This is a genomic window from Polyangium sorediatum, assembly GCF_029946465.1.
In the GTDB taxonomy this organism is placed as follows: Bacteria; Myxococcota_A; Polyangia; order Polyangiales; family Polyangiaceae; genus Polyangium; species Polyangium fumosum.
This window is the reverse complement of record NZ_JARZHI010000012.1, coordinates 1-223,453: the sequence shown is the minus strand read 5'-3', so window position 1 is coordinate 223,453 and position 223,453 is coordinate 1. Positions and strand designations below refer to the sequence as shown.

The 223,453-nt window shown below is 69.0% G+C and carries 174 protein-coding genes and 2 tRNA genes; 99 read left to right on the top strand and 77 right to left on the bottom strand.

Annotated features, from left to right (window positions below):
* Positions 1-138 precede the first annotated feature (138 nt).
* The 3 genes from QHF89_RS16965 to QHF89_RS16955 form a co-directional block, all read right to left on the bottom strand.
* On the bottom strand, positions 139-4,845 hold the full coding sequence (locus QHF89_RS16965; protein WP_136973000.1) for an nSTAND1 domain-containing NTPase: 4,707 nt from the start codon (positions 4,843-4,845) through the stop codon (positions 139-141).
* A 237-nt stretch (positions 4,846-5,082) separates the two neighbouring features.
* Positions 5,083-5,946 (bottom strand): hypothetical protein, encoded by an 864-nt coding sequence (locus QHF89_RS16960; protein WP_136972999.1) that lies wholly within the window; start codon positions 5,944-5,946, stop codon positions 5,083-5,085.
* Between the two features lie 592 nt (positions 5,947-6,538).
* Positions 6,539-7,615 (bottom strand): hypothetical protein, encoded by a 1,077-nt coding sequence (locus QHF89_RS16955; RefSeq protein ID WP_136972998.1) that lies wholly within the window; start codon positions 7,613-7,615, stop codon positions 6,539-6,541.
* 944 nt (positions 7,616-8,559) lie between these two features.
* Between QHF89_RS16955 and QHF89_RS16950 the strand changes: the two genes are divergently transcribed.
* From QHF89_RS16950 to QHF89_RS16940, 3 genes are all read left to right on the top strand, one after another.
* Entirely contained in the window at positions 8,560-9,795 is a 1,236-nt protein-coding gene (locus QHF89_RS16950; RefSeq protein WP_284720587.1) for a tetratricopeptide repeat protein, read from the top strand.
* A gap of 166 nt (positions 9,796-9,961) precedes the next feature.
* Positions 9,962-15,874 (top strand): AAA family ATPase, encoded by a 5,913-nt coding sequence (locus tag QHF89_RS16945; protein ID WP_136972996.1) that lies wholly within the window; start codon positions 9,962-9,964, stop codon positions 15,872-15,874.
* Between the two features lie 51 nt (positions 15,875-15,925).
* Positions 15,926-17,713: a response regulator gene (locus QHF89_RS16940; protein ID WP_136972995.1), complete on the top strand. Its 1,788-nt coding sequence runs from the start codon at positions 15,926-15,928 to the stop codon at positions 17,711-17,713.
* A 97-nt stretch (positions 17,714-17,810) separates the two neighbouring features.
* Here the strand turns inward: QHF89_RS16940 and QHF89_RS16935 are convergent, their stop codons facing one another.
* Positions 17,811-19,916 carry a hypothetical protein gene (locus QHF89_RS16935; protein ID WP_136972994.1) on the bottom strand — a complete coding sequence of 702 codons (2,106 nt, stop codon included), beginning with the start codon at positions 19,914-19,916 and terminating at the stop codon, positions 17,811-17,813.
* Positions 19,917-20,552: 636 nt separating this feature from the next.
* Positions 20,553-21,227 carry a discoidin domain-containing protein gene (locus tag QHF89_RS16930; RefSeq protein WP_284720586.1) on the bottom strand — a complete coding sequence of 225 codons (675 nt, stop codon included), beginning with the start codon at positions 21,225-21,227 and terminating at the stop codon, positions 20,553-20,555.
* A 289-nt stretch (positions 21,228-21,516) separates the two neighbouring features.
* On the opposite strand from QHF89_RS16930, the gene QHF89_RS16925 reads away from it, so the two are divergent.
* The 8 genes from QHF89_RS16925 to QHF89_RS16890 all read left to right on the top strand — a co-directional run bounded on the left by QHF89_RS16925 (position 21,517) and on the right by QHF89_RS16890 (position 28,163).
* The gene (locus tag QHF89_RS16925) at positions 21,517-22,362 is read left to right on the top strand and encodes a PstS family phosphate ABC transporter substrate-binding protein (protein ID WP_136972992.1); all 846 of its coding nucleotides are present in this window, start codon (positions 21,517-21,519) and stop codon (positions 22,360-22,362) included.
* Positions 22,359-23,321 carry a phosphate ABC transporter permease subunit PstC gene (gene pstC / locus QHF89_RS16920; RefSeq protein WP_136972991.1) on the top strand — a complete coding sequence of 321 codons (963 nt, stop codon included), beginning with the start codon at positions 22,359-22,361 and terminating at the stop codon, positions 23,319-23,321. Before QHF89_RS16925 ends, pstC begins: the two co-directional genes overlap by 4 nt.
* Complete coding sequence (gene pstA / locus QHF89_RS16915; protein WP_136972990.1) at positions 23,318-24,214, top strand: phosphate ABC transporter permease PstA; 897 nt, start codon at positions 23,318-23,320, stop codon at positions 24,212-24,214. Before pstC ends, pstA begins: the two co-directional genes overlap by 4 nt.
* Positions 24,215-24,222: 8 nt before the next feature.
* Positions 24,223-24,966, top strand: coding sequence for a phosphate ABC transporter ATP-binding protein PstB (gene pstB, locus QHF89_RS16910; RefSeq protein WP_342763962.1), 744 nt, complete (start codon positions 24,223-24,225; stop codon positions 24,964-24,966).
* Positions 24,967-25,061: 95 nt separating this feature from the next.
* Positions 25,062-26,069: an alpha/beta hydrolase gene (locus tag QHF89_RS16905; protein WP_136972988.1), complete on the top strand. Its 1,008-nt coding sequence runs from the start codon at positions 25,062-25,064 to the stop codon at positions 26,067-26,069.
* Positions 26,070-26,165: 96 nt separating this feature from the next.
* Positions 26,166-26,498 carry a GlsB/YeaQ/YmgE family stress response membrane protein gene (locus QHF89_RS16900; protein ID WP_211365650.1) on the top strand — a complete coding sequence of 111 codons (333 nt, stop codon included), beginning with the start codon at positions 26,166-26,168 and terminating at the stop codon, positions 26,496-26,498.
* Positions 26,499-26,563: 65 nt separating this feature from the next.
* Positions 26,564-26,992, top strand: a complete 429-nt coding sequence (locus tag QHF89_RS16895) for an STAS/SEC14 domain-containing protein (RefSeq protein WP_136972987.1) — start codon at positions 26,564-26,566, stop codon at positions 26,990-26,992.
* A 61-nt stretch (positions 26,993-27,053) separates the two neighbouring features.
* Entirely contained in the window at positions 27,054-28,163 is a 1,110-nt protein-coding gene (locus tag QHF89_RS16890; RefSeq protein WP_136972986.1) for a serine/threonine-protein kinase, read from the top strand.
* Between the two features lie 24 nt (positions 28,164-28,187).
* On the opposite strand, the gene QHF89_RS16885 is transcribed toward QHF89_RS16890, so the two are convergent.
* Positions 28,188-29,477: a hypothetical protein gene (locus QHF89_RS16885; protein WP_136972985.1), complete on the bottom strand. Its 1,290-nt coding sequence runs from the start codon at positions 29,475-29,477 to the stop codon at positions 28,188-28,190.
* A 353-nt stretch (positions 29,478-29,830) separates the two neighbouring features.
* Between QHF89_RS16885 and QHF89_RS16880 the strand changes: the two genes are divergently transcribed.
* Complete coding sequence (locus QHF89_RS16880) at positions 29,831-30,241, top strand: hypothetical protein (RefSeq protein ID WP_136972984.1); 411 nt, start codon at positions 29,831-29,833, stop codon at positions 30,239-30,241.
* Positions 30,242-30,334: 93 nt separating this feature from the next.
* Here QHF89_RS16880 and QHF89_RS16875 read toward each other — a convergent pair whose 3' ends face one another.
* The 4 genes from QHF89_RS16875 to QHF89_RS16860 all read right to left on the bottom strand — a co-directional run bounded on the left by QHF89_RS16875 (position 30,335) and on the right by QHF89_RS16860 (position 35,383).
* Positions 30,335-30,781 (bottom strand): hypothetical protein, encoded by a 447-nt coding sequence (locus QHF89_RS16875; protein ID WP_136936568.1) that lies wholly within the window; start codon positions 30,779-30,781, stop codon positions 30,335-30,337.
* Between the two features lie 373 nt (positions 30,782-31,154).
* Complete coding sequence (locus QHF89_RS16870; RefSeq protein ID WP_136973303.1) at positions 31,155-32,939, bottom strand: GAF domain-containing hybrid sensor histidine kinase/response regulator; 1,785 nt, start codon at positions 32,937-32,939, stop codon at positions 31,155-31,157.
* A gap of 43 nt (positions 32,940-32,982) precedes the next feature.
* Complete coding sequence (locus tag QHF89_RS16865) at positions 32,983-34,326, bottom strand: MFS transporter (protein ID WP_136973304.1); 1,344 nt, start codon at positions 34,324-34,326, stop codon at positions 32,983-32,985.
* Positions 34,327-34,375: 49 nt separating this feature from the next.
* On the bottom strand, positions 34,376-35,383 hold the full coding sequence (locus tag QHF89_RS16860) for a glycoside hydrolase family 6 protein (RefSeq protein ID WP_136973305.1): 1,008 nt from the start codon (positions 35,381-35,383) through the stop codon (positions 34,376-34,378).
* 263 nt (positions 35,384-35,646) lie between these two features.
* On the opposite strand from QHF89_RS16860, the gene QHF89_RS16855 reads away from it, so the two are divergent.
* The 7 genes from QHF89_RS16855 (at position 35,647) to QHF89_RS16825 (ending at position 46,344) form a co-directional block, all read left to right on the top strand.
* Positions 35,647-37,560, top strand: coding sequence for a hypothetical protein (locus QHF89_RS16855; protein WP_284720585.1), 1,914 nt, complete (start codon positions 35,647-35,649; stop codon positions 37,558-37,560).
* Between the two features lie 173 nt (positions 37,561-37,733).
* Positions 37,734-39,314, top strand: coding sequence for a hypothetical protein (locus QHF89_RS16850; protein WP_136973307.1), 1,581 nt, complete (start codon positions 37,734-37,736; stop codon positions 39,312-39,314).
* Positions 39,315-39,363: 49 nt separating this feature from the next.
* On the top strand, positions 39,364-41,055 hold the full coding sequence (locus QHF89_RS16845; RefSeq protein WP_136973308.1) for a hypothetical protein: 1,692 nt from the start codon (positions 39,364-39,366) through the stop codon (positions 41,053-41,055).
* Between the two features lie 8 nt (positions 41,056-41,063).
* On the top strand, positions 41,064-41,822 hold the full coding sequence (locus tag QHF89_RS16840; protein WP_136973309.1) for a CIA30 family protein: 759 nt from the start codon (positions 41,064-41,066) through the stop codon (positions 41,820-41,822).
* A gap of 26 nt (positions 41,823-41,848) precedes the next feature.
* Positions 41,849-44,209, top strand: a complete 2,361-nt coding sequence (locus tag QHF89_RS16835; protein WP_136973310.1) for a glycoside hydrolase family 9 protein — start codon at positions 41,849-41,851, stop codon at positions 44,207-44,209.
* A 132-nt stretch (positions 44,210-44,341) separates the two neighbouring features.
* The gene (locus tag QHF89_RS16830) at positions 44,342-45,136 is read left to right on the top strand and encodes a CIA30 family protein (protein WP_284720584.1); all 795 of its coding nucleotides are present in this window, start codon (positions 44,342-44,344) and stop codon (positions 45,134-45,136) included.
* A gap of 8 nt (positions 45,137-45,144) precedes the next feature.
* Complete coding sequence (locus tag QHF89_RS16825) at positions 45,145-46,344, top strand: glycoside hydrolase family 5 protein (protein ID WP_136972027.1); 1,200 nt, start codon at positions 45,145-45,147, stop codon at positions 46,342-46,344.
* A gap of 42 nt (positions 46,345-46,386) precedes the next feature.
* Here the strand turns inward: QHF89_RS16825 and QHF89_RS16820 are convergent, their stop codons facing one another.
* Positions 46,387-47,196: a methyltransferase domain-containing protein gene (locus QHF89_RS16820; protein ID WP_136972026.1), complete on the bottom strand. Its 810-nt coding sequence runs from the start codon at positions 47,194-47,196 to the stop codon at positions 46,387-46,389.
* Positions 47,197-47,386: 190 nt separating this feature from the next.
* Here QHF89_RS16820 and QHF89_RS16815 point away from each other — a divergent pair, with 190 nt between their 5' ends.
* Complete coding sequence (locus tag QHF89_RS16815; protein WP_136972025.1) at positions 47,387-48,184, top strand: hypothetical protein; 798 nt, start codon at positions 47,387-47,389, stop codon at positions 48,182-48,184.
* Here QHF89_RS16815 and QHF89_RS16810 read toward each other — a convergent pair whose 3' ends face one another.
* Genes QHF89_RS16810 through QHF89_RS16785 form a run of 6 tightly spaced genes read right to left on the bottom strand, consistent with a single transcriptional unit; the run spans position 48,185 to position 55,137 of the window.
* Positions 48,185-49,558, bottom strand: coding sequence for a GH1 family beta-glucosidase (locus QHF89_RS16810; protein WP_136972024.1), 1,374 nt, complete (start codon positions 49,556-49,558; stop codon positions 48,185-48,187).
* Between the two features lie 15 nt (positions 49,559-49,573).
* A complete protein-coding gene (locus QHF89_RS16805) occupies positions 49,574-50,581 on the bottom strand; it encodes an ABC transporter ATP-binding protein (protein WP_136972023.1) in 1,008 nt (335 codons plus the stop codon).
* Complete coding sequence (locus QHF89_RS16800) at positions 50,578-51,543, bottom strand: ABC transporter ATP-binding protein (protein ID WP_136972022.1); 966 nt, start codon at positions 51,541-51,543, stop codon at positions 50,578-50,580. Before QHF89_RS16800 ends, QHF89_RS16805 begins: the two co-directional genes overlap by 4 nt.
* Positions 51,536-52,435, bottom strand: a complete 900-nt coding sequence (locus tag QHF89_RS16795; RefSeq protein ID WP_136972021.1) for an ABC transporter permease — start codon at positions 52,433-52,435, stop codon at positions 51,536-51,538. The genes QHF89_RS16800 and QHF89_RS16795 overlap by 8 nt, the downstream gene beginning before the upstream one ends.
* A 17-nt stretch (positions 52,436-52,452) precedes the next feature.
* Positions 52,453-53,430 carry an ABC transporter permease gene (locus QHF89_RS16790; RefSeq protein ID WP_136972020.1) on the bottom strand — a complete coding sequence of 326 codons (978 nt, stop codon included), beginning with the start codon at positions 53,428-53,430 and terminating at the stop codon, positions 52,453-52,455.
* Between the two features lie 27 nt (positions 53,431-53,457).
* A complete protein-coding gene (locus QHF89_RS16785; RefSeq protein WP_284720583.1) occupies positions 53,458-55,137 on the bottom strand; it encodes an ABC transporter substrate-binding protein in 1,680 nt (559 codons plus the stop codon).
* 184 nt (positions 55,138-55,321) lie between these two features.
* On the opposite strand from QHF89_RS16785, the gene QHF89_RS16780 reads away from it, so the two are divergent.
* From QHF89_RS16780 to QHF89_RS16770, 3 genes are all read left to right on the top strand, one after another.
* A complete protein-coding gene (locus tag QHF89_RS16780) occupies positions 55,322-56,110 on the top strand; it encodes a cellulose binding domain-containing protein (protein WP_136972018.1) in 789 nt (262 codons plus the stop codon).
* Positions 56,107-57,189 (top strand): glycoside hydrolase family 5 protein, encoded by a 1,083-nt coding sequence (locus QHF89_RS16775; RefSeq protein WP_136972017.1) that lies wholly within the window; start codon positions 56,107-56,109, stop codon positions 57,187-57,189. Before QHF89_RS16780 ends, QHF89_RS16775 begins: the two co-directional genes overlap by 4 nt.
* Positions 57,190-57,314: 125 nt before the next feature.
* On the top strand, positions 57,315-58,271 hold the full coding sequence (locus QHF89_RS16770; RefSeq protein WP_136972016.1) for a carbonic anhydrase: 957 nt from the start codon (positions 57,315-57,317) through the stop codon (positions 58,269-58,271).
* Positions 58,272-58,357: 86 nt separating this feature from the next.
* Here QHF89_RS16770 and QHF89_RS16765 read toward each other — a convergent pair whose 3' ends face one another.
* Complete coding sequence (locus QHF89_RS16765) at positions 58,358-59,182, bottom strand: calcium-binding protein (protein WP_284720582.1); 825 nt, start codon at positions 59,180-59,182, stop codon at positions 58,358-58,360.
* A 185-nt stretch (positions 59,183-59,367) separates the two neighbouring features.
* Between QHF89_RS16765 and QHF89_RS16760 the strand changes: the two genes are divergently transcribed.
* The 6 genes from QHF89_RS16760 (at position 59,368) to QHF89_RS16735 (ending at position 65,395) form a co-directional block, all read left to right on the top strand.
* On the top strand, positions 59,368-59,670 hold the full coding sequence (locus QHF89_RS16760) for a hypothetical protein (protein ID WP_136972013.1): 303 nt from the start codon (positions 59,368-59,370) through the stop codon (positions 59,668-59,670).
* A gap of 123 nt (positions 59,671-59,793) precedes the next feature.
* Complete coding sequence (locus tag QHF89_RS16755) at positions 59,794-61,782, top strand: potassium transporter Kup (protein ID WP_425440845.1); 1,989 nt, start codon at positions 59,794-59,796, stop codon at positions 61,780-61,782.
* Between the two features lie 169 nt (positions 61,783-61,951).
* On the top strand, positions 61,952-62,569 hold the full coding sequence (locus QHF89_RS16750; RefSeq protein ID WP_136972011.1) for a D-sedoheptulose-7-phosphate isomerase: 618 nt from the start codon (positions 61,952-61,954) through the stop codon (positions 62,567-62,569).
* Entirely contained in the window at positions 62,566-63,204 is a 639-nt protein-coding gene (locus QHF89_RS16745) for an HAD-IIIA family hydrolase (protein WP_136972010.1), read from the top strand. The genes QHF89_RS16750 and QHF89_RS16745 overlap by 4 nt, the downstream gene beginning before the upstream one ends.
* A gap of 51 nt (positions 63,205-63,255) precedes the next feature.
* A complete protein-coding gene (locus QHF89_RS16740; protein WP_136972009.1) occupies positions 63,256-63,906 on the top strand; it encodes a transaldolase family protein in 651 nt (216 codons plus the stop codon).
* 7 nt (positions 63,907-63,913) lie between these two features.
* Positions 63,914-65,395: a methyltransferase domain-containing protein gene (locus QHF89_RS16735; protein ID WP_284720580.1), complete on the top strand. Its 1,482-nt coding sequence runs from the start codon at positions 63,914-63,916 to the stop codon at positions 65,393-65,395.
* 18 nt (positions 65,396-65,413) lie between these two features.
* Here the strand turns inward: QHF89_RS16735 and QHF89_RS16730 are convergent, their stop codons facing one another.
* The 5 genes from QHF89_RS16730 to QHF89_RS16710 all read right to left on the bottom strand — a co-directional run bounded on the left by QHF89_RS16730 (position 65,414) and on the right by QHF89_RS16710 (position 71,505).
* Complete coding sequence (locus QHF89_RS16730; RefSeq protein ID WP_136972007.1) at positions 65,414-66,613, bottom strand: serine/threonine-protein kinase; 1,200 nt, start codon at positions 66,611-66,613, stop codon at positions 65,414-65,416.
* A gap of 128 nt (positions 66,614-66,741) precedes the next feature.
* Positions 66,742-67,833, bottom strand: a complete 1,092-nt coding sequence (locus tag QHF89_RS16725; RefSeq protein ID WP_136972006.1) for a glycoside hydrolase family protein — start codon at positions 67,831-67,833, stop codon at positions 66,742-66,744.
* Between the two features lie 10 nt (positions 67,834-67,843).
* Entirely contained in the window at positions 67,844-69,223 is a 1,380-nt protein-coding gene (locus tag QHF89_RS16720; protein ID WP_136972005.1) for an OmpP1/FadL family transporter, read from the bottom strand.
* Positions 69,223-70,524, bottom strand: coding sequence for an OmpP1/FadL family transporter (locus tag QHF89_RS16715; RefSeq protein WP_136972004.1), 1,302 nt, complete (start codon positions 70,522-70,524; stop codon positions 69,223-69,225). Before QHF89_RS16715 ends, QHF89_RS16720 begins: the two co-directional genes overlap by 1 nt.
* An 87-nt stretch (positions 70,525-70,611) precedes the next feature.
* Complete coding sequence (locus QHF89_RS16710) at positions 70,612-71,505, bottom strand: hypothetical protein (protein WP_136972003.1); 894 nt, start codon at positions 71,503-71,505, stop codon at positions 70,612-70,614.
* Positions 71,506-71,592: 87 nt separating this feature from the next.
* Between QHF89_RS16710 and QHF89_RS16705 the strand changes: the two genes are divergently transcribed.
* The 3 genes from QHF89_RS16705 to tatC are packed head-to-tail and all read left to right on the top strand — an operon-like array spanning position 71,593 to position 74,202.
* Positions 71,593-72,729 carry a radical SAM protein gene (locus QHF89_RS16705; RefSeq protein WP_136972002.1) on the top strand — a complete coding sequence of 379 codons (1,137 nt, stop codon included), beginning with the start codon at positions 71,593-71,595 and terminating at the stop codon, positions 72,727-72,729.
* A 58-nt stretch (positions 72,730-72,787) separates the two neighbouring features.
* Positions 72,788-73,339: a Sec-independent protein translocase protein TatB gene (gene tatB / locus QHF89_RS16700; protein WP_136972001.1), complete on the top strand. Its 552-nt coding sequence runs from the start codon at positions 72,788-72,790 to the stop codon at positions 73,337-73,339.
* Positions 73,336-74,202 (top strand): twin-arginine translocase subunit TatC, encoded by an 867-nt coding sequence (gene tatC, locus QHF89_RS16695; protein ID WP_136934190.1) that lies wholly within the window; start codon positions 73,336-73,338, stop codon positions 74,200-74,202. The genes tatB and tatC overlap by 4 nt, the downstream gene beginning before the upstream one ends.
* A gap of 13 nt (positions 74,203-74,215) precedes the next feature.
* Here tatC and QHF89_RS16690 read toward each other — a convergent pair whose 3' ends face one another.
* Genes QHF89_RS16690 through QHF89_RS16680 form a run of 3 tightly spaced genes read right to left on the bottom strand, consistent with a single transcriptional unit; the run spans position 74,216 to position 76,837 of the window.
* Positions 74,216-74,653, bottom strand: coding sequence for a 23S rRNA (pseudouridine(1915)-N(3))-methyltransferase RlmH (locus QHF89_RS16690; RefSeq protein ID WP_136934189.1), 438 nt, complete (start codon positions 74,651-74,653; stop codon positions 74,216-74,218).
* A gap of 11 nt (positions 74,654-74,664) precedes the next feature.
* The gene (rsfS, locus tag QHF89_RS16685) at positions 74,665-75,531 is read right to left on the bottom strand and encodes a ribosome silencing factor (protein ID WP_284720579.1); all 867 of its coding nucleotides are present in this window, start codon (positions 75,529-75,531) and stop codon (positions 74,665-74,667) included.
* 34 nt (positions 75,532-75,565) lie between these two features.
* Complete coding sequence (locus tag QHF89_RS16680) at positions 75,566-76,837, bottom strand: glutamate-5-semialdehyde dehydrogenase (protein ID WP_284720578.1); 1,272 nt, start codon at positions 76,835-76,837, stop codon at positions 75,566-75,568.
* A gap of 58 nt (positions 76,838-76,895) precedes the next feature.
* Between QHF89_RS16680 and QHF89_RS16675 the strand changes: the two genes are divergently transcribed.
* Both QHF89_RS16675 and QHF89_RS16670 read left to right on the top strand, forming a co-directional pair.
* Positions 76,896-77,243: a hypothetical protein gene (locus QHF89_RS16675; protein WP_136934188.1), complete on the top strand. Its 348-nt coding sequence runs from the start codon at positions 76,896-76,898 to the stop codon at positions 77,241-77,243.
* The gene (locus QHF89_RS16670; protein ID WP_136934187.1) at positions 77,240-77,437 is read left to right on the top strand and encodes a hypothetical protein; all 198 of its coding nucleotides are present in this window, start codon (positions 77,240-77,242) and stop codon (positions 77,435-77,437) included. Before QHF89_RS16675 ends, QHF89_RS16670 begins: the two co-directional genes overlap by 4 nt.
* Here QHF89_RS16670 and QHF89_RS16665 read toward each other — a convergent pair.
* Together QHF89_RS16665 and QHF89_RS16660 are read right to left on the bottom strand one after the other, a co-directional pair.
* Positions 77,434-78,231 (bottom strand): class II glutamine amidotransferase, encoded by a 798-nt coding sequence (locus QHF89_RS16665; RefSeq protein WP_136972000.1) that lies wholly within the window; start codon positions 78,229-78,231, stop codon positions 77,434-77,436. The genes QHF89_RS16670 and QHF89_RS16665 overlap by 4 nt on opposite strands.
* A gap of 188 nt (positions 78,232-78,419) precedes the next feature.
* Positions 78,420-79,187: an SDR family NAD(P)-dependent oxidoreductase gene (locus tag QHF89_RS16660; RefSeq protein WP_136934184.1), complete on the bottom strand. Its 768-nt coding sequence runs from the start codon at positions 79,185-79,187 to the stop codon at positions 78,420-78,422.
* Between the two features lie 826 nt (positions 79,188-80,013).
* On the opposite strand from QHF89_RS16660, the gene QHF89_RS16655 reads away from it, so the two are divergent.
* From QHF89_RS16655 to QHF89_RS16635, 5 genes are all read left to right on the top strand, one after another.
* On the top strand, positions 80,014-80,487 hold the full coding sequence (locus tag QHF89_RS16655; protein ID WP_136971999.1) for a hypothetical protein: 474 nt from the start codon (positions 80,014-80,016) through the stop codon (positions 80,485-80,487).
* A 59-nt stretch (positions 80,488-80,546) separates the two neighbouring features.
* A complete protein-coding gene (guaA, locus tag QHF89_RS16650; protein WP_136971998.1) occupies positions 80,547-82,103 on the top strand; it encodes a glutamine-hydrolyzing GMP synthase in 1,557 nt (518 codons plus the stop codon).
* Positions 82,103-82,417, top strand: coding sequence for a PEGA domain-containing protein (locus QHF89_RS16645; protein ID WP_136971997.1), 315 nt, complete (start codon positions 82,103-82,105; stop codon positions 82,415-82,417). Before guaA ends, QHF89_RS16645 begins: the two co-directional genes overlap by 1 nt.
* A 75-nt stretch (positions 82,418-82,492) precedes the next feature.
* Positions 82,493-82,663 carry a hypothetical protein gene (locus tag QHF89_RS16640; protein ID WP_170229702.1) on the top strand — a complete coding sequence of 57 codons (171 nt, stop codon included), beginning with the start codon at positions 82,493-82,495 and terminating at the stop codon, positions 82,661-82,663.
* A gap of 229 nt (positions 82,664-82,892) precedes the next feature.
* Positions 82,893-84,917, top strand: coding sequence for a PAS domain-containing hybrid sensor histidine kinase/response regulator (locus tag QHF89_RS16635; RefSeq protein ID WP_136971996.1), 2,025 nt, complete (start codon positions 82,893-82,895; stop codon positions 84,915-84,917).
* 234 nt (positions 84,918-85,151) lie between these two features.
* Here the strand turns inward: QHF89_RS16635 and QHF89_RS16630 are convergent, their stop codons facing one another.
* Complete coding sequence (locus QHF89_RS16630) at positions 85,152-86,282, bottom strand: hypothetical protein (RefSeq protein ID WP_136971995.1); 1,131 nt, start codon at positions 86,280-86,282, stop codon at positions 85,152-85,154.
* Between the two features lie 142 nt (positions 86,283-86,424).
* Here QHF89_RS16630 and QHF89_RS16625 point away from each other — a divergent pair, with 142 nt between their 5' ends.
* From QHF89_RS16625 to QHF89_RS16610, 4 genes are all read left to right on the top strand, one after another.
* A complete protein-coding gene (locus QHF89_RS16625; RefSeq protein WP_136971994.1) occupies positions 86,425-87,081 on the top strand; it encodes a hypothetical protein in 657 nt (218 codons plus the stop codon).
* Positions 87,082-87,390: 309 nt separating this feature from the next.
* Positions 87,391-89,022 carry a serine/threonine-protein kinase gene (locus QHF89_RS16620; protein ID WP_136971993.1) on the top strand — a complete coding sequence of 544 codons (1,632 nt, stop codon included), beginning with the start codon at positions 87,391-87,393 and terminating at the stop codon, positions 89,020-89,022.
* Positions 88,989-90,023: a hypothetical protein gene (locus tag QHF89_RS16615; RefSeq protein ID WP_284720577.1), complete on the top strand. Its 1,035-nt coding sequence runs from the start codon at positions 88,989-88,991 to the stop codon at positions 90,021-90,023. The genes QHF89_RS16620 and QHF89_RS16615 overlap by 34 nt, the downstream gene beginning before the upstream one ends.
* A 13-nt stretch (positions 90,024-90,036) precedes the next feature.
* Complete coding sequence (locus QHF89_RS16610; protein ID WP_136971992.1) at positions 90,037-91,245, top strand: alanyl-tRNA editing protein; 1,209 nt, start codon at positions 90,037-90,039, stop codon at positions 91,243-91,245.
* 12 nt (positions 91,246-91,257) lie between these two features.
* Here QHF89_RS16610 and QHF89_RS16605 read toward each other — a convergent pair whose 3' ends face one another.
* Entirely contained in the window at positions 91,258-92,373 is a 1,116-nt protein-coding gene (locus QHF89_RS16605; protein WP_136971991.1) for a hypothetical protein, read from the bottom strand.
* Positions 92,374-92,554: 181 nt separating this feature from the next.
* On the opposite strand from QHF89_RS16605, the gene QHF89_RS16600 reads away from it, so the two are divergent.
* From QHF89_RS16600 to QHF89_RS16570, 7 genes are all read left to right on the top strand, one after another.
* Complete coding sequence (locus QHF89_RS16600; protein WP_136971990.1) at positions 92,555-93,721, top strand: hypothetical protein; 1,167 nt, start codon at positions 92,555-92,557, stop codon at positions 93,719-93,721.
* A gap of 188 nt (positions 93,722-93,909) precedes the next feature.
* Positions 93,910-96,528 (top strand): DNA gyrase subunit A, encoded by a 2,619-nt coding sequence (gene gyrA, locus QHF89_RS16595; RefSeq protein WP_136971989.1) that lies wholly within the window; start codon positions 93,910-93,912, stop codon positions 96,526-96,528.
* A gap of 165 nt (positions 96,529-96,693) precedes the next feature.
* Positions 96,694-98,064: a TIGR03013 family XrtA/PEP-CTERM system glycosyltransferase gene (locus QHF89_RS16590; protein WP_136971988.1), complete on the top strand. Its 1,371-nt coding sequence runs from the start codon at positions 96,694-96,696 to the stop codon at positions 98,062-98,064.
* A gap of 458 nt (positions 98,065-98,522) precedes the next feature.
* On the top strand, positions 98,523-99,770 hold the full coding sequence (locus QHF89_RS16585; protein ID WP_284720576.1) for a protein kinase domain-containing protein: 1,248 nt from the start codon (positions 98,523-98,525) through the stop codon (positions 99,768-99,770).
* Positions 99,771-99,794: 24 nt separating this feature from the next.
* Positions 99,795-101,201: a serine/threonine protein kinase gene (locus tag QHF89_RS16580; protein ID WP_136971986.1), complete on the top strand. Its 1,407-nt coding sequence runs from the start codon at positions 99,795-99,797 to the stop codon at positions 101,199-101,201.
* Positions 101,198-102,370, top strand: a complete 1,173-nt coding sequence (locus QHF89_RS16575; RefSeq protein ID WP_136971985.1) for a hypothetical protein — start codon at positions 101,198-101,200, stop codon at positions 102,368-102,370. The genes QHF89_RS16580 and QHF89_RS16575 overlap by 4 nt, the downstream gene beginning before the upstream one ends.
* Entirely contained in the window at positions 102,367-104,001 is a 1,635-nt protein-coding gene (locus QHF89_RS16570; protein ID WP_284720575.1) for a Clp protease/crotonase-like domain-containing protein, read from the top strand. The genes QHF89_RS16575 and QHF89_RS16570 overlap by 4 nt, the downstream gene beginning before the upstream one ends.
* A 386-nt stretch (positions 104,002-104,387) precedes the next feature.
* Here QHF89_RS16570 and QHF89_RS16565 read toward each other — a convergent pair whose 3' ends face one another.
* Positions 104,388-105,785: a hypothetical protein gene (locus QHF89_RS16565; RefSeq protein WP_136971982.1), complete on the bottom strand. Its 1,398-nt coding sequence runs from the start codon at positions 105,783-105,785 to the stop codon at positions 104,388-104,390.
* Positions 105,786-105,813: 28 nt separating this feature from the next.
* Entirely contained in the window at positions 105,814-106,890 is a 1,077-nt protein-coding gene (locus tag QHF89_RS16560; RefSeq protein WP_136971981.1) for a glycosyltransferase family 2 protein, read from the bottom strand.
* Between the two features lie 188 nt (positions 106,891-107,078).
* Between QHF89_RS16560 and QHF89_RS16555 the strand changes: the two genes are divergently transcribed.
* The 5 genes from QHF89_RS16555 to mutM are packed head-to-tail and all read left to right on the top strand — an operon-like array spanning position 107,079 to position 112,816.
* Positions 107,079-108,329 carry a glycosyltransferase family 4 protein gene (locus QHF89_RS16555; protein WP_136971980.1) on the top strand — a complete coding sequence of 417 codons (1,251 nt, stop codon included), beginning with the start codon at positions 107,079-107,081 and terminating at the stop codon, positions 108,327-108,329.
* Complete coding sequence (locus QHF89_RS16550; RefSeq protein WP_284720573.1) at positions 108,326-110,215, top strand: DUF4091 domain-containing protein; 1,890 nt, start codon at positions 108,326-108,328, stop codon at positions 110,213-110,215. Before QHF89_RS16555 ends, QHF89_RS16550 begins: the two co-directional genes overlap by 4 nt.
* A 39-nt stretch (positions 110,216-110,254) precedes the next feature.
* A complete protein-coding gene (locus QHF89_RS16545) occupies positions 110,255-111,073 on the top strand; it encodes an MlaE family ABC transporter permease (RefSeq protein ID WP_136971978.1) in 819 nt (272 codons plus the stop codon).
* Positions 111,074-111,079: 6 nt separating this feature from the next.
* Entirely contained in the window at positions 111,080-111,931 is an 852-nt protein-coding gene (locus QHF89_RS16540) for an MlaE family ABC transporter permease (protein WP_284720572.1), read from the top strand.
* A 21-nt stretch (positions 111,932-111,952) separates the two neighbouring features.
* Positions 111,953-112,816, top strand: a complete 864-nt coding sequence (gene mutM, locus QHF89_RS16535) for a DNA-formamidopyrimidine glycosylase (RefSeq protein WP_136971977.1) — start codon at positions 111,953-111,955, stop codon at positions 112,814-112,816.
* Between the two features lie 44 nt (positions 112,817-112,860).
* Here the strand turns inward: mutM and QHF89_RS16530 are convergent, their stop codons facing one another.
* A complete protein-coding gene (locus QHF89_RS16530; RefSeq protein ID WP_136934163.1) occupies positions 112,861-113,601 on the bottom strand; it encodes an ABC transporter ATP-binding protein in 741 nt (246 codons plus the stop codon).
* 71 nt (positions 113,602-113,672) lie between these two features.
* Here QHF89_RS16530 and QHF89_RS16525 point away from each other — a divergent pair, with 71 nt between their 5' ends.
* On the top strand, positions 113,673-114,698 hold the full coding sequence (locus QHF89_RS16525) for an MlaD family protein (RefSeq protein ID WP_136971976.1): 1,026 nt from the start codon (positions 113,673-113,675) through the stop codon (positions 114,696-114,698).
* A 26-nt stretch (positions 114,699-114,724) separates the two neighbouring features.
* Here the strand turns inward: QHF89_RS16525 and QHF89_RS16520 are convergent, their stop codons facing one another.
* A complete protein-coding gene (locus tag QHF89_RS16520; protein WP_136971975.1) occupies positions 114,725-114,940 on the bottom strand; it encodes an acyl-CoA carboxylase biotin carboxyl carrier protein subunit in 216 nt (71 codons plus the stop codon).
* Between the two features lie 371 nt (positions 114,941-115,311).
* Here QHF89_RS16520 and QHF89_RS16515 point away from each other — a divergent pair, with 371 nt between their 5' ends.
* The 4 genes from QHF89_RS16515 to QHF89_RS16500 all read left to right on the top strand — a co-directional run bounded on the left by QHF89_RS16515 (position 115,312) and on the right by QHF89_RS16500 (position 118,844).
* Positions 115,312-116,064: a coiled-coil domain-containing protein gene (locus QHF89_RS16515; protein WP_136934160.1), complete on the top strand. Its 753-nt coding sequence runs from the start codon at positions 115,312-115,314 to the stop codon at positions 116,062-116,064.
* Between the two features lie 154 nt (positions 116,065-116,218).
* Complete coding sequence (pyrF, locus tag QHF89_RS16510) at positions 116,219-116,941, top strand: orotidine-5'-phosphate decarboxylase (RefSeq protein ID WP_425440844.1); 723 nt, start codon at positions 116,219-116,221, stop codon at positions 116,939-116,941.
* Positions 116,938-117,663, top strand: coding sequence for a 23S rRNA (guanosine(2251)-2'-O)-methyltransferase RlmB (gene rlmB, locus QHF89_RS16505; RefSeq protein ID WP_136934159.1), 726 nt, complete (start codon positions 116,938-116,940; stop codon positions 117,661-117,663). Before pyrF ends, rlmB begins: the two co-directional genes overlap by 4 nt.
* Before the next feature lie 41 nt (positions 117,664-117,704).
* Positions 117,705-118,844, top strand: a complete 1,140-nt coding sequence (locus QHF89_RS16500; RefSeq protein ID WP_136971973.1) for a hypothetical protein — start codon at positions 117,705-117,707, stop codon at positions 118,842-118,844.
* A 332-nt stretch (positions 118,845-119,176) separates the two neighbouring features.
* Here the strand turns inward: QHF89_RS16500 and QHF89_RS16495 are convergent, their stop codons facing one another.
* Positions 119,177-120,346 carry a cysteine desulfurase family protein gene (locus QHF89_RS16495; protein WP_136971972.1) on the bottom strand — a complete coding sequence of 390 codons (1,170 nt, stop codon included), beginning with the start codon at positions 120,344-120,346 and terminating at the stop codon, positions 119,177-119,179.
* On the bottom strand, positions 120,343-121,584 hold the full coding sequence (locus QHF89_RS16490; RefSeq protein WP_136971971.1) for a hybrid sensor histidine kinase/response regulator: 1,242 nt from the start codon (positions 121,582-121,584) through the stop codon (positions 120,343-120,345). Before QHF89_RS16490 ends, QHF89_RS16495 begins: the two co-directional genes overlap by 4 nt.
* 90 nt (positions 121,585-121,674) lie before the next feature.
* Between QHF89_RS16490 and QHF89_RS16485 the strand changes: the two genes are divergently transcribed.
* On the top strand, positions 121,675-122,193 hold the full coding sequence (locus QHF89_RS16485; RefSeq protein WP_136971970.1) for a peptidylprolyl isomerase: 519 nt from the start codon (positions 121,675-121,677) through the stop codon (positions 122,191-122,193).
* 2 nt (positions 122,194-122,195) lie between these two features.
* Positions 122,196-123,893, top strand: a complete 1,698-nt coding sequence (gene lnt / locus QHF89_RS16480; RefSeq protein WP_136971969.1) for an apolipoprotein N-acyltransferase — start codon at positions 122,196-122,198, stop codon at positions 123,891-123,893.
* Positions 123,894-124,219: 326 nt separating this feature from the next.
* Here lnt and QHF89_RS16475 read toward each other — a convergent pair whose 3' ends face one another.
* Both QHF89_RS16475 and proS read right to left on the bottom strand, forming a co-directional pair.
* Entirely contained in the window at positions 124,220-124,873 is a 654-nt protein-coding gene (locus QHF89_RS16475) for a hypothetical protein (RefSeq protein WP_136969609.1), read from the bottom strand.
* Between the two features lie 45 nt (positions 124,874-124,918).
* A complete protein-coding gene (gene proS, locus QHF89_RS16470; protein ID WP_136969608.1) occupies positions 124,919-126,481 on the bottom strand; it encodes a proline--tRNA ligase in 1,563 nt (520 codons plus the stop codon).
* A gap of 117 nt (positions 126,482-126,598) precedes the next feature.
* Here proS and QHF89_RS16465 point away from each other — a divergent pair, with 117 nt between their 5' ends.
* The 5 genes from QHF89_RS16465 to QHF89_RS16445 all read left to right on the top strand — a co-directional run bounded on the left by QHF89_RS16465 (position 126,599) and on the right by QHF89_RS16445 (position 133,090).
* Positions 126,599-127,474: a cyanophycinase gene (locus tag QHF89_RS16465; RefSeq protein ID WP_136929929.1), complete on the top strand. Its 876-nt coding sequence runs from the start codon at positions 126,599-126,601 to the stop codon at positions 127,472-127,474.
* Complete coding sequence (gene cphA / locus QHF89_RS16460; RefSeq protein WP_136969607.1) at positions 127,471-130,140, top strand: cyanophycin synthetase; 2,670 nt, start codon at positions 127,471-127,473, stop codon at positions 130,138-130,140. The genes QHF89_RS16465 and cphA overlap by 4 nt, the downstream gene beginning before the upstream one ends.
* 2 nt (positions 130,141-130,142) lie before the next feature.
* Complete coding sequence (locus tag QHF89_RS16455; protein ID WP_136969606.1) at positions 130,143-131,036, top strand: isoaspartyl peptidase/L-asparaginase; 894 nt, start codon at positions 130,143-130,145, stop codon at positions 131,034-131,036.
* 1,171 nt (positions 131,037-132,207) lie between these two features.
* Positions 132,208-132,627, top strand: coding sequence for an STAS/SEC14 domain-containing protein (locus tag QHF89_RS16450; protein ID WP_136969605.1), 420 nt, complete (start codon positions 132,208-132,210; stop codon positions 132,625-132,627).
* Positions 132,628-132,688: 61 nt separating this feature from the next.
* On the top strand, positions 132,689-133,090 hold the full coding sequence (locus QHF89_RS16445) for a TfoX/Sxy family protein (protein ID WP_136969604.1): 402 nt from the start codon (positions 132,689-132,691) through the stop codon (positions 133,088-133,090).
* A 3-nt stretch (positions 133,091-133,093) separates the two neighbouring features.
* Here QHF89_RS16445 and QHF89_RS16440 read toward each other — a convergent pair whose 3' ends face one another.
* Together QHF89_RS16440 and QHF89_RS16435 are read right to left on the bottom strand one after the other, a co-directional pair.
* Entirely contained in the window at positions 133,094-134,248 is a 1,155-nt protein-coding gene (locus tag QHF89_RS16440; RefSeq protein WP_136969603.1) for a ferritin-like domain-containing protein, read from the bottom strand.
* Positions 134,249-134,385: 137 nt separating this feature from the next.
* Entirely contained in the window at positions 134,386-135,693 is a 1,308-nt protein-coding gene (locus QHF89_RS16435; RefSeq protein ID WP_136969602.1) for a hypothetical protein, read from the bottom strand.
* Positions 135,694-135,856: 163 nt separating this feature from the next.
* Between QHF89_RS16435 and QHF89_RS16430 the strand changes: the two genes are divergently transcribed.
* Both QHF89_RS16430 and QHF89_RS16425 read left to right on the top strand, forming a co-directional pair.
* Complete coding sequence (locus QHF89_RS16430) at positions 135,857-137,332, top strand: vWA domain-containing protein (RefSeq protein WP_136969601.1); 1,476 nt, start codon at positions 135,857-135,859, stop codon at positions 137,330-137,332.
* A complete protein-coding gene (locus tag QHF89_RS16425) occupies positions 137,329-137,592 on the top strand; it encodes a hypothetical protein (protein ID WP_136969600.1) in 264 nt (87 codons plus the stop codon). Before QHF89_RS16430 ends, QHF89_RS16425 begins: the two co-directional genes overlap by 4 nt.
* Position 137,593: 1 nt before the next feature.
* Here the strand turns inward: QHF89_RS16425 and QHF89_RS16420 are convergent, their stop codons facing one another.
* On the bottom strand, positions 137,594-138,904 hold the full coding sequence (locus tag QHF89_RS16420; protein WP_136969599.1) for an MFS transporter: 1,311 nt from the start codon (positions 138,902-138,904) through the stop codon (positions 137,594-137,596).
* A gap of 92 nt (positions 138,905-138,996) precedes the next feature.
* On the opposite strand from QHF89_RS16420, the gene QHF89_RS16415 reads away from it, so the two are divergent.
* A complete protein-coding gene (locus QHF89_RS16415; RefSeq protein ID WP_136969598.1) occupies positions 138,997-140,505 on the top strand; it encodes a phytoene desaturase family protein in 1,509 nt (502 codons plus the stop codon).
* 336 nt (positions 140,506-140,841) lie between these two features.
* Here QHF89_RS16415 and QHF89_RS16410 read toward each other — a convergent pair whose 3' ends face one another.
* The 4 genes from QHF89_RS16410 to QHF89_RS16395 form a co-directional block, all read right to left on the bottom strand.
* Positions 140,842-141,894, bottom strand: a complete 1,053-nt coding sequence (locus tag QHF89_RS16410) for a hypothetical protein (protein WP_136969597.1) — start codon at positions 141,892-141,894, stop codon at positions 140,842-140,844.
* Positions 141,863-143,164 carry a PP2C family protein-serine/threonine phosphatase gene (locus QHF89_RS16405; RefSeq protein ID WP_284720571.1) on the bottom strand — a complete coding sequence of 434 codons (1,302 nt, stop codon included), beginning with the start codon at positions 143,162-143,164 and terminating at the stop codon, positions 141,863-141,865. The genes QHF89_RS16410 and QHF89_RS16405 overlap by 32 nt, the downstream gene beginning before the upstream one ends.
* 114 nt (positions 143,165-143,278) lie before the next feature.
* Positions 143,279-147,352 carry a serine/threonine-protein kinase gene (locus QHF89_RS16400; protein WP_284720570.1) on the bottom strand — a complete coding sequence of 1,358 codons (4,074 nt, stop codon included), beginning with the start codon at positions 147,350-147,352 and terminating at the stop codon, positions 143,279-143,281.
* 89 nt (positions 147,353-147,441) lie between these two features.
* The gene (locus tag QHF89_RS16395; RefSeq protein WP_136969595.1) at positions 147,442-148,284 is read right to left on the bottom strand and encodes a hypothetical protein; all 843 of its coding nucleotides are present in this window, start codon (positions 148,282-148,284) and stop codon (positions 147,442-147,444) included.
* A 352-nt stretch (positions 148,285-148,636) separates the two neighbouring features.
* Between QHF89_RS16395 and QHF89_RS16390 the strand changes: the two genes are divergently transcribed.
* Positions 148,637-150,034 (top strand): serine/threonine-protein kinase, encoded by a 1,398-nt coding sequence (locus tag QHF89_RS16390; RefSeq protein ID WP_232379590.1) that lies wholly within the window; start codon positions 148,637-148,639, stop codon positions 150,032-150,034.
* 675 nt (positions 150,035-150,709) lie between these two features.
* On the top strand, positions 150,710-155,626 hold the full coding sequence (locus QHF89_RS16385) for a metallophosphoesterase (RefSeq protein WP_136969594.1): 4,917 nt from the start codon (positions 150,710-150,712) through the stop codon (positions 155,624-155,626).
* On the opposite strand, the gene QHF89_RS16380 is transcribed toward QHF89_RS16385, so the two are convergent.
* Positions 155,627-157,234 (bottom strand): DUF1565 domain-containing protein, encoded by a 1,608-nt coding sequence (locus tag QHF89_RS16380; RefSeq protein ID WP_136969593.1) that lies wholly within the window; start codon positions 157,232-157,234, stop codon positions 155,627-155,629.
* 133 nt (positions 157,235-157,367) lie between these two features.
* Between QHF89_RS16380 and QHF89_RS16375 the strand changes: the two genes are divergently transcribed.
* The gene (locus tag QHF89_RS16375) at positions 157,368-158,633 is read left to right on the top strand and encodes a cytochrome P450 (RefSeq protein WP_136969592.1); all 1,266 of its coding nucleotides are present in this window, start codon (positions 157,368-157,370) and stop codon (positions 158,631-158,633) included.
* A 9-nt stretch (positions 158,634-158,642) separates the two neighbouring features.
* Here QHF89_RS16375 and QHF89_RS16370 read toward each other — a convergent pair whose 3' ends face one another.
* Positions 158,643-159,545, bottom strand: a complete 903-nt coding sequence (locus tag QHF89_RS16370) for a penicillin-binding transpeptidase domain-containing protein (protein ID WP_284720569.1) — start codon at positions 159,543-159,545, stop codon at positions 158,643-158,645.
* 105 nt (positions 159,546-159,650) lie between these two features.
* Between QHF89_RS16370 and QHF89_RS16365 the strand changes: the two genes are divergently transcribed.
* Genes QHF89_RS16365 through QHF89_RS16345 form a run of 5 tightly spaced genes read left to right on the top strand, consistent with a single transcriptional unit; the run spans position 159,651 to position 162,739 of the window.
* Entirely contained in the window at positions 159,651-160,682 is a 1,032-nt protein-coding gene (locus tag QHF89_RS16365) for an FAD-dependent oxidoreductase (protein WP_136969590.1), read from the top strand.
* On the top strand, positions 160,660-160,857 hold the full coding sequence (thiS, locus tag QHF89_RS16360; RefSeq protein ID WP_136929949.1) for a sulfur carrier protein ThiS: 198 nt from the start codon (positions 160,660-160,662) through the stop codon (positions 160,855-160,857). The genes QHF89_RS16365 and thiS overlap by 23 nt, the downstream gene beginning before the upstream one ends.
* Positions 160,858-160,859: 2 nt before the next feature.
* Positions 160,860-161,645: a thiazole synthase gene (locus tag QHF89_RS16355; protein WP_136969589.1), complete on the top strand. Its 786-nt coding sequence runs from the start codon at positions 160,860-160,862 to the stop codon at positions 161,643-161,645.
* 15 nt (positions 161,646-161,660) lie between these two features.
* On the top strand, positions 161,661-162,299 hold the full coding sequence (locus QHF89_RS16350) for a thiamine phosphate synthase (protein ID WP_136969588.1): 639 nt from the start codon (positions 161,661-161,663) through the stop codon (positions 162,297-162,299).
* Positions 162,296-162,739, top strand: a complete 444-nt coding sequence (locus tag QHF89_RS16345) for an AtaL-like protein (protein ID WP_284720568.1) — start codon at positions 162,296-162,298, stop codon at positions 162,737-162,739. Before QHF89_RS16350 ends, QHF89_RS16345 begins: the two co-directional genes overlap by 4 nt.
* A 3-nt stretch (positions 162,740-162,742) precedes the next feature.
* Here the strand turns inward: QHF89_RS16345 and QHF89_RS16340 are convergent, their stop codons facing one another.
* A complete protein-coding gene (locus QHF89_RS16340; protein WP_136969586.1) occupies positions 162,743-163,672 on the bottom strand; it encodes an MBL fold metallo-hydrolase in 930 nt (309 codons plus the stop codon).
* 534 nt (positions 163,673-164,206) lie between these two features.
* Between QHF89_RS16340 and QHF89_RS16335 the strand changes: the two genes are divergently transcribed.
* Complete coding sequence (locus QHF89_RS16335) at positions 164,207-164,998, top strand: VOC family protein (RefSeq protein WP_284720567.1); 792 nt, start codon at positions 164,207-164,209, stop codon at positions 164,996-164,998.
* Between the two features lie 112 nt (positions 164,999-165,110).
* Here the strand turns inward: QHF89_RS16335 and QHF89_RS16330 are convergent, their stop codons facing one another.
* Together QHF89_RS16330 and QHF89_RS16325 are read right to left on the bottom strand one after the other, a co-directional pair.
* Entirely contained in the window at positions 165,111-165,497 is a 387-nt protein-coding gene (locus tag QHF89_RS16330; RefSeq protein ID WP_136969585.1) for a hypothetical protein, read from the bottom strand.
* A 245-nt stretch (positions 165,498-165,742) separates the two neighbouring features.
* Complete coding sequence (locus QHF89_RS16325; RefSeq protein ID WP_284720566.1) at positions 165,743-167,197, bottom strand: serine/threonine-protein kinase; 1,455 nt, start codon at positions 167,195-167,197, stop codon at positions 165,743-165,745.
* Between the two features lie 182 nt (positions 167,198-167,379).
* Between QHF89_RS16325 and QHF89_RS16320 the strand changes: the two genes are divergently transcribed.
* Together QHF89_RS16320 and QHF89_RS16315 are read left to right on the top strand one after the other, a co-directional pair.
* Positions 167,380-168,204, top strand: a complete 825-nt coding sequence (locus tag QHF89_RS16320) for a hypothetical protein (protein ID WP_136969583.1) — start codon at positions 167,380-167,382, stop codon at positions 168,202-168,204.
* 92 nt (positions 168,205-168,296) lie between these two features.
* Positions 168,297-169,088, top strand: coding sequence for a methyltransferase domain-containing protein (locus QHF89_RS16315; RefSeq protein WP_136969582.1), 792 nt, complete (start codon positions 168,297-168,299; stop codon positions 169,086-169,088).
* A 314-nt stretch (positions 169,089-169,402) separates the two neighbouring features.
* Here QHF89_RS16315 and QHF89_RS16310 read toward each other — a convergent pair whose 3' ends face one another.
* The gene (locus QHF89_RS16310) at positions 169,403-171,583 is read right to left on the bottom strand and encodes a molybdopterin-dependent oxidoreductase (RefSeq protein ID WP_136969581.1); all 2,181 of its coding nucleotides are present in this window, start codon (positions 171,581-171,583) and stop codon (positions 169,403-169,405) included.
* A 66-nt stretch (positions 171,584-171,649) separates the two neighbouring features.
* Complete coding sequence (locus tag QHF89_RS16305) at positions 171,650-172,438, bottom strand: hypothetical protein (RefSeq protein ID WP_136969580.1); 789 nt, start codon at positions 172,436-172,438, stop codon at positions 171,650-171,652.
* Between the two features lie 138 nt (positions 172,439-172,576).
* Here QHF89_RS16305 and QHF89_RS16300 point away from each other — a divergent pair, with 138 nt between their 5' ends.
* Complete coding sequence (locus QHF89_RS16300; protein WP_136969579.1) at positions 172,577-173,458, top strand: DNA-methyltransferase; 882 nt, start codon at positions 172,577-172,579, stop codon at positions 173,456-173,458.
* On the opposite strand, the gene QHF89_RS16295 is transcribed toward QHF89_RS16300, so the two are convergent.
* The 5 genes from QHF89_RS16295 to QHF89_RS16275 form a co-directional block, all read right to left on the bottom strand.
* Positions 173,440-174,909 (bottom strand): hypothetical protein, encoded by a 1,470-nt coding sequence (locus QHF89_RS16295; RefSeq protein ID WP_136969578.1) that lies wholly within the window; start codon positions 174,907-174,909, stop codon positions 173,440-173,442. The genes QHF89_RS16300 and QHF89_RS16295 overlap by 19 nt on opposite strands.
* Positions 174,906-175,487, bottom strand: a complete 582-nt coding sequence (locus QHF89_RS16290; RefSeq protein ID WP_136969577.1) for a hypothetical protein — start codon at positions 175,485-175,487, stop codon at positions 174,906-174,908. Before QHF89_RS16290 ends, QHF89_RS16295 begins: the two co-directional genes overlap by 4 nt.
* A gap of 297 nt (positions 175,488-175,784) precedes the next feature.
* On the bottom strand, positions 175,785-177,785 hold the full coding sequence (gene tkt / locus QHF89_RS16285) for a transketolase (protein ID WP_136969576.1): 2,001 nt from the start codon (positions 177,783-177,785) through the stop codon (positions 175,785-175,787).
* Positions 177,786-178,211: 426 nt separating this feature from the next.
* Positions 178,212-179,159 (bottom strand): hypothetical protein, encoded by a 948-nt coding sequence (locus QHF89_RS16280; protein ID WP_284720565.1) that lies wholly within the window; start codon positions 179,157-179,159, stop codon positions 178,212-178,214.
* Positions 179,160-179,281: 122 nt separating this feature from the next.
* Positions 179,282-181,024, bottom strand: coding sequence for a hypothetical protein (locus QHF89_RS16275; protein WP_136969574.1), 1,743 nt, complete (start codon positions 181,022-181,024; stop codon positions 179,282-179,284).
* A 42-nt stretch (positions 181,025-181,066) separates the two neighbouring features.
* On the opposite strand from QHF89_RS16275, the gene murJ reads away from it, so the two are divergent.
* From murJ to QHF89_RS16255, 4 genes are all read left to right on the top strand, one after another.
* On the top strand, positions 181,067-182,668 hold the full coding sequence (gene murJ, locus QHF89_RS16270; RefSeq protein ID WP_136969573.1) for a murein biosynthesis integral membrane protein MurJ: 1,602 nt from the start codon (positions 181,067-181,069) through the stop codon (positions 182,666-182,668).
* A 56-nt stretch (positions 182,669-182,724) separates the two neighbouring features.
* Positions 182,725-183,291, top strand: coding sequence for a protein-tyrosine phosphatase family protein (locus tag QHF89_RS16265; protein ID WP_284720564.1), 567 nt, complete (start codon positions 182,725-182,727; stop codon positions 183,289-183,291).
* Between the two features lie 126 nt (positions 183,292-183,417).
* Positions 183,418-183,840 (top strand): DUF2231 domain-containing protein, encoded by a 423-nt coding sequence (locus QHF89_RS16260; RefSeq protein WP_136969571.1) that lies wholly within the window; start codon positions 183,418-183,420, stop codon positions 183,838-183,840.
* Positions 183,841-184,253: 413 nt separating this feature from the next.
* On the top strand, positions 184,254-185,810 hold the full coding sequence (locus tag QHF89_RS16255) for a L,D-transpeptidase (RefSeq protein WP_284720563.1): 1,557 nt from the start codon (positions 184,254-184,256) through the stop codon (positions 185,808-185,810).
* Positions 185,811-185,841: 31 nt separating this feature from the next.
* Here the strand turns inward: QHF89_RS16255 and QHF89_RS16250 are convergent, their stop codons facing one another.
* The 11 genes from QHF89_RS16250 to QHF89_RS16200 form a co-directional block, all read right to left on the bottom strand.
* Positions 185,842-186,582, bottom strand: coding sequence for a hypothetical protein (locus tag QHF89_RS16250; RefSeq protein WP_284720562.1), 741 nt, complete (start codon positions 186,580-186,582; stop codon positions 185,842-185,844).
* 118 nt (positions 186,583-186,700) lie between these two features.
* Positions 186,701-186,777: transfer RNA gene (locus tag QHF89_RS16245), tRNA-Met, on the bottom strand.
* A 195-nt stretch (positions 186,778-186,972) separates the two neighbouring features.
* Positions 186,973-188,298 carry an energy transducer TonB gene (locus tag QHF89_RS16240; protein ID WP_136969569.1) on the bottom strand — a complete coding sequence of 442 codons (1,326 nt, stop codon included), beginning with the start codon at positions 188,296-188,298 and terminating at the stop codon, positions 186,973-186,975.
* A gap of 39 nt (positions 188,299-188,337) precedes the next feature.
* Positions 188,338-189,111 (bottom strand): TatD family hydrolase, encoded by a 774-nt coding sequence (locus QHF89_RS16235; RefSeq protein WP_136969568.1) that lies wholly within the window; start codon positions 189,109-189,111, stop codon positions 188,338-188,340.
* A gap of 25 nt (positions 189,112-189,136) precedes the next feature.
* Positions 189,137-191,386, bottom strand: a complete 2,250-nt coding sequence (locus QHF89_RS16230) for a PrkA family serine protein kinase (RefSeq protein WP_284720561.1) — start codon at positions 191,384-191,386, stop codon at positions 189,137-189,139.
* Between the two features lie 126 nt (positions 191,387-191,512).
* Positions 191,513-192,028 carry a hypothetical protein gene (locus QHF89_RS16225; RefSeq protein WP_136969567.1) on the bottom strand — a complete coding sequence of 172 codons (516 nt, stop codon included), beginning with the start codon at positions 192,026-192,028 and terminating at the stop codon, positions 191,513-191,515.
* A gap of 116 nt (positions 192,029-192,144) precedes the next feature.
* A complete protein-coding gene (locus QHF89_RS16220) occupies positions 192,145-193,383 on the bottom strand; it encodes a serine/threonine protein kinase (RefSeq protein WP_136969566.1) in 1,239 nt (412 codons plus the stop codon).
* Positions 193,384-193,401: 18 nt separating this feature from the next.
* On the bottom strand, positions 193,402-194,169 hold the full coding sequence (locus QHF89_RS16215; protein ID WP_136969565.1) for a zinc ribbon domain-containing protein: 768 nt from the start codon (positions 194,167-194,169) through the stop codon (positions 193,402-193,404).
* A 29-nt stretch (positions 194,170-194,198) separates the two neighbouring features.
* Positions 194,199-194,272: transfer RNA gene (locus tag QHF89_RS16210), tRNA-Ile, on the bottom strand.
* Between the two features lie 166 nt (positions 194,273-194,438).
* Entirely contained in the window at positions 194,439-195,449 is a 1,011-nt protein-coding gene (locus QHF89_RS16205; RefSeq protein WP_136969564.1) for a formylglycine-generating enzyme family protein, read from the bottom strand.
* Positions 195,446-196,420, bottom strand: coding sequence for a formylglycine-generating enzyme family protein (locus QHF89_RS16200; protein WP_136969563.1), 975 nt, complete (start codon positions 196,418-196,420; stop codon positions 195,446-195,448). Before QHF89_RS16200 ends, QHF89_RS16205 begins: the two co-directional genes overlap by 4 nt.
* Before the next feature lie 248 nt (positions 196,421-196,668).
* Between QHF89_RS16200 and uvrA the strand changes: the two genes are divergently transcribed.
* Entirely contained in the window at positions 196,669-199,557 is a 2,889-nt protein-coding gene (gene uvrA / locus QHF89_RS16195; RefSeq protein WP_136969562.1) for an excinuclease ABC subunit UvrA, read from the top strand.
* 130 nt (positions 199,558-199,687) lie between these two features.
* On the opposite strand, the gene QHF89_RS16190 is transcribed toward uvrA, so the two are convergent.
* Entirely contained in the window at positions 199,688-200,050 is a 363-nt protein-coding gene (locus QHF89_RS16190) for a TraR/DksA family transcriptional regulator (RefSeq protein WP_136929978.1), read from the bottom strand.
* A 227-nt stretch (positions 200,051-200,277) separates the two neighbouring features.
* Here QHF89_RS16190 and QHF89_RS16185 point away from each other — a divergent pair, with 227 nt between their 5' ends.
* Both QHF89_RS16185 and QHF89_RS16180 read left to right on the top strand, forming a co-directional pair.
* Positions 200,278-201,231: an NUDIX hydrolase gene (locus QHF89_RS16185; RefSeq protein WP_136969561.1), complete on the top strand. Its 954-nt coding sequence runs from the start codon at positions 200,278-200,280 to the stop codon at positions 201,229-201,231.
* Between the two features lie 58 nt (positions 201,232-201,289).
* Complete coding sequence (locus QHF89_RS16180) at positions 201,290-201,901, top strand: response regulator (protein ID WP_136929980.1); 612 nt, start codon at positions 201,290-201,292, stop codon at positions 201,899-201,901.
* Positions 201,902-201,911: 10 nt separating this feature from the next.
* On the opposite strand, the gene QHF89_RS16175 is transcribed toward QHF89_RS16180, so the two are convergent.
* Entirely contained in the window at positions 201,912-203,852 is a 1,941-nt protein-coding gene (locus QHF89_RS16175; RefSeq protein WP_284720560.1) for an N-acetylmuramoyl-L-alanine amidase, read from the bottom strand.
* Here QHF89_RS16175 and QHF89_RS16170 point away from each other — a divergent pair.
* From QHF89_RS16170 to QHF89_RS16160, 3 genes are all read left to right on the top strand, one after another.
* Positions 203,839-204,354 (top strand): YbjN domain-containing protein, encoded by a 516-nt coding sequence (locus QHF89_RS16170; RefSeq protein WP_232379595.1) that lies wholly within the window; start codon positions 203,839-203,841, stop codon positions 204,352-204,354. The two genes, QHF89_RS16175 and QHF89_RS16170, sit on opposite strands and share 14 nt — an antisense overlap.
* 78 nt (positions 204,355-204,432) lie before the next feature.
* Entirely contained in the window at positions 204,433-205,620 is a 1,188-nt protein-coding gene (locus tag QHF89_RS16165) for a hypothetical protein (RefSeq protein ID WP_136969560.1), read from the top strand.
* 95 nt (positions 205,621-205,715) lie between these two features.
* Positions 205,716-207,041 (top strand): PEGA domain-containing protein, encoded by a 1,326-nt coding sequence (locus QHF89_RS16160; RefSeq protein WP_284720559.1) that lies wholly within the window; start codon positions 205,716-205,718, stop codon positions 207,039-207,041.
* On the opposite strand, the gene QHF89_RS16155 is transcribed toward QHF89_RS16160, so the two are convergent.
* Positions 207,011-208,315 (bottom strand): FHA and sigma-54 interaction domain-containing protein, encoded by a 1,305-nt coding sequence (locus QHF89_RS16155; RefSeq protein WP_284720558.1) that lies wholly within the window; start codon positions 208,313-208,315, stop codon positions 207,011-207,013. The two genes, QHF89_RS16160 and QHF89_RS16155, sit on opposite strands and share 31 nt — an antisense overlap.
* A gap of 55 nt (positions 208,316-208,370) precedes the next feature.
* A complete protein-coding gene (locus QHF89_RS16150; protein ID WP_136969557.1) occupies positions 208,371-209,123 on the bottom strand; it encodes a hypothetical protein in 753 nt (250 codons plus the stop codon).
* 186 nt (positions 209,124-209,309) lie between these two features.
* Between QHF89_RS16150 and QHF89_RS16145 the strand changes: the two genes are divergently transcribed.
* Positions 209,310-210,464, top strand: coding sequence for a Stp1/IreP family PP2C-type Ser/Thr phosphatase (locus tag QHF89_RS16145; protein WP_284720557.1), 1,155 nt, complete (start codon positions 209,310-209,312; stop codon positions 210,462-210,464).
* Entirely contained in the window at positions 210,464-211,606 is a 1,143-nt protein-coding gene (locus tag QHF89_RS16140) for a S8 family serine peptidase (RefSeq protein WP_136929985.1), read from the top strand. The genes QHF89_RS16145 and QHF89_RS16140 overlap by 1 nt, the downstream gene beginning before the upstream one ends.
* 6 nt (positions 211,607-211,612) lie before the next feature.
* Here QHF89_RS16140 and QHF89_RS16135 read toward each other — a convergent pair whose 3' ends face one another.
* Positions 211,613-212,854: a M48 family metalloprotease gene (locus QHF89_RS16135; protein WP_284720588.1), complete on the bottom strand. Its 1,242-nt coding sequence runs from the start codon at positions 212,852-212,854 to the stop codon at positions 211,613-211,615.
* A gap of 299 nt (positions 212,855-213,153) precedes the next feature.
* Between QHF89_RS16135 and QHF89_RS16130 the strand changes: the two genes are divergently transcribed.
* Positions 213,154-213,957, top strand: a complete 804-nt coding sequence (locus QHF89_RS16130; protein ID WP_284720556.1) for a hypothetical protein — start codon at positions 213,154-213,156, stop codon at positions 213,955-213,957.
* Positions 213,958-214,037: 80 nt separating this feature from the next.
* Here QHF89_RS16130 and QHF89_RS16125 read toward each other — a convergent pair whose 3' ends face one another.
* Positions 214,038-214,973, bottom strand: coding sequence for a M15 family metallopeptidase (locus QHF89_RS16125; RefSeq protein ID WP_284720555.1), 936 nt, complete (start codon positions 214,971-214,973; stop codon positions 214,038-214,040).
* Between the two features lie 252 nt (positions 214,974-215,225).
* Between QHF89_RS16125 and QHF89_RS16120 the strand changes: the two genes are divergently transcribed.
* Complete coding sequence (locus QHF89_RS16120; RefSeq protein ID WP_136969553.1) at positions 215,226-215,897, top strand: phosphoribosylanthranilate isomerase; 672 nt, start codon at positions 215,226-215,228, stop codon at positions 215,895-215,897.
* Between the two features lie 18 nt (positions 215,898-215,915).
* Here the strand turns inward: QHF89_RS16120 and QHF89_RS16115 are convergent, their stop codons facing one another.
* A complete protein-coding gene (locus tag QHF89_RS16115) occupies positions 215,916-217,394 on the bottom strand; it encodes a hypothetical protein (protein WP_136969552.1) in 1,479 nt (492 codons plus the stop codon).
* A gap of 166 nt (positions 217,395-217,560) precedes the next feature.
* Complete coding sequence (locus QHF89_RS16110) at positions 217,561-218,259, bottom strand: glutathione S-transferase N-terminal domain-containing protein (protein WP_136929989.1); 699 nt, start codon at positions 218,257-218,259, stop codon at positions 217,561-217,563.
* Positions 218,260-218,333: 74 nt separating this feature from the next.
* Here QHF89_RS16110 and QHF89_RS16105 point away from each other — a divergent pair, with 74 nt between their 5' ends.
* Positions 218,334-220,577, top strand: coding sequence for a prolyl oligopeptidase family serine peptidase (locus tag QHF89_RS16105; protein WP_284720554.1), 2,244 nt, complete (start codon positions 218,334-218,336; stop codon positions 220,575-220,577).
* Positions 220,578-220,931: 354 nt separating this feature from the next.
* Here QHF89_RS16105 and QHF89_RS16100 read toward each other — a convergent pair whose 3' ends face one another.
* Positions 220,932-221,804, bottom strand: coding sequence for a hypothetical protein (locus QHF89_RS16100; protein WP_136969551.1), 873 nt, complete (start codon positions 221,802-221,804; stop codon positions 220,932-220,934).
* A gap of 68 nt (positions 221,805-221,872) precedes the next feature.
* Between QHF89_RS16100 and QHF89_RS16095 the strand changes: the two genes are divergently transcribed.
* Both QHF89_RS16095 and QHF89_RS16090 read left to right on the top strand, forming a co-directional pair.
* Positions 221,873-222,607 carry a hypothetical protein gene (locus QHF89_RS16095; RefSeq protein WP_136969550.1) on the top strand — a complete coding sequence of 245 codons (735 nt, stop codon included), beginning with the start codon at positions 221,873-221,875 and terminating at the stop codon, positions 222,605-222,607.
* 88 nt (positions 222,608-222,695) lie between these two features.
* Positions 222,696-223,286 carry a hypothetical protein gene (locus QHF89_RS16090; RefSeq protein ID WP_136969549.1) on the top strand — a complete coding sequence of 197 codons (591 nt, stop codon included), beginning with the start codon at positions 222,696-222,698 and terminating at the stop codon, positions 223,284-223,286.
* The last annotated feature ends 167 nt before the right edge of the window (positions 223,287-223,453 follow it).

Genomic DNA, 223,453 nt, shown 5'->3' with positions numbered 1-223,453 from the left:
TGACCACCGAGCTCGCCTCGGGGGGTGAATCGACCGGGCTTTGCCCGGGCGAGAGGGGGACGCGAGGCGTCCCCCTCGGGACGGAAGAAGACGAGAACATCGAGCGGTTCTTGAACCGCTCGATGTTCTCGTCGCGCGTTATTGCTTGTCCGGAAGGCCTCTGGCGCGCGCCGCTGCGACGCGCGCCACGCAGCTCTCCCGATGGGCGCGCGCCATGGCCTCGGAGATGCGCAGGATCTCCATCCTGCGCTCCACGGGCATGCAATCCTCGGTCGCCGTCCATAGCTCCGGATCCTCGACGCTGCGGATCGGATCGAGATCGCTCCATACCCACACGGCCCTGTCGTCGGAGGCGCAGGCGATGTGCTTGCCGTCAGGGCTATAGGTTGCCCATTTGACGGCGAGCTCCGGGCCGCGCAGGACGAGGGGCTCGCCCGTGCCGTCGGCGTTCCACACGCGCACGGTCCTGTCGTCGGAGGCGCTGACGATATGGGTGCCGTCGGGGCTGTAGGCGGCCGCATTGACGACGCCGAGATGACCGCGCAGGACGAGGGGCTCGCCCGTGCCATCGGCATTCCAGACACGCACGGTCTTGTCCCAGGAAGCGCTGACGATGTGCTTGCCATCGGGGCTCCACAGCGCCGTGCTCACCCGATCCTGGTGGCCGCGCAGGACGAGGGGCTCGCCCGTGCCGTCGGCGCTCCACAAACGCACCGTCGTGTCCATGGACGCGCTGGCCATACGACGCCCGTCGGGGCTGTACGAGACCCCCATGACGGGCTGCGCGTGGCCGCGCAAGATCAGGGGCTGGCCCCCTCCGTTGGCGTCGTGCACCTGCACGGTCCTGTCGTAGGACGCCGTGACGATGCGCTGCCCATCCGGGCTGAAGGCCGCCGACGTGACCGGCGCCTCGTGACCGGCGAGAACGAGGGGGGGCGCGGCGCCATCCACGGGAAAGATCCGTGCGGCATTGTCGTAGGATGCGGTGACGACGTGCCGGCCGTCGGGGCTATACGCCGCCGAGAAGACGATGTCCTTGTGGCCGCGCAGGACGACGGGCTCGCCCCCGCCGTCGGCTCTGCGCACCTGGGCGGTGAAATCGTGGGACGCCGTGACGATGTTCCGGCCGTCGGGGCTATAGGCCACGCTGGCAATGCCATGCAGGTGGCCCCGCAGGATCAGGGGCGAACGAATGCTCTGCAGAGCCCATACGCGCGCGGTTCTGTCCAGGGAGGCGGTGACGAGGCGCTCGCCGTCAGGGCTATACCTCGCGGCGGCGACGAGATCCTGGTGGCCGCGGAGCACGAGGGGCTGGCCCGCGCCGCTCACGTCCCACACCCGCGCGGTCTTGTCCCAGGACGCCGTGGCGACGTGCCGGCCGTCCGGGCTCCAGGCGGCCGAGAAGACGACATCCTCGTGACCGCGCAGGACCACGGGCTTGCCTTTGCCGTCGGCGCTCCACACCTGCGCAGTCTTGTCCTGGGAGGCGGTGACGATACGCTGGCCGTCGGGGCTGAACGAAGCCGAATAGACGACGTCGTCGTGCTGCAGGGGGATGGGCTGGCCCGTGCCGTCGGCGTTCCAGACCCGCGCGGTGAAGTCTCCCGAGGCGGTGACGATGCGCTGACCGTCGGGCCTCCACGCCGCCGACCAGACCCAGCCCGGGCCTGCGCGCAGGACGACCGGCTCGCCCGCGCCGTCGGCGCTCCAGATGCGCGCCGTCCCGTCCCAGGACGCGGTGACGACGCGCTGGCCGTCAGGGCTGAAGGCCGCCGAGAAGACGACATCGTCGTGGCCGCGCAGGACGATGGGCTGGCCCGTGCCGTCGGCGTTCCAGATGCGCGCGGTCCTGTCCCAGGACGCGGTGACGATGCGCTGCCCATCCGGGCTGAAAGCAGCCCCGGCAACCCTGTCCTCGTGCCCGCGCAGGACGACAGGCGCGCCCGCGCCGTCGGCGCTCCAGACCCTCGCCGTGGTGTCCACACAGGCGGTGACGATGCGCTGGCCATCCGGGCTGAAGGCCGCGCGCGTGATGCCCGCCGGTTCGTGGAGCACCACGTGGGCGACGCCGCTCTCCAGCGCGAAACGCGCGAGCTCGGACCATCCGCGCGGCACCTCGGGCGGCTCGAGCTCGCGTACCAGCGCGAGCACGGTCGTCGGGTCGCCCTGCAGCTCCCGCGCCGTGGCCATGCGGGTGGCGTTGCGGGCCTGGACGGCCTCGGCCTGCACGAGCGCGGCCTGGTGATCGGCGCGCGCGGCCTCCATCCGCGCGTGGGCCGCCTCCTGCGCCGCGCGGATGGCCAGGGAGGAGACCACGAGCGCCACGGCGACGAGCGTGGCGAGGACACCCAGGGTCGCCTGTCTTCGTCTTCGCTGCGCGCGCTCGAGGAGCGCCACCACGGCCAACAGATAGCGCTCCTCGCGCCCGCCCAGGCCGAGGGGCGCGCCTTCGCCTCGCTCGGCGCGGCGATGGGAGAGCCACGTCCGGGCTTCGCGGGCCGCGCGGTCGCGCCACAACAAGCCATCGGCCTGCTCCCGGGCCTCCCACTGCTGCGCCGCCGCGCGCAGCTCGGCGAGGAACTGCGCGTCCTGCGCGCTCTCGTCGATCCACTGCCCGAGCTTCGGCCACCTCTCGATCAGGGCCTCGTGGCACAGCTCCACGGTCGTCCCAGCGTGCTCGCCGCCGGCCTCCACGAGCAGCAGGCGCGCGCTGGCCAGGTGCTGGATCACGTGCTCGAGGGTCATGCGTTCGGCCGCGTCCCCCTCGGCGAGCTTGGCGAGCTCGGACAGGCTCACCACCGCGCGCGTGCGCTCGGGCGTGACCAGGCGCAGGAACACCGCACGGGTGAGGCGCTGCTCGCGCGGGGAGAGCGTGGCGAGGACCGCGTCGGCGTGGGCCGACAGCGCCCCGGCGATACCGCCGAGCCCTTCGTAGCTCTCCCGCGTCAGGAGCTGGCGCTGGCGATCCCTTGCATCCCATAACTTCCCGGCCATGAACTGCAGGAGCGGCAGGGGGCTGCGTGTACGCTCCAGCGAGGCGAGCATGGCCGCGATCATGTCCTCGTCCTCGAAGCGATGGCCTGCGGCCTCGACCGGCCGGACCAGGGCCTCGCGCAGGCCGTTACGCCCGATCGGCGGCAAGAACAGAAGGGCGCGGCTCACCTCGGTGGAGTAGCGGCGATCCTCGGCCGTGCGATCCAGGAAATCGGAGCGGATGGCCAGCACCACGCGGAGCGGAGAGGACGCGTCGTCGGCGACGCCTTCGATGCAAGCGACGAACGCGGCGCGCTCCTCCGGGGGCGCGCCGAGCGTGTACAGCTCCTCGAACTGGTCCACGAAGAGCAGGATCCAGTGCCGTGTCCCCGAGGCCCGGCAGCGCGCGCGCAGCCGCGCGCCAAGCAGGCCGGGCTCGACGTGCAGGGCGGCCACCAGCTCGTTCGGGCTCTCGTCGGACATCTGGGCGAGGAGGTGGGCGAGCGCCTCCAGCGGTCTCGGTCCGGGACGCACGACAAAAGCCTCCCGGCTGTCGCCGAGTCGCTTCACCGCGGGTATCACGCCCGCACGCACGAACGACGATTTCCCGGCGCCCGAGGGGCCGGCCACCACCACCATCTGCTGGTTGCGCAGCCGCCGGCGCACCACGGCGATGTCGCGGTCGCGGCCGAAGAAGCGCCCCGCGTCCGCCTCCTGAAAGGCCGCGAGCCCGGTGAAAGGGCTCTCGTCCCCGATGAGCGCGAGCGCCTTGCCGTCGCCGGCGATTCCCTCGAGCTCGGCCAGGAGTTGCTCGGCCGAGCCGATGCGCTCCTCCCTGCGCTTCTTCAGGCAGCGCTCGATGAGGTCCCCGAGCGCGCGTGCCGCCGGGCGATCGTCATCGACACGGGGCATCGGGGCCTCGAGGTCCATGACGCGCCGGAGCCACCCCAGCGCGAAGGGGGCGAGCGGGTGGGCACCGGTGACGAGCTCGTACAGCATGATGCCCACCGCCCAGAGGTCGCTGCGGGGATCGATGTCCTCGGCCCGGAGCTGCTCGGGCGACATGTACGGCAACGTGCCGGCGAGTGCTCCATCGCCGTGCGGCGCGCGCCCCCCTGCGAAAAGATCGCCCGCGAGCATGGAGATCTCCTCGGCCCCGTGCTGCTTGGCGATGCCGAAGTCGAGCACCTTGATGGGCCCCGCGTCGGCCAGAACGATGTTTTCGGGCTTGAGATCACGGTGCACGATGCCGAGCCGGTGCGCGCAGACCAAGGCGCGAACCACCGGGATCAGGAGCTCGGCCGCGACGAGCGGCGACGTCCGCGCGCGCGCCACCTCGAGAGGGCTCCCGGGTGCGCTCTGGGGCTTCTGCTGCAGCTCGAGGTGGTCGCGCAGTGTGCGACCCTCGACGTACTCGAGCACCATGTACGGGTAGCCGAAGGCCTCATCGACCTCGTGGATGACCACGATGTTCTCGTGCCTGCAGCGGGCCGTAGCCTGCGCCTCGGCGAGGAGGCGCTGGGCGCGGTGCCCGCCGTAAGCGAGAAGGAGCTTGATGGCCACCAGGCGCCCGAGCTTGGTGTCGCGGGCCAGGAACACGGTCCCCATGCCGCCCTGGCCGAGCTTTCGTAGGAGCTCATAATGTTTGATCGTGGAGCCGACCTGGGGCGGCGCGCGATCCAGAGGCGAGGAGGAGGACCGGAGACCCGAAGACGGAGCTCGCGGCTCGACCGTGGTCGTGCCGCTCGTGCTCGGTCGCCCTTCGGCCGTCGTGGTCGCCCGCGCATCGACGTCGGCGGTCAGGGTGAGCCCATCCCCACGCGCGGCGCTCTCGAGTTGCTCGGGCGCCGGGTGGCGCTCATCGTCTTGCATCGTCGTTTTGCATCGTCGGGCGGAGCCCCCCAAACGGCGCCATTGTCCACGCGCTGCCGGAATCCTTCAACGCGCTCGTCGGAGGAACGGAACGATGCCCGAGCTTCCGGCGCGACAACCCCCCACGTAGAGCACCCAGCGCTCCATTTTGGAGCACCTCGCGGGTCCCCGCCGCGGCAGTATCCCCAGCTCCAGCGATGACACCATCGCCCGTGGGTCTCCGCGCGGAGGGGCTCGTTATGGCCGCTCGAACACGGCGACCGCGCTCGGGTAGTCGACAGTCACCCGGAAGTCGTGAAGCGCGGACCCGCCCAGCGCGCCGTCCACCCGTTTATCCATCCATTGCGACATCCACGCGTGGAAGTTCTTGTCCTGCCGCCGGACGAACCAGACCGGCCCAACCTCGTACCCCGCGACCGTGATTCGCGGCACCTCGATCATCGGCTCCCCGCGGGCGCAAAGGTCGGCGCCCTCGAGCACACGCCACGCCGGGTGATCCTGGCGCCACCGGTCGAAGGTGGACCGCACGATGAAGCTCGTGGCGCGCACCAGAGGCCCACCGTCCGCGAGCGCGGCTGCCGCCTCATCCGTGAGGTTCACGGTCGCGCCCGTGTCGAAAAGGAGATCCACGGTCTGGCCGTCGATCTGCGCCTGGATGCGCGGGAAGTTGGTCGCCCGCGCGCCCGCTTCGTTCATGGGAAAGCCAAACGAGACCCGGTGCGACGCATCGTGCGCCGGCAGATCACCCGGGGCGCGGAGGAGGAGCCGGCGGCCCGGGTAATCAAAGGTCCACGTGCGGCCCTGAAACCAGGCCTGGCCGAGCATGCCGTCGCGGATCTCGCGTGGACAAGCATCCTTGTCCTGCGAGGCCACGCCGAGGTGCCCTTCGAGTACGGTCACCGGGGGAATCGAAGCCTCTGGCTTGAAGGGCGGGAGCCGTACGCCCTCGGCCTGTCCCTCGTCGCTCGCGACCTGCTCGGTCGGGAGGCCGAGCCGCTCGACGGCGCTGCGGGTGAGGAAGAGTCCGCCGCCGGTATCGGTGAAAAGAAGCAGCCGGGCGCCGCTCGGGGTGATGGGCTCCACGAAGAATCGGTCGGCCACGAAGCGCGTGGGAAGCGGGAACGGTCTGCCGGGCAAAGGAAGCGAAGGGGGAGACGGAGGGGCGCTGGGCGGGGGAGGCGCGGGGGCGGCCGGGGCGCAGGCGGTCGCGCAGGAGAGGAGCAGCCACGAAGCAAGGCGGAGATGCACACGGGAGAGACTAGCGTTCTTCTGCCGTGGGGCGAAGGGGGTGGGAACGGGAGCGGGATAGGTGCCGGTCCTTCTGACCCGGGGTCGCCAACCCCATGGATCTTGGCTGGATTTCCACCGGTCGGGGATCCCCCTGTCGCGCCCGTGGTGCCCTTTCCGCACCCCTTTCCCCCGTCGCCGCTTCGAGCTCGGGGATCGACGGGTCGAGCGGCCGACACTCCCCGAGGCCCAGCTCAGCGAGAGGGAGATCCATGCTGGCTGCCTGGCGTAAACCGATAGAGTGCTATTCGACCGCGCGGGCCCTCCGCACGGCGACGGGATGGCCACTCGATCGCGCGGATCCGCTCGACGCCCAGGCCGTCACCAGCGTGGGCGCTCTCGACGAAATCGGACCATGTGAAACCGCGGCGGGCGGCGGTTTCATCGCGCATCTCGCCAGAAGACGTCAGGGGGAGGAGATGGAGACGCTATTGTAATAGTTCCAATAATGCACGCACAGCACTCCCTTGAAGCTGAGCGTCAGGTTCTCGTCGCGCCGGTAGTACCCGTTGTTGGGGTCCAGAATGGTGCCCGCGAGCGGCTGGGTATACCAACGCGTGGCGGTGGTATTGACCGTGACGTCCACCGTGCCGCTCGTGGCGTACCACCGGATGACATACGTATGATTCGGCGGAACTTCGTAATCAATGCTGGTGGTGAGCACTTTTTCCACCTCTATGCTGTCTGTGCTGCTCTCGGAGTGCTCGTAGTTGTAGGAAGCCCCAACGGTCAGATTCCCCGCGTTGTCATTGCTGCCCAGCCTGCTCCAGGTATAGCTGCCTTCAACGGCGCCGCCGGTGCTGTGTATATCGGTGACCGTGATCTCCGCGGTCTCTGTGACGCTCACCGTCACGCCGGTACCCGGTTTCATCGGTCTGGGCCCGTCGTTCGTGCCCTCCAGGTTGTAGACCACAGCTTCCGACTGGTTCGTCGGAACATAATTTTCGATGACCACTTGCTTGATTTCTTCCTCCACTGGCCTGAGGCGGAAGATCTTGAACGAACTGGCGCTGTCGTTGAACCCCACGTCCGCCAGGTTCGCCTCCTGCCCCGCGCCACGCGCGATGTTCGCGTAGCTCTTTCCGCTCCCGTCGCTGTTCGCGTAGAGTTCCATGCTGAAAGTGTCGAGCATGTCCTGCCACTTGATCGAGCTGAGCTTGTCTTCGATATGCCAGCCGTCCATGTTGTGGGGCGTATCCGTGTCGAGCTCCCACTCCGACATGAAAAGTGTCGTGCAGTTGCCTTTGAAGTCTCCCTCCTCGTAGAGGCACACATACCCCATGTCGAGGTCGACGTTCCGCTGCAGGAACGCGGAGGCACAGTCGTTCAGGTTGCACGATTTCAGATTGATCGCATGCTCCTCCCCGTCGCCGGTGCCGATGAGGTCACAGACCCTGCCAGCCCCCTTGAGGTTGGGCCAATCCAGCGTCGTGTGGTTGTCGAACAGCGTGACGACGCGGCCCTTGGGGAGGTTGTAGCGCACGTATGTGGCTTCATCCTTCGACCCTTTGAGGGCGTGGACATCACTTCATGTGTATTGGGTCAAGTCGATCGTTTCGAGTACGATGTTCGTGTTGTCGTCTTTGTAAAGGATGATGGTGTTGTTCGGTACCGGGGTTGCCACGGATTGCGCTCCTTTAGGTTGTTTGCAGTCAGAGACGCCTGACAAGGACGCGGCATCGTGTGGGATCCAGGACAAAGAAACCAGGATTTCCGCCTTCGCTGGAGCGTCGCACGCTTCCCACGTGGTGATCGACCGTGTCCTTTCATACCACGGATACCTGCATTCCGTTGTAAAGCTAACCATCCTCCGTCTTAGGCGTAATGCTCTTGACCGTGGGGAAGATACGTGCATCCACATACACCACATGAATTGAGTAGGAAGGCGCGGGTGACGCCGAGTCAGGGGTGCCGGAACCCGTAGCGGGAGCAGGAGGCGCGCGCGAGGGGCGTCGAGGCGCGCGCGAGCGAGGCGGAGGCGCGCGCGCACGACGTGGAGATCGTTCGGGAATGTCAGGAAGGCGCGCGCACGCGACGTGGAGACGTGTGGGCACGAGAGGAAGGCGCGCCCGCGCGCCTTGGAGACGCCTGCACGCGACTTGGAGACGCGCCCGCACGCCTTGGAGACGCCTGCACGCGCCTTGGAGACGCGCCCGCACGCCTTGGAGACGCCTGCACGCGCCTTGGAGACGCCTGCGCGTGACCTTCGGGCCACGCCATGTCGATGTGGAAGCCCACAAAACCGGCGCGGATGCGGTGCACGCATCCGTCCCTCGTCCATCAAGCGTCTTCCCGAACTCCTCGGCCGAGGGAGCGGAAGCGGGAGATGCAAGCGAAGGATCGCTTGCGGCTCCATGGGTGCGAACTTGTAACGCACCTTCCGCACGTGATAGACGTACCTCCGCCAACCCGCCGACGATGGGTGGCATGGAGAGGATCCCTATGCGCGATGAGAGCGTCACGGAACTCGAACAGACACGGCTCACCCTTCGCGCCGCCGGCGATCGCCTTGGCGAGGCCGTCACCCTCAACAAGCTCGGATTCGCCCATAAAGAGATAGGAAACACGAGACAGTCGATCGGTTGTTTCGAACAAGCGCTCGAGATCGTCCGTGAGCTGAAGGAGCGCAACGGGGAAGCGGCGATCCTCGAAAGCCTTGCCGATGCCCATGGCGAGGCGGGGGATCACGCGCGGGCGCTCTCGTTCTTCGAGGAGTCCTCGCGGCTCTTTCGCGTGATCCAGGATCACGAGGGCGCGTTCCGTGTGCTCATCAAATCCGCCTCCCTCGAAGCTTCGGTGGGGAACCAGGCGATGGCGATTTCGCTCTTCGAAAAAGCCTTGCCGCTCGTTCGTGCCGCGGGCCATGATGCCTATGAGGTCTTCATCCTGAGCAACATCGCCGAACTCCTTCGCGCCGCGGGGGACAAGGCGGTCGCTGCTTCGATTTCCGAAGAGGCCCTGCGGGTCGCTCGCCGCGCGGGCGATCGAATGGCGGAATTATCTGTCCTCAACAACCTCGGCATCATCTATCGCGAAGTGGGCGATCTCCCACGCGCGCTTTCGCTCTTCGAGCAGGCGCTGCACCTCCGTCGTGCCCTCGGCGACCGCGCGGGCGAGGCCTCGACGCTCCACAGCACCGCCTTGGCCTACCTGCTGATGAGCGAGCCGGCCCGCGCGCTCGCTTGCTTCGAACAAGCCCTCGCCCTTCACCGCGCCCTGGGCAATCGCGCGGACGAGGCCATCACCCTCATCGACAGGAGCGCCGCTCATCTGGGCTTGGACAATCCGGCGGCAGCCATCGCCGACCTCGAGCAGGCTCTTCCGACCCTTCGCGCCGCGGGGAACACGCCCGCGGAGGTCGGCGCGCTCAAGATGATGGTCACGATCTGCGTAGCCTCCCAGGATCGGAATCGTGCCCTCCCGTGCTTCGAACGATTGTTACAGATCTTTCGTGACGCAGGCGACAGCACCGCAGAGCGCGCGACGCTCGCAGAGATGGCGAACGTGCAGCATACCTTGGGAGATCGAGTGGGCACGACGGTGTCTCATGAACCCACCATGCCGATTCGTCCCTCCCCCGGGGATACCGCCGTTCGATCGGAGCCTCCCTGCCCTTGCGGGAGCGGCGCTCCCTTCCTTCGGTGCCACGGCCTGGACGCATAGGTCACGCCCCGGATCGACCGCCGCGCCTCCTGCAAGACGGGCCGCTTCCGCCCCCGCGGCAGCGAGCGCGCACGCCGGTCCATGGCTCTTCGACGCCGACCCTCACGCGATCGAGCTCATGGACGACAACGCATGACACGCGCCGCGGCGTGGTCGAGAATCACGCATGCCGTACGTCATCGGCGAGATCCTCTACACCGGGACGGACATGCGCATCGCGCGCGCCACCGAGGCCAGGAGCGGCGCGCAGGTGGTCCTCAAGCTCCCCTATGGCGATCTCCCGAGCCAGCGCGCCCTCGAAGAGCTTCGGCACGAATACGCTGTCTTGCGCGCCCTCGAAGTCCCTGGCGTCATCCAGGCGCTCGGCCTCGAAGAGCACGACCGAAAGCCGGTCCTCGTCCTCTCGTCCTGGGGCGACACCTCGCTCGCCCGCGTGCTCGACCAGGGCCCCCTGCCCGTCGGCGTCGCCCTGCGCCTCGCCGCCACGCTCGCGCGCAGCCTGGGCGAGGTCCACCGGCGCGGCATCCTGCACCGCGACATCAAGCCGCACAACATCCTCGTCGACGCCGAGCGCACGCAGACCTGCTTGATCGATTTCGAGCTTTCGACCTGGTGGACGCCCACGCTCGCCGAGCAGACGTCCGTGGAGGCGATCTCAGGGACCCTCGCGTACATGGCGCCCGAGCAAACGGGCCGGATGAACCGCGCGCCGGACGCGCGGGCGGACCTCTACGCGCTCGGCGCCACGCTCTACCAGATGCTGACCGGCGCCCTGCCCTTCGACGCCACCGACCCGCTTTCGCTGATCCACGCGCACATCGCCCGTGCGCCCGTGCCTCCCCACGAGCGCGCGCCCGAGCGAGGCATCCCCGAGGCCGTGAGTGCGATCGTGCTCAAGCTGATGGCCAAGAGCCCCGAGGACCGCTACCAGACCGCCAGCGGCGCCGCCTGGGATCTGGAGCGGGCGGCGCGGGCCTGGGTCGAGACGGGGACGGTGGCGCCGTTTCCGCTGGCGAAACGCGATTGGGACGATCGGGTCCGCGCGCCCTCGCGCCTCTTCGGGCGGGAGCACGAGACTGCCGCGCTTGCGGCGATGTTCGATGAGGCGTGCTCCGGCGCGACCGTGCTCTCGCTCGTGGCGGGGCCCTCGGGCGTGGGCAAGTCGGCGCTGGTGAAGACGCTCCAGGGCGAGGTGCGCGCGCGCCGGGGCATTTTCGCCGCCGGCAAGTTCGACCAGCTTCAGCGCAGCACGCCGTATGCTGCGGTGGCGCAGGCCTTGCGCTCGGTCGTGCGGCGGCGGCTCTCGGATCCGGCCGAGGTGCTGGAGCGCTGGAAGCTCGCCTTTCAGGAAGCCGCGGGCCCGAATGGGCAGATCCTCGTCGAGCTCATGCCCGAGCTCTTGCACATCCTCGGCGAGCCGAAGCCGCTCGTCGAGCTCGGGCCGATGGAGGAAAAGCTCCGCTTCCAAGCGACGGTGCTGCGCTTCGTGCGGACGCTGGCCACCATCGAGCACCCGCTGGTGCTCTTCATCGACGACCTGCAATGGGCGGACGCCGCGTCGCTCTCGCTCCTGGGCGAGCTCTTGAAGGAGCCCGCGGGCCAGCACCTGCTCGTGGTGGGAGCCTACCGGGACGAAGCGGTGGGCCCCGAGCACCCGCTCCATGCCCTGCTCTTGGCGCCCGCGGCCCCGGGCGCCGCCACAGCGCGGATCGTGCTCTCGCCGCTCGGCGAGGAGGCGGTCGCGGCGATGGTGGCGGACATGCTCGATCGACCCCTGCCCGAGGTCGAGGCGCTCGCGCGGCTGATCAAGGAGAAAACCGACGGTAGCCCGTTCTTCGTCGGGCAATTTCTGCAGCTCTTGCACGAGCGGAAGCTGCTCGTGCGCGACGCGGAGACGGGGCGGTGGCAATGGCAACGGGACGCGATCGAGCGGGCGGGCATCACGGACAACGTCGTCTCGCTGCTGACCCGCCGGCTGCAGCGGCTCTCGCCGGAGCTGCAACGCGCGCTCCAGACGGCGGCGTGTGTCGGCGACCGGTTCGACGCAGAGCTGCTCGCGCACCTGCTCGGCCAAGAAGCGGTGACGGTCAGCGCCCTCTTGGCAGAGGCATCACGCGAGGGGCTCGTGGTGCACGAGGCCGATCGGGCGCACGAGGCCTACGCGTTCGTGCACGACCGGGTGCAGCAGGCCGCTTATGAAGCGCTCACGGCCGAGGAGCGGCTCTCGCTGCACCTCTGGATCGGCCGAACGCTGCGGGCGAGGTACGGCGTCACCTGCGCCGACGGGGAGCTCTTCGAGACGCTCTACCACCGCAACCGGGCCGCAGAGCGGCTGACCGAAGCCCAGGAAAAACGCGACCTCGCCGAGCAGAACCTGCGCGCCGGGCAACGCGCCAAGGCCAGCGCGGCCGACGCGCAGGCGGCGGCGTTCCTCGGGACGGCCGCGTCGCTGCTCGGCGAGGCGGGGTGGACCGAGGCCCCGGAGACGACCTTCGAGGTGCACCTGGTCATGGCCGAGGCGCTCTGGCTCGCGGCGCAGGTGGACGAAGCGGAGCGGCTCTTTCTGCGCTGCCTCGAGCGAGCGCAGGACCCCTTCGAGCGCGCGCGCGTGGCCAGCATCTCGATCGTGTTTTTTCATGTCACCGGCCGCTTCGCGCAGGGCATCGAGCTCGGCCTCTCGGCGCTCGCGTGGCTCGGGCGCCCGCTGCCGAGGGCAACGGAGGAGCAACAGGCGCTCTTCGACGCGCTCATCACCGAGATCGAGCCTGCCCTGCAGCGCATGACCGTCGAGGACTGGAAAGCGCTGCCGATGAGCACCGACCGCGCCCACGGGCTGCGGTGCAGGATCCTGGAGGTGCTCGGGCCCTGCGCCGCCTTCTGGATGCCCTCGCTGAGCCGGTGCTGCTGGCCGATGCTCGTACGGGAGACGCTGCGGTACGGGCTGACGAAGAACTCGTTCGCGGGGTGCGTCGTCACGGCCTTGCTCCTGGCCTACCTCCTCGGGAATCTGCCGCTCGGGCGCCGGCTGAACGAGCCCATGCTGGCGCTCATCGACCACCACGACTTCGCGCGCGCCACCGCGCGCTTCAACGCCACGGTGGCCTCCCAGTACTGGACGCCGCCCTCGGAGATGAGGGAGCTTTTCGCGCGCGCGACGCGCGCCGCTGCCGAGGAGCGTGACCTCGTCTCCGAGGCCTTCAGCGAGATCCATGGGGGGATGTTCCAGCTCATCGCTGGAGATGGCCTCGATCGCATCACACACGACCTCGATCGCATGGCCTATCGCGATCCGATGGCCATGGACTTCCGGAACATCCTCGCCCGCTCGGTCGCCGCGCTCTCGCAGGCAAAGGCCGCGCACGCCGTCGAGCAGACGCTCCAGGACATCACGCAGCTCGCGCGGGACACGCCATCGACGGTGTTCAGGGCCACGACGATGGCCATGGCGGGCTTGACCGGGCTCCATCTCGGCGCCGATGCGTGGGCGGTCGAAGCGGTCCTCGCCGTCGAGCCGGACTGGCAAGTGTCGTGGGGCACGCCCATGCTCATCGCCCTCACGCTCACGCTCTGCATCGTCGGCGCGGAGGCCCTGCCCGCCGCCACCACCGAACAGCGCGCGTTGCTGGAGGACCGGCTCGCCTTCCACGGCGCGCGCCTCCGCCTCTGGGCCGAGAGTTGCCCCGAGACCTTCGAGGCCGCCCGCCTGCTCATGGACGCGGGTCACGCCCGCGCCCGGGACGCGCACGACGAGGCCGGACGGCTCTACGACCAGGCCATCGAGCAGGCCCGCCACCACGACCTGATCAACGCCGAGGCGCTCGGCCTGCGCCTCGCCGGCGAGCACCGCCTCGCCCGCGGGCACCACGCCCTGGCGCGCGCCTATCTCACGGCCGCGCACGACGCCTACCTGCGCTGGGGCGCGCGCGCGGCCGCCGCGTGGCTCGCCCAGCGTTACCCGGACAGCATCGCGACGTCGGGCCGCCCGGCGCTTTTCGACGGCGAGCCGCCGGACACCCCATCCCTGCCGAAGAGCACGACCATCACCGCCCGCACGCTCCACGCATCCCTGGACATCGCCTCCGTGCTGCGCGCCACGCAGGCGCTCTCCGGCGACCGCAACCTCGCATCCCTCGTCGGCCGTATGCTCCGCCTGCTCGCCGAGTACTCCGGCGCCGAGCGCGCGGTGCTCGCCCTCGTGCAAGGCGGCGAGCTCGTCCTCGCCGCCGAGCTTTCGGTCAACCCCGAGCACCTGGATCTCTCGCTGAACGAGCCCGTCGCCGGCTCGACGCGGCTGCCGGCGACGCTGGTGCAGTACATCGCGCGCGGCAAGGAGCCGGTCGTGTGTGGGCAAGCGGCCTCCGACAGCCGCTTCGACGAGGACCCCTACCTGCGCGCCCACCGGCCCGGCTCCGTGCTGGCCGTGCCGCTCGTGCACCAGGGGCGCCTCTCCGGGGTGATGTACCTGGAGCACCCGCACGTGCAGGACGCCTTCCCCGAAGCGCGCGTCGAGCTGGTCACGCTCCTCGGCGCGCTGGCCGCGACGGCGGTGGAGAACGCCAGGTTCTCCACCGAGCTGTCCGCCTACAGCGAGCGGCTCGCGCGCGAGGTCGCAGAGCGCACCGCCGAGCTCGTGGCCGCCAAGGAGGCGGCCGACAATGCGAACCGCGCGAAGAGCGACTTCCTCTCCAGCATGAGCCACGAGCTGCGCACGCCGCTGAACAGCATCCTCGGGTATGCCCAGGTCCTCGGCAAGCTCTCCGACCTGCCCCCGAAGGCCGCCGAATCGGCGCGCATCATTCACACCGCCGGCACGCACCTCTTGAGCCTCATCAATGACGTGCTCGATCTGGCCAAAATCGAGGCCGGCAAGCTTACCTTCCACCTGACCGCCGTCGACCTCGACACGCTCCTCCGGACCGTCGCCAACCTCTGCTCGGTGCGCGCCGAGCAAAAGGGCCTCTCCTTCGTGTACGAATATGTCGGCCCCAAGCAACTGGGGGTACGCGCCGACGAGAAACGCCTCATGCAGGTGCTGCTCAACCTGCTGGGCAATGCCCTCAAGTTCACGACACACGGCGGGGTGACCTTGCGCGTCGAGGTGCTGGAGCCGCCCGAGGGCCCTCGGCGCGTCGTTCGCTTCCAGGTCGAGGACACGGGCCCCGGCATCACCCCCGAGGACCTGACGCGTATCTTCGAGGCCTTCGAGCAGGTCGGTGATCCGAAACGGCATACCGAAGGCACGGGGCTCGGGCTCGCCATTACCCGGGAGCTCGTCGAGCGCATGGGAGGCCGCATCGAGGTCCAGAGCCAGGTCGGCCAAGGCACCGTGTTCACGGTGACGCTCCGTTTGGTCGAGGCGACCTCCGTCCAAGGGAGCGCAGGGCTCTCGTGGGAGACCATCCTCGGGTACGAGGGCAAACGCCGCTCGATCCTCGTGGTCGACGACAACGCCGACAACCGCGCGCTCTTGCGCGACCTGCTCCAGCCGATTGGCTTCGAATGGCTGGAGGCCGAGAGCGGCGAGCGCGCGCTCGCGCTGACCCGCGAGCGGACGCCGGACGTCATCGTCATGGATCTGTCCATGCCGAACATGGATGGATACGAGGCGACCCGGCGCTTGCGGCAGAGGCCCGAGCTTGCCCGGACCGCGATCCTCGCATCGTCCGCCAGTACGTCGGAGGCGGAGCGGCGCACGAGCCTCCGCGCGGGATGCGACGACTTTTTGCCCAAACCCGTGCAGGCCGGCGCGCTCTTGGAGCTGCTCCGCGCGACGCTTCAGCTCGCATGGGTGCGCCGCGCGGAGCCGGGCGTGGCCGCGCCTCCATCCCCCAGAAACGATGCGGAGATCCACGCGCTCACGGCGCCGCCGGCCGAGGAGCTCGGGCGGCTTCTCGATCTGGCAGAGCGAGGGCTCGTCAGCCGGGTCCTCGGCGAGCTCGACCGGCTCGAAACGAGCGACGCCCGGCTCGGCCCGTGGATCGGCGAAATCCGCGTGGTGGCGAAAAACTTCCAGACCAAGCGGCTCCGCTCCCTGCTCCGTGCTCAGCTCGATACGACGCCACAGCGCGTGCGTGCATGATAGGATCCTCCGAACACGGATTCGCCACCGACGTGAGGGCGGGGAGAACCGATGAGCCGAACAGCGCCTGATGCGGTGTCGTACACCATCCTGATCGTCGATGATCTGCCCGCCAGCCTGGCCATGGCGATCGCGCATCTGGAAGAGCGCGGCTATCTGGTGGCGATCGCGCAGGACGGGGAAGACGCGCTCGATCTGGCCGAGCGCCTTTCGCCGGATCTGATCCTCCTCGATGTCTTGATGCCGGGCATGGATGGCCTCGCGACGTGCCGGCGCCTGAAAGCGTCCGAAAAAACCAGAGGGATCCCGGTGATTTTCATGACCGCCCTCGGCGAGACGTCCCATAAGGTCGCCGGGTTCGAAGCGGGCGGCGTCGATTACGTCGTCAAGCCGCTCGAGATCACCGAGGTCATCGCGCGCATCGAGACCCACGTGGCCTTGCATGCGATGCGCGCGCAGCTCGAAGCGCAAAACGCAGAGCTCCGGCGGGAGGTCGCCACGCGCGAGGACCTCACGGCCGAGCTACGACGCGCCCACGACAAGCTGGAGAAACGGGTCCAGGAGCGAACGGTCGAGCTCGCCGCGGCCAATGACGTCCTGAAACAAGAAATCGCCGATCGCAAGCGCGTCGAGGAAGAGCGGGAGACGCTCCTTCTGAGCGAGCAGGCGGCGCGCGCCAAGGCCGAGGCCGCCGACCGCTTGAAGGACGAGTTCCTCTCCACGCTCAGCCACGAGCTACGGACCCCCTTGACCGCCATCCTCGGCTGGGCGCAGATGCTCCTCCGCGCGGACCCCTTGGACGCGGCCAAGGTGCAGCGCGGCCTCGAGGTCATCGAGCGCAATGGCATGGCCGAGCTGCGGCTCGTCGAGGCGCTCCTCGACGTCTCCGCCATCCTCCGCGGCAAGGTGGACCTGAAGCTCGGGCCGGTCCAGATCGCCCAGCTCATCCAGGCGGTCGTCGACTCCGCCATCCCGAGCGCGGAGGCGAAATGCATCTGCCTCTCGCAGTCGCTCGGCGCGGCGACCCACACGGTGTGGGGCGATCATGGCAGGTTGGAGCAGGTCGTCCGGAACCTCTTGAGCAACGCCATCAAATTCACGCCGCCCGGCGGGTGCGTGGCGGTGTCGCTTCGCGAGGTGGGGGCGATGGCGCGGCTCCGCATCAGCGATACGGGCGAGGGCATCTGCGCCAACGTCCTTCCTTATGTCTTTGATCCATTTCGCCAGGCCGACAGCTCGTCCACGCGTCGGCACGGCGGACTCGGCCTGGGCTTGGCGATCGTGCGGGACCTCGTGAGAATGCACGGCGGCACGGTGCATGGGGAGAGCGCCGGGGAGGGACATGGCGCGGAGTTCACCGTGGATTTGCCTCTGATGCTGGGGGGCGAGGAGACCGCTGGTTTGCCAAAGGCCGGCGCGGAGGAGCGCGGCAGAGGGCCCTTCCCTTCCCTCCTGGCGGGGCTCCGCGTGCTCGTGGTGGACGATGAATCCGACATGCGGGAGCTGATGAAGTGCATCCTGGGGGAGGCCGGGGCGGAGGTCCGCGTGGCGACGGTCGCGCGGGAAGGTTTTGAAATCTTCGAGCGGTGGCGCCCGGACGTGCTCGTGAGTGATATCGGGCTGCCGGGTGAGGATGGGTATGCGCTGATTCGAAAGATTCGGGAGCTGCCCGTCGATCAGGGAGGGCGAACGCCCGCGGCCGCGCTGACGGCCTATGCCGATCAACACACGCGCGAGCGGACGTTGTCGGCGGGATACCAGGTGCACATCGCGAAGCCCGTCCATCCCACGTCGTTCAAGGAAATGGTCGCCAGGCTGGGGCAACCTCGACGGGTGTGAGGCGTGACGATCGCCGATGGTCAGGTGAAACGGGGCCCCCGGGCGGGCCGGGGGCCCCTACGCGACCGGACGGTGCGGAGAGAGGCGGGCGGGGCGATCAGGGCTCGTCGATATCGAAGCTCGCCGGCACAAGCGAGAAGCCCGCGCTGGTGCTAGCGCCGCCGATGTAGTTGTAGCCGTTGATGACCCGCGGGCTGATCGACATCGACGCGGTGATCGTGGCGATATTGCATTTCCCCATCAAGTCACGCAGCTTGGGGAACGCCTGGTTGAACAGCGGGGTGTTCGGGTCGAACACTCCGCTCCTCTCAGCGAGCACCTTCGCTCCGACGATCACCCGGAGGTTGTAGTTCGCATTCGTAAGCCCGTCGTAGCCGGCCTCGAAGCCGAGCGTCACCGGATCCTCCTTGCTCACGTACTGGGAAGCGCCGCACGCCGAGTTCAAGGTCTGACCGTTGACCAGGAAGTTCAGGAACTTCACGCGGGAAGGCGCGTTCTCGATGAAGATATCCCGCGAGAAGACCGCCACGGCATTGCCGGTCGCGTCAAGGAACTTGATCTCCAGCGTGTGCACGCCGTTCGGGAAGCCCGTCGTATTGAGGAGCGCGCCGAGGTGCGGGTTGTACCAGAGGTCGTCCGGATCGCGAACCGGATAGCAACCCACGCTGGAGCCCACCGTCTCCGCCTTGACGGGGCTCGCCACGAATCTGCCCGACCCGTCCCATTTGAGGTCGCTGAAGCTCGCGGTGATCTGCCGCGCCTCCCCGTCCTTGAGGAACCGGATCTGGTAGGAATGGTAGCCTTCCGCGTGGGCCTTCGCGTGGTTCAGCATCAAATGCAGGGTCCCCCCGAAGGGGACGTCCTTCACCTTGTAGAAGTACCCCTGCAATTCCGGCGGCGTGACGGTATCCGCGAGGCCCGTCTTGACTCCGCTGTCGAGGATCGCCTGGAACGGCACGTGCCCGATGCCGAGCGGCACGTTGAGACCGAGCGGCAGCCCGGTATCGAGCTCGCCGACGCCGGCGTCACTCGTCATGGCGAAGCGCAGCTCCTTGATGACCTCGATGCTGCGGGGCTCCGGCTTTGCGCCATTGATGGTGACCCCCTCGAGCAGGTCCCGCGCGTCGCTCGGATCGGAGAGGGGGATGAGGAGCAGCTTGTGGTCCGCCGGGGCGCCGCCGACCAGGGTGGCGAGCAGCGCCGTCTGCGCTTCATCGGCCCAATGCAGCGTGAGGGGGTCTGGGGACAGGGGGCCCGCGAACGGCTTCGGAGCCCCGCCTGGCGTCGCATCGACGTGGACCTTGTTCTCCGCGAGCCTCAGGGTACCGCTATAAATGCTGCCGTCCACGCCTGACAGGTACACGCGATCCCCCGCCTTCGTGACGGCGACGCCCCGGACCTCGAGGCCGCTTCCCGCGAGCAAATCGACGGCGCTGAAGGGATTGTCGAGGTTCGCGTCGATGGCCCAAAGGGTGGAGCCATCCGCCAGGAGGATCGTGCCGCCGTCCGGCGTGAACACCATCTGTTTCGGACTCCCGAAACCGTCTGCATGAACGACCCCACCGGCATACACGTAGCCGTTGCCGTCCTCGTCCGCTCCGCACACGTAGGCGACGAGGTCGCCCGCGGCGACCTCCTTCACGATCACGTCCGTCGGCGAGCCGAGGTCGGTCTCCACGAGCTCCGGCTCGTTGCTCGTGCGATACGTGACCCATTCCATCCTGGTTTCATTGCTCGTCGCGTCCTTGTAGATGCGGACCTTGGCGAAGTTCCCCTCGCTGGTCTTGACGGCGTAATGGTGTCCCGCCCCGGACTGACCGTCCTCGGGGAACGACGTGCCCGTGATCGCCATCGCTTCGAGCATGGCGACCGAGATTGCGCTGAAGCCGTTCGGGGGCAGGGACGCGATCTGGGCGACGCGAACCCTGGCGCCGAGGCTCACGAAGCTACCGGACGCATTCCACCGCACGTCGACCGTGTCGACCGCACCGTCGAGTCTGTAGGAGGAAGTGGAGGATTTGGTGATTTTCACGTTGCCGCTGTAGATGATTTCGTACGGCGCCATGCGGATCCGGCGCAGCCGGCCGTCGTCGCTCACGAAGTAGAGGCGCGGCACCTCCGTATTCCCCTCGCGGGGCGTCGGTGCATAGTAGAACGTGCCCCGAGCGTCGGAGAGCGCCTTCAAGAGAGTATAGGTCGCCATAAAAGCTCCTTTCGAACAGCAGAGCCGGGCGCGCCCGCGGAGCCTCAAGAGAGGATCCGCGGGCGCCGCCCTGAGCACGCCACCTGCTGGAAACGCCGGCAGGCAATTACGTGCTCAATTGATTATGTCGCCCGCTCACTCGATTGCAACGTGGACAAAGACGCAACAATGTCCTATCGCGTCGAATGCGACCGCTCTGCGACGGATGGCATAGGTACGAGATGAGAATGGGAGCTTGTTCGAGGTGACCCGCTGATAAGGCAGGGGGAGGCCGGCAAGGCGCCTCCCAATGGACCGCTGCGTGCTCCAAAATGGAGCGGCGACGCCCCCGCGTCAGGTCCAGGCGGCCGGATCGGCCCTGGGGAGGACCCAACGTCAGGTCCAGGCGGCCGGGATCGGTCCTGGGGAGACCCCAACGTCAGGTCCAGGCGGCCAGGATCGGTCCTGGGGAGACCCCAACGTCAGGTCCGGGCGGCCGGGCTCGGTCCTGGGCAGGCCCCATCGCCAGATCCCGCCCGTCGCCACCGGTCCTGGGGACACCCCATCGCCAGGTCCCCGCGGTCGGGATGGTCTTTGGGCAGGCCCCATCACGAAGCGTGAACGGCCCGCAGGGGGTTTGGGGAGGCCCCAAGCATTCTAGGGACAACTCTTGCCGAAAAACCAAACCTCACCCAGCCCGAGGTTCGTCGAGACGGAGGCGGTATGGCCGTCCTCGATGTTGAACTGCACGGCGCGTCCCTTCTGGGGTGGTTCGACGTCGAAGATCGCCGAGCCGGAGGGGCAGGTCGTTCGGATCCCCAGCGTCGTCGGAGAGCCGTTGAGCGGAACGAAGGTGCTCTCATCCTCGGAGATGGTCATCGTCAAATGGCGTACGCCCCGCTCGCCGCCGAGCTGCGCGCTGTTCCAGACCACCACCTGATGGATCTCGTACACCTTGCCGAGGTCGAAGTTCAAGGTTCCCGCGAGGGTCTGCGGTTTCGATTTCCACATGCTCGTGTCCTCGCAATCGTGCAACCCCATGGGGTCGAGGCTGGTCAGGCCACTGCCGTCCGACAGCGCTTCGAACGAGCCACCACAACAACTGCCCATGCCGAGCGAGCTCGCGATCACATTCGAAACCCGAACCAACTCCCCCTCGCACATTCCATCGCCGCCGCCTCCGCCGCCTCCGCCCGCGCCTCCGCCTCCGCCTCCGCCCGCGCCCCCGCCGCCCGTGCTCCCGCTGCCTGCGTCGGGGTCATCGAACTGCCGCGCCTCCGAGGTGCACGCGGTTAAAATCAGGAGCGGTACGATCAACACAAAGGTTCTCATATCGCACCATCCTACGACAGGTCGGCATCGCCCGGGGTGAATTGGAACCTCGCCCCGGACATCCCGACGCGCATGGTGGACCCCCCCGGACAGAGGAGCCATGGCCCTCCGCCGGCCGGCAGCCGATCGGGCGCGTGGAGCGAGCACCGGAAAGAGCGCCTGAGCCCGGCCGTCGCGGCGCGACGCGCGCCTGCCCGCGCGCATCGAAGGAAGCGAGCCATGAGGCGTACAACGAAGCGTCACGAGGGGTTCATGGGTTCGTTCGGTCCAGCGTGAAACACGTCTCGTCGTGAATGGGTGGCACCTCCTACCGGCCGCGCTCCTCGTCCTCGCGTGCAGCGGACGTTATGGCGGCGCGCCCGGCGCAGGCGCGAGGATCACGATCCGGGGCTCGGACACCCTCGTCGTGCTGATGCAGCGCTGGGCCGAGGCCTATACGACGAGCCAGCCGGACGTGGTCGTGGAGGTCTCCGGCGGGGGCACGGGCACGGGCATCGCGGCGCTCATGAACGGAACCACCGACCTCGCCATGGCGAGCCGCCCCATCGCGCCCGAAGAGCGCGCCCGCATCGAGGGGAGCGGCGCGAAGCTCGTCGAGATCCCCGTGGCCCTCGACGCGGTCGCCATCTACGTCCACGAATCGAATCCCCTGTCCGCCCTCACGCTCGATGCGCTCCGAGGCGTATTCGCAGGCAAGATCCGGCGCTGGAGCGAGCTCGGCGGCGCCGATCGCCCCATCGTCCTTTATTCGCGCGAGTCGAGCTCGGGCACGTATGCCTTCTTCAAGGAGCATGTCCTCCAAAAGTGCGACTTCGCGCCGGAGACCCAAAGCCTGCCCGGCACCGCGGCCGTCGTGCAAGCCGTCGCCCGGGACCCTGCGGCGATCGGGTATGGCGGCATCGCCCGCGCCCGGGGCGTGAAGGTGCTCCCGCTCCGGCTCGCGGACGGGAGCGTCGTCGCGCCCGACCACGAGGCGGCGACCACCGGCCGTTATCCCCTGACGCGCCCGCTCTTCGTTTATCTCCGCGCGCCGGCGAACCCCGAGGCCGAGGGCTTCGCGCGCTTCCTCGTCGGCCCCGAGGCGCAGGCGCTCGCCGAGGAGGCGGGCTTTTTCGCGTGGCGGAGCCCCCCATGAGCACGAGCCGAAAGCCTCGCCGGCGCTTCCGCCGTTCGCTCGGGGAGCGAATCGCCGAGCGCGCGCTCGCCCTCGTGGCCGCCTCGGCGATTGGCGCCATCACCCTGATCCTCGTCTTCGTGGTCCGCGAGGCCTTGCCCTTGTTCTGGGACGGCCACGAGGGCCTCGCGCTCGCGGCCCCGCACCGCTACCCCAATTACGACCATCCGGTCTACGTGTGGCAGCCCGTGGGGTATCCGCCGAAGTACGGCGTGGTGCCGCTGTTCGTGGGCACGCTGAAAATCACGGGGCTCGCGATGGCGATCTCCACGCCCCTATCGCTCCTCGCAGCGATCTACGTCGCCGAGCTCATGCGGCCTCGGCGCCGCGCATGGATCAAGCCGATCATCGAGCTCGTCGCGGGGGTGCCCTCGGTCGTCCTCGGCTTCATCGCGCTGACCTACATCGCAGGCGTGACGCAGGACGTCCTCCGGTGCACCTACCGCCTCAACGCGCTCGTCGCCGCGATCGCGCTCTCGCTCGCGGTGCTGCCCGTGATCTTCACCGTCGCGGAGGACGCCCTCCACGGCGTGCCCCTCGCGCTCCGCGAGGCCTCGCTCGCCCTCGGCGCCCGCCGCTACCAGACCGTGACCCGCGTGGTCCTGCCCGCCGCGCTGCCGGGCATCCTGGCCGCGTTGGTGCTCGGGTTTGGCCGGGCCATCGGCGAGACGATGATCGTACTCATGGCCTCGGGCAATGCCGCCGTGCTCGACCCCTCGCCCACGTCGAGCGCGCGCACCCTGACCGCGACCATCGCGGCGGAGCTCGGCGAGTCCCCCCGCGGCAGCGAGCACTGGCGCGTGCTCTTCCTCCTCGGGATGATCCTGCTCCTCATCACGTGGGCGCTCGACGCCGTGGGCCGAATCGTGGTGCGGCGCCTCGCGCGCCGGCTCGACCCTTCCACGGACGAGGGCGCATGAACATCGGCGACCGCAGCCTCCGCCTCCTTTCGGGCCTCGCGCTCTTCGTGGTGCTCGCCGTCATCCTCGCGATCTTCGGGCTCGTCGTGGTCGAGGGCGCAGGGGCGCTCTCGTGGCGGATGCTGGTCGAGGCTCCGTCCAGTGACCTTGCCACGGGCGGCGTCATGCCGGCCATCTACGGCACCGCGGCGTGCACGCTGCTGATGACCGTGGCCGGCGTGCCCGTCGGGGTGGCGACGGCCGTCTACCTCGCCGAATACGCGCCGCGGCGATCCCGGTTCGCGGCGGCCGTGCGCGCGGCCGTGCGCATCCTCGCCGGCGTGCCCTCCATCGTCTTCGGGCTCTTTGGCCTCGGTTTTTTCGTGCTCTTCGTGGGAAAGAGCATCGACGGCCTCTTCTATCGGGACGCGGCGTCCCCCGTCTTCGGCCGGCCCGCGCTCCTCTGGTCGTCGCTCACCCTCGCGGTGCTCACGTTGCCGGTCGTCATCGTCACCACGGAGGAGGCCATCCGCCGCGTCCCCCGCGAGCTACGCGAGGCCTCTTATGCGCTCGGCGCGACCCAACTCACGACGATCGGGCGCGTCGTCTTGCCCTACGCGCGCGCTGGCATTCTCACGGGGGTCGTGCTCGCGGTGAGCCGCGGCGCGGGGGAGGTCGCGCCTATCCTTTTCACGGGCGTGGCCAATTACCTCCCGCGGATCCCGACCGACGTGCGGGACGGGTTCATGCACCTCGGGTATCACGTCTACGTCCTCGCCACGCAGGCCCCGGACGTCGACCGGGCACGAGCGATGGTCTTCGGCACGGTGCTCGTGCTCCTCGTGCTCACCTTCGTGCTCGACGCTGCGGCGCTCCTCCTGCGGGCGAGGGCGCATCGGGGGACACGCTCATGACGGCGAAGATCGAGACGCGGGATCTCTCCACCTATTACCGCGAAAAGGTGGCGCTGAAGGGGGTCACCCTCTCGATCCCCGAGCGCCGGGTGACCGCGCTGATTGGCCCGTCCGGCTGCGGCAAGAGTACGTTTCTACGCACGCTGAACCGGATGCACGAGCTCAGCGAGGGCGTGCGGGTGACGGGCCAGGTCTACCTCGACGGCGAGGACATCTTCGCCCCGCACGTGGACCCGGTGGAGGTGCGCCGGAAGGTGGGGATGGTCTTTCAGCGTTCGAATCCCTTCCCGAAGTCCATTTTCGAGAACGTGGCGTACGGCTTGCGCGTGGCGGGCGAGCGGGATCGCGCCGTCCTCGAGCGCTGCGTGCGCGAATCGCTCGAAGCCGCCGCGCTCTGGGACGAGGTGAAGGACCGATTGCACGAATCCGCGCTCGAGCTCTCGGGTGGTCAACAGCAGCGCCTCTGCGTGGCGCGCGCCGTGGCCGTTCGCCCCGAGGTGCTCCTCATGGACGAGCCCGCCTCGGCCCTCGATCCCATTGCCACGGCGCGGATCGAGGAGCTCATCGTGACGCTGAAGGAGAAATACACGATCGTGCTCGTCACGCACTCCATGCAGGAGGCAAGGCGGATCAGCGATCAGGCGGCGTTCCTGTACCTCGGCGAAATGATCGAGGTGGCTCCCACGTCGGAGCTCTTCGAGGCGCCTCGGGAGCCACGCACGCAGGAATACCTGCGGGGCCACTTCGGCTGAAGGCGGACCGAGGGGCCCCCCCTGCCTCGCGGGCGTGCACGAGATCGAGCCAAGAACCTGTTTACACGCCCTCGCCGCTCGCCGATACTCGGCCGATGGGGACTGCCAAAATCCAGGTCTTTTACCCGATCACGCGGGGGCGCGTCGTGCTCAGGACGGAATTCGATTGGAATCGGTCCGTCGAGCCGACGTATGTCAGCGACGATCAAACGATCACGGAGTTCGTGATCGAATCCGACCAGAAGTACTTCTACTTCAAGCCCGGCCTCGAAATCGACGGCGGGCTCACCTGGTCGCAGGGCGACAACTACCTCGCCACCACGGCCGACACCTCGGTCCGCCGGTGTTATCCGCACTTCTTCTGCTCGGCGCAAGGCACGTTCTCCCCGATCGTCCGCGTGCCGGAGGGCGACGCCGAGGCGAACCACCTCATCCGGGTCTACATCCCCCCGGGGTACGACGAGAACACGGTGAAGCGGTATCCCGTGCTCTACATGCACGACGGGACGAACCTCTTCTTCGGCGACGAGGCCTTCGGCGGCAACGAGTGGCGCGTCGACGAGAACGTCGAGCTGCTCCATTCGATGAACCTCATCGACAAGGTCATCGTCGTCGGCGTCTACGCCAAGGACCGGATGTACGAGTACACGAAGCCGGGCTACGAGCGGTACGGCGACTTCATGGTGAACCAGCTCAAGCCCTTCATCGACGCCCGCCTCCGCACCCTGCCCGATCCGCAAAACACGGCCGTCATGGGCTCCTCGCTCGGCGGCGTGGTCTCGTTTTTCCTGGGCTGGCATTACCCGCACATCTTCGGCAAAGCCGCCTGCCTCTCGAGCACGTTCGGCTACCAGGACGATCTCATGGAGCGCGTGGCGTCCGAGCCCAAGCGAAACGTGCGCTTCTACATCGACAGCGGCTGGCCCCGCGACAACTACGAGCGCACCACGGCCATGCGGGATCAGCTCCTCGCGAAGGGCTTCGAGTTCGGCAAGGACCTGCTCTACTTCGCCTTCCCCGGCGCCCTCCACAACGAGGACTCGTGGGCCGCGCGCAGCCACGTCCCCTTCCAATACTTCTTCGGCAAAGCCGCGCGGATCTGACACCGCCGTGCACAGGCCTCGCCCACTCGGCCCCGACGGACGACGGCCCACCTCTTGCTCCGATGCGCCGCCATGCCTATTGGAGCCCTCATTGTCATGTTGCTGATCGTCGCGGCGCTCGTTCTCGGCATCTGGGCGACGTTCAGCGTACTCGGCGTGCTCGTCACCTTGGCCATTGCCGCGGTCGTCGGCTGGATCGCCGACCAAATCGTGCCCGGCCGCCTGCCGTATGGCTGGGCGGGCGCGATGGTGGCAGGCTTGCTCGGGAGCTGGGTCGGCTCCCTGCTCTTCGGCAACCTGGGCCCCACGATCGCGCGGATCCCCATCATCCCGGGGATCCTGGGCGCGGTGCTCGTGGCGCTCGTGGTGCAGATGCTCATGAAGCGCGGCTTCGGCCCCCGCCCGCGTGGCCCGGAAGCGCGCACCTGACCCGCACCAAACCCACGCGCGACGGGCGCGACTTTTCTCCGGTCCTTGCCTATGGTTGCGCCCGCATGACGGTCGAGCGCGCCGGGCACCCGCCGGTCGAGATGGGCCTCCACGCGGTGGTGCGTGAGGGGCCCCTCGTCCATCTCGTGATACGTGGCAACACCTCGCTCGCGGAGATGCAGGCGATGGTCCGCGTCTACGAGGCGGCCCTCGACGAGTCCGGCTACCTCCTGATCCTGCTCGACATGACGGACGCGGGGGGCCTCAACACACCCGCCCGCAAGCACGTCACCGACTTCATCAAGGCGCACACCGGGGTGATCGCCGCGGCCGTGTACGGCGCGTCGTTTTCCCTCCGCATCACGCTGGACCTCATGAGCCGCAGCGTCCGGGCCCTGTCGCGCCGGACCATCGAGGTCACCTTCCACGCGAGCGAGGTCGAGTGCCGCCGCTACCTCGCCGCGCAGGTCCCCCGCCTCCGCGCGCCGAAATGAACGAAGGCGGGGCACGGGAGCCGGTTGCTCCCGCCCCGGACGTGCGCCTATCCTGCCGGGGTTGATCGGCCGTAAGCTCCAGGAAAGGTTCGAGATCGTCCGCGCCATCGGCCACGGTGGCATGGGGACCGTCTACGAGGCGCGCGCGCTCTCCGGGCAGGAGCGGGTCGCGATCAAATGGATGCACGCGCGTCCCTTCGCCGCGGGGGATCCCGATCTGCTCCGCTTCGTGCAGGAAGCGCGCATCGTGGGCGCGCTCGAATCGCCGCACGTGCCGCGCCTGTTCGAGCTCGCGCAGGACCCGGACGTGCAGGTGCCTTACCAGGTGATGGAGCTGCTCGCGGGCGAGGACCTCGGCGCGCTGCTCGATCGGGTGGGCGCGCTGCCGCCGGACGTGGCGCTGCGCATCGCCGCGCAGGCGTGCAAGGGGCTCGCCGTGGCCCACGCCGCGGGGGTCGTGCATCGCGACGTCAAGCCGCAGAACCTCTTCCTCGCCGCGCGCAAGGACGAAGGGGACCTCGTGGTCAAGGTGCTGGATTTCGGCGTCGCCAAGATCCGCCGCGCCCCCGCAGGCGCGCCGAAGGGCCTCACCGCGCCGTCCACGTCGATGACGGACAGCGGCCAGGTCGTGGGGACGCCGCTCTACATGGCGCCCGAGCAGCTCGAAGGCGCCAAGCACGTCGACACGCGGAGCGACGTGTATTCGATGGGCGTGACGCTGTACGCCTTGCTGGCGGGAAAGCCGCCGCACGCGGACGCGAAGTCGCTGCTCGAGCTCCTGAACCGGCTGGTCAGCGGGCCCCCGCCCCCCCTCGCGGACGTGGCGCCCTGGGTGCCGCCCGCGATCCGGGCCCTCGTCGAGCGGGCGATGGCCGCGAGCAAGGAGGCCCGGTACCCGGACGCCGGCGCGCTGCTCGCCGCGCTGGAGCCGCTCCTGCCCGAGGGCACGGCCCTGACGAAGGAGATGCTCGTCCCGGTGGACGAGGTCACGAAGGGAGAGGCGCTCGCGCGGAAGGAGCAGGCGCCGGAAGCGAACCGCGGAGGCGCCGCCGCGGAGCCACGCACGCCCGAGGTGCGGCGGAGGTCCCCGGGGCGCGGGATCGTCCTCGCCGTCCTGATCGCGGCCGTCCTCGCTGGGATCGTGGGGATCTTGGCGCTGCTTCGGAGGTGATGGCTCTCCTGCTGCGTCGAGCGTTCAGAGCAGCTTGTTCTTCTCCATCATCTGCTGGAGCTTGCTGGGGCCCGATTTCGCGGCCTTCGTGGAGCGTACGACCGGGACCATGCGAATCCGCATGGTGATGGGGTGCGCTCCGACATGCGAGTCCCGGCTCGCCTGGGCGTGAAAGGATTGGCCGCCGGCCCCGTACATGGCGAAGTACCATTTGTCGTTCTTGTGGCTCAGGAACTCGGTGGACAGGTTCTCGAGCGTCACGTAATCCGTGCCGTCGCGCAAGATCACGCCCGCCCAGTGGAAGTTCCAGAGGTCCACCTCCCCGCCCCTGTCGGCCGCGATCTTCTCCCCTTCGTCGTTCACCTGGGTCAGCGCCTCGCCGACGTAGGGGCTGGCGTATTGATTGACCGCAAACGTCTCCGCGAACAGGCGCGAGAGATACCAATGATCGTAGATCGCCCGGTAAATAGCCGCGTACTTCGACATCACCTCCTTGTCGAGCGTGCGCCCGTGAAGCTGGTCGATGCTTTCCTTCAGGCCGAGGTAGCGAGCGCGCTTCCTCTCATTCGATTCGTTCTTCGCGAGGTCCTCGAGGATCGCGGCGAACTCGGGTACCGCGTAGAGGAGCGTCGCATACATCGCGCGGTTGGCGCCCGCGTCGGAGTTCCCCTTGTACGCGGTCTTGTTGACCGGCGGGAGCAGCCGCATGCTGTTGTCCGGCGCCTTGATCACCACCTGCTCACTGTCGTCGAGGCCGAGGGGATGGTCATCGGATCCCATGACGGTCTGGCTGTTCAGGTGGCAATCGGCGTGGCTCACGTGCTTCGACGTGTCCTGTGCATTCAATATCGCCAGATCGCGATGGTAGGTCGATGCCTTGGTCAACTGGTGCCGACCGGGCCGCATGCGCACCGTCACCTGGAGGAGATCCGGGTCGTCCCCGTACACGGCGCCGGTCGGCACGAGCTGCACGTACGAGCCCCTGCCGCCATTGACGGCGTCGAGCGCCATGTTCGCGGACTCGATGAGCTCTGCCCTGGCGTAGAGGGTCTTCTTGTCCCACAGGACGATGCCCCCGCGATCGGAGGTGCGATCATTGAAGCCGTCCATCACGTAGGGCGACCCCGTGTAGCGCTGCACGGTCCGCCCGTCGGAGGCCCGCGGAAACGATCGAACCGAGGCCCGGCCGGGGGAATGCGGCTGCGGCGGGCCCGCCGGAGGCCGCGGCCCCCCCGCCGGGCCGGCCGCCGAGGGCTTCGGCTGCGCGACGGTCGCAGGGTGCGGCGCCCGCGCCGGCTGCGCCACCGTGGCCATGGGCGGCCACGTCGCCCATGGAGAGCGCTTCGGTTGCGCAACGGTCGCCGGGTGCGGCGCCCGCGCCGGCTGCGCCACCGTGGCAGCGTGCGGTGGTCTCCTCGGATCCGACGGGCGTGTCGACACGCAAAGCTCCTTGCTGCCCGAACGTCTCACGCACCGAGAGAGTGGGGCAAACAAACCGAGAATGTCCCGGTGGATGAGCCCGAGGCCGCTCGCCCCAAGGCTCGGCGCGTTCGCTCGGATAGGAGCGTGTCGTGGGTCCGGGACGAAGGGCGACCGTGCAGCGCGGTTTCTGTTCCGTTGGCATTCGTGTTGCTGACCTTCGTGCCTGCGAGAAAGGAGATCGCCTCATGATCCGACGCTACCTGGTTCACGCCGCGGTGTGCGCTGCCTCTGTCCTGTTCTTTGGCTGCGCGGGTGAGGAAGCAGGCTCGGCTGCGCGCGACACGGGTCATTTGACCGTGAACTGGACCATCAGCAACCAGCGAGCTGCGAACTACTGCGTGGCGTACGAAGCGACCGGCGCGCTGATCGACATTCGCAACGACAAGGAGGAGTTCGTCGCGCAGATCCGCGTGCCTTGCAGCCAGTTCGAATCGAGCATCGAGCTGCCCGTGGACAAGTATCACGCGACGATCGTGCTCGTGAAGGAGAACGGCGACCCCGTCGGCAACAAGATCGATCTCGGCACATTCAAGATCGGCGCCGGCGACGATCTCGACCGCGCGGCGACCTTCGCAATGCCGCCGCCCCGAAGCTGAAGCAACACGAAACGCATACGGCCGTGGGGACATCGGGGCATCGTTCGCCCCGCGTGCCCCCATTTCCGTGCTCGCGCGTGGTTCGCCCTGCGTTCAGGGATCGAGCGGGCCGACTGCGCCGGGGCGCCGGAGGCCGAGCTCGCGCCGTCGTTCCTCGAACCAGGCGCGGGCCTCGGTATGTGTATCCAGAAACCGGACGGGGAAGCCAGTCGTGCGGCGGAGCAACTGGATCGCACGAAACAGCATGGAGCCGAGGACACGAAATTGATACCTGGCGCCAACGATGGCAACGCCATGAATCGTCACGTCATCGTCCGGCGTACCAGACGTCTCCGACGCCACACGGCGCGCCTCCGACGAGAGGTGCACCATCCGATGAAGGTCGATGATCAAAAACACGTAGGGCTTGCCGTCGGAAAAACGCCGCCGGATGGCAGTCAAGCGCCGAACGTCGTCGCCGGTGACGTGTCCGACGTAGTGGGCAATGGCCAGGTCGGGCTCCTCGATGATCGCAAAGGACTCGTCACGGACAGCGGACATTTTGAGGCAGATGGTAACGGAGGCAGGCGGAGAACGGCAAGGATCGTCTCCGAGGGGGGCGCTGCGCTGGGGCTTTGCCCCAGGCCCCACCCGGGGCTGTCCGCCCCGGGACCCGGACCAGCCAGGGGCTGGACCCAAGCTCGATGAACTGCGCGATGCGCAGTTCATCGAACAGGCCCGGTCAAGACCGGCAGCGACGCTGCCAACCGAGCCAGCCGCGTGGCGGGTTCGGCTGGCACCCTGGGTTCTTCGTCGGCCTGTTTGAAAAACTGCGCACCGCGCAGTTTTTCAACCCTGGGTCCAGCGCCTCGCTGGTCCGGGGTCGAGGGGGCGGACAGCCCCCCGCGGGGACCGGGGCAGCGCCCCGGAGCGACTACGACCCCCCGAGCACTTCGCGCACTTTGCGGAGGAGCGCTTCGGGGGTGATTGGCTTGGGGATGAAGTTGATGCCTGAGTCGAGTACGCCGTGATGCACGATCGCGTTCTCGGTGTAGCCGGACATGAAGAGCACCTTCATGGCGGGGCGCACGTTTCGTAGGCGTTCGGCGAGCTGCCGGCCGCTCATTTTGGGCATGACGACGTCCGTCAAGAGCAGGTGGATCGTCGCGCCGTGTTGCTCGCATACGAGCAGCGCTTCGCCGCCGTTTGCTGCTTCGATGACGTGATACCCGGCTCGTGACAGGATCCCGCGCACCAGCATGCGGACCTGCGGGTCGTCTTCGACGACCAGGACCGTCTCCGACCCGCGCACGCGACTCTCCTGGGCCTCGGCTGTGGGCGCTTCGACGGCGTCGTCTCCGGCGCGCGGGAGATAGACCTTGATCGTCGTCCCCTTCCCCGGCTCGCTGTAGACCCATACGCAGCCGCCGCTCTGCTTGACGATGCCGTAGACCATCGACAAACCGAGCCCCGTGCCCACGCCTTTGGGTTTGGTCGTGAAGAAGGGCTCGAACATCCGCGCCTGCGTCGCTCGATCCATTCCCACGCCGTTGTCGCTCACCGACAGCACCACGTGTGGCCCGACGTTCGCTTCGGGGTGTTCGCGGACGTATTCCTCGTCGAGGTCCGTGTTTGCTGTCTCGATCGTCAACTGCCCGCCTTCTGGCATCGCGTCGCGGGCATTCACCACGAGATTGAGGAGGATTTGCTCCATTTGCCCCGGATCCACGAAACATGGGTGGAGGTCCGGTGAGAGCACGGTGCGCAGGTCGATGTCCTCGCGCAAGAGCCGGCGGAGCATCCGATCGATGCCCGAAACGATGGTGTTGAGATTCAGCACGCGGGGCGAGAGGATCTGCTGGCGGCTGAATGCGAGCAATTGCCGCGTCAGGTCGGCGGCGCGCTTGCCGGCGAGGCGGATTTGCTCGACCTCCTCGCGCATCGGCTCGCCGGGGCGGAGCTCGTCGAGGAGGAAATCGCTGTAGCTGAGCACCACCGACAGGATGTTGTTGAAGTCGTGCGCGACGCCGCCGGCGAGGCGACCGACGGCCTCCATCTTTTGCGATTGCCGCAGTTTTTCTTCGGTGCGCTCGAGCACCTCGCGCGTGCGCTTGTGCTCGGCGAGCTCGGATTGCACGGCCGAGAGCAAACGAGCGTTCGCGATCGTCATTGCGACGAGATCGGCCAGCACGAGCAGGAGGTCGACGTCGCCCTGCGCGAAGGGAGCCATCGCCGCGCCCTGGCGCAGGAGGGTGAGCGTCCCGAGGATCGTGCCTCGGACCTGGAGCGGGACACATACGACGCTCCGGAATCCGATGTGCTCGAGGAGATGGGCGAGCTCCGGCCGGAGCTCTGCCGTCCACGACGCGGGGAGCGGATGGTGCATGACGAGGGGCTGCCGCGTCCGGATCACGGTGGGAGCGAATCCCCCCTCGTCCCGCGACATACGCCGCGAGCCCATCAGCGCGACGATGGTCGTGAGGGTCTCGGGATTCGGGGCGAACTCTGCGGCCACGTCCCACCACGCGCCGTCCTCCGACACGAGCCCGAGCACGCAATATGCGTCCATGAGCCGCCCGGTCTCCTCGACGACCGTGTGCATGAGGCGTTTGTAATCGTTCGTCGTCGCGGCGAAGATGCGGGCGAGCTCGGCCAGCATGCGCAGCCGGTCGATGCGCGCGCCCTCGCGAGCCGGATGGTCGTGGTCGTCGTGCTGCATGTCCCCCTCCCCCTCCTATGCAATGCGCGAAAGGCCTCCGGCGTCAATGCCCCGCGGGGAGGCCTCCGCCCTTGGACTCGTCGGGGGTCACCGCGAAGGGCGCGAGGAACGCGAAGAACACGGGCGGGATGGACGCGAAGAGCACGATCGTGAAGAAATGCGCGTGCCCCACGGCCTCTTGAATGGGGCCGCTGATCATCCCGGTGAACATCATGCTGAGGCCCATGATGCCGGTCGCGAAGGCGTAGTGGGCGGTCTTGTACGGCCCGGGCGCGAGCTGCTGCATCATGTAGACCATGTGCCCGACCGAGCCGAACCCATAGCCGAATTTCTCGATCGTCACGACGGCCGTGATGAGCCAGAGATCCTCGGGACGGGCGTGGCTCAGGTAGAAGTACGTCAGGTGGGGGACGTTGAGGGCGAGCGCGAGGAGCACGAACGAGCGCTTGAGCCCGAGCCGCCCGCAGAAGAGCCCGCCGAGCAGCGCCCCGACGATGAAGCCGCCCGTGCCGAACGTGCCGTTGATGTTGCCGAGCGCCTCGTTGTCGAGCCCGAGGCCTCCCACCTCGCGCGCGTCGAGCATGAACAGGGGCCCGATCTTCTCGATGAGCCCCTCGCCGAACCGATAAAAGAAGACGACGAGCAGCATCATCACGATGTTCTTCTTCTTGAAGAAGCTCGCGAATGCGTCGCCGAAGGTCCGCGCCGCGTCCCCGATTCCGCTCGGCGCGTCCTCCGCCTTGCCGCCGGTGGGCAGGACGTTGATGTGCCAAACGCCGGAGATACCCATCAGCGCGGCGAGCAAGCCCATCACCACCATCCAGGCTTTCGCCCAGTCGAGCCCGAGCCCGTTGTGCAGCCAGCCCGTGAAGGTCACGAGCAGACCGGAGGCGATGAGGCGGCCGACGTTCCAGGCGAGCCCCTGAACCCCGGCGTATTTCGCCTGATCGGTCTCCGACATCGAGCTGATGTAGATGCCGTCCGCGGCAATGTCCTGCGTCGCCGAGGCGAAACCCGTGATCCAAAAAAAGGCGAGCGTCGGACCGAGATAACTCGGGAGCGAGAGCGAGAGCGCCACGCAGCCGAGCGTGACCATCATGAGGAATTCCATACAGAGCACAAAAAACCGCTTGGTCCTGAACATCTCCACCACAGGGGACCAGAGCGGCTTGATGACCCACGGCAGGTACATCGAGCTCGTGTAGAGCGTGATGTCCGTATTCGAGAGGCCGAGGTTCTTGTACATGATGGCCGCGACCACGGAGACCGTGATCATCGGCGTGCCCATCGCGACGTAGAGCGAAGGCACCCACAACATCGGGTGCCGCCTCTTTGCATTCGAAGGCGTGGCCTCGGCGCTCGCCGGCGCCGCGGAGAGGTCGGTCATGGCGCGATGCTACGAAAAGGACCGGCCCCTGTCTCTGGAAAAACGACGCTCAGGGTTTGGCGCGCTGCGCGAGCCCGAGGGCATACTCGGGCCACCACTCCCCGGCGCGGGGCCCGCCGTTGCAGGCCCCGTCCGATTCGCCGGGGAGCTTGATCCACAGATAGGCATCCACGAGCGGGTCCCCCGTCTCGGCCGAGGGCGGACGGCCGAGCGCGCGTCCATCGGGGTTGCACCATTGCAGCTCCTTTGTCGGCCCGTTCCCGTTCCGGCTCGTGTCGACGACGAAGGGCTTGCCGGAGAGCAGCGTCGAAATTTCCTTGCCGTACGCGACGCTCTCCTCGGTGGTCACGAAATTGGAGACGTTCAGGGCGAACCCGCGCGCGCCGGCGATCCCCGCGGCGCGCAGGCGCTCGGCCATCACGGGCGGGGGTTGCCATTTCGCGTTGCCCGCGTCGATGTACACGGAGACCGCGCCGCTCTGCCCGAGGACGGTCACCGCGTCCCTGAGGAGCGCGAGCCTCTCCTCTTGTTGCGCGGGCGTGAGGCAGTCTTTCAAGAGCCCGAGCGCGTCCGGCTCCAGAATCACGGCGGCGCGACGCGCGCCGATCCCGCGGGCGAACGCCCGGATCCAGGCCTTGTATGCTTCCGCGGCCGAGGCCCCGCCCGCCGAGTGATTGCCACAGTCCCGGTACGGGATGTCGTACGCGACGAGCAGCGCGATCGCGCCCGCGTGATCGATCGCCGAGACACGCCAGTCCACGTCCGCCGTGACGTCCTGGTTCCAGTCGCCGAACCAGAACGACTGCGGCTCACGGGCGATTTTTTCGATCATGGCCGCGTCCGCGGGGCGGGCGTCCCGCCACGCCTCGACCTGCCGGCGCGCGTTGGAGCCCGGGTCGACGAAAAGGCGACCTCCGGGGAACGGGTTTTCCCCGGGCGCAGGCAACGCCGCGCTCCCGCGCCCGTCCGGCGTGCCCGCCTCAGGCCTCGGGATACACGCGCAGAGGAGCGCCGCCGAGGCGACGACCCAGGGGAGGACACGACGACGCCGATCCATCCTTATCGTGTAGTGCTGTTCAAGCTTCGAAAGCAACGGTCGTGTCGTGCCCCTGGCACGGGATGGCACGCCCCTGTTCCATCGATTGTCGCGCGGATGGATTTTTCTCCGCCGCTGGGAATGACGAGAGCGGCGCGCGGCTCCGCGAAAAAACTCGTGGAGCCGCGGGGCGCTCCGTGAGAATCTTCTCCCCGACCACGATCTTTTTTATCAGGAGGCGAGCGATGCGAGTCATAGGGGCATCCTTCATCTTGGGCATCGTCATGGCCGTCGGGATGGCCGTCGGGTGTTCGGCAGGCGGCGGGGGCGACAAGACGCCCGCGGGAGGTACGGGCGGCGCAGGCGCATCGGGAGGCCAAGGCGGAGCCGGCGGCGATATCTTCAACCCCACGGGCGGGATGGGCGCAGCGGGCGGCACGCCGGTCGGCGGCGACGTGATCGTGAACGCCAACTGCAAGGCGAACTGCGACGATTTCCCCGCCGAGCCGATCTTCGACGGTGTCGCTCCCTCGAACGCCCCCGAGCTCTTCGGCGCGCCCGACAATTACACGCCGGGGCTCTGCATCGTCGAGCCGCACCTCGGCGACTCGGGCAAACACGGCGCGTTGTTCCCGGCAAACTGGCTGCGCGTCCGGTTCCGCGTCAAACCCGCGAACAACGAGAACCTCTTCGAGATCCGCCTCAAGGCGGCAAACCAGACGAACGAGCTCGTCGCCTACTCGGTGAGCCCGGTCTGGGCCATGCCCAAGGAGATCTGGGAGGCCATCGGTGTCAAGGGTGGCGCCATCGATCAAGAAATTCAGGTGACCATCCGCGGCGTGAACTCGCAGAACCCCGGCACACCCACGGGCGCGACGGGCACGTTCACGATCGCGCCCGTCACGGCGGGCGGATCGATGGTGTACTGGGCGGCGACTTCGTCCGAGGTCACGCCGACGACGAGCAAGCTCGTCGGCTTCTATGTCGGCGACGAGACCACGATCGACGCGCTGACGGTGCCGCAGGTCCAGCAGGGCAACATCCTCTCCGAGGGCGGGCGCGAGCTGCGCGGCAAGTACACCGATCCCAAGGGCGTCCCGCAGGGGCGCGCGCAGTGCATTGGTTGCCACGTCTCGACGCCCTCCGGCGAGGAGGTCGGGTTCACCGATCACTGGCCCTGGAACAACGTCGTCAGCACCATCAAGGAGGGCAAGGCGGGCGAGGTGCCGACGTACTTCACCGCGGGCGCGCAGCGGCTCTTGAGCCAGCCGTGGCTCGGAATGATGACGTTCTCCAAGGCGATCTGGGGCCCCGGCAATCGCATCGCGCTCACGCCCTACGCGAACCGGAACGTCGACATCGGCTTCACCGACAGCACCGGTTATGGCTCCGACCGGCTCGCGTGGTTCGACCTCGAGACGAACGCGAGCATTCCCTGGACCGAGGGGCAAAGCGGGCCGACGAACGACGCCATCAAGGGCGTGCAGGGCACGGCGTGGGGCTTCCTCCAGACGAGTGGCGAGTCACAGGGCATCGTCGCCCCGAACTGGAGCCACGACGGTCAAACGATCGTGTACACGTCGGCAGGAAAATCCCAGGACGGCCGCATCGCCGACAATGTCGAGACCGATATCAAGACGGTCCCCTACAACAACCGCCAGGGCGGCGCTGTCGCGCCGGTCCAGGGCGCGGCGACGCCGGGGGTGTCCGAGTATTACCCGTCGTTCTCCGCGGACGACAAGCTCATCGCGTACAACCGCGCGGGCAACACGAGCGGAAAAATCTACTATCGTCCCGACGGCGAGGTGTACGTCGTCCCGTCGAACGGCGGGTCGCCAATCCGCCTCGCGGCGAACGATCCGCCGGCTTGCACGGGCCAGACGAGCCCGGGCGTCATCAATAGCTGGGCCAAATGGTCGCCCACGGTGCTCGGGGGCGTGCCGAACGGCAAGACCTACTACTGGCTCATCTTCTCGTCGGCGCGGGATTACCCGGGCGCGTTCATCGTGCCGCCGAACCAGTACAGCCCGCCGGACACGCGCTCCTCGCAGCTCTACATGACGGCCATCGTGCGCGACGCGCAGGGCAACTACGAGACGTACCCGGCCGTCTACATCTGGAACCAGGATCCGAAGACCAGCAACCTGACGCCGGCCTGGGACATCTTCGACATCCCGCCGCCCCCTCCCCCCAAGTAATACAATAAGGAGACGGCTTCGGGGTTTTGCCCGCATCCGAGGTAAAACTTTCGGGTGCGGGTAAAACCCTCCGCTCCACGCGCGCCCGCGCGCCCTCCCCGTCATGTTTTTGTTGGTCACCCGCATACGGGTGGTTGTCAGAGTTTCCGGATCTGGTGTAAGGTCCCCAATTCATGGACCGCCGCTTCTCCGGAGCGCTCCCGCGCGCCGCGTCCGTTGCATTTTTCCATTTGGTCATCGCTGCCGCGCAGGTGGCCAACGCGGAGCCGAATGACGACGCCGCGCTCGATCTAGCGAAAAAAGCAATCGAGGCAGATTACCTCGGCACCAAGTTCGCCGAGGCAGAAAAAAAGCTCAAGCAAGCGCTCACTCTCTGCGGCCCGAAGTCCTGTTCGAACAAGGTCGTGGCGCGGCTGCACCGGGATCTCGGCGTCGTTTATGCCGGCGGGATGAACAAGGTCGAGGACGGCAAGGCCGAGTTCGTCGCGGCGCTCAAGGCCGATCCCGACATCACGCTCGATCCGGATCTCACCTCCGAGGAGATCGAGACCGTCTTCAAGGACGCAAAGGCGGCGGCCGGCATCGGCGGTACGCCCGAAGCTTCCCCGAGTCCGACGCCGGCCCCAGGGCCTGTCGCGCCCGCACCGGCGCAAGGTGATCTCGTGCATACGCCTCCGCGGGAGCAGACCGTGATGACGCCGGTCCCGCTTTATACGGAGCTGCCGGATGGCGTGGAAGTCACCAAGGTCGTGCTCCAGTACCGGCCTTTTGGTGCATCGGCGTGGAAGACGCTGGAGATGCAGAAGGTCGAGAAGGGGTATGGAGCCGAGGTCCCCTGCCTCGACGTCGGGAGCGTGACCGGGCAGCTCAAGTATTTCATCCAGGCCTTCGACAAGGACAACAACGCCGTCGCTTTCGCCGGCACCCGAAAAGAGCCGCTGAACGTCGAGATCAAGCTCCAGATCGAGGGAGCGTCGCCGAGCTTGCCGGGCAAACCGCCGCCCGCGCGCTGCTCCGAGGCGGCGGATTGCCCGCCGGGGCTCCTCGGGTGTCCCAAGCCGGGCGAGGAAAAGACGTGTCCGGAGGGGGAGGTCTGCGACAAACCGCCGGAGGCGCCGTCCCTCGCCCGGAAAAACTGGGTGACCCTCGGCCTCCAGCAGGATTTCCTGGGGCTCTCGGGCACGACGGGGACGTGCTCCGGCGGCAACGAGTATACCTGCTTTTCGGGCGATGATTACTACGAGGCCATCCCGTACGCCAAATCCGGCGGCGAGCTCGCCGGGGGCCTCGCGGCCGCGACGACGCGGATCTTCGTGGGGTACGAGCGGGTCTTCGGGAAAAACTTCACGGCCGGGCTGCGTGCCGGGTTCGTGTTCCGCGGCGGGCCGCAGGCGCCGGGCGGCGCGGCGTTCGTCCCCATTCACGCCGAGGCGCGCGCGGCCTACTGGTTCGGCGCCGATCCGTTCGGAAGCGCGGGCTTCCGGCCCTTCGTGACGCTCGGCGGCGGGCTCGCGCAGGTCGACGCCTCGGTCAAGGTCACGGTGTACAATACGGAGCAGGACTTCGTCGCGGACAAGAGGCTCGTCCTCGACGCGTGGAAAAAGTCCGGGCTCGTCTTCATCGCGGCAGGCGGCGGCGCGATGTACGCGATTCGGCCGAATACGGGACCTCTCGCGGAGGTCCGGTTGATCCAGCTCTTCGGCGCTTCGGGCACCGCGCTCAGCGCCACGTTCGGGTATTCACACGGCTTCTGATCGGCCGGTGTTCAAAGATGTATTTCCAGAGGTGGTGAGAGGAGCTCCGATGCGTTTGTCCTCGTTGACCATGGTGCTCTGTGGTGTGCTCGCGCCCCTCCCGGCGCTGGCGCAGGGGGATCCGAAGGCTGCCGAAGAGGACGCCCCGGTGCAGATGCAAAACACGAGCGCGGGGGGCGCGGCGGCCGCGCCTGCGAAGCCCGCGCCTGCGCAGACGGCGCAAAAACCGGCCGTCCCCGATGTCCAGACGCCCCAGGGCCCGCCGCCGAGCTTCGGCAATTCGAGCCCCGTGGTCACGGGCTCCGGAGGCAATGCCGGGAACAAGGCCGAAGGGTTCGATTTCCACGGCTACTTCCGCGCCCCGATGCGAATCGGCATGGGCGCCCGCGACAACCCCCTGCCGGATCAGAGCCGGACGACCCTGCACGCGCCCGTCGTGCCGGACGATCAATACCTGAACTGGCAATACACCGGCCACCAGGCGCGCGACTGGGCCGAGCTCTACTTCAGCTACTCGAAGGGGTGGGCCAAGGCCACGGCGGGCATCCTCGCCTTCAACTTCACGGACGCCGCGTGGAAGGAGAACCTCGCGCAGTTCGGCATTGCCCAGGGCTGGGTGACGCTGACGCCGGAGCTGCCGTGGCAGAACGTCCGGCTGGAGGCCAAGGTCGGCAGCTTCTGGGGCCGTTATGGCATGGCGGGCCGGTACGACGCCGGGTATTACGACACGTTCCTCTTCGGCCGCACGCATACCCTAGGCGAGACGCTCCGCATGGAGATCGACGTCGCCGACTGGACGTTGTGGGGCGAGCAGGGCTTCGGCGTGCGGCGCCCGAACCCGAGCATCTACAACGACGCCCGCTTCACGCTCGTCAATCACCTTCACGCCGGCGTGAGCTGGAAAAAGACGGTCGACCTCTCCTTGCACCATTTCTACACCTGGGCGCAGGAGGAGGATCGGCCCGGCTCGGCCCTGACGAACGTGCCGAACGGCAACATGAGCGTGATCGGCGCGGACGTGCGCGTCGACGCGAACATGTACGGGTATCTCTACGCAGGGTTTTCCCACATCTCCGCGGAGAACGCGCGCGTGGTCGGGCCCGCGGTCGAGGTGATCCACGCGAACGGCGGCGGCGAGTTCGCGCTCGGCATCACGAGCAACTACCTCGACGGTCCGACGCGCCAGAGCAACGGCAACGGCGCGGTGAACACGCTGCTCGCGCAATACGAGCTCAGCATCGCCAACATCCTCACGAACATGAAGACGCCGGGGCAGCGGTACTGGGGCGAAGGGCCCGACCTCAAGATCGCGGCCTTCACCATGGTGAACTTCATCTCGAGCGACGACCCCGACATGGACGGCGTCCGGAAGCTCAAGTACGGCTTCGACCTCAACGGCCGCATCAAATCGTGGTTCGGGCTCGGCATGCGCTTCGACCGCTTGCAGCCGAACTCCAGGATCCCCGAGCAGTCGTTCGCGATCCTCTCGCCGCGGATCGTCTTCCGCTCGGACTGGCTCGCGCACGAGGAGATCGCGCTCCAGTATTCGCGTTACTTCTTCAACCAGCGCGAGTGCGGCAATACGGCCGAGCCGCTGCTCTGCACGCAGCCGCCGGCGGCGCCCACGCTGCCCGACGGCTTCGGCGCGACGACGACGAACCAGGATCCGGGCAACCGCGGCGCGCCGGCGACGCGCCCCGATCTCAATGTCATCCGGCTCCAGGCCTCGATCTGGTGGTGAAGGCGAACATGAACAAGGCGATGACATACACGGTGGGGGCCTTCGTCGCGCTCTGCGCGTTCGCGCCGGCGATCTCCGGGTGCATCCCCCGCCAGCCGGGCGGCGGAGGCGCGGGCGCGGACGCCAGCACGGGCGCCGCGAACTTGCCGGACGCCAAGGCTTGTCCGGCCGATGGCCTGCTCGACGACGGCGAGGACAACAACAACCAGATCGCGCTGCACAAGGGCCGCGGCGGCTACTGGTACACGTTTGCCGACCAGGCCGGCTCGACGATCACGCCGCAGGCGGGCGCGCTGGGCGGCACGTTTTCGATGAGCCCCGGCGGTGCGAACGGCTCGCAGAGCGCGGCGCGCATGAACGGCAAGATCGGCGGATCGGGCACCGTCTTCGCGGGCATGGGCTTCAACTTCGTCGATCCGAAGGCGCCGGCCGACATCTCGCAGTACAAGGGCATCTCGTTCTGGGCGAAGCGCGGGGAGAACTCGGCGGGCGCCGTGCGCGTGAAATTGCCGGACACGAACACGGATCCGGAGGGCAAGGTCTGCACGGAGTGCTTCAACGACTTCGGCATGGACATCCAGCTCACGACGACGTGGACCCAGTACTTCGTCCTGTTCGGCGCGGCGCAGCAGCAGGCCGGGTGGGGCCAGCCTCGCCCCGGCGCGCCCGAGCGCGCGAAGATGTTCGGCGTGCAGTGGCAGGTGAATACGCCTGGGGCCGACTACGACATTTACATCGACGACGTGCAGTTCACCGGGTGCCCGTGATGCGGGGACGTTCCGCGAGGTTTGTCATGCGCAACGCGACCTCATCGAGCACGCTCTGCCTTTCCCTCCTGCTCTCGGGCTGCGCGCCCGGCGCCGCTTCGCCGGACCCGAACGCGCCCAGCGATCCGGGCCCCACGCCCGTGGCGAATGGGCCGCAGGTGGCGCCGCAGGGCGGCAACAACCTGCTCAAGAACAGCGATTTCGAGGACGGCACGAGCCTGCCGTGGACGACGTCGTTCACCGCGCCCGCGGCGGGGAAGGCGGCCGTCGAGAACGGCGCGTTTTGCCTGAAGATCGACGAGAAGGGCGTGAACCCGTGGGATGCGCAGGTCCGCCATCGCGAGATGGTCGTCAAGCGCGGCCACACGTACACCGTGCGCTTCAAGGCGTGGGCGAGCAAGCCCATGCGCGTCCGCCCGAAGGTGGGCATGGCCGGGCCGCCTTACGCCGAGTACTGGTCGAGCACGATCGAGCTGAAAACGAAGCCGCAGCGCTTCGAGGGCGCGTTCGCCATGAGCAGGGACGACGATCCGACGGCGGAGCTCGCCTTTCACATGGGCGGGAACCTCGCCGCCGAGGGGGGCGTGACGATTTGCCTGGACGACATTCATCTGGACGACCCTGATTTCAAGGCGCCGCCGCCGCCGCCGCAGGTGAAATTGCCCAAGGTGCGGGTCAACCAGGTCGGGTATTTCCCGGGGCTCGTGAAGAAGGCGATCGTGAAGGCCACGCCGAACAAGCCCCTCGCCTGGGAGATCGTCCGGGAGGGCAAGGAGTCGGTGGCCAAGGGGACGACGGCGGTCTTCGGCGACGATCCCGCGTCCGGCGAGCACGTCCACGTCGTGGATTTCACCTCGTTCGCGAAGGTCGGAGACAAGTACGAGCTGCGCGTCGAGGGCGAGACGAGTTTTCCTTTCAACGTCCGGAAGGATCTCTACGGAAAGCTCAAGTACGACGCGCTCGCTTATTTCTACCACAACCGCAGCGGCATGCCGATCGCCATGCCGTACGCGGGCGAGGAGAAATGGGCTCGGCCCGCGGGGCACACGAGCGACAAGAGCGTGCCGTGCGCGCCGGGGACGGGCTGCTCGTATTCGCTCGACGTGTCCGGCGGCTGGTACGACGCCGGCGATCACGGCAAATACGTGGTCAACGGGGGCATCTCGGTCTGGACGATGCTCGCGCAGTACGAGCGGGCGAAACACATCGGCACGAGCTCGGCCGATTTCGGGGACGGCAAGCTCGCGATCCCCGAGAACAAGAACGGGGTCCCCGACATCCTCGACGAGGCGCGGTACGAGCTCGAGTGGATGCTCAAGATGCAGGTGCCGGAGGGCCAGCCGCGCGCGGGCATGGTGCACCACAAGGTCCACGACGAGAAATGGACCGGGCTCGGGCTCGCGCCGCACGAGGCCAACATGAAGCGGTTCTTGCGTCCGCCGAGCACCGCGGCGACCTTGAACCTCGCGGCGAACGCGGCGCAGGCGGCGCGCATCTGGAAGACGCTCGATCCGGCGTTCGCGGAGAAGACCTTGGCCGCCGCGGAGAAGGCCTGGGCGGCGGCGAAGGCGAACCCGGCGGTCTATGCGCCGCCGAGCGACAACCAGGGCGGCGGGCCGTACGACGACATCGACGTGAGCGATGAGTTTTACTGGGCCGCGGCCGAGCTCTTCATCACGACGGGCAAGGAGGAGTACCAGACGGCCCTCACGAAGTCGAAGCATTACATGGCCGTCCCGCAGACCGGCGCGCTCACGGGCAGCGGCTCGTCGACGTCCATGACATGGCAGATGACGCAGGCGCTCGGCACCATTTCGCTCGCCGTCGTCCCGAACAAGCTCGACAAGGATCTCGTCGCGGCCATGCGATCGAGCGTCGTCGCGGCCGCGGACGCGTACCTCGGCATCCTCGACGCCGAGGGATATCGTTTGCCCTTCAAGGCGGGCGGGTCGAAAAAGTACCCCTGGGGCTCGAACTCGTTCCTGCTGAACAACCTCGTGATCCTCGCGCTCTCGCACGATTTCACGGGCAAGCCGAAGTACCTCGGCGGCGCGGTCGAGGGGATGGATTACATCCTCGGCAAGAACCCGATGGTGCAGTCGTACGTGAGCGGCTTCGGGTCGAATCCGCTCAAGAACCCGCACCATCGATTCTGGGCGAACCAGGTCGACGCGAAGTTCCCGACGGCGCCGCCCGGCGCAGTCTCGGGCGGCCCGAACTCCGGGCTCGACGATCCCTACGGCCAGGCCGCAGGGCTCGCCGGCTGCGCGCCGCAAAAGTGCTTCGTCGACCACATCGAGGCCTGGGGTTTGAACGAGATCACCATCAACTGGAATGCGCCCCTCGCCTGGATCGCAGCATTCCTCGACGAAAAAGGTCGACTCTAATCTCCTCGAACGAATGAAGCGAAAGCGGAATCGCGCGCGGCTCATTGTGGTCGCGCCGCGACTCCGCTACGATGTCCCCATTCCTTGCGAGCGGCGCCCCCTTCCGCTCCCCCCGAAAGGTTCGGTATAGCCATGAAATTCATGAACCAGAATCGTGCTCTCTTCGCCGTCGTGATGGGCTTGCTCGTGGTTTCCGCCGCCGCGTGCGATGAGGGCTCGAGCAGCACCGGCGATGGCGGCTCGGGCGCGAGCGGCGGCGGCGGCCCTGGCCCCGGCGGCGGCGGCCCTGGCGGCGGCGGCCCCGGCGGCGGCGGCCCCGGCGGCGGCGGGCAGGGCCAGGTGACCCTCATCGACGACATGGAGGACCAGAACGGCTCGATCACGCCGAACGCGGGCATGCTGGGCGCCTGGTACACGTACAACGACGAGACGGTCGGCGCGACGCAGACGCCCACCGTGGGGGATCCCTTCGAGATGGCCGCGCTTTCGCCCCCCCGGGGTTCGAGCGCGTACGGGGCGAACACGAAGGGCAGCGGATTCACGACGTGGGGCGCCGGCTTCGGGTTCGACCTCAACAACGACGGCGTGACGAAAAAGGCGTTCAATGCGGCGCAGTTCGCGGGGATTCAGTTCTGGGCCAAGATCGGCGGCGGAACCGGCGCCGTGCGCCTCAATGTCGGCGACTCGCAGACCACGCCCGAGGCCGGCAACTGCGGCGCAACGTGCAGCGACGACTTCGGCGCGAACGTCACGCTCACGACGGACTGGAAGGAGTTCAAGTTCAGCTTCGCGGACCTCGCGACCGTGAACTGGTCGAAGCAGAACCTCACGGCGATCAAGAAGGACGCGCTGTATTACATCCACTTCCAGGCGGCGCAAAGCATGGCGTTCGACATCTGGATCGACGACATCGCTTTCTACCAGTGAGGAAACCCATGCAATCACGACGCGGCTTCGTGTTCCTCGGTTGGTCGCTCCTCGGGGTCTCGCTCGGGGTGCTCGGGTGCGACGTCGGCGCGACGTCGAACCCAACGGGCGGTCAGGGCGGCGACGGCGGCGCCCAGTCCACCATGGGCATGGGCGGCTCCTCGCCTGGCGCGGGTGGCGCGGGTGGCGCGGGTGGCGCGGGCGCGTCGGGTGCATCGAGCGGGCCCGGCTCGTCGAGCTCCAGCAGCTCGTCGAGCTCGGGCACGGGCGGCAGCGGTGGCGCGCCGCCCGTCCCCCCGGGCGGGTATTACGTCCAGGGGAACAAGATTTACGATGAGAATGGCAACGTGCACGTGTTCCGCGGGCTCGCGCGGCCGTCGCACGAATGGACGCCCCAGGGCGAGAACGTCTCGCTCGCCGATTTCCAGAAGATCAAGGGCTGGGGCGCGAACATCACGCGCCTCTCGCTGAACCAGGGCTTCTGGCTGCCGGGGCATGTCCGTTACGACGGGCAATACCAGCAGAACATCGATCAGGCGATCCAGTGGGCGCTGCAGGCCGGGCTCGATGTCATCCTCGATCTGCATTGGTCGGATCGCGGGGACATGAACAACTGGGACACGAAGCAGCAGCGGATGGCGGATCAGAACTCGGTGAAGTTCTGGCAATCCGTGGCCGAGAAATACAAGAACAACGGCCGGGTGCTGTTCGAGCTTTACAACGAGCCGCGGGACGTCTCCTGGTCGGTGTGGCGGAACGGGGGCGACAGCGGCGAGGGCTTCCAGGCCGTGGGCATGCAGCAGCTCTACGACACGGTCCGGGCCACGGGCGCGCAAAACCTCGTCCTCGTCGGGGGCCTCGACTGGGCCTTTGATCTCTCGGGCGTGACGCAGAACCGCGTCCAGGGGCAAAACATCGTGTACGTCACGCACCCCTACGATTTCGACAGCAAGCAGCCCGGGACGTGGGAGCAGAAGTTCGGCTTCCTCGCGGCGACCGATCCGATCTTCATCACGGAGTTCGGGAGCTTCGATTGCTCGACGAACTACACGAGCCAGCTCCTCGAGTACGCGAAGCAGCGCGGCCTGTCCTGGACTGGCTGGGCGTGGTACCCGAAAGGCTGCGATTTCCCGTCGCTCATCACGAACTGGAACGGCGATCCGAGCGCGTCCGGGCAGGTCGTCAAGGCAGCGCTGCAGAACCCCTGAGAGGGGGTTCCCCGCGGGATCCCCTCCCGCTGCGGGGGCCGGTCAGGGCTTTCGTCCCCACACCTGAAGAAACAGATGTGAAATCACGAGGACGTCCTCGCGCGCCAGGTGCGCCGCGAGGGCGTCCCGCAGCGCGTCGAGCTCGCTCGCCTCGATCCTGCCCGCTCCGATCAACTCCGCGCGCACGTTCTCGATGAAGCGGACAAAGATATCGCGGCGCGGATGGCCGCTCGGATAGACGTGCGCGAGCGGTCGGACGTGGATGTCCGTCAGTCCTGCTTCGCGAAACAAGCGATGGGTGCGGCGACCCACGAACAAGTCGATGCCACAATCGCGCGCGTGCGCCGCGTAGAGCTGGAAAAGGCGGTCCCACGCTTCGCAGGGCGGATCACAACCATGCGGCGTATAGTCGGCCTCGTGGCTCGCGACCACGCCGCCTGGCCGTGCCAGCGCCATCATCTCCCGGACGACCTCCTCGGGTCGCGGCACGTTGACGAGCAAAAGGCGCGCGTGGACGAGATCGAATGCGCCACGCGGGAGGCCCGTCGCGCGGGCGTCGGATCGAATCAGCTCGACGTTTTTCAGGCCATGTTCGGCGACGAACGCGCGCGCCAGCTCGACCGTTCCACCGTTGCGCTCGAGGCCCATCACCGTGCCGGAGGAGCCCACGCGCGCGGAGAGCTGTTCGAGCGCGCCGCGCGGACCACAACCCAGGTCGATCACGCGTGCGCCCGGGCGAACATCGAGCTGGTCGAAGAGCCAGTCCGCCTCCGCCGAAAGCTCTTCCGCCTGCCCCACGAGCCGATGAACCTCCGAAGCGCTGTGGCCGAGCAGATAAACTTCCTCTCCCATGAGTCCGATTTTCACTCCTTCGTAGAGCGTCGAGACGCCCCCTGCGCCTTCGCTTTGTCAAAACGTGGCGTCTTCGTCGAATTTTCTTGCTCTACGGACCCACACATGAGTTTCCGCTCACATATCGTGACGGTCGCTTCGGGAGGCCCGAGGAGGTAAGGGATTCCCACGGAATGAGGTTTTCCTCACGATGTCGAACATTTTCACCGAGTTCGCTCGCTTGTACCTGGGCCCCGGTGAGGTCCTGACAGCACCTCGCGCCGAATCGCTGCTCGAACGGATCCTCGGTGAGCGTGGGTCCTACTGGGTCCCGGTTTGGTACGACCTCGGGACGCCCGGCTGCCTCGACGTGCAGGTGGGTTCGGGGAAAGGCGCCGGCTTCTACCATCTCGAGGTGGAAGAGCTCGTGCAGTTCGAGGAAATCTGGGTGCGCTTCGCCGACGAAGGCACGGACGCCGACGTCATCTACGAATGGGCGCCCGTCCTCGGGGAATCGGCGTTCGACGGATACCTGCGAAGACGCCCTTGTCGGTACGCCTTCGACGAGGTGCGCATCGTTTCCCAGGATCGAGCGCTCCTGCAGCGTCTGCCGGAAGGCCTGCCGTGGGAGGAAACGGCCGAGGGGTACAAGGGCGCCTGCGTCGGGACGTATCTGGCCCTGAACGAGCGGATCGACATGGCGGTGGGCCCCGGTGCGCGCTTCAGCGCCCACGTGGAGCGGACGGCGGGAGGGTTGCCCACGCCGACGACGCCGTGCCACGACGGCAAGCCCGTCAGCGCCGTGGAGCCCGGGGAGCTCGGGGGGTGGGTGCAGCGCGGCGACAGGGCGATCACACGCCTGGATCTGCTGCACGCGGGGCGCATCGTGCATCGCGCCGCGTGGGGTCGTCGTTACGAACGCTCGTCGGAGGAGGAATGGCTGAGCCAATGCGCGGATGGTTGGGACAACTGCGCCGACGAGCTGTTCGTGCGCCTCCGCGGCGCGTGATCACCCCTCGTCGACGGCGTTCGCCGCGATGACGCCGCGGTACCAGAGCGCGCTGTCCTTCGGGATGCGCTTCTGCGTCGTGTAGTCGACCCACACGATGCCGAAGCGCTGCGTGTAGCCGCGCTCCCACTCGAAGTTGTCGAGCAAGGACCAGACGAAGTAGCCCGCGAGCGGCACGCCGGCGTCCATCGCGCGGCGCGCCGCGACGAAGTGGTCGCGCAAGAAGCGGGTCCGCCGCTCGTCCCGCACGCGCCCCTCCGCGTCGGGTCCGTCCGAATAACTCGCCCCGTTCTCCGTGACGTAGAGCTTCGCCGGTCCGTATTCGAGGTGCAGGCGCGTCAAGAGCTGGCGGAGCGCGTCGGGGTAGACCTCCCATTCCATGTCGGTCCACTCCGAGCGCGGCGCGACGTGCACGGTGCGCGGGAGGTTCTCCTCCTCGGGCACCTTGTCGCTGCGCGTGACGGTGCGGTTGTAGTAGTTGACGCCGAGGAAATCGCAGGGGGCGGCGATGATCTTCAGGTCGCCGGGGCGCACGTCCGTGAACCCCTCGGGAGGCAGGTGCCCGGCCTCGATGTAGTCGGCGATCATGTCGGCCGGATAGTGGCGGCCGAAGAGCGGATCGAGGAACCATCGATTGAAGTACCCGTCGTGGTGCCTCGCCGCGTCGAGATCGGCGGCGCTCCGCGACGCGGGGAACGTGGGCGCGAAGTTCAGCGTGATGCCGACCTCGGCGCCGGGGCTGTTCTGGCGCAGGACGGGCACGGCGAGGCCGTGCGAGAGGAGCAGGTGGTGGCTCACGGAGAGGGCCGCGCGATAGTCGCGGAGCCCCGGCGCGTGGATGCCGATCTGGTTGCTGAGCAGGGCCGCGCACCAGGGCTCGTTGTGCGTGATCCACTTCTTGACGCGATCGCCGAGGCGCTTGCTCACGACGTCGGCGTACGCGGCGAACGCCTCGGCAGTGGCGCGGTTCGCCCATCCGCCCTCGTCCTGCAGCGCTTGCGGGAGATCCCAGTGGTAGAGCGTGAGGTAGGGCTCGATGCCCGCCGCGAGGAGCGTGTCGACGAGGCGTTCGTAAAAATCGAGGCCCGCCGCGTTCGTCGCGCCGCGGCCCTTCGGCAAGACGCGCGGCCACGCCACCGAGAAGCGATACGCGCGCACGCCGAGGTCCTTCATGAGCGCGACGTCGTCGCGGTAGCGATGGTAATGGTCGCAAGCGACGTCGCCGTTCGAGCCGTCGTTCACCTTGCCCGGAGTCTTCGAGAACCGGTCCCAGATGGACTCGCCGCGGCCGTCTTCGTTCGCCGCGCCTTCGATCTGGTACGAGCTCGTGGCCGTACCCCACACGAAATTCTCAGGAAAAACGTACTTGGACATGGTGCCTCGTTGGGTTTACTCGCTTCGGGTCCGAGAAGGCTCGGGGTACAGGTGACAACGGACGACGCGCCCCTCGTCGAGCGAGACCGGGCGCGGGGTTTCACGTCGACAAACGTCGGTGACGTCCGGGCAACGCGCGGCGAAAGGACACCCCGGCGGCGGATCGACGAGCGCGGGCGCGCCGGAGCGCGCGGGCAGCCCGCGGGCAAACGAGCCTTCGAGCTCGGGGACCGCCGAGAGCAGGAGGTTTGTATAGGGGTGCAGGGGTTTTTCCAAGAGCGCGTCGCTCGGCCCTGCTTCCACGATGTGGCCCGCGTACATCACCATCATCCGATCCGCGACGTACCGCGCGCTCGCGAGATCGTGGGTGATGTACAGGAACGAGATGCCGCGCTTCTCCTTGAGGTCGAGCATCAGGTTGAGGACATCGGCGCGGATCGAGACGTCGAGCATGCTCACGGGCTCGTCCGCGAGAATGAGATCCGGCTCCACGGCGAGGGCACGCGCGATGGCGACGCGTTGCCGCTGCCCGCCCGAGAGCTCCTGCGGGTATTTCGCAGCGACCTCGGGCGCGGGGACGAGGCCCACGGTGTCGAGCAAGGCATGAACGCGGGCGGAGAGATCTGCGCGCGTCTTCGCCTTGTCATGCAAGAGCAGCGGGCGTTCGAGGTGCTGGCCGATGGTGCGCGCGGGGTTCAGGGAGCCGAAGGGGTCCTGGAAGATCATCTGCACGCGACGGCGATACGCGAGCGTCGCGTGGCCTCGCTCTTCGTGAAGGACGTCGCGGCCGTCGAGGAGGATACGCCCGCTCGTCGGCGCTTCGAGGCGCACGCAGAGCCGCGCGATCGTGCTCTTGCCGCTGCCCGATTCACCGACGAGCGCGAGGATCTCGCCATGGCCGAGCGTGAAGGAGGCGTCGTGGAGCGCCCGCAGGTGCTTCGGGCGCAACCATCCTCCGACGCGATACAGCTTGCCGAGGTGCTGCACGTCGAGGAGCGGGGGCATTTGATCGGGCTCGCTCATGGGGACACGAGGTGGCAAGCGGTGGAGTGGTCCTCGCCGATCCCGCGCAGCACGGGCGCTTCCGTCGCGCAGCGCGCCGTGGCCTCGGCGCAACGCGCGCGGAACGCGCAGCCCGCGGGCAACCGACGCAGATCGGGGGGAGAGCCCGGGATGCCCGCGAGCCTGCGGCGTGGGCCGTGCAAGGAGACGAACGAGCCGAGCAGGCCCTTCGTGTAGGGATGTCGCGGCGCGCGGAAGAGCTCGCGCGTGGGCGCCATCTCCACGAGGCGCCCCGCGTAGAGCACGCCGATGCGCGTGGCGAACTGCGACACGATCGACATGTCGTGCGTGATGAAGAGGACGGACAAACCGAGCTTCTCCTTGAGCTCGGCGATCTTCGAGAGCACCTCGTGCTGGACGACCACGTCGAGCGCTGTCGTCGGTTCGTCCATGATGACGAGTGGCGGATCGAGCGCGAGCGCCAGGGCGATGCCAACACGTTGACGCATACCGCCCGAGAGCTCGTGTGGATGGCTCGTGAGCCGCGCGGGATCGATGCCGACGAGCTCGAGCAAGTGCGCTGCACGCTCGCGCGCGGCGCGCGCGCTCGTCCGCTCGTGCGTGACGAGGACGTCGATGATCTGCTCGCCGATCGTCAGAACGGGGCAAAGCGCGTTCATCGCGCTCTGGAGGACGAAGGACATCTTGCGCCAGCGAAAGCGGCGCAGGTCGTCCTCGTGCATGGCGAGCACGTCGCTTCCTTCGAAGAGCACGCGGCCGGCCGTGATCATCGCGGGCGGTCCGAGGATCCTCGCGAGCGCCTGCGCGACGGTCGATTTGCCGCTGCCCGACTCGCCCACGAGGCCGAGCACCTCGCCGCGCGCGAGCACGAACGACACGGCGTCGACGGCGCGCACTGGGCCCGACGGCGTCATGTATTCGACGACGAGATCCTCGACCGCAAGGAGGGGCACGTCAGCCATGATCCCTCACGACGGGGGTCGACGCGCCCATGCGGATCCCGCGTGCGGCGAGGGCGCGGGCCGAGGCCGACACGGCGCGCAGGCGCGGGTTCGTGATCTCGTCGAGGGAGAAGCTCACGAGGACGAGCGCGGAGCCGACGAGCGCGACGGAGAGGCCCGTCGGCACGAGGGTCCACCACGCGCCCGTCAGGAGCGCGGCATCGTTGCTGGCCCAATAAAGGTTCGTCCCCCACGTCACGAGGCTCATGTCGCCGAGCCCGAGGAACTCGAGGCCGACCTGCGCGCCGATCGCGTACACCGTCGCGCTGATGAAGCACGACGCGAGGACCGACGTCATGTTCGGCAGGATCTCGCGAAAGACGATGTGGAGCCGGCTCTCGCCCGTGACGATCGCGGCGGCCACGAAATCCTTGTTGCGGAGCGAGAGCACCTGCGCGCGGACCACCCGCGCATTCCAGGCCCAGCCCGTCGTGACGAGCACGACGAGCAGGGCCCTCGTGCCCGCGGGCAGATACGCCGCGAGCACCACGGCCAGGGGCAAAGCAGGGATGACGAGCGAGACGTTCGTGAGGAGCGAGAGCACGTCGTCGACGAGCCCGCCGAACGTGCCCGCGACGGCGCCGACGATCGCGCCGATCGTCGTCATCATGAGCCCGGCCACGAAGCCGACGAGGAGCGACGACCGGGCGCCCGCGATCGTTTGAGACCAAACATCCTGCCCTTGCCCCGTGGTGCCGAGCAGGTGCACGCGCGAGGGCGGCTGGAGCGGGATGTCGACGAACGCCATGGGATCGTGGGGCGCGACGAGGGGCCCGACGAGCGCCATGAGGAAAAACACCCCGAGGATCACGAGGCCCGCCGCGGCTTTTCGAGGGATCTTCGGTGTCTGCATCGCGCGCTCCCCTGCCCTCAACGTCCACGCGTCCGCGGATCGAGCCATACGTAAAGAACGTCCACGAGGAAGTTCGCGGCGAGCACGGCCATGGTGATCGTCAGGAAGATGCCCTGCATCAACGGATAGTCCTGGCTGCGAACCGCCTGCACGAGGAGATAGCCCTGGCCCGGGTACGAAAAGACGATCTCGGTGAGGAGCGACCCGCCGAGGACGAACCCGAGCGCCATGCCGAAGCCGGTGACGTTCGGGAGGAGCGCGTTGCGCGCCGCATAATGGAACATGATCCGGAGGGGCGACAGGCCCTTCGCGTGCGCCATCGTGACGTAATCCTCGGCGAGGACGCCGATCATCGAGCTGCGCATGGAGAGCATCCAGCCGCCCACGCTCGCGAGGACGATCGAGGTCGCCGGCAGGAGCAGGTGCTCGACGACGCTCGCGACGAACGAGACGCTCATCGAGGGCGCGAGCGTGTCGGCATACGCGTGGCGCAGCGGCAGCACGTCGAGCGTGAAGCCGAATCCATAAAGGAGCATCATCGCGAGCCAGAAATAAGGAAACGCGCCGAGGAACACGAGCAGCGGCGGGAGCGTCGCGTCGAAGGCGCCACCCCTTCGCCACGCCGCGATGACGCCGAGCAGCGATCCCAGGGCGAACGCGACGACCACGGACGAGCCCGTGAGCAGCGCCGTCCAGCCGAGCCCCATCGCGAGGACATCCGTGACCTTGGCCGGAAAGTACGCGACCGAAACACCGAGGTCGCCGCGGAAGAGGTGCGCGAGGTACGCCGCGTATTGCTCGTGCAGCGGCCCGCCCGTGAAGCCGAACGCCTCGCGCAGCGCCGCGAGCGCCTCGGGCTGGAGTTGTCCCTTGTACCGCGCGAACATCGCGGAGGCGGGATCCCCGGGCGCGAGGCGCGGGACGATGAAATTCAAGGTGAGCGAGGCCCAGGCCGCGAGGATGTACAAGCCGAGCTGTCGCAGGAGGTATCGCACGTGCCGTCTCCTCGTGAACCTTTCCCCTCACGCGCCCCGCGGCGTGATCCGCGTGAGGACGAGCAAGCACTCCGGCGCGCTGTAGGGCGAGGGTTTGGCGTAGGGATCCTGCGCGCTCGGAAACCCCTCGAAATGGCGCGTGTTGAACGCGGCCCACGACGGGTTCGGGAAGAGCGGGATCACCGGCGCGCGCGTGGCGAAGAGGCGCTCGAGCGCGTGCGAGAGCCGCATCTCCTCGCGCTCGTCGGCCGCCCCTTCGAATGCCGCGAGCAGGGCGTCGGCCTCCTCGCTGCCGAACCGGTGCCAGTTGCGCGCGGCGGGCTCGCCGAGGGGCCGAAGGGTCGCCGTACCCATCAGATCCCGATAAAAATGATACGGCGTGGGCTCGTCCGAGGACCAGCCGAGCGAGAGGTCGAACGCGCCTTTTTGCAGCTTCTCGAAGAAGGCGCTGAAGTCGTAGGCGCGCGCCGCCGAGGTGACGCCGAGCGCGCGCAAGCCCTGGGCGATGATCTGCGCGGCCCGGATCCAGTCGGACCAGCCCGTGACGACGTGGACGTCGAGCGTGAGCGGCGCGCCGTCGGCCGAGGCGCGAAGGCCATCGGCGCGGCGCGGATACCCGGCCTCGTCGAGCAGCCGCCCTGCGCGCTCCATGTCGTGCGAGATCCAGTCGCCGGCCGCCGCGGCCTCGGGGCTGCGAAAACGCGCGTATCCGTCGTGGAGCCCGGTCGCGTCCGCGGCGCGCGTATATCCGTACATCGCGACCTTCACGAGCAGGGCGCGATCGATCGACATGCTGATCGCCTTGCGCACGCGTTCGTCCGAGAGCGGGGCCCGCGCGGCGTTCGGATACAACATGACGGTCCCGCCCACGAGCGGGAACCAGTAATGGTGGTGGGCCGGATCCCGCGCGACGAAGATGCGCTCGACGTCGGGCACGAAGTTGCCGGCCCAGTCCACCTCGCCGTGGAGGAGCGCGAGCGTCGCCTGGTCGTTGCCGGGATACGCAGGGAAGCGGAGGCCCCGGAGGGCGGGTTTGCCAGGCTGCCAGTAGCGCGGGTTTCGGCCGAGCTCGTACACCTGATTCTGAAAGACGGTGATTTCGGTGAACGGCCCGGTGGCCACGGGGCGCTCGTTCGTGAACGTGACGGGGTCGGGCACGTCCCGCCACACGTGCCGCGGCACGATGGGCTGGTGGCCGAGGTAAACGAGGCCCGGCACGTATTGTTTCTTCAGGGAAAACACCAAGGCGTCCGGGCCCGTCGCCCGGACGTCGTCGAGGAAGGACCAGACGCCGAAGAGATCAAGCGCTTTGTGGCGCTGGAGGATCTCGAACGTGAAGACGACGTCGTCGGCCGTGAAGGGCTGGCCGTCGGACCAGGTCACGCCGGGGCGGAGGGTACAATGGAGCGTCCGTTTGTCGGGGCCCCAGGTGAAGCCGCTCGACAGCCAGGGGACGACCTTGCCGCCCATCGTGTCGTAGATGAAAAGCGGCTCGTAGATTCCAGCCCGCGTGGGCCAGCGGATGTTCCCGGGCGCGAGCAGGGGATTGAAGTTGCGGACCCAGGAGGCCTGCTGCTCGGTCGACACCGTGAGGACGCCGCCGGGATCACGCCGCGCGGCGCCGCGCCGCCCGGAGCACGCGCTCGCGAGCGGGCCGAGGAGCGCCGCGGCCAAAAACCGCCGGCGGGGCCATCGCAATCGTGTCATCGAGGAATCTTTCAGGGCCATCGAATTCGTTTCACCTCGACGCTACCCGCATTTTTCGCCGAGCGTCAAGGTCACTTTGACGCGGCGGGCGGCGTCGATCTTTGCGGGCGACCATGATATGGCATTGCCGGTGCCTCGGTCCCACAAGCGTGGCTTCTCTCGGGACGAGGAGAGGGAGTTCATCATGCGAACCAGAGGCTTCGATGTGTCGTCCGCGAGGATGGGGATCCTCGTCTCCGTCGCCGCGCTGCTCGCGGCGTGCGCTTATGGGGTCGATCCGGACCGGAGCGGCCTCGAACCCGGCTCCGGCGGCGCCGGTCCGGGGGGAGCGGGCGGCGGCGGCCCGGGCGGCGCGAGCAGCTCCTCGAGCTCCAGTGCTTCGAGTTCCAGCGCGAGCAGCTCCAGTGCTTCGAGCTCCAGCGCAAGCAGCGCAAGCTCCGCAAGCTCCAGCAGCGCAAGCAGCGCAAGCTCCGCAAGCTCCAGCAGCGCGAGCAGCACCGGCGCGGGCGGCGCGCCCCCGACGGGCCTCTACGTGCGGTACAAGGCGTCGGATACGAACGCGACGAACGCCGAGATCAAGCCTCATTTCAACATCGCGAACGGCAGCGACGCGTCCGTGTCGCTCTCCGAGCTGACGATTCGTTATTACTACACGCTGGAGCCGAACGGTTCGCAGAGCGAGGTATTCCACTGCGACTATGCGTTCGTCGGGTGTGGGAAGGTGTCGGGCGCGTTCATGACGACATCGGGCGCGAACGCCGATCATTATCTCCAGGTGTCGTTCAGCGGCGCCGACGTGCTCGCGCCGGGCCAGCAGAGCGGCGAGATCCAGGCTCGATACAACAAGTCGGATTACGCCAGCTACGACGAGACGAACGACTATTCGTTCGATCCGACGAAGACCTCGTTCACCGAGTGGGACCGGGTCACGCTCTACCACAATGGCACGCTCGTCTGGGGGGTGGAGCCGTGATTCGGGTCGACGTCCTCGTGCGACGCGCGGGTGTCCTCGGCGCGTGTGCGCTCCTCTTGATGGGCGCTCCGGGGTGTGATCCCGGGGGCGCGTCGAGCCCGCCGCCGGCCACCATCGATCCCGAGGACATGGGCTCGGACGACGATGTCGGCGCGGGGGACCTGGGGCCGACGCCGGTCGAAATCCACGGGCAGCTCGAGGTGGCCGGCACGGAGCTTCGGGATCAAAACGGAGAGCGCGTGCAGCTCAAGGGCCCGAGCAGCATGTGGCTGAACTGGGAAAACGAAGGCTTCGCGCAGAACCTCGAAGCTTTGCGCTGGATGCGGAACAACTGGCGGGCCACCGTGACCCGCGCCGCCATGGGCGTCGAGCCGGACGGGGCGTACCTGACGAACCCCGACAAAGCGCGGGGCCAGGTGGAGCAGATCGTCGAAAACGCGATCGCCGCGGGTGTGTACGTGATCATCGATTGGCACGATCACAACGCGCACCAGCACAAGGACCAGGCCGTTCAGTTCTTCAGCGAGATGGCCGCGAAATACGGCAACAAACCCAACGTGATCTACGAGCCGTTCAACGAGCCGCTGGATCTCGACTGGCAGAGCACGCTGAAGCCGTACCACGAGGCCGTGATCGCGGCGATCCGCGCCAAGGATCCGGACAACGTGATCGTGCTCGGCACGCCGAACTGGTCGCAGGACGTGGACCGCGCCGCGGCGTCACCGGTGGAAGGGACGAACCTCCTTTACACGCTGCATTTTTATGCGTGTACCCATACGGACTTTTTGCGCGGCAAGGCCGAAGGTGCCCGCGCGAAAGGTTTGCCCCTTTTCGTGACGGAGTGGGGCGCCACGCACGCCGACGGGGGGACGGACGGGCAAGTCTGCCTGGACGCCGCGCGCCTCTGGCACGAGTGGATGAACACGCACGGCATCGGCTGGACCGCCTGGAAGCTCGACAATTGCGGCCAGGATTCGAGCTGCATTCTCGCGCCCCATGCCCCCGTCGCCGGCGGGTGGACGAGCACGTACCTGAAAGGGCACGGCGTGTTCGTCCGGGCACGTATGCAAGGCGATTGACGTTCGCCCTCCACCAACCAGGGCGGGAATCCCGGAAAAACCGGGAGCTCGATTCTTGGGCTCCAAACGCAGCGACCGAGCGCCCATAACGGGAACCTCGCTCCGGCTCGCGCCGTCTCCCCCGCGTGCTCCTCATCGGAGTCGTGCTGTATCAGGGCACGTGTCTCCTGGAGAACGCGGACAATATGCCGAACAAGACGACCACCAGGGAATACGCCGGACGCGCGGGGTTCATCGTTGCAGCGCTCGCCTTCGTTGGCCTCGGGGCCTGCATGGAGAGCGCGCCGCCCGCGCCTTCGGGCGAAACGAACACGCAAATCGACCTCGCGATGTGCCCCGAGGCCCCGAAGCCGAACGGCCATCCTTGGGAATACGATGGGCCCGAGGGGCAGGAACACTGGGGCACGACCGATGGTTACCTGAATTGCGACAACGGCAGGAGCCAGTCTCCCATCGACATCGAGGATCCCGTCAGGGGCGACGCCGCGCGCTCCGGGCTCGACGATCACGCGTACGCCGACGCGCCGGGGCGTTTTTACGACAACGGCCACACCCTGATGTTGTTGTTTTCGCACGAGCAGCCGGGCGGGACGCTCGTGCTCGACGGCGTGACGTACACGCTCGAGCAGTTCCATTTCCACGCGCCGAGTGAGCATCGCATCGCAGGAAAGGCGCACCCGATGGAAGCGCATTTCGTGCATTCCGCGCCCCCCGTGTCCCCGGGCGGGCCGCCGCGGCGCGCGGTCGTCGCCGTCATGATCGACGTCGGCCCGGAGGAAAACACGTTCCTCGCCCCGCTCTTCGCGCACCTGCCCGACACAGAGGGCGAAGGGACGTGCCTTTCGACCGAGGGCCTCGCGGAGGTGTTGCTCGGCGACCGCGGCGGCTTCTACCGGTACGACGGATCCCTCACGACGCCCGATTGCAGCGAGCACGTGCAATGGATCGTCATGGAGAAGCCGATCCTCGGCTCCGCCGCGCAGATTGGCCAGTTCGTTTCGGTTTTTCCGGACAACGCGCGCCACGTGCAGCCGATCGACGGGCGCACGGTCACGTTTCATCCGGGCGAACCCGCTCCCTGACCGACTTCGCTTGCCGCGGGATCGAGACGAGCAAGCCTTGATCCGCAGGCGACCTCGGTTGCCCGCGCGACGAGCGGTCGTCGCGTTCAGCGCTGCGGCGGCAATCGCACGTCGATCACGGTACCCGTGCGCAAGATGCCTGCGGCGTCGTGATACTGGAACGATGCCCGCTCCCCTTCGCAATTGCCGCGCGCGTCGCAGCGCGGAAATACTCCATAATCGAGATCGATCGACACGATCCTCCACGCAGCCACGCTCGCGAGCTCCCTCGACGAAGACGCGCGGTCGGCGTCGTTGTCGCTCCAGACGACGAGTTCCGTGAAGGCCGGGTCGTCTGCGGTGATCCGGCCATCACCGTTCGCGTCCAGCTCGCGGAGCGGGACGAACCCGTTCGTCCCCGTGCCCCCGGACGCGAGCGGCGTCATCGATCCGAAGAGCTCCCGCCCGTCCTCGAGGGCCCCGCTGCGGTCGCGATCGAGGGCCAGCCAAGGCGTCCTCGCCGTGGGCCAGTCCGTCACCTGGCTCGCAGTGCCATTCACGTCGAACGCGCGCGTCGCGTCGGCGGCGAATTCGACGGCTTCCCCGTCGAAGGAGAGCACGAGCGGCGTGTTGCAATTGTCGATGGTTGCCCACCTCGTCTTGCACCCGTCACCGAGCTCGCATATCTCACACGGTCGCTCCAGCGCAACTGAACCCGGCGTGCAGCCTTCGCCCCCGTACGCCTCGCAGACCTCGGTGTGGCCGCCGCCTTCGCCGCCTTCGCCGCCTTCGCCGCCTTCGCCGCCTTCGCCGCCTTCGCCGCCTTCACGTTGGCCATCTCCGGTCGAGACCTCCGTGACGCACCCTGCGGCGCCGAAGACGAGGGCGAGCGCGGGGACCAGACCAAAAACGAAGCGGGCAAGCTGAGCCATGGGAACCTCCACCCCAGCTCCAGAGCAGCATCTGTGCCGCGTAACGTTCGCCTCAAAATGAAGAGCTCAACGTTGCAAGTGACACATTCTGGGCCACGACCTGCCGGAGATCTGGCACGTCCGCTGTGCCACGAGCGCTGGAGGAGGCAACCACGGAAAACGGCAAGCCCCTCGCCTACAGACTCGTGGCGCTCGAAACGCGGTATCCCTCCCTCGCAGCGGCGAACAGGGAGTGGGCGGAGGCGGAAGCCGCGGACACGACGTACCAGAAGCTCCTCAAGGAGAGCCGCGCCACCGGCGCCGTGCTCGACAAGGAGATCCAGACGTTCCGCCGGAGCCTCGCGCATGCCGTGGGGCGAAACGACAAGGATTTTCAGAAGTTGCGCTCCACGCAGTTCTTCCCACGGGCCCGTGGGAAGACCATGGAGGTGGGTTCCAAGCTGGCAACGTGCACGTTGCGGGTTGAACCCGCAGCGCTGTGGCCTTGATGGGCAGGGTCGTCGCCGGTCTTGCCCCTGGCTGTTCGATGAACTGCGCATCGCGCAGTTCATCGACCCCGAGTCCAGCGCTTGCGCTGGTCCGGGTCCAGGGGCGGACAGCCCCGGTGGGGTCTGGGGCAACGCCCCAGCGAGGCGGCGCATCGGGCCACCGCTCGCTCGCCTCTCCGCTCCCATGGCCTTAGGGCTCTGCATACGATGACAGAAGTACCCTCGAGGGCGGCTCAGCCCGGCGCGCCCGTGGCCCATGGCCCCCGCGCGGCTCTGCTCCTCGGCGCGCTCGGCGTCGTCTTCGGGGACATCGGCACGAGCCCGCTTTACGCGGTCAAGGAATGCTTCAGCCCGACCGCCTCGCACCGGGTCGATCCGACGCCGGAAAACATTCTTGGGATCCTGTCGCTGGTGTTCTGGACGCTCCTGATGGTCGTGACGATCAAATATCTCACGTTCATCATGAAGGCCGATAACCGGGGATCCGGCGGCATCATGGCGCTGCTCGCCCTGGTCCCGCCGCGAAAAGGCAATCCGACGGGTCCGCTCGTCCTGCTCGTGCTCTTCGGCGCGGCCCTTTTGTACGGGGACGGCGTCATCACGCCCGCGATCTCGGTCCTCTCGGCCATGGAGGGCCTCGAGGTCGCGACCCACAAGCTGCGCCCAGCCGTCGTGCCGCTCACGGTCGCCATTCTGGTCGCCTTGTTTCTGGCGCAAAAGCGCGGGACCGGGGGGATCGGCAAGGTCTTCGGGCCCGTCACGCTCGTCTGGTTCGTGACCATCTCCGTGCTCGGAGGACGGTTCGTCGTGGCGAACCCGGCCGTGCTCGCGGCCGTGGATCCCCGTCACGCGGTGCGGTTTTTCCTGGAACACGGCACGCACGGGTTCATGGTGCTCGGCGCCGTGGTCCTGTGCATCACGGGCGCGGAGGCGCTTTACGCGGACATGGGGCATTTCGGCCGCGGTCCGATCCGCGCCGCCTGGTACACGGTGGTCTGGCCCGCGCTGCTCCTCAATTATTTCGGCCAGGGCGCGCTGCTCCTCGGAAACCCGGGCGCCGCGACGAACCCTTTTTATGCCCTCGTCCCCTCCTGGGCCCTCTACCCGACCGTGGCCATCGCCACGGCGGCCACGATCGTCGCGTCGCAGGCGCTCATCTCCGGGGCGTTCTCGCTCACGCAGCAGGCCGTACAGCTCGGGTATTTTCCGCGCGTCAGCATCGTCCACACCTCGAAGCACACCGAGGGGCAGATCTACGTGCCGGAGATCAACCGCGCGCTGCTCGTCCTCTGCGTGGCCCTGGTGCTGACGTTCCGCACGTCGAGCGCGCTCGCGGCGGCCTACGGAATCGCGGTCACGGGGACGATGGCCATCACGACGATCGTGTATTTCGTCGTGGTGCGGCAGCGCTGGGGCTGGCCGCTCTGGAAGGCCGTGCCGCCCGTCCTGGTCTTCCTCGCCATCGACATCTCGTTTTTCACGGCAAACGCGGCGAAGTTTTTCCACGGCGGCTGGTTCCCGGTCGTCATGGCGGCCGGGATCTTCACGGTGATGACGACCTGGAAGACGGGGCGGCGTATCCTCGGCGAGGCATTCAAGGCCGATCTTTTGCCGCTCGAGCAATTCCTGGAGGACGTCGCGCGGCGAAATCCATTCCGCGTGCACGGGACGGCGGTCTTCATGGCCTCGAACCCGCACGGGACGCCGCCCGTCCTTTTGCACCATTTCAAGCACAACCAGGTCCTCCACGAGCAGGTCGTGCTGCTGTCGGTGACGAGCGAGCGAGTCCCCGAGATCCCGCCGGAGGAGCGCATCAGCGTCATCGACAAGGGGAACGGTTTTTATCGGGTGCGGGCGCGGTACGGCTTCATGCAGACGCCGCACGTGCCGAGCGTGCTGCTCGCCTGCAAGGCGCACGGGCTCGGCATCGAGCTGAAGCGCACGAGTTATTACCTCGGCCGCGAGACGCTCTTGCCCACGGGGCGGTCGAAGATGATGCGATGGCGAAAAGGCCTGTTCGCCTTCATTTCCCGGAACGCGCGGCCCGCGACGGCGTACTTCGGGCTGCCGCCGGGCCGCGTGGTCGAGTTCGGGATGCAGATCAACCTGTAAAGCAAGAACACGCGCCCCCCTCCCCAGGGTCCGAGCTCTTTTGTCCCGAGGGGGACGCCTCGCGTCCCCCTCTCGTCCGGGCAAAGCCCGGACGATTCACCCCCCGAGGGAAAATCGCTTCGCGATCTTCCGAGCATCGAACTGGGCGATGCTCTAGAACGACGGCCCCATGTCGTCCACCCACGATTTCGTCGACACCTACCTGCGCGAGACGGCCGAGATCGCCCTCGGCACGAGCCGGCAAGACCTGACCGCCGTCATCGACGTCCTCTTCGACGCCTGGAAAAACGACCGGACCATCTACACCTGCGGCAACGGCGGCAGCGCGGCGAACGCGAGCCACCTTGCCTGCGACATCGCGAAGTTCACCTGGGTGGAAGGCAAAAAGCGCTTCAAGTGCCGCTCGCTCTGCGACAACGCGGCGCTCCTGAGCGCGCTCACGAACGACGTGGGCTTCAACCGCATTTTCCTGGAGCAGCTCGACGGCTCGATGGGCCCGGGCGACGTGCTCGTGTGCCTGAGCGTGCACGGCGGGTCGGGCGCGGACAAGGCCGGGCCCTGGTCGCAAAACCTGGTCTCCGCAGCCGATTTCGTGAAGAAGCACGGCGGCAAGGTGGTCGCGCTCGTGGGCTACGACGGCGGCGCGCTGCGGCAGATGGCGGACGCCTCCATCATCGTGCCGAGGACCTCGGGCGGGCACACGTCGACGCCCCACGTGGAGGGGTTCCACGAGGTCTACCATCACCTGATCTGCGAGCGGCTGCGGCAGATGGTGGCCGAGGCATGAACGCGCCCGCGCGCCCCGGCGTGATCCTCGACCGCGACGGGACGCTCATCGACTTCGTCCGCGACGCCGATCTCGGCGCCGTGGTGAGCGCCTTCCACCCCGATCACATCCGCCTCTTGCCCGGCGTCGCGCAAGGGCTCGCGCTCCTGCAGGACGCGGGGTTCGTCCTGGCGATCGCCACGAACCAGCCGGGCGCGGCGAAAGGCCAGATCCCCGAGAGCGCGATCACCCGGACGAACCAGGCGCTCGTCGACGCGCTCGCCCGGGAAGGGATCCGCATCGAGGCGGTGCGCACGTGCTTGCATCACCCGGAAGGCGGGCCGGGCGGCGATCCCGCGCTCGCCACGGACTGCGGGTGCCGCAAGCCGAAGCCGGGGATGCTCCTGTCGCTCGTGCACGAGCTCGGGCTCGATCCGGCACGCTCGTGGATGGTCGGCGACGCGGCGGTGGACGTGCTGGCGGCGCGCGGGGCGGGGCTTCGCGCGGGGCTCTTGTTCGAGTGGGGGCGCTGCGAGATGTGCCCGGTGCGCGGGGGGTTCGACGAGATCCCGATGATCCGGCCCGACGCGTCGGCGAGCCGGTTCGACGAGCTCGCCCGGCGCCTCCGAGATTCGCTCGCCATGGCGCCGGGCTGATCTATGCTCCGCCGCCCCCGGCCCCTGCCGGGCGCGAAGCGCGGAGTGGACATGCTCTTTCTCGACAGCTCGGATCCCAAGGAGATCAAGGACATCTTCGCCTGGGGGGTGATCGCCGGCGTCACGACGAACCCGCTCATCCTGGCGCGCGAGGCGGGCGCCACGGATCTCGAAGAGCGCATCCGTGCGGTCGTCGCCGCCTCGAAGGGCCCGGTCTCCGTGGAGCTCGTGAGCGAGACCGAAGGCGCGATGCTGGAGGAAGCGCACCGCTACCACGCGTGGGCGCCGTCCCGGATCGTGATCAAGGTGCCGTTCGGCGAGGCGGGCCTGCGCGTGACGCACGCGCTCACGACGCAGGGGATCGAGACGAACGTGACGTGCACCATGAGCTTCAACCAGGCCTACCTGGCGGCGCTCGCGGGCGGGACGTACGTGTCCATCTTCAGCGGGCGGGTGCGGGACATGGGCTACGACGTGCGGCCCGTCATCGCCGAGACGCGGGCGCAGCTCGATCGGGAGAAGCTCGGGGCGAAGATCATCGTGGGGTCGATCCGGCACATCCTCGACGTGAACGAGGCGCTCGCGCACGGGGCGCACGTGGTGACGGTGCCGCCGGCCATCCTGCGGAAAATGCTGCACAACCCGAAGACCGACGAGACGATCCGCGAGTTCAACGCAGCCTGGGCGAGCCGTGCTAAGTAGCCCCGCCGTGACGGCAAACGGCACTTCCACGGCCGAAGGCGCGACGAACACCAAGTACGTCGTCGAAGAGCAGAACACGGCGCTCGTGGGCGCCATCGGACGGCCGCGCCGGGTGCTCGACGTGGGCTGCGGGGTGGGCCTGAACGGCGAGGCCGCGAAGAGGCGCGGCGCGCACGTGACCGGGATCGAGATCGTCCCGGCCTCGATCGACCGGGCCAAGGAGCGGCTCGACGAGGTGCTCGCGATCGACGTGACGAGCGACGAGGCCGTGACGAAGGGCCTCGCCGGCCGGAGCTTCGATCTCCTGCTCTTCGCCGACATGCTGGAGCACGTGGCCGATCCGATCGCGGTGATCCAGCGGCTGCTCCCGTACCTGGAGGACGGGGGGCACGTGATCGTGTCGCTGCCGAACGTGGCAGCGTGGACGGTGCGCCTCGGGCTGCTCGCGGGGAAGTTCGAGTACACGCAGAGCGGCATCCTCGACGACTCGCACCTGCGCTTCTTCACGCGCGAGACGGGCCGGCAGATGCTCGAGCGCGCGGGGCTGGAGGTGCTGCGGCTCGGGCAGAACCCGATGCTCGTGCGCGCCGCGAAGGACGTGGTGCTGTCGGCGCAACGGGCGGTGGCGCCGGGCGGGACGCCCGATCCGGAGAGCCTGCGCAAGTCGCTGCCGTACAAGCTCTACCAAGGGCTCGTGCGCCCGGTGGAGGACGTGGTCGCGGCGCGCGCGCCGGAGCTTTTGTCCTTCCAGAACGTGTACGTCGCCCGCAAGCCGCCGAAGGCACGCAAGCTCAGCCTGACCGTCGGCATGTTGACGATGAACGAGGAGGACAGCATCGAGGCGATGATGGGCGAGATCCGGAGGGTCGCGCCCGACGCCAAGATCCTGTGCGTCGACAGTTCGACAGACCGGACGCCCGAGATCGCGGCGCGGCTCGGGGCGCGCGTGCTGCGGCAGCTCCCGCCGCGCGGGCACGGGCCGGCGATGGAGCTGCTCATGTACAGCGCCGCGGCCGAGAGTGATCTCTTGATCTACCTCGACTGCGATTTCACCTACCCGGCCGATTACATCCCGGTGCTGCGGCGGATCGTCGAGGAAGAAGGCGTGGACGTGGTGAACTGCGCCCGCACGCGCACGCGGCCGGCGGCGATGCCGCTGCCGAACTACCTGGCGAACCGGTCGTTCGCGGCCCTCGCGCACGTGATGCACGGCATCCCGACGTGCGACGTGCACAGCGGCATGCGGGCGTACCGGTCGAGCATGATGCGCGCGTTCGATTTCGACGGCGAGGGCGACGCCCTCCCCATCGACACGCTGCTCTTCCCGGCGAAATGCGGCTACCGCGTGGTGGAGATGCCGATCGATTACCAGGAGCGCGTGGGGCAATCGAAGCTGCGGAAGATCGCCGGCACGGTCTGGACGATGATCCGGCTCGTGAACGCGCTGCCCGTGGGGCAGCGCGGTTCGTCGCGGTACGAGCTCCGGTAGTGCGGGCGGCTCCGCCGGTCAGCGGCGGGGCGCCGTCGGCGCCGTCTTCGGGGGCGGCGTGCTGTCGCCCGAGAGGAGCGACAACCCGGCCACGATCGTCCCGATGCCGAGGAGGGCGAGCACGACGATCACGAGCGCCGAGCTCTTGCGAGGTTCTTCCGGCGTGACCGTGACGGGCAGGACCTCCGGCGGGCGCAGGGCCGCGTCGCGGACCTCGGCCGGGATGCGATCGGAGATCTCCTTGAGCGAGGCGAGCTTCGGCCGGCGCATCGAGCCCGTGGTGGTTGCCGGTCCGAACGGCCGTGATCCCGGCGACGAGCTGCGCGCGACGAGCGGGAACGAGGTGCGGCTCGTGCGCTCCTCGTACTCGATGCCGAGGGCGCGCTCGAACTCGTCGGCGACATCCTTGGCCGCCGAGTAACGCGCCGTGGGGTCCCGCTGGAGGGCCTTGGCGAAGAAGGAGTCGATCGAAGGGGGGAGGCCGGGCACGAGCGTGGTGATCGGCTCGAATCGGCCTTCTTCGATGGCGTTGCCGAAGCTCTCGAGGTTCTGCCCGCTGAAGGGGGCGCGTCCGCTGAGCGTGTAATAGGCGAGGACCGCGAGGGTCCAGAGGTCGGCGCGGAAATCAACGTCCTTCTGGCCGAAAATCTGCTCCGGGCTCATGAACTCGGGCGAGATCATGTGTGTCGCGTCGCTCGTGGTCCGGCCCATCGAGGAGATGCCCGCGCGGACCGAGAGGCCGAGGTCCAGGACCTTCGCCTCGAAGTCACCGCCCTCGGGTTCGGTGAGGAAGACGTTGCCGGGCTTCAGGTTCCGGTGGACGAGGCCGAGGAGATGCGCCTTGCCGAGGCCCTTCGCGAGCTGCGAGATGAGGCGCGCGGCGTCCTTCGGCGCCATCGGGCCGGTCCTCGTGATGCGGCTGCCGAGGTCTTCTCCTTCGAGCAGCTCCATCACGAGGTAGGGCATGCCGGTGCGCGTCAGGCCGTGCTCGAGGATCTGCGCGACGTGCGGGCTCTTGATCTGCCGCGCGGCGACGTCCGCCTCGCGCTGAAAGCGGTGGAGAGGCGAGGAGTTGCGCGACAACGCGCGACCCATGAGCTTGACGGCGACGTCCTTGCCGAGGCCCACGTGCTCGGCGACCCACACCTGGGATTTGCCCTCCTGCCCGAGGTGCCTCGCGAGCCGCATCTTGGGAGTGATCTGGTCTCCTTCCAACATCTCGCTTCCGTGGCGCGGTCCCCGAGACGCCGGGCGTGCCGGCGCGCGGAGAGGGCTCTCTCACTCGACTCGACGTTACATCACGCAGCGGGACCAAAGTAAAGAAGCGCGCCCGGGAAGGGTCGGTTTCAAGGAGCTGGCAAGATCACATCGGCGGGCGCCACGCCCGCAGCCACCGCCGGATAATTGGCGCTCTTCGTGCGGCCCGCGCGCTGCGTTGTGAACAGCAATGTGTAGCCAGGCCGCACCAGGGCGCAGGGCTCGTGCGGGCCGAGCGAGCTGCCGCTGCCGAACACAGGGCTCACGGCGCGCTGGAGGGGCGCGGCGCTGGCCGGATCAAAACGCGCGGCGAGGCCCACGACGGCCTTTCCGAGGGTGTCCCGGGCGGCATGGTAGACGCGCAGAATGGAGCGGCCCTCAGTCGACCGGACGAGCACGGGCGCGGGCGCGCCGACCCAGGCGCCGTCGTAGGGCGGCTCGGCCCCCTCCCCGGCCGGCGCGGGCGCGAGCGCGGGGCCGTCGCCGACACGGGTCCAGGTGATGCCGTCGTTGGAGCGCGCCTCGCCGATGCGCGCAGCGTCGCCAGGCCCCGGGACCTCGTAAAAAAGCCGAAGCGAGCCGTCGTCGAGCACGACGACGCCCGGGCTCCGTGGCACGGCGCCGGCCTCCCAGCCAGCCGCGTCGGGGCCGAAGACGGGCCCTTGGACGCGCGTGAAGACGGCGCCGTCCGGGCTCCGCGCAAGCCCGATGCCGCCGGCCGCGGCGTAATACAGGAAGACCTCGCCGTCCACGCGGACGACCGACGGCGCGCCGACGGTGCCGCCTTCCCAGGGCTCCTCGGGCGTGAGCACGACGAGAGGCATGCGGTCGAAGGAGCGGCCATCCTCGGCGCCGTGACGCACGATGGCGCCGGGCGGGGCCGCGGGATCGGGGTCCTGCCCCGGCACCTCGGGGGTCATGGAGAAGTAGCCGAAGACGGCGGGCGTCACGGGATCGCCGTCGACGTCGAGGACCGCGGGATCCCGCGGGAACGTCTCGTCGTCTTCGAGGGCATTCGGGGCGGAGCGGAGGTTGCCGAGCTCGCCCACGCGCAGGGCGCGGAACGGGCCCGCGGCGGCGTTCGGCAGGTTCTCCCCGCCGGTCTCGGTGTCGGCGAGCGTGGCGCAGCCGGACAGGAGCGCGAGGGCGAGGAGGAACGAACCAGCGTGTCGCGTGCGCATCGTCTTGCCCTCAGAACGAGGCGGTGAGCGTGGCGCCGCCCGCGATCATGGTGCCGTCGGCCCGGTAATCTCCCACGAAGTCGGCCGGGTTCGCCTTCTGCGTGACGCGCTCGGGCAGCACGGAGAAGGCCACGTGCGTGTCGAGGCGGAGCGCGCCGCGGAGGACGGAGAACGGCGCGTTGAGGACGACGCCCGCGCCGAGGGAGATCGTGTGCCGATCGGCGTCGACGAAGTTCGTCGGGCCCTCCTGCGGCGGCACGGGCGAGCGCTCGTAGGCGTACCCGGCGCGCAAGGGGATCTCGACGGCCTTGGCGGGCCCAGGGCGCCCCGAGACGCGCCGCTCGGCGCCGAACGCGAGGACGTACTCGACGCCGAGGCGCGGGACGAAGCGGTCCTGGAACGCGGGCGGGACGATCACGACAGGCTTGGGATCCTCGGGCAACTCGACGCCGACGCCGGGCGGAGGCTCGGCTTCGAGGTGGGCGGAGGTCTGGGGGGTCGGGCTCTCGTAGGCCGACCAGTTCACCCAGCCGAGATCGAAGTTCGCGCGGAGGCGGGGCACGGCCTGGAAGGACAAACCGAGGACGACCTGCTGCGGCTGGAAGGCGTCGAGCGTGCGCGTCTCGAGGGCGTAGCGGAGCGGGACGTCGACGCCGGCGAAGTCGACGATGCCCTCGAGGTTCGCCTGGAGCGCGAGGTCGAGCTTGGTTTGTCCGCGGTAGGCGACGCCGAGATAGCCGAGGCTGCCGAGTTTGACGCGGGCGCCGGCGATGGGGTACCGGATCGAGGTGAGATCGGCGTCGACTTCGTGGGAGAGCTGCGAGTCGTAAGGCTTGAGGACGTCGGCCTCGCCGCGGATGCCGAAGCGGCCGCGCGTAGCGGCGAGGAAGGCGAGGCCGCCGCCGATTTCGAGCCACGGGAGCGGCCGGACGGCGAGGTGGACCGAAAGGAAGAGGATGGTGGGCCGGTCGTTGTAGAGCTCCCAGCGCGGCGTCTCCTGGCGGAGGGCGCGGATGCGGGAGAGGCCGTTGTCGGGGATGTACGTGGCGATGCCGAACGCGAACGGGAGCGAGAGGATCTTGCCCGGGGCGACGATGCCCGCCATGAGGCCGTGGACGTCGGCGACGTCGTTGTCCTTGCCGTTGATGCGGAGGCGGTTGTCCGCGTAGAGGTAGCCGAGCGAGAGCTCGAGGCCAGGCGCGGAGACGAGGCCGGCGGGGTTGTAGAAGCAGCCCGAGAAGTCCGCGGCGTCGGCGGTGACGGCCCCGGCGAGCGCGCCGGTGCGAGAGCCCATGCCGTATGTCCCGGGAGCGCTGGCCCGAGCTTCCGGCGCGGCGAGGAGCCACGCTACGGCGAGCGCGGGCAGGAGCGAGCGCGCTTGGTTCGACATCAGAACCCGACCCCCACGGTGGCGGCGCCGGCGACGACGACGCCGCTCGTGCGCACGGAAGGCGCGCCGGGGTTCTGCGCGGGCACGTCCGCGGCCTTGTCGTTCGCGCGAGGATGGAGGACCTGCACCTGCCCGGCGAGATCGAAGCGCAGGTTCGGGAAGGGCGCGGCGAGCTCGAGCCCGTAGCCGAGGCCAAAGACGCTGCGCGTGTTGTCGTAGATGTTCGCGGCGGCCGTCTGCGGCGGCGAGGGCGAGATTTCGAGGAAGTAGCCGGCGCGGAGCATCATCGAGACGGACGCCTTCGGCGAGAGGACCCGCTCGACGCCGAGGCGCGGGACGATCGTGTCCGTGTACCCGAGCGGCGTGGGCGTGAGGGCGCCACAAGGCTCCGTGGGCGGTGCGCCCGTGGACGGGTCGATCTCCGGGCAACGGACGGTGGCCTCGGCCGGGCCGGGGTAGGCCGACCAGCGCTTGTACGTCGCGCCCGCGGTGACGCGCCAAGGGCCACGGACGCGCGCGACTTCGAGCGCGATCTGCGCGGGATCGTACTGCGCGAGGCCGGAGATGTTGAGCGGAGGCACGACGATCTGGCCGAGATCCTTCACCTCGATGACGACGTTGAAGCGCCCGACGAGCTCGCCGCGGTAGGTGAGGCCGACGCGGTAGGCGCCGCGCTCGTAGCTTGCGCCGAGGATGGGGCCGTAACTCGCGACGAGCGTGTCTTCGACGACGGTGCCGATGCGGCCGGAGGCGTCGGTGGCGACGAGGACGGAGCCGGTGAGCGCCGCGAGCGCCGCGAAGCCGCCGCCGATCCGCACGCCGTACCCGATGTCGACGCCGAGGCCGACCTGGACCGCGACGGAGGCCGTGCGATCCGCGAGGGGGAACTGCTTGGTCTCGGGGTAGAGGATGCGGCCGCGGACGATGAGATCGAAGGGCGTGAAGAAGCCGAGGCCGATGGTGATGCGGTCCTTCAGGACGCCGGCGAACGGCACGGGCAAGACGGCGCCGATGAAGCCACCCGCGAGGTTGTCGTAGTTCAGGCGCTCGGGCGCGCGGAGGTCGAAGACCGAGCCGAGCAGGCCGATCGTGAGCTCGCGTCGATGTTCGAGGCTGAGGAGCGCGGGGTTGCTCCAGACGGCCTCGAAGCCGCGGCCGAGCGCGGCGCCGGTGCCGCCCATCGCCATGGAGCGCGGGCCGAAGCCGTACACGTCCTCGGGGGAGCTCCACGCGTCGCCGGCCGGCAGCGCCGCGAGGGCGGCCGAGGCGACGGCGAGCAAGAGGGCGCGGCGGCGAGCCATGCGAGCGCGACGGTAGACGCATGCAGGGCCGGAAGGAAGGGGGAGCGGAGCCCGAGACGCGCAGCAACGCGCGGGACGGATCGAGGCTCAGCGACGAACGGGGCCGCTGTCTTCCTGGACCTCGACGAACACATCGTCGAGCGAGCTCGCGGCGTAGGAGCGCTTCGCCCATCGGGACAAGGTCGCGCCGCTCGCGGTCGCGACACGCGCCAGCATGGCCTCCGGGATCTCGCCGAAGCGCTCGCGCAGGACTTCGAGGAGCATCTCGCGGCGGCCTTCTTCGCGCCCCTCTTCGCGGCCTTTCTCTTCCGCGTCTTGCTTGATCGCCAGGATCTCGGGGTTGCCCTTGCGCTCGAGGGCCCGCGCGGCCTCGCGCTCCGCGACCGCGCCGTCGAGCAACGCGCGCACCCGGATCGGCCGTATGAAGCAGGGGTCTTCGATCCTCCCGTCGAGGTCGAGCGGCACGAACGCGGCCTTCTCGCGCGACCACTCGCAGATCTCGCCGCGCTTCACCTGGATCGCGAACACGCGGCGGACGCCGCGCTCGATGAGGTCCTCGGCCTTCTCGCGCACCACGCCCGGCGCCTGCTCGTTCACGATCTCGAACGAGACCTCTTCGAGGTGCCGCCTCCCTGTCGCGGGATCCGTGCCGTCCCGCCGGATCGACAAATCCGTGGCGAAATTCGAGCCCTCCGAGACACGCGTGAGCAGGTCGATCGAGGCGCGATAGCCTTCGCAGACATGCAAGCGGATCACGGCGCCGAGGTTCGCGTGCGCATCACCATGGGGCTCGAGCGCAGGCTGGGCGATGATCTTCCGGCCGCGTATCATCTCGTCGCGCGTCGTCTCGGGGGCGACGACGTGCTGATCGACCGGGGGGAACTTGCGGGGTGGATCGGCCGGCGGGAACGAGAGCGCGGCTCCCCCCCGGGCGGACGGCGCGAGCATCATCGAGGGACCATCGCGCTTCGGATCCATCATCGAGAGGCAGGGTAGCAGGATCCGCGGAAGATGGGGAGGAACGAGACGAGTGCGTCCGGGGTCCCGCTCGACTAGAACGATGCCGCCGTGCCCCTCGCCCTCCAGGCCCTTCTCCCCGACGAGCTCGCCCGCGTTTGCAACATCGACGTGACGGACGCGCGTCGGATCGTCTCGACCGTGCACCGGACGGGGGGTTTGCCCGCGCGCTCGCCCGCGACGATCCGGCGCGCCGCGCTCGACGCCGCCCGCGCCGCCGGGCACGTCCCCACGATCCAGATCGAGACCCGCGCCGCGAGCGCGATCGATCCGTTCGTCAAGTACGCCTTCCGCCTGCCCGACGGGGCCGTCATCGAGACCGTGCGCATCCCCCTCGAGCACCCGGGTCGCTTCTCGGTCTGCGTGTCCTCGCAGGTCGGCTGCGCGCTCGCGTGCGCGTTCTGCGCGACGGGTCGCATGGGCCTCGGGCGCAACCTCGAGGCGTGGGAGATCGTCGAGCAGGTGCGGCGCGTGCGCGAGGAGCTCGCGCACGACCCCCCGACAAACCTCGCCGCCGCCGGGATCCGCCCTCGCGTGCACGGCGTGCTCTTCCAGGGCATGGGCGAGCCGATGGCGAACATCGAGCGCGTGATTCACGCGATCCGCGTCATGAGCGAGCCGAGCGCGCTCGCCATCGACATGCGCAACATCACGGTGTGCACGTCGGGCTTGCCCACCGGGATCCGCACGCTCCTCCGGGAGGTCCCTGCGGTGCGGCTCGGGGTCTCGCTCGGCTCAGCGCGGCCGGGGCGGCGGCGCGCGCTCATGCCCATCGAAGGCGCGCACCCGCTCGAAGAGGTGCTCGCGGCCGCGGGCGAGCACGCGCGGGCGACAGGGCGATCGCCGATGTTCGCGTACACGCTGCTCGCCGGGCAAAACGACGCGGACGAGGATGCCGCGGCGCTCGCGGATCTCTGCCTCGCCTTCGCCGCGGCGCACGGGCAGAGGCCCCGGCTCAGCTTGATCCCTTACAACGCGATCGCCGACGGCACCACGCCCGATCCGTTTCAGCCTTCGACGCGGCTCGAAGCCTTCCGCGCGGTGCTGCTCGGGCGCGGGGTGGGCACGATCGTGCGGTATTCGGGCGGCGGCGACGTGGGGGCGGCGTGTGGTCAGCTCGCGCGGCCGCTGGAGCGGGGGGTTCGAGGGCGTAGCTCGGCTCGACCGAGCGAAGCCCCCGAGCATTGACCCAGAGGGACGACGTCTCCCGGTGGATTCCGAACCCACGGCGCGCTAGCTTGCTCGCGTGTTCGGATTGAGCTTCGGCGAGATGGTCGTGGTCGTGCTCGTGGCCATCGTGGTGGTGGGCCCGCGGCACCTGCCGAGCATGATGCGGACGGCCGGGCAGTGGGTGACGCGCATCCGCCGCATGAGCACCGACCTCCGGGCGCAGAGCGGCATCGACACGCTCCTCCGCGAAGAGGGCATCGACCGAAGCATCCAGGAGATCCGCGCGCTCTCGAACGTGAACGTGCTCGACGGCCTGGAGAAACTCGCCGTTCCGTCCCCCGCCGCCAAGGCCGCCACGACCTCCACCGTGGCCGCGGCCGCGACCGTGGCGGCCGCGGCGGCGAGCGCGCCGGCGCCCGACGAAGAGCCGGTCGTCATCTTGCGCGAGCGCGAGTATCCGCAGGTCGGCTGCGACGCCTACGACGCGTTGCCCGACGACGCGGCCCCATACGGAGGAGAGGGAGCGTTCGGCGGGCCCGAGCCCCTCGCCCACCACCCGCTGGGTGCCGTGGCGACCGACGATCCGACGAGCCGGGTCGTCACGAAGGAGCCGAGCGCGGCGTCATGAGTGATTCCAAGGCGAAGGCGGTCAAGGACGCGGCGTCCGCTCCGATCGAGGAGGAAGAAGGCGCTCCCATGACGTTCTGGGAGCACCTCGACGAGCTGCGCAAGCGCCTCGTCTACTGCTTCGTCGCCTTCCTCATCTGCTGCGTGCTCACCTGGGAGTACCGCGATCCCCTGCTCGACATCATCTCGCGGCCGTTCAAGGGCGCGTGGACGGCGCAGGGCTTGCCGAACCAGGCGACCTTGCACTTCGAGTCGCCTCAGGCCGCGTTCATCGGGTACTTCCAGCTCTCGCTGCTCGGCTCGATCGTGCTCAGCGCGCCGATCCTCTTCTACCAGCTCTGGTCCTTCATCGCGCCCGGGCTCTACGCGCGCGAAAAACGCTTCGTGATCCCCTTCGTGCTCTCGGCGTCGGGGCTCTTCGTGGGCGGCTGTTACTTCGGCTGGCGTGTCGCCTTCCCCATCACGTTCAACTACTTCCTCGGCCTCGCCGGCACCGTCGGCGGCGGCCAGGGCGTGACGATCACGCCCACCATCATGATGGGCGAGTACATCGACTTCGTGACCCGGATGCTGCTCGCGTTCGGCATCGTCTTCGAGATCCCGCTGCTCATCCTGTTCCTCTCGCTCGCGGGCATCGTCAATTACTTGCAGCTCATCCGATTCGGACGCTGGTTCGTCCTGATCGCGTTCATCATCGCCGCCGTCGTCACGCCGCCCGACATCACGAGCCAGATCGTGATGGCCGTGCCGATGCTCGTCCTCTACGTGCTCTCGATCGGACTCGCGTTCATCTTCGGCAAGAAGCCGACGGAGGCCCAGCGCGAGGCGTATCGGAAGAGCAAAGAGAAGACGAAGACGGCCTAGGAAAACGCCTCGTTCAGTGGGCGTACGGCTCGCCGCGCAGGATCGTCATCGCGCGGTAGATCTGCTCCACGAGCACGAGCCGCGCGAGCCTGTGCGGGAACGTGAGCGTCGACAGGCTGATCCTGTCGTGCGCGGCGCGCGACGTCTCCGGGGGGATGCCGTCGGCGCCGCCGATCAGGAACGAGACCACGCCCTTGCCGCGGGATCCGGCGCGCTCGATCGTCCGGGCGAACGAGGGGCTGTCGAGCGCGCGCCCCAGGACCTCGAGCGCGATCGTCGTCGAGCCGTCCGTCTTCTTCGCGAAGAGCTCGATGAGCCGCGCGGGCGGCGCGTCCTCGAGCTCGATCTCGTCACAAGGCATGTACCGGCGCACGCGGCCGAAGTAGTCGTCGAGAGCCGCGCGGAGCGGTTTGTCCTTCACGCGGCCCACGGCGACGACGACGATACGCATACGATCCGGCTCTACTCTTCCTCGGTCCGATCCTCGTCGTCTCCGAAGCCCTCGCCCGCGTCTGCCTGCGCGCGGTTGCCCTGCGAGGCGGGACGCGCGCCCGGCTCGCCTTCGGGCACGGCGACGCGGCTCGCGTCCATCCAGAGGCCCTCGATGTCGTAGAGCTGCCGCGCGTCCTCCTGGAAGACGTGCACGACCACGTCGCCGTAGTCGAGCAGCACCCACGTGGCCGCGGACATGCCCTCGACCGAGATCGGCGCGATCTTCTTCTTGCCGAGCTCCTCCTCGATCCCCTGCGCGATCGAGCCGACGTGCCGATCACTCCGGCCCGTCATGAGCACCAGGAAATCCGCGTAGTCGACGCGCCCGCGCACGTCGAGGATCTCCACGCCGAGCGCCTTCTTGTCGAGGCCGGCGACCGCCATCGCGACCGCGAGCTCCCGCGCCGGCGAGGCCGTCTCGGGCACGGGCGCCTTGCGTCCGGCCGCTCGCTTCGGGGCCGCGAGCGGCGCCTTCTTCACGCCGGGCGCGGCCTTGCCGCGGAGCTCGCCCTCGGTTTTGCGACGCGGCAATCCCGGGCGTTTCGTCGTCTTCGCGGCCGCGGATGTGCGCACCGCCTGCCCGCTCGCGTGCGAGGCGCGGAGCTTCGGCCGGGCCGACTTCTTCCCCGCCTTCACGGCCGCCTTCACCACGGCCGGCGCCACGTGCGTGTCCCGCTCGCCCGACGCTTCGCCCGGGTCCACGTCACGAGGCGAGCGCGCCACGCCCGTCTTGCTCGTCTTGCTCGTCTTCGTCGTCGTCGTCTTCGTCGCAGCCGTCTTGCTGCGAGCCGGCTTGGGCGACTCGCCCCCGCCGTCCGATCGCTTCTTCGTTACCAACGTCTACCTCACTCCGGCCTCTGACCCGGGCCGATTACCGAACTTGCCCCTCACCGAAGACGATCCACTTCTTCGCGGTGAGGCTCTCGAGCCCCATCGGTCCGTACGCATGGAGCTTCGTCGTCGAGATGCCGATCTCCGCGCCGAGCCCGAGCTCGCCGCCGTCGTTGAAGCGCGTCGACGCGTTGACGAGCACGCAGCTCGCGTCGACGGCCCGCGAGAAGCGCTGCGCCCGCTCGTAGCTGCGCGTGCAGATCGCCTCGGTGTGGTTCGAGCCGTACTGCGCGATGTGATCGAGCGCCTCGTCGAGCGAGCCGACGATCCGGATGGCGAGGATCGGGGCGAGGAACTCCTGCCCGTAGTCCTCGGTCGACGCGGGTTTGGCCGAGGGGATCACCGCGCGTGTCGCCTGATCGCCGCGGATCTCGAGCCCCTGCGCCGCGAGCTTCCCGACCCGCGGCAAGAACGCGAGCGCCACGCTCTCGTGCACGAGCAAGCACTCGAGCGCGTTGCAGACGCCCGGCCGGCTGAGCTTGCCGTTCTCCACGAGCCGGAGCGCCATGTTGAGATCGGCGCCCTCGTCGACGTAGAGATGACAAACCCCCTTGTAGTGCTGGATCACCGGCACGCGGGCGTGCTCGGTCACGAAGCGGATGAGCCCCTCGCCGCCGCGCGGGATGACGAGATCGATCTTCCCCGCGAGCCCGACGAGCAGCCGGATCCCCTCGCGATCGCTGGGCGGAACGATCTGCACGGCATCCGCAGGCAGCCCGGCGGACGTGACCGCGGCGCGGACGAGCTCCCCGAGCGCGGCGTTCGATCGCGCCGCCTCCTTGCCGCCGCGCAGGAGCACGGCGTTGCCGCTCTTCAAGCAGAGCGCGGCCGAGTCCACGGTCACGTTCGGGCGCGCTTCGTAGATCATCGCGATCACGCCGAGCGGGATGCGCACCTGGCCCACGCTGAGGCCGTTCGGGCGCTGCTTCATGCCGAGCACCTCGCCCACCGGATCTTCGAACGACGCGATCTGCGTGACGGCCGCCGCGATGCCGAGGATGCGCGGTTCGTCGAGGATCAGCCGATCAACGAGCGCGGGGGCGAGGCCGGCCGCGCGCGCGGCCTCGACGTCCTCGGCGTTCGCGGCGCGGAGCGGCGAGCCCTCGGCGGCTTGCGCGCGCAGCGCCTCTGCGATGGCGACGAGCGCGCGATCCTTGGCTTCACGCGACGCGGTCGACAGCGTACGCGCGGCCTTTCGGGCGCGCTTTGCGAGCTCGACGAGTTCCTCGGTCAGGATTGCGGTGCTCTCCACGGCGTCGAAACCTAACGCGGCTGCCCGCACAAGGCCAAGGGCGTGCTAGCGTGGCCGCGTGTCGGCTCGCCCGCGCGGTCTCCCCGCCTGGTTCCTTCTCCTGCCCCTCGGGCTGCCTACGTGGCTCGGTTGTGGCTCCCACGACGACGAGGGGCCGGCGAGCGCCGCGCCCGCAGCGACGATGATCCCGATGGGCGCGCCCGGCGCCGAGGGCGCGAAATTCGACCCGGCCCCGGAGACGCCTCCCCCCAAACCCTCCGAAATGCGCCAGAAGATCGACGGTACCCCCGACGACCCGCTCGCGCCCCCGAGCCCGTTCGGCCTGCCGCCCGTGAACCAGCACGAGGGACCGGCGACGCCGACGCCTCCGCCGCAAAACATCAAGAAGAAGGGGACCCATCTATGAGCAACCGGTTCGTCCCCGCGCTCGCGTCGCTCCTCGTGCTCGCCGCGGGCGCCTGCAGCAGCCCGCCGAAGCCGAAGCCGCTGCCGGGAGGCCCGCCGCCCGAGTACGAGGCGCCGCGGAGCTTCGAGCTGCCCGGACACCAGGCGCCCCCGGCCGAAGCGCCCGCCCCGACTGATCCGCCTCCGCCGCCTTAGAAGGCGCGCCGAATCTCGAACCCACGTCCTCCAAGACGACGACGTCCCACGAAAGCCCTTTGTTTGGCTTCGACGGACGAGACCCTCGGCGCGACGCCGCCCTCGATGCAAAGAAGCGATCGCTCGGGGACCTCCTGCCATGCGCCCTCGTGCGGCGCCTCCGACGCAATGCGGACGACGCCCGCCTCGGACGAGACGTACAAGCTCCGGCCGAAGCGATGGGCATAAAGCACGTCCCCATCACTCAATAGAAAATTGACCGCGCCAAAGCGAGGCCTATCCGTCGCGGCCTCGATGACCCGGGCGATCGCGCGGTGGACCGCGCCGCCTGGCGCGCGCCGGCTCCCGTACGTGGCGCCGACGTCGTCGAGCGCGGTCATCAGGAGCGCGAACAACCGCTCGCTATCCGTATCCCCCGTGATTTCCCTCCTGCGCGATTGCGAGGTGCGCCGTTCGAGCCACGCGACGTCCGAGATGGTGCCATTGTGCGCGAAAACCCACGCATCCCGGCGGAACGGGTGGGTATTGGTGAGGCCGGTCTTTCCGACCGTGGCTTTGCGGACGTGGGCGAGGACGATACGCCCGCGGGCGTTCGAGGCGGTCGTGTGGAACGTCGGGTCCGCGTGCGCGCACGTCGGGCTCTTGTGGATCGCCCAGGTTTTCCCGTCATGGGCAGCGATCCCCCAGCCATGCGGGTGCTCGGGCGACAGGGCCGCGAGGCTCTTGGGAGCCGTGGCGAGCGGCTCGGGGTGAGGTTCGACGTGCCTCGAAACAACACCGAAGAGGCGACACATCGGAGCAGGTTATAGCCGAGGGTGCGAGGATGGGCCAGATTGTACGGGAGAAACGGGTACGGACGGGCGCGCGCGGCGGGGTCTTGCTCGACGTGGACGTCACGCTGGGCCTGCGCGGCATCATACGGCCGGACCTCGTCGGCGTCCGTCGCGAGCGGCTGGTCGATCCCAACGTGGAACCGCCCGCTTCAGACGATCGTCAACCCGCCGTCCGCCACGAAGCTCGCCCCGTGGCAATAACTCGAATCGTCCGACGCGAGGAAAAGCGCGAGCTTCGCCATTTCCTCATTGGTGGCCACGCGACGAGCGGGAATCATTTGCTGGTAGCCGGCCCGCAACGCCTCGGCGTGCCCCGGGGCCATTTGTTCGGTGAACGCGTACATCATGCGGTTGTCGACGCCGCCCGGGACCATCGCATTGACCCGAATGTTCACGGGCGCGAGCTCGGCCGCCGCCGTGCGCACGAGCGCGAGCACCGCCGCCTTGCTCGTCGCATACGCGGCGCACCCCGGGAACGAGTTGATGGCCGCCGTCGACGACGTGACCACGATGCTCCCCCCACCCCGCTCCCGCATGTGCGGAATGACCTTTTGGATGCCCAGGAACGCCCCGCGGACATGAATCGCGTGAAGGTCGTCGAGCACCGCGACGTCGAGGTCTGCGATGGGCGTGACCATTCCCTCGGACCCCGCATTCGCAAAAAGCACGTCGACCCCGCCGAAGGCCTGAACCGCCGCGTCGACGTACCGCTTGGTGTCTTCAGCCGTTCGAACGTCCGCGACCACGGTGCGTGTCCGCGCGGAATCACACCCCTCCGCGGCCTGCCGCAGCCGCTCTTCATCGCGGCCGACCAGCACGAGCTTGGCCCCCTCGCGCGAAAAGAGCGCAGCCGTCGCCGTCCCAATGCCCCCCGAAGCCCCCGTGATAATGACGACCTTGTCCGTCAGCTTCCCCATGAACACGGCACGCTACCGATTCTCCCCGCCTTTTGCCAGCGCAGCGAGCGCTCGGGGGCCCGGAGCTGGGGCGTTGCCCCAGGCCCCAGGAGGGGGCTATCCGCCCCCTCCACCCCGGACCAGCGAGGCGCTGGACCCAAGCTCGATGAACTGCGCGATGCGCAGTTCATCGAACAGGCCCGGTCAAGACCAGCACCGACGTTGCCGACCAAGGCAGCCGCGCTGCGGAGCGTGCGCTCGAGCCTCCAGAGGCACGAGGCCGTGCCTCGAAGGGACGAGGACGCGTCTCCAGGGCGTGCGCTCGAGCCTCCAGAGGCACGAGGCCGTACCTCGGAGGAACGAGGACGCGTCTCCAGGGCGTGCGGTCGAGTCTCCAGAGGCACGAGGCCGTGCCTCGAAGGAACGAGGACGTGTCTCTGGGGCGTGCACTCGAGCCTCCGGAGGCACGAGGCCGTGCCTCGGAGGAACGAGGACGTGTCTCTGGGGCGTGCACTCGAGCCTCCAGAGGCACGAGGCCGTGCCTCGGAGGAACGAGGACGTGCCTTGGATGGACGGGAGCGATGGAAGGCGCGGCGGGGGACCATCGGCTCATCGCTGAAGCCACCAAGACAGCCGCGCGGCTGCTTCTGCTGGCAACCTGGCTCCTTCGTCGGCCTGTTTGAAAAACTGCGCACCGCGCAGTTTTTCAACCCTGGGTCCAGCCCCTGGCTGGTCCGGGGTCGAGGGGGCGGACAGCCCCCCGCGGGGACCGGGGCAGCGCCCCGGCGGCGCCGCCGCGTGATCCATGCAAGCCCCAGCGTACACCGGGATGATACCCTCGCCCCCCGTGATTCGGCTCGGCCCGCTCGTCCTCCCTGCCCTGCTCCTCGCCCTCCCCGCGTGCTCCCGCGGCGACGCCCCGACCGACGCCTCGCCGCTCCCCGTCGTGTCCTCCCGCCCCGCGCCCGCGCCCCGCCCGGCTGGCCCCGCCGAGCTCGCCCTCGTCGCGCCCCTCGCGCCCGGCAGCACGCTCGACGGTTTTGCCGTGCGCGAAATCCGCGCGGTCCAGGACGGCGTCCTCACGCTCGTGTGCGAGAAGGATCGGGCCGCCGTGCGCCTCTCCGTCGCGCTCGCCGTGGACGATGGGCCCACGCCGCCTGCCTTTGCCGGCAAATATGCGGTCTTTTACTCGGCGCGTGGCAGCGATCCGGCCGACGGCGAGCGCCTTGCCAAGGCCCTCGCCGCCATCCTGGAGAAACACCCCGATGTCCCCGTTCCGCCGGGGATGACCTCGTTCGTCCCGACGCCCATTCCCATCTAGCTTCTTCGCGCCCGCTCCGGTGCTCGCCCCCTCCCGTGAAAAGTGCTAGCGCGGCGACCATGCTCACTGGCCGACGGGACCTCGTCCTGATCCTGGATTTCGGTTCGCAGTACACCCAGCTCATCGCCCGCCGGATCCGCGAGGCCTCCGTGTACTGCGAGGTCTACCGCTATGACCTGCCGATCGAGCGCATCCGCGAGCTTGCGCCCCGCGGCATCATCCTCTCGGGCGGACCGTCGAGCGTGTACGGCGAGGGCGCCCCGCACCTCTCGGCTGAGCTCTTCTCCGTTGGCATCCCGATCCTCGGCATCTGCTACGGTATGCAGCTCCTCTCGCACCTGCTCGGCGGCAAGGTCGAGCGCGGCGCCGAGGGCGAATATGGGCCGGCGCTGGTCCGTACGACCCGCGCCGCCGGCGTCTTCGCGCGATTCAACGACGGCGACGTCCTCGACGTCTGGATGAGCCACGGCGACAAGGTCGTCGAGCTCCCGCCCGGCTTCTCCACGCTCGGCACCACCGACACCACCCCGTTCGCCGCGATCGCCGACGACGAGCGCCGCATCTATGGCCTGCAGTTCCACCCCGAGGTCGCGCACACGCACCGCGGCAAAGACTTGCTCGAAGCGTTCCTCTTCGACGTCTGCGGCCTCGAGCCCACGTGGACCCCGGCCTCGTTCGTCGAGGAATCGGTCGAGGCGATCCGCCAGAAGGTCGGCCCCGACGCGAGCGCCGTGTGTGGCCTCTCGGGCGGCGTCGACTCCTCGGTCGCCGCGATCCTCTGCCACCGCGCGCTCGGCGACCGGCTCGTCTGCATCTTCGTCGACAACGGCCTCTTGCGAAAAGGCGAGGCCGAGCAGGTCGTGAAGATGTTCGGCGACCACTACCACCTCCGGCTCGTGCACGTGGACGCCCGCAAGCGTTTCCTCGACGCGCTCGCCGGCGTCACGGATCCCGAGCAGAAGCGCAAGACGATCGGCCGTGTCTTCATCGAGGTCTTCGAGGAGGAGGCGAAGAAGATCGAGGATTGCCGCTTCCTCGTGCAGGGCACGCTCTACCCGGACGTGATCGAGAGCGTCTCGGCGAAGGGCCCGAGCGCGGTGATCAAGAGCCACCACAACGTCGGCGGCTTGCCGGAGCGCATGAAGCTCGGCCTCGTCGAGCCGCTGCGTGAGCTCTTCAAGGACGAGGTGCGCGCGGTCGGCGCGACGATGGGCATCCCGCACCACCTGCTCTGGCGCCACCCCTTCCCCGGCCCCGGCCTCGCCGTGCGTTGCCTCGGCCCGCTCACCGAGGAGCGGCTCCAGGTCCTGCGCGAGGCCGACGCGATCTTCGAGGAGGAGATCCGCGAGGCGGGGCTCTACGACAAGATCTGGCAGAGCTTCTGCGTGATCTTGCCCGTCCGTACCGTCGGCGTGATGGGCGACGAGCGCACGTACGACGAGGTGATCGCGCTCCGGGCCGTGGAGTCGAAGGACGGCATGACGGCCGACTGGGCGCGGATCCCGCACGAGGTGCTCGGACGAACGAGCGCGCGGATCATCAACGAGGTCCGCGGCGTGAACCGCGTCGTGTACGATGTCTCGTCGAAGCCTCCGGCCACGATCGAGTGGGAGTGATGGAAACGAGCGCGAAACGCGGGAGCTTGGCGGCCCTTTTGTGCAGCCTTTTCATCGGGGCATGTGCGCCGAGCGTGCCGGCCACGGTCTCGCTGCGCGTGAAGGGCAACGCCCCCGACGCGTCGGTGACGATCGACGACATGTACATCGGGGCGCTCGCGTTCGTGGCGAAGCGCGGCGTCGCCCTGCCGCCGGGCAAGCACCGGATCACCGTGGAAAAACCTGGCTTTTTTCCCTGGGACAAGCTCGTCGAGGCCCGCGAGGGGGATCCGCCGATCCACCTCGACGTGGGCCTCGTGAAAATCCCGGACTGATCACGCCCGTTCGGGCAAGAAGGACTTGACTCTGCGGGCTGTTTCGCTACGGTCCCGCGCTCTCCGAGGATAGACATGGCGAATACCCCGAAGTGGAACATCCGGTTGCGGCACGAGTGGCTCTCCACGCCGCTGAAGAAGAAGCGGATCAAGCGTGGCCAGAAGGCGCGTATTGGCCTGCTGGACGCCGAGGCGCGGAAGAAGACCAAGGCCGACAAGGCCCCGAAGACCGAACAAGCGTCCTGACCGGACGTTCGGACCTCTCGGCGGTACGCGCGAAACACCCGCGCGCACGCTGACCCGAGACGAAGAGGCGTCGCCCCTCGCCCACAACGCAGGGGTGGACGCCTTTTTCCGTCCTTAGGGCCTCGCATTTTGGCATGCTGGCGCAGGCCGACGTCGGCTCGTTCACGACCACGGCACGTGGACGAAGGCTCGGAGGCGGGAGAACGGCGCGCGCGTCGGGGTTCTACGGATGAGCGATACCAGCGAGGCCCTGCGACAATCCGAGGAGCGTTACCGCACGCTCTTCGAACAGGCGCCCGTCGGCGTGTTCCTGTACGACCGGAACCTCCGGCTCTCCACGTGGAACGCGCGCTTCACGCAGCTCCTCCAGACGACGAACGAGCGGCTCGCGTCCCTCGACATGCACGGGCTGCGCGACCGCGCCGTGTTGCCCTCGATCGAGGGTGCCCTCGCCGGCGCGTCGAGCACGTACGAGGGCCGTTATCAGGCGACCACGAGCGACGCCATCGTGTGGATCTCGATGCGCCTTTGCCCGCTCCGGAACGCCAGCGGCGAGGTCATCGGCGGCATGGGCGTGGTCGAGGATCTCACGGAGCGAAACCGCGCGCTCGCCGCGCTCCGCGAGAACGTGACCGAGCGGCAGGCCGCCGAGGAGGCGCTGAAACGCTCGGAGGCGCGGTTCCGTGCGCTCATCGAGCACGCGCCCGACGCCATCGGCGTGGTGCGTCAAGGCCGGTGGATCTATGCGAACCCCGCGCTCATCACGTACCTCGGCTACGAGCGCGCCGGCGAGCTCATCGGGCGCCTCGCGCGGGACTCCGTTCATCCCGACGAGCGCATCGCGCACGAGCAAAACCACGCCGATCTCGAGCGCGGCACGTCGGTCTCCCCGCACGAATACCGGCTGCTCCGTCGCGACGGATCCATCGTCCACGCCGAGGTCGTGAGCCTGCTCGTCGACTACGACGGCGCGCCGGCGACCCTCGGCGTCGCGCGTGATCTGACCGAGCGCAAGCAGATGCAAGCGCGCCTCGTGCAAGCCGAGCGCATGGCCGCGGTCGGCACGCTCGCGGCCGGGGTGGCGCACGAGATCAACAGCCCCCTCGCCTACGTGCTCACGCAGCTCACGGTGGCGACGGGCGAGGCGCTGCCCACGTTGAAGCAACGCGTCGAGGTCCTCGAGCACGCCGCGGATCTCACGCCGGGCGAGCTCACGCAGCGCGTGCTGGAGCTCGAAGCGGCGATCGACGGCGCGCGCGAGGCGGCCGAGCGCATGCGCAGCATCGTGCGGGATCTGCGGACGTTCTCGCGCGCGGACGACGGCGAGATCGCGCCGACCGACGTGCGCCGCGTGCTCGACGCCTCGCTCAACATGGTCTTCGGCGAGATCCGCCACCGCGCGCGGCTCGTGAAGCAGTACGACGACGTGCCGCTCGTCGACGCCAACGAAGCGCGGCTCGGCCAGGTCTTCGTGAACCTGCTCGTCAACGCGGCGCAGGCGTTGCCCGAAGGGAACGCGGCCGCGAACCTGATCCGGCTGCGCACCTACGTCGGCGACGCGGGGCGCGTGGTCGTGGAGGTGATGGACTCGGGCCCTGGCATCCCCGACGACGTCAAGGCGCAGATCTTCGACCCCTTCTTCACGACGAAGCCCGCGGGCGTGGGCACGGGCCTCGGGCTCTGGATCTGCCAGGGGATCGTCACGCGCCTCGGCGGCACGATCGATCTCGCCTCGAGGCCCGGCGAGACGATCTTTCGTGTCGTGCTCCCGCCCGGCGCCTCCGCCGGCAAACCTCTCGACGGCGCGCGGGCGCTCCGCGTCGACGAGCCGAACCACGCGCAGAAGCCAGCCATGAAGCCGAAGCCCCCCGACGTGAAGCCACGCCGCGGCCGCGTGCTCGTGATCGACGACGAGGCGCCGCTCGCGAATGCCCTCAAGATGTTCCTCGCCGACGAGCACGACGTCGTGGTCTCGACGAGCGGCCGCGATGCGCTCGCGCTGCTCGAAAAGGATCCGACGTTCGACGCGATCCTCTGCGATCTGATGATGCCCGACGTGACGGGCGTGGACGTCCACGAGGCGCTGCGCGAGCGCGCGCCCGACGTCGCCGCGCGCCTCGTCTTCGTGACGGGCGGCGCGTTCACGCCGCGCATGCGGGCCTTCCTCGAAGAGGTCCGAAACCCCCAGCTCGAAAAACCCTTCGACCTCCCGAAGCTCCGCGCGCTGCTGCGCCAACTGGTCGCAGGGCGCTGAGAAGCTCGCTGCGCGTCTCTGAGGGGGGGGTTCACAGCGCCTCGCCGGGGTTTCACCCCGGCCCCGACCAGGGGCTCTTCGCCCCTGGACCCGAACCAGGGCACAGCCCTGGACCTCTCGTGGATCGACCGCGATGCGGTCGATCCCAAAAAAGCTCGGAGAGCCTGTGGAACGTCCTCTCGGAGGGTGTTCTACAGGCGTCGCGAGCGGCTCGAGGCCAGGAAGGCCGAGCGATCAGCGAGGGCCGCGCGCCGCGAACCAGTCGCGGTAGTGCTGGTACAGCGTCGCGTATCGCACGTACGTCTCGCGATCCGCCGCAAAGCGCCGCTGCCAGGCCTCGGTCTCGGCCGTGTGCGCCGCGTCCGTGAGCCCGTACTTCGTGCGGATCTCGGCGAGCGCGACGGGGTTCACCGCGATCTCCGCGGCGAACGCCGCGTACCGCTCGAGGCTGAGTTGCGGGCCCGAGGCGACCGCCGGGAAGCCCGCGAGCGTCATCGGCTGCGGCACCGTCGGCGGCATCGGGACGGGCGTCGGGCGCTGCGACGCGTAGGACGTGCTCGACACCGGCGCCCCTGTGCTCGCGGCCGCGGCCGGCGTGCCTGGCGCCGGCGGGTATCCGTATCCCCCGGGCTGTGATGGTTGCGGCGGCGGCGGCGCGGCGAGCGGCTTCGGCGGCGGCGCGGGCGGCGGGAGCACCGCGGCCTTCATGCCCGGCGACGAGGGCGACGGAGGCGGCGGCGGGAGCGGCGCGCTCTGGAACGGGAGCGTGGGCCTCGAGGGCGCGGCTTGCGCGGGCAACGTCTGCCGCGCGGGCAGCGGATCCGGGATCGTCGCGACGCGCGGCCGCATCGGCGCTGCGTGCTCCTCCGGAGGCAACATCGCGCCCGGCGCGCTCTCGCGTGGCGGCGGCGGCGGACCCTTCACGGCCGGCGCGCCGCTCGCCGTCACCGGCGGCGGCGTCACGCCCTCGGCCGCTGCGGCCGCTGCGGCGGCCCTGCGCGCGCGGAGCCTCGCGAGGAGCTGCTCCGGATCGGCCGTGGGCAACATCGGCACGGTGTCCATGAGCCCGAGCGGCACCGATTGCGCGCGCGGCGGCGTCGGCTCGTCTTCGCTTCCTCCGGCACGCGCCTTGCGCGTCTCGATGGCTCGCGAGCGCGCATCGAAGGCTGCTTTGTACCGTGCCTCCAGCGCGTTCCGCGTCGCCTCCGGCTCACGCGACATACGCTCCATCCAGGCGTTGCGGCTCACGCCCCAGGCCTCGGCCGAGAGCGCCTCGACGCGCAAAACCTCCTCGAGGGGCGTCCCTGCCTCGACCTCCGCGCAAAGCGCGGCGAATCGTTCCAGCTCGATTTCCGGTTCCATCACGTCGGGGCGCCCGTGAGCGCTCGGCAGACCATACGCCGGCCGCGGTCCGAGGTCGAGAGCGCCGCGCGACGTTTCAGCACGTTGCCGACGACTGGGCTTGCCCCCCGTCCGTCAAACCGTGGTACTAAGCGAGGTAGAAACGATGAACTCGAGTCTCCGCACCTTTCTCGGTCTTGCCCTCCTCGTCGCCCCCCTCTCGGCGGGCTGTGCCTCTCGCACGGCGCCCTTCGATCAGATGGACCAGGCGCAAATCACCGTGCTGCGCCTGAGCGCGCCGCCGCCGCCTGTCGCCGCGCCGGTCGCGACGCCCGGCGCGCTCCCGGGCATCCCGGGCCTGCCCATCCCGCCCGAGATGCAGGCTGCGGGGCAGCAGCTCCTCCAGGGCCTGAACCAGGCGGCGCCGGGGCTCATCCCGCCGGGCCTCCTCCCGGGCGGCCAGACGACGCAGCCGGCGCCCGTCCAGACGCAGGTGCCGCTGTGGAACGGCCTCGCGATCGTGGCCCAGACGCCCGTCACGAACGAGGACATGAAGAACGACCTCCTCGATCTCTTCGGCGACGAGGACAGCTTCCAGGCCGGCGCGAACAATTGCACGACGGCGCCCGGCATGGGCGTCTCGTTCGTTCGTCCGGGCCAGCCGAACACCGACCTCGTGGTGTGGTTCACTTGCTCCAAGGCCGCCGGCGTCACGCCCTTCACGCTCCCCTACGGCAAGGACATGCTCACGGGTGAGTCGCACCAGAAGCTGAGCCAGATCTACCAGGCTCTCTTCGGCATGGCCGTTCCGCCCGGCTCCTGATCTCTCGCGCCTCGCACCTCCGAGGGCCTCGCTCCTGCGAGGCCCGGTGCACGCTCCCCTCGGCAAGCCCGGATCTTCGGGACCGCCTCGAACGGCCATTTCACGCGTTCGTGGCGAGGAAAGCGGCCTGGATGCTAGCAGCCTGTGGAATTATCGTCGCGAGCGCCCCGAAGCTAGGGCGACGGAGCGAGGAATCCTCAAGGATTTCGAGCGATGTCGACCGACGATTCGGGGCGCGCAGCAGATAAGTCCACAGGCTGCTAGGATGGCGCATCGACGCCGTCTCCGCGGCGCTCGCCGGGCCTTCCGATGACCCAACATGAAACGCTCTCCCCAGGGATGGTGCTCGGGCGCTACGAGCTGCTCCTGCCGATCGCACAGGGAGGCATGGCCACGGTCTGGGCGGCGCGGCAGAAGGGCTCCCGCGGGTTTCAGAAGACGGTCGCCATCAAGACGATGCTGCCGTCGATCTCGGACGACCCGCAGTTCGAGCAGATGTTCCTCGACGAGGCCTCGCTCGCCGCGCGCATCCATCACCCGAACGTCGCGGAGATCCTCGACGTCGGCGAGCAGGACGAGACGATCTACATCGTCATGGAGTGGGTCGACGGCGAGGCGCTCAGCGTCCTCACGAAGACCGCCAAGCGCAGCAACGTCCCCGTGCCGCAGCGCATCGCGCTCCGCATCGTCCGCCAGGCCTGCGCGGGCCTGCACGCGGCCCACGAGCTGCGCGACGATCACGACCAGCGCCTCGACCTGGTGCACCGCGACGTCTCGCCGCAGAACATCCTCGTCTCGTACGACGGCATCGTGAAGCTCGTCGATTTCGGCGTGGCGAAGGCGCTCGGCCGCGCGGGCGGCGAGACCACGGCGGGGCAGCTCAAGGGCAAAGTCCCGTACATGTCGCCCGAGCAGGCCCTTGGGCAGAAGGTCGATCGGCGCACCGACGTCTTCGCGATGGGCATCGTGCTCTACCGGCTCACGACGGGCCTGCACCCGTTCCTCGGCGAGAACGACATGGCCACGATGAAGAACATCATCTCGCGGCCGCTCCTGCCGCCGCGCATGAAAAACCCGAGCTTCCCCGTCGAGCTCGAGCGCGTGCTCCTCACGTGCCTGAAGAAGGATCCGAACGAGCGCTACCAGACGATGTTGGAGCTCGACGCGGCCCTGGAGCGTGTCCTCGCCTTGTCCGGGGCCTCGGTGGTCGACGACGACATCGGCGCGTTCACGCGCTCCGTGATGGGCGATCGGGGCCAGAAGCGCCGCGCCGCGTTGCGTGACGCCGTGCGCGCCGCCGACGAGCGCGCCGCGGGCATCGTGATGTCGCCGGGCGCCGCGCAGCCGCACGTGCACGAGGCGGTCTCGGACATCGCGATCACGCGGATGAACTCGGCGCTCACGAGCTTCCCGACGAGCATGCCGCGGAGCTCCTCGACCTCGATCTTCCCGCCTTCGTCCGAACCGTACGCGGACGGAGCGATGTCCGGCTCGCTCTTGCCGTCGATGCCGCCCCGTCAAAACCGCGCGGGCCTCTTCGTCGCCTTGGGCGCGGTGACCGCGCTCTCGCTCGCCGGCACGTTCATGTTCCTGCGCACGACGATGGAGCCACGCGCGGCCGCCGGAAACGCCGCGGGAAACGTGGCGCCCACGCCGCCGAGCCCGCCCGCCCCCACGCAGGCCACGACGCCCGTGGCCGTGCAGACCGCCGCGGCACCGCAGCCGATCGACACGGGCGGAGGCACGGTCCTCGACATCAACGATCTCCCGTCCGCCGACACGAAACCCGAAGCCACGACCAAGCGCGACGACAAACCCGCGGGCACGACGAAAGGCGCGGGCGCGACGAAGCCTGCGGCCACGACGACCGCGACCACAAAGCCCACCGGGGCGCCGACGAGCACGACGTGGGTACCCAGAGTCACGGATCCCGGCTTCTGAGCAAGGGCACGACCCGCTCGTCCCTCCGCGATCTCGTGGTGGTCGGCCTCTGCGCCGCCATCGTGGTGATCGGCTCCGCCGCGCGCAGCGAGGACGAAGGCGCGGCCGCGAACCCAACGGATGCGTCCGAGGCCTCCGCGCCCACGCTCACGATGTCTCCGCTGCCGAACGGCGCGCCCGGCAAGCCCGCGGCCCTGGTCTCCGAGGCCGCGCCTCGCAGCGGCTGCGACTTCCCGGACAGCGGCTTCGGCGACTACCTCGGCTGGCGACCGCTCCCGCTCGGCCGCATCCTCGTCCCTTCGAGCCTCACCGTCCCGCCCGACGGCGGCTTTGATCTGCTCGTCCACTTCCACGGCACCGAGCCCGTGCGCAAGCAGCTCGCGCCCCTCGGCCTCGGCCTCGTGATCGCCGGCCTCGACACGGGCACGCTGTCGAGCGGCTACAAGAGCACGTTCGAGTCCGAAGGCACCTTCGACGCGATGCTCTCGGCGATCAGCCGCGAGGTCGCGCTCGCCACGAAAAACCCCGCGGCCCGCCCGCGCAGCATCGTCCTGTCGTCGTGGAGCGCGGGCTACGGCGCGATCGCGCGGATCCTCGCGCGAGGCCGCGACGACGTCGACGCCGTCATCCTGCTCGACTCGCTCTACGCGAGTTACGCGTCCGGCGGGAAGATGCCCGATCCCACGGAGCTCTTGCCCTTCTCGTCCTTCGCGCGCGCCGCGGCGAACGGTGGACCTCTCCTCTTCGTCACGCACACGGCCGTCCCCACGCCGGACTACGCCTCCACGCTGGAAACCGGCACCTTCCTCCTGCGCGAGATCGGCGCCGACGTCCCGGCCACGCCGCCTGCGCAGGATCCGTTCGGCCTCTCGCGCGCCCACGATCAGAACCACTTCTTCCTCCGCGGGTACGCGGGCTCGGACGGCGACGCGCATTGTGGCCAGCTCCGGCTCCTGCCCGACATCCTGCGGGATCACGTCCTGCCCGCGTCACGCCCGTAGGAGCCCATCGGCCTTGGCCACACCTCGCTCTTCGCCGCTCTACCACGACGACCCGAAGCTCTTCTCGTTCCGCGGCGTCGTCGTCGCCCACGAGACCCACGCCGGCCGCCCCAGCGTGCGGCTCGATCGGACCGCCTTTTACCCCGAGTCCGGCGGGCAGATGGCCGATCGCGGCCGCCTCGACGAGGCCGCCGTCGTCGACGTGCAGGTCGACGACGAGGGCCGCATCCACCACGTCCTCGAAGGGCCCCTGCCCGCGATCGGCGCCGAGGTGCAAGGCACGATCGACAAGCCGCGTCGCCTCGTCCACATGGCCCAGCACACGGGCCAGCACATGCTCTCGCGCGCGCTCGCCGATGTCGCCCGCGCCGAGACCGTCTCCTCGCGCCTCGGCGAGAGCGCGTGCACGATCGACCTCGACGTCGCCGCCCTCGACGAGCGCGCCGCGGCCGAGGCCGAGGCCCTCGTCAACGCCGTCATCGACGACGACGCGCCGATCCGCGCGTTTTTCCCCTCGGAGGACGAGCTCCGCGCGCTCCCGCTGCGCAGGCAACCCAAGGTGCACGACAACGTGCGCGTCGTCGTGATCGGCGACTTCGACGTCTCGCCTTGCGGGGGCACGCACTGCACGAACACCGCGCAGGTCGGCTTCGTCCGCATCGACGGGCTCGAACGGTACAAGGGCAAGATGCGCGTCACGTTCTCGGCGGGCGTGCGGGCGCGGACGAAGCTCTCGCGCGAAGCGGACGTCGTGCGCGCGCTCGCCCGCGATCTCACGTGCGGCCCCGAGGACGTGCCTGCAGGCATCGAAAAACTACGCCGCGAGCTCGACGAGACGCGTCAGGCGCTCGGGCGCGTGCGGGGGCGCGTGGCCGCGGCGATCGCCGACGCGCTCGTGAAGGACGCGCGGGGACGGGGCGAACGCGTGGTGATCGGCGTCCTCGACGATGCGTCGCTCGATCTCGTGCGCGCGGTGGCCGGGCGCATCACGGCCGAGGGGGATCTCGTCGCGTTGCTCGCGGGGGAGGCCGACGGCGGCACGATCGTGCTCGCGGCCCGCGGATCGTCGAGCGACTTCGACTGCGGCGCCTTCTTGAAGCGCGCGGCGACCGCGGCGGGCGGGCGCGGCGGCGGCAGGCCCGAGCGCGCCGAGGGCCGCTTGCCCGCGGGGATCGACTGGAAGACGATCGCCGCCGCGACGCTCGCCACGCCCGGGCGCTGAACACACGCTCGTTTACAGGCCGCTGCAGTCGTCGAGCGCGGGATCGGTCTCGGCCGGACATCCGGGGGACAGCAGCGGGGAAGGCTTCACCGCCCCGAGCATGGCGGGATCCGCCTCGAAATCCATGGCGAACGAGAGCGCCTCGCAGGGCTTGTTCTTGTCGGTCGTATCAGCCAGCAGCACGTCGGCCGCGCGGCAGGTGATCTGCCGCGTCGCCGGGTAGAGCAGCGCGTTCTTGCAGAGCGGGTTTCCCTTCGTGTCGCGGAAGCTCGCGAGCAGGGGGAAGAGCTCCGACACGGGGAGCTTCGCGCCGATCTTGCCCTCGCGGAGCCGGTAGAGACCGTTCGCGGTCCGATCGATGCGCGCCACGAGCACCAGGTTCGACAGCGCGGCGTGCATGGATGTGAACGTGCCGTCCGCGATCGGCAGCGGCGCCTCGGGGAGCCGGGCCACGAGCTTGTTGCCCGTCACGTACGCCGTGCCGTCGATGAACCTCGGCGCGTAGGGGTCCGCCAGCATCGGCGCGACGAACTCCTGCCTTATCGACCACGCATCCGCGCCTTGCCACTCCGGTGACGCCGCGAGCCCCAGGCTCCCGTACCAGCCGACCTCCACCTGAGCGTCCTCGCTCGCGCCGTTGTACCCTTGGACGCGGAGCAGCACGCTCCACTGGCCGGACTCGGTCAGGCCGCGCAGGAAGCTCGACATGTCATCGACGGTGAGGATGTACGCGAGGGCGCCGAAGAGCGCGTAACTCGCCGCGTCGTGCCCCCTGTCGTCGTCGCAATACCCTTTGTCGTCCGACGGATCGATCGACTCGCAGCCGCGCTTGTCCTCGGTGCACGAGCACAGCCCGTCGAGGTTCAGCCCGGGGAGCGCGTCGTTCAGGCCTTTCTCCATGTCGATCGTGCGTAGCGCCACGACGAACCCCTCGGCGCCGCCCGCGTCGTCCACGGCGGGCGGCTCGGGGACCTCGTCGCGCACGCACATCATCGGCGTCGCGCCGCCCGCGCCTCCGCTGCCTGCCCCGAGCGAGAGCTCGTCCGGGATCCCGGACACGAGCTGGCAACCGGCCGCCCACGAAAGTACGACGAAGAGCCCTCTCGTCGCGCGCCTCCGAACCGCCATCACTCCTCCTGAAGGACAGGACGCCGCGCCAAAAATCCCTACGCAGGCCCGCGATCGAGAAGATCACGATTGGGGCGAGCCGTCCACCGCACCCCGAACGCCGCCGCGCACGCCCGGGGCGCGCGCGAGAGCGCGTGTGTTTTGCCTGGCATCGAGCCGGGCCATCGGCTACGCCGGCCCCATGCGCCGCCGGACCCTCGCGCTCGTGCCGCTCGTCGCCCTCGCCCTCGCAGGCACGGCGTGCGACGAGACGTCCGACACCGATCTCGATCTCGGCACCACGACGACCGTGCCGACCAGCCTCCTCGTCGAGCCGAGCCTCTTCCTCGGCGACGTGCCTTGCTCCGCCGCGACCGGCGCCATGCAAAGCTACGTGGCCACCGTCCTCGACGTCACCGACGCGTCGGCGCCCTTCCCGCTCCCCTCGTCGCCGCCCGTCACCTGCACGGCGAACGTCGTCTTCCGGCAGATCCTCGTCGGCCACGTCTACCGCCTCCAGATCGACGGCTACGACGTCCCCGCCGCCGAGCTCACGCCCGTCGGCGGCACCTCCTCGGGCAGCCGCAGCATGGTCCGCCGCGCCGCGCCTGCCGCAGGCACCGTCGCGCCGCTCTGGTCGACCTTCTGCAAGGACATCACCGCGCAGCAGAACGTCCGCTCCACGCCGGAGACGTGCGAAGAGCTCGCCCCGCTCTCGACCGAGACCGGCGTGCTCATCAACCCGCGCGCCACGCTCGCCGGCACGAGCACCATCCCCGGCCTCGAGCTCGCCTGCAAAAAGAGCTCGGTCGATCCGCAGGGCAACCCCGTGATCACCGGGCAGGTCGCGAGCTTCGACGTGCGCCCGGCCGATCCGGCCTTGCCCCCGCTCGTGAACCTCCCCTGCGGCAACCCCGCGCCCGCGCCGTACACGCAGAACATCAAGGCCGGCGCGACCTACACGTTCCGCGTCGAGGCGCGCGCCGAGACGGGCGGACCCGTCACGTGGGGCGCTTCCTGCAAGGCGATCGCCGTGGACGGCCTCGTGGTCCATGCGCTCTGCGATCCGCTGAGCAAGGACGGCGCGCTCGACCTCTCCCTCGCGGACGTCCTCGCGGCCGCGGGCACCTCGTGCGCGAAGGAGAACGTCGCGACGTACGACGCCCTGCTCGGCGCGCCGAGCCCCCTCGAAGCCGACGGCGTCGCTTGCGACAAGCCTGTCCGCTTCGCGCCGATCGAGCCCGCCGCGTATCCGAAGATCAAGCTCGTCGGCCGCGACGCCGCGGGCGCGCCCGTCGTGACCGCCTCCTGCCTCGCTGAAATCGCCCCCGGCGCGGTCAGCACGGCCACTTGCACGCTCGTGCCTTGAGCCTCCCCGAGGACGGCCCAGACGGACCGGCCGACCCAGCGCCGCGAAGCACCCGAACCTGCGTACAAAACCCTCGAACCTGATTGCAGGTTCACGGGTCGTATACTACCTGAGAGCGTCCTCCGGCCGGCGTGGACGAGGCTTTTTTCAAGCCTCCTCGCGCGTCAGGCCCAGGCCCGAGCGGCGGTATGGAAGATACCTCGAACATCCAGCAGAAGATCCCCGTCAGCATCCAGGACGAGCTCAGGAACAGCTACCTCGATTACGCAATGAGCGTGATCATCGGTCGCGCCATCCCCGACGTGCGCGACGGGCTCAAGCCGGTGCACCGCCGGATCCTCTACTCGATGCACGAGCAGAAGATCGGCCCGAGCGGGTCCCACAAGAAATGCGCGCGTGTCGTCGGCGACGTGCTCGGCAAGTATCACCCGCACGGGGATACGGCCGTGTACGACGCGCTCGTCCGCATGGCGCAGCCTTTCAGCCTCCGCTACCCGCTCATCGACGGGCAGGGAAACTTCGGCTCCGTCGACGGCGATTCGGCCGCGGCCATGCGGTACACGGAGTCGCGCCTCGCCCGCGTCGCGACCGAGCTCCTCACCGACATCGAAAAAGAGACCGTCGATTTCGCCCCGAACTACGACGACTCCGAGCTCGAGCCCACGGTCCTGCCGGCCAAGTTCCCCCAGCTCCTCGTCAATGGCTCGGGCGGCATCGCCGTCGGCATGGCGACGAACATCCCGCCGCACAACCTCGGCGAGATCATCGACGCCACGGTCCTGCTCATCCGGAACCCCGACGCCACGGTCGACGACCTGATGCAGCACGTGAAGGGCCCCGATTTCCCCACGGCTGGCCTCATCTACGGCAAGAGCGGCATCGACCAGGCCTACCGCACGGGCCGCGGCACCATCGTCATGCGCGGCCGCTGCATCGTCGAGAAGACCTTGAAGGGTGATCGCGAGCAGATCGTGATCACCGAGATCCCCTACCAGGTCAACAAGGCCAAGCTCGTCGCCAAGATCGCCGAGTGCATCAAGGAAAAGCGCATCGAGGGCATCGCCGAGGTCCGCGACGAGAGCGACCGCGAAGGCATGCGCGTCGTCATCGAGCTCAAGAAGGACGTCTTCCCCCAGGTCGTCCAGAACCAGCTCTACCGCCTCACGGACCTGCAATCGACGTTTGGCGTCATCAACCTCTCGATCGCCAACGGCCGCCCCGCCGTCCTCGGCCTCAAGGAGACGCTCGCGCACTTCGTCGAGCATCGCCGCGAGGTCGTCACGCGGCGCACGCGCTACGAGCTGCGCCAGGCCGAAGCGCAACGCGAGCTCGTCGAGGGCCTCGGCATGGCGACGACCGACGTCGACGTCATCGTCTCCACGATCCGCTCCTCGCAGGATCCCGAGGAGGCGCGTGATCGCCTGCAGAAGCTCCCCTTGCGTGGCTTCGGCGACTTCCTGCGCCGCGCCGGCCGCCCCGAGCCCGAGTGCGTCGAGGGTGACACGCGTGGCGACTACTTCCTCTCCGAGCGCCAGGCCAAGGCCATCCTCGAGATGCGCCTCTCGCGCCTCACGGGCCTCGAGCGCGAAAAACTCGCGCGCGAGTACGGCGAGCTCATCGAGGAGATCGCCCGCCTCAACGGCATCCTCGCCGACGAGGGCAAGCTGATGGACGTCATCGTGGGCGAGCTCGAGGACATCAAGAGCCGCTACAACGACGTGCGCCGCACTGAGATCGTCCCGACCGAGGCCGAGATCCAGGTCGAGGACCTCATCCAGGAGGAGGACATGGTCGTCACCATCTCCCACCTGGGGTACCTCAAGCGCACGCCGGTCACGACGTACCGGGCCCAGCGCCGCGGCGGCAAGGGCATGGTCGGCATGGAGGCGCGGGACGAGGACTGGGTGAGCCAGCTCTTCGTCGCCTCCACGCACAGCTACGTCTTCTTCTTCAGCGACAAGGGCAAGGTCTACGTCAAGAAGGTCTACGAGATCCCGAGCGCGGCGCGCAACGCCAAGGGCCGGGCGATCGTGAACTTCGTCGGGATGGAGCAGGGCGAGAAGATCGCCGCCATCACCCCGGTGGCGCGCATCGAGACTGGCTGGTTCGTCGTCACGCTCACGCGGCGCGGCCAGATCAAGAAGACCGCGCTCGAGGAGTACGAGAACTTCCGCGACAAGGGCATCATCGGCGTGCGCATCGAGGAGGACGATCAGCTCCTCTCCGCGGCCATCACCGACGGCTCGCGCGAGTTCCTCATCGCCACGCACAAGGGCATGTCGATCCGCTTCGCTGAGGAGGAGGTCCGCCCCACGGGCCGCGCCACCATGGGCGTGAAGGGCGTCGAGCTCAACGAGGGCGACTTCGTCGTCGGCCTCTGCGTCACGGACGGCGGGCGTGATCGGGTCCTCGCGGTCTGCGAGCGTGGTTATGGCAAGCGCACCCCGCTCGACGAGTTCCGCCTCCAGAGCCGCGGCGGCAAGGGCGTCATCCTCATCGACGCGAGCGAGCGCAACGGTCCGGTCATCGGCGTCGCCATGGTGTCGCCGGCGGATCAGATCATGCTCGTGACGGACCGCGGCCAGACGCTCCGCACCAAGGCCAGCGAGATCCGCGAGACCGGCCGCAACGCCCAGGGCGTGCGCCTCATGAACGTCGACGGCGACGAGCGTGTCGTGGCGATCGAGGCCTTTGCCGAGGCCGAGGAAGGCACGGTCCCGCCCCCGCCGCTCGAGACGACCGGCACGGATGGCACGACCGACACGAACGGCACGAGTCACGACGGGACGAACGGCGTCGCCGAGTGACATCCCCCCTCCCCTGGCACCTCGCGTGACCGGGAGCTAACGTAAGCACTGTCACACAGCATCGCCGGGGCTCCCCCGGTCCCCCGGGGGGGATCCGGGGGTTTGGGGGGAGGTGCGCCGCGCGCGGCTTGGATGCGTGTGGGCCCTCCATTGCTGGGGGGCAACATGCTCGAGCTATTTCGGTCGCGTCGCCGCGCCATTGTATGGTTCGTCGAGGCTGGCCTGCTCGTATCGCTCGTCTGCGCGGGTGCGGCGGCGATCGAGGGGCATCGCGGCGTCGTCACGCTCGCCCGCGTGCTCGACGCCGCGGCGATCACGCTCGTGGCGCAGTCGTCGCTCTATTACCATGGCCTTTACGGACCTTCGCCCATTCGCGACCTTCGCACCCTGGCCTGGAAAGTCGCGCGCGCGCTCGCCGTCTCGGCTCTCCTGCTCTGGGCCCTCTTCCAGGGTTTTTCGGTCGACGCGGACGAGCGCTTTGGCGCCGTGGCGCTCGGGCTCACGGCTGGCGCGCTCGTCTTGCCCCTTTTTCGCACGGGGCTCGCGCGTGCGGCGGCGAGTGATCGCCTTTGCAAGCGGACCCTGGTCCTCGGCTCGGGGCCGCTCGCCGACGCCGTGATCACCGGCGCGCGGACCCACGACACCGGCGGCATGCGTTTCGTCGGCCGCCTCGTGCAGGAGGGCGACCCGGGCCGCGCCGCCCCCGACGTGCTCGGCGCCTACGACGAATTGCCGCGCATCGCGACGGGGCACAGCATCCGGCACATCATCGTCTGCGCGGCGGATCGCCGGGGCAAATTGCCCATCGATGCCCTCCTGGAGCTCAAATTCCGGGGCGTCGAGGTCGAGGAAGGCGTGGAGTTTTACGAGCGCATCACGGGCAAAATCTTCGTCCGTGAATTGCGCCCGAGCCAGCTCGTCTTTGCGCACGGCTTCCACGTCGCGAAGCGCACGCTCCTCGGAAAACGCCTGCTCGACGTCGTCTGCGCCTCGATGGGCCTCGTGCTCGCGACGCCGCTGATGCTCCTCACGGCGCTCGCGATCCGGCTCGATTCGGCGGGCCCGGTCCTTTATTCACAGGTACGGAGCGGCGTGTTCGGCCGACCCTTCACCATTTACAAGTTCCGGTCGATGCGCACGGACGCGGAGGCCGATGGAAAGGCGCGCTGGGCGTCGGAGGACGATCCGCGCGTGACGCGCGTCGGCCGCGTCATTCGCAAGACCCGTCTCGACGAGCTGCCGCAGCTCTGGAACGTGCTCACCGGCGACATGAGCCTCGTCGGCCCGCGGCCCGAGCGCCCGAGCTTCACCGAGGAGCTCGAAAAGGCGATTCCGTTCTTCCGGCAGCGCCTCTTCGTCAAGCCGGGCCTGACGGGCTACGCGCAGGTCCGCTACCATTACGGCGCGACGACCGAGGACCAGCTCGAAAAGCTGCAGCACGACCTGTTCTACATCAAGACGCTGTCGGTCTGGTTCGATCTGTCGATTTTGCTCGATACGGTGAAGGTCGTGCTCCTGCGGATTGGAGCGCGCTGAGCCCCGCGCCCGCCTCCTCTTCTTCGGACCGAGGTCCCCTCGCCACGCGTGCGCCGCTCCGCCGAACGCCTCGCCTCGCCTCGCGCGCCCGAACCCAACAGCAGAACCTGGCCTTGAGTTTCTCAGACCAGGTTCCTTCTGTACATATTTTGCTCGCATGCGAAGACAACATGTAAGCTCCATTTAGCAGGCCTCGTCCTGTTCGAAGAAACAGATCCGGTCCCACGCACGGATTACGCCCACACCGAAACACGAGCACCGTTCGCCCACGCGAGAACCGTCATCACGGTCTCTGGATGCTGGCGGTCGGGTTTCGCCTGTGGAACGGCGGCGGAAGCATACCGTCCACGCGGAGCGGCCCCCGGGGAGAGATTCACATGCTTCTGGAATTGAAAATAACCTGGACACCTCCTTCCGCGCGCAAGCCGAAGACCATTGCTTTCAGCGGGCATCGGATCGTGGGAGCCTCGGAACGCGCAGGAGATCTGCGGATCGTCGATCCGCGTTGTCAGGACGTCGAGCTCGTTCTTCTGGAGCGCGACACGTTTCAGCTCGAGGTGATTCGCGTCGGGTCTCATGGAGACGTGCGCATCGCCGACAAGCCGCTCGCGACAGGGTCGAGCCGGATGCTGAGCAGCCATGAGAAGCTGACGATCGGCGACATGACGCTCCAGTTCCGGCCGGCCGTCCCGTCGCGTGGGTTTCCCGGGAACTTCATCGTCGCCTGCGGAAAATGCAACCTGCCGCTCGAACGAATGGATCATCTCATCAACGCGGACGCGGCGTGGCTGTGCGAGCGTTGCTCCGGCGAGCGGCAAGTCACGCAACGGCTCGGTAGCTTTGATGTCGTGGGCAAGATTGGCGAAGGCGATTGGTGGGAAGTCCACGAGGCCATCCAGCAGGACACGGGCCTCCGTGCGGCGGTAAAGAAGCCCAAATCGCCGGGGAGCCGGGAGGTCCTGAAGCAGTTCATCGAGCGGGAGCAGCGCATGGCGCATCACCTGCGCCATCCTCGAATCGTTGCGCACTACGGGGCAGGTGAACACGAAGGGACGCTCTACGCGGCGTTCGAGTACATGTCCGAGGGCTCGATCGCGCGCCTCTGGGACCCGAAGCTCCGTCTCGAAGATGTCCTCGTGATCGCGCAGGACGTGTTTCTCGGGCTCGACTACTTGCACGAGCTCGGGATCTTGCACCGCGAGTTGGCTCCATCGAACGTGCTCTTGCGACGACGAGCCGGACGCCTCCGCGCGAAGCTCTCGGACTTCGGCTTGGCCAAGAGCATGGCGGATTTCGGGCCGACGTGGCCGACGTGGTCGGCGGCGGAGGACCAGGAGCGACAGGCGGGCGCGCGGCCCTTCATGAGCCCCTCACGTCGAGCCAAAGAAGAGGCGAAACAAGCCGACGATCTGTATGGCGCCGGGCTCGTCGTTTACTGGCTGCTCACGGGACGAACGCCGCAAGGGTATGCCGGCAGCAAGCTCGGAGAGCGCGAGAGCGCGATGCTCGAGGACGCGTTCCAGCGAAATAAGCATGTCTCCTTGAAGGACGCGTCGAAGCGATTCGGTGAATTGCCGCGGGAGCTCGTGGAGCTCGTCGATGGCCTGACGCATCCGACCGATCGCATGCGGTACAAAGAGGGAATCACCGCGCACGCCATCGAGCGGCTGGGGTGGCTCCTGGAGCTCCTGCGGCGGGCACAGTAACGCGAAGCAACCTGGAAGGACGCCATGCGGGACCAGCAAGCGCCGGGCACAGGCGAGCCGGCGAGGTACGAGCCAAAGGTGGGCGATTCGATCGACGAGCGATATCAGCTCGTGCAGGAGATCGCTTACGGTCACTCCTATTCACGCATCTTCTCGGCGCGAGCGGCCCCGTTGATCCTGAAATTCCCGCAACCCGGGCAGGACCAGCGATTCAAGCGGGAGGTCGCGATTCACCTGGACCTCCGACACGAGAACATCGTGCGGGTCTATGGTCACGGCACGCATGAGGGGCGCCCTTTCATGGCGCTGGAGCACGCCGGCGCGGTGAACTTGCACCAGGTCCTGGCGAAGTACATCGAGCAAAGGAGGCTGCCGCCGATCCAGGACGTGCAGCACGTCTTCCGGGCTCTCGCCTCCGCGCTCGCATACATTCGTGCCGAGCAGGTCGTTCACCGCGACATCAAGCCCGCGAACGTTTGCTTGATGGCGCGGGGGGACGAGCCCGCGGTCAGGATCAAGCTCATCGACTTCGGGATCGCGAAACACGCGAAGAGCCCGGCGATCACGGGGGAAGACCGGTTGCTCGGGACGGAGCCCTACATGTGCCCCGAGATGAGCCCCAAGCATCCGGAACGGAAGGCCGTGCATTATCACGCGGATCTCTGGTCCGTGGCGGTCGTGCTCCACGAGCTGCTCGCGGGAAAGCAGCTCTTTCCGCATGGGGTGCCGGACCGGTATGCCGGATACGGTTCGATCGCGAAGGGAGGCTCGCCGAGCCCCGGGCTCGAGTTCTTCAAGGATTTCTTCGACCGGGCGCTGCACCGGGATATCGAGAAGCGCTTCGAGACCATCGAGGAGATGTGCGAGACCGCGGCGGCCTGCTTCGAGAGGGCGCTCTCGACGACGGACCCGAGCGCGCCGAGCCTCGCTTCGATCGTGAGAGATCTCCAGGGCAACCTGCTGGAGCCGGTGAAGCTCGCGGTGGTCGTGCCGCGGCGACAGAGTTCGGTGACTAGCGAGCTGCTTAAGCATCGAGAACAGCGTGGGAGGAGTCGAATGCGATGGTTGCTCCCTGTCGGGGCGGTCGTTACGGTCGTTGCGGTTGGGGTGGCCTTCTGGGCTGGTCAGCAGCAGGGGAGGCCGACCCCAACGAGCAAAGAAGTAACGGCCGAATCAGCGCAGAGCGTGCCGAGTGGAGCGCCAGAGCCGTCCGCGGTGGTATCCGCGACGGCTTCGGCGAATCCGTCAGCAAGAGCGTCGGTAGCGCCGCCGCCCAGCGTGTCGGTAGTTCCCTCGACAATAATGCCGCCGAGAACATCGACACTAAAGGCTAAAGTCCTCACCTCGTCCGCCATCGATAACCCTTCAGGACTCTGCAAGAAGGAGCGACTCGATGTTGATGCGGGAGTGTATAGGTGTATAAAACGATGAGCAGCATCCGCGCCACAATGTACCTCACGGGATTAATAACACCTGCCATCGCCAGCTCTGCGTTTGCGAACCCAAATCCCGAGTCGACCGAACAACCCATAGACCAACGGATAAACAACTTAAAGGAGAAAGTATTACGCCTCATAGACGACTGCAAAAAGACAAAATGCGATTTCGACACAATCGAAACGAGCGCAGCGTCATTTTACCAACTAATAAACCATCGCTACCGTTACGACCCAGGCAACAAGCCATCACTTGGAAGCATATTTTTACAAATCATAGCGCTAGCAGAATCGTCCGAAAGGTACGAATCTGCCAAAACATGGACCAGTCGTCTGATCGAAGCTACAACACGAGACAATACCGACAACTACGACGCGTCGATCAGGAATTTAAAGGACAAGCTCGCCAAATTGGAACAAAAGATCGCATCAAAGAACGGGGGGCATCCTGAGGCAACCCCATCTTCCATCGCGGCACCCGCAATCTCCAGGAAAAGCGTCTTCAGGATCGCCGGGGGGATCTCACTGGGTGGCGGTTCGAACTGGTCCCCTTCGCCATACCAGTTCTCTCCAACCGACCCCGCGTCGCTCCTGGTGGAGCGGAGAGACGACGACACCGTCAGCAATCATTGCCGAGATATCGGCTGCGCCGTCGATGCGAACACTGAACCATCTAGGAGCTTCCAGCTCCTACCTTTATTTTTCTGGGGGATCGAGGGGAGTCTCGCGCACGTTTCAGAAGACCGCGAGATATCCCTCGCAGGCGTCCTTTACTCTGCACCGTATGGCGTCCGAGGCATCTATGGCGGGATCGGTTATGCCACATCGTCGGATCCCTTCGAGTTTCTCTGCTGGAAGCCATGGGTTCGTATCGGGGGTACCCTCCTCGTCGGTTCGACGATCCTGCGCAAAGTCTCCCCCACCACCGTCACATTTAACAACGACACGCTCTCTGCTAGCGCAGGCGCAGAACTATCGTCATGGATCGGGCCACAGCTTGGGGCTCGGCTTGAGCTTGATCTCATGTTCCGTCGCTCTGTCGACATCGGGTTCGGAGTTCACCCATCCTTTCTCGCCAGTTACTATTCGCAAGTCACCTTCTGGATCCCCATCGTATTCCGGTCGCAGTGGGATCTGCCGCTAAAGACAGGTGTCGCGCAATGAAACGCCTCTCCACCCTCTTGGCCCTCGGCGCCACGCTCGCCACTCCCGCACAGGCCACCGCAGACGAGCCTCCCGTGCGCCGGATCGACTCCGCGGAGGTCGTCCGGGATGGAGGTCCCGACGGCTCCAGGTTGCTGATCATCCGAGGCGAGGGGCTTGCGGGAATCAGCGGCATCTCCATCGGCGACACCGACGTGCCCGTGTTCATACCGATGTCGCAGGAGGTCCGCGCCATTCTCCCTGACGTACCGGAGGGCCAGTACCGCGTGCGCCTGCGATGGGGGCGCTTCGTGTCGGAGCCGAAACAGCTTTGCTCGCCGAGCCCGGTCCTCGTCCGAGAGCCGGGGTGCGTGCTCAAAGCCGTCCAGTTCGAGACCGGGCTCCACAAGCTCGACGCAGAAGCACTCGCGACGACGAATGCGAACGCGCGTTGCATCCTCGACTCCGGCCAAAAACGCATCCTCTTGCTCGGATTCGAGAGCCAGTCGGGAAATTCGCCCAAGCTGGCCCAAAGCCGCGCCGACAACGTGAAGTCAGCGCTTTCAGCAGCGCTTGGAAGCAACGCCATCGACATCCAAACCGATGGCCTCTGGAAATGGCTGCCCGCGAAGCTCGGCACGGCTGACGTGGAGAGCCAGCGCGTCCTTTTTGCGGTCCCGGGGTACCCCGACTTCAAAGCCCCACGGCTCGAGCTCGAAGCCAACCTCGATTTTCAAACGAAGGCGAAGGAGCAATTGCTCGAAACCCTCCGCTCCTTCCAGATGAACGGGGTCACCGCCGTCCTGCTCGTCTTTCCTCGCACGGTCAACGGCCAGAAAGCCCAGGAGCCGACGCTCGCGCAAGAGAGCATGAGCAAGGCCCTAGAGGAAGCCGCGCGCATGGCTGGAATGCCGAACGAGCCGCTCAAGGTCTTCGTGGCGTTTGGGGATCCGCCGAACAAGCAGCTCGCCGACAACCTGTCGGGCCGGGCGGCGCCTTCGACGGAGACCCCCAAGGCAGGCTCGCGAGCGGCCTATCTCTATCCTCTCCAATGGATCCCCGGCGCCAAGAACGCGACGACGGCCCCTACCAACCCCGACCCCACCTGCCCAAGCGAGGCCAAGGCTCCGCCGCCGTCGCCCCCCGTCGCCCCCACATGCCCTCCCTGCAAGCCCGCCGTGACCGTGCCGCCGAACGTGCCCGCGAAATGGCCACGCGGCTTCGTGCATGCACGCTTCGGCGGGCTGAAGATGGGCGCTCGTGGCTTCTTCGGCGGTGCACTGAGAAGCGGCGCTTTCCTCGGGGAGGGTGACAACCAGTGGATCGTCGCGATGGATGTGGCCTCCCATTACGCGAACGACGGTTCCCCGTTGTCCGGCGGGAGCCAAGTCCCGCTGCTCATCATGCCATCGCTCGTCTTCGGACGGACCTGGACGTGGCCCAAGGTTCGCACGAGCCTTTCGTTCCTGGGCGGGCCTTTGCTGCCGACATGGAATGGGTTCGCGCTCGACAGCGAGTTTTCGCTGGGATGGCGGATCACGCCCACCTTCGAAATGTTCGCGCAGCCGGGCATCGGGCTCGGGATCTCACCCACCAACGGCGCCGAGCTACGCCTGCAGTTCGGAATCGGCACCATGATTGGCTTCCCATGAAGCCCGTTGATGAACGTGCAGTTGACCGAGGAGCGCGTGGATGAAGCCCTGGCTGCGCCCATGCCCGGTGGAAGGGCGCGCGTTGCCCCTCGACCTCCGCCCTCCCCACGCGCACCGGGTGCGATCCCCGCCAGGATCGCCCCCTGCGCCTCGCGCAACCGGGTCCCCCGACGTCTCGATCGCCCCTTGCGCCCCACGCAACCGGGTCGATGCCGACCTCGATCCCCCCCGGCGCCTCACGCAACCGGGTCGATCGATGCCTCGATCGACCCTCGCGCCTCACGCAACCGGGTCCCTCAACGCCTGGATCGCCCCCAGCGCCTCACGCAACCGGGTCGATCGAGGCCTCGATCCCCCCAATTGCGCAAGCCACACCACACATCCCGTCACTCCTCGTAGAACGCGTCCTCATCCTCGTCGCCCGTCTTTGTTTCCGGGCCCCCCGGACGCCCCCCCGCCCTGCGCGCCTCCTCCTCGTCGAGCACCGCCGGCCGCGCGTCCTGGTCCTGCAGATCCGGATCCCTTGGCACCCGCCGCATCGGATCTGTCGATCCGATCGCCGAAATCGCCACCGTCACCATCGTCCGGAACGTCGGCGCCGATGCGCCCGTCGGGTCCGGGTCGAAGCGCGTCGAAATCAGCTCGAGATCGACCCCGCCCGTCACGAGAATCCCCATCGTCAGCGGCATTCCGAGCGAACCCCCCGCGGCCACCGCCGTCGTCACGAACTTTCCCTCGGGCTGCGGCGTCCCTGCCGGCAACCCGAGCCGCGGCTGCGTCGCGAGCGGCGCTTCGCCGTGGCGGAAGCGCAGGATCCCGCGCGCGATCACGCTCCGGAACTCCCGCCCCCCCCGCGGCCGGCTCCACATTTCGAGCCCCGCCGCATGTTGCGCCCCGAACCCGATCCGCGGGCCGAGCGACGAATACGAAAAGCTGTACGTCCCGACAACCCCGTATCCACGCCCGGCATACCGCGCGTCGATCCGCGCGTCGGGCGCGATCACGCGGGAGGCCTCGTCTTGCAGGAACGAAGGCGGGCTCGCGACCGTGAGCCCGAGCGCCGCGCCGCCGCGGATGCGCCGCGAAATCTCGAAGGTCGTGGATCCGAGGGCCGAGACCGTGGTGATGTCCGCGGGCCCGCGCGTGAGGTCCACGTCGAGCAGCGCGTGCTCGAAATGGGTGAAGCCCGCCCGCACGATCGGGCCGAGGCGGAAGCGCCTGCCGGCGAGCCACGAAAACGACGCGCTCCCGAGGACCGCGTGGCTATCGAGCCCCACCGCATCGGGGTGATCGGCGGCGACGGCGCCCGCTTGTGTGTATCCGGCCTCGAAACGCAGATACGACCGCGGCGACGTGCTCGCGGAAAACCCGAGGCGGCTCCCCAGCGTGTAAATGACCCTTCCCTGGAGGAAGGGATCCCGCGCGGTCAAATCATTCGTGGCGCGCAGCCCGAGCCGCGACGCGAGCAGCGCGTCCGCGGAGATCGAAAACGCCGTGCGCGGCGAGGTCACGACATCGAGCCGCGTCACCGCCGTGCCCGCGATGTCTTGTGGGGTCGTGGCCCCCTGCGTCGCCGCGAGCGCCCGCCCGTACCGCCCTGAAATATCCAGCAAAAAGCCCGCACGTGACGCGCGGGACACGATCCTCGCAGCGCCGTCCACGCTCGTCAGCGCGATTCCGTACCCGCCGCCCGGCGTGATGCCCGTGACCGCGCTTTGCTCGACCGTGACCGCCGCCGTCGCGTCGGTGACGGCGAGCCCTCCCGCGGGGAAAAAGCCCAGCATGCGCCTCCTTTTCGGGCCGTCCGGTGCTTCAGCGGGCCGGCAGCCGCTCCGGCTCCGCGTCCCGCGACGGCGCCTGCGCGTACCGCACGAGCCCAACCGCGAAGCCGAGCCCGTGCGCGAAGTGCATCACGGGAAACATCGCCGCCACGAGGAACACCAGGCGCCCGTGCGCGCGACGCGCGACCCACGCCGCCCCGGCGACGATCGCCAGCGTATACACGGCCACGGCCGCGCGGAGAACGGGCTCTGCCGGCGAATAAAGGAGCGCGAGCGCCACGAGCACGGTGAACGTGAAAAAGGTCGCGAACGGGATCAGGGGCCTCGGCGAAGGCGGCAACCCTCGCAGGAGGATCGTCCGCGCGCGGCCCGCGCCATAGTTGAAATATTGCCGGAACAAACCGACGAACGTCGACCGTGGATAATAATGACCCACGATGTCGCGCGACTGATAAATACGCCCGCCGCGCGCCAGGATCCGCTGGTTCAGCTCGGCGTCCTCGTTCGTGCGCGCGTCCGGGTCGAAAAGGCCCGCGAGCTCGAAGGCCTCGCGGCGGAAGGCGCCGCACCACACGCTCTCCACGTATCCCTCGCGATCGGGATCCCGGGACGCCGATCCGCCCACGCCGAGCGGGCTCCGGAGCGCCGCGCAGAGCGCTTTCTGAAACCTGGTTTTTCCCAGGGGCCGCATGGCGCCGCCCACGTTGAGCGCGCCCGTGCGCCGGAGCGCCGCGACGGACGCGGCCACGTAGCCGGGATCGTAATCAGCGTGCGCGTCCATGCGGATGATCACGTCCCCGCGGGAGCGCTTGATCGCCATGTTCAGGGCCGCGGCCTGGAGGCGCTGGGGATTGTCGAGCAAAACGATGCGAGGATCCTCGGCGACGAGCGCGCGCACGATGTCCGGCGTCCGGTCGAGGGAGCGACCGTCGACGACGAAGATCTCCAGGCGCTCGGACGGATATCGTTGCCCCAAGGCCGCCCGCACGACCCGCTCGATGTGCTCCTCTTCGTTGTAACAAGGAATCACGATCGAACAGAAGGGACGTTCGGCGAGCGTCCGAAGAATCACGCCGCCGCGCCCCGACTCGGGTCCCCAATCATCCATCCCAAGCCCCCCGAAACGCCGCGCAAAGAGCTCGGACCTGCCGAGCCCGGCCCCCCGACCACGACGCGGCCAGCATCCCACGTCGTGGCTCTTTTTCAATCGGGCGAAATCCGAGTCCGATTGCAGGGTGCCCCGGGCGGGCGGATCCAGCGAATCCGTGTTCACGAACATGCGCATTGCGAACGCGAATGCGCGTGCAATGCTCTCCCGCGTTGCTCGGGACAACCCATTTTCCCTCTGGTGCAGGCGAGCGGCTGCGTGTCCTCGCCGTGACGCGGATCTTCCCGAATCGGGTGGAGCCGCTGTCCTGCCCCTTCCAGCGCAGGCAGCTCGCCGCGCTCGCGCGCCTCGCCGATGTAAAGGTGCTCGGCGTCGTGCCGTGGGTGCCAGGCGCGTCGCTGCTCGGGGAGCGCGCCCGGGTCGGAAAGCTCTGCCGCGTGCCCGCGGAGGACACGATCGACGGCCTGCCCGTGGTGCATCCACGCGCGCCCTACCTGCCGCTCGCAGGTCCGTGGCTCTCCGGCGTGAACGGCCCGCTCTACCTCGCGGGCCTCGTCCCGCACCTCGCCGCGTTGCGCCGCCGCTTCGACGTCGTGCTCGGCGCGTTCCTTTTCCCCGACGCGTGGGCCGCGCAGCACCTCGCCCGCGCGCTCGGCCTGCCGTACGCCGTGAAGGCGCACGGCACCGACGTGAACGTGATCGCGCGCTGGCCTTCGGTGCGCGCCCTCGTGCAGGGAACGTTGCGCCGCGCGGGCGTGGTGATCGGCGTGAGCCGTCCGATGCTGGGCGCCCTCGAAGAGCTCGGCGCGCCGCGGGATCGCGTGACGCTCGTCCCGAACGGGGTCGATCGCGCGCTCTTCCAGCCACGAAGCCGCGACGAGGCGCGTGAGGCCCTCGGGCTCGATCCACGTGCGAGGATGCTCGTCTACGTCGGAAGGCTCGAAGCGGCGAAGGGCCTGCACGAGCTCTGCGACGCGCTCGCGTCGCTCGAAGCACGCGCGCCGGGACGGTTCACGATCGCGCTCGTCGGCGACGGATCGCTCCGCAAGACGCTGGAAGAGAAGCGCGACGCGGGCTTGCCGCTCCTCGTCGCCGGCGGGCGTCCTGCCGAGGAGGTCGCGCGTTTCCTCGCCGCGTCCGATGCGCTCGTGCTCCCGAGCTTTCATGAGGGCACGCCCAACGTCGTGCTCGAAGCGCTCGCCGCGGGTCGACCCGTCGTCGCGACGCGCGTGGGCGGCATCCCCGACGTCGTCGCGCACGAGCGCACGGGCCTGCTCGTGCCGCCGCGCGACGCGCCCGCGCTCGCCGCGGCGATCGAACGAGCGACGAGCCACGCGTGGAACGAGGACGAGCTCACGCGCGCCGCGCCGCCCGGCTGGGATCGAAGCGCGGAGGCGCTGCTCGCGGCGCTCGTGCGCGCGAGGGCGGTGTACACGTGAAGCGCGGGAGCACGCTGGGCGCCGCGTCGGCCCTCGCGCTCCTGCTCCTCGCGACCGCGGCGGCGGCCGATGGGCCACGCGTCGTCGTGGTGGACGACGGCGTGCGCGTGCGGCGGGAGGGGCCCGATCTCGATCGAGCGATCTCGCGAGGACATGCGCTCGGCGGAGGGGATCACGCGATCGAGCTCGCGGCCCTCCGCGGCGAGGTGATCGCGATCCAGGTGTTCATCGAAGCCGGCGACACGCCGCTCGACGCCGTCACGGTGGACGTCGCGCCGCCGCGCGCGCCGATCCGCGTCGATCGTTTCGTCGAGTCCTACGTCGAGATCACCGCGCGATCCCGCAACGAAAGGCACGCGGGCGAGTCGCTCGGCTGGACCCCTTCGTCACGACCTCCGGACGAGGATGTGCTCGGCGCCGTGCCCGACGCGCTCGTCCCCGTGGAGCTTGCGCCCGCGTGGCTCCCCTACCCTCTGCGCATCCAACCACGATCCCGCGGCGCGATCTGGATCGACCTCGAAGTCCCCACGAGCACGCCCCCCGGCCGCGTCGCGACGGAGATCATCGTGAAGCACGCGGGCGGCGTCCTCTCGCGTTTGCCCGTGGTCGTCGACGTCGCGAGCGCCGAGCTTCCTTACCGCGCCACGAGCTTCCTCGCCTACTACGACCCGAAGAACCTCGTCGAGCGCATCGGCGCCCTCGAACCCGCGGAGAAGCAGCTCTTCCAGCTCCTCCACCGGCACCACATCGACGCGCTCGGCTCGATTCGCAGCGAGGCCGACCTCGATCGCCTCCGGCCCGCGCTCACGGGCGCTTGGTACACCAAGGAACAGGGCTACGAGGGCCCAGGCGAAGGAGTCCCGTTGACTGCGGTCACGCTCGGCGCCTACGGGACGCTCGGCGATCCGCACCCCGACAAGCTCCGCGGGATCGAGGCGCTCGTCCCGAAGATCCCGGAGGCGGTCGAGGACGTCTTTCTCTACGCGATCGACGAGCAGTGCGAGAGCCCGCGTGGACCCACGTGGCGCTCGCTCCTCGCGCGCTCGCCCGTGCAGAAGCGCGTGCGCGTGGCGCACGCCTGCGCCGAGGATCCACGCCATCAGAAGGTCGATCTCGTCCTTTTGCCCTCGCAGACCTTCCAGCAAGACGCGGCGCTCGGCACGCGTGCGCGAGGCCGCGACGTGTGGGTCTACAACGGAAGGCTCCCGCACTCGGGCCCGCTCCTGCTCGACGTGCCGGCCACGAGCTTGCTCGTGGACGCCTGGATCGCGGCCACGCGGCCCACGGGACGATGGTTCCTGTGGGAGACGACGTTCTGGAACGACAATAACCGCGGCGGCCGCGGCCCGATCGATCCCTTCGTCGTCGCCGAGACCTTCCACAACGACGACGGCGACAGCGCGCTCGGCGACGGCGTCCTCGTCTACCCGGGCAAACAGACCGGACGCTTCGCGCACCACACGGCCGGCTTCGACGGCGTCTTCCCGTCGATCCGGCTGAAGCTCTTGCGCCGCGGGATCCAGGACGCGGGCTACCTCGCGCTCGCGCGGAGCGCGCATGCCGCCGAGGCCGACGTGATCACCACGCGCCTCCTTCCCCGCGCGCTCGACGAGGTCGACCTCGACGAAGCCACGCCGTTCCCCACGGACGCCGCCGCGTACACGGCCGCGCGCGAGGCGCTCCGTGCGCTCGTCCCCGCGGACGGGCGCCTCGACCCTCGGCAAACCGCGGCCGTCCTCGACGCGGGTCGCGCAGCGCGTCAAACGCAACGAGGGCCTATATTTCGAGGCAAATCTCGCCTCGTCGTGGCCTTCACCACGCTCGCGCTCGTCGCCGCGGCCCTCGCCTCATGGCTCATTCGACGCGGCCGGCGCCGTGCTTCGTGATCCGCGGGCGGGCGGCCTAGGGTAAGCTCGCCCTCGCGAATGCCCCCGAAGAAACCATCGTCTGCGGCCTCGCCTCCGCCTCCCGACGTGGGGCTCCTCGAGGAGATCGGCGGCGGCTTCCTCGGCGCGGCGGCCACCGTCGGCGGCATGGGCCTGCTCGGCTACCAGATCCTCCGGAGGCTCGTCACCTTCCGCATCGATCGCGCCGAGACCCTCCGGAACCTCTACCGGATGGGCGTGAAATCGATCCCCATCGTGATCGTCACGGCCCTCTTCACGGGCGCGATCATGGTCATCCAGGCCGCGCCGCTCGTCGTGCGCCTCGGCGCGCAGGGCTTGCTCGGCTGGGGCGCGGGCTTCGGCATCTTGCGCGAGATCGCGCCGCTCTTGACGGCGCTCATGATCAACGGCCGCGTCGGCGCGAACAACACGGCCGAGCTCGGCACGATGGTCGTCACCGAGCAGATCGACGCGCTGCGCGTGCTCGCGATCGATCCCATCGCGTTCCTGATCGCGCCGCGCTTCGTCGCGATCGTGACGACGCTCTTCCTGTCCACGATCTTCGCCGACACGCTCGCGCTGCTCGGCGCCGCGTACGGCGGCCTCGGCCTGCTCGGCGTCGAGCCGAAGACGTTTTACAACGGCCTCACGAGCGGCCTGCTCGGCCTGAGCGACGTCACGAGTGGCCTCGTGAAGAGCATCGTCTTCGGCATCGTGATGGCGCTGTCGAGCTGCCAGTACGGGCTCGGCGTGAAGGGCGGCGCGCCGGGCGTCGGGCGGGCCGTGAACGCGACCGTGGTCGCCTCGGCCGCGGGCATCTTCATCCTCGACTACTTCGTCTCCTTCACGCTGGACTGAGGACACGTGAGCGCGGCGAACACCCACGACGAGCCCGCGCCCGAGAGCGGCATCGACCAGGCCGCCGAGGCGCCGGACGCGTCGCTCGCCGCGGCGGTGGGCGCGCAGGCGATCGAGCTCGTGGGCATGGGCCTCGGGATCGCCTCGGTGTTCGTCCGGACGCTCTACTACTGCGTCCGCGGCCGGCCGGACTTCGGCGCCGTCGTGCGGCAGATGTTCGAGATCGGCAACCGCTCGGTCGTCTTCTTGACCGTGGTGATGGGCTTCATCGGGATGATCCTGGTCCTCCAGGGTGGGCTCCAGGTGAAGCGCATCCTGCCCGAGTTCAGCATGGTCGGCGCCTCGTACCTGGAGCTGCTCGTCCGGGATCTCGCGGCCACGATCAGCGCGCTCATGCTCGCCACGCGTGTCGGCGCGGGCATCGCGGCCGAGATCGGCTCGATGGTCGTCACCGAGCAGGTCGACGCGCTGCGCATGTGCGCGGCCGACCCGATCGACTACCTCATCAAGCCGCGCTTCCTCGCGAGCCTCGTCATGACCCTCTGCCTCGTCGTCTGGGCGGCGGGCGTCGCGATGCTGACGGGCATGCTGACCGCGTACATCATGTTCGATGTCAACCCGCGGACGTTCTTCAACCTGCACCTCGTCGACACGGGCGACCTCGTCGTGGGCCTGGCGAAGTGCCTGGCCTACGGCGCCGCGATCCCGGTCGTCGCGGGCCACTCGGGGCTCACCACGCACGGCGGCAGCGAGGGCGTCGGCTGGGCGACCACGCGCGCTGTCGTGAACGCCTCGCTCGCGGTGATCGTGCTCGATCTCATCCTCTCCGCGCTTGGCTACGTGCTCCTCGGTCCTTAGGTTTCGTTCTGACGAACCCCCATGCCCGAGCTGCCTGAGGTCGAGCACCAGGCGCGCGCGCTCCGCCGGCTCCTCGAAGGGGCGCGCATCGAGCGCGCCGAGGCCGACGCGACGCCCGTTCTGAAAGGAAAAACCACGCCGGCCACGTTCGCGGCGGCCCTCGCGGGGCGCTCGTTCTGCGGGATCGAGCGCGTGGGCAAGCTGCTCTTGCTCTCGTTCGACGCGGGCACGGGCCTCGCCTGCCACCTCGGCATGACGGGCAGGTGGCGGGCCCGCGCGGCTGGCGACGCGCCTCCTCAGCACGGCCGCGCGCGCCTCGTTTTGCAGGATGGCCGCGTGCTCGACTACGTCGACGTGCGGATGCTCGGCCGCCTTCAGATCGTGCCGCGCGACACGTTCGCGACGCTCGTCTCGTCCCTCGGCCCCGATCCGCTGCGTGACGGCCTCGACGCGCAGCGCCTCGGCGCGCGGATCGCCGGCACTTCACGGCCCATCAAGAACGTCCTGCTCGATCAGAGCGTCCTCGCGGGCCTCGGCAACATCCAGGTGACGGAGGCTCTTTTTCGCGCACGGGTACACCCTTCACGCGCGGCCGACGCGCTCACGCCTGCGGAGATCGAAGCGCTCGCCGACGGGATCCTCGCGACGATCATGCACACGCTTGCAGTGCACGAGCGCGACGACGAGATCATCTATCTTTCCGATCGAACCGACGCGCCGAATCCGTTCCTCGTCTACGGCCGCGTGGGCGAACCATGCCCGCGCTGCGGCGCTCCCATTCGCACCCTCACGATCGCCGGCCGCACGAGCCCTCACTGCTCACGCTGTCAAAAGAAGCCAGCAGCCACGAGGCCGGGTAGGCCCAAACGAAGCACCGCGAAGTGAGGGCCGTAGGGGGAGCCCCATCGAGGGCTCCCCCTACCACAAAATTACTCGATCGGGCCTTCGGCGCGGCCGTGGATGAACTGCTGGATGATCGCGTCGTTCGAAGCCTTGAAGTCGTCGGGCGTCCCGATCAGCCGGACGAACCCTTTGTAGAGCATCACGATCCGATCGGCGATCGAGAAGATGCTCACGAGGTCGTGGCTCACGACGATGCTCGTCACGCCGAGCGTGTCGCTGAGCTCGCGGATGAGTTTGTCCACGCGCCGCGCGCTCACCGGATCGAGGCTCGTCGTGGGTTCGTCGAAGAGCACGTACCGTGGGTCGAGCGTGAGCGCGCGCGCGATGGCCACACGCTTGCGCATGCCGTCGCCGAGCTCGGGCGGGAACCTGTCGGCGAACTCGCGCATGTGCACCTGATCGAGCCGCTTGCGCGCCTCGGCGAGCGCCTCCTTCGGCTTCAGGCCTTTGTGTTTGCGCAGCGGCAACGCGACGTTCTCGGCGCAGGTCATCGAATCGAAGAGCGTCGAGTGCTGGAAAACCATCGCGCACTTCATGCGCACTGGGTACATCTGCTCCTCATCGAAGCGGCTGATCTCCTCGCCTTCGAGCCAGATCTCTCCCGCGTCCGGATAGAGCAGTCCGACGATGTGCTTGATGAGCACGCTCTTGCCGACGCCCGATTGACCGATGATGAAAAAAACCTCCCCGTCTTGAACGTCGAAGCTGACGTCCTCGATGACCTTCTTCGTTCCGAAGGATTTGGCGAGGTGGCGGAAGGAAATCATGACGCAGTGGGCCGCGCGCTCGATGTTACGAGGGTCTGCCTTCGCCGACGAACATCGTGCATAGTGGACGCATGGCGAGCCCGCGATCCATCGAGGTCAAGGTCGGCATCCTGATCCTGACGGCCACCGCGCTCCTCGCGGGGTTCATCCTCGTCATGGGCGGCATCAACTTCCAGCCCACGTATGCCCTCTTCGTCGACTTCGACAACCCCGGCGGCTTGCAAACCGGTGCCCCTGTAAAGATCGCCGGAGTCAAGGTGGGAAAAATTACCGAAGTCCAGTTCCGGGGTGGAGAGATCCCGGGCGGCGCGGGCAAACGTGATCCGCTCGTGCGGGTGAAGCTCGAGGTCGAGAAGCGGTATCAGCCGAGCGTTCGTGACAACGCGGTCTTTTACGTGACCTCGTCGAGTGTGCTCGGCGAGCAGTTCCTCGCGCTCGATCCGGGCTCGGGGGATCGGCCCGTGCTCGCGGAGAACGCGATCGTGCGGGGCCTCGATCCGCCGCGCCTCGACATGCTGATCGCCAAGGCCTACGACCTGCTCGACACCACGGTGAACGCGCTCTCGGGCAACAAGGACGAGATCGGCACCGCGCTGAACGGCCTCTCGCGCACGCTGAAGGGCACCGGGGACTTCTTCGACAAGAACGGCGAGCGGCTCGATCGCATCGCGGCGAACGTCGAGCAGATCACGGTGGACACGCAGGACACCGTGCGCGAGGCCAAGCAGAAGTACGTCGAGAACCCGCAGATCGATCGCATCCTCGACAACGTCGATCGCACGACGGGCGCGCTCGCCAAGGACGCGCCGCCCTTGCTCGCGGACGCGAAGACCACGCTCGCGAACGTGAAGCGCGTGAGTGAGACCGTCGGCGGCGAGGGCGAGCAGGCGAAGATCCGCCAGGCGATCGGCGACCTCGCCGAGATCGCCCGGAACACGAAGGGCATCACCCAGGACGCGCAGGCGATCGCCTCAAGCGTGCGGCGCGGCAAGGGCACGGTGGGCGCGCTCGTGATGGACGAGCAGCTCTACGACGATCTCCAGGAGCTCGTGCGCGACCTCAAGCACAACCCCTGGAAGTTCTTCTGGCGCGAGTAGCGCCGCGTCCCCTCAGCGCACGCGAATCATTCGAACTCGAAGAGGGGCTCGCCTTCCTTCACGGCTTGCTCCTCCTTCACGAGGACCGTCGTGATCGTGCCCTCGTCCTCGGCCTCGACGGGCATCTCCATCTTCATGGATTCGAGGATCGCGACGACGGTCCCTTCCTCGATCTTGTCGCCGACCTTGACCTCGATCTTCCACACGTTGCCCGTGATGTGCGCCTTGATGACCTTTGCCATGGGGCGGCGACGCTAGCGGAGGTCCGTCGCGATGGGAAGCAAGTGACGAACCGGTGCTCGCGTGCGCCTGGGCCCGGCGCCGCGGCTGATCCCGGAAACGGCGCTGCCGTCAAGCGGGAAAACGCAGATTGGGGCGCTCTGGCACGGAGTTCACCTGTCTTCCGGGACGAAATCCCGAGGCAGGGCGGGCCCTCGGGAAAAGAATCGACTCCACCCAATTGACAGGCATCTTGGGGAGTTGATACCGACAGGCGCCGCGGTACTCTCACTTTGGCGGGTGTCCTCGGAAAGGCGCAGCCGTGCTGCAGAAGCACGGCGGTCCTCCCCCGGGGCGAACGGCGAGCGCGCTGCTTTCGAAGGAGCCACGACGCATGTCCGAACAGAAGGAAAGCTCGGTCCTGTTCTCCCTCAAGGAGCTCATGAACCTCGAGGAGGACCGTATCAAGCAGGAGGAGGATGCGAAGGCCGCCGCTGCGGCCGCCGCAGAACGAGCCCGGCTCGACGACGAGCGCCGGAAGCGCGAGGAAGAAGAAGCGCGCATCCGGGCCGAGGACGAGCGCAGGGCCTTGGAAGAGCGCAAGGCCCGCGAAGAGGCCGCGCGCCTCGAAGCGATCCGTCAGGCCGAGGTCGAGAAGGCCCGCGTCGAAGCCGAGCAGAGGGCGCGGCTCGAGGCGATGAACGCGCAGCAGCAGCACGAGCGCAAGCTCGCCGAGCTGCAGCACGATGAGTCGAAGAAGAAGCTGCGCAAGACGCTCTACGGCGTGGTCGCAGCGGTCGTCGTCATCGGCGGCGTCACGACCGGCCTCATCATCAACCAGAGCCAGAAGGCCGAGCAAGAGCGCCAGGCTCTCGCCGATCAGGCGCGGCAGGCCGAGGAAGATCGCAAGAAGGCCGAGCAGCAGGCGAAAGACCAGCAGGCGAAGGTCGACAGCCTTCTCAGCCAGTTGACGAGCGCGAAGGACGAGGCGACGCGCCTCGCCCTGCAGAAGCAGCTCGACGAAGAGAAGGCGAAGCAGGACGCGGCCAAGAAGGGCGGCGGCGGTGGTCCGCGGCCCGCGGGCGGCGGCGGCGCGGCCAAGCCCTGCAACTGCGCGCCCGGCGATCCGCTCTGCAGCTGCCTCTGATCCCGTCCAGGCGAGCGGCCCGCGCGAACGCAGATGCGGGCCGCCGTTTGCATCGCAAAGGTGCAAACGCATGAAGCGCACGGCTCCCGAGAAGGCCCTGGACACCTCGTCCGGCGCCGAGGCTCCCTCCCCCCATGACCCCGAACCATCTCCGATGAACGACGCGACGAGGCGGCTCGTCTTCCCGCTGGATTACGGCTCGCTCGATGAAGCCCGGGCCGGCGCGCGTGTCGTCGCTCCGTCGGTCGGCGTGCTCAAGGTGGGGCTCGAGCTCTTCGTGCGGGAGGGACCCGCGGCGATCGCGGCGTGCCACGATCTCGGCCGGGACGTTTTTCTCGACCTGAAGCTCCACGACATCCCCGAGACCGTGGGCCGCGCGGTGCAAAGCGCGGCGTCGCTCGGGGTCCGGTACCTGACGGTCCACGCGCACGGCGGCCGCGCGATGCTCGAACGTGCAGCCGAGGAGGCCGCGCGTGCGAGCGCGCCGCTCACGATCCTCGCGGTCACGGTGTTGACCTCGCTCGACGCGGAGGACCTCGCGGCGCTCGGTTTGTCCGCGTCCCCGGCGGAACAAGCGGAGCGGGTCGCGCAGCTCGCGTGGGACGCGGGGGTGCGAGGGTTCGTCGCGTCTGCGTCGGAGGCGACGAACCTCCGGCGCGCGCTCGGGCCGGAGGCGCTGCTCGTCACGCCGGGCATCCGGCCGGCGGGCAGCGCGGCCGGGGATCAGAAGCGGATCACGACGCCGGCGCAGGCGATCACGAGCGGGGCGGATTTGCTCGTCGTCGGGCGGCCGATCCGCGATGCGGCGAGCCCGCTCGACGCGGCGCGCGCCGTCGTGGCGGAGATCGAAGGCGCGCTCGCTGCGAGGAGAGCATGAGTCGACTCGTCTATGGCCTTCAGCCCGTCCGCGAAGCCGTGCGCGTGCACGGCGACGCCCTCGAACGTGTCGTCGTCGAGCAAGGCGGGAGCCCCAAGATCCAGGCGGTTGGACGCTTCGCCGAGGGCCGCGGCGTCCGTGTCGAGACCGCGCCCCGCGTCGAGCTCGACCGTCGCACCGGCGGCGGCAGGCACCAGGGGGTGCTCGCGGTCGCGCCGGATCTCCGGATCCGCGGCGTGGATCAGCTCGCGATCGAGCCGACGTCCATCGTCGTCGCGCTCGACGGGATCATGGATCCGCAGAACTTCGGGGCGATCGTGCGCAGCGCCGTCGCGCTCGGGGCGACGGGGATCGTCTGGCCCGAGCACAGCTCCGCGCCGCTCTCGCCGGCCATGTTCCGCGCGTCCGCGGGCGCCATCGAGCACGCCACGCTCTGCCGTGTTTCGTCCTTGCCGGAGGCGCTGCGATCCCTCGCGGATCGTGGCGTCACCGTGATCGCGCTCGACGCGCAGGGGCCGACGACGCTCGGCGCGGTCGATCTGCGCGGCCCGGTGGCGATCGTGATCGGTGCCGAGGACAAGGGCGCACGCAAGGCTGTGCTCCGCGCCTGCCAGCACGTCGCGCGCCTGCCGATGGCGGGGCCGATCGGATCCCTCAACGCCTCGGTCGCGGGCGCGCTCGCGCTCTACGAGGTGCTCCGCCAGCGGCAGGTGCCCACCTGAGAGCCCCACGCGCGGCCTGGGCGGCGATCGTCCTCGCCGCCGTGCCGCTCCGGTTCGCGCTTGCCTTCGGGACGGATCTCTCCCCGGACGAGGCGTACTACCTCGCCGCGGCGCGCGCGCCGGGCGCCCTGCCTCCGCTCGTCGACCACCCGCCTCTCCTCCCGCTCCTGCTCCGCTTCGTCGATCGGCTCACGGCCTTGCCCGTCGAGCTCCGCGTCCGGCTTGTCCCGCTCGTGTGTTCGCTCGCCCTCTCGATCGCCACGGTGGCCCTCGCGCGTCGCCGCGGCGCGGACGCCTCGGGGCAGAACCTCGCGGCCCTCCTATCGAGCTTCGCGCTCCTCCCGGTCGCGGGCGGCTTCGTCGCCACCCCGGACGGCCCCGCCCTCCTCGCCCTCGTGCTCGCCTTGTTGTGGGCTGAGCCCGCGCCCGAGGCCGCCGCCGCGTCCCTCCCACGAAGGCTCGCCGTCGCGCTCGGCCTCGGGCTCGTGGGGGCCGCGGGCGCCCTCGCCAAGGTGGTCGTCCTTCCCCTCTTCCCGCTCATCGTCGTCCTGGCCACGCGCCGCCGCCTCGGCGAGCGCCTCCTCGCCCTCGCTCCCCTCGCCCTCGCCGGCCCGCTGCTCGCCCCGAGCCTCGCCTTCCAGCTCCGGCACGCCTACGCCCAGCAGGCGCCCGTGTTCACGCTCCTCGGCGCCCTCGGGGCCCTCGCCGCGGCCGCGCTCGCCCAGGCGCTGCTCTGGACCCCTTGGACCCTCTTCCACGGCGCCCGCGCCCTCCGCACCTCTCCGCCCGCCGACCGGGCCGTCGTCCTGCTCCTCACGGCCCTCGTCGCCGCCTCGGCCCTCGCGCGGGCCGTGCCCCCCGAGCCGAACTGGTATGCGCCTTCGGCTTTGATCCTCGTGGTCGCGTGTGCTCGGACCGGTAAGGATTTGGCCCCGCGCGCGCGACTTGCCATGCTGCTCGCCGTCCTCGTGCCCACGGCGATCGCGGCCGCGCACACGATCCGGCCCTTTTTGCCGCTGCCGCTCCGAGCCGACCCCACCGCCCGCCTCCACGGCTGGCGGAGCGGGGACGGGCCTGTCGACGCGCCGGGCGTGGGCCCTTATGGCGCCGCCGCAGAGCGATGTGTGTATCAGTTCACGTGCTCGGAAATAAACGACTACTTTCGAACACTTAACAAGTAGCCTTCAAGGCTCTACTTCATCACCGAATTTGCCTGAACGAGCGGCCAGGGAAAGGGCTTCTTCGTTCGTTTCAAGCGAATGACCCTCGCGCGCCAGAAGATCGCCGAATTGTTGATCAATTTCGCGCACTTGGACATGACGCCCGGAGAAACTCCTCGCATTTCGCCGAGATAGTTCAGGCGATACACGAAGGGAGGCCGGCCGGTCGCCAAGCGCGCGATATCGATCCGGTTCTCCCGGGAACCGGCTCGAAGCGAGTTCGCCCACATCGGGTTTGGGAGGACGAACCCTCACGTCGCGCGTGCATGTGAGCCGATCGGCAGGACGAACGTTCAGGATGCGGGGCGGGTGCGTCCGAGGACGCGGGCGAACCGCGCGAGGGCCTCGTCGACGTCGTCCGCGGTGGTCTCTTCGCCGAGCGAGAGCCGCACCGCCGCGAGCGCGCGCGCCTCGCCCACCATCGCCGCGAGCACCGGCGAGGGCTCAGCCGTGCCCGCGCTGCAAGCCGACCCGCTGGAGACCGCCACGCGTTCGAGGTCGAGCGCCGCGCAGAGCTCCTCCCCACGCCAGCCCGGAAAGGAGAGGTTCGTCACATGAGGCGCACGCTCGGCCGCGCCGTTGGGCAGCGGCTCGGCCCCGGCCTCGTGGCCCAGCCGAACGAGCTCGGCCTGGAGCCGATCCCGGAGCGGCGCGAGCTCGGCGTACCGGGCGGGGGTGTGTCGCGCCCGCTCGGCCGCCACGGCGAACCCCGCGGCCGCGACCGGATCCTGCGTCCCCGGCCGGAGCCCGCGTTCCTGCGAACCGCCGTACAGGAGACGCGACAGCCGCACCGACGGCGCCGTGAGCAGCGCGCCGATGCCCTTGGGCCCCCGGATCTTGTGCGCGGCCACGCTGACGAGGTCCGCGCCTTCGAGGGTCGCGCGCGGCAGCTTGCCCACGGCCTGCACCGCGTCGACGTGGAGGAGCGCCCCCCGCGACCGGCAGAGCGCCGCGACGGCCGCGACGGGCTGGATCACGCCCGTCTCGTGGTTCACGGCCTGAAGCGCGACGAGCTGCACGGAGGCTCCCGACGCAGCCGCGCGATCCATGGCCTCAGCGACGGCCTCGGGCGCGATCCGCCCCGAGGGCTCGGGATCCACCCACACAACGAGGACCCCCCGCGCGGAAAGGTGTTCGGCGAACCGAACGACGCTCGGGTGCTCGATGCGGCCCACGACGAGCGCAGGCTGCGAAGGCGCGCCGCCCGCCGAGGCGAACGCATGGTGAAGCGCGAGGTTGTTCGCCTCGGTCCCGCCCGAGGTGAGCACGACGTCCCGCGGATCGAACCCCACGAGCGCGGCAACCGCCTCGCGCGCGTCCTCGACACGCGATCGCGCTCGCCGCCCCGGCCCATGCACGCTCGCCGGGTTGCCCCACGACGAGCTCGCCGCCTCGACCATCGCGGCGACGACGTCCGGATGCGGCGGCGTCGTCGCGTTCCAGTCGAGGTAGACGATCCTCACCGCTCCTTCTCCGCGTCCGGCGACGGCAGCTCACCCGGCGCGCGTTGCGCGACCGTCAGGAAAAACGCCGCGCCGCCGAGCCGCACGCCCTCGATGATCTCGTTGCAGGGCGAAGCGAGCTTGAGCTCACCGCCGAGCCCGCGCGCCGTGCGCCTCGCGATCGCGAGCCCCACGCCCACGCCCCCGTGCTCGCGCGTGACCGATCCGTCGACCTGGTAGAACGGATCGAAGATGCGCTGCTGCTGATCGGGCGGGATGCCCGGCCCGGTGTCGCCCACGCAGAGCTCGTAGTGCCCCGAGGCGAGGCGCGCCACACGCACGCCCACGGTGCCACCGGACGGCGTGAACTTCGCGGCGTTCTCGAGCAAGTGCACCATCGCGCGCTGGAGCCGGCCCGCGTCGCCCCAGCCGGGGAGCGGGCCGCGCGGAAGATTCTCGACGAGGTGGATCCGCGCCTCGGCGAGGTTGTCGGCGACCTGCGCGACGGCCCTGCGTGTCGTGTCGAGGAAGTCGTAGTCGACGTGGATGAAGCGCATGCGCCCCGTCTCGAGCCCCGTCACGTCGAGCAGGTTGTCCATGAGCGATCGCAGCCGCCGGACGCAGTCATCCATCGCCCGCAGCGCCTTGCCCTGCGCCCGCGTGAGCGGCCCGAGCTCCTCGTCGAGCAAGAGCTTCACGTAGCCGACGATCGGGGTCATCGGCGTCGCCAGCTCGTGCGAGATGTTCCGGTAGAACTCGGTGCGCGCGGCGTCCGCCTCACGCAGCCGCGCGTTGGCCCGGCTGAGCTCGGCGACCTTCTCTTCGAGGTGCTGCACGATGCGCTGGCTCTGCTGGCGCAGGCGCACCGCGCCGGCCGAGACGGGCATGTTCTCGCGCGTGCCTTGCTGGATGTAGCGCTCGATCACGGTCGCGAACGAGCGGGCGTCGATGGGCTTCTGCAGGAAGCCGTCGCAGCCGACGGCGAGGCTCGTCTCGCGGTCGCCCTCGGCCGTGATGGCCACGATGGGCACGCCCGCGAGCTGCTGCTCGCCGCGCAGGCGCAACGTCACCTCGAACCCGTCGAGCCCGGGGATGTTGAGGTCGACCAAGATGAGGTCGGGCGCCATGCCGCTCACTGCCAGCCGGACGCCCTCGAGCCCGTCGGCAGCGTCGATCACCTCGTGGCCTGCCTTCTGAAGAAGCTTGCGCACGAGCAGGCGGTTCGCGGGATCGTCCTCGATGTGAAGGATGCGGGGCATTCTTGGGGCCATCGTACCCCGACCTCGGCCACCTTTTGCTGCAAACGCGCAGGTTGACGGCCGGCCGGACGTCGGCAATACGTGCCGGCCATGCGCCTGCGTCTCCTCCCGAACATCGTGCTCCTCTTCGTGGCCACCGGTTGCTGCAACGCGGGCACCGATTCGAGCCAGAGCGCAGCGCCCTCCGAGAGCGCCGCGCCCCCCGTGCCCTCGGCCGCAGCGCCGAGCGCGCCCTTCGCCTCCGCCGCCGAGGCGCCCGCGCCCGCGCCCACGGCGGAGCGACAGATCGCCGGCGCCGCGCACATCCTCATCGCCTGGAAGGGCGCCGAGCGCGCGCCGAAGACGGTGACGCGCACCAAGGACGAGGCGAAAAAGCGCGCAGGGGAAGTCCTCGCCCAGGTGAAGGACGGCAAGCAGACCTTCGAGGAGCTCGTCGCGAAGTACACCGACGACACGGTCTCGAAGGCCGCGAACGGCGCCATCGGCAACTTCGAACGCAACGCGATGCCGCCGGCATTCGCGGACGCGACCTTCGCCATGGAGGTCGGCACGATCTCGGACGTCGTCGAGACGGCCCAGGGCTACCACATCATCAAGCGGACCAGGTGACCATGTCTGAAGGGGAGGCGACGCAGGACCCGAGCGCCGAGGACGTCGCGAAGGGCGCCGAAGCCGACGAGGCAAAGGCGCCGGAAGGCGAAGCCAAAGGCGCGGCCAAGAAGGCGAAGGGCAAGGCCAAGGCGGCGTCGAAGGACGCGGCCAAGGCGTGGAACCCCACCGGCGTGCTGCCGGCGCAGCAGGCGTACGCGCTCGCGGTGCTGAGCGGCTTGCTCTACTTCCTCGGCTTCCCGGGCATCGACATCTGGCCGCTCTCGCTCGTCGCGCTCGTGCCGCTCATCGTGGCGATGCGCGGCCAGCCGGTGCGCCGCGCCGCGGGCCTCGGATGGACGGCCGGCTTCACGATGACGATGACCGGCTTCTACTGGCTCCTGGAGATGCTCAAGGTCTTCAGCGGCTTCCCGGTGCCGCTGTGCATCCTCTTCATGGCGATCCTCTGCGCCTACCAGGGCGGCCGCATCGCACTCGCCGGCTGGCTCTACGGTCGCGCCGAGACCCGCGGATGGCCCGCGCCGCTCGTCTTCGCGCTCGCCTTCGCCGCGAGCGAGCTCGTCTTCCCGCTGCTCTTCCCCTGGTACTACGGCGCCTCGGTGCACAACGCGCCCGTGCTGATGCAGGTCGCGGATCTCGGCGGCCCGATCCTCGTCGGCCTCGTGCTCGTCTGCGCGAACCTCGGCCTCGCCGAGATCGTCCTCGCCTGGCGCAAGAAGGAGAAGGCCGATAGCCGCATCGTCGCGATCGGCATCGCCGTACCGCTGCTCGCGGCCGGCTACGGATTCCTCCGGGTCCGTACGATCGGCCAGACGATGGCCGAGGCGAAGAAGGTGCGGATCGGCATCGTGCAGGGGAACATGGGCCTCTTCGATCGGAAGAACGCCTACCAGATCTACGTGAACCGCACGAAGGAGCTCGCGAAGTCGAAGGAGGTCGACCTCGTGGTGTGGAGCGAGGGCGCCGTCCCCGCCCCGCGCGTCGTCACCGAGGCGAGCTACAAGGACGAGGTCCAGAAGAGCCTCACGAAGCAGCTCGGCGTCCCGACGATCGTAGGCTCGGTGCTGCGCACGCCGCCGAGCACGCCAGGCGGGCGCATGACGTACTTCAACACGGCGCTCATGGCCGGCGACGAGGGCAAGATCCTCGGCCGCTACGACAAGCAGTACCTGCTCGCGTTCGGCGAATACCTGCCCTTCGGCGACATGTTCCCGGTCCTCTACAAGTGGTCGCCGAACTCGGGCCAGTTCACGCCGGGCACGTCGCTCGACGCGTTGCCCTGGGGCGAGCACAAGATCGGCGCGCTCATCTGCTACGAGGACATCCTGCCCTCATTCGTGCAAAAGCTCGTGAAGCACGGCGATCCGGACCTGCTCGTGAACCTCACGAACGACGCGTGGTTCGGCGACTCGACAGAGCCGTGGATCCACCTCGCGCTGGCGAAGCTGCGCGCCGTGGAGCACCGGCGCTTCCTCGTGCGCGCGACGAACAGCGGCGTCAGCGCAATCGTCGACGCAACAGGCCGCGTGGTCGCGCACGGAGGCACCTTCCGCGAGGAGACGATCATCGGCGAAGGCCGCTTCATGCGGGCCTGGACGCTCTACGGCGCGATCGGCGACGTGCCGTGGTACCTCGCGACGGCAGCGATCGTGGCCATGGGCATCTGGAGCCGGCCGAAGCGCGCGCCGAAGGCAGCATAGCGCCGGGGTTTCACCCCGGACCCCGACCAGGGGTTGTCCACCCCTGGACCCGGACCAGCGAGGCGCTGGACCCGGGGTCGATGAACTGCGCGATGCGCAGTTCATCGAACAGGCCCGCTCAAGACCAGCCGCGGCGTTGCCAACCGAGACAGCCGCGCTGCGGGTTCTGCTGTCGACCTGGCTTCTTCGTCGGCCTGTTTGAAAAACTGCGCGGAGCGCAGTTTTTCAACCCTGGGTCCAGCCCCTGGCTGGTCCGGGGTCGAGGGGGCGGACAGCCCCCCGCGGGGTCCGGGGCAGCGCCCCGGCGCAACGTCCCCGAAGAGAGCCTATGCCTTCGGCTTGCGCTGCGGCTTCGCGGGTGCAGACGCTGGCTCCGGCGGTGGTGTGGGCGAGCTGCTCCTGTACGGCAGCGTCGTCCGCAGCACCTCGCGCGGGATGTGCGGCGTGGGGACGTGTGGACCGGACTGAATTTCCTTCTCGATCGCGTTCAGCGTCTCGGATCCGAGCCTGCGCGCGGGCTCGACGCTGATGTCTGGTGACGTGTCCCGGCCGCGCCGCGACTTGCGGCTCGACGTGACCTGCGTCGCCTCGCCGCTTCGCGCGACCTTCTCGGCTGCGCGGTTGATCATCGGCTCGATCGCGCGGAGGCCGATCCGCAGCGCGTTCGTCACCCGCCGCGCCTCCGTCCCGCCGCGGACGACCAGACAAAGCACGGCTCGGTTTGCCGCGACGCCGACGTGGCAGTCGAGCGAGAGCGTCCCGGCCCGCGACACGAGCTCTCCGTGCGCGAGCTTGACCAGCACGACCCGATCGGTCCCTGCGACGACGTCTGCGGCCGCGGAGAGCGTCTTTCGCGCCCCCTCGGGGATCTCCCGCGGCCCTCCCTTCGTGACGAGCTCGCCACGACGGGAGAGCACGAACGCATAGATCGCGTCCGCGTCGACCCGGACACGCTCCACGACGTCATCGAGTTGGGACATGGCCCCCGAGTCTACCAGGGGCCCGCGCCGCCGCGTCGGACAACCTCAGTACGACTTCGCGAACACCACCCGCTGCCGGCTCGGCTTGCCGGAGACGATGCAGCGCCCCTCTTCCTGCAGGTCCTTCGCGTCGGCCACGCCGTCGATGCCCGAGAGCGGGATGCAGCGGATCGTCACCTTGAACTTGTCCTTGAGATGCGCCTCGACCTCGGGCTCGCCCGACCAGTGCGCGAGCGCGAACCCGCCGTGGATCTCGGGTTTGTCCTCGTTCTTCGCCGTGAAGAACTTCTCGAAGTCCTTCATGTCGTCGATGCGCTTCGTGTTCGCGGCGCGGTGCTGCTTCGCCTTCGTGAGCAGGCCGCTCTGGATGTCGGCGAGGATCTCGGGGATCTTCGTCACGAGCTCGGCGCGCCCGAGCGTCGCCTTGTCCTTCGTCCCGCGATCCCGGCGCGCCACCATCACCACGTTGCCGTCGACGTCGCGCGGCCCGATCTCGATGCGGATCGGCGCGCCCTTCTTGATCCACTCCCACTGCTTGTCGCCGCCGCGGATGTCGCGCTTGTCGACCTCGACCTCGATCGGCCGCCCGCCGTAGCTCGTGCTCCGCAGCTCCGCTGCGACCGCGTCGACGTACTCCATCACCTTCGCCTTCGTGTCGTCGCCGCGCAGCACGGGCAGGATCACCACGTGTGCAGGCGCGAGCCGCGGCGGCAGGATGAGCCCGTCGTCATCCGCGTGCGTCATGAGCAGACCGCCGATGAGCCGCGTCGACACGCCCCACGACGTCGTCCACGCGTACTCCTCCGTCTCCTTCGCCGTCTGGAACTTGATCCCGCTCGCCTTGGCGAAGTTCTGCCCGAGGAAGTGCGACGTCCCGGCCTGCAGCGCCTTGCGGTCCTGCATCATCGCCTCGATCGCGAAGGTATCGACCGCGCCGGGGAACCGCTCGCTCGCCGTCTTCGGCCCCTTGATCACGGGCATCGCCATGAACTCTTCGGCGAACGTCGTGTACACGTCGAGCATCTGCATCGTCTCGGCGCGCGCCTCCTCCTCGGTCGCGTGCGCCGTGTGCCCCTCTTGCCAGAGGAACTCCGTCGTCCGCAAAAAGAGCCGCGTCCGCAGCTCCCAGCGCACCACGTTCGCCCACTGGTTGATGAGCAGCGGCAGATCCCGGTAGCTCTGCACCCAGCTCGCGAACGCCGCGCCGATGATCGTCTCCGACGTCGGCCGCACGATGAGCGGCTCCTCGAGCTTCGCCTCGGGATCCGGCACGAGCCCACCCTCGGGCCCGGCGACGAGGCGGTGGTGCGTCACGATCGCGCACTCCTTGGCGAACCCCTCGACGTGCTCGGCCTCTTTTTCGAGGAACGACTTCGGGATGAAGAGCGGGAAGTACGCGTTCTTGTGGCCCGTGGCCTTGAACATCCGGTCGAGCTCGCGCTGGATGTTCTCCCACAGCGCGTAGCCCCACGGCTTGATCACCATGCAGCCGCGTACCGGCGAGCTCTCGGCGAGATCGGCGGCACGCACGACCTGCTGGTACCACTCGGCGTAGTCCTCGGCGCGGGTCGGGGTGATGGCAGTCTTCGGGGCGTCATTCTTGGCCACAGCGCGTTCCTCCGCGGCCGCCTCTATCACTTTTCCGGCGAGAGGGCGAACAAGCGAACACGCGCCGCCCCCAAACCCCTCTCCGAAAAACGGGAACCGTGATAACCGTGGCGCGCCTTGGCCCACGACAAGCCCGAAGCGAGCGCGCCTGACGCGCACGGAAAAGACGGCCATCTCCAGCGCGGACCCCTCATCGCCATCGGCGGCGCGGAGGACAAAGTCGGCGCGCGGAATGTCCTGCGTGAAGTCGTCCGTCACGCCGGCGGCCCCAAACAAGCCCGGATCGCCGTCTTCCCCACGGCCTCCAGCATCCCCACCGAGCTCGCGGGGACGTACGAGGCGATCTTCCGCGAGCTCGGCGCCGACGTGCACGTCGTGCGGATCGAGTCGCGCAGTGACGGCGAGGATCCGCGGATCCTCGCCCTCGTCAAGGAGATGACCGCGGTCTTCTTCACGGGCGGCGATCAAGGGCGCATCGTGACGATGCTCGGCGGCACCGAGCTCGCTCGTACGATCCGCCGCGCGCACCGGAGTGGCTGCGTCGTCGCCGGCACGTCGGCGGGCGCGAGCGTCCTCTGCGACCACATGATCGCGCAGGGCAAGAAGGGCTACGCGCCGCGCCGCGAGCTCGTCATGCTCGCGCCGGGCCTCGGCCTCACGCGCAAGCTCGTCATCGACCAGCACTTCGCGCAGCGCCACCGCATCGGCCGGCTCTTCTCCGCCGTCGCGATGAACCCCTTCTTGATCGGCGTCGGCATCGACGAGGACACGGCGATCGTCCTGCGCTCCGACAAGAAGATGGACGTCATCGGCCGTGGCACGGTCACGATCATCGACGGCTCCAAGATCCAGCACACCGACATCCACGAGGTCCCGCGAAACTCGTCCGCGGCGCTGCTCGGGTTGTCTGTCCACGTCCTCACGCAGGGTTGCGGCTACGACATCGATGGTCGTCAGCCCTCGTGGCCATCCCGCAGCAAGGAGGCAACGTGAAACTGCTCGAAACACGCGTCTACCGCGGCCCCAATCTGTATGGATATCGCCCCGTCATTCGCCTGACCCTCGACCTCGAGGAGCTCGAGCAGTACCCGAGCAACAAGATCCCCGGCTTCGTGGATCGGCTGCTCGCCGACGTGCCCACGCTGCACGAGCACGGCTGCTCCTACGGCGAGCCCGGCGGCTTCATCCGCAGGCTGCAGGACGGCACGTGGTTCGGGCACATCACCGAGCACATCGCGCTCGAGCTCCAGTGCCTCGCGGGCACGCCCGTCACGTACGGCAAGACGCGCACCGCGCACCGCGAGGGCGTCTACCACGTCGTCTACAGCTTCGAGGAGGAGTCGGTCGGCAGGCGCGCCGGCGAGCTCGCGCTGCGTTACTTGCAAGGGCTGCTGCCCGCGCACTTCCCCGATCACCTGCCCTCCCTCGCCGACCTGAATGCCGAGATCGAGAACCTCGCGCGGCTCGCGGAGCGCATGGCGCTCGGCCCGTCGACGCGCAGCCTCGTCGACGAGGCGAAGCGCCGCGGCATCCCGACGATGCGCCTCAACAAGCACAGCCTCGTGCAGTTCGGCTGGGGCACGCACCAGAAGCGCATCCAGGCCACGGTCACGAGCGAGACGCGGCACATCGCCGTGGAGATCGCGCAGGACAAGGAGCTCACGAACTCGCTGCTCGAACGCGCGGGCCTGCCCGCGCCGCAGCAGGAGCGCGTCTACTCCGAAGACGAAGCCGTCGAGGCGGCCGAACGCATCGGCTACCCCGTCGTCGTCAAGCCCATGGATCTCTCGCACGGCCGCGGCGTCGCGTTGAACCTCACGACGCCCGAGGCCGTGCGCGACGCGTACACCAAGGCCTACGACCTTTCGAGCTACGTCCTCGTCGAGACCTTCCAGCCCGGCAAGGACCACCGCGTGCTCGTGGTGAACGGCGAGGTCGTCGCCGTCTCCGAGCGCGTGCCGGGCCACGTCGTCGGCGACGGCAAGAGCACGATCAAGGAGCTCGTCGACGTCGTGAACACCGACCCGCGCCGCGGCGTTGGCCACGAAAAAGTCCTCACGCGGATCGAGATCGACGATCAGGCGAACCGCCTCATGGGCCAGGCCGGCGTCACGCTGGAGACCGTGCTCCCCGCGGGCCAGGTCTTCGCGCTGCGCTCGACGGGCAACCTCTCCACGGGCGGCACCGCGATCGATCGCACCGACGTGATCCACCCGGACAACATCGACATCAGCGTGCGCGCCGCGAAGGTCGTCGGCCTCGACGTCGCGGGCATCGATCTCATCTGCCCGGACATCTCGAAGAGCGTGCGCGAGCACGGCGGCGTCATCGTCGAGATCAACGCCGCGCCCGGCTTCCGCATGCACGTCTCGCCGACCGTCGGCACGCCGCGCAACGTCGCTTCGCCCGTGCTCGAGATGCTCTTCCCGAACGGCGCACCGGCGCGCATCCCGCTCGCGGCGATCACCGGCACGAACGGCAAGACCACGACGAGCCGCATGGTCGCGCACATCCTCAAGATGAGCGGCAAGCGCACGGGCCTCACCACGACGGACGGCATCTACATCGACGGCGAGCGCATCCTGAAGGGCGACATGACGGGCCCGTGGAGCGCGCGCGTCGTGCTCACGGATCCGACCGTGGAGGCCGCGGTCCTGGAGACGGCGCGCGGCGGTGTTCTTCGCGAGGGGCTCGGCTGGGATCGCTGCGACGTCGGCGCGGTGCTCAACGTCTCGGCCGATCACCTCGGCCTCGCGGGCATCGACACGGTCGAGGACCTCGCGTTCGTGAAGCGGCTCGTCGTGGAGGTCGTGCGCGACGGCGGCACGAGCGTGCTCAACGCGGACGACGAGCTCGTGCGCGAGATGGCGGACAAGGCGGGCGGCCGCGTCATGTGGTTCTCGCGCTCGCCTTCGAACGAGACCGTCCGCAAGCACGTGCGCGCGGGCGGCCGCGCAGCGGTGCTCGAACAAGGCGTCAACGGCTACATGATCACGATCTACGACGGCGACAGGCACGTCCCTGTCACGTGGACACACCTCGTCCCCGCCACGTTCGAGGGCAAGGCGAAGTTCAACGTCGAGAACGCGCTCGCGGCGGCGGCGATCGCCTTCTCGATGGGCATCTCGCTCGAACACATCCGCCAGGGCCTGCGCACGTTCACGACCTCGTTCTTCCAGGCGCCCGGCCGCTGCAACGTCTTCGACGAGCACCCGTTCCGCGTGATCGTCGACTACGGCCACAACGCGGCGGCGATGTCGAAGATGGCCGAGCTCGTCCTCGGCCTGCGCCGCGAGCGCTCGATCGGCGTGCTCATGGCCGCGGGCGATCGGCGCGACGACGACATCCGCGCGATCGGCCGCGAGGCGGCGCGCGCGTTCGACGTGGTCATCGCGAAGGAGGACGCGTCGCGCAGGGGCCGCAAGCCCGGCGAGATCGCGTCGCTGCTCGCGGAGGGCGCGCGGGAGGCGGGCAAGGCCGAGGAGCAGATCCTGAAGAGGCTCGACGAGAAGGAGGCCGTGGACACGGCGCTCGCGATGGCGCGGCCCGGCGACCTCGTGGTCCTGTTCGCGGACGACGTCACGGCCTGCTGGAAGCAGGTCATCTACTGGGGCAAGGAGCGTACGTCGCACCTGCCTGCCCTGCCGGACGAGGCCTGAACGTGAAATACGCCATTCTGACGCACGGGGGCGCGGCCTCGCCGCACGTCCATTCGGACGGCTGCGTGAAGGCCGCGGAGTCGGCGCGCTCGGTGCTGGAGCGCGGCGGCGACGCGCTCGAAGCGGCGCTCGCGGCGACGGTGATGCTGGAGGACGACCCGCGCTTCAATGCGGGGACGGGCTCGAATCTGCGTTTCGATGGAAAAACCATCGAAATGGACGCGTCCGTGATGACGAGCGACGCGAGGTTTGGCGCGGTCGCCTGCATTCAGCGGGTGAAGAACCCGATCCTCGTGGCGGCGAAGGTGATGGAGACGCCGCATTTGCTGGTCGTGGGGGACGGCGCCACGCAATTCGCCCGCGCGCATCGATTCCCGGATTACGATCCGCTCACGGAGAAGGCGCAGGCCAAGCACGCGCGGGCGATGGCGGAGCTCCGGGGCCAAGGCGACGGCGATTACGCGGCGGACGCGGCGCCGTGGCTCACGATCGATTGGAAGTCGCTCTGGAACTTCGGCGGCGAGGCGCCCTTCCAGGACACGGTAGGCGCCGTCGTGCGGGACAGCCAGGGCCGGTTTGCGGCGACGGCATCGACGGGCGGGACGGTGTACATGCTGAAGGGCCGCGTGGGCGACTCGCCGCTCATGGGCTGCGGCGTCTACGCGGGCCCGGCAGGCGCGGTGGCCGCGACGGGCGTGGGCGAGGAGATCGTGCGGCGGTTCCTGTCGAAGACGGTCTACGACTGGCTCGAAGAAGGCATTCCTGCGGCGCGCGCGGCGCAGCGGGGCATTGCGAAGTTCCCCGAGATCGTGGACGTAGGCTTGCTCGTGGCGTCGCGCGACGGGCAGGCGATTGCTTCGAATCGAAACATGGCGAGCGCGCTGCTCGTGGGATGAGCCAGGCGCCCCCCTGAGCACTGGTCTCATCGTGAAGCCGCTGCGCTGGGGCTTTGCCCCAGGCCCCACCCGGGGCTATCCGCCCCGGGACCCGGACCAGCCAGGGGCTGGACCCTAGCTCGATGAACTGCGCGATGCGCAGTTCATCGAACAGGCCCGGTCAAGACCGGCAGCGACGTTGCCAACCGAGACAGCCGTGCGGCCTTCCAGCGGGCCGGTGGCAAGACCATCGGGGGGTTCGCTGGCGTCGGTTCGATGAGCTGCGCGATGCGCAGTTCCTCGATGAGGCCGTGTCTTCAAGCTTGGGGGCCGAGTCCCAAGGCGACGGGACGTGTGTGCGAGAGATGGGGACATGTGTCCGGAGAGACGACGTCGAGCCTCCGAAGGTACGAGGCCGTGCCTTGGAGGAACGAGGACGTGTCTCTGCGGCGTGCCGTCGAGTCTCCGGAGGTACGAGGTCGTGCCTTGGAGGAACGGGGACGTGTCTCTGGGGCGTGCCGTCGAGCCTTCGGAGGTACGAGGTCGTGCCTTGGAGGAACGGGGACGTGTCTCTGGGGCGTGCCGTCGAGCCTTCGGAGGTACGAGGTCGTGCCTTGGAGGAACGGGCGCGATGGAAGGGGCGACGGGCTCGTGGCGTCGAGAGATGGGCACGATGCAGGAGACCATGGGCTCATCGCCCGAAGACCTACGGCCCCATCACGTGGAGGAACGGAGCCGTGCTGTTTGGAGCGTGAGGCCATCGCGTCACGCCACGACCTCATGCGACGAGGCGTTGGGCGCCGACCTGTCCGCGCTGCGGCCTTTGGTAGGCAGGCTCATCATTGATCTTGACCGGCGGCGGCGTTCCCCCACCAAGACAGCCGCGCTACGGCTTCTGCTGGCACCCCGGCCTCTTCGTCGGCCTGTTTGAAAAACTGCGCACCGCGCAGTTTTTCAACCCTGGGTCCAGCGCCTCGCTGGTCCGGGGTCGAGGGGGCGGACAGCCCCCCGCGGGGTCCGGGGCAGCGCCCCGGCACGGCGCTTCTCAGATGAGACCAATGCCACGTATACCGTGCATCAGACCTAACGGCAGCCCTGCGGCCTCCCGCAACCTGCCCACCCCGCAGGCTCCGCGGGTCGATACCCTGCTTCCAGCAGCGACGCTCTCCCACCCCGGATATAGTTCTTGTACATGGGGTCCACGGACGACGACGCCAGCGAGCGGCGGAGCATCGGACCGCACCTCGTCTGGATCGAGCCGCCCGACGTGCTGCATACGCGCATCGATGGGGACATCACGCGCGAGCACGTGAAGGAGCTCCTCGACGCGCTCGGCACCTTCCCACGGGCGGAGCGCATCTACATCCTTCGTGACGCGCGGGGAGGCGGGATGCCCACGCGTGAGGCCCGCGAGGCCCTCATCAAGGGCCTGCCCCTCGACCGGCTCGCTGCCGTCGTCAGCTACGGCGCCTCGTTCCAGGCCCGCACGCTCCTCACGATGCTCGACCACGCCATGCGTGTCCTTCGGCCCGGTAAAACGCGTTTCGTGTTCTTCGAAACCGAGGCTGAGGCGCGCGCGTTCCTCGAAGCCGACCGCACGCGCCGGGCGTGACCTCGGGCCGCTGCTGGACAGCGTTGCAGATCCACGCAAACTTCGCGATGATGCGCGGGCCATGCCCGTATCCAACGATTATCTCGACTATGTTCTCGAACAGCTCCGCCCTTTTGGAACGGTGACCCCCAAGCGGATGTTCGGCGGGGCCGGCCTCTACCGCGACGGACTGTGCTTCGCGCTCATCGATAACGACGCCCTTTACTTCAAGGTCGACGAGCGGAACCGGTCCGACTACGCCGATCGGGGGCGCGGGCCCTTCCGTCCCTACCCGGACAAACCGGACTACGAGATGGGGTATTACGATGTGCCCGGGGACGTGCTCGACGCGCCCGAGGAACTCGTGCGCTGGGCCGCGAAGGCGCTCGCCGTCGCGGCGGCGAAGAAGACGAAGGCGCCTGCGAAGAAGGCTCCGGCGAAGAAGGCCAAGGTGCCCGCGAAGAAGGCCAAGGCGCGGGCCTGAATCTTAGACCGAGAGCGACGCAGCCACCGCCCCCATTTCCTCCCCTCGCCCCGATAGCAACAGACCCGCCGCGGGCCCCACCACCTCCTCCATCGCCCGCGCCGTCGCCTCCGAGAGCGCCGCCCCCACGAGCCGCCCGTGCCGCGCGAGCCGCGGATCCCCCGCGCTGTCTGCGTCCAGCACGGCGCCGTGCCCGAGCCCCGCGAAGACCTCTTCCACCGCCGCCCGCACCCGCTCGCCGCCCGCGCGAATGGCCCACGCCACCGTGCGCCAGGCGAGCTCCGCGTGCCGCGCCTCGTCTGCCGCGATGCCGGCGAGCACCTCGGCGACGGCGGGGTCCTCGGCCTTCATGCATTGCTCCGCCGCGATCACGGCGGCGATGGTCTCGCCGATGCAACCCTCTTTTGCGGTGCGCGCCGCGATCGACGCGAGATCCGCCACGACCTCCGCCGCGCCTCCAAAGGGGAACGCCCCCGGCGCCACGGGCTCGCCTGCATACGCGCTCGCCAAGGCAAAGCAGAGACGCGCGTGCCGCACCTCGTCGAGCGCCGCGCGGTGCGCCTCTTCCAGAAGCTCCGCCGGCGCGCCCACGGCGAGCAACTCCAGCGCGAAGCGCCCGAATGAGGCCACGGACGCGTGCTCGAAAAGCGCGTCGCGTGTCCATTCCGCTGCGAGCGCCGCGCGGAGATCGGGCTCGATTCCTGAAACGTCCGGTCCGGCCGATGCTTCCGCGCCCCACCCGCCGTCCCCGCGGCCCCGGAGCGCGAGCGCCGTGCGGGCCACGTCGTCGACGAGGTACGGCCGCCCTTCACAATAGGGAATGAATTCGGTGGCGTAGCAGCATTGGCCGTTCGTCAGCGTCCCGTCGCTTTTCACCGTGTGGTTCGCGAAGAACGCTGCATCGAGCCGCGTCTTCGCGTCGTCCCGCGACGGGCACACGAGCGGATCGACGCTCCCGCCGCCAGCGCCGCCGCCGCCGCCTGCGCCTGCGTCCTCCGGCGGCCAGTCGAGGCATCGCTCGGCGACCAAGGGCTCGGAGTTGTCCGGGCAACTCGTGCTGAAGAAACATCCAGAGACGGCGGCGCCCGCGGCCGGGAGCGCGAGCAGGGCCAAAAGACGATGGGCGAGCGAGCGGCGGAAGACATGCGCAGGATTCATCGAGGCCTCCGTAGGGGGGTTCCCATGCGTGCCGGGGCCGAATGCACGGCACGTGCCCTCCGCATGCGCGCCCGAATTCGAGGCGCCGCCGCCCGCCGCCCCCTGACAATCACGTCACGGCCTGGCCCAGCCCCCCGTCACCCGCGGGCCGAAAGGAACACCTGCGCCGTCTTCCGTGCCAAACCCAGGTTCTGCTCCCACGAGGCGTCGATGTCCTGCGGCCCGATCCTTCCATAACCCCGCCACGCCGCGGGCTCCGCCTCCGGCGACGCTTCCCTCGCCGGCCCCTCCGGCGACGCCGCCACGGCCTCGCCCAGCGCCTCGCGCACCGGCCTTCCTCCCTCGGACAGGCACCATTGCACGACCCGCCACCCGAGCTCCGCGTGCCGCGCCTCGTCCGCCGCAATCACGCCGAGCGCCGCGCCGATGCCCGGAGCCTTCGCTCCCCTCGCCTGCCTCCGCGCCCGCTCGGCCGCGGCGCCCTCGCCGAGGCAGCCGTCTTCCCAGGACTCGACGCATAGACGCTGAAGCTCCCGGCTCCGATCGAGCCCCGACCGCCGCGGCGACGGGAGCAACTCGGGCGTGAGCGTCCTCGACGCGAGATCCCCTGCAATCGAAGCACAAAGCTCCGTGTGCCGGACCTCGTCGGCCGCCGCGGCGAGCGCCCGGTCCACGAGGTCCCGCGGCGCGCCCACCGCCGCGAGATCCCGTGCCAAGGCGAGGAACGCCGGGATCGAGGCGCATTCCCCGCGCGCGTCGTCCTGCCAGGCCGAGACGAGGGCGGCCCGCGTCGTCTCGTCGATCCGCCCGCCGCGCTCGCGCCCGCGGCGCGGGGCTCCGGCGACGCCCGGCAAAACGTAGCGACCGTCCACGCGCAAAGGCCGCCCGATGATACACAGGCCGGGCTCGCCGTACATGGGCGGGAAGTGGGCTCCCGCGGTGATCGTGAATTCCGGTTTTCTCTCGTCGCCCGGCCAGGGAATCGTGCCGCGGAAGGCCAGGTCGACGATCCCGCCGCCGATGGCGCCGAGGCCCACGTGGATCCCGTGGCCGCCCGGGTGCAGGTCGGAGAGCGCCGTGCGATACGTCCAGCCCACCTCGGCGTTCGCGCCGATCCCGGGATTCCGAAGGTCCACCCCGCCGTGAAGGCCCGCGGCGAACCGGCCCGCGGACGAGAAGTTGAGCCAGGAGGCCTGCGCGAACGCGCCGACGGCGCCGCGGGGCCCGGAGAAGCAGCTCACGTTGCCGGCGAAGACGAGCGAATACCGGACGTCGAGGCCGAGGCCGAAGTTGAGCTTGTCGCCGAAGCTCAGGGACAACATGAGCCCGGGCGAAACCCAGTGGATGTCATCGTCGGCGCGCGCCTCGCCGGGGGCCAAGAGGATGGCGGCAGCGCCGAGCGCGCAAAGCGTGGGACCAAGACGAGAAGAAGATAAGGAACCCATGAGGACCTCCGAGGGCCCATGGTAACGGAGGTCGCCCACCTTTCCCAGTGGGCTGGACGTTTGCGCCCTTGACGCAGCCGGGGGCGCGCGATTCCATGGAAGGCGTCGACGCTGGGGGAATCCCCCCTGCGCCGAAAAACCCTTGCCTTGGATTGAAATCACCATGCAACGACGACGAACGTCTCCCACAGACACGATCCCTCGCTCGCTTTGTCCCCTCGCCTTCGTGCTCGCGCTCGCGCCTGTCGGGTGCGGTAGTTCTTCGACCGGGGCTGAGTTCCTCGGTGCCACGCCGGGTGGTGCCCAGGACATGGGGCTCGCGCGCAGCATCATCACGTCCGGCGGCGTGCCGACGCTCGACGATTTCACCCCCGAGGGCCTCTACTCCGAGCACGACCTCGCCCTCGCGGCCCCCGCGCCCTGCGCAAAACCCCTCTGCATCCACACGGCTGCGGGCCTCGATGTCGGCCTCGACGACGACAAACGCGACCTCTTCGTCCAGCTCGGCATGCAATCGAACATCCGCGAGGATGAATTCGTCCGCAAGCCGTTGAACCTCGGCATCGTGATCGACACGAGCGGCTCGATGGATGGAAACCTCTCGCACGTGCGCGAGGCGCTGCACACGCTCGTCGACAACCTCCGGCCCGACGATCGCGTGGCGATCGTGGAGTTCGCTTCGAGCGCGAACACGATCCAGGCATCGACGCCCGTCTCCGACAAGGAATCGCTGCACGAGGCGATCGACGAGCTCACGACCGGCGGCTCGACCTCGATGGAGGAGGGCATGATGCTCGGGTATGCCGTGATCGACGAGCACGTGCAGCCCGGCACGCTCTCGCGGCTGATGGTGTTCACCGACGCGATGCCGAACGTCGGCGCGACCGACGCCGCGAGCTTCCAGTCGATGGTCAAGGCCGCCTCGGCGCTCGACATCGGGTTCACGTTCTTCGGCTTCGGCGCGAACTTCGACGCCTCGTTCGTCGACCAGATCGGCCACCTGCGCGGCGGGAATTATCGATTCGTGGGCGCCGAGGACGTGAAGCCGATCTTCGAAGAGGAGCTCGATTTCCTGGTGACGCCCATTGCGTACGATCTCCGCGTCTCCACGGCGGCGGCCGAGGGGACCGAGGTCTCCACGGTCTACGGCGTGCCGCAGCTCGGCGAGCACGGCAGCGGCGAGCTCTTCGACGTGACCACGGTGTTCCTGAGCAAACGCAAAGGAGGCATCGTGCTCCGGCTCGACGGGACGAACCTGGAGCCGCTCGTCTCGGGCGAGGCGATCGAGGCCGGCACGGTGACGATCGAATACACGACGCCCGAAGGCGCCGTCGAAAAGGACACGCTGCCGATACGCTTGCCCTTCCAGACACTCCCGGGGCCAGCGGACGCGCTCTTGCCGACCCCGCACATCGCGCGGACGCTCGCCGTGACGAACGAATACCTCGTGATGAAGCGGCTCTGCGGGGATTTCTACGCTGGCAGCCTCGACCCCGTGGACGGGGCCGCGCGGCTCGAACAGGCGATCGCGCGGCTCACGAGCGCCGACGCGGCCCTCGCCGACGAGAACCTGAAGCGGGAGATCACCCTGCTCCAGAAGCTCGGGCAAAACCTCGGCCTCGCCGCGGGGACGCCATGAACACGCGCATGAAAAAGGTGCTCTTCGGCGCGATCGTGCTCGCGTGTCTGGCCATGGCCGGCTGCTCCGACGAGGGGCAGAGGTCCTGCCCGAGCGATTTTACGTGCGCGGATCTCGTGACGAACACGTGCGGCGAGGACGGCGCTTGCGGGAGCTCGCAGAGCTGCGCGTCCGCGAAGAAGCTCGAACAGGCGGGAGATCGGGCCGCCTGCGAGGCCGCGTGGTGCTCGCTCGGCGAGTCGTACCAGGAATGCGACTGACTCAAGCCTTCCGCGGGCGGAACGTCGGGACCAGGCACACCGCCGAGAACAGCGCGAGGGCGACGAAGACGTAAAACAGTTTGTCCCACCCGTAGCGCTCGCTCACGCCACGCGTGACGTGCTCCTGAAGAATCGCACCGATCGATCCGATTCCATTCACCACGCCGAGCGCGGTGGCGGCCGCGTACTTTCCGCCCGCGTCCTGCGCCGCGGCGCCGCTGATGAGCGAGTCCGGCCCGAAGAGCATCGCGCCGACGAACGCCATCACGACGAAATTGGTGACGGTGCCCGTGGAGCCCAGCCGCGCATACAAGAAGAGCGCGACGGCGAGGAGCACGAGCCACGCCGCGGCGAACCAGGAGCGCGGGAGGTGGCGATATCGATCGGAGAGCGCCCCCATCCCGATCGTGCCGAGCACGCCGCCGACCTCGAACGAAATGGACATGTACCCGGCGCCCGTCTTCGAATAATGCAGCGCCGTCGTGAGGTAAAACGGCAGCCAGAACAGGATGCTGTACCGGATGAGCTTCATCCCGAAGTACGAGGCGCCATACGACCAGACCGTGAGGCTTCGAAGCACGCGGCTCCGCTCCGCCCGCTGCGTCTCCGCCACCGCAGCCGCCTCCGCCATCGCCGCGGCGCCGGCGCCCGCGACCGGGGCCACGACCGCGCCCGGACCCGGCTTCAGGAACAAGAGCACGAGCACGCCGACGAGCGCGACGAGGACAGCCGGGCCCCAAAAGCTCGCGCGCCAGCCGTAGAGGCTCAACATGAACGTGGCGAACCAGGTCGCGACGATCCCGCCGACCTGATAACACGTCGCCCACACGCCCATCACGCGGCCGCGATTCTCGGGCGTCGTCCACTCGGCCATCGCCTTCGCGTTGCCCGGCCAGCCCGACGATTGCGCGAAGCCGTTCACCAGGAACGCGACGAGGAACGCGAGCCCCACGCTCGACGCGCTGAACGCGAAACACGCGCCCGCCGAGACGAGCATGCCCACGCCCACGAGCCGCCGCGCCCCCACGCGATCGCCGAGCAAGCCGTTCACGGTCTGGCCGACCATGTACGCCGCGAGGTACGCCGTCTCGACGTTGCGCAGCACGTCCTTGCCGAGGCTCTCCATGATGGGCGCCTTCGCGACGCTGATCCCTTTGCGCCCCAAGTAATACGTCGCGTAAGACACCCACGTGAGGACCCACGCGGTCCACCGTCCTCGACGCGTCGCTGCGTCCTCGGCGCGCTCGCCGGACGGCGGGACTCGCTCGATCGCGACGGGCGGCGCGTAGGGGTCGAGAGGGCCTTGGCTCATCGTTTGCCGAGGGTACGCGCGGCGGCGCCTCGGCCGCTACCAGATCACGACCGGACAACCTCGTCCTGACTCACCGTGCTACACAAAACTCCATGATCACCCCCGACGCGATCGTGATCGGCGCAGGTCCCAACGGGCTCGTGGCCGCCAACTACCTCGCCCAGGCCGGGTGGTCCGTGCTCGTGCTGGAAGCCCAAAAGCGGCCCGGCGGCGCCGTCTGGACCGAGGAGAGCACCCTGCCCGGGTTCCTGCACGACGTGGGCGCCGCGTTCTTCCCGTTCGGCCCGACGAGCCCCGCCCTGGTCCCGCTCGACCTGCCCGACGCCGGGCTCGTCTGGCGCCACGCGCCCCTCGACAGCGCCCACCCCGCCAAGGACGGGACGTGCGCGGCCATCGGGCGCGACCTCGAAGCGAGCAAGCGGAGCCTCGGCGAGGACGGTCCCGCCTGGGAAAAACTCGCGCGCTGGCACGCGCGGACCCGGGACGGGCTGCTCGACGCGCTGCTCTCCACCCTGCCCGCCGTGGGGCCGATGCTGCGCTTCGGGCCGGCAAACCTGCTCAAGCTCGCGGCCGTGGCCGCGTCGAGTGGCCGCGGGTACGCGGAAGCGACGTTCCGGACCGAACCCGCGCGCCGCATCCTGCCCGCGCTCGCGCTGCACACGGACGTCGGCCCGGACGATCCCTTCGGCGCGATCGTGGGCTTCATGCTGGGCATGCTCGCCTCGAGCGGGGGCTTCGCCATCCCCGAAGGCGGCGCAGCCTCGATCACGCGGGCCTTGCTGAAGCGGCTCGCGGAGCTCGGCGGCGTCGTGCGGACGGGCACGCGCGTGAAGCGCATCGTGGTGCGCGAGGGGCGCGCCGCGGCCGTCATCACCGAACAAGGCGAGGAGATCGAGGCCGATCGCGCGATCATCGCCGACACCTCGGCGCCGGCGCTGTACCTGCGCCTGCTCGATCAAGACCTCGTGCCTACGCCCCTCGCCGAGTCGATGCGCAGCTTCAAGTACGGCTTCGGCACGTTCAAGATGGACTGGGCGCTCTCGGGCCCGGTGCCGTGGTCGAGCGAGGACGCTGCGCGCGCGGCCGTCGTGCACACGGGCGACAGCCTCGACGATCTCGCGCGCTTCACGGCCGAGGTGCGTCGCGGCGAGCTGCCGCGGGATCCCTACCTCGTCATCGGCCAGCAGACGCTCGCCGATCCCACACGCGCGCCCGCAGGCAAGCACACGCTGTGGGCTTACTCGCGTGTCCCTTCGACGTTGCCGGGCGGCTGGAAGGCGGCAGCGCCCTCGTTCGCCGATCGCATCGAGGCGCGCATCGAGGAGCTCGCGCCGGGCTTCAAGCAGCGCATCCTCGCGCGGTTGATCGTCACGCCGCCGGACCTCGAAGCGATGGACGAGAACCTCGTCGGCGGCGATCTCGGCGGCGGCTCGGCGCAGATCCAGCACCAGCTCTTCTTCCGCCCCGCCTTCCCGTACTTCCGGTACCGCACGCCGATCCGCGCGCTCTACCTCGGCTCCTCGTACACGCACCCAGGCGCCGGCGTGCACGGCGCCTGCGGCAAGAATGCGGCAGAGGCTGCGCTCCGGGACGAGGGGTAACGTCGCGCCGGGGCGCTGCCCCGGACCCCGCGGGGGGCTGTCCGCCCCCTCGACCCCGGACCAGGCACAGCCTGGACCGAGGGTGGAAGAACTGCGCGATGCGCAGTTCTTCCAACGGGCCGGTGGCAAGACCATGGACGTGCGTCTCAACGGGCGACGGGCACGTTGCCGGCTGAACCGTCGCCGGTCTTGCCACTGGCTGTTCGATGAACTGCGCGATGCGCAGTTCATCGACCCCGGGTCCAGCGCCTCGCTGGTCCGGGTCCAGGGGTGGACAACCCCTGGTGGGGCCTGGGGCAACGCCCCAGCTCCGCGCCCTCGCGAAAAGACCCATGCTCAGTCCTGCCGGGAACTGCGCTTCCAGTACGCGACGAGCGCTGGGAGCACGGTCGACGACATCTGCGCGAGGTGCGCGATGTGATCGTCCTCCTTGAACCCGCGATAGCCTGCGATGTGCAGGTCCCCTCGCTGCGCCTCGCTGCGTTGTTCGAGCCAGCGCTCGGTCGACATGACGGCGCGCCCGAGGGGAAACGCCGGGCGATCGGGCCAGCCGATCGTGCGGGATCGTTCGATCCCGAGGGCGCGGAGGATCGCGTCCGAGGTCTCGGTCGTGGTCGCATACCGGAACTCGCCGATCTCCGAGTGCGTCATGACGAAGAGCTTCTCGCCGGCCGCCGCCTTGTCCGCGAAACGCACGAACGGCGCAATCCGCTCCATGTCGACCTCGCGGCTGCCCTTGTCCACGAAGTTCGAGTGGAGCGCGTCGCAGAGCAGCACGGCCGACACGCGGGAGAACGCCTCGTCCCGCGCGAGGATCCGGCCGATCGCGCCATATCCGGCGCTCCACGCGGCGAGCGCGAGCCGCCCGAGCCGCGCCCCGCGGAGCCCGCGCGCGGAGGCCGTCTCGACGACCCGCGCCACGTCGAAATCGAGCATCCCGGGCGGCCCATACCGCGTGTCGTAAGCGCCCGAGCCCACGCCGACGTTCACCACGAGCACGAGCGCGGAGAGCCCCGCTGCGGCCACGCTCTCCGCGACGAGCTCGGCGTTGCCGTGGAAATGAATCAAGAGGTCGAACGTGCCATCGGCCGACGCGAACGACGAGGGGACGAACAGCGCGCCCGCGGAGACGAGCGTGTAGCCCTCGCGCGAGAGATGCTGATCGGCGCGCGCTCGTGGCTCCACGCGTGCCTCCGGCGTGACCTCGGGCGGGGCCGGGGGCTTGGCCGAGGGGAGCGCGGGGAGGTGCACCGCAGCGGTGAGCGCGGGCGCGCTGACATCGCGCACGGCCACGAACGCCATCACGCCGAGAAAGAGCGCGCCTGTCGCGACGAGCGCGAGCCGGCCGACGATCGTCTCAGTTCGCTTGTTCAGCCGGAGGGGCTTCACGCAGCGATCGAATGTACTCCGCCGGCTTCTTCACGCAGACCAGGATCGCCGTAATGTTGTCGTGCCCGCCCTTCTCGTTGGCGCGGGCGATGAGCTGGTCGATGGCCTGCTGCGGGTGCTTGGTCGCGACCAGGATCTGCCGCAGTTCCTCGTCGGGCACCATCTTCGAGAGCCCATCGGAGCAGAGCAGGTACGCATCGTCGGGGCGCGGGCGGCCGATGATGAGATCGATCTCCACGGAGGGCTGCGTGCCCACCGCGCGATTCAGGCGATGTGCAAACGCGGGGCCGGTGAAGCCAAGCGCGGCCATCGTGTGGTCCGTGGTGATCTGCTCGAGCTTCCCCTCGCGCAGCCGATAGCAGCGGCTGTCCCCCACGTGCCCGAGGTAGAGGCGCTGCTTGTTCAGGGAGAAGCGCGCGGCCACCACCGTCGTGCCCATGCCCTTCAGCATCGGGTCCCCGGCGGCCTTCTCGAAGACGGCCTTGTTCGCCATCTGGATGCTGCGCGCGAGCTCGCTGCCCCGCCGCGGCACGTTCTCGTAGGCCGGGCCCTCGAACGTCTGCGCCTTGAATGCCTTCTCGATCACCTCGACCGTCAGCGCGCTTGCGATCTCGCCGCCCGCATACCCACCCATGCCGTCGGCCACCACGAAGAGCCCGTGCTCGTCGACGACGACGTAGCTGTCTTCGTTGTTCTTGCGCTTCTGCCCCTTGTCCGTTTGCCCCGCGGCGCTCACGAGGATGAACGGCGAGGCGCGCGTCGGCTCGTCGGCGGCCGCGTCGTCGTCCACGACGATGGGCTTCGCGGGCGCGTCCGGGTGCTCCTCTTCCTCGCGCTCGTCGTCGTTCGTGATGTCCGAGAGCCGCGGCATTTTCGGGCTCAACGTGATGACCGTCAGCTCGCTGTCATCCTCGTCCTCGTTCGGCTCCGCGATCTTGGGCAGCAGTTTGTCCGAGGACGTTCGCTCCGGCGCAGGCTTGCTCGAACGCTCGGGCGCGGGCTTGCTCGAACGCTCCGACGCGGGCTTGCTCGTGCGCTCCGGCGCGGGTTTGCTCGCGCGCTCCGGCACAGGCTTGCTCGTGCGCTCCGGCGCGGGGCTGCTCGCGCGAGCGCCTGCCGTCGCGTCGGGCGCGTCGCCCGGCTTGACCCCTTCCCCTTTGCCCTCGCCTTTGCCGCCCGAGGGCAGGGCTTTGGGCCGCGCGAGCAGGAAACCGGCGGCTCCGACGAGGACGACACCGAGGACGAGTGCAATCGCGGTCCAAAGCTGCATGGGCGGAGATCCCCGGGCGGCGCGCGACGTACCGGACGCCCCCTCGGTTTTTCTACTACGACCGCCCGGAGGTTGTGTGGAAAAACCGGCTCCGGCAGAGCGCCCTTCGGCGCTCTAGTCCCGCATCGCCTCGGCGAGGTGCCGCGCCAGCCGCTTGCCAATCACGTTCGGGATCTGCCGCGACAAGGCGAGCGCGCGTTCGAGGTGACGCGCCGCCTCACGCCGCCTCCCCCGCCGCAACGCCGACAAGCCTCGCGCCTCGACCACCTCGATGCGCTCCTGGCCAATCGAGTACCGCTCCGAGCGGGCCTCCAGCGCCTCCCACGCCTCCTCGCCCGCGTCCTCGGCCGCGAGCTCGATCATCGAGCAAAGTACGTCGTCCGAAGGGACCGTGAGCGGCGCAGACGTCCCGCCGCGGGCCCGCGCGGCGAGCGCGCGCGCGTTCTCGATGTCGCCCCGGTAGAGCAGCATCCGCGCCTGGAGCAGGATGCTGGCCGTGCGGGGCTCACCGCCCATGGGCCGCTCGTCGATGGCGCGCGCCTGGGCCACGTGGGGCTCGGCCGCTTCGAGCTCGGCCATCAGGTACAGGCATTCCCCCAGGTTGAAGTGGCCGGTCCACTCGATGTAGTCCTGCCCGAGCTCGCGGCCGAGCGAGATGACCCTTTCGAGGTCCGAGATCATCCGCTGCCGCTCCCCCTGGAACCCGCGCAAGACGCCGCGCGTGTTGATCGACGCCGCGAGGTGGAGCGCGTCGCCGTGCGTGTCGCACAAGGTGACGGCCCGATCGAGCGTGCGCTCGGCCTCCGCGTGCCGGCCGATGCCCTGCTCCAGGTAGCCCAGCATGAGCAGGGCGATCACCTGCGTCTCGTACCCCGCCTCGCCGAGCGCCGCCGCCTCGGTCGCCGCGCGCGTGAGCGCGTCGAGCGCCTCTTCCTTGAGCGAGAATCGATAATGCGAACGCCCGATCCCGAGCCGGATCCGCGCCGAGAGCAGCGGCGTCGCCCGGCCCGCGACGAGCGCCTGCGCCTCGTGCACCTTGTCGCGCGAGGCCGCGTGCTCGCCCATCCAATCGAGCGCCGTCGCCTCGTCGAGCAGGATCTCGACAATCTCCATCGCGTCGCCCGCCGCGCTCGCCGCCGCGCGCGCCTCGGCGAAGTCCGCGAGCGCGTCGTGGTAACGGCCCACGCGATAGCGCATGAGCCCGCGACCCCGGTACGCCCCGCCGCGCCGCGTGCCCGTGCTCGCCTGCTGCTCCAGCGCCAGCGTGTAAAAGCGCTCGGCGTCGACGTACGTGTGCCTCGCCCGCGCCGCCTCGGCGAGGGCCATGTAGGCCGTCTCCGCCACGTCGCAGAGCCCCGCGCGGGCCGCGTGGTAGGCGAGCTGCGGCAGCCGTTGCTCCTCGGGCGGGCCCTCGGGCGGCCCCGGGGTGTCGCGGTAGTACTCGGCGCACGTCAGGTGGATCTTGCGGCGCAGCGCCTCGGGGACGCCGCGGGCGATCGTCTCGCGGACGAGCGCGTGCCGGAAGCCGACGCGGCCGTGGCGCTGCCGGCGGAGGACGCCCGTGTTGAGCAGCCGCTCGATGCCGATCCGCGCGTCGAGCGGGAACTCGCTCGACTCGCCGCTTTGATCGAGGCGGCGCAGGATTCCGCGGAGAATGCCTGAAATCTCCTCCGGCGTGACCTCGGCCCCGACGGTCGCCACGAGCCTGGCGTGCGCCCGCTCCGCCGGCGAGAGCGCGTCGATCTCGCGGTGCGCGAGCCACTCGATGAGTGGCAGATCCGGCACCCGATCGAGCTCGTCCGTCGCCACGTAAAACCCGCGGCCGCCCTCGTGCCGACGCACGATCCCGGCGCCCTTGAGCCCCCGCACGAGCTCGACGAGCAGGAGCGGGATCCCCTGCGTCCGCTCCACGAGCCTCCGCACCGCGAGCTCCGGCACGTTTTCCGCCGGCGCCAGCAGCGCGCGCACCAGCGAGGCCGCGCTTTGTGGATCGAGCGGCCCGAGATCAAAGACGTCCCGGTGCGCGGCGCGCTCGGCCCAGGACGGGTGGTTCTCCTTGAACACCGGCCGGCCGAGGGCGCACACGAAGATCGGCGCCCGCGCCTCGGCGAGCGTTGCGTGCTCCAGGATGCCGAGCGTCGCTTCGTCCGCGAACTGCGCGTCGTCGAGCACCACGCAAAGCGGCGTCCGCTCCGCGCGCCGCCGGAGCGCCTCGCCGCCGGCCACGCGCAAGGTGGCCCCGAGCGCGAAAGGCGCGGCTTCGAGGGCACGCAGGCCCGGGAAGTCCGTGGTCTCGTCGCCGCGCGGCGGCCCCACCCAGCCGAGGGCGAGGGCGAGGGCGGCCTCCGCCTCGGGGCTCGACGCCGGGCCGAGGCGCTCGCGCAGCGCGGCCTTGCGCCCCTCCGCGGGCATCGACGCGGGCAGGCCGAGCGCCGCAGAGAGCAGGTCGCGCACGCTGTCGCCGCCGCCGACGATCGGCTCGGGCGCGCGCAGATCCACCACCGCCCCGAGCGGCACGAGCGTGCGCATGCGCTCGACCAGGAGCCTGCGCAGGTGGCTCTTTCCGTGCCCCGGATCCCCGACGATCACCGCGACCGACGGCACGCCCTCCCGGACCGAGCGCAGCGCTGCGAGCGCGAGCGTCTCCAGCAGGTCGTCCCGACCGACGAGCGGCGGCCCCACGTGCCCGAGCCGCGTCGTCGGATCCTCCGCGCCGGAGAGCTCGCTCTCCTCGACGGCTTTCGCCCCGAACAGGGAGAGCAGCTCCGAGAGATCGGCCTCCGTCAGCACGCCGCGCGCCGCCGGGGAGAGCAGGATCGGCGCCGTCGACGCGGGCAGCGGCGCTTGCCCGATCCGGGCGAGATGCGGCGAGAGCAGCCGCTTCGATCCGTCGGGCCGCGTCGTCACGGACACGTTCGCGAGATCGATCCACACGCGCTCGCAGATCCCGCGCGCGACGAGATCCTGGGCCGCGCGGATCGCCAGGCGCACCGGGTTTTCGTCCGCCTCGTGCCCGAACGCCACCGCGTACCGGCCGCTCGACGCGCGCATCACGTGCCCGCCGATCGGCTCGATGCGCCCCTGCAGCGCGATCGGATCGAGCTGCGACGTGAAGTGCAGCAAGGCCACCGTCCGCCGCTCGCTCGCCGATGCGTCGGACGACCTCGGCCCCGCGCCCGCCGACGAGGCCCGATCCACGGCCTGGGGTTTTCCGCTCCCCTTCGTCGCGGGGTCCCCGGGGCTCCCCGGGGCCTTCCCCGCCTCGGGCTCCGTCCCGAGGGGGATCGCCGCGAGCGCCTCGTCGAGCTCCCTCGCGTTCGTGTATCGCGCCGCCGGATCCTTCTCCAGGCACCGGAGCACAATGTCCTCCAGCGCCGTCGGGATCGGCGCCCCGGCCGCACGTTCGAGCCGCGCAGGCCTGCGGGACAGGTGCCCCTCCCGCACCGCCGCGGGCGGGCCCCAGAAGGGCGGCGGACCGGCGAGCATCTCGTACAGGATCACGCCCACCGCATACACGTCGGCGCGCGCGTCGAGCTCGGCGCGGCCCTCGCATTGCTCGGGCGCCATGTACTCGATCGTGCCGACCATGGCGCCCTCCTCGGGCGGGGTCGTGCGCGCCGGCATCACGCCTTCGCGCCGGGCGAGCCCCAGATCGAGCACGGTCGCGCGGCCGGGCGGCTCCGTAACGAGGATGTTTTCGGGTTTGATGTCGCGGTGGACCAGGCCCTCGTCGTGCACGGCGCGCAGCGACGTGAGCAGGGCGCGCGTGATAGCGCAGGCCTCCGCCGGGGGCAGCGCCCCCCCGCGGGCCACGAGGATCTCCGCGAGCGTCCTCGCCTCGACGAGCTCCATCACGATGTAGGGTGAACCCGAGGCGAGCACGCCTGCGTCGAGCACCTCGGGCACGTGCGGCTGGCCCACGAGGCGCAGCGCCACGAGCTCGTGCGCCAGCCGTTGCGCGGCGCCGGCCCGATCGTCTCGGGCCAGCTTGATCGCCACGCGGCGCCCGACATTCGGCGGCGCCGTCGACACGGCCGCATAGACCATGCCAAACCCACCCCGGCCGAGCATACGCTCGGTGCGGTATCCGCGAAACGCGGGCAGCGGCGCCTCGGGCTCGGACGATATCTCGGGCGCCGTATCCCCTTCCAGCGAGCGACCGTGCTCCGAGCACCCGGAGGCCCCCACCCGCCTCCCGCACGAAGCACAACGCGATCCCTTCCGTCCTTGGCGGACGGTCGCGTCATGCTCCGGCGGCGGCGGTGGCGTGGTCATCTCTACGGTAGGAAAACCGTGATCACATACTCGGTTTTCCCCCCGGAAGGAACCCCAGATTCGGGTGCGGCGCAGCCTGGATGGTACAGGTTTTCGCCGAGCGGCTCGCATTGCTCCGCGCAGGGCCCCATGATTTCCATGATGCCGCAGTCCGCGTCGGTCCTTCCCGGGAGGCCAGCCGCGCAATCACGCGACGTCCTCCGGGCCCGGACCACGTTCCCCGGGTTGTAACAGGTGCGCAGATAAGGCTGCGGAAGGAAAAGGTTTCCCCAGAACGCCCCCTCCTCGTAGATGAATTCCTGGACCTCCTCGTCCGCCGGCTCCGCAAACGCGTCCGCGGATCCCTGCATCGAGATCTCGACGGCCCGACCGTACCGATTCGTGCGCGCGCCGAGGCACGCCGAGACCCACTGCTGACCCGCCTCGTCGAGCGGCGCCTGCTCCCACGACGGGGCGAGCCCCGCGATACCTCGGTACGATTCGTTGTGGACGACGCCGTGCAGGTCCGTCCAGGAGAACACGAACGCCTGCTCCGGCCCCAGGGCGCAGCCCACGGCATAGTGAAGGAACATCCGCGCGAGCCGCCCCCGCGCCGAGGGGGACTCGATAGCCGCCCGCGCCCCCGGCACCATCGCGTCGACCAAAAGCGGCGCCTTGGCGAAGTCCCCACCCGCCGTCAGCGCCTCGGGAACGAGCGCGTTGAGAATGTTTATCCCCGAGGCCGCCTCCCCCACGGCCTCGGCGTTGTCCACCTCTTCTTCTCCCGGCGCCCCCACGCAACCGAGGACCGGCATGACTGCCACGAGCATGAACGGAAAAAACGCGACCATTGATTTCCGAGACATGTACCCCCCCCGTCTCAGAGATTCCCCTCACGATAGCGCGAAACACGGAGCTGGCACAGGACACGACGAACTTGGAGTACGGGCGTCCTGCGAACGGGAAACCCTCGACAACGGCATCGGGAATCGCCCTGATGGTGCTCTAGGGTCCGGGGATCGGGGGCGGCCCCATCAGGCCCGTGCGTACCCTGATTCGATCACGCAACGCAGCGATCCCACGGCCTTCCGGAGAGCGCGGAGAGCGCGGAAATCGGTTGCCGAAGCGGCGCATTTCAGGTCATACCCGTGGCGTGGGATCGCGATCGTACCGGGGGAGGGCAAGATGGGTCGATCAGGGCTTCTCGGGGGAAGCGTGGTGAGCAACGGCGAGGATCACGATGTTCCCCTTGCCGTCGGGACGTCCGTGGGTGGGTACGTCATCGACCGGCTCGTCGCGCGTGGTGGGTGTGGCTCGGTGTATCGCGCGCATCCGGCGGGGCGCGCCGAGCCCGTGGCGATCAAGGTCCTGCATCCGACGCTCGCGCCGCTGCCCAAGATGATCGAGCGGTTCGTCCGGGAGGTCGAGCTGCTCCGACGCATCCGTCATCCGAACATCGTCGAGATCAAGGAAGTCGGCGCGCTCGCCTGCGGCACGCCGTTCTTCGTGATGGAGTATTTGCCCGGCGTCACGCTCGACGTCTTGCTCTCGATGCGCGGCCGCCTCGGCCCGGAAGAGGCGCTCGAGATCCTCGAGCCTGTTTGCGCGGCGCTCGGCGCGGCGCACGCGGCGGGCATCGTTCATCGCGACGTCAAGGCGAGCAACGTGATGGCGACGGGCGGGCTCGGCGGCGTGAAGCTCCTCGATTTCGGCATCGCGAAGCTCGTCGATCCGGGCACGTCGAGCGCGGGCCTGACCTCGGTGAATCGGCAGATCGGCACGCTCACGATCATGGCGCCCGAGCAGCTCCTCTGCGCGCCGGTCGACGCGCGCACGGACGTCTACGCGCTCGGCGCGCTCCTCTATCGGCTGCTCACGGGCCGTTTGCCGTTCGAGTCCTCGTTCCCCGGCGAGCTCGTGCGCAAGCACCTGGAAGAGCCCGCGCCGCGCCCGAGCGAGCGTGTCCCCGTCTCACGCGAGATCGACGCGGTGGTGCTGAAGTGCCTGGAAAAACGGCCCGAGCGCCGATACGAATCGGTGCATGCGCTCGTGCGGGCGCTGCGCCACGCGACTTCGGCGGGCACGTTGCGCTCGTCTTCGCACCAGCTCCCGCGCTTCGCGGTGGGCATCTTCCTCGAGATCCGGCTCCGCGCGGACGCCGAGGACGCGCCGGATCTTTTTGCGGCCGAGATCGAGCGGATCCTGGCGAGCGCCGAGGATCGGATGCGCAGCGCGGGCTTTGCGCTTTGTACGAGCACGAGCGCGGAGGTGCTCGGGTTGCGGCTGCTCCCGCGGGATCCTGCGCGCTGGCAGGACGAGCGGCAGGCCGCGCTCGATTTCGCGCTCGACCTGCATACGGCGCTCGCGTCGCGCTCGGGATCGGATCCGCGCGTGCACGTGAATGTCTCGGCGCACGCGGGTGAGGTCGTGGTGCGCGAGCGAATGGACGCGGATCCGGAGATCGTCGGCGGACCGCTCGCGCGCACGGGCGACTGGGCCTCGTCGGAGGAGACGGCGAATCTATGCGCGACGTGGGAGCTGCTCGACGGCCTCGGCGGCTTCGAAGCGGCGCCCGGCCCCGATCCGCTCGTCCTCGTCAGCCGCAGCGCGGCCTGAAAACCGAGGGGCGCCTTGCCCCTCGGCGATTCGATTTTCCGCACATTTCAATCCCACCCATCGCGACTCTTGCGACGACTATCCGGCGCATTGACGACACGCACCATTCCATCCCACACCACACACAACAATAACCACGACAAACCAAATATTATAAGGTTTTACAAGAAACACGTTTTACTAGACAATCCAATTTCAAACAATTACCACACCACAATGCACACCAACGCGTCGCGTCAAAATTCGCGACGCTCCATGACGCAAACATCGACAAAAAGGCCCCAAAAACACCCGGAGGATCGGAAAAGGACTCGGGGACCCGGAGCGCCCCGCGGAGACCGCTCGCCGATAAGGAAAAAACGGCCCCAAAGTACTGGTAGCAAGATGTTTGGGTGATAACATTCATCCAGTTCCACCGTCAGCGTAAGCATGCTGCGCAAATAGTGAGGAAATCATCAGTTTGTCGCAACAAACGAGGTACCCAAGGACCGGTAGCTAAATGTTTTAATTCTAACACATTAATCAATTTGTTAATTGAACTTCAAACACAACAACACGTAGTGACCCCATCAGTTTGTCGCAACAAACCACCCCATCGCACCCCCGCCGCCGTTGCCGGACGCGAGGAGCGGGGGATACGATGGGCGCCGGTCGACACCCCCCGGGAGCCCCTACATGGCCGGACTCGGCTGGCTGCACCTCAGCGATTTTCACGTCGGAGCCGCCCGAACCCTCTGGCAGCGGCCCCGCTACCGCGAGGAGATGGAGCGGGACCTCAGCTGGCTCCACGAACGGGTCGGCTCGTTCGACCTCCTCCTCGTGACCGGCGACCTCGCCTCGACCGGCACCGAGACCGAATACGAGATCGTCACGGAGGGGCTCGCCTCGCTCCAGGATTTCCTGGCCGGACTCGGCTCGCGCCCCGCCCTGCTCGCGGTCCCCGGCAACAAGGACCTCGTTCGCACCACGGCGAGCGCGGCCCCCGACCCGGCCACCTGGGAGGCAGACCCCAAGACACGCGAGGCCTTCTTCGAGGACGCGACGCATCGAAGCCGACATGTGGTCACGGCCGCGTTCGCCCCCTTCCGTCGGTGGATGGCCGGGTGGCACAAACGACCGGCCTCGGTCGACGTCGCCACAAAGGAGGGCCTCCTGCCGGGCGACTTCGCGGCGACCGTGACGAAAGACGGCCATCGCTTCGGCATCGCAGGCATCAATACGGCCTTTCTGGAGCTCGCCGGGAGCGCCTTTGGCGCTCTCGACGTGGATCCGCGGCAGATCGAAGCGGCCGCGGGGGACCTCGACGCCTGGGCCCGCGCGCACGACGCCTGCCTCCTGCTCACGCACCATCCGCCGTCCGGGCTCTCCCCGCGCGCGCTCGCGCGATTCTCGACCGATCTCGCGCCGCTCGGCCGATTCGCGCTCCACCTCGCGGGCAGCCTCAGCGGCGGCGCGCCCCTGGTGGACGACGCCCCTCACGCGCCTCTCTTTTCCACGTTTCCCTTCTCCAGCGGCGTCAGCGCCGACCGACGCCACGGGTATGCCGCCGGCCGCCTCGACCTCGACACCGGCACGATTGCACTCTGGCCCCGCCTCCTCGGCTTCTCCCCGAGCATGGATCCCCACTTCCAGGGCCCCGCCTCCACACGCCCGGACGAGCCCCTCCGTGTGTTCGTCCGTCAGGGTCCCGCCGAAGTCGCGAAATCGGACGACCTTGCCGACGACGAAGCCCTCGAATTGCCGTTCCCCGCAGAATACGCCCCCGAGCTCGAAGCCAAGCCCGCGGCCAAACCCGCGCCCGAGCCGCTCGAATCAAAAAAAGCGGAAGCCGGCCCCCCGCCGCCCCCTCGCCCACCGCCCATCGCCGTCGCCGCCTTCGCCCCCTCCCCCGTCCCCGGCCGCGCCCCCGGAGGCGCTCGTGGCCTCGCTCCCGCCCCCGCTCCCGCGTCCGCCCCCGCTTCCGCGGCCGCTCCCGTTTCCGCCGACCTCCCCTCCGAATTCACCCTCCTCCGCTCCTTGCCCATCGACCGCGGCCCGCTCGCCCGCGTCCGCTTCTCGCCCGCCGGAGGCGCCTTCGCCGCCATTTCGTTCTGGGGCAAGATCCACGTCTGGGACGCGGACACGCAATCGAACCGCTGGGTCGCGCGCGCCGGCTCCGACGCGATGGACCTCTGCTTCTCGCACGACGGCCGCCGCCTGGCCACGCGCGCCGGGACAAACCTCTCCGTATGGGATGCCTCGAACGGCGAATGCCTCCACACCCTGCACGAGGTCTCCGGCACGAGCCTCGCCTGGTCCCCGGAGAACATCCTCGCCGTGGGCCAGCCCGACGGCAAAATCCTCTTCCTCGACGCGGACGAGCTCTCCCCCCTCGGCCACCTCGATCACGGCTTCTGCCCCGAAGGCATCTTCGCCCTCGCCTTCTCGCCCGACGGTGAATTCCTCGTCTCCGGCGGCAAGGGCGACGGGTTCGTCGCCATTTCCACCATCCCGGCCGGCATGTTGCCGCAAAACGGCTTCACCCGCGCCGCACATTTCCACCGCGGCTCCGTCCTCGATTTCGCGTTCCGACCCGGCGCGCCGCACGTCGCCTCCTCCGCCGACGACGGCACCATTGCGGTCTGGAGCCTCGTCGACGGCGCCTTCCTCGCCAAGCTCGAAGGCCATCCCACCGCCGTCACGAGCCTCTCCTTCTCGCACGACGGGCGGCTCCTCGCCTCCCGCTCCCGCGACGGCCTCGTCCTCCTCTGGCGCACCGATACCTGGGAGCCCGCGGCTCGCTTGCGATCCTCCACGAATTACCTGGCCGGCGCCGCCTTCTCCCCCACCGAGCCCACCATCGCCATTCCCTCGCCGACCGGCAACCTCGCCCTCTTCTCCGTCGACATCGACGCCCTCCGCGGCCGCGCCCCCTCCTCCACCACGCTCCACACCACCACCGCCAAGGTCGTCCTCCTCGGCGAGGGCCGCGCTGGGAAAAGCTGCCTCGCCCTCCGCCTCGCCGAGGATCGTTACGAGGAGCAACCTTCCACCCACGGCATGCGCTTCTGGCCCATCGCGGGCGCGCGCCTCCCCCGCGACACACCTGCCCCGAAAAACCACCGCCGCGAGCTCGTCGTATGGGATCTCGGCGGCCAGGACGAATATCGCCTCGTCCACCCCCTCTTCTTGCGGGATACCTCCCTCGCCGTGCTCGTCTTCGAACCCGGCCGCGGCAAGGCCGCCGAAAACGAGATCACCTCCTGGAACGATCACCTCGGCGATGCCGACGAAAACGACGGCGCCCCGCGCCGCTTGCTCGTCGGCACCAAGCTCGACGACCCCGAGCGCGCGCCCGAGGATCGCGCCGGCAGCGAGCGCCTCCGCACCCGCACCGGCGCCCTCGCGTACGTGCCCACGAGCGCCCGCACGGGCCGCGGCATCTCCGAATTGAAGAGCGCGATCCTCGGCGCCATCGATTGGTCCTCGCTCGGCCCGACGAGCCGCCCCGTCCTCTTCGAGCGCATTCGCGCGCACGTCGAGCGTGCCCGCAAGGCCGGCCGCGCCGTGCTCACGCTCCTCGAGCTCCAGGCGAGCGTGGCCCAGGACGAGACCAACACCGAGCTCGATGTCGCCATCCCCGCCGTCGCCTCCCAGCTCGCCCGCCAGGGCCTCGTCGCCGACATTCGTTTGTCCGATGGAACCCGCGCGCTCGTCCTCGAAGTCGAGCAGATCTCCCGGTATGCCGGCTCCTTGATCCTGCTCGCGCGCGACAATCCGCACGGCGTCCCCGCCCTCGCCATCGCCACGCTCTTCGGCCCCGCCGCGCGATTCCCGCGCATCCCGCCCGGCGAGCGCCTGCGCAAGGATCAGGAACTCGGCGTCCTCGACGGCGTCATCGCGCTCCTCCTCGAACAGGGCACGTGTTTCCTCCACGAGGGTTTGCTCGTCTTCCCCGCCCTCTTCCCAGTCGCCACGCCCGCCGCGGATCCGGCCGATCCCGCCGCCTCCCCGCTCCCGGCCGCCATTCGTTACGAAATGAGCCGCCCCGCCTCGGAGGTCTATGCCTCCGCCGTCACGGCCCTCGCCCTCGGCCGCCGCTTCGGCCCCGCGCGCCTCGGCCCCGGCCGCGCCGATTTTGGCCTCCCCGGGGAAGGTCTGTCGCGGCTCTCCATGGCCCTTGCCCCAGGCGGAAAGGCGCGCGGCGGGCTCGAAGTCGCCTTCTCCTCGGACACGCCCGACGAGGTCCGGCGCCTCTTCGCGGGGTTCTTGGAAGATCACATGAAGCAGCGCGGCGTCCATTTCGTCGAGCGCGTCTCCGTCCGCTGCCCGTGCGGGTACGTCTTGCCCGAGGACACCGTCAAGAGCCGCCTCGTCGGCGGCCATTCCGACATCGGCTGCCCCGAATGCGACGCCCGCACCCCGCTCGTCCCGCGGGCCGAAGGGAACGACGCGCTCGCCGCGCCCATCTTCGCGCTGCGCCGCGAGGTCGAACGCCGCCGCGAAGAAAGCGTCGAGGCCGCGCGAATGGCCATGGCCGTCGCGCGCGTCACCTCGGACAAACCTCCCGCGCCCCTTCGGATCTTGCACCTCAGCGACTTGCACCTCCACGAGGGCGACGATCCCGAGGTCCTGCTCCAGCCCTTGCTCACGGATCTGCGCGACCGCGTGGAGGGGCTCGCCCTCGAAAAACTCGATTTCGTGGTCGTCTCCGGCGACCTCTCGAACCGCGCGAGCCCCGGCGAGCTTGCCTGCGCGCGCCATTTCCTCTCGCGCCTCGCCGAGGCCATGGGCCTCACCGCCGAGCGCTGCATCGTCGTGCCCGGCAACCACGACCTCGACTGGGACACCGAGGTCTACGATTTCAAGAAGCGGCGCGCCGTCGATCCGAAGCGCCTCGCGCCCGGCAGCTTCGTCGAGCAGGAGAACGGCTACCTCGTGCGCGACGACGCGCGGTACCCCGAGCGATTCCGCAATTTTTCGCGCCACCTCTACCACCCGCTTTGCCTGCGCGAGTATCCGATGACCCCCGAGGAGCAAGGGATCGCCTTGCTCTTCCCGGCCGAGCGGATCCAGTTCCTCGCCCTGAACTCGGCCTTCGAGATCGACGAATACCACCGCGACCGCTCGGCCATTCACCCCGGCGCGCTCTCCCGCGCCCTCGCCGAGGCGGAGCGGCAGATCGAGGAGGCGCGGAAGCGCGGGGATCTCGACCCTGACGCTTCCGTCCTGCGGTTCGCCGTCTTTCACCATCCGGTCACGGGCAATGAAAAAATGGCCGACGACGCCTTCCTCGAACGATTGCGCCGCGCCGACGTCCGGGCCGTCCTGCATGGGCACGTCCACGAGGATCGCGCCGATCTCGTGGGCTACCTGCACCCCGTGCGAAAGAGCCACGTCGTCGGCGCGGGCAGCTTCGGCGCGCCGGCGGACCACCGCCCCGCGTCGGTGCCGCGGCTCTACAACCTGATCACAATCCCGCGGGATCTCGGGCGGATGCGCGTGGACACGCGCTCCTTGCGCAAGGACGAAAGCATCTGGGAGCCCTGGGCCACATGGCCGGGCGAAAAGCCCGGCGAGAGGCGCGCCCATTACGAAGTGCGGTGGGGCTGATCAGAGCTCGTCCGCGCCGATGTCGACCGGGCCGTTCTTTCGATTGTCCCCGTCGAAGTCCACCTCGCCCACGTCGAGCGCCCCGTTCCCCTTGTCTTTCGCGGGAGATTCCGGCGCAAGGTGCAGATCGCCGCTGCCCGGATCCACGAGCTTCGGGTCCACGGTGAGCGAATTCGCGCCGGCCGAGGCCCCGTCGAGGCCGCCGCCGAAGTAGACATTGAAATCGAACATGTTCCCCGTGTTGCCGCTACCTCCAACGGCGACCACGCTCGTGCCCATCGTCGCGACCACGACGTTGTTCTGGTACACATTGCCCTGGTTGCGGTTCTGCAGCAGGATCGCCGCGTCCGCCCAGCCATCCCGCGAGCAATCGAAGAGCGTGTTGTTCACGACCACGTTGTTCTTCGCCGCTCCGCCCCCGCCGCCATTGCCGCTGCTGTACCCCCCGGTCGCGATGCACGTGACGTCGTTCGCATAAAGGAAATTGTTTCGCACCACGATGCCCTGCGTCGACTTGCCGAACCACTCGCTCGCGAGCTCCACGCCGAGATCACAACCGTGCGCGGTATTCCGCTCAAGGATAAGATCCGCCCCGCCGTCCACGTAAAAGCAGCCCGCGGCCTTCTCGTTGCCATAAGCAGGATTGCCGTAGCTCGTGACGTCGTGCGCGAGGTTGCCGGCGATGAGGCCTTTGCGGACTCGGTTCACGTCGTTCGCGTCGATCTCGTCGTCCTGGGAGCAGGCGCCGCAGACGTCGCTCTCGAAGCCGATGAAATCGAACGCGATGTTGTTCACGTGATGGACATGGTTATCGCGCACCTCGAAATCGCGCACGTTCCCGTTGACCACGAGCGCCTCGCTCCAGCCGAGGACGAGGTCGCGAAGCTCGTTGCCGACGAGCGAGATTCGCTCGGCCGGCGTCGTCTTGGTCCCGTACACGCCGATGCCGTGCGCGCCCGCGCCGTCGCCTCCATTCTCGGCCTGGATGTCGTGGATCACGTTGTCGCGGATCACGACGTCGTGCGAGGCGCCGCGCACCCAGATGCCCGCGGGAAAGCCGCCCTTGCCCGTGAGGTTCCGGATCTCGAACCCCTCGACCACGATGTGCCCCCGATCGACCACCGAAAAGAGCGCCGGCTCGCCTGCGCCCCCGAGGCCTGTTCCATCGAGGATCGGCCGCTCGCCGCAGGCCGCGCGGACCGTGATCGGAGCCCCGGGCGTGCCCGAGCGCGGGAACGCGACGAGCTCGTTGTACGTGCCCTGGCGGACGACCACGGTATCGCCGGCTTGGGCGACGTCGACGGCGTGGGAGATGTGCTGGAACGGTTTGTCCGCCGTCCCCGGGTCGTCGTCGTTGCCCGTATTCGAGACGAAATAGGTCCCCGCCGCTGGATCACATGCGCTGCCGCCGCCCCCGCCCCCGCTTCCGCCGCCGCTTCCGCCGCCGCCGCCGCTTCCGCCCCCGCTTCCGCCCCCGCCCCCGCTTCCGCCCTCGCCTCCACTTCCGCCCGCGCCTCCGCCTCCGCTCCCGCTCGCGCCCGTTCCATTCGACGAGCACGCAAGGAGCCCGATCCCGAGGACCGCCACCACGAACATTCGCTGCATCATGCCACCCTACCTTTCCGCATTACGCGCGCGGCAGCATACGCATTTTCTGGACCGGCGTCGCTCCCTCGTGGTTCAGTGCCTCTGCGTACAGCAAGCCGCGCGCGGCGATACGCCACGCGCCACGGAGGCATTCATGTCCGAATCCCGCGTGACGGGTCGAGGAGGGTCGCCCTGCGGCAAGGAGCATTTCCCCCTCGCCTCGCCCATGCTCGACGATCCTCGCCCCTTTTATGCGCGCGCTCGCCGTGACGAGCCCGTGTTCTACAGTGATTCGCTCGGCCTCTGGGTCGTGACGCGGTACGAGGACGTGTGCGCCGTCGCCAAAGACGCCGCGCGCTTCTCGTCGCTCGATTCGATCACGCCCAAAGCCGCGACCACGCCTCCCCCGCCCGAGCTCCTCGCCGAGCTCGTGAAGGGGTTTCCGCTCCTCCCGAGCCTCGTGGACAGCGATCCTCCCGTGCACACGCGCGGCCGCGCCCTCGTCACGAAGGCCCTCTCGCTCCGCCGCCTCGCCGCCTTCGAGCCGATCCTCCGCGACATCGCCACGCGCCTCGTGGACGGGTTCGTCGCGAAGGGCCACGTGGAGCTCGTGCACGCATTCGCCATCGCATTGCCCGGCCGTTTCATCGTCGACCTCCTCGGCCTCCCCCGCGAGCACCTCGATCAGGTCGACCGCTGGACCACGAACAGCACCGCCATCTTCGCCGGACACGATCCCCTCCCCGTGCTCCTCGAACACGCCCAGGGCTTCGTCGCCTTCCAGCATTACCTCGCCGACGCGATCGAGGACCGCCGGAAGACCCCCCGCGACGATGCCCTCTCCGACATCGTCACCGGCGCGGCGGCCCTCGATCCGCCGTTCGGCGTGGCCGAGCTCGTCAACATGCTCCTCCAGATCCTCTTCGCGGGCTACGAGACCACGGCCGGCCTCATCGCGGCCGCGGCGCTCGAGCTCGCCCGGGATCCCGCGCTTTTTGCCGCCGCACGGAACGATCCCGGGATCCTCCCCTCGATCGTCGAGGAGGTCTTGCGGGTCTCCTCGCCCATTCACGCGATGTACCGCACGGCGCTCGAAGACGTCGAGGTCGGCGGCGTGCGCATCAAAAAAGGCGAGCGCCTGCAGATCGCCTACATCTCGGCGAACCACGACGAGCGCCGCTTCGAGGATCCGCTCCGGTTCGACATCCGCCGGACCGCGCCGCACCTCGCGTTCGGGCACGGCCTTCATTATTGCATCGGCGCGCCGCTCGCGCGCCTCGAAGGCCGCATCGCGCTGGAGGTCCTGACCCAGCGCCTGCCGGGCCTGCGCCTCGTCCCGGCTCAGACGTTTTCCTATTTCCCGAGCGCCACGGCCCGCCGCCTCGAATCGCTGGAGCTCGCCTGGGATCCGCCGGGTTGAGCCGGTTCGTCAGAGCATCCCTTCGCCCTTCAGGATCTCGTAGCTGATCTTCGCGGCCTCCGGGCCGATCTTCTTCTCGTCGCTCGATCGAATGCGGCACACGAACACCCACGTGCGGCCTTGTTTCTCCACCGCGCCGACGAACCAGCCGATCGCGCCGAGCGGCCCCGGCGGGCCGCCGTCCGGGAGATAACTCCCCGTCTTTCCGCTGAACACCACGCCCGCCGGAATCTGATCGACGAACGGAAGCCGGTCGCGCACGTTCTCGATGGCGTCCCCGCGCAATTCGAGGGTCTTTTTCACGACGGTCATGGCGCGCGGCGAGACCGGCAGCTTGTTCTCGTAGAGGGCCGTGAGGAAACGCCGCTCCTCGCGCGGCGAGATCTTGAGCACGTCGTTCAGCCAGAACATCGTCACGTCGCCCGAGGGATCGGCATTGCCGTACTGGAAGGCCGAGAGATAGGCGCGATACCGCGGCTCGCCGACCTGCTCGGCGATGCGCTGGAAGTACCAGACCGTCGAATGCCACATCGCGGTGGCGAGGGAATGATCCCGGTTCCACGTGGCGCGCCATCGCTCCTTGCCGTCCCAGCGAAACACGGTGTTCTCGTCCTGCACCACGCCCGTGTCGACCGCGATGAGCGCGTTCGGAATCTTGAACGTCGAGGCCGGCGAGGTGCGTACGTCGCACTCCTCGCCGCCGTACTCGACCGTCTCCCCGGTGCCGAGCTCGACCATGGTGAAGCAGCCGACGAGCCCGGCGAAACGGGACGCGGCCCCCGGGGGCGTCCGGGGGACGCCGGGGTCCGGGACCGTCGCCGCGCCGTGCGTGCAGCCAGCGACGAGGAGGAGGAGAAGCGGCGCGACGAACGGCCGCGCGGACCGGGCGAGAGAACACGAACGTACGGTCATGACGCTTGTACGCCCGTGCCCACCGGCGCATTTCCGGCGCAGGTACTTTTTCGCGGGTGTTTCGATGGTTGACATGGAGCGACCGTCGCGGCTAGGAGAAGCCCGATGGTCGATTCCGGACGGCTCGACGTCGCCGTGCTGGGCGCCGGCGTGATGGGGCTCGTCGCCGCCGTCACGCTCGTGCGCGCAGGGCTCCGGGTCGCGGTCCACGAGCGCGCCGCCGATAGCACGGCGAGCGCCGCGTGGCGCTCCGGCGGCATGCTCGCGCCCGACTGCGAGGCCGAAATTGCCGAGCCGCTCGTGGTCGCCCTCGGCCGGCGATCACTCGCGCTCTGGCCCTCGCTCGTCCCGGGCGTCGAGACGAACGGCACCCTCGTCGTCGCTCCGCCGCGCGAGCCGGGCGTGCTCACGCGATTCGAGCGCCTGACCCCCCATCACCAAGCCCTCGACGAAGAAGCCCTCGGCGCGCTCGAGCCCGCCCTCGCCGGCCGCTACCGGCGTGGCCTCTTCTTCCCGAACGAAGGCCACCTCGACCCGCGGCGCACGCTGCGCGCGCTGCAAGCGTGGCTCTGCGAGGCCGGCGTGCCCCTCGAATTCGGTTTTTCCGGGGATCCCGAGGCGCTCCGGGCCGATCGTATCGTCGACGCGCGCGGGCTCGGCGCGCGTGAACGACTGCCGACTTTGCGCGGTGTCCGAGGCGAAATGGCCCTCGTCCGGAGCCGGGACGTCGTGCTCTCGCGCCCCGTGCGCCTGCTCCACCATCGCCACCCGCTGTACGTCGTGCCGCGTGAGGGAGGCGTGTTCATGATCGGCGCGACGACGATCGAATCGGCGTCGCCCGACCCGAGCGAGGAGACACGCGTGACGTTGCGCTCCGCCGGCGAGCTGCTCACGCAGGCGTATGCGCTCCACCCCGCGTTCGCCGAGGCGGAGATCCTGGAACTCAACGCGGGGCTCCGGCCCGCCTTCCCCGACAACAACCCGCGGATCGAGGTCTTCGGGCGCACGATCACCGTCAATGGATTGTATCGGCACGGCTGGCTCGTCGCGCCGGCGCTCGCGGCGCGGATCGTCGACGTTCTCCTCGGAAAAGTCCCCCCGAACGAGGTCATGCATGCGGATCCGTCTGAATGGTGAAGAGATCGATACGACGGCGAAGGATCTCGCCGCGCTGATCGAGGACCGAGGGTTCGACGTCTCCGGGGTCGCCACCGCGCTCAATGGCGAGTTCGTGCCGCGGGCCCTCCGGGCCGAGACGCGCCTCGCCGAGGGCGACGCCGTCGAGGTGCTCCGGCCCATGCAGGGAGGATGAGCATGGTCGATTTTTATGGGCGCACGTTCGAAAGCAGGCTCCTCCTCGGGACGGCGCGGTATCCCTCGCCCGAGGCGCTCGGCCAGGCGGTGGCGCGCTCGGGCGCGCAGATCGTGACCGTCTCCTTGCGGCGCGAATCCGCGGCCGGCGCGAAGGCAGGCCAGGCGTTCTGGGAGCTCGTCAAAGCGCTCGGCGTGACCATCCTGCCGAACACGGCCGGCTGCCATTCCGCGCGCGAGGCCGTGACGACGGCGCGCATGGCGCGCGAGGTCTTCGGGACGCCGTGGATCAAGCTCGAGGTCATCGGCGACGACGTCACGCTCCAGCCCGATCCTTTCGCGCTCGTGGACGCCACGCGCGCGCTCGTCGCGGAGGGGTTCGAGGTATTTCCTTACATGACGGAGGATCTCGTGCTCGCCGAGAAGCTCGTCGAGGCCGGCTGCCGCGTGCTCATGCCGTGGGGCGCGCCGATCGGGACGGGCCGGGGGCTCAACAATCCGTACGCGCTCCGCCTCCTGCGAAGACATTTCCCCGGGATCACGCTGGTCGTGGACGCCGGGATCGGCGCGCCGAGCCACGCGGCGGCGGCGATGGAAATGGGCTACGACGCCCTTTTGCTCAACACGGCCGTGGCGACCGCGGGGGATCCGCCAGCCATGGCGGAGGCGTTCGCCGAGGCCATTCGCGCCGGGCGGCGGGCGCACGAGGCGGGCCTCATGGAGCCGACCGATCTCGCGACGGCGTCGACGCCGACATTCGGCGCGCCGTTCTCGCCTTTCGCCGGCTGATTCGAGGAGCGAACGATGCTCGTGCTGGATCGTTTTTATCTCATCGTCGACAGCGCCCGGTGGCTCGATCGCCTGCTCCCGCTGGGTCTGCGTTTCGTGCAACTGCGCGTAAAAGGGCTCGACGCAGCGGCGCGGCGGGCGGAGATCGCGGCGTCCATCGCGAAATGCCAGGCGCACGGGGCGACGCTCGTGGTGAACGATTTTTGGCAGGACGCGATCGACCTCGGCGCGGAATGGGTGCACCTCGGGCAGGAGGATCTCGCGGAGGCCGACGTCGCGGCGATCCGGCGGGCCGGCCTCAAGCTCGGCATCTCGACGCACAGCCACGAGGAGATCGACACGGCGCTCGTGGTGGATCCCGATTACGTGGCCCTCGGCCCGGTGTATCCGACGACGCTCAAGGTGATGCCGTGGGCGCCGCAGGGGCTCGATCGGATCGGCGAGTGGAAGCGCATCGCGCGGCGGCCGCTCGTCGCGATCGGCGGCATCACGCTGGAGCGCGCCGAGGGCGTGGCGCGGGCGGGCGCGGATTCGATCGCGGTGATCTCCGACGTCCTCTCGCACCCGGATCCCGAGGCCCGCTGCAAAGCATGGCTCGACGCGCGGGCGACGTGGCCCCGCGCCTCGCAAGGAAGGGAGGAGTTCGGATCATGAAAGAGCTCAGCTACGAGGTCGCGGTGAACGAGCCGGGCGCGCTGCAGCTTTCGCGGGCCGAGGTCTGGCGCGGGCTCGAAATCAAGGCGGAGACCCCGCTGCCGTTCATCCCGGGGATCCAGCGATGTGAGGTCCTGGAGAGAGGCGACGGCTGGCTCGCGCGCGAGATCGATCTCGAAGGCCAGCCCATCCGGGAGCGGGTCACGTTCGAGCCCGAGAGGCGCGTGCATTTCGAGCGGGTCGCGGGCGCACCGGGGTGGGTCGACAACGTGATCGACGAGCGGCCCGACGGCTCCCTCGTGCTCCGCTTCGTGTTCGGCGTGCCGGACGAGGACGAGGCGAAGGCGCGAGATCGCGAGCCCGCCTATCGGAATGCGCTGGCCACGACGCTCGCGACGGTGCGGCGCATGGTAACGGAAGGGACGATCCCCCGGCGTTGACGTTCACCCGCGTCGCTTCGACGCCACGTACGCGAGCCCCTGTGCATTGAGCGCGAGATCCAGCTCCAAGAGCTCGTGATCGCGGGCGTCGAGCGCAAGCCCCACTTCCTCGGCCGCGCGCTCCATCTCCTTGTCGAGCGCCTTCCGGATCATGGCCTCGGCCTCGGCCGGCGCGAGCGGCACGGCGGCCTCGACGAGCGACGCCGAAAGATCGATCCATCGATGAAGCTGCGCGGCCACGACGTCGAGATCCTCGATCTCGCCGAAATGCGTCAGCGCCGCGCGCCGCGCCCCCGACGTTCGCACCACCTCGATGCTCGCGTGCGCCGCCTCCGCGTCGAAATCGGTCGGGCTCGTGGAAGGAAACGCGAAGCGCCGGCCGCGCTGGAGGTGCGGATACACGAGGCCAAACGTATCGCCCGTGAACACAGCCTCCCGGGCAGGATCGAGCACGATGAAATGGTGGTTCGCGTGCCCGCGTGTATGCACGAACGAGAGCGTCGCGCCGCCGAGCAAGACGCTCTCCCGATCCTCGAGCGACCGCACGCGCGCCGCGTCGATCGGCAGGATCGTCCCATAAAGCTCGGCAAACCGCGCCGCCCCGTAGACAGCCTCGGCGCTCTTGACGAGCTTCGACGGATCGACAAGGTGGCGCGCCGCGCGCGGATGCGCGAGCACGGTCGCATTCGGCAGCGCCGCAAGCAGCGCCGAAGCGCCGCCCGCATGATCGAGGTGGACGTGCGTGACGATGACCCAGCGCACAGCCTCCCGCGCAATCCCCTCCCGATCGAGCGCCGCGAGCAGCCGAGGAACCGCATGCGTGGTGTTCGTCTCCACGAAGGCCGCCTCGTCGCCCTCCACACGGAGATACGCGGCAGCAAAGCCGGGCCCAAGGTAATCGCAGTCGATCGTGACGAGGCGCGAGGAGCTCATGCCAGGCAGCCTAGCAGACCTCACCTCGGGGGGCCGTCGCGCCGGGGCGCCGCCCCGGACCCCGCGGGGGGCTGTCCGCCCCCTCGACCCCGGACCAGCGAGGCGCTGGACCCAGGGTTGAAAAACTGCGCTCCGCGCAGTTTTTCAAACAGGCCGACGAAGAAGCCGGGGGGCCAGCCGAACCAGCAGCGCGGCTGTCTCGGTGGGCAGGGTCGTTGCCGGTCTTGACCGGGCCTGTTCGATGAACTGCGCACCGCGCAGTTCATCGAGCTTGGGTCCAGCCCCTGGCTGGTCCGGGTCCCGGGGCGGACAGCCCCGGGTGGGGCCTGGGGCAACGCCCCAGCGAGGCGGCATCGCGCGGCAGGCTGGCCAACTGGCACAGTGCCAACGAAATGACTCCGACAAACCCGCGGGCAAACATGCGCCGCTTTTCCCGTTGACGCCTCGCGAGACCCTCGTGTACTGCAATTCGAGCGCGCGAGGGGGGTTCTCCCTTCCTCGAACAAGAACACGCGATAGGGAGGAAAAAGACCGATGAGCAACGTCGACGGACACGACGCCGGGACGCCCACGTGGTTCGACCTGATGACGCCGGACCTCGCAGGGGCGCAGAAGTTTTACGGGGAACTCTTTGGCTGGACCTTTCTCCAGGGTACCGCCGAGACGATGTACTACACGATGTGCCAGAAGAATGGTCGGAATGCCGCGGGCATGGGCAAGCGCCCCGACGACGCGCCCTACCCGACGTCCTGGAGCGTCTATTTCGACAGCAAGGACGTCGACGCCACGGCCGCCAAGATCCGTGAGTTCGGCGGGCAGTTGATGATGGAGCCGATGGACGTGATGGATCAGGGTCGCATGCTCGTCTGCGTCGACCCGACGGGCGCCGTCTTCGGCTTCTGGCAGGGCCGCAAGCACAACGGCGCGCAGATCATCGACGAGCATGGCGCGATGACCTGGTGCGAGGTGAACACGCGCGAGAGCGAGAAGGCCGCGGCCTTCTACAGCAAGGTCCTCGACGTGGAGGCCCGGAAGATGGGGATGGAGATGCCCGACATGACGTACTACACGCTCCACAAGGGCGAGAAGGCCGTCTCCGGCATCATGCAGATGAACGCGCAATGGCCGGACTCGATCCCGCCGCACTGGATGCCGTATTTCGCCGTCGACGACGCCGAGGCCGCGTGTGAGAAGATCAAGTCGCTCGGCGGGCAGGTGATGCACGGGCCCTTCGATTCCCCGTACGGCCTCATCGCCGTGGTCACCGACCCTTACGGCGCGATCTTCTCCATCATCAAGCTCTCCGAAGCCGCCATGGCGGCCTGATCCCTCCGCCCCACGCCCGCCGAAACGGATCCTTCCCCCCGAGGGCCTCGACGCGCTCGACACGACGGGCGCGCCGAGGCTCGTCGGACGTGTACCGCCCAGCCGCCGCGGTTTATTGCGGCTCAAGCAGGGGAGGCTCGATCCAAAGCCCCGCGAATGCCCCGAAGAAGTAGTGGTGATAGTACTTCGTGTACGACCAGCTCGATTCGTGACAGAATTGAATGCTGAAGGGGAGATACTGGCCCATCTCATCGCTCTGCAACAAGAGAGACTGCAGCTTGTATGCAATGACGGGATCGTCCATCGTGGGAAAGGTCGCCGGCTGGCCGGCGTTATAGCCGCTCCGCACGGCGCACCCCTCGATGGCCTGGGATGACTCCTCGGTGGCTTCCGTCTCGTCCGTGTCCAGCGATTCGCTGTCCGTCGCTGCCACGCATCCTGACGCGAGCACGGGGAGGATCAGAAGAATGGCAGCACGGAGGATCGTGTTCGTCGTCATGGGGACCCTTTCTCGCAATGGCCTGCGAGGGCCCTGTCGCAACCTGCGTGCCAGCCTGACAAGGACCCTCGTGGGGGCCTTTTGTCCGCTCGATGTCGAGCACGGCGTTCGCCAAGCCTCGACCTGCTGGGGGCGCCAGCCATCAGGTGCTGCATGCCGCAGCCTGCAGGGCGAGAGCCCAGCGTCACGTGACGCCCCTCGCGAGTTGACCTCCGCAGACGGACCGCCCCCCCGAGGGGATCCCCCTACCGCGCCTGCCCCACCTTCTGATTTGATGGCTCCTGCGCGTCCGCGCTCGCGCCGGCCGCGCAAACACACGTCAGGCACCCGCCGAACGTCACGACGATCAACCCCAGGACGCCGATGAGCGCGATCGTCGACGGGTGCATCTTGCCCTTGTTCGGATCCACCGGCGCCATGGGCTGCATCGGCTGCGCCCCATACGCCGTCCCGTAAGGCGGCTGCGCCTGCGGGCCATATCCCGGCGGCGTCGCCCCCTGCGCGCCATACCCTTGCGCCTGCGCGTGGTAGCCCGGCGGCGTCGCCCCCTGCGCGCCATATCCTTGCTGCGGCTGCGGGCCATACCCCGACGGCGTCGCCCCCTGCGCGCCATAGCCCGGCGGCGTCGCGCCTTGCACGCCGTAGCCCGAATGCGCAGGCCCCAGCGTCGGGCCCGTCGTATACCCCGTCCCCGCGATCGTCGGGGCCACGCCGCCCTGCAGGGCCGCGGCCGAGCCCGGCGGCGCGGTCGGGCTGCCCGTCTGCGGCGCCGGCCCGGCCGGCGGCAGCGCGACGCCCGTGATCCGGCCAATTCGCTCGGCCGACAGGCGCGCCCGCGCCGGGGCGAAGGGGACGAGCGCCGCCGCGAGCTCGCCGACGCTCGCGAACCTCCGCGCGGCGTCCTTTTCGAGGCAACGCTGGATCACCGCTTCGAGCGCGGGCGGCGCGTCCGGACGTAGCTTTCGCAAGGGCTCCGGCGGGCTCGACAGAATGGCGGCGTAAATCTCCGGCACCGTCGAGCCCTGGAATGCGAGGCGGCCGGTCACGAGCTCCTGCAGGATGACCCCGAGCGCCCAGATGTCGGTCCGCGCATCCACGTGCTTCGACGAACGAAGCTGCTCCGGCGCCATGTACCCGGGCGTGCCGAGCACGCTCTGCGTCTGCGTCATCTGCTGCGCCTCGGGCGACGAACCGACGAGCGCGGCCTTGGAGATGCCGAAATCGAGCACCTTCACGCAGGCCGAGCCGTCCGCGCGCCGCGTCAGATACAGGTTCGCGGGCTTCAGGTCGCGATGCACGATCCCCGCGACGTGGGCCTCGGCGAGCGCCTCGCACGCTTGCAGGAGATACTCGACGGCGTCCTCGATCTCGAGCGACCCCTGGCGCTTGACGAGCTTCGAGAGGTCCGACCCTTCGAGATACTCCATCACCATGTACGGCTCGCCCGAGTCGAGCGTGCCGACGTCGAGCACACGCGCCACGTGCTCGCTCTGGATGCGGCTCGCGCTCCGGGCCTCGTTGGCGAAGCGAGCGACGAGCTCCTGGTGTTTCAGGGCCTCGGGTTGCAGGAGCTTGATGGCCACGGTGCGGCCGAGGTGCAGGTGGTACGCGGCGAGCACGACGCCCATACCGCCCTCCCCGAGCACCCGCTCGATCCGGAACTTTCCCGAGAGGACATCACCGGGGCTCGGCGTGCTCATCGGGCCTCGGACGAGCGATACAGGCAAACGGTCGCGATCATCGCGTGCATTCTTCCATGCAAGGGGCCCCGGAGCCAAGCGCCTTCGCGCGGCCCGCGCCCCGCCGCGGGGCTTGTGCCACGCCGAGGCCCCATGCGATCCTCGCTTCCATGCTCTTCCCAAGGCCCCTCTCCCGACTTCTCTTGACGCTCCCCACCCTCGCCGCGACGTTCGTCCTCGGCCTCGCCGCATGCAGCGACGAACCCGGCGAGACGCCGCCCCCGCCGAAGTACACGCTCGACAACGTCTGCGCGAAAGTCGCCCCTCAGCTCTGCGAGGTGCGCAAGTCGTGCTGCGAAAAAGGCGAGGGCTACGACGAGGCCGCGTGTATCACGTACGAGACCGAGGTTTGCGCACAGAACATCGCCGACGTCGAGGCGGGCCTCATGACCTTCGACGCGAACAGCGTCGACGCCTGCGTCGCAGCGCTGAAGCCCTACGCCGACAAGTGTTACCTGACGATCCCCGACTACTACAACGCGCCCGAGGACCTCGAGCCGTGTTCGAAGGTCTTCGCGGGCAAGCTGACGGAGAACTCGACCTGCGAGCGCGACGCGCAATGCGCGTCCTCGGTCGAAAAGCGGGAGATCGTCGCCTGCGACGACGACACGAAGAAATGCACCGCGACCCGCTTCCTGCCGCTCGACGCCGCCTGCAAGGTCAGCGCCGACACGAAGGAGCTCTGTGATCAGGGGCTCTACTGCGATTTCGACCTCCTGGCGATGGAGGGCCTGTGCCAGCCGGCGAAGGAGCTCGGCGCGGCATGCACGCCGAGCCCGATCCAGCTCTCCTGTGGCCTCAATGCCTATTGCGACGCGATGACGAAGGTCTGCACCGAGGCAAAAGTCGAGGGCTCCACCTGCCAGAGCCCCCTCGAATGCCAGTCGTTGAAATGCGAGGCGGGCGCCTGCGGCCCGATCGCGCCGTTCTTCGAAGGCGAGCAATGCAAAGGGAGCAGCGCGCCCTGATCCCGCCCCCCGTTCCCTGAACCGAAAATCCCGCCGATCGGATCGAAAAACACGCCCTGCCAACGGCCCTCGACCGGAGCTACGGTCAGCCCATGGCAAACGAACCCAGCAAAGCCGTCGAAGATCGCGGAGCGCACACGATGGAGCGGCTCCTCCGCGACGCAGGCATCTCCACGGGCATGCGTGTCCTCGACATCGGCTGCGGACGAGGCGACGTCTCCTTCATGGCCGCACACCTGGTCGGCCCAAGCGGCCTCATCATCGGCCTCGACCACGACGAACGAGCCACGTCGACCGCCACCGAGCGCGCACACGACCTCGGGCTCGAAAACGTAAAATTCATCCAAGGAGACCTCCACGCCCCTCCCCTCGTCGACGCGCCCTACGACGCAATCATCGGGCGGCGCGTCCTGATGTACCAGCCCGATCGCATCGCCGCCCTTCGCCCCCTCGTCGAAGCACTCCGGCCCGGAGGCCTCGTCGCATTCCAAGAAGTCGACGCGACCCTGCTTCCCGCATCCACGAAACCACACCCCCTTCACGAGCAGATCACGCGCTGGATCTGGCAAACCGTCGAGCGAGAAGGAGCAACGACCACCATGGGATTCGAGCTCCCCCTCGTGCTCGAAGCCGCCGGGCTCAACGTCGAGGGACAACGCGCCGAAGCCATCCTCCAAACCAGGCACCACCGTCACATCACCGCCTGGATCGTGCGAGCCATGCTCCCCCGAATCGTCGAGCGCGGCGTCGCATCAGAAGCAGACATCGACATCGAAACGCTGGACGCACGTCTCGCCGAGGAGCTCCGCCACACGAACAGCGCATTCATCAGTGACATGAGCTTCAGCGTCTGGGCACGGAAGCCGTCGCGCGGGGCGGCGTAGCGCTGGGGCTTCGCCCCAGGCCCGACCAGGGGTTGTCCACCCCTGGACCCGGACCAGCCAGGGGCTGGACCCAAGCTCGATGAACTGCGCGATGCGCAGTTCATCGAACAGGCCCGGTCAAGACCAGCAACGACCCTGCCCACCAAGACAGCCGCGCGGCGGGTTCGGCGGGCACCCCGGCTTCTTCGTCGGCCTGTTTGAAAAACTGCGCGGAGCGCAGTTTTTCAACCCTGGGTCCAGCGCCTCGCTGGTCCGGGGTCGAGGGGGCGGATAGCCCCCCGCGGGGACCGGGGCAGCGCCCCGGCGACGGCGCATCAAACAGGAGGCCCCGCGTCCGCCGCCTCCACCGTCACCGGCACCCCATTCAGAATGGCCGTCCCCGTCAGCGGCTCGACGTGCAGGTCGTCGGTGATTGCATTCGCGTTTGCGCCTGGCACGCTCGCGGCGACGCGCATCGTGTCGGCTGCTGCGGCGTGCCCGTGCCCGTGGGGCAGGCTCACGACGCCCGGCATCACGTCCTCGGTCACGGCCATGGCCACGACGACTTCGCCCACGCGGCTGCGGACGCGCACGCGTGTGCCCGAGGTGAGGCCGAGCCGCGCGGCGTCCGTGGGGTGCACGAGCAGCATTGAGCGATCGGGGCCTTTCACGAGCGAGGGCACGTTGTGCATCCAGGAGTTGTTGTTCCGCATGTGCCGCCGCCCGATGAGCACGAGGCCTGCGGCGACGGCCTCGTCCAGGAATCGCTCCAGGCGCGGGACGTCGGCGAGGATCTCGGGCGGGGCGAGGCGCACCTTTCCGGTCTTCGTGCGCACGCGCTCCCGGAACATGGGCCGGAGCGGGCCGAGATCGATTCCGTGTTCGGCCTTTTTTAGTTTTTCGAGGTTGAGCCCCTTCGAGGACGGGAGGAAGCGATCGCCATAGGGGCCCGTCCGGAGCAGGACGTCGAGCAGGCCGTCGGCGCCGAGTTTGTTGAGGAGACCAACGAGGCGCTCGGCGGCGGCGCCGAGGGGCGACGGCGACAGGCGTTTTCCGAGCAGGCTCGCCGCGAGATCCACGAGGATCTCCACGTCGTCTTTCGTGTCCGGCGGGGGCTCGATCACGGGCGCCGACCATTTTGCCGTGTTGCGGACCGCGAGCGTGTGGAAGAGCAGATCGTAATGGCTGCGCTCGAGCGCGTACCGCGGCGGCAGGATCAGGTGCGCGTGGCGGGTCGTCTCGTTCAGGTAGATGTCGACGGCGACCATGAAATCGAGGTTCGACAGGGCTCTCCCGATGCGCTCGCCATTCGGAACGGAGAGGACCGGGTTGCCCGCGACAACCACGAATCCGCGGATCTGGCCCGGGCCGGGGGTCTCCATTTCTTCGGCCATCGTGGTGGCGGGCAGGTTCCCGCCGACCTCGGGCAAGCCGCGGACGCGCGAGCGGAAGCGGCCGTGGCCGCCCATGCCGAGGATACGCGCGATCCGCACGACGTCGGCCGCGGGGGTCGCGAACATGGCGCCGCCGGGGCGATCGAAATGGCCGGTGACGATGTTCAGGGCGTCGATGAGGAAACTCGAAAGTGGCCCGAAGGCGCTCGTGGAGAGGCCCATGCGGCCATACGCGACGGCGCGCGGGGTCCGGGCGAATTCGCGGGCGATGCGGCGCACGTCGTGGGCCGGGATGCCCGTGGGGCCTTCGATCCGCTCGGGGGCGAAGCGCGCGGCGATCGCCCGCAGCTCGGCGACGCCGTCGGCGAGGTCGGTGAGGGCGCCGTTGTCGTAGAGGTTCTCCGCGAAGATGACATGGAGCATGCCGAGGAGGAGGGCCGCGTCGGAGCCGGGGCGAATGAAATGGTGCTCGTCGGCATACGCGGCGGTCTCGGTCTTGCGCGGGTCGAAGAGGATGAACTTGCCGCCCCGCTCGCGGACGCCGGCGAGCCGGCTGCGGACGTCGCCGAGGGTCATGATGCTGCCGCCGGAGGCTGCGGGGTTCGCGCCGAAGACGAGGAAGTAGTCGGTGCGATCGATGTCGGGGAGGGTCAGGCTCGTGGCCTCGCCGAACATCTGGAGGGCGGCGTAGATGCGGGGATTGGCGTCCTGGGAGTTCGAGTCGAAGCGGTTCTTCGTGCCGAGCGCCATTCCGAGCAAATTCGCGCCGAGGATCGCGCCGTGCCCGTGGGCCGTGGGATTGCCGAGGTACATGGCGACGGAATCGGGGCCGTGCGCGCGCTGGAGGGCGGCGAGGCGCTCGCCTGCCTCGGCGAGGGCCTCGTCCCAGCCCACGCGGACGAAGCCTTGGGCGGTGCGGCGCAGGGGGAAGCGGAGGCGGTCGGGGTCCTCCTGGAGCTCCCGCATGGCCGGGCCCTTGGGGCAGATGTGGCCGCGGGAGAAGACGTCGTCCCGGTCGCCGCGGATCTCGACGACGCGGTTGTCCTCCACGGCGACGCGCATGCCGCACATGGCCTCGCAGACGTTGCAGGTGCGGAAATGAATGGTCGGTTGATGCGCCATCGAAGCCTCCCCGCGAGAACCATCCCCCTTGACAGGAGGACTCAATCCTGCCTCATCTCACCCGTCTCAGCCACCTGGCGGCGCGGGCGCCGGCTCCGCCGCGTCGAGCTCATCGTCTGCGTCGCTTTCGCTGCGCTCCGGAGCGATCGCTGGGAATCGCCGGGCTGCCGCGGAATCGTGTCGTGACAGGTAGCGGCCGAGGTGGAACACCTCGGCATACGTGCGGTGCCAGGCGGTGTAGGCGCGCCGGCGGAGGTCACGCGGGGAGCCTTTCGGCGGGTCGTCGCCGCCGTCGAGGATCTGGAGCAGCTCGGTCGCCTCAGCCTCGGCGGTCTGGAGGTCAGCCTCCGTGATCGGGGTCTTTCCGTTGACGCTAGCCCAATGGCTTCGGAAGAGCGAGACGAGGCGCAGGGTGTCATCCGCGTCGTCGCGGATACCGCGTCCCCGCTGGATATCGGAGAGGATCGTGCTCGCCTCCTTGTTCGTCCGGAATGCCGGCTTCGCCCAGCCGAAGAGCGTCTCGTCGTGGCTCCGCACCTTGGCGACGAGCTCACCGCGCCGCGCCTTCTGGTCGCTGGTCCAAGGGGTCTCGACGGCCAGGTCGGCGGCGTAAAAGACGAGCTGGTTTGGTTCGAGCGCCGCAAAGTCGGCGGCACGATCGGCTGCGCGCGAAGCGGATAGCTCGCTCTGGAGGAGCGGAAGGAGCGGCTCGAACTCACGCCGCAAGATGCCCGTAAGCCGAGCCGCGCGCTCGCGAGAAATACGCGGGCGAAGAAGGATGTCGTCCGGGAGCGCAAGGAGCGCGGGCCTCTTCGCCTCGAAGAGCTCGTTCATCTTGGTAGCTTGGGGATCCATGGGGCGGCGATCCTTCCACGAAGCGAGCAACCATCCAAGCGCGACGTACGTCCTCGTTGCTTGGGCTGGACGTAACATTGTTCACATAGGGGGAAGCTTCCCGGCATGTGGGTACCGTGCTATCTGTTCAGTATCCGGATGAGACACGATGCCACACCAGATGTCGCCCAGCGTCTTGCACTACGCAGCGAGGCCGTTGCACCTGTAGGAGAAACCACCTCCCCGCTCGAAGGTGCCAAAGTGCCGAGCTTCCACCTTCAGTGCGGCGACGCGGTAGACTTCCTCCGCACGATTCCGAGCTCGAGCATCGATCTCGCCATCACGGATCCCCCGTACGAGTCCCTTGAAAAGCATCGCGCCGTGGGGACCACGACACGCCTGAAGCGCAGCAAGGCTTCCAGCAACGACTGGTTTCAAATTTTTCCGAACAGTCGCTTCCACGATCTGTTCGGAGAGTTCTGGCGTGTCCTGAAGAAAAATACACACCTATACCTCTTTTGTGATGCGGAGACGATGTTCGTGGCAAAGCCCATCGCAGAAGCCGTGGGATTCAAATTCTGGAAGCCGCTCGTATGGGACAAGAAGAGGATCGGCATGGGCTACCATTACCGGAGCCGGTGCGAGTTCATTCTTTTTTTTGAGAAGGGCAAACGGAAACTCCGTGACCTCTCGGTGCCCGATATCATCGAGGCCCCACGCATCTGGAAGGGTTACCCGACGGAAAAGCCCGCGGATGTTAGCCGCGTACTCATCGGGCAAAGTAGTGTTGCCGGAGAGGTCGTGATGGACCCATTCATGGGCGCTGGCTCCGTGGGGGCCGCGGCCCTCAAAGCGGACAGACGATTTCTTGGCAACGACTTGTCATCTCAGGCGGTCGAGATCACGAAACAGCGTTTGCTTGCAGCGGGAGGAACCGAGGTGACCCTGGCCTTGCTTTGCGAGACGTCGCTCGAACATCCCGTGCCGGAATCTGGTATCAAGAAGAACGGAAAGAACTTTCGTCAGCGTCCGCGCGCGTAATGGTACTCGGATAACGCGCGGTGCCATGCGGTGAGGGTCTGCACACGACGCTCTTGAGTGTTCCGAGAGAGGTCAGGGACACACTCGCGAAGGAACTGGTCCGCCGTTTCCGGACGTACATCGAGAAGATTCTTCCCTTCAGACCAGCGGATCCAGGCATCTCCGCAGTTGCTGGATTCGAAATGAACCGCAGTTGCACGCAGGCGATCCTTCGGATCGAGTCGCGCGATTAGACGTCCGCCCGCAGTGAGTTCGTCGTCCTCGGTGATTAAACCAAGGATTATTGAAGCCCTTCGGTAATAGGCGAGTTGCCGTCTCGACAATCCGAATGAGGCCTCGTCCAACGCCCCATCTTTCTCAATCAATTCCACTATATGATAAACACGCTCGAGGTCATCCGCTTGTGGGATGTCCACGGACGAGACCTTGTACAGCGCAGGGGATGCCTCGATGGCATCGAGTAGCCGTTTCCTGCGCGGCGCATCGATAACAATCTCGTCCGCGTTGGCTCCGTCGTTGTTCGGCCCTCGCATACGCAGAGAAACAGTCACCTGCTTAGCCTGGAGGACACGAAGAATCTGGGCAAGCATACGAATGCTGAGTCTGGTCGGCACCCCCGTGAGTTCTCGCTCTAGCTCGACAATCGCCAAGCGCGGGAGCCTTTGTGCGGTGATGTCCAGGATGAAGGAGCCTGGTCGGGCGCCTATGGGGAGGAGATCGAGCGGTTCACCGAAAACGTTCTTGACAAATTGTCGTAAAATCTCGTCTAGAGCGCGAGAAATCGTCGTGACGAAGCGAAGGTCTAGACTGCTGGTTGGCTTTTCTCCGTGCATCTCGATTTGCATCGTCTGCAGGAGCATTTGGCACATTCGTTTCCAAGCAGTCCGCGCAACAGCATCATCCTTCATCGTGGGATCGAGTTGCTCCATGCGGGCTTTGGCAAGGTTCGACTCATCTGGATTGCGCGCGAGCACAGCAGATGCCCACCAGAGTTCCGGCACCCCCGGAAACTTCTTCAACACTGGGCTCAATGCCACCCGCCTTAGCGAGCTAGGCTCTTGGATCGGATAGGGGAGGCCCGTTAACGCATTCCACGCAGTCCCGAATTGCGCCATCGTATCATAATACACTTCTTTTAATCGATCAATCGTCGCCATTCCTGCTGCCGTAGTAAAGGCAAAGAGCGGCATGCGGGACCACGTCTGGGTTGCACGCACTGGGTCTTGCGCATCAATGAACAAGCCGCATGCTTCGACCAACGCACCTGAAAGCTCTTCGTTGGATGGCATGGGGTCTGCATCAATGACAGCCAATTCCTTCTGCGCGGCAGCGCGAAACAGGACGGTGGCATCCCATTGTTCATCGGCGTCACCGAATGCACGGAGGCGCGTCGCCTTCATCTTGGCGATACTCGCTTCACGAAGCAGCTCATCGCGCTCGGACGGGGTCATGGTTTCACTTTCTCCCAGTGCGCGACCGTGGGGTCGATGCACCAAAGTGATAAGTAGGCCTCGATGACGTCCTGGCGAGCAATGAGCTGAGCACGCTTCCCGGTCTTGCCGGCATCACCATCAATGGCTTGCGCGAACGCGGAGTGACCGTAGCGAGTACGCCCAGCAACCTCGACGCCCCGAATTCGCCCAGGCGTTGCGTCCAAGAGGAGATCGGGCGCGCGCCATCGATTCATTCTAAGGACTCGCTTGCCCAAAAAGCAGGATATTGCGACCATGGCGAGACCATATGCAGCATACTCGGTTCGATGCTCGCCTGTCAGTGTTTTACCGCTGCGGAACCGTTCCAAATGGACTGGAAGTTGTGCATCGCGTGTGGACAGCAGGGCGATGTCCCAAGTGATTCGCAGGCTGTAGTCAACAGCGCCGACGGGCGTAACCTCTCGCAGTTGGAAGGAGCCATGGCCATGGTCTCCGTTAGGATCGACCCAGCTGATGAGATGAGGGATGGCCTCCATAGCCAACGCCGGGTCCTGATCCTCGTAGAGCTGCTCTAGCTTGTACGTACGCGACGACACGATAGCCATCGTACACGTGTGGCTTGCTTTTTTCCAACAACCAACGTGACAGACCCGTCAAGAACGGACCTTCGCTCCCCTCGCCTCCTCCAACACCTCTCCCGCCCTCTCATCCGTTCTCGCGCCCATCCACACGAGCCTCTCCGCCCCGCCCCTCGCTCCCGCCCCCCTCCCCCGTTACACCCTCACGAGAACGATCACTCGCGCCAGCTCCCCCACGAGCCTCCCCGCACCCCCCCTCGGCCCCTCCGCCTCCCGCAGCAGGGCCGAGCCACGACGCGTCGCTCTCCCAGCCTCTCAGCCCCGCCGCATCGCCCGGATCTTGCCCGCCACGACCTCAGGCACGAACCCAAACGCCTTGGCGAGGTCCTTGTCCGGCGCGGAGGCGCCGAAGTCGTCGCGGCCGATCACGAGCCCACGCTCGCCGACGAGCGCGCGCCAGGGCATCGTCGAGCCCGCCTCGATGACCACGCGCGGCGTGCCGGGGGGCAGCACCTCTTCGCGGTACGCCTGATCCTGCCGCTGGAATTGCTCCAGGCAGGGCATCGAGACGACACGCACGCGGTCGCCTTCGGCTTCGAGGATCTTCTTCGCGTCCATCGCGAGCGAGACCTCCGAGCCCGTCGCGATCACCACGACGGCCGGCGGGTTCTTCGCAGCATCCGCGAGGATGTAGCCGCCGCGGAGCATGAGCTTCGGGTCGAAACCCTCGGGCCGCGGGAGCTCGGGGAGCTTCTGTCGCGAGAGCGCGAGCGCCGTCGGGCCGGAGCGGCGCAGGAGCGCATGCGCCCAGGCGGCCGCGCATTCGAGGCTGTCCGCGGGCCGGACGACGTCGACGTTCGGGATGAGGCGGAGCGACCAGAGGGTCTCGATCGGCTGGTGCGTGGGGCCGTCTTCGCCGAGGAAGATGCTGTCGTGCGTGAAGACGAAGACGCTGTGCAGCTCGGAAAGGGCCGCCATGCGGATCGCCGGGCGCATGTAGTCGGCGAAGACGAGGAACGTGGAGCCGAAGGGAATGAAGCCGCCGGCGAGCGCGCAGCCGTTGACGAAGGCGCCCATCGCGTGTTCGCGGATGCCGAAGTGGATGTTGCGGCCAGAGAAGTCGCCCTTGTGGATGGCCGGCGAGCACTCGATGTAGGTCTTCGTGGAGGGGTTCAGGTCGGCCGAGCCGCCGATGAGCGAAGGCACGAGGGCAGCGGCGCGTTGCTCGATGGTGCCGGCGCTCTGGCGCGTGGCGGCGTCCTTGCGAGGCGCAGCCTTGACGAGCTCGTCGAAGAGGTTTTCGGGGACCTCGCGGGTGATGAGGCGGCGGTAGAGGGACGCGGCCTCGGCGTCCGTCTTCTCGAGGGCGCGCATGGCCTCGTTCCAGGCCTCGTGCGCCTTGCGGCCTTCGTCGGCGCGGGCCGCGAAGATCGCGCGGACGTCGTCCGGGATGAGGAAGGTCGGCTCGGTGGGCCAGCCGATCGCCTTCTTGGTGGCCTCGACCTCCTTGGCGCCGAGCGGCTCGCCATGGGCCTTGGAGCTGCCCGCCTTGCCCGGCGAGCCGTACGCGATGACCGTGCGCGCAACGATGAGCGAGGGGCGCGCGGGCTCAGCGACAGCCGCGTCGAGGGCGGCGCGGATCTGCGCGTGGTCGTGGCCGTCGATCTTCTGCACGAACCAGCCGTACGCCTCGTACCGCTTGCCGACGTCTTCGCTGAAAGCGAGGTCGGTCTTGCCGTCGATGGTGATGTGGTTGTCGTCGTAGAAGAAGACGAGGTTCGAGAGGCCGAGGTGGCCAGCAAGGCTCGAAGCCTCGGCCGAGACGCCCTCCATGAGGTCACCATCGGAGGCGATGCCAAAGACACGCGCGGTCGCGACGTCGCCCTTCCCGCTAAAGCGAGCCTCCATCATCTTGAGCGCAGCGGCCATGCCGACAGCGGTAGAGATGCCCTGGCCAAGGGGGCCCGTGGTGACCTCGACGCCAGGCGTGAGGTGCACCTCGGGATGGCCAGGCGTGCGCGAGCCGAGCTGGCGGAAGTGTTTCAGCTCGTCGAGGGAGAGGTCATAACCCGCGAGGTGGAGCAGGCCGTAAAGGAGCATCGACGCGTGGCCAGCGGAGAGGACGAAGCGGTCACGATCAGGCCAGCTCGGGTCCTTGGGGTCGTAACGCAGGTGCCGCGTGAAGATCTCGAACGCGATCGAGGCGAGGCCCATCGGCGCACCCGGGTGGCCCGAGTTCGCCTTCTCAACGGCGTCGACCGCGAGCATCTGGATCGTGTGGACGGCCTTCTTCACTGTCGACTCGTCGATGTGCATCGATTCCTCCGCGCGCGTCTCTAGGCGAGATCACGCCAGAAGGAAAGCGAGCGAGCACGACACGCCACGTGTCGACCACGACGGAGCGCCGAGGTTTCAGGCGAAGGCGCCGCGCCCGGGGCGCTGCCCCGGACCCCGCGGGGGGCTGTCCGCCCCCTCGACCCCGGACCAGGCACGGCCTGGACCGAGGGTTGAAAAACTGCGCGGTGCGCAGTTTTTCAAACGGGCCGACGAAGAAGCCGGGGCGCCCGCCGAACCCGCAGCGCGGCTGTCTTGGTCGGCAACGCCGCTGCGGGTCTTGCCCCGGGCCTGTTCGATGAACTGCGCATCGCGCAGTTCATCGACCCTGGGTCCAGCCCCTGGCTGGTCCGGGGTGCAGGGGGCGGACAGCCCCCGCTGGGGTTTGGGGCAACGCCCCAATCTCCCTCAGGCCGACGCAGCTTGCGCGGGACGATCCTGGATGGGCGGGGAGGCGAAGATGTCGGCTTGGCTTTCGCTCGGCGGGGGCAGCTCCACGTAGCCGCGGAATTGGGCGAGCATGTTGAAGCGGCGGGCCATCCAGCCGGGGATCACGAGGGCGTAGGTGCGGGCGAGGCGGCGCGGGTCGTCGAGGGTGCGCAGCATCGCTTGGTAGGTGAGTTCGCCGTAGGCGGCTTTGAAGGCGGCGGCTTGTTCGGGGCGGGAGACCCAGTTCATGACGCCGGGACGATCGGCTTCGGGGTGGAACTGGACGGACTCGATGCCGGCGGTCACGTCGAGACCGAGGATGGCGCGGCCTTTGGACATGCCGTCGCGGCTCTCGCGGGCGAGGAGGGAGCCGCCGAGGGATTCGAGCAGGCGCTCGTCGAGGTCGACGGCTTCCCAGCTTCGGTGTTCGAAGGCGAAGAGACGGTCGCCGAAGGGACGGAGGAGCGGGTGGGCTTGGCCTTCGGGGGTCGTGTAGATGGGCATCACGCCGAACTTGCGCTCGGTGCGGGGCACGACGGCGGCCAGGCGGAAGTGCCGCACGACCATCTCGAACGAGTAACAGATGGCGAAGAGCGCGCTCTGATCCTCGCCGCCGCGGATGGCGGACTCGGCCACGTGGTCGAGGAAGCCCGAGTAGTCCGTGACCCACGGCATGCCGTCGCCGTCGTAGGGGGAGCCTGGGCCGCCGGTCGAGATGTAGAGGTCGTAGTCGCGGGGGACGGGGTTTTGGGTGTCGCGCGGCGAGCATTCGCCGAGCACGCACTCGAGGTTCGGGTTCTGGCGGCGGACGCGGTCGAAGAACGTCGACACGATGCCACGCAGGCACCGCATCGCCTGGTTGACATGGCCGTTGTTCATGTCGACCAGGCAGATCCGCAAGGGGAGCTGTCGCGGCTCTCCGCTCACGTCACGAACCTCCATCCGGGGAAATTGCAAAACGACCCATCACGCGCGTGACCTCTGCATCTTCCCCCGGCGCCGCGATGGTCGTAGCACGAAGCCCGAGCGCCGAAAAGACAGCATTTCTGTCACTTTCCACGCAGAGTCCAAGCGACCGCTCGCACGACCGGATCTTCGGATTGCGCTGCAATTGCAGCGGATTGGCGCGCCTCGGACGGGGCAAACCGAGCGAGCGAGCGGAGCGCGGAGACGCGCAGATCGGTGCTCGTGGTCTCCCGGGTTGCCAGGGTCTCCGCGAGTTTGACGGCGCGGGTGCGCTCGTCGCCTTGGGAGACGCGGACGTAGGCGCCGAGGGCGCGGGCGCGGAAGAGCTCGGAGGCTTTGTCGTCGAGGACGAGGGCGCGGAGCGTGCTCGGCGCGGAGGCGCCGGCGATGCGGAGCGCGAGGGCCTCGTAGTCGCCTTTGCCGTGCGCGCACCAGACCGCGCCGAGGACACGCTCGAGGGGCGTGGGGTTCGCCGGGAAGGGCTTGTTCGGGCGGCGCGTGGCGGCGAGGGCGAAGGGCGGCTCGGGCGGGAGCGGCGGGGCGAACTTGCCGCCGGTGGGCGGCTGCTCCGGGGGCGCAGGCTGGCCGCCTTCTTCGAGGATGCCGCGGTAGAGGGCGCTGCCGTGGAGGACGCGCTTTTGCGCCTCGGTGAGGGCGAGCGCGCCGTAGGCGATCGGGAACATCGTGTTCGAGACGTCCGGGCAGTTGTCGGGGTTCGACTGCATGACGGACGTCGGGCACTCGACGGTGTCGCTGAGCGGATCGGTCTCCTCGACGGAGAACTCGGTCGTGTGGAAGAGGCCCGCGAGGTGGCCGACCTCGTGCCGGAGGACGCTGGCGTCGTACTCCGGGTTGCCCGAGGGCATGTAGGCGACGCCGCTCATGGTGGTGCCTTGGAGCACGGGGCTGCCGGGGATGCCGCCTGCGACGCCGATGGCCTGGCCGAACTCGGAGCCGAAGCTGCCGATGACGAAGAGGTTCAAGGCCGGCCCGGGGGCGATGCCCGCCGAGGAGGCGAGGAGGCTTCGGTACTCGTTGTACGTGCCGACGTTCGTGAAGCTCGCGTCGAGCGGGAGGAAGGTGACCTTGCCGAGGTCGAGGCCAGCGTAGTCGACGAACATCTCGCCGAGGACCTGGTTCACGTAGTTCTGCGTGGTCGAGTTCGGCGCGAGGAAGACGTTCACGTCGACGACGCCGCCGTGGAAGAGGCCGTCCTTCGTGCGGCGGATCCACACGTCGACGTGCGCGCTCTCGAGCGAGCCGTCGTCGTCGCCGAGCGCGATGCGCCACTGGCCTTGCTGCATGGGCCAGGCGTTCGCGGCGTCGGACTGCGGGTTCGCGCCGCCGACCCAGCCGTAGCTCGCGAAGGCGGGGGTGTTTTTGCCGGCCATCGCGTAGTTGAAGATGACCGGGTCGCCCGTGGGAGGGCGGAGCCGGCTGATGCCCACGACGTCGTTCAGGTTCGCCGCGCCGACCGTGACCGTGAGGCCGAGGGCGCGGTCGGGGACCTCGAAGGGCTGGAGCATGTTGAGCGCGACGTCGCCGAGGTCGATGTGCTCGAGCGACTGGAGCTCACTCGGCCCCGCCCCCACGCCCGAGCCGCCCGCGCCGATTCCTCCGGAGCCGCCCGCGCCGCCCACGCCGGGGCCCGCGGTCCAGGTCTCGCCGCCTTCCCCGCCGGTGCCGGGGGTCTCGGTGCGGGTCGTCGCGCCGCACGCGGCGAGCGCGACGAGCGCGACCGTGCTGAGCATGGAGGACCGGAAAACGCCGGCGGACGAGGAGCGGAGGCGAGCCGAGAGCCCACGGAAGGCGGTAGGTGCAAGCATCTCGAGATTCTAGCTCGCGCCGCATTGGGGTAGAAGCGGCGCGTGCAGAGCGTCGAGACAGCGGCGACGGGGACGAAAGCCCCCGAAGGAGCACCTCCGAGAGCAGGAGGCGCACGATCGGCGGCGCTCGTCACGGCGGGCATCGTGCTGTCACGGCTCGTGGGGCTCGTGCGGCAGCGCGTCATGGCCCACTACTTCGGGACATCGGCTTGGGCGGACATGATCGCGGCGGCGTTCCGCGTCGGGAACATCACGCAGAACCTGATGGGCGAAGGGACGTTGTCGGCGACGTTCATCCCGCTTTACGCGCGGCTGCGCGGCGAAGGCAAGAGCGAGGAGGCGGCGCGGTTCGCGCGGTCGGCGCTCGGGCTTTTGCTCGTGGTGGTGGTGGCGGCGTCGGCGCTCGGCGTCTTGTTCGCGCCTTGGCTGTCGTGGCTCGTGGCGGCGGGGTTCGACGAGGAGAAGCTCGCGGGGACGGCGACGATCGTGCGCATCGTCTTCCCGATGACGGGCCTGCTCGTGCTGTCGGCGTGGGGGCTCGGGGTGCTGAACGCGCACCGGCGCTTCTTCTTGCCGTACGCGGCGCCGGTGGTGTGGAGCCTCGCGCAGATCGCGGCGCTCGTCGTCGCAGGGACGTTCCTCGGGCAGCGGGGCGGCGCGCTCGCGACGGCGCTCGCGTGGGGCGCGTTCGCAGGGGCGTTCTTGCAGGTCGTGGTGCTCTTGCCGGCGGCGCGGCGGCTGCTCGGGAGGATTGCGCCGCGCTTCGACGCGAAGGATCCGCACGTGCGGGAGGCGGCGGCGCGGCTGCCCGGCGCGCTCGTGGGTCGGGGGATCATCCAGATTTCGGGCCTCGTGGACACGTTGCTCGTGAGCTTTCTGGGCACGGGCGCGAACGCGACGTTCGGCTACGCGCAGACGATCTATCTGCTGCCGATGAGCGTGCTCGGGACGGGCGAGGCGGCAGCGGCGCTGCCCGAGCTGTCCCGCGACACGGCGGAGGCGGACGTGGCGAAGCGGAACGCGGCCGTGCGCGCGCGGCTCGGCGCGTCGCTCGCGCGCATCGCCGTGCTGACGGTGCCCGCGACGCTCGTGTTCGTGCTGCTCGGCGGGGATCTCGTGGCGCTGCTGCTCCAGACAGGGACGTTCGATCAGGCGGCAACCGCGCGGGTAAAACCGCTGCTCGCGGCGTATGGGTTCGCGCTGCTCGGGAACGCGGCGGGGCGCGTGCTGACGACGACGGCGTATGCGCTCGGCGATACACGGACGCCGGCGCGGTTCGCGGTGCTGCGGGTCGTCGTGAGCACGGCGCTCGCGCTCGTGTTGATGCGGCCGCTCGGCGTGCTCGGCGTGGTGCTCGGCGCGGTGATCGCGGGCTGGGTGGAGACGTGCGCGATGGGGATCCGGCTGTCCCAGGCAATCGGAGGGCTCGGGCTGGAAGCGATTCGCGGCGGGCGGATCGCGCTGCTCGGCGGGCTCTCCGTGGGCGCAGGTGTCCTCGTGCGCTCGGTTCTGCCCGCGTCACTCCAGGGGACGACGATCGGCGCGATGCTCTCGCTCGGGACGTTCGGAGCCGCGTTCGTGGTGCTCTGCCCGCTGCTCGGGCTCTTCGACGTGCGCTCGCTGCTGCGACGAGCGCGGCGCTGACGCCGGGACGTCGAAACGCGATGGCGGCGCGGCGCCGATCGCTGCAAGAACGCAGGGTGACGCCCGGCAAGCTCCTGCACCCCGCGCTCCTCCATCCCTACCGCGCCGCGTTTTACGTGTTCCTCGCCGCGCGCCGCACCCTGGTGGGGCTGTCGCCGGATCGAGGCTGGCGGACGTGGATCACGCCAGAGATCATGATCGGCGGCTTTCTCATGCCGAGCGACATCGCCGAGCTCGAGCGGCAGGGCGTGCGCGCCGTGGTGAACGCGACGAGCGAGCTCGTGGAGCCGCTCGGCACGTTGCGCGCCGCAGGCATGGCCTACCTGCAGATCCCCTGCTGGGACATGCAGGTGCCGAGCCTCGAAGACGCCGACCGCGCGCTCACGTTCCTCGCCGAGCACATCCAAGCCGGGCACCGGGTCTACGTGCACTGCGCGAGCGGCGTCGGCCGGAGCGTGGCGCTCGCCGTGTGTTACCTGGCGCTGCACGAGGGCATGAGCGTCGAGGAGGCGATCGCATGGATCCGCGCGCGGAGGCGGGTGGCGATGCGTGAAGGGCAACTTCGCTTCGTGAACGACTACGTATCGACGCGCGGGGGCCGGGGGAGCGCGGAGAAGACGTAGTCCGAGGAACGCGTAGACCAAGGAACAAGGAGATCACGGGCGCGGCGCGCGCAAAGCACGCCGCGGTGGCACGGCCCTTCCAATCGAGGTCCGAAGGAGGCGCGAGCGCCCCCACCTGGAGACCCCATGAGAACGATCGCGCCCGCCGGCCGCGGGGACGTGCACACGCTGCTCATCGTGCTCCCGCTCGTCTTCTTCGCGATCTCCCTCAGCTTCGACGTCGTCGCGATGCTCTCAGGCGCGCACGTCTGGGGCGTCGCGGCCGCCATGAACCTCGCAGCAGGGCTCGTGAGCGGCTCCCTGTCGTCCGTCTATTTCGCGCGAGAGCACGACCAGTACCGGCCAGGCTCCCGGGCGCGCGACCTGAGCTTCTTGTTCCTGTGGCTCTCGATTTGCGCGCTCCTCCCGTTCGCCGTGAGCCTCGTCCTGCGCGTCGTGCATCCCGAAGGCGTGACGCCGTCGGCAAGCGTCGCACTCTCGATCATGGCACTCGGCGTGGCGACACTGGCAGGGTGGCTCGGCGACGAAGCAGCCCGGGAGCGGGCGTAGGAGAGGTTTCCACGGCGTCTCGCCGGGGTTTCACCCCGGGCCCGACCAGGGGTTGTCCACCCCTGGACCCGGACCAGCGCCAGCGCTGGACCTTGGTGGAAGAACTGCGCTCCGCGCAGTTCTTCCAACAGCCAGGGGAGATGCCCATCGCAACGGCGGCGCTGCGATCTTGATGGGCAAGGTCGTCGCCGGTCTTGACCCGGCCTGTGCGATGAACTGCGCATCGCGCAGTTCATCGTCCTGGGTCCAGCGCCTCGCTGGTCCAGGTCCAGGGGCGGACAGCCCCTGGTGGGGCCTGGGGCAACGCCCCAGCTCCACGCCCCCAGCCAAAAACCACGAGACTTGGCCCGTCGACGCGAGGTCTGGCATGCGTCGCTTCGATGCAAGACGATCGCCCTGGCTCGAACCGGCCCATGCGCCTCGGGCTTCCGCTCCTTTGCGTGCTTGCGCTTGTGCCCCTCGGCTGCAAGGGCGGCAATGCTCCTGCGCTTGCGAAGGGCGAGCCGACGGAGGAGCCTCCGCCCGAGGTGCCTTCGCCGCCGGCGGATGGGCCGAAGCTCATCGTCTTGCAGAGTGGCACCGTGGTGTATGACCGGCCCTCGACGAAGGGGCGTCCGCTCGGGGAGCTTGGCGCGGGGGCTGCCGTCGCGCGCTCCTCGGAGCCGTTTGCGCGAAAGGAATGCCCAGGCGGCTGGTACGTCGTGCGGCCGCGTGGCTTCGTGTGCGCAGGGGAGGCTGCGACGACGGATCCGTCCCTCGCCGTTGCGCTGCCGCCCGGCCCGGATCTCTCGCGCGCCCTGCCCTACCGCTACGGCCGCGCCCGGACCGAAGGCGTCCCGCTCTACACGCGCTTGCCGATGCCGGCTGAGCAGACGACCGAGGAGCCCGACCTGAAGCGCTACCTCAACAAGCGTGGTTCGCTCGACGCTGAGATGCTCGGCGCGGCTGCGAACGACGTGCCTGTGGATCCGCGCGGCGTGCCCCAGGGCCCGCCCGTGCTCATGCCCGGCGTCGACGGCGCGGATGCGGCTGGCAAGCGCACGGTGGGCTCGTTCTTCGCGTTTCCGGCGTCCGCGGTGGCGCCGCTCGCGCCGCTCGCGTCTCGCGTGGCGGACCTGAAGAGCGGCGTCTTGCGCAAGGGCAGCGGCGTGGCGCTGGCGGGGTCGTTCGTGGCGTCGGTGGCGTCGGACGCGGGGGAGGGCCGGCGCTTCGGCGTGACGCCCTCGGGGCAGGTCGTCCCGATCGACAGGCTGAAGCCGGCGCTCGGGACCACGTGGCATGGGCTCGACGTGGAGAAGGTGGGGCTGCCTGTCGCCTTCGTGCACAAGTCTGGCGTGACGGCGTGGAAGCTACGCAAGGGCGAGGCCGAGCCGGACGAGGACGAGGAGCTCGAGCGGCGCATGGCCGTTCCGCTCAGCGGGAAGTTCCGGACGGTGAACGGCGTGCGCTTCGAGCAGTCGCGCGAGGGGTACTGGCTGCGTGCGCAGGACCTCGTGGTGATCGTCCGGCGGACGAAGTTCCCGGATTTCGCGAAGGGCGAGCAAAAGTGGCTGGACGTGAGCCTGGCCAACCAGACGCTCACGGCCTACGAGGGCCAGAAGCCGGTGTATGCGACGCTGATCTCGTCGGGACGCGACGTGCTGAAGGAAGCGGCCGAGAGCGCGTCGACGGCGCGCGGGACGTTCCGGATTCGTAAAAAACGGGTCACCACGGCGCTCGACAGCCGCGAGGTGCATGGCGACTTCGAGGTCGCCGACGCGCCCTGGGTGATGGAGTTCGAACCGGGATACGCGCTCGCGGGCACGTATTGGGGCGATGGGCTGGGGGAAGCGCAAACTTTCCATGCTGTCGCGCTCTCGCCCGTCGACGCGCGCAGGCTCTTTCACTGGTCCGGGCCGGAGCTGCCAGAGGGTTGGCACGGCGTGACCGACGCGATGGGCGAAGGGACGATGGTCGTCGTTCGGCCGTAGCGCTCCGGGGGCTCCGCGCGGACAAGCCGAGCTACGCCCCCGCAGCCGGAAGCGGGAGCAGGACTGTCCCGCAGCGTGACAGGCTACCGAGCAGGCTGTGCGTTCCCTGCTCGCAGGTGGTCTGCGCGGATCGCGATTGCCCCCGGCCGTGACACCGCGGCCTGCGCGCCGCGCTGCGTCTCGCGTCGCCCCGTGCGTCTCTGCGACGCTCCCGACGAAGCCACCCCGAAGGCTCGATTCTCCCGAACAACACACGCGAAACGAGCATTCCTTCGCGCAAAGTCGCGTGCGTCACGTGGGGGCCGAGCGAGCGCGCGGGAGGCGCGGAGGGCTCGGCACGACCCTTGCCGACGAGCACGCACGTCACCGCGCCCTTCGCTCGCAAGAGAGGCGACGGCGGAGGAAACGCGTGGTCCGACGACCGGATCGCGTTCAATCCCGCGGCGGCAGAGGGACGAACCATGGCTTCCAAGACGACGACGACGCGCACGAAGAGCGCAGCCAAGCGCGGAGCGACAACCCCGGCGCGCAAAGCCTCCGCCGCGGCCAAGGGCGCAGCGAAGAGGACGACGAAGGCCGCCGGCAAGCGGGCCGCGGCGTCGAAGGCGACCACGCGAACGGAAACGGCCGGACGCGCGACGACGCGCAAGGCCGCCCCTGCGAAGCGCACGGCTGCGAAGAAGACGACGCGCAGCGCCGCCGGACAACGCACGACGGCGTCCAAGGCGGCTCCGGCGCGGGCGGCCCGGAAGAGCGCCTCGACATCGCGCAAGTCGGCGACGGGAAGCCAGACCCGCACAAGCGGCACCCGCAAGACGGGCGCTCGCTCGGGTGCGAGTCAGTCTCGACGCGGGAGCGCTGCGGCTCCTGTGTCGTCGAGTGGTTGAAGCTGGTGCCGAAGGAGGGAATCGAACCCCCGACCCGGCGCGTATGAAACGCCTGCTCTAGCCAACTGAGCTACTTCGGCGGAAGCGGCGCGGACTATGTCGAGGGACGACGGGCCTGTCAAGCAGGCAATCCGTCGAGGGGGTCTTTCTCGCGAAGAGCGTGGGCAAACCCACGCGCGAAGCCGGTGAGGAGGAGGCCGAGGGCGCTTGTCCTTCGGCCCGCCGGTCCGCCTCGTGAAGCGTCCTGAGAGCTTGAAGGAATGTTTGTCCGCGCGTCAGGGGCGCGCAGGATCCGGGGGGCGCACCGCGGGGTTCTTCGCGACGAAGGGCATCGACCAGGCGAACGTGGGCCCGAGCTCGCGCGGGAGCGGCTCGAAGGGAGCGCCGCGCAGGACCGCCTGCCGGCAGTTCTCGTCGAACTCGGGGATGCCGCTCGGCCGCGCCACACGCGCGCTCGCAACGCTGCCATCGGCGCGGATGACGAACGCCACCACGACCGTGCCGCCACGCCCCTCCGCGATCGCCCAGCGCGGGAACGCGTCCTTCCAGAGCGGATGGATCCGCGCGAGCACGCGACGCACGTAGTCCATGCGGCGCTTGTCGAGCGCGCTCGCGTCGAGGCCTGGGCCCTGGCCCGTGCCGAGCGGATCGGCGACGGAGCCGCGGCCCGCGCTGCCGCCCGATCCCGGCGCCGTGGGCCCGTTTTGCCCACCGGTCCCGTCCCCCGGTGCGCCGCCCGCGGTGCTCGCGTGCACGATCGACTGGAGCGCGAGCGCGGCCTCTTGCTCGCTGTCGACGCGGTCTGAAGGTCGTCCCTCGTGATCCGCGGGCACGGACGGCGTCCCCGCCGTCACCCAGGGGCGCGCGAGCGGCACCTCGGCGCTCGCGCGCGCGTCCTTGCCAGGCGCCCCATCCCGCGCGCCGATCCCCTCGGAAGGCGCCTCCACGCCCTCCTCCGCGCCGCCGACGGGCCGCGCCGCCTCGATGCCGTCGGGCGGGAGCGCCGCAGCGCCGAGCGCGCCTCCACGTCGCGTGGCGCGCCCGGCGCGGGAGCCGCCCGAGGAGGGATCGTGCACGGCGTACGTACGTCGCTCGGGTCGACTGCCGGAGCGACCACTCGCGAGGAAGGTGAGCTCCATCGGTTCACGGCTCGCGCGTCGATCCTCGCGGGACGCGCGCTCCTCGCCCGCGTCGATGCGTTGCACCTGCGTGCGATCGATCCGCGACGGGACCTCCGTGACGAGCGCGCGATCGTCCTGCCGATCGGCGAGGTTCGTCGCGCGCGCCGAAGCCGTGTCCGTGCCGCCGCGACCCCGCTCGCCCGTATCCGGTCGCGGCTCGGCCTCCCCTCCCCCGCGCGGAACGGGGACCGCCGGCAGCTCGACGAGCTCGCCGGCGATCGATCCTTCGCTCAACGTCGGCAGCTCGATCTCCACGACTTCATCGCGGAGCGGCGCGTGCAGCCCTCGGAGCGCGAGGCCACCTGGCTCCGCGCGAGAAGCACGCGCGAGCAGGGCGCCGCCGGTCGCAAGCAGGGCGAGGTGCACCGCGAGCGAGAAAAAACTCGCGGAGACGAGCCTTGCTCTGTCGATGCCCCGCACGCCTCCAGTATGCCTCGTCTCGGCGCTCTTGCGGGCGCTTCAGGCGAGGCCGAAGCGACGGCGCGCGTTCTCCGTCGTGCGCGTCGAAAGGGCGTCGAAGCTCTCGCCGCGGAGCTCCGCGACGCGCCGCGCCGTGTGCACGACATACGCAGGCTCGCAGCGCTTGCCGCGCAGCGGGATGGGCGCGAGGTACGGGCTGTCCGTCTCGACGAGGATCCGATCGGGCGGCGCCCACGCGGCGACCTCGTGGATCGCGCGCGCATTTTTGAACGTCACGATCCCCGAGAACGAGAGGTCGAAGCCAAGCGCGAGCGCCCGCTCGGCGAAGGGCCGATCCTCGGAGAAGCAGTGGATGATGCCGCCGACCTCACGCGCGCCTTCCTCTTCGAGCACCGTGATCGTGTCCTCGGCGGCTTCGCGCGTGTGCACGACGATGGGCTTCTGGACGCGCCGCGCGAGCGCGATCATGCGCCGGAAGACCTCCCTTTGTGTCTCGCGCGGCGAGTGCATGTAGTGGTAGTCGAGCCCGACCTCGCCCACGGCCCGGACACGCGGCTCCCGGGCGAGGCGTTCGAGTTCGTCTTCCATCGCGCCGTCGAGGACACGCGCGTCGTGCGGGTGCAGGCCGACGGAGGCCCACACGTCGGGGCGCCGCGCGGCGAGGGCCGCGGCGAAGCGCGCCGGACCGAGGTCCTCGCCGACGCCGATCACGACGAACGCCTCGACGCCGGCCTCGCGCGCTCGCTCGAGGACGGCGTCTTCGCCTTCGGGAAAGTAGTTGGGATCGAGGTGGCAGTGGGTGTCGATCAACATCGTTCGAGAACCAACGACGCGCCCGTCAGGTGACGAGCTCGGAGAACCGCGCGCGGAGGAGCGCGCTGCCCGCGTCGAGGGCGCAGCTCTCGCAATACCCCATCGCGACGAGCCGATCGAGCGCGGCGAGCGCGTTCTTGCGTTGCTCGTCGCGCAGGCCGCCGAAGAGGGGCTCGTCGCGTACGCCCTGCGCGGCGTGGTTCGCGCGATCGCGCAAGATGGCCACGAGGTCCCGGCAGAGCAGCGCCACGGACTTGCGGCGCTCGGTGAACACGGCCTCGCGCAGCTTGCGGATCTGCTGCGGGAAGACGACGGCGTTGACGACCCGCTCGCCGGGGTGATCGATGGCCCAGGCCGCGATCATCGCGATGAGCCCGCGGCGGTGATCGTCGTGCTTGCCGCGCACGCCGAGCAGGCCCTCGATCTCGCGCATCATGCGCTCGTCGGCGCCCTCGAAATCGCCCGTGTGCGGGTTTCGGATCTTCTCGCCCTTCACCCACGCGCCGACGTGCTGCACGTACCGATCGAAGAGCTCGCCGTAGCGCGTCTCGTCGACGAGCCCGCTCGCCGATCGCATCTCCTCCTCGAGCGTGTCGAGCAGCCGCGCGCGCACGACGTCGCGGAAGAGCTTGTGGTCGTGGTAGCCGCCCGCGAGCGGGCGCTCCTTGAGCCAGTCGTACTCCGAGGTCCGCTTGCAGAGCTCATCGAGCTCGGTGAGGACGGCGAACGGCGAGAGGCAGCCGTGATCCCGGTTTTGTGCGGCGTCGAGGAGGAGCGAGCGGATCTCGCGCGGCGAGACGCCCGAGCGCCCCTCGAAGTCGACGGTGGCGTCGGTCTCCTGGTAGAGCGGGCGGATATTCGCGCGGAGCAGCTTCTGCGAGTCACCGTCGAGCCGCTCCGGCGGCGTCCCCGTCGCGTACGCTTCCATCTTCTCGGCCGCCGTCAGCGACGAGACGATCGGCGCGAGCGCCTCGGGATACCGCTTCGCCTCCGGCTGCCGCATGCGCGTGAGCACGGCGAACTGCGCCGCCACGCGCGTCGCGTGCGGCGCGACGTGGCGCGTGACGAAGGGCGCGATCTGCGCGTCGTAGATGCGTTGCTCGTCGAGGTAGCTCCGCAGGTAGGGCGCGCGGAGCAGCTCGAAACGACCACGGAAGCTCGGGAACTCGGGGTGCTCGCGGAAGGCGTTCAGGTGAATGTCGTTCGCGCTGCCGATCATGACCACGTTCGTCTGGATCGTCTGCTGCGGCAAGCTCACCTCGCCCGTCTCCAGCGTGAGCTGGAGGTAGCGGAACGCGTCGAGCGGCCGCTTCAGCAGATCGCTGAACTCGAGCACGCCGCCCGAGGCCTCGACGAGATCCCCGTGCGCCTCGAAGAGCGTCCGCGCCTGGAGCGCCGTGGGCAGCGCGGCGAGCGATCGATCGGCCGTGATTTGCCGTTCGCCCGCGTCGACGCTGAGCTCGGGGCCGATGGTGACCGCGCCCGTGCGGTACCGCCGCGAGATGAACCAGCGCTCGACCTGGACATGGCGCAGCACATCGGCGAGCGAGCCCTCGTAGGAGACGAGGAGCGCCTCCACGATCTGCTGATTCTTGTGCGAGAGTTTGCCGCTCATGAGCCAGTCGGGCGGCGCGTCTCCGATCCCGGCTTCCTCGTAGAGCTTCTTCAAGAGCTCGCGACGCTCCGGCACCGGGATCAAGAAGAGCGGATGATCGCGCAGCTCGCTCACGAGGCGCGCGTCGATCTGCGTGTCTTCGAGGTGCGCGAAGCTGCCGCCGATCGGCGCCGCGGCCCCCTCGCCGCCGAAGCCGATCGCGCCGCGTGTCGTCTTGCGGCTCGGGAACACCCAGTGAAACCGGTAGAGCGCGCCCTCGTCGAGCGTCGAGTAATGCTCGAGCGCGCGCAGGACGCAGCCGGCGATCGTGCTCTTGGCCGACCCATTCGGGCCGTGCATCAGGACGAGCCGATTCGCCCTCCCCTCCTGCACGAAGTTCGAGAGCGCGCGGTAAATCTCGCCCTGCAGCTCCTCGTGCCCGATGAGCGCCGCGTCGCGCCCGTGGTACGGCGCCCGGCGCGCGCTCGTCGCCGACGAACGGAGCGGCTCGGGCTCCCAGGGCAGATCGAAGAGGCGGTAGCGCGTGCACTCGCCCCAGGGACGCTTGACTGGGTACGTCCCGAAGTGGTCGAACATGTCGCGCACGTACCGGGCTGAATCACGCCCGTGACGCGCGGGATCCGATGCGAAGAGCTCCAGGTACTCCTGGAAAGAAAGCAAGCGCCGTCCCGTTTGGAAGCGGCGCTGCATCGAAGTGACCAGGTTGGAAAGCTCGGCCAGTGCGAGCTCGGACCTTCGGCTTGCCCGGGCGTCGGACTCTTTCACCCGGGGAGTTTAGCCCCCGGCTTACTTCACGTCGACGTCGACCTCGAGGTCCACCTTCTCCATCACGCAGTTCGCCGCGCTGCAGACGCTCATCGAGAGCGTGCCGGCGATCTTCGCCTTGCCCGCCCGGGACGCCACGAACGGCACCTTGAACGATCCCTTCTTCTCGTCGAACGTCCCGTCCTCTTTCTTGAGCAAGGGCTTCGGATACTTCACGCCCTCGGGCGCGGGATCGACGAGCTTGAACTTGTACGGGTACTGATCGTTCATGTGATACGCGCCCTTCGGCACGATCGTGATCTCGAGCGTCCCTTCCTTGCCCGCTGCGTAAGGGCCCGTCGCCTTCATCTCGACCGCGTAGGTCTCGCTTTCGGCCTTGGGGCCCTTGGCGACGGCCGCGACGTTCGTCTCTTCGCCACGCTGCGTGGCGGCTTCACTCCGGCCACATCCGGAGGCGAGCACGAACGAGAGGCCCGAGAGGGCTACGAGGCACGCGAGGGTGGAGAGAGGACGGCGGCGCATCGAAGGCGTGTTCATGAGGGCTCGGAATACCACGGCGGTTTGCTCCTGACCACGGGCGTAGGGTCGATGGAAACACCCGAACAGCACGGGTTCGACGGAGGGGCCGCCCAAGCCATGCACGAGCTCGGTGTTCAGCGCGCGCCGAGCACGACGATCAGCAAGGCGACGAGGACGACGAACACGATGGCGGGAAAAAGCCAGCGTGGTCGTGTGGTCGGGACCGAGACGGCGTCCTCCGGGAAGGCGCCTTGCTCCGTCGCCGCGGCCGCGCCCGCAAAGGCCGCATCCATCGCGCTCAGATCCCCCGCTGTGCCCTGCTCCTCTTCGAGTCGCGCGAGCAGCCCGGGGAGGCCCGCGCGGATGCGCTCGCCGAGCTCGGCCTGCGTCGTCCGCGCCCACGCCGCGTGGCTGCCCTCGAGCCCGTACGCATGGCCGATCCGATCCGCCAGCGCGCCGACCGTGGGGATGCGGTCTTCAGGCTCCTTCGTGAACGCATGATCCATCACCGCGTCGAGCGTGCGCGGGACGCCGTGCGCGCGGCCCACCTCGCTCGGCGGGCGGTGCGGCCGCGTCATGATGCTGAGCAGGATCTGCGGGCCGGATTTGCCCTCGTACGGGACCTTGCCCGTGAGGCACTCGTAGGTGATCGCCGCGAGCGACCAGACGTCGGCGCGATGATCGAGCGAGAGGAGCCCCTGCGCTTGCTCGGGCGACATGTAGAAGGGCGAGCCGATCGTCGTGCCGACCGCGGTGATCTTCTTCGCGCCCACGGAGTTGTCGCGGACGCTGCCGAAGTCGAGGAGTTTGACCTCGTCGCCGCCGCAGAGAAAGACGTTGTCCGGCTTGAGATCGCGGTGGACGATCTTGCGCTCGTGAGCGCTCGCGAGGCCGAGCGCGACCTGCGAGACGAACCGCACGACACGCTCGGGCGGCAGCACCTTTTCGCGCTGCATGAGCACGCGGAGCTCCTCGCCTTCGAGGTACTCCATCACGATCACGTAGTTGTTCTCGTCGTGCTCGAACGCGTCGACACGCACGACGTGCTCGTGCGGCAGGACCGCGCTCACCTCGAACTCGCGCTTGAAGCGCTCGATCGCCACCGGATCCTGCGCGACCTCCTCGTGCAGGATCTTCAGCGCGACCGAGCTCTTCTCCTCGCGGTCGAGCGCCTGGTAGACGCGGCCCATGCCGCCCTCGGCGATGACGCGCCAGATCTGGTAGCGCCCGCTGCACACTGCGCCGCCGACGCGGGGATCCTTCGGATCCGGCTTCGGCGAGACTTCGTCGGTCCCCGCGAGCTTCTGCCCTTCGAGCGGGCAGAAGTCCGCGTCATCTTCGTAGAGGCGATGGCAGGTGGTGCAGGCTTTCACGCGCCGCAGGTGGAGCGATCAGGCGCGTGACGAAGTCGAGCTGCCCTCGGCGGCGTCGCCCTCCGGGGCCCTCACCGGCGCGGGCGTGTAGTAGAGGATGCGGCGGCAGTGCGGGCACTGCTCGAACTCGGCCTGACGCAGCATCTTCTGGAACATCATCGGCGGGATGGTCAGGTGGCAGCCGAGGCACGTGCCGTCGTGCGTGGCCGCGATCGGGTGCGGGCGGCGCGTGCGCACGGACTCGTAACGACGGTAGAGCGTCGTCGGCAGCTTCTTCACCGCGAGCTCACGCTCCTTCACCCGCGTCGCGCGTTGCGACTCGGCGTCGTCGAGCTGCCGCGTCGTCCCCTCCACCGTGCCTTCGATCTGCTGCACGATGTTGCGGTGCTTGGCGTCGGTCACGTCGATCGACTTCTTCGCCGCTTCGGTCGCGGTGTTCAGGCGCTCGATCTCTTCCTCGCGGTCGCGGTGCAGCTTGCGCAGCTCCTCGATCTCGCGTTGCGCCGCGTTGCTCTCGCGCTCGTTCCTCGACCGCGCGAGCTTCTCGCGCGACCGCTCGATCTGCTGCGTCATCTGGCGCAGCTCGACGCTGAGCTCGCTCCGCGTCTTCTCCATCTGCGAGAGCATCTCTCGGTCCGAACGGAGGCGGTCCTCGAGAACCTTCGCCTCCGCCCGCATCCCCTCCAGGCTTCCCCGCTGCTTGCCGATCTGCTCCTCCAGCCTCCGCAGATCGTCGTCGATGGTCGCGAGCTCTTCGAGGGGTGCGATCTGGTCGCGGATACTCACGTGGATGCTCTGCTCCTTGCGAAAAGGGATAGGCCCACCTGGACTCGAACCAGGAACAGCCCGGTTATGAGCCGGGGGCTCTGACCGATTGAGCTATGGGCCCGTGTTCGCCGAATCGCCCGGAGGCGACCCGGGGGACAAGCTAGTCCAACATCGAGACCGTTGGAAGGGGCGCGCCGCGTCATCGTTCACTTTGGGCTTGCTCCCCGGAAAGAGCCGTGCGGGCCCCGCGCGCGCGTCGGGGCGCCCGACCCCGAAGCATCGAACTTTCAAGGACTTTCCGGCGCAGGCTTCGAACGCTCGGGGACGTTCCGCGGCGGAAGGTTCATCCGGCCGAGCCGCGGCCGCTTGCCAGCGGGCAGAGGACCTGCCCGCCCCCCGTCCTTCGGGTCGCCGCAGCACCGGAAGCCGACCTGGTAGAAGCTGAACCACTCGTTGTGCGTCGAGGTGATCGGCCGGCAACGCGCGCGGATCGGCCCCCAGTAGCCGCCCTTCAAGGACGAGCGGTACGGCGCTTCGAGGCGCTTGCCCTGGGGGTTGTCGACCCACTCATCGACGTTGCCCGTCATGTCGTGCACGCCGAAGGGGCTGACGCAGCGGTGCAGCTCGCCTGACGCGACGCGACGATCGAGCCTGTCGACCTCGGCCGAGACGCGGGCCGGATCCGAAAAGGCGTCGAAGTCCGGCGGCTCGACGGGTTTGTCGATGTTGCAGGCCTCGGCGTCACGCTCGGCGCCGTACGGATACGGCCACATCCCCGGGCCCTCGCACGCGAACTCCCACTCCTCGACCGTACAGAGGCGCTTGCCCTCGACCTCGCACGCGCGCCGCGCCTCGTTCCAGTCGGCCATGACCGCGGGCTTGACGCCTTCCATGTTGGGGTACTCGTAGACGTCGACGCAAAAACGCCGGCGTTCGAGCCGGCCCTCGCAGAGGACCTCGGGGCCGAAGCGCTCGCACACGTCCTTCACGTCTTCGCGATACTTCAAGCATCGGTGCCCGACGAACGGGCAGTAGATGCCGTCGACGAGGACCATGCCCGGTCCACACGCGGTCGCGCTCTCGGGGCTCACCTGCACGTACGAAGGCGGCGGCGGTTTTTCCTTCGGCAGAGGCGCGGGTGGCGGCGGCGGAGGCGGCGGCGCTTCGATCGAGGCAGCGGCGGAGGCAGACGGCTGCGTCTCGTGTCGCTCGGCCACGCGCGGCGAGAGGAGGAGCGCCGCGAGCGCGAGCGAACCCGCGAGCACGAGCGGAAAGACGACGGCCTCGCGTGATCTCACCCGTCCTCGTGCGCCGCGCGATCCCCGGGCGAGGCAGGCTCGCGATCCCGATCGAGGAACGGCCTCGGCGGCGGGGTCTCGACGCCGTCGATCGTGTCCCCGCAGCAGCGGAAGCCCACCTGGTAAAACGCGAACTTCGGGCCGTGTGTCTTCGTCGTGAGCCGACAGGTGTTGCGCACCGGGCCCCAGTAGCCGCCGTTCAGCGTCGAGGGCTGGTTCGTCTCGGGATCGTCGGCGAGGTTGTCCGTCCACTCGTCGACGTTGCCGGACAGGTCGTACGCGCCGAACGCGCTGATGCACGCGGGGTGCGAGCCGATCGGATCGGCCTGCCAGAGCCGCGCGATCTCGGCCTCGCGGGTGCGCTCGTCGACCATCGCGTTCACGTCGAAAGGGATGGAGGCGCGATCGACATTGCACGGGCTCGGCTGGCGCACGAAGCCCCAGGGATACGGCAGCCGCTTCGGCCCCTCGCACGCGAGGATCCACTCGGAGCGGCGGCACAGCCGTTTGCCCACCGACTGACAAAGTTCTTTGGCCTCGAACCAATTCACGTAGACACGCGGGCTCTCGCCGACGCGGTTCGGCCACTCGTGACGATCGATGCAGTACCTGCGCGGATCTGGCTCGCCGCGGCACGGCACCCCGCGGACGTACTCGGCGCAGCCGTGGCCGAGCTCGCTCGATCGACGCGCGCAGCGGTACGCGAGCTTGGGGCAGAAGTCGCCTTCGACGAGCGCCATGTCGGACGGGCAAGCAGCGCGCACGGCCGGGTCCTGGGAGAAACGATCGGCCGGCGTGAACAGGGGCGCCGCGGGTCCCGCGGGTTCGTCGGGGACGCGGGGGATCTGTGCTTCGGGGGAAGGCGCCGCGGGCGCGGGCGCGGCGCGCGTGGCCGAGCGGAAGGACACGGCCGAGGTACGCGCGAACAAAGCGAGTCCGCCGACCACGACGCCGACGCCCACCGAGATCATCACGCTCCTCGTCGTCGTACCCACGCGCTCCGCAGGGCTTCTCGATCGTCGCCCGTCATGCAAGTAGAACCGAGGAACCGCGTGGGGGAAAAATTTCGAGCGAGCAGGCGCGGCGCATCCATCGCGTGCCGGTGAAACGAGGGGGTGCCTACGGAGGGGGTTGGTCCTCGTGCGTAGGTCGGAGAGCCGGGAAGCCTTGGACAACACGGGAGCCCGAGCACGATGAGCGTGCTAGGTGTCGCGGGTCCATGGATCGCCTGGTCATTCGCGGCGCTCGCCAGCACAACCTCAAGGACGTCAGCCTCTCCCTCCCGCGAGATCGCCTGGTCGTCATCACCGGCCCGAGCGGCTCGGGGAAGTCGTCGCTCGCGTTCGACACGATCTACGCCGAGGGACAAAGGCGGTACGTCGAGTCCCTCTCGGCATACGCGCGCCAGTTCCTCGAACAACTCGCCAAGCCAGACGTCGAGTCGATCGAGGGGCTCTCGCCCGCGATCGCCATCGAGCAACGCGCGCTCGCGAAGAGCCCGCGCTCCACGGTCGGGACCGTCACGGAAATCTCGGACTACCTGCGCCTGCTCTTCGCGCGCGTGGGCACGCCGCACTGCCCGAGCTGCGGCGCGCGCATCGAGGCGCAGACGGTGCAGCAGATCGTCGACCGCATCCTCGGCCTCGGCGAAGGCGCGCGCGTCACCGTGCTCGCCCCGATCGCCCGCGCCCGCCGCGGCGAACTCAAGCTGGAGCTCGATCGCCTCCGCCGCGAAGGGTTCGTTCGCGCGCGGATCGATGGAGAGGTCGTCGACCTCGGCGACGAGATCGTCCTCGATCGGACGAAGGCGCACGACCTCGACGTGGTGATCGACCGCATCGTGGTGAAGGAAGGCGTGAAGGGTCGGGTCACGGACTCGGTCGAGCTCGCGCTGAAGCTCGGCGAAGGGCGGCTGCTCGCGGATCCTTCGACCGAGCGATCCCGCGCGGAGCCAATCTGGATGAGCGAGCGCTTCGCCTGCATCGCCTGCGGCATCTCGCTGCCGCCGATCGAGCCGCGGATGTTCTCGTTCAACGGGCCACACGGCGCCTGCCCCGCGTGTGACGGCATCGGGTTTCGTACGCGGATCGATCCGGAGCGCGTCGTGCCGGATCCGAAGCGCACGCTGCGCGAGGGGGCGATCGTCGCGTGGGGGCGGCGCGGCTCGCTCGCGCTCTCGACGGAGACCGAGCGGGCGGTGAGCTCGCTCGGCGTGAACCCGGACGTGGCGTTCCGCGATCTCTCGGAGGCCGATCGCAAGGCGCTCCTCTTCGGGGCGGAGGCGACCGCGGCGAAGGGGCGGAAGAAGGCGAAGGAGGGCTACGAGGGGATCGTGCCGCGGCTCGAGCGGCAGCTCGAGCAGGGCGAGGGCGTGCTCTCCGGCGAGGACGACGACGATCTCGACGACGACATCGCCGGCTCCGAGGACATCGGCCGGTACGCCGTCACGCGCGTGTGCGACGTCTGCAAGGGCAAGCGCCTGCGGGCCGAGGCGCTCGCGGTGAAGCTCGCAGACAAGAACATCGCGGACATCGGCACGATGGCCCTGCGCACGGTGCGCTCGTTCCTGGAGACGATCGCGCACAAGGACGGGCCGCTGCAGCCGCGGGAGCGGGCGATCGCCGAGCCGCTCTTGCGGGCGGTGATCGCGCGGCTCGGCTTCCTCATCGACGTGGGCATCGATTACCTCACGCTCGATCGATCCGCGCAGACGCTCTCCGGCGGTGAGGGACAACGCATCCGGCTGGCGACGCAGATCGGCGCGGCGCTCGTGGGCGTGCTGTACGTGCTCGACGAGCCGAGCGTGGGCCTGCACGCGAGGGACAACGCGCGGCTGCTCGAAGCGCTGCGCAGGCTCGTGGATCTCGGCAACAGCGTGGTCGTGGTCGAGCACGACAGAGACGCGATCCTCGCGGCCGATCACGTGGTCGACATGGGGCCGGGGGCTGGCGTGCACGGCGGCAAGGTCGTGGCCGAGGGGACGCCGGCCGAGATCGCGAAGAACCCGGCGTCGGTCACCGGGCCCTGGCTCTCGGGCGACAAACATCTGCCGATCCCGACGAAACGACGCAAGGGCGACGGGCGCGTGCTCAAGCTCGTCGGCGCGCGCGCACACAACCTCACCGGCGTGAACGTCGAGATCCCCGTCGGCGTCCTCTGCGCGGTCACGGGCGTCTCCGGCTCGGGCAAGTCGAGCCTCATCGTGGACACGCTCCTGCCCGCGGCGCGCGCCGCGCTCTACCGCACGAGCGCGCCGATCGGCGAGTGCGACGGCATCGAGGGCCTCTCGCACATCGACAAGGTCATCTCCATCGATCAGGCGCCCATCGGCCGGACGCCTCGGTCGAACCCGGCCACGTACACCGGCGTCTTCAGCTTGCTCCGCGAGATCTACGCGGGTTTGCCCGAGTCACGCGCGCGCGGCTACAAGGCCGGGCGCTTCTCGTTCAACGTGAAGGGCGGGCGCTGCGAGGCGTGTCAAGGCGATGGCGTTCTCCGCGTCGAGATGCACTTCCTGCCGGACGTGTTCGTCACGTGCGAGACCTGCGGCGGCAAACGGTACAACCGCGAGACGCTGGAGGTGCTCTACCGCGGCATGTCGATCGCCGACGCGCTCGAGCTCACGGTGGATCAGGCGATCGACCAGTTCGAGGCGATCCCACGCGTGCGGGAGCGGCTCCTCGCCCTCGCGCGCGTGGGGCTCGGCTACATCCGGCTCGGACAACCGGCGACGACGATCTCCGGCGGCGAGGCGCAGCGCGTCAAGCTCGCCCGCGAGCTCGCGCGCAAGGCCACGGGGCGCACGCTGTATGTCCTCGACGAACCCACGACGGGCCTGCATTTCTCGGACATCGAGGTGCTCATCGGGGCGCTGTCGAGCCTGCGGGACGCGGGGAACACGGTCGTGGTGATCGAGCACAACCTCGACGTGGTCGCGTGCAGCGACTGGGTGATCGACATGGGGCCGGAGGGGGGCGAGCGCGGCGGGTTCGTCGTGGCGTGCGGACCGCCGGAGCACGTGGCCGGCGTCCCGGAATCGCATACCGGGCGTTACCTGCGCGAGGTCCTCGAGGTCGGGCGCAAGCGGCCGGGAAAACGCGCCAAATAACCCGGGACGTCCCGACGAGAGACAGCAGCGACGAACCCGGGGAGCGCCCCGCCCGCGCGGGGCGCGTAGGGGTTGGGCTTGACCCAACCCCTGGAGCAAGAGGGTTGGCTCAGCCAACCCCCTGGCACAATCAACCGAAATCCTTTTCGGCGCGCTCCTGATCCTCTTTGCAGCGGATGCAGAGGCTCGTCTCGGGGCGGGCTTCGAGGCGCTTCTGCGCGATCTCTTCCTCGCACTCCTCGCACTGACCGAACGTCCCGTCCTCGATCTTGATCAAAGCCTTCTCGATCTTGTCGAGGAACGACTTTTCCCGGCCGCGGAGCCGGAATGTGAAGGATTGCAGATACTCGCTCGAAGCGAGATCCATCTCATCGGGGAGATCACTCGCGTCGAGGGCCATGTCCTCACTCAGCGTCTGCTTTGCTTTCTTGACGATCTCGTCCCGCTTCGCCTCGAGCAAAGCCTTGAACTTCTTGAGCTGGGCCTTGTTCATTGTGCAATTCCCTCGACGTGTCGCCCTCTCGGTGCCCCCCGCTTCATGCAATCCGGGCACCTCGACGAAGTACGGCCAATGACGGACGAATGCCGTCCATTTCCGGCCCTCCCTTGAAGGAGGGCGCGGAAGGCTAGGCGACGGATTCCCTGACGTCAACCACGGTCGAGACCGGCCGAGATGCAGGTTTGACGACTTCCTCTCGACGTGGGACAAAACCTTCCACCTTGCTGGAATTCGACATCAACCGAAAAACGAGTGAACCCCGTGATGCCGCCACCGTCATCGTCGTGCGCGACGGTGCGCAGGGGCTCGAGGTCTTCTGTGTGCGCCGGCACGCGAAGTCCGCATTCATGGGCGGGGCGCTCGTCTTTCCAGGGGGAAAGGTCGATCCGTCGGACCTCGATCCGGGCTGGGAAACCGCCGCGACCGCCGCGGACGCGCGGGTCCTTGGGATGGCCACCGAGCGGTCACACGCCCTCGGGCTTTGCGTCGCGGCATGCCGGGAGACGCTCGAAGAGGGGCGGATCCTGCCGGTGACGCCCGGCGTGGCGGGCGCGGAGCTCGACGCCCTCGCGGCCGAGCTCGCTGCCGGGACAGGGCTGTTCGACGCGCTCGTCCGGCGCGGCATGCGCCTCGCGCTGGATACCCTCGTCCCGTTTGCGCGCTGGGTGACGCCCGTGGCGGAGTCGCGTCGGTTTGATGCTCGTTTCTTCCTGCTCCCTTTGCCCGAGGGACAGGAGGGACGGCACGACGATCACGAGACCACGATGAGCCTGTGGGCGCGCCCGTCGGATGTCCTCGACGCCGCAGCGGGAGGGCGTTTCTTTCTCGCGCCGCCGACGTCGCGCACCCTGGAATTGCTCGCGGGCGAGCGAGACGTGCACGGTGCGCTCGCCCTCGCTCGGCGGCAGACGCTCCTGCCGATCTGCCCCGAGTTCGTCCCGGGCGACGGCGACGCTCCGCCTTTCATCGCTTTGCCCGGTGATCCTGCACACTCCGTGCGGGAACGGCGGCTGGACGGACCCAGCCGGTACGTCCTGCGTGAAGGCCGTTTTGCTGCCGAGGACGCACCCGAGTTCGGCAAAGGATTCGCTTCTCCCGTTGTGCCGGGGGTCGAGACGAGCCTCGACGAGCGGGACGTTGCGACTTCGGTGGACGATGGGGGTTCGGGGACTTAGCTCCCTTTTGTGGGAGCGAAGCCCCCGAGCGTGGACTGGGCCGAGGAGGCCGGAAGTCATGGAAGCCAAAGAAAACACGACGCCGACCACGACCACGACGACGACGACGAATCAGCCGGAGCTGTTCACCGCGAGCGACGTGGCGCGGTTTTGCCAGGTCGACCTGAAGACCATCCACAACTGGGCGGACAAGGGGGAAATCCGGCATTTCCGGACGCCGGGCAGGCACCTGCGCTTTCGGAGGCTCGACGTCCTCGATTTCCTGCGGAAGTACGGCTACCCGATCCCCGAGGTGCTCCGCCTCGGCAAGCCCAAGGTCGTGGCCGTCGACGACGATCCGCAGGTGCTCGCCTCGCTCCGCAAGGCGCTGAGCAAGCGCTTCGAGCTGACCACGTTCCAGGACCCGTTCGACGCGCTCGTGGCCGTCGGCAGCATCCAGCCCGACGCCATGGTCTTCGACGTGCGGATGTCCGGACTCGACGGCGTGAAATGCCTCGAACGGCTGCGGTCGATCGACACGACCTCCCACATCCGCTGCATCGTCTACTCGGACGCCGAGGAGATGAAGAAAAACGCGACGGAGGCCGGGGCCTACGACTTCATCAAGAAGGGCGAGGCCGCGGAGCTGCGCGACTCGCTGGAGCGGCTGATGGGCCTCGAAAGGGAGTGACGCGGGCGGATCACTTGCCTTCGCGGTAGGCGCGGATCGCGTTCGCCACGGCATCGGCGAGCTTCTGCCGATAGTCGGCCGTGGCGAGGCGGGCCTCGTCGTCCGGGTTCGAGATGAACGACGTCTCGAACAAGACCGCGGGCATGTCCGCACCGACGAGCACGAAGAAGCCCGCGGTCTTCGTGCCCTGATCCTTCGTGTCGGGCCAGCGCACGCCGAGCGACGCGAGCGCGGAGCGCTGGACCAGATCGGCGACGTGGCGCGACCGGGCCATGAGGTCGCCGACGTCGAGGTTCGACGCGATGAGCGCCATCTCCTCGTCGATGGAGCGCGCGTCGCCCTCTTCGCCGGTCTTGCGCGGGCGGGAGGCGTTTTCCCGGGCGGCGACGCGCATGGCGAGGCCCTCGGGATCCCGCACGCGATCGAGCGAGAACGTCATGGGCCCCCGCGCCTGCCCGTTCTCGGACGCGTTGCAGTGGACGGAGACGAAGAGGTCCGCGTGGAACGCATTGGCCCGCGCGGTGCGGAGGTCGAGCGGGACGTACGTGTCGTCGTCGCGCGTGAGCATGGTCTCGACGCCGAGCTCGCGGGAAACGATGGTCGCGGCGCGGTGCGCGATGTCCAGCGTGACGTCCTTCTCCTTGAGGCCCGTGGGCCCGACGGCGCCGGTGTCGTTGCCGCCGTGGCCGGGATCGAGGACGACGCGGCGCACCTCGCGTTTGCCCGAGGCGTCCTGTTCGTCCTTCCGAACCGGCGGGCGTGTGCTCACGTCGACGACGATGCGGAACGGGTCGGGGAGGTAGAAGACGCGGCGATAGAGCGAGGCGGCAAGATCGAGCACGACGCGGGTGCCGCCGCCCTCCTGCGCGCCGAGACGGACGCGACGCACGACGCCGCCGACCTCGGTCTCGCGCCGGACGCCCTTGGCGCTCGCGCGGGCGATGTCGACGAACACACGCGCGTCCTTGCCCGCGGCCGCGTCCGCGCCGAGCGTGCCGACCTGGAACGTGGTCGGTCCACTCAGGTGGATGACCACGCGGCCGCCCTTCTCGGAGCCGAAGGGCTCGAGCGAGACGATCTTCACCGGCTCCTTCGCCGCGGTCGCGTCCCGCGGGGTCACGACGACCTGCCCCTCGAGCGCGGCCTGCGCCGCGGAAGCAGAGGAAGGGGGCGCGGACTCGGGGGAGACGGCGCCGGACGGCGGCGGGGAGGCGGCGAAGGCCGACGGGGACGGCGCGCCGCGGGAGGCAGCTTCCGAGGCGAAATCGCCTTCTCGTTCGAGGGCGCGGAGCGCGCCTCCGCGGGGGCGATAGGCGGACGCCATCGCGAGAGCGCGCTCGAGCGCGACGTGGCACGGCGTGCGCGGAGCGAGGACGGCCTGGCGGCGCGAGGCGAGGTAGGTCTCGCGGTAGGAGATGGCGGCGTCGCGGGCGAGCTCGCCGGCGAGCAGGGCGCGGCGGCGATCGGCCTCGCAGCCCTGGAGGGCGCCGGCGGCGGCGCTCGCGGAGGCGGCGTAGAGCTCGAGGGCCTCGCGGGCGTCGGCCTCGGCCTGGTCGAGGCGGAAGGAGCGGGCGCGGAGGTCGCCCGCGAGCATGGCGAGGGTGGCGCCGCGCTCGGTGCGGCCGGCGCGCGAGGAGGCGATGGCGACGGCGTCGGCGAGGGCCACGACCTCCGCGCGGGGAGGGAGCGTCGCGGCGGGGTCGAGGAGGGCCTGGGCGCGTTGTTCGTCGCTCGGGGGCGGCGCGGGTGGACTCGACGCACCCGCGCTGCAGCCGAGGAGCGGCGCCCCGAACGCAAAAAGGATCGCCGCGGCGCGGAGGGCGGAGATACGATGGCAGCGCTGCACCGCGGTACGCCGGTGGACCGCGAACGACGGGGCAGCGACCGCGGCGATCCCCCTCGTCGCGGGGCCCGAGCACATCTTCCGGAGGATCCCCGTGTCCGACTCCACGCCCACCTCGATCCCTATCTACGCCGACCGGCTCTCCGGCGAGAACTTTGCCGACGCGACTGCGATGGTCAACGCGTATCTCCGACGCTACGTCGCGAAATACCTCCCGGCGAGCGACGCGGGTCACGAGGGGCACGTGCTCGACGACGGCGGATACGCCCACGTGCAACGCGGCGCGGTCACGATCGGGATCAACGTCCTCGAGCGACAGGGCGTCCTGATGATCTTCGCGCCCATCATGGCGGTGCCGGCGCGGGGGCGGGAGGGCTTCTACCGGAAGCTGCTCGAGCTCTCGTTCGTGCGCACGAGCGACGCGGCGTTCGCGATCGACGCGGCGCGCGACGACGTGGTGGTGCGGTGCCTGCGGCGCCTGTCCGCGCTCGACTACGAGGAGTTCGAGGACATCGTGACGACCGTGGGGGACGTGGCGGACGAGTGGCAGAACAAGCTCGTCGACGAGTTCGGGGGGAACGAAAAGGCTGCCTCCGCGTTCGGCGACTGACGCGCTGCGCCCTGCCTCCACGATCGACGCCGCTGCGTTGCCGCTCGCACGCGACGGATGATACGTTCTCGTCTGGTCATGCCTGTCCAAGAACCCCAAGCGAAGCCGCCCGTCCCCACGCCGGACGAGCTGGAACGGCTCGCCTTGCAGTACAAGCCGTCCTGGGAGCAAGACGATCCGCCCGCGGCCGCCGCGCCCGCGATCGCGGCGCGTCCGGTCGTAGCCCCGCCGCCCGAGCCGGCACGCGCGGTCGAACCGCCTGCGCTGCCGGTGGCGAACGGCGCCGCAAAGGCCAATGGCGCATCCGCGCCGCTCGCGAACGGCGCCGCGAAGGCCGAAAGCCCGAAGGCCGACGCGCCGAACGTCGACGCACCGAAGGCCGACGCACCGAAGGTCGACGCACCGAAGGTCGACGCACCGAAGGTCGATGCGGCCAAAGCGGAGGAAGCAAAAGCCGACGCGCCGAACGTCGATGCGGTCCAAGCGGAGGAAGCGAAGGTCGACGCGCCGAACGCCGACGAAGCGAAGGTCGACGCGCCGAAGGCTGAAGACGCAAACGCGCCGAAGCTCGAAGAAGCGCAGGCTGACGAAGCGAAGGCCGACGAAACGAAGGTCGACGAGACGCAGCCGGCCGCGGAGCAGGCCGACGACGATGCGCCCGCGATCGCAGCAGCGCCTCCCGCGGCAGCGCCTCCCGTGGACGACGCGAGCCTCGCGCGCATGGACGCCGCGATGGCCGACGAGCCGCCCGAGATCCCCGTGAGCGGCCCGCCCAAGGGGATTTTCGTGAAGGTCGCGGTCGCGCTCATCGGGCTCGGCGGGCTCGCGTTCGCCGCGAAGGGCTTGCTCGGTGGCTCGGACAAACCCACCCCGCCGCCGGTCACGACGAACGCGGCCGAGGCGCCGAAGCCCACGCCGAGCCCGACGCAAACCGCAGCGCCCGCGCCGACGGAGACGGTGGAAGCGCGTCCCGTGGAGACCGCCGCCGCGCCGCCCACGCCGGAGCCCCCTGCCCCGACGCCCACGCAAGCCGCGACGACGGCGCCCACGAGCGAGCCCGCCGCTGCTGCGACGACGCCGAAGACCGAGCCGCCGAAGGTCGAACCGCCGAAGGTCGAGCCGCCGAAGCCTGTCGAGACGGCTACCGCCACCGCGAAAAAACCCGCTGCGTCTGCACCAACGACGGCAAAAACTGCGGCGCCCAAGCCCCCCGCGACGACGCCCCCGAAGCCCGGCGGCGGCATCATCCGCGAGACGCCGTTCTGAGCGCGCGCTAATCGCTTGCCCGTGCCCTCCTCGGGGTGCGAAGAATGCCGACACGAAGACCGCATCGCTGCGCACCGCGATGCACCGAGGGTTCGATGAAGACACGCGCTTGCGCCACCGCCTTGTTCCTTTCGCTCACGGTCCCTGCCCTCCTCGGCGAGGCCGGGATCGCCCCCGACCTCATGGAAGCACGTGCCTTCGCCCAGGCGGACGCCGTGACCGAGGTCGCTCGACAACGCTACGAAGAGGGCGTGAAGGCGTTCGACGCCGGTCGCTTCGAGGACGCGCGCTCCGCGTTCCTGCAAGCCTACGCGCTGAAGCGCCACCCCGCCGTGCTGCTCAACCTCGGCCAGAGCGAGCTGCGCTCGAACCACCCCGAGGACGCAGGCATGCACCTGCAGCAGTTCCTCCGTGACATGCCCTCGGCCTCGCCCGATCAGAAGACCGTCGCCGAGAAGGGCATCAACGAGGCGAAAAAGAAGACCGGGCACATCGTCGTGATCGTCGACGCGAACGGCGCCGACGTGTCCGTCGACGGCACGAGCTACGGCAAGTCGCCGCTGCTCAACGTGATCTTCGTCAAGCCGGGCGCGCACACGGTCACGGCGACGTACGGCGGCAAGACCGCCACCACGAAGGTCGACGCGAAACAAGGCTCGGCCACCGCGGCGAACCTCGTGCTCGGCGTCGGTGGTGCAGCTTCGCCGCCGCCTCCGCCGCCGCCCCCGCCGCCTCCGCCGCCTCCGCCGGCCGCGTCGCCCACGCCCGCGCCCGCGCAGACGTCGCCGACGCCCGCCGCGAACCCGTACGGCACGCCTTCGAGCGCGCCGCCCGCGGGCCCCGCGGGCGCGAGCTCCGGCCTCCCGCCGGTCGACGCGCCCGTGCTCACGCCGCAGGGGCCGGACGGCAGCGGCGACACGACGACGGGCACGCGGGAGCCCTTCCTGAAGTGGTACACGCACAAGCCGCTCGCGTGGGTCGGCTCGGGCGTCGCGGTGATCGGCCTCGGCCTCGGCATCGGCTTCTCGATCGGCGCGAGCGTCGCGAGCGGCAAGGCCGACCAGCACGCCGCCGAGATCCGCACGTTCGCGTCGACCGATCCGAGCACGAACTTCGGCAAGAACCCGCCCTGCGGATCGACCGAGGCATCGGGCAGCGATCTGCCGAACTACGAGCAGGCCTGCGGCGTGCTGCGCAAGGATCTCTCCGACTACGACACGAACGTCGCCGTCGCCACGACGGGCTGGGTGCTCTTCGGCGTCGGCGCGATCGGCACGGGTGTCTACGCGCTGCTCGACTGGTACCTGCCGAAGAAGAACTCGACCTCGACGACCGCATCGAACGACGGCCCGCGTATCCTCGCGGTCTCGCCGAGCGTCTCGTCGACGTATCAAGGGCTCGGCGTCGTCGGCACCTTCTGAGACGACGTCGCCGCGTCTCCCGCGGCGCGCAGCAGATCCCGCATCGTCGATCGCGGGACCGACGCGCGCCGCGCCGCTTCGCTCGTATTCCTCCCTGCCTCCTCGAAGATCCGTCGCGCGTCGTCGGGACGAAGTTTGACCCGGCGTCCGCCTCGCTCCGCGAGCACCGATGTCACGTGCTCGGCCAGGATCACGCCCGGCGTGCGTAACGCCGCCTGCACGATCACGTTCCGCAGCTCGCGCACGTTGCCCGGCCAGCTCGAAGCGCGCAGCGCCGCGAGCGCGCCGGGCGCGAACTCGCGCGGGCCGATCTCCGAGGTCGCGAGCAGGTGCATGCAGATCGCCGCGATGTCCTCCGTGCGCTCGCGCAGCGCCGGCACGCGCACGAGGCACACCGCGAGCCGCTCGTACAGATCCGCCCGGAAGCGCCGCGCCGCCACCATCTGCTCGAGCGGCTCGCACGTCGCCACTACGAGCCGCACGTCGACGGGCATGGCCGCCTCCGCCCCGAGCGGCCGCACGAGCCCCTCCTCCACCACGCGCAGGAGCTTCGCTTGCACGTCGAGCGGCAGCGCCGCGATCTCGTCGAGGAACAACGTGCCTTGATGCGCCTCCCGGAACGCGCCCCGCCGATCGCGGAGCGCGCCCGTGAACGCGCCGCGCTGGTGGCCGAAGAGCTCCGACTCCGCGAGCTCGCGCGAGATCGTCGCTGCGTTCAGCACGACGAACGGTTTGTCCTTGCGCGCGCTCTCGTCGTGCAGCGCGCGCGCCACGAGGTCCTTGCCCGTCCCCGACTCGCCGCGGATCATCACGGGCAGCTTGAGCGGCGCGAGCCTGCGCACCGCGCCGCCGAGCCTCCGCATCGGCGCGCTCCGCCCCACGAGGTGCGCGAGCGGCGCGCCCCGATGCGCCTCGACCGCGAGCGTGCTGCCCTCGACGCGCACCACGGCGCGGCCGAGCTCGACCGCGCTCCCCGTCGAGAGAAACGCCCGCGCCACGCGTGTCCCCGCGACCCGCATCCCGTTGCGGGATCCGAGATCGACCGCCTCGATCACGCTGCCTCGATGCACGAGCGCCGCGTGGCGCGCGCTCACCGTGCGCTCGACGAGCCGCACGTCCACGCCCTCGCCCGAGCCGAGCACGATCTCCTCGCCGGGACCGAGCCGCGCCGCGCGCTCCTGCCCGCCGTCGTCCACCCAGATCCATGCGGCGCCGAGCGCCGCCTCGCCCCCGCCGATCTCCACCGTCGCATCTCGCGCACGTTCGTCCTTCACGAACGCTCCATCGACACGACACGGGTCGTGGTTGCGTAAAAACGTCGCGCTCGCTTCAGAACGCCGCGGCGACCGTGGCCGGCGTGCGCACCTTTCCGCCGCGGAGCGGGTCGAACGTGACGCGCAGGCCCACCTGGAAAAACCCGTAGACGCTCGGCGACGTCCCCGCATCCGGGCGCAGCCGGTACGAGCCGACCGTCCCTTCGAGAAACGGCCCGAAGCCAAAGACCGGGTGCGGGTAGAACGTGCCGCCCAGCGTGATCCGCGCGAAATCGATGCCCTGCGAGCGGCCGATGCCGAACGCCGGGGCCGCGCCGGTCTCGGGCGCTTCGATGAGCGACGTGCGGAAGCCCACGCCGTAACTCGCCCAGGGATCAAACGCGATGCCCTGCGCCAGGTGGTAGACGAGGCGCATCCCCACGCCGAGCGTGCTGCCCGAGCACCCCGCGCAGGCCGTGCCGCCGCCGAGCATGCCGTAGCTTCCATCGAGTTCGAAGGACACGTGCCGGCTCAGACCGAAGCCGAGCCCGAGCGAGACCCCGGGCCCGCCGGACACGAGATCACTCGCTGTCACGCCCGAGGCGATGCTGCCGAGGGGCACGACGTAGCTGCCTCCCAGGGACAGGAGGAAGGCCCCTTTGCGCCAGTCGGGCGCGTAGGCCCTCGGGGTCCCGGCGCCCGGCTCCGGCGGCTCCTCGACCTCGGCGGGCTCTTCCCGGGCCGGATCGGGCGTCTGCGCGAGGGCGGGCAAGGGGGCCACGACGAGCGCGGCGGCGACGAACGCGCGAAAGGAGCGGGGGAGCGTCACGGCAGGGCTCTAGAACGACCACGGCCCGCGCGCAAAGCGCAAAGCGCACGGCCCTCGGGAACCTTGTTCGACCGCCGCGTATGAGCGCGCCCACGACGGAGGGGGGGACGGAGGGGGGCCCCCCGCGGGAGACGATACGAGGAACTAGCCGAGGACCAGGGATCGGCCGCTATAATCGCGTGCCGCATGTCCAAGACCCAGCCGCGCCACGCCCTTCGCCTCGTGGCAGCGGGCATGACCGACGTAGGCCGCCAGCGCAGGCACAACGAAGACAACGTGCTCGTGGCGCAAAGCCTCGACCTCTTCGTGGTGGCCGACGGCATGGGCGGACATTCCACGGGGCACGTCGCGAGCGCCCTCACCGCGACGTCGATGCAGAACTTCTTCGAGGCGACAGCGCAAGGGGCTCTCCCCTTGGCCACGCCGAACGACGAGGCCGATCTGCCGCTCCACGCCGAACGACTCGCGCAGGCCGTTCGCAAGGCCAACCGCGACGTCTACGAGATCTCGTCGACGCACAAAGAGCACCGCGGCATGGGCTCGACGATCGTCGCGATCCACTACGACGGCGGCGAGTGCCTGCACATCGCGCACGTCGGCGACAGCCGCTGCTACCGTCTCCGCGACGGCGGGATCGAGCAGCTCACGCGCGACCACTCGCTCATCAACGACGCGCTCGCGCTCAAGCCCGATCTCACCGAGGAAGAGCTCGCGCGCTTGCCGAAGAACGTGATCACGCGCGCGCTCGGCATGAAGGACGCGGTGAAGGTCGACGTGCAGACCGTGAAGATCGAGCCGGGCGACATGTTCCTGCTCTGCTCGGATGGTCTAAGTGGTATGATCTCCAACGATCAGATCCTCGAGGTCTTTGATCTGACGGGGGATCTCTCGGAGGCCTGCGAGCTGCTCATCGCGATGGCGAACGAGGCGGGCGGCGTCGACAACATCTCGGCGCTCCTCGTCCGCGCCGACGACACGCCGCCGCCCTCCGAGGCGCACATCTCCGCGATGGAGGTCGACGCGCCGGAGCTCGCCGTCGAGGAGGTCGCCGCGTCGATCCCGTTCTCGCAGCGGTACCGCGACATCCAGGACATGCGCTCGTATCGCCCGCCCCCCGGTGATCCCATCGACGAGGTGGTCGTCGGGACCGAGCTCGACGGGCTGCGCGAGGTGATGACCCCGGACGATCTCGCCATGCTCGCGGCCGGCGGCGACGTCGAGACCGAGGGCCCGCGCTCGATCGACGAGATCCGCGTGGCGCGCTGCAGGCGCTGTGATCACGAGCTCTACGTCGGCAACACCTTCTGCACCGAGTGCGGCACGAAGATCGAAAGCGATTGATGCCCGAGAGCGGCCCCTCGAGCACACGCACGCGCGTCCTGCCGATCGCCGAGCGCCTCGACGCGGACACGAAGTACGCGGGGCGCGGCGTCACAATCGCATTCCTCGACTCGGGCTTTTACGCGCACCCCGATCTTACGACACCGTACAATCGCATCGCCGCGTACCATGACCTCTTCGCGCCGCGCGCGGGGCTCGAAGCGCTCGAGCGCTCGGACGTCTCGTCGTGGCACGGCATGATGACGAGCGTCGTCGCCGCGGGGAACGGCGCGCTCTCGGCGGGGCAGTTCCGCGGCCTCGCCTGGGAGGCGAACGTCGTGCTCGTGAAGGTCGGCTCCGCGCACCGCATCGTGCACGACGACATCCGCCGCGGCCTCGACTGGGTCCTCGCGAACCGCGAGCGGTACGGCATCCGCGTCCTCAACATCTCGTGCGGCGGCGACTACGAAGAATCGTTCCTCACCGATCCGCTCTCGCGCGCGGCCGACGAAGCTTCGCGCCAAGGGATCGTCGTCGTCGCGGCGGCCGGCAACGCGGGGCACCTCGCCGATCATCAAGTCCTGCCGCCGGCCAGCGCGCCGAGCGTCCTCGCGGTCGGCGGGCTCGACGACGGCGGCGCGGGGCAGCGGTCGCAGCACTACCACTCGTCGTATGGGCTCACGATCGACGGCCTGCAGAAGCCCGAGCTCATCGCGCCGGCGATCTGGGTCGCCGCGCCGATCCTCCCCGGCACGACCACGGCGGCCGAGGCGCGCCTCCTCAAGCGGCTCGACGAAGCCTCGGACGACAAGCTCTTCGCTCTGCTCGACGCGCACGCCGGCGCGGACGCCGATCTCGACGCGATCGCGGGCCGCCGCGAGCCGTACCTCGTGCGCCAGATCGTCGCCGCGAAGCTCCGCGATCGGAGGGTCCTCTCGGGCCACTACAAGCACGTCGACGGCACGAGCTTCGCGGCGCCGATCGTGGCGAGCGTGGTCGCGCAGATGCTCGAAGCGAACCCCGCGCTGCGCCCGCACCAAGTGCGGCGCATCCTCATGACGACGGCGCGCGGCACGCCCGGGATCGCGCTCGAGCGGCAGGGCTGGGGTGTGGTGCAGCCGCGCGCCGCCGTGGAAGCGGCGCGCGGCATGGGCGCGGGCTAGTCCTCGTTACTGGCCGAAGAGACCACCGAACGGGTTCGGCGCGCCGCCCGTCATGCGCCACGAGTTCGCCGTCTGCTGCACGATCGGCAGGCGCACCATCGGGTGCGGGTGCGTGCGCTCGAAGTTGAAGACGATCGTCGCGGGCGTGAGCTGATCGAGGTTCGCGAAGAACTGCAGCGTGAGCACCGCGCCGCCCTCGGTCATGCGGTAGCCGTTCTGGCGACGCGCGCCTGCGGAGAGGAGGTTGTTCGTCCCGGCCACGTCGGCGGCGATCTCGTTCGGCTGGTTGAACGCGGGGAGCGTGCGCGAGAGCAGCCTGCCGAGATCGGCGGGGTTCACGCCGCGGCTGCCGCCCTGGTTCGCCGTGCAGCCGAGGTGGCCGAGGTGGTGGTGGCCGAGCTCGTGGCCGAGCACGAAGCCGACCTGCTCGTCGAAGAGCTGGTGCTGGCGCTGCACCTTGCGCGCGTCGATCTGCTGCACCGGATCCACGAAGCCCAGGGGCGGCCTCACCATGGCGCCCTTCTGCGCGAGCAACCGCAGGTACTCGTCCAGCTTGCGCGTGCCGAAGATCTCGTCGTTCGCCTTGTACTGCGCGATGTGCGCCTCGATCTCGAGCAGGCCGTCGGTGATGGCCATGAGCGGCAGCCCTTGATCGTCACACGCCGCGAACGCGTTCACCTCGCCGGGCGTGGGATCGGCGACGAACGGGATGTCGCGCACGATGGACTGCTTGTTCGCGGGCAGCGCGGCGATGAGCTCGCCCATCACGACGCCGGCCTGGCTGCGCAGCCAGTTGATGTCGACGAGGTTGATCGGGTCGTTCAGCGGCGTGGTCGGGATCCCGCCGGTCGTCGGCGTCCCCGTCGTCGGCGTCCCCGTCGTCGGCGTCCCCGTCGTCGGGAACGGCCAGGGAAAACCGGGGAATGGGCTCGTGGGCTGGGGCGCGGGTTGCTGCGGCGTCGTCGTTGGCGTCGTCTGCGGCGGCTGCTGGGGATACCCTTGCTGCGGGTAGCCCTGCTGCGGGTAGCCCTGCTGCGGGTAGCCCTGCTGCGGGTAGCCCTGCTGCGGGTAGCCCTGCTGCGGGTAGCCCTGCTGCGGGTACTGCCCCGCCGGGGGCTGCGCCTGGCCGTAGGTCGGCTGCCGGGATTCGCGGCAGCCTGCGACGAGCGCCGAGGACAGGGCGAGCGCCGAGGCGCAGAGCGTCAGGAACGGAAGGGGGCCGCGGGGTCGCGACGCGAACGAAGGCATACGCACGAGCATAATCCATGGACGGTCCTGCGCCGTTCCTCGCGCAACGCTCCGTTCGCGGAAATGGTGCCTCCCGCGAATCGCTCCCTGCCGTGAGCCTGCCCTCTCCTCGCCTTGCTCATATCCCACCTCCAGCTACACTGGTCCCGAGAGTCCTCACCGAGGCGTCGCCCGAAGGCGCGCATGGGCGAGGGCGAAACGAAACCGTGAACGGCGGACGGTGCCGGCACCGAGGGGCGAGGTGTGCGCTCGTCGGACGGCGCCGTCCGCCGTGAGCAGGGGATTGGGGGAGGTCCATCATGACGAACCGATGGAACGTGATTTGGGTGATCTTCGGCGGCTTGGCGGCGACGGGCGTTGGCTGCGATGCGAACGATCCGGTCGACGAGGGCGCGGTGCGCAGCACGAGCGACGAGGTGGGCGAGGCCTGGGGGGCGCCCATTGGCGATGTCCCCCTGCCCGGGCCGGGGTGCCGGGGGTTCCATTGCGCCTCCGCGCTCCCGCCGGGGCGTTGCCTTTACGACAGGGACTGCGCGCTCGCGTGCGTGTTCCCCGCGGACGCCTGTGATGCGGGGATCGGCGGGTGCCTGGGCTATTGCCTCGCGAACGACCAATGCATCAGCGACCTGTCCTGCGCGGGCGGCCAGCGCTGTCTCGATTGTGCGCTCTCGACGTACAGCGCGGCTTGTGTCGAGATCTGCGAGCCCATCCCGCCGCCGCCTCCGCCGCCCCCGGTCTTGCCGCCGCCGCCTCCGCCTCCGGTCGAGCCGCCGCCCCCGGTGATCGTGGAGCCGCCGCCGCCGGTGGTCGAGCCGCCGCCGGTGGTCGTGGAGCCGCCGGTGCAGGAGCCGCCGGTGCAGGAGCCTCCCGTGCAGGAGCCTCCCGTGCAGGAGCCTCCCGTGCAGGAACCCCCGGTGCAGCAGCCTCCCGTGCAGGAGCCTCCGGTGCAGGCGCCTCCGCCGCCTCCGCCGCCGAAGGACGATTGCCCCCTCGACAAGCCGCCGAAGGGCGGCACCGGTAGCAATGGCACCGGGCAGCAGAGCCAATTGCCGACGGCGCCTCCGCCTCCGGCGGGCGGCTCGGACCTCCAGGTCCCGCGCTGATTCCACGAAATGAAAAAGGGCGCGGGGGTTCGTCCCCGCGCCCTTTTTTTGATCGCCGTCCCCCGTGAATCCGCCGTGCCTCAGTGCGCGTGGTCCGAGCAGGCCTCGTGCTCGAGCTCCGGCTGCGCCTCGACGGCGTCGATCGGCAGCGGCACGAAGAACTCCGGATCGTTCGGGTCACGCGAGAATGCCTCGGCCTCGCCGTCCTTCCCGTCGTACATGATGGCCGCGCCGCACGTCGCGCCCTTCTCGAAGCCGCCCGCGGGCGACTTCTTCATGCGCGCCTCCGTCTGCGGGCCCCACGCGCCGTCGACCGAAATCGTGTCGTTCGGGTTGTTTCGGTTCCACAGCCGCTGGAAGGCCTTCACGTCGAGGCCCTTGTAGCTCACCGCGCCCGCGCCCGCGTAATCGAAATGCACCGCGTCGCTCGACCCGAGCCACTTGAAGCCCTTGTTCGTCAGGACGGTCTTCCACGAGCTGTATTCGCTCACGTCGAGCGCGAGGCCCGTCTCGTGATTGCTGGCGCCGGGCTTCGCGGCGAGGCTGATGCTGCAGCGGCCCGTCTGGTACCAGTTGTACAGCATGTATTGCTGCGCCACGGTCCGGAGCGCCGAATTGATCGTCATCGTCTTGCCCGTGTTTTCCTTGAGCGCCGCCAGGAGCCGGTCGGCCGCGGGCTTCTCCAGGTACGCGAACGTCGCGCTGCCGAACGTCACGTTCGACGTCTTCGTGAGCGGCACGTACGCGTCGGGGTTCAGGCAACGCGCCTCGGCGATGATCTGGAGCGAGAGCCCCTTCACGCTCGAGGTCGAGCAGCTCGAAGCCGCCGCCTGCGCGACGGTGCTGCCGGCCACGGCTTCATCGGCGGTATCGATCGGCTCGGGGGATTCCACCCCATCGGCCTCACCGCCGAGCTCCTCGGGGGGAGCTTCGGCAATGCAGCCCGCAAAGACGGGCGTGGCAACAAGGGCAGCGGCGAGGGCAAGAACACGGAATTGGGTCGGGCGAGCGTCCATGCCAGCCTCTCCAGCACGAGGCGTGCCGGACGCGCGCGAGGCCTTGGGTCCTCCAATCATCTCGAATGGGCGCGAAAACGTGGTGGATCGACGATGCACCAGGTGGAAAAAGGATCCACGCTCCGGCCTGCGCCTCCGCGCCGTCGCAATCGCGCGCGCGCTCTCGGCGTTCGAAAAAAACTTCACACCGGCGGAGCTTCCGCGTAGAGGTGGGCCGGCGGGCCTGGAAGGCTGAAGGCTCGCCATCTCGCGATGCTCCCCCTCTCCTTGCCATTCCCGCGCGTAAAGATTTGCTGCATCGCCTCCGAGGAAGAGGCGTGGATGGCCATTCGCGCGGGCGCCTCTGCCCTCGGCCTCGTCGGTCCGGTCCCGAGCGGGCCGGGCGCGATCACCGAGGAGCAGATCACGGCCATCGCCACGCGCGTCCCGCCCGGCGTCGCCACCTTCCTCCTCACGAGCCACCAGGACGCCGGCGCCATCATCGAGCAGCAGAAGCGCTGCCGCACGAGCGTCGTGCAGATCCTCGATCGGCTGGTCTCGGGCACGTACGAGGAGCTGCGCGCGGCCATGCCCGGCATCGGCATCGTCCAGGCCGTGCACGTGATGGGCGACGAGGCCATCGACGAGGCGATCAGCCTCGAAGGCAAGGTCGACGCGGTCCTGCTCGATTCGGGCAACCCGAACCTGCCCGTGAAGGAGCTCGGCGGCACCGGGCGCACGCACGATTGGCAGATCAGCGCCCGGCTCTGCGAGCGCGTGCGGCTGCCGGTCTACCTCGCGGGCGGGCTCCGATCGGACAACCTCGCGACCGCGATCCGCACCGTGCGGCCCTTCGGCGTGGACCTCTGCAACGGCGTGCGCACGGACGGCAAGCTCGACCCGGCCAAGCTCGAAGGCTTCTTCGCGGCCCTGCGCGCCGGCTGATCGCGCGCGCCGACACGTCTAGTCGTCGGCGCCCGGGTTCTTGATCCGCCGCACGAGCCCGCGCACCGTGTTCATGCCGAGCAGGCGCGTGAACAGGACGAAGCCGACGACGGCCGAGAGCACGGTCAGCCACAAGGGCACGTGGAACAGGAGCTTGCTCCACGTCGCCCACGCCTCGCTCCCGACGAGATCCCGCCACGCGAAATCGAACGAGGGGAGCGTCTCCCGCTCGAAGATCCCGATCACGAGCCCGACCGGCGTGAGGACGAGGGTCAAGAACGCGAGCACCTGGTTCAAGAGATCGGCGCGTTTGTCCGAAAGGTACTCGTCGATCTCCGTGATCTCGCCCTTCACCTCCTCGAAGAGGCCGCCGACGTCGAGCGCGCTGCGCAGCCCGCAGTAGAAGCGGTCGTGCCGCTCCTCCGAGCTGATGTGACCGAAGCTGAACTTCGCCGTGTACTGCAAGAGCGCGAGCCTGAGGCGCCCGAAGATGCGGCCGTCGGGGCGGTTCGACATGCTCGCGCATGCCGACGAGAGCTCCAGCAAGAAGAGCCGCTCGTGCTCGATGAGCACCCACTTGTAGATGTAGCGCTCGAGCATCGTGGACTCGAACTGCGAGAGCAGGCCCTTCGCGTCGAGCGGCCAGATCATCCAGGTCACGCCGACGGGCGAGAACACGCAGAGCTCGCGCGCCGAGGGCTCCCACATCGCCGGGTGCCCTTCGATGCGGCAATCGGCCGCGGACGGGTCGATCGGCTGATCGCTGCCGTGCGCGAGCCGCAGCCGATGCCGCGCCGCCGCGTCGGGCAGGCCCTCCGTGTAGATCACGTTCACGCTCATCGGGTTCGGCCAGCTCCCGATCGGCGCGTCGAGCATCACGTCGGGGATGAAGAGCTTCAGCCAGTGCCGGATCGTCGTGTCCTCGAGCCCGACCTCCTCGCCCATCGCGACGAGCGGGTTCGGCTTCATCTCGCCGTCCTTGCCTGCCTTCTTGCGCGGCATGCTCTCGGGCAAGAGGTGCGTCATGCCGCGGCGCACCACGGCCGCGTAGAGGTCCTGGAACGCCGTCAATGTGGGCGACGTCGGCTTGATGCCGACCACGACGAACACGTAGCCCGTCTCGATCACGAAGAGCCGCGGCGGCGTGGTGATCTTGCACGGCATCCCGCCGTTCTTGTCCTTGCGTGGCTCCTTCGACCCGGGCGCGGCGTCGGGTTTGTCCGCTTCCTGCTTGCCCGCCTCGGCCTCGGGCCTCGCCTTCTTCGGCGCGCGCTCGAAGATCCACGTCGCGCGTGGATCAAAGAGGTTCGCGAGCTTGCCCGTGGGCTCGTACGCGCGCAGCAGCCGCCCGTCGCGCACGTGGATGTTGAGGTGCGGCAGGAGCGCGGGATCGTCGATCTTCTTCGGCTTGAAATCACCCCGCGCGAGGAGCTTCCTCTCGTAGGCCTCGAGGTCGAACGAGCCCTGAAGCCCGTCCGGGTGGCGGTACGAGACCACGAGGTAGAGCGTCGACTTCGGCCCGATCGGGGCTTCCTTCGCCTGCGGCTCCGCGGGCGCCTTGGACTCCCTCGGCTCCTTCCGCTCTTTGGGCTCCTTCGATGGCCTCGGGCCCGGCTCGGGCGCGATGGAGGGGGCCGTCGCGCGGGCCGGAACCTCGGCGTCGTCAGCGGACTTCGTACGTCCTCCGCAGGTAGTCCACGATGTCGGCCGATTCGAACATGTCCACGCCCGTGTTCGGGTCGTGGAGGAAGGGCACCTGCATCTTGCCGGACCGCGCGAGGAATGCCTGGCGGCTCGGGCTGCCCTTCGCCACGTTGTGCAGCCGGTACGGGATCTCCAGCGTGGAGAGCACTTCCCGCGTGATGCGGCAGAACGGCGAGGCCTCGAAGCTCCAGAGCTCGAGCGGTTTTTCGGGCGCGCTCGAGGGGCGCGCGAAGCCGCCGAACCCCGGCCGCCACGCCGACGCCAGCATCGCCGTCGCGTTCGTGATCGGGCCGAGGCGCAGGGAGATCGGCACCTCGCCGTCGCCGTAGACACGGAAGAGGTAGGCGATGATGTCGTTCGACTCGTACATCGCGACGCCCGTGTTCGGATCGACGAGGAAGGGGAACTGGTGCTTGCCGCCGCGTTCCTTGACGATCGGGCGGAAGCGGCTCCCGCCGCGCGGGCACGGGTAGATCATCGCCTCGAGGTCGAGGATGCTGAGGGCTTCGCGCACCTTGCGGCAGTACGGGCACCCTTCGAACTCGTAAAGCTCCAGCAATTTGTCCGGACGCTCGCCGAGGTGTCCGGAACGCAAGCCCCCGCCGAGGCGCGCCAGCGTGGCGGCGAGCGAGGTCACGACGTCGAGGGTTCGATTCATGGACTCCTGGTTACGTGATCCCGGGGCAGAATTGAAGTGCCGAGGGCGCATGCGCGGTCCAAGCTGCGGGCGCCGTGCGCTCTGCGAAACGACCGACGACCCTCCTGCTCCTGCCCTCCCTGCTCGTATCCATGGCCTGCACTGGAAACCCCCCTCCGCCCGCCGCCCCCCACCCGAACCAGCCCGAAGCCCCGCTCGCGCCGCCTGCGAGCGCCGCCGCCGCGCCTGCGCCTGCGCGCCGCGCGCCGGACGTGCCCACGCGGCGCGAGGACGTCGTCGAGACGCTGCACGGCAAGGACATCCACGACCCTTACCGCTGGCTCGAAGACGGCGACAGCGACGAGGTGAAGGCCTGGCAAGCCGCGCAGAACGAGCGCACGGCGAAGGCCTTGTCCTCGCTGCCGGGCCGCGCGGCGCTCACGCACCGCATCGAGTCGCTCTTGCGGATCGGGTCCGTCGGCACGCCCGCCGTGTACGGCTCGAAGAAAGGCCAAAAAGGCCGTTATTTCTCGACGCGCCAGGCGCCGTCCGAGGATCAGCCGGTGCTCTACGTGCGCGACGGCGTGGACGGCGTGGATCGCAAGCTCGTCGACCCGAACACACGGGGCTCGGACGGGCTCGTCTCGCTCGATTTCTGGGTGCCTTCGCAGGACGGCAAGAAGCTCGCGTACGGGCTTTCGTCGGGCGGCGACGAGCAGAGCACGCTCTACGTGATGGACGTGGAGACCGGCAAGGACCTGCCCGAGACCGAGGTCATCCCGCGCGCGCGGTACGCGTCGGTCGCGTGGCTGCCCGACGGCAAATCGTTTTATTACACGCGGTACCCGAAGAAGGGCGACGTGCCCGCGGGGGAAGAGCATTACCACCGCAAGGTCTACCTCCACCAGCTCGGCCGCTCGTGGGAGAAGGACCCGCTCGTCTTCGGCGAGGGCCGCGCGATGACGGACTCGCCGAGCGTCGCGATCTCGCCGAATGGCCGCTGGCTCGTGGCGAGCGTGCACATGGGCTGGAGCCGGGTCGAGGCGTACTTGCTCGATCGAACGGCCGGGCCGAAGGCCACGTTCGTGCCGATCGCGGTGCCGAAGGAGAGCGCGATCTACGACGTCGACGTGTACGACGACGTTATGCTCGTCCGGACGAACGACGGCGCGCCGACGTACGAGCTTTATCGTGTCGACCCGAAAAAGCCTGCGCGCGAGCACTGGCAGAAGATCCTGCCGGCGACGAAGGACGTGCTGCAGGCGGTGACCTCGATCGGCGGGCAGCTCTTCGCGACGTACATCGTCGACGCGCACTCGGTGGTGAAGCGCTTCTCGGCGACGGGCGAGCCGAAGGGCGAGATCACGCTGCCGACGATTGGCACGACGGGCGGCGCGAGCGGCGAGTGGGACGGGCACGAGGCGTTCCTCGGCTTCACCTCGTTCGCGGTGCCGAGCACGGTGCTGCGCTTCGATCTGACGACGGAGAAGGTGAACACCTGGGCCGAGATCAAGCCGCCGGTGGACGCGTCGGAGTTCGTGGTGACGCAGGAGAAGGCGCGATCGAAGGACGGGACGATGGTGCCGTACTTCCTCGTGCACAAGAAGGGCGTTGCGCGGGACGGCAAGGCGCCGGCGGTGCTGACGGGGTATGGCGGGTTCAACATCGCGCAGATGCCAGCGTTCGCGGGCTCGCGCTACGTGATGCTGGAGCAGGGCGGCGTGGTGGCAGTGGCGAACCTGCGCGGCGGCGGCGAATACGGCGAGGCGTGGCACCGCGCGGGAATGCTCGGGTCGAAGCAAAACGTGTTCGACGATTTGTATGCGGTCGCGGAGGAGCTGATTGCCGATCGGGTGACCTCGTCGGATCGGCTCGCGGTGATGGGCGGATCGAACGGCGGATTGCTCGTCGGGGCGGCGATCACGCAGCGGCCGGATCTCTTCCGCGCGGCGGTGTGCGCGGTGCCGCTGCTCGACATGATCCGCTACCACAAGTTCTTGATCGCCAAGCTCTGGATCCCCGAGTACGGCTCGGCGGAGGACGCGTCGCAATTCGAGTGGCTGTGGGCGTATTCGCCTTATCACAACGTGAAGGCGGGGACGCCCTACCCCGCCGTGCTCTTCGCGACGGCGGAGGGCGACAGCCGCGTGGATCCGCTGCATGCGCGGAAGATGGCGGCGCTCCTGCAGGCGGAGGCGGGCGGGGACAAGCCGATCTTGTTACGCGTCGAGGGGAAGGCCGGGCACGGCGCGGGGAAGCCGATTTCCAAGCGGATCGAGGAGGCGACGGACGTGTATTCGTTCCTCTTCTGGCAGCTCGGGGTGACGCCGCCCGGCTGACGGTTCCCTGCGGGACGGGGGGCCTGCACCTACATCTCGTTACAACGTAAGTTCACCCGAGTGCGTGGTCGGCGAGGCCCCCGAGGGGATCGGACCCCGCGGGGGGCGTGGTCGGCGAGGCCCGGACGGGGTCGGATTAGGGCGGGGGTCTCGTCGACCAGGCAGGCGACGGGGTCGGACCAGGGCGAGGGTCTCGCGGACGAGGCAGGCGACGGGATCGGATTAGGGCCGGGGTCTCGGCGACCAGGCAGGCGGCGGGATCGGACCAGGGCGGGGGGCTCGCCGGCGAGGCAACGGGCGGAGTCGGACCTCGCGGGCGCCCATTCAATCCTGGCGCCGACGTGCCCGCGCGCTTCAATGCGGAACCGGCTCTGTCGGCCCGACGTCGTGCGCAAAAAACAGACGCTCGTCCCCGTACCTCGACGCAACGAACGTGCTGTCGAGCCAGAGCTCGCCCATCGGCTGCGTCGGCTGGTCGATCTTCGCCGCGACGTGCACGTCGAAGAGCTTGATCCCCGCGGGCAGCCGGCCGAGCGAGAGCCGGAAGTCCGACGTGTCCGGGTAGGCGCGTTTCGCCTCTTCCGTCGGGTGGAACTCGACGCGGTCGGGGACGACGGGATTCTCCGCAGACGCGCCGTCCGTGTGCATGCCCGCGAGGTGGTGGAGCGGAAGGTAAACGCTGTAAAGCCGCGTGCCGCCGAGCGACTTCGCGGCCTTCTGGAACGCGCTCTGCACGAGCTTCGAATCGAACTCCTTCGCCGGCACCGTGGAGTTGCAATAGACGCTGGAGAAGCAGCGCAAGTCGCCCTTCTCGCGATGGTCGTTCGGCAACGTGAGCAGGTTCAACGAGGGCTTGCCGGTCACGAAAAACTTGAGCGCGACCGAGGGCGCGAAGCTGCCGCCGCCCTTCGCGTCCGAGAAGCGCAGGAGCGCGGCGCCGCCCTTCGCGAAGACGCCCGTGTACGGGTGCGACGCCGTGATCTTCAGGGTCACGCGCGCGCATGCGCCGTACGTGTGCACGAGCTTCGGGCGATCCGGCGGGAGCTCGTCGCCCGGCAGCTCGAACGAGCCGCGGTTGAAGGCCGTGCTGAAGAGCTTGCGCCGCCCCCACGGGCCCGGGACGCTCGTGGGGAGCGCGTTTTCCGGGTACGGATCGGAGCTCACGCGGGCCCACAATGCGTCGAGCTTCTCCTCGGCGCGGAGCGCCGAACCATCGGGCAAGGACATGACCCGCGAGCCTATCGTAGGCCCGTCCCACTTGCCATTTCCTTCAGCGTCATGCTTCCTTCCTCCCGATGACGCGGCTCCCGATGCTCCTGTCGCCCCTGCTCCTCGCGCTCGTCGCCCTCGGCTGCAAGGGCGCGCAAGAGAACCAGGCCAAGGATCAGGCCCCGCCCGCCGCGTCGACGACGAGCCCCAAAGAGAAGAAGGCCCCGCGCGCATACCCGGCGGCCGAGGCGTTCGCGTTGAAGCCCCTCGCCGTGGGGCAGTGGATCCGGATCGCGCTGGAGTTCAGGGGCCAGCCGCCGGGCCAGGTCTTCGTGCGCATCGTGGGGAAAGAGGGCGACGCGTTCTGGTACGAGGTCGAGGCGAACATGCCGACCTACACGTCGCTCTTCCAGTTCCTGGTGGAGGGCGCCGCAGAGAAGGGCTTCGACAAGAACGCCGTGCGCAAGCTGCGCCGCCAGGAAGTAAATCGCCCCGTGCTGGAGGAGTCCGGGCCGCCCGACGTGCTCCGTGACGTCGCCGAGCAGGTCGAGGCCTACGCCGCGCTCCTGAACCCGCCCGACTTCACGAAGGCCGAGCGCAAGGACGTGAAGGTGACGGCCGGGCTGTTCCAGGGCAGCTTCGTGTACGAGACCGAGTCCACCGTCCGCGGCGACAAGCAGAAGGAGCGGGTCTTCCGTCACCCCGCCGTGCCCATCACCGGGTTCGTCCGGGCCGAGAGCACGCAACCCGGCGGCCCTGCCTACACGACAGAGCTGCTCGAAATGCACGAGACCGGCGCCCGAGCCGTCATGGGCCTGTAAGGTCCCGAGGGCCCGCGCGTTCCCCGGCCGAGGCCAACCCTGCTGGTGAGCCAGATCCAGCGCGCCGAACGTCCACCGTGGAGACTGCATGAAACGCAAGCCCCGCCGCGCCACACGGATTGTCGCCCTCGCCCTGGCCTCGATCGCCACGCCCATCCTCGCCTTCGGCTGCGGCGGCAGCGTGCCCTCGCCCCACGAAGGCGCCCCCGGAGCACGATCCGACGACCCCGTGGCCGCCCTCGATCAGGCGGAGCGCGAGGTGCAGCTCGCCCTCGGCCTGTACCCGTCCCCGCCCGCGCAAGCGATGGCGCAGCAGCCCCTCGAGGCAACGCAGGCGCAGACTCCCCAGCAGTACGCCACACCTCCGCCCCCCACGCCCACGCCCGCCCTGCCCGCGCCCACAGCCACCATGCCCGCACCAGCCCCAGCCGAGGCCGAGAGGAAGGCCGAAGCCGATGCCAAGCGCGCCGAGGCCGGGGCCCCCGCCGCGGACGAGGCCACGCCCGTCTCGTCAGACCCATGCATGACCGCATGCCGCGCCCTCGAATCCATGGGCCGCGCCGCCACGCACCTCTGCGACCTCACCGGCGACGGCGATACGCGCTGCGCAAACGCAAAGGACCGGGTGCGCAGAGCCGAGGACCTCGTCCGCCAGCGGTGCCCCGGCTGCGCAGGTTGAGCACGTGTCCGTGATGGTTTGAGGCGCAACGACTCGGAGCTGGGGCGTTGCCCCAGACCCCAGCAGGGGCTGTCCGCCCCTGCACCCGGACCAGCCAGGGGCTGGACCCAAGCTCGATGAACTGCGCGATGCGCAGTTCATCGAACAGGCCCGGTCAAGACCAGCAA

Bases quoted from the DNA above. Each gene is read 5' to 3' on its own strand.
- QHF89_RS16965 (WP_136973000.1), bottom strand. From the start codon at position 4,845: ATGCAAGACGATGAGCGCCACCCGGCGCCCGAGCAACTCGAGAGCGCC.
- QHF89_RS16950 (WP_284720587.1), top strand. From the start codon at position 8,560: ATGGAGAGGATCCCTATGCGCGATGAGAGCGTCACGGAACTCGAACAG.
- QHF89_RS16945 (WP_136972996.1), top strand. From the start codon at position 9,962: ATGCCGTACGTCATCGGCGAGATCCTCTACACCGGGACGGACATGCGC.
- QHF89_RS16940 (WP_136972995.1), top strand. From the start codon at position 15,926: ATGAGCCGAACAGCGCCTGATGCGGTGTCGTACACCATCCTGATCGTC.
- QHF89_RS16935 (WP_136972994.1), bottom strand. From the start codon at position 19,916: ATGGCGACCTATACTCTCTTGAAGGCGCTCTCCGACGCTCGGGGCACG.
- QHF89_RS16930 (WP_284720586.1), bottom strand. From the start codon at position 21,227: ATGAGAACCTTTGTGTTGATCGTACCGCTCCTGATTTTAACCGCGTGC.
- pstC (WP_136972991.1), top strand. From the start codon at position 22,359: ATGAGCACGAGCCGAAAGCCTCGCCGGCGCTTCCGCCGTTCGCTCGGG.
- pstA (WP_136972990.1), top strand. From the start codon at position 23,318: ATGAACATCGGCGACCGCAGCCTCCGCCTCCTTTCGGGCCTCGCGCTC.
- QHF89_RS16905 (WP_136972988.1), top strand. From the start codon at position 25,062: ATGGGGACTGCCAAAATCCAGGTCTTTTACCCGATCACGCGGGGGCGC.
- QHF89_RS16900 (WP_211365650.1), top strand. From the start codon at position 26,166: ATGTTGCTGATCGTCGCGGCGCTCGTTCTCGGCATCTGGGCGACGTTC.
- QHF89_RS16895 (WP_136972987.1), top strand. From the start codon at position 26,564: ATGACGGTCGAGCGCGCCGGGCACCCGCCGGTCGAGATGGGCCTCCAC.
- QHF89_RS16885 (WP_136972985.1), bottom strand. From the start codon at position 29,477: ATGGCCACGGTGGCGCAGCCGGCGCGGGCGCCGCACCCTGCGACCGTC.
- QHF89_RS16880 (WP_136972984.1), top strand. From the start codon at position 29,831: ATGATCCGACGCTACCTGGTTCACGCCGCGGTGTGCGCTGCCTCTGTC.
- QHF89_RS16875 (WP_136936568.1), bottom strand. From the start codon at position 30,781: ATGTCCGCTGTCCGTGACGAGTCCTTTGCGATCATCGAGGAGCCCGAC.
- QHF89_RS16870 (WP_136973303.1), bottom strand. From the start codon at position 32,939: ATGCAGCACGACGACCACGACCATCCGGCTCGCGAGGGCGCGCGCATC.
- QHF89_RS16865 (WP_136973304.1), bottom strand. From the start codon at position 34,326: ATGACCGACCTCTCCGCGGCGCCGGCGAGCGCCGAGGCCACGCCTTCG.
- QHF89_RS16860 (WP_136973305.1), bottom strand. From the start codon at position 35,383: ATGGATCGGCGTCGTCGTGTCCTCCCCTGGGTCGTCGCCTCGGCGGCG.
- QHF89_RS16855 (WP_284720585.1), top strand. From the start codon at position 35,647: ATGGCCGTCGGGATGGCCGTCGGGTGTTCGGCAGGCGGCGGGGGCGAC.
- QHF89_RS16850 (WP_136973307.1), top strand. From the start codon at position 37,734: ATGGACCGCCGCTTCTCCGGAGCGCTCCCGCGCGCCGCGTCCGTTGCA.
- QHF89_RS16845 (WP_136973308.1), top strand. From the start codon at position 39,364: ATGCGTTTGTCCTCGTTGACCATGGTGCTCTGTGGTGTGCTCGCGCCC.
- QHF89_RS16840 (WP_136973309.1), top strand. From the start codon at position 41,064: ATGAACAAGGCGATGACATACACGGTGGGGGCCTTCGTCGCGCTCTGC.
- QHF89_RS16835 (WP_136973310.1), top strand. From the start codon at position 41,849: ATGCGCAACGCGACCTCATCGAGCACGCTCTGCCTTTCCCTCCTGCTC.
- QHF89_RS16830 (WP_284720584.1), top strand. From the start codon at position 44,342: ATGAAATTCATGAACCAGAATCGTGCTCTCTTCGCCGTCGTGATGGGC.
- QHF89_RS16825 (WP_136972027.1), top strand. From the start codon at position 45,145: ATGCAATCACGACGCGGCTTCGTGTTCCTCGGTTGGTCGCTCCTCGGG.
- QHF89_RS16820 (WP_136972026.1), bottom strand. From the start codon at position 47,196: ATGGGAGAGGAAGTTTATCTGCTCGGCCACAGCGCTTCGGAGGTTCAT.
- QHF89_RS16815 (WP_136972025.1), top strand. From the start codon at position 47,387: ATGTCGAACATTTTCACCGAGTTCGCTCGCTTGTACCTGGGCCCCGGT.
- QHF89_RS16810 (WP_136972024.1), bottom strand. From the start codon at position 49,558: ATGTCCAAGTACGTTTTTCCTGAGAATTTCGTGTGGGGTACGGCCACG.
- QHF89_RS16805 (WP_136972023.1), bottom strand. From the start codon at position 50,581: ATGAGCGAGCCCGATCAAATGCCCCCGCTCCTCGACGTGCAGCACCTC.
- QHF89_RS16800 (WP_136972022.1), bottom strand. From the start codon at position 51,543: ATGGCTGACGTGCCCCTCCTTGCGGTCGAGGATCTCGTCGTCGAATAC.
- QHF89_RS16795 (WP_136972021.1), bottom strand. From the start codon at position 52,435: ATGCAGACACCGAAGATCCCTCGAAAAGCCGCGGCGGGCCTCGTGATC.
- QHF89_RS16785 (WP_284720583.1), bottom strand. From the start codon at position 55,137: ATGACACGATTGCGATGGCCCCGCCGGCGGTTTTTGGCCGCGGCGCTC.
- QHF89_RS16780 (WP_136972018.1), top strand. From the start codon at position 55,322: ATGCGAACCAGAGGCTTCGATGTGTCGTCCGCGAGGATGGGGATCCTC.
- QHF89_RS16765 (WP_284720582.1), bottom strand. From the start codon at position 59,182: ATGGCTCAGCTTGCCCGCTTCGTTTTTGGTCTGGTCCCCGCGCTCGCC.
- QHF89_RS16750 (WP_136972011.1), top strand. From the start codon at position 61,952: ATGTCGTCCACCCACGATTTCGTCGACACCTACCTGCGCGAGACGGCC.
- QHF89_RS16745 (WP_136972010.1), top strand. From the start codon at position 62,566: ATGAACGCGCCCGCGCGCCCCGGCGTGATCCTCGACCGCGACGGGACG.
- QHF89_RS16740 (WP_136972009.1), top strand. From the start codon at position 63,256: ATGCTCTTTCTCGACAGCTCGGATCCCAAGGAGATCAAGGACATCTTC.
- QHF89_RS16730 (WP_136972007.1), bottom strand. From the start codon at position 66,613: ATGTTGGAAGGAGACCAGATCACTCCCAAGATGCGGCTCGCGAGGCAC.
- QHF89_RS16725 (WP_136972006.1), bottom strand. From the start codon at position 67,833: ATGCGCACGCGACACGCTGGTTCGTTCCTCCTCGCCCTCGCGCTCCTG.
- QHF89_RS16720 (WP_136972005.1), bottom strand. From the start codon at position 69,223: ATGTCGAACCAAGCGCGCTCGCTCCTGCCCGCGCTCGCCGTAGCGTGG.
- QHF89_RS16715 (WP_136972004.1), bottom strand. From the start codon at position 70,524: ATGGCTCGCCGCCGCGCCCTCTTGCTCGCCGTCGCCTCGGCCGCCCTC.
- QHF89_RS16710 (WP_136972003.1), bottom strand. From the start codon at position 71,505: ATGATGGATCCGAAGCGCGATGGTCCCTCGATGATGCTCGCGCCGTCC.
- tatC (WP_136934190.1), top strand. From the start codon at position 73,336: ATGAGTGATTCCAAGGCGAAGGCGGTCAAGGACGCGGCGTCCGCTCCG.
- QHF89_RS16690 (WP_136934189.1), bottom strand. From the start codon at position 74,653: ATGCGTATCGTCGTCGTCGCCGTGGGCCGCGTGAAGGACAAACCGCTC.
- QHF89_RS16670 (WP_136934187.1), top strand. From the start codon at position 77,240: ATGAGCAACCGGTTCGTCCCCGCGCTCGCGTCGCTCCTCGTGCTCGCC.
- QHF89_RS16665 (WP_136972000.1), bottom strand. From the start codon at position 78,231: ATGTGTCGCCTCTTCGGTGTTGTTTCGAGGCACGTCGAACCTCACCCC.
- QHF89_RS16660 (WP_136934184.1), bottom strand. From the start codon at position 79,187: ATGGGGAAGCTGACGGACAAGGTCGTCATTATCACGGGGGCTTCGGGG.
- guaA (WP_136971998.1), top strand. From the start codon at position 80,547: ATGCTCACTGGCCGACGGGACCTCGTCCTGATCCTGGATTTCGGTTCG.
- QHF89_RS16645 (WP_136971997.1), top strand. From the start codon at position 82,103: ATGGAAACGAGCGCGAAACGCGGGAGCTTGGCGGCCCTTTTGTGCAGC.
- QHF89_RS16640 (WP_170229702.1), top strand. From the start codon at position 82,493: ATGGCGAATACCCCGAAGTGGAACATCCGGTTGCGGCACGAGTGGCTC.
- QHF89_RS16635 (WP_136971996.1), top strand. From the start codon at position 82,893: ATGAGCGATACCAGCGAGGCCCTGCGACAATCCGAGGAGCGTTACCGC.
- QHF89_RS16625 (WP_136971994.1), top strand. From the start codon at position 86,425: ATGAACTCGAGTCTCCGCACCTTTCTCGGTCTTGCCCTCCTCGTCGCC.
- QHF89_RS16620 (WP_136971993.1), top strand. From the start codon at position 87,391: ATGACCCAACATGAAACGCTCTCCCCAGGGATGGTGCTCGGGCGCTAC.
- QHF89_RS16605 (WP_136971991.1), bottom strand. From the start codon at position 92,373: ATGGCGGTTCGGAGGCGCGCGACGAGAGGGCTCTTCGTCGTACTTTCG.
- QHF89_RS16600 (WP_136971990.1), top strand. From the start codon at position 92,555: ATGCGCCGCCGGACCCTCGCGCTCGTGCCGCTCGTCGCCCTCGCCCTC.
- gyrA (WP_136971989.1), top strand. From the start codon at position 93,910: ATGGAAGATACCTCGAACATCCAGCAGAAGATCCCCGTCAGCATCCAG.
- QHF89_RS16590 (WP_136971988.1), top strand. From the start codon at position 96,694: ATGCTCGAGCTATTTCGGTCGCGTCGCCGCGCCATTGTATGGTTCGTC.
- QHF89_RS16580 (WP_136971986.1), top strand. From the start codon at position 99,795: ATGCGGGACCAGCAAGCGCCGGGCACAGGCGAGCCGGCGAGGTACGAG.
- QHF89_RS16575 (WP_136971985.1), top strand. From the start codon at position 101,198: ATGAGCAGCATCCGCGCCACAATGTACCTCACGGGATTAATAACACCT.
- QHF89_RS16570 (WP_284720575.1), top strand. From the start codon at position 102,367: ATGAAACGCCTCTCCACCCTCTTGGCCCTCGGCGCCACGCTCGCCACT.
- QHF89_RS16565 (WP_136971982.1), bottom strand. From the start codon at position 105,785: ATGCTGGGCTTTTTCCCCGCGGGAGGGCTCGCCGTCACCGACGCGACG.
- QHF89_RS16560 (WP_136971981.1), bottom strand. From the start codon at position 106,890: ATGGATGATTGGGGACCCGAGTCGGGGCGCGGCGGCGTGATTCTTCGG.
- QHF89_RS16555 (WP_136971980.1), top strand. From the start codon at position 107,079: ATGCGCGTGCAATGCTCTCCCGCGTTGCTCGGGACAACCCATTTTCCC.
- QHF89_RS16545 (WP_136971978.1), top strand. From the start codon at position 110,255: ATGCCCCCGAAGAAACCATCGTCTGCGGCCTCGCCTCCGCCTCCCGAC.
- mutM (WP_136971977.1), top strand. From the start codon at position 111,953: ATGCCCGAGCTGCCTGAGGTCGAGCACCAGGCGCGCGCGCTCCGCCGG.
- QHF89_RS16530 (WP_136934163.1), bottom strand. From the start codon at position 113,601: ATGATTTCCTTCCGCCACCTCGCCAAATCCTTCGGAACGAAGAAGGTC.
- QHF89_RS16525 (WP_136971976.1), top strand. From the start codon at position 113,673: ATGGCGAGCCCGCGATCCATCGAGGTCAAGGTCGGCATCCTGATCCTG.
- QHF89_RS16520 (WP_136971975.1), bottom strand. From the start codon at position 114,940: ATGGCAAAGGTCATCAAGGCGCACATCACGGGCAACGTGTGGAAGATC.
- QHF89_RS16515 (WP_136934160.1), top strand. From the start codon at position 115,312: ATGTCCGAACAGAAGGAAAGCTCGGTCCTGTTCTCCCTCAAGGAGCTC.
- pyrF (WP_425440844.1), top strand. From the start codon at position 116,219: ATGAACGACGCGACGAGGCGGCTCGTCTTCCCGCTGGATTACGGCTCG.
- rlmB (WP_136934159.1), top strand. From the start codon at position 116,938: ATGAGTCGACTCGTCTATGGCCTTCAGCCCGTCCGCGAAGCCGTGCGC.
- QHF89_RS16490 (WP_136971971.1), bottom strand. From the start codon at position 121,584: ATGCCCCGCATCCTTCACATCGAGGACGATCCCGCGAACCGCCTGCTC.
- QHF89_RS16485 (WP_136971970.1), top strand. From the start codon at position 121,675: ATGCGCCTGCGTCTCCTCCCGAACATCGTGCTCCTCTTCGTGGCCACC.
- lnt (WP_136971969.1), top strand. From the start codon at position 122,196: ATGTCTGAAGGGGAGGCGACGCAGGACCCGAGCGCCGAGGACGTCGCG.
- QHF89_RS16475 (WP_136969609.1), bottom strand. From the start codon at position 124,873: ATGTCCCAACTCGATGACGTCGTGGAGCGTGTCCGGGTCGACGCGGAC.
- QHF89_RS16450 (WP_136969605.1), top strand. From the start codon at position 132,208: ATGGGGTCCACGGACGACGACGCCAGCGAGCGGCGGAGCATCGGACCG.
- QHF89_RS16445 (WP_136969604.1), top strand. From the start codon at position 132,689: ATGCCCGTATCCAACGATTATCTCGACTATGTTCTCGAACAGCTCCGC.
- QHF89_RS16440 (WP_136969603.1), bottom strand. From the start codon at position 134,248: ATGAATCCTGCGCATGTCTTCCGCCGCTCGCTCGCCCATCGTCTTTTG.
- QHF89_RS16435 (WP_136969602.1), bottom strand. From the start codon at position 135,693: ATGGGTTCCTTATCTTCTTCTCGTCTTGGTCCCACGCTTTGCGCGCTC.
- QHF89_RS16430 (WP_136969601.1), top strand. From the start codon at position 135,857: ATGCAACGACGACGAACGTCTCCCACAGACACGATCCCTCGCTCGCTT.
- QHF89_RS16425 (WP_136969600.1), top strand. From the start codon at position 137,329: ATGAACACGCGCATGAAAAAGGTGCTCTTCGGCGCGATCGTGCTCGCG.
- QHF89_RS16420 (WP_136969599.1), bottom strand. From the start codon at position 138,904: ATGAGCCAAGGCCCTCTCGACCCCTACGCGCCGCCCGTCGCGATCGAG.
- QHF89_RS16415 (WP_136969598.1), top strand. From the start codon at position 138,997: ATGATCACCCCCGACGCGATCGTGATCGGCGCAGGTCCCAACGGGCTC.
- QHF89_RS16405 (WP_284720571.1), bottom strand. From the start codon at position 143,164: ATGCAGCTTTGGACCGCGATTGCACTCGTCCTCGGTGTCGTCCTCGTC.
- QHF89_RS16395 (WP_136969595.1), bottom strand. From the start codon at position 148,284: ATGTCTCGGAAATCAATGGTCGCGTTTTTTCCGTTCATGCTCGTGGCA.
- QHF89_RS16385 (WP_136969594.1), top strand. From the start codon at position 150,710: ATGGCCGGACTCGGCTGGCTGCACCTCAGCGATTTTCACGTCGGAGCC.
- QHF89_RS16380 (WP_136969593.1), bottom strand. From the start codon at position 157,234: ATGATGCAGCGAATGTTCGTGGTGGCGGTCCTCGGGATCGGGCTCCTT.
- QHF89_RS16375 (WP_136969592.1), top strand. From the start codon at position 157,368: ATGTCCGAATCCCGCGTGACGGGTCGAGGAGGGTCGCCCTGCGGCAAG.
- QHF89_RS16370 (WP_284720569.1), bottom strand. From the start codon at position 159,545: ATGACCGTACGTTCGTGTTCTCTCGCCCGGTCCGCGCGGCCGTTCGTC.
- QHF89_RS16365 (WP_136969590.1), top strand. From the start codon at position 159,651: ATGGTCGATTCCGGACGGCTCGACGTCGCCGTGCTGGGCGCCGGCGTG.
- thiS (WP_136929949.1), top strand. From the start codon at position 160,660: ATGCGGATCCGTCTGAATGGTGAAGAGATCGATACGACGGCGAAGGAT.
- QHF89_RS16355 (WP_136969589.1), top strand. From the start codon at position 160,860: ATGGTCGATTTTTATGGGCGCACGTTCGAAAGCAGGCTCCTCCTCGGG.
- QHF89_RS16350 (WP_136969588.1), top strand. From the start codon at position 161,661: ATGCTCGTGCTGGATCGTTTTTATCTCATCGTCGACAGCGCCCGGTGG.
- QHF89_RS16345 (WP_284720568.1), top strand. From the start codon at position 162,296: ATGAAAGAGCTCAGCTACGAGGTCGCGGTGAACGAGCCGGGCGCGCTG.
- QHF89_RS16340 (WP_136969586.1), bottom strand. From the start codon at position 163,672: ATGAGCTCCTCGCGCCTCGTCACGATCGACTGCGATTACCTTGGGCCC.
- QHF89_RS16335 (WP_284720567.1), top strand. From the start codon at position 164,207: ATGAGCAACGTCGACGGACACGACGCCGGGACGCCCACGTGGTTCGAC.
- QHF89_RS16330 (WP_136969585.1), bottom strand. From the start codon at position 165,497: ATGACGACGAACACGATCCTCCGTGCTGCCATTCTTCTGATCCTCCCC.
- QHF89_RS16325 (WP_284720566.1), bottom strand. From the start codon at position 167,197: ATGAGCACGCCGAGCCCCGGTGATGTCCTCTCGGGAAAGTTCCGGATC.
- QHF89_RS16315 (WP_136969582.1), top strand. From the start codon at position 168,297: ATGGCAAACGAACCCAGCAAAGCCGTCGAAGATCGCGGAGCGCACACG.
- QHF89_RS16310 (WP_136969581.1), bottom strand. From the start codon at position 171,583: ATGGCGCATCAACCGACCATTCATTTCCGCACCTGCAACGTCTGCGAG.
- QHF89_RS16305 (WP_136969580.1), bottom strand. From the start codon at position 172,438: ATGGATCCCCAAGCTACCAAGATGAACGAGCTCTTCGAGGCGAAGAGG.
- QHF89_RS16300 (WP_136969579.1), top strand. From the start codon at position 172,577: ATGAGACACGATGCCACACCAGATGTCGCCCAGCGTCTTGCACTACGC.
- QHF89_RS16295 (WP_136969578.1), bottom strand. From the start codon at position 174,909: ATGACCCCGTCCGAGCGCGATGAGCTGCTTCGTGAAGCGAGTATCGCC.
- tkt (WP_136969576.1), bottom strand. From the start codon at position 177,785: ATGCACATCGACGAGTCGACAGTGAAGAAGGCCGTCCACACGATCCAG.
- QHF89_RS16275 (WP_136969574.1), bottom strand. From the start codon at position 181,024: ATGCTTGCACCTACCGCCTTCCGTGGGCTCTCGGCTCGCCTCCGCTCC.
- QHF89_RS16260 (WP_136969571.1), top strand. From the start codon at position 183,418: ATGAGAACGATCGCGCCCGCCGGCCGCGGGGACGTGCACACGCTGCTC.
- QHF89_RS16255 (WP_284720563.1), top strand. From the start codon at position 184,254: ATGCGCCTCGGGCTTCCGCTCCTTTGCGTGCTTGCGCTTGTGCCCCTC.
- QHF89_RS16235 (WP_136969568.1), bottom strand. From the start codon at position 189,111: ATGTTGATCGACACCCACTGCCACCTCGATCCCAACTACTTTCCCGAA.
- QHF89_RS16225 (WP_136969567.1), bottom strand. From the start codon at position 192,028: ATGAACACGCCTTCGATGCGCCGCCGTCCTCTCTCCACCCTCGCGTGC.
- QHF89_RS16200 (WP_136969563.1), bottom strand. From the start codon at position 196,420: ATGATCTCGGTGGGCGTCGGCGTCGTGGTCGGCGGACTCGCTTTGTTC.
- uvrA (WP_136969562.1), top strand. From the start codon at position 196,669: ATGGATCGCCTGGTCATTCGCGGCGCTCGCCAGCACAACCTCAAGGAC.
- QHF89_RS16190 (WP_136929978.1), bottom strand. From the start codon at position 200,050: ATGAACAAGGCCCAGCTCAAGAAGTTCAAGGCTTTGCTCGAGGCGAAG.
- QHF89_RS16180 (WP_136929980.1), top strand. From the start codon at position 201,290: ATGGAAGCCAAAGAAAACACGACGCCGACCACGACCACGACGACGACG.
- QHF89_RS16165 (WP_136969560.1), top strand. From the start codon at position 204,433: ATGCCTGTCCAAGAACCCCAAGCGAAGCCGCCCGTCCCCACGCCGGAC.
- QHF89_RS16160 (WP_284720559.1), top strand. From the start codon at position 205,716: ATGAAGACACGCGCTTGCGCCACCGCCTTGTTCCTTTCGCTCACGGTC.
- QHF89_RS16145 (WP_284720557.1), top strand. From the start codon at position 209,310: ATGTCCAAGACCCAGCCGCGCCACGCCCTTCGCCTCGTGGCAGCGGGC.
- QHF89_RS16140 (WP_136929985.1), top strand. From the start codon at position 210,464: ATGCCCGAGAGCGGCCCCTCGAGCACACGCACGCGCGTCCTGCCGATC.
- QHF89_RS16135 (WP_284720588.1), bottom strand. From the start codon at position 212,854: ATGCCTTCGTTCGCGTCGCGACCCCGCGGCCCCCTTCCGTTCCTGACG.
- QHF89_RS16130 (WP_284720556.1), top strand. From the start codon at position 213,154: ATGACGAACCGATGGAACGTGATTTGGGTGATCTTCGGCGGCTTGGCG.
- QHF89_RS16125 (WP_284720555.1), bottom strand. From the start codon at position 214,973: ATGGACGCTCGCCCGACCCAATTCCGTGTTCTTGCCCTCGCCGCTGCC.
- QHF89_RS16120 (WP_136969553.1), top strand. From the start codon at position 215,226: ATGCTCCCCCTCTCCTTGCCATTCCCGCGCGTAAAGATTTGCTGCATC.
- QHF89_RS16110 (WP_136929989.1), bottom strand. From the start codon at position 218,259: ATGAATCGAACCCTCGACGTCGTGACCTCGCTCGCCGCCACGCTGGCG.
- QHF89_RS16100 (WP_136969551.1), bottom strand. From the start codon at position 221,804: ATGTCCTTGCCCGATGGTTCGGCGCTCCGCGCCGAGGAGAAGCTCGAC.
- QHF89_RS16095 (WP_136969550.1), top strand. From the start codon at position 221,873: ATGACGCGGCTCCCGATGCTCCTGTCGCCCCTGCTCCTCGCGCTCGTC.
- QHF89_RS16090 (WP_136969549.1), top strand. From the start codon at position 222,696: ATGAAACGCAAGCCCCGCCGCGCCACACGGATTGTCGCCCTCGCCCTG.